Genomic DNA, 230,686 nt, shown 5'->3' with positions numbered 1-230,686 from the left:
GTCTTTCGTGACTCCTCCAATGTTTGGATACTGTACGTGAATTCAGCAGCCCCTTGGACGTTATGGTACTTGTCCTCACAGCCTAAGCCGATGACGAGGTCGTCATACGGAACTTTTTCTCCGCTCGCGAGGCCGACCATTTTAGTATCCGTGTCAATCGACTCGACTTGTCCGTATATGTACTCGATCCCTTCCGGAAAATCGATACGAATGTCGCGGTCTGAGACCGTGCCTGCAGCGAGCGCATAATACTCTGTTTTTAATCCATGATAAGGTAAGCGGTCGACGAGTGTGATCGAGACGTCCTTCAATTGATGCCCAAGGACACGTTCAATGACACGCATTCCCCCGTAACCGCCACCCAAGACGACTAATTTGCGCATAAGAATCCCCCTTTGTTACTCTTCAACTTTATCATGTTATAATCTGCCGTAGAAGAACCATTTTCCGATAATTCACGTAAAGAAAGATGGTGAAAGAAATGATCAATCCAATTATCGAGTTTTGCGCCTCCAATCTGGCGATGGGTTCACAAATTGCACGGGCGAAATTAGAGTCCGACCCGGATCTCGATGTTGTCGAATACGGGTGTACCGGCTATTGTGGCGTCTGTTCACTCGACCTGTTTTGTCTGGTCGACGGAGAGGTCGTGACTGGGGAGACACCGGAAGAACTGGTCACCAAGGTGTATGAAAAAATAGAAGAGATGGCCTGGTAAAAAGTTTGGGGGGAACCTCGAACTTTTTTGTTTTGACCCGTTGCATTTTAAAAAAAGGGATGTTATATTCTAAGAGGTTCGAATGTAGGTTGTCTGACGTTTAACAACGACAAAAAGAAAGCGTTTCAAACGGTAGGACATATCTTTTTTCGGGTATGACACATATATAATCGTTCTTTTATCGAAAGGAGTACATGATCAATGACTATCATGAGTTTGGTTGGTATCGTAGCACTAATTGCAATCGCTTTCATCTTCTCTACCAACCGTAAAGCCATCAAATGGCGTACAGTTCTTGCTGCATTCGCGATTCAGTTCGCGTTCGCATTCCTCGTCCTTTATTCAGACTGGGGTCGTGCAGCACTAAAATGGATTTCTGAAGGGGTACAGGCAGTATTGAACACGGCAAATGCCGGGATCAGCTTCCTCTTCGGGACAGCAGTTGGAGAAGGTAACTTCGTCTTCGCTTTCCAAGTATTGACAATCATCATCTTCATGTCATCGTTAATCGCATTCCTTTACTACATCGGTGTGATGCAGTGGGTTATCCGTATTCTCGGTACAGCCCTTTCGAAAGCACTCGGTACATCACGTAAAGAATCACTTTCTGCAACAGCGAACATCTTCGTTGGTCAAACGGAAGCACCGCTTGTCATCAAGCCTTACCTTCCAACAATGACACAGTCTGAGCTCTTCGCCGTAATGGTTGGGGGACTCGCTTCAGTAGCCGGTTCAGTACTTGCTGGATATGCGGCACTCGGTGTGCCGCTCGAGTACTTGCTCGCAGCGAGCTTCATGGCAGCACCTGCTGGTCTTATGTTTGCGAAAATCGTCGTCCCTGAAACAGAAGAAGTGGATGATGACATCGAAATCGCAGAAGATGAAGAGAACAAGCCTGCAAACTTCGTTGATGCAGCGGCACGTGGTGCTTCTGACGGTCTCTTCCTCGCGTTAAACGTTGGTGCGATGCTTCTCGCGTTCATCTCGTTGATCGCGCTCTTGAACTTGATTCTTGGTGGAATCGGTGGATTGTTCGGATATGATGCACTTTCACTTCAAGTAATCCTTGGTTATGTCTTTGCACCACTTGCGTTCATCATCGGTGTACCGTGGGCAGACGCTGTTCAGTTCGGTAGCTTCCTCGGTCAAAAACTTGTCTTGAACGAGTTCGTCGCGTTCTCTGAGTTCGCTCCAATCATCGGTACAGGTGAATTGTCAGCTCGTACAGAAGCGATGACTGCATTCGCACTCTGTGGATTCGCGAACATCTCGTCACTTGCAATCCTCCTCGGTGGTCTTGGTGGTATGGCGCCAAACCGTCGTGGTGACATCGCACGTATGGGTGCACTTGCGATTCTCGCGGGTACACTTGCAAACTTGATGTCAGCAACACTTGCTGGACTTCTTATCGGACTTCTCTAATAGAAGACGTAAAAAGCGACCACTTCGGTGGTCGCTTTTTTTGTGTTCAATGATCAGCAACGAAGGAATGAGTAGGGGATGTTTAATGCATAACCAATTTGCTTAGAAAAATTTACAAAATAAATCCTGGAGTGCGCTATTATGAAAGGTGAGGAGGGGTTGTAATGTATGCTCTAGTAGCCTATTTTGACGAGAGGACGGATGCGGAAGTGGAGAAACTTTGGCGTGCGTTAAAAGAAGAAGGGATCTCCAGCTACGCGTTTGAATTGAAAAATCTACGTCCGCATATCACGTTGGCGAGCTATAAAACGTTAGCCGTAGATGCGTATATCGAGTGGTTGTCGCGGCATTATTCCAAAACGCAAGTGGTTCCAATCAATTTTGAATCGCTAGGGACTTTCATTGACTCGAAAGCAATATATTTAGCTCCGACGCTGAATGATGGACTATCCAGGCTTCATCAAAGTCACCATGCGCAACACGGAAATTTTGACGATTATTCGGATGCATTATACATACCGAACAAATGGATCCCCCACTGTACGTTGGCCAATCATTTATCCGACACGCAGATAGTAGCTGCATTTCAGTATTTGACAAAGCGTATTCAAAAAATCGAAGGGAAGATTGAGTCCTTAGCATTGATTCAAGTCCCTGAGCCTAATCATGTGGAGACCCTCTATACAATAAAACTTCGTCATTGAAGGATGGAAATATACATAGAAAAAGCACCTAGAATTCAATCTAGGTGCTTACTTATCGTTTACGCTTGAAGTTGCATGCGCTGACGTTCAATCCACGGCTTCAATTTGATGAAGAGTGGGACGAAGAGTGCGCTAATCAAAAGTGCTTTAATCAAGTTGAACGGAAGGATTCCGTATAGGACAAGGTCAGTCTTCACAGCAGGCTCTGCCATATCTGCCATTCCGAAGAAGTAGGCGTAGGCTGGAAGGATGATCAAGTAGTTCAAAATAGCCAGGCTGAGTGCCATCGTAATCGTTCCGGCGAGTAAGCCAGAAGCGAGTGCTTTATTTGTCTTCCGTTTATGGTAGAACCAAGCGACCGGATACATGAATGCGACACCGGCTAAAAAGTTCGCGACTTCTCCGACAGGGACGCCGCCACCATTGAAGATGTAATAGAGTACGTTTTTTAATGCGACGACCGCGACGCCTGCAAGTGGTGAGAACACAATCCCGGCAATCAAAGCAGGAATGTCACTAAAGTCGACTTTCAAAAATGGTGGTAAGAACGGCAACGGGAAGTTAAACAGCATGAGTACGAATGAAATCGTCCCGAGCATCGCCAGTGTCACCAAAGTCGTCAATCGTTTGTTACGCGTGGTTTTCATCAGAATCTCTCCTTTTGGTCGCTCCTCGATGAATGGCACCCGTCGCATATAAAAACCCGATTGCAATGAAGACAATCGGGAGAGTTTACGCGCATACGAAATAGATGTTTTCCGATGTGGAAGAGTCCACGTCAAAGAAAACATCCGGATATCGGTCGGATGCCGCCATCTTCTCCCATCCAGACTATACTGTCGGCTTTCGAATCTCACGAAATCAGCAAGCAACGCCTTGCTCGCTCACGGGCTGAGAAGAACTTGTCTTCAATACCGCCGGTCGGGAATTTCACCCTGCCCCGAAGATGGAACGATTTAATTTTTTTTGTTACAGTTTAGTTATACAAGATAATTCACGAAATCACAAGTCAATTGACTTGAAATGAAGATAAATCGAGGAGGAGTTCACATGATTCATTTGACAGAGTCAGCGGCACTTCAAGTGCAGGAGATGATGAAACAGACCGAACGCCCCGAGGCGCAATATTTGCGGATCAAAGTGCAAGGTGGCGGATGCACCGGACTTTCCTACGGAATGGGGTTTGATGAAGAGAAAACGGACAAAGACGTCCAATTCGACCATCATGGCGTCCGCGTCATTGTAGCAGAAGCCGATCACCCTGTTGTCGACGGATTAGAAATCGACTATAAACAATCGATGCTCGGGGGCGGTTTTACGATCAAAAACCCGAATGCCATCGCAACGTGTGGCTGCGGGTCGAGTTTCCGGACTGCCACAAACGCTGGAACCCCGGGAGACTGCTAAGACGTTTGACTATGGATTCTCGTCCATAGTCTTTTTTTGTGCCATTGAATCCGTTATGGAAGATGGGGGAAAGGGAATATGGTGAGGAGTACAGTAACGAAGGGGGCAATGTTGATGAGAAAAGTGTTGATCTTTGGTGGGTCCCGATATTTCGGAAAACGATTAGCCTTACGTTTGGCAGAAGCGGGAGATGACGTGACGATTGTGACCCGCGGGCAGTTGCAAGTCCCGGAAGCTGAAGGAATCCGTTCGGTCAAAGGGGACCGTCAATCGGTCGCGACGATGAAGGATTTGGCGCGCGAACGGTATGACCTCGTCTACGACAACATCTGTTTCACACCCTATCAGGCGAAAATTGCCTCGGATGCGTTCATGGACAAGGTCGGAAAATATGTACTCACTTCCACGATGTCGGTCTATGCACCAGGTCCAGACTTAAAAGAAAGTGATTTCAATCCGTTACATTACGAATATCATTTAGAAGCCGAGCACGATTACGGGCAAGGGAAGCGGGAAGCGGAATCCTTCTTATTCCATCGCGCGTCGTTTCCGGTGGCGACCGTTCGACTCCCAATCGTGTTGGGTCCGGACGATTACACCGATCGCCTCAAGTTTTATGTGGATGCGATCCGAAACGAGGAACCGATTGTTTTACACCATCCGGAAGCGAAGATGGGCTTCATTTCGAGTGCGGAAGCGGCAGCCTTCTTGGAATGGGTCGGCCGGGCGAATGTTACAGGTCCGTTCAATGCGGCGAGTGACGGCGTGATTTCCATGGGAGCGCTCATGGAACGAATCGGTCAACATCTCGGAAAACCTGTTCAAATCATCAAAGATGGTGAATCGACGCCATACGATACCGATGTCGATTACTATATGTCGATTGCCGAAGCGAAGAAGGCGGGCTATGTCTTCACACAACTTGATGATTGGATTGATCGGGTCATCATTCAAACGATTCGGAAGTGAACTTCATTTGTATTCAATGAAAGGGCGCCCTGTCAAAAGCAGATAGGACGCCCTTTTTATTGCTTCGATCAGTCCAATCGTTTTTCTAAAATAATCTTTTCGACACCGTCTCGTTCGACCTCGACCGCCTTCACGTCAAAACCATGTTTGATGTTCAACAATAACATTTGACGCCAGCGATTCATCGTCTTCGTTTCAATCACTCGATAATCCTGCGTTTTTGCCCAATTATGCTGTGCGATCATAAGGCTCGTCGCAACCCCCTTGTTACGAGCAACGGGAGAAACAGCGCCCATCCAACTGTAAAATCGGTCTTCGCTGAGAGGATAGCCGATTTTATAGCCAATGACTTGTTCGTTTGAAATGGAGAGGGTGAAGACGAGACCACGCTTGCCTGCTAATTTTTTCTTGAAGTGTTCGATGTCACCAAAAACCGTTTGATGAATCGAAAAAATGTCATTTAAATCATGTTCATCGAGTTGAGAAGTCGTTTTGATTTGCATCGTAGCCTCCTTAATCATGAAAGTTACGTAAAAAACCTCTGCAAACACGTTGTCTGCAGAGGATGAAAATTTATTTCCCGGCAAATACCGAGGTAGAGTGTTGTGGGTGACGGGCAGTCGGGTCGACCAATTGCTTCACCTGGTTGACGGCAATCGGTGCCTCACCGAATCCTGTTGCGATCAACTTCACTTTTCCTTCGTATGTCGCGATATCGCCACAAGCGAAGATGCCAGCGACCGTCGTTTCCATACGTGAGTCGACGCGAATCGTGTTTTTCTCGAACTCCATGCCCCAGTTCTTGATTGGACCGAGAGACGAGACGAAACCGTAGTTACAAATCAAGTCGTCCACTTCGACAATTTTTGATTCGCCGTCTTTATCCGTCAATTCGACCGATTCGATGTGTGTCTCGCCGGAGAGCGATTCGATGTTATAAGGCGTCCAGACGTTGATCGTCGAAGCCTTCATTTGTTCGACCGTATGTTCGTGAGCGCGGAAGCGGTCACGGCGGTGAACGATGTGGACTTCTTTTGCGATTCCTTCTAACATGAGTGCCCAGTCAACAGCAGAATCGCCACCACCGGCGATCATGACGCGACGGTCACGGAATTTTTCCATGTTGTCGACGAAATAATGGAGGTTTGCAAACTCCTCACATCCGTCGATGCCGAGCGGACGAGCGGCGAAGGCACCATTACCAGCCGTGATGATGATGGCTTTTGTATGGTATTCCTCTTTGTTCGTTGTAATGTGGAACGTTCCGTCTTCCAAGCGTTCCACAGTTTCAACTGTCTCACCGAGGCGGTAGTCTTGTTCGAATTGATCGGCTTGCGCCTTCAATTGATCGATCAAGTCCTGTGCCTTCACTTTCGGGAAACCAGCGATGTCGTAAATATATTTTTCAGGATAGAGCGTCGAGAGCTGTCCACCGAGTTGCGGTAAACTTTCAATCAACGTCGTATCGAGTTGGCGCATGCCTGCGTAAAATGCGGTGAACAGTCCGACCGGGCCGCCACCGATGATGATTACATCTTTCGTCGTCTTCATCGAATTCCTCCTCAAAACGTATACATCTATTATAGTGAGTTTTATGAATTAAATCCAATCTGTACAAACATGCAATACTTTCAAAAAAAATTCAAGAAGATAAGCTTTTCCATTGAGAAATGAAAACAAAGAGCGTACAATGAAACAGAAGCAATTGTGAACAGCCGTTGAACAAGAAGTGGCTTTATTGTGAACGTCTATGTGAAAAAACACACAACATAGTTGTTCAAGAAAACAAAAATATTCAAGACAAGGTGGAAATGAACATGAAACGACCTAACATTGTGATTCTTGGCGCAGGATTCGGAGGACTCATCACAGCAGTCAACCTCCAGAAGACACTTGCTGCTGGAGATGCGAATATTACACTCATTAACAAACACGACTATCACTACCAAACAACTTGGCTCCACGAACCGGCAGCTGGAACAATGAACCCAGACCAGGCGCGTGTCTATATCAATGACATTGTGAACCCGTCACGTGTGAAATTTGTCAAAGGGATCGTCGATCGCGTCGATACTGCTGCAAAACAAGTTTTACTTGAAGATGGTTCAGTCGTTGAATACGACTATGTCGTCATCGGTCTTGGTGGCGTACCTGAAACATTCGGTATCCCAGGTCTTAAAGAGCATGCGATGACAATCAGCTCATTGAACAGCGTTCGTAAGATCAAAGAACATATCGAATATTCATTCGCTCAATACAAAACAAACGGTTCAACTGACAGCTCGTACGTCACGATCGTCGTCGGTGGAGCAGGATTCACAGGAATCGAATTCCTCGGTGAACTCGTGAACCGTATTCCTGAGCTTTGCAAACAGTATGATGTACCACGCGAAGCAGTACGTATCGTGAACATCGAAGCGGCTCCGACTGTTCTTCCAGGTTTCGACCCAGAGCTTACAACATATGCTCAAAAATGGCTTGAGCGTAACGGCGTGGAAATGAAACTCGGAAACGGAATCAAATCTGTTGAAGAAGGTGCCGTCACGTTCGGTCCTCTCAAAGGCGAAGAAACAGAAACGATTCATGCCAACACAATCATCTGGACAGGTGGCGTAAGTGGAAGCCCGATCGTTGAAAAATCAGGATTTGAAGCCGTTCGTAACCGTGTCGTGGTTGAAGCGGATAACCGAGCTCCAGGTCACGATAACGTCTTCATCATCGGTGACTGTTCAGCGGTCATGGATCCGGAATCAAACCGTCCATACCCACCGACAGCTCAAATCGCAACACAACAAGCGCATAACGTTGCGAAAAACATTGCTGCCCTCATCAACGGGAAGTCGACATCGAAGTTCTCTTACGAAAGTAAAGGTACGGTCGCTTCACTCGGACACAACGATGGAATCGGGATTGTCATGGGCAAAAAGATTTTCGGTCGCAATGCTTCATTCATGAAGAAAGTCATCGACAACAAACACTTTATCGAATTGAAAAAATACGGACTTGTCCTCAAAAAAGGGAAGTTCTAATCGATATTTTTCTAACAGCTCGTTCGATCGTGAACGAGCTGTTTTTTCTGGGTTTTGAACGGAAGTTCTTTGACCAGGGCGGTATTTCTTTTGTATAATGGAGAACGGACAAGGGGGATAACACATGCACATCATTCAAGCAATTATTGGTGCGATTTTATATATGACCATCTTTTTCAGTATCGGCTTTATTTTGAATATGCTACTTAAAAAAACGTGGACACTCGTGTTCATTTATCCGATTTTTGTCATCATGATGATTGATAACGTGAAATTTACAAGTTATGTGACCGAAACGTCTACAGCGCTCTCGAACGTATATGAAGGAATCATCGGACTCCAGTTCCTTGATTTGTTCATGCTCGGGTTTGGGCTTCTCGGTGCCATCTTGGCAGGTGTCACGATTCGCTTCTTGCGTAAGAGCGGTTATTCAATGTTTTAATGGCGACAAGTGCTCGCCTTTTTTTGTTTTGTGCCTACTTTTTTAGGGCATGAACCGATATACTAGATAACGAAACGATTTTTAGTAAGGGATGCGATGCGAATGACATTACCGATGTATACGATCAAAAAAGTGTTGAATAATAGCGTTGTCATTTGTCAACATGATACGGATCCGGAAGTCATTCTACTCGGGAAGGGGATTGGCTTTGGGAAAAAACCTGGCGATGTCGTCGGCCCGTCCAACGTCCCGGAAAAAGTGTATCAATTGACGGATAAAGAAGAACAATCACAATACAAAGAACTCGTCAAACATGTGGACGAGGACTTCATTGCCTTTATGCAGGAGATTGTCGGGTTCATCGAGTCGAGTACTGGAAAGAAAGTGGACGAGCATATTCACATCGGCTTGACCGACCACTTGTATTTCACGATGAAGCGGATCGAGCAAGGGATGGAAGTGACGAACCCGTTTCTTTTGGAGACAGAATCGCTTTATCCGAATGAGTATGCGCTCGCAGAACGGATTGTCGACATGTTCCACGAACGGTTGCATGTATTGTTGCCTGATGCCGAAACAGGATTTATCGCACTCCATATTCATTCTGCGACCACGTTTAAAAACGTCCTCGAAGTCAATCGGCACAATCAGATCATTGGACAAATCGTGAAGACGATTGAAAGTCGCTTGAACGTAAAAATGGACCGTTCGTCACTTGATTACAAACGCTTACTTCGGCACTTACGGTACGCGGTTGAGCGGGTTGCGACCGGTGAGATGGTCGAGGCTCCACAAAAAATTGAAAAGGTATTGCGCGACGAATATCCGCTATGCTATAGTACTGCTTGGGAGCTGATGGGTATCATGGAACGCGAATTGAAGCGTCCTGTCCCACGAGGTGAAGCGACATATTTGACGATGCACCTCCAGCGACTGACAAGTAGATAACTGATACCACGTGTCTTACGTGTTACTGATTCGATCAGGCATGAGTAAGGAGTGGAACGATGATGATGTCTCCCTTGGGAGAGGTCTACGTTCTGTCCCTTATTCATGCCTGTTCTGTTTTTATAAACGTTATTTATGAAAACGTTTAGATGCGTCGGTTGTCTGACATCTACAGCCATTATTTTGGATCATTCATCTTGTGAAAGGGAGGAAATTTTCATGTTTAAACAGGTTTTTGGTGTTCTTCAAAAAGTCGGTAAAGCGCTTATGCTTCCTGTAGCGATCTTGCCGGCAGCCGGTCTCCTTCTTGCGTTCGGTAACGCAATGCAAAACCCGGCTCTTACAACACGCGCTGGTTGGTTGACTAACGAAGGCGTCGTGAAATTCGCACAGTTGATGGAGCAAGCAGGTGGCATTATCTTTGCTAACTTGGCGCTCTTGTTCGCGGTCGGTGTCGCGATTGGTCTTGCAGGTGACGGGGTTGCCGGACTTGCAGCAATCGTCGGATTCTTGATCATGAACAAAGTTATGGGTGTATGGCTCGAACTTACACCTGAGGTTTTAGCGCAAGGTGACCCATCTTACGCTTCAGTTCTTGGTATCCCAACACTCCAAACAGGGGTATTCGGAGGGATCATCATGGGTCTCATCGCAGCATGGGCCTACAACAAGTACTTCAACATTGAATTGCCACAATTCCTTGGATTCTTTGCTGGTAAACGTTTCGTTCCAATCGTAACTGCACTCGCAGCAGTTGTTGCTGGTTTCGTGATGCTTCTCATCTGGCCACCAGTACAACACGGTTTGAACTCATTCTCTAACTTCATGTTAGAAGAAAACCGTACATTCGCAGCATTCGTATTCGGTCTCATCGAACGTTCGTTGATTCCATTCGGTCTTCACCACATCTTCTACTCACCATTCTGGTTCGAGTTCGGCTCGTACACAGACGCAGCAGGTACTGTTGTTCGTGGTGACCAAGCAATCTTCTTCGCACAAATCCGTGACGGCGCAGAGCTTACAGCTGGTACATTCATGACTGGTAAATTCCCGTTCATGATGTTCGGTCTTCCTGCAGCTGCACTTGCTATGTATCATGAAGCACGTCCAGAACGTAAAGCGGTTGTTGGTGGTCTCTTGGCTTCTGCTGCCCTTACATCGTTCTTGACTGGTATCACAGAACCAATCGAATTCACATTCTTGTTCGTTGCACCGTTGCTCTTCGCAATCCACGCTGTATTCGCTGGATTCTCGTTCATGATCATGCACCTCTTGAACGTTAAGATCGGTATGACATTCTCTGGTGGATTGATCGACTACCTTCTCTTCGGTGTTCTTCCTAACCGTACTGCTTGGTGGCTCGTCATCCCAGTTGGTCTCGTGTTCGCAGTTGTTTACTACTTCGGATTCCGCTTCGTCATCCGTAAGTTCAACTTGAAAACACCAGGTCGTGAAGATGAAGTGGTTGAGCAATCAACAGCTACTGGTTCAGAACTTGCACAAGATATTCTCGTCGGTCTCGGTGGTTCAGCGAACATCAAACACCTTGACGCTTGTATCACACGCCTTCGTGTCGAAGTAAAAGACAAAAACCAAGTTAACAAAGAAGAGTTGAAACGCCTTGGCGCTTCTGGTGTCCTTGAAGTTGGTAACAACATTCAAGCAATCTTCGGACCACGTTCGGATGCATTGAAATCAGAAATTCAAGCGGTCATCGCTTCAGGTAACGAAAAGAAAGCCAACTAATGGCTTGAGCCAATCCTTCGGGGTTGGCTTTTTTTATTGGAGTGAAACGGTTTCACTTGGTGGGCAAAGGGAAAAAGTAAGTATTCTGACAAAGGAGGGAACCATGATGTGGAAGAAAGTGTTTGGTGTCTTACAACGGGTCGGGAAAGCACTCATGCTTCCGGTTGCGATCTTGCCGGCAGCCGGTCTTCTTTTGGCGTTTGGTACCGCATTCCAAAATCCAGACCTCGTTGACTTGCTCCCATTCTTGGCAAATGACGGACTTGTCCTGATTTGGCAGGTCATGACTGATGCCGGGGATATTGTCTTTGCGAACTTAGGGTTACTGTTTGCCGTCGGGGTCGCGATCGGGCTCGCGAACGGGGACGGGGTTGCCGGTCTGGCAGCGATTGTCGGGTATTTGATTATGAACAAAGTAATTAGTACGTGGAACGGTATTTCCGCGGAAATCGTGCAAGGTGATCCGCAGTATGCGACAGTGCTCGGGATCCCGACGCTCCAAATGGGGGTATTCGGGGGGATTATCGCCGGTCTGGTCGCTGCCTTCGCGTACAACCGGTATTTCAACATCAAACTGCCGGAGTTTTTAGGGTTCTTTGCCGGAAAACGGTTTGTACCGATTGCGACCGCGGCATTCAGCTTACTCATCGGGATCGCGCTCGCTTACATTTGGCCACCGATCGGGAATGGAATCAACAACTTCTCAAGCACGGTCATTGAAGCGAACGTGGCGCTGTCGGCATTCATTTTCGGTCTGGTCGAACGTTCACTCATTCCATTCGGTCTTCACCACATTTGGTATTCTCCGTTTTGGTTCCAATTCGGTGAATATACGAACAAAGCAGGGGAGCTCGTCCAAGGGGACCAGCGGATCTTCTTCGCTCAGCTTCGTGATGGTGTCGAATTTACAGCCGGGACGTATATGACCGGGAAATTCCCGTTCATGATGTTTGGTCTACCGGCTGCCTGTCTAGCCATGTTCCACACCGTACCAAAAGAACGTCGGAAAGACGTCGAGGGTCTTTACTTCTCAGCAGCCCTCACTTCCTTCTTGACAGGGATTACAGAACCAGTTGAATTCTCGTTTGTCTTCGTTGCACCACTACTCTTTGGTATTCATGCTGTCTTTGCAGGTCTCTCATTCATGACGATGCATTTATTAGATGTAAAAATTGGACAAACATTCTCAGGCGGACTGATTGACTACTTGCTCTTTGGTGTCCTTCCGAACCGAACCGCCTGGTGGCTCGTCATTCCGGTCGGTCTCGTCTTCGCGGTCATTTACTACTTCGGATTCCGTTTCGCCATCACGAAGTTTGACCTGAAAATTCCGGGACGCGAAGATCAATCCGCTTCAAAAGTGGACAGAGCCGGAATCGGTGACGATTTGCCGTATGAAGTTCTGGTCGGTCTTGGTGGACCGGAAAACATCAAGCACTTGGATGCGTGTATCACACGACTCCGTGTAACCGTGAACGATGTGAAACAAGTCGATAAAGACCTGTTGAAAGATCTCGGTGCGGCTGGGGTGTTAGAGGTGGGTGACAACATCCAGGCCATCTTCGGACCGAAGTCAGATACGTTGAAATCGCAAATCGCGACCATTATCGAAGGTGGTCAATATAAACCGAAGGAAAAAGCAGTCATTACGCCAGAGGCGGCGGAACATGCCGATCATCGCTTCCTGGCTCCGATGTCCGGTGTCCTCTTGTCACTCGATGACGTGCCGGACCAGGTGTTCTCAGGTCGTATGATGGGCGAAGGGTTCGCGATCGAACCGAGCTCGGGACAAGTCGTTTCACCGGTCACCGGTCAAATTACGACATTCTTCCCAACGAAACACGCGATTGGCTTACTTGCAGATGATGGTCGTGAAATCCTCATTCACGTGGGGCTCGATACCGTGAACCTGAAAGGGGAAGGATTCGAGTCGAAAGTGAAAGAAGGCGATCGTGTCGAAGCCGGCGACATCTTGCTTGAAGTCGATCTGAATGCGATCCGTGATAAAGTACCTTCACTTATCACGCCAATTATTTGGACGAACGGTGAGAACAAGGTTGTCGTTGTTCCATTCGGGGAAGCCGTTGTCGCAGGAGAAGCGCTTGACTTCAGAACAGATGACAAAGGACCAGAATAAAAAAGGCAATAGGAAACGCCCCAACTCATCTAATGAGTTGGGGCGTTCTTCGTGACTTATTTTTTAATATCGAATTTTTCGCTAAGGAAGTTGACGACTTCTTCAGCTGTATCCATGTTGAGGACTTCGTTTACGATCGCTTCCGTTTCTGATTTCGTCAAACGTTTGACGAGCTTACGTGCACGGAGGACGCTTGAAGCCGACATCGAGAATTCGTCAAGACCGAGTCCGAGAAGGATTGGAATGGCGAGTTCTTCACCAGCCATCTCACCACACATACCAACCCACTTGCCGGCTTTGTGTGCTTCTGTGATGACGTTGTGGAGAAGGTTCAAGATTGCTGGGTTGAACGGTTGGTACAAGTAAGATACTTTTTCGTTCATCCGGTCTGCTGCCATCGTGTATTGAATCAAGTCGTTCGTTCCGACTGAGAAGAAGTCGACTTCTTTTGCGAATTGTTTCGCCATGACAGCCGTTGATGGGATCTCAACCATCATTCCTGTTTCGTAGTTACCAACTTCGATTCCTTCTTCTTTCAACTTCGCTTCTTCTTCGAGGAGAAGGGCTTTCGCTGCACGGAACTCTTCGAGTGTCGCGATCATTGGGAACATGATGGCGAGGTTACCGTGCGCTGATGCACGGAGAAGGGCACGAAGTTGTGTGCGGAACAAATCTGTTTCCTCGAGGCAAAGACGGATTGCACGGTAGCCGAGGAACGGGTTCATTTCTTTTGGTAAGTCGAGGTAAGACAACTCTTTATCGCCACCGATATCGAGTGTACGGATGACAACCTGTTTGCCTTCCATGCCTTCAATTACCGTTTTATATGCTGCGTATTGTTCTTCTTCTGTCGGGAACGTTTCAGAATCCATGTAGAGGAATTCTGTACGGTACAAGCCGATTGCATCAGAACCGTTTCTCAATACGCCTTCGAGGTCGTTTGGTGTACCGATGTTTGCCGCGAGCTTCACTTTGTGGCCATCAGCAGTAACAGACTCTTCGTTGACGAGTTGCTTCAATTCTTCTTTGTAAGCGGCGAATTCGGCACGCTTCGCTTCGTATTCATTTACGAGATCTTCTGAAGGGTTGACGTATACATCTCCTTCAGTACCGTCGATGATGACGAGGTCGCCGTTTTTGATTTCTTCTAAGGCAACTTTTGTACCGACGACAGCCGGGATTTCGAGTGAACGTGACATAATCGCAGAGTGAGATGTACGTCCGCCGATGTTCGTCGCGAACCCTTTGACATATTTACGGTTCAATTGCGCCGTATCGGATGGCGTCAAGTCTTCAGCGATGATGATCACTTCTTCTGAAATAGAAGCAGGTGTCACGAACGTCACGCCGAGAATGTGTGCCATGACACGTTTTGTGACATCACGTACGTCTGCTGCGCGCTCACGCATGTACTCGTTGTCCATTGATTCGAAAATCATGACCATCATTTGGGCAACTTCGTCAAGTGCCTTCGCAGCGTTCATGTGTTCGCTTTCAATTTTCTCGTTCACTTGTGAGACGATCTCAGGATCTTCGACGATGAGTAGGTGAGCAGAGAAAATCTCAGCTTTGTCTGGACCTAGTTCACGAAGTGTGATTTCACGGATCTCTTCAAGTTCAGTTTTTGACTGAGCAATGGCATCCTGGAAACGTGCTTTCTCAGCTGCGACATCATCGATCTTATTCGTTGGGATGTCGAATGAAGGAGTCTCCATGACGAATGCTTTCGCAACCGCGATTCCTGCAGATGCGCCAATACCTTTAATGTGTGACATAAGCGTAGTCCCTCTTTTCAAAGAAATAGTGTACTTTCTAGTCTCGTTACTTCATACCCGAAATGAAAAAGGAATTAACGAGAAACCCGAAAGTTAAAAGTAGCAACGGTCTACGACTAGGGGAAGCCTCGACCATTCCAAATGGCCCCACTTCTACGAGAAGCGAAGCCGGATTGCGTACTTTCTTATCCTATCATAAAATAAAACGACGTCACAACGAGGAGTTAGCCCATGAATTCGAAGATTTCTTGACTCTTACGCATAGTATTTCATTATTTTGGAGAAGTTCGCTATGCTTACCATATAAATAGAAAGGAAGTGGCAACATGTATCAAATTGAACAGTTAGATTGGACAGGTTCATACGACACGCTTGTCGTCGGGATCGGAGCAGCGGACTCGATTGATTCAGGCTTCGATGCGTTATATGGAGGTCGTGTCAAATCACTTATTCAGTCAGGGGATGTCTCAACTAAAACAGGCGAGGTCACGGTATTGCCGACTTTCGAAGGAGAAACGAAGCGTGTTTGTTTCGTAGGTCTCGGACAACGGAATGACTTGACGACAGAAAACATGCGGAATTGGTTTGGGAAAGTTGCGAAACAAATTAAACAACGTGGCTGGAAAGACGTCGCCATCGCACTCGATACATTTACAGAAGGTGCGGCACGCGTCTTTACGGAAGCTTACGAAATGGCGACGTATGAACACCCTACATACAAGTCTACGCCGAAAGAGACAACTGAGGCACCGAGCATCCGATTACTTGGTGAGGTGACCGAAGCCGATCTGACAGCGGGGATGGCATACGGTAAAGGGGTGAACGTGGCACGTACGTTGACGATGATGCCTGCGAACATCCTGACGGCGGAAACGTTGGCAGACTACGCGGTAGAACTCGCGGAACGTCATGGTTTCGAATATCGTATTTTAGAGAAAGAGGAAATGGAAGGGCTCGGGATGGGCGCATTGCTTGCGGTGAACCAAGGGTCGACCATTCCTCCAAAATTGATTGTCCTTGAATACCATGGAGCGGGCGATGAGGCACCAGTCGCTGTCGTCGGAAAAGGCGTCACGTTTGATACAGGCGGCTATTCGATCAAACCGAAAGATGGCATTGTCGGGATGAAAGGGGACATGGGCGGCGCGGCCACCGTGCTTGGTTTGTTTGAAACACTCGGCGCGACAAAACCAGCACAAAACGTCATCGGTGTCATCGGGGCGACGGACAACATGATTTCTGGCGACGCGTTCAAGCCGGATGATGTGATCACGGCCATGAACGGGAAAACGATTGAAGTGTTGAACACAGACGCGGAAGGTCGACTCGTACTCGCCGACGCGGTCACATTTGCCAAAACGTACGAGCCGAAAGCCATCATCGATGTGGCGACATTGACAGGCGGTGTCCTCGTGGCACTTGGAACGGATGTGACAGGCTGCTTGACGAACGACGAAACGCTATATCATGCATTGGAATCAGCGAGCCGTGAGACAAACGAGCTTGTCTGGCAAATGCCTTACTTCGATGTCTTCATCAACAAAGTAAGAAAATCAGAAGTGGCAGATTTGAACAACTCACCAGGTCGTTTTGGCCATATGATTTTTGGCGGAGCGTTCGTCGGGGAGTTTGTCGGAGATACGCCATGGCTTCATCTTGATATTGCCGGGACGAGTGAACGTGCCGCAGCGAGTGATTTAGGTCCAAAAGGTCCGACAGGGGTCATGGTCCGTACACTTGCTCGAATGATTGAAACGTGGGAACGTTAAAAGGAAGTCTGATCATCATCGGTTTGGCCATAGGAAGCGGGTTATGCTACACGATTTGGCCGAACCGACTCTGGTTGGGCAGTACAGTGTTTTTCGCCGTCTTTGGCGTGTTGATGATTTTACAGGAGGTACACCGTGGTAGGAGTAGGAATTGATGGCGCAGGTGGGGGCTGGGTACGAATCACGTACGATAGCATCTCGCTCTGTTTAACCATCTCAGAGACATTGGAAGACTTATTGATTGATGGCGCGATGCATTTCGTCGACATGCCAAAAGATTTAGGAACGGTGAATCAACCGAACCGGGAGTGCGACGCGTGGATGCGTGCGCAACTTTCAGGACGGAAAGCGTCCGTTTTTACCCCTCCGATTCAAGAGGTGTTAGCTGAATCGACATATGAGGCTGCAAATGAAAAAAGCAGAGAGTTGACCGGGAAAGGAATTAGTAAGCAGGCATGGAATTTGACGCCGCGCATTCGCGAATTTCAACGAATCACGGCAGAGGACGTCTACGAGTCACATCCTGAAGTGTGCTTCGCGGTCATGACAGGCCAGGAAGCGCAAAATAGTAAAAAGACGAAGGAGGGGCAGGATGAGCGAATCGCATTGCTTCGCCGCTATTCGAACAGTTCCCCGTGGAAGTGGAAGATGTCGAACGTTCAAGTGGACGATATAATCGATGCGTGCATTTTGGCTGTCGCTGCCTATGAGGCAGGAACGTCAGGGCTCGCGTTGCACCCTGAACCGTCAACAGATACACCTGTCGTGGCCATGCCTGACGTAAAAGAGCGATGAATCATTCATCGCTCTTTTACTGTCGTATGAGGGTTGCCGACGATGAATCGCCACATGTAATGAAAGACCTTGGCATTGTATAATGCTTTAATGAGGACGGCTAAAACCGGGCCGACGATGAAGCCGAGGACCCCGAAAAGTTTGAGTCCGACGAAGATGGCAATCAAGGCGGCGAGCGGGTTCAAACCGATATGGGATCCGACGATTTTAGGTTCAGCGAAGTTTCGCTGCACGATTACGATGATATACAGGATAATCAATCCGATAGTGACGTACCAATCTCCGGAAACGGCAGCAAAGGCGGCCCAAGGGATGAGCAGTGTTCCGACGCCGAGATACGGTAATAGATCAAAGAAAGCAGCCAACAAGGCGACAGAGAGCGGGTTGTCGATCCGTAGGATGAGCAAGCCGATTAAGACAATTCCGAACGTCATGGAAATTAAAATGACCTGTGCCCGTACATATCCGAATAATGCTGAACGGAGGTTGATCATGACTTCCTCAAATTCCTTGTAGCCGGTCCGTTTATTCATACGATTGAGTGATTCGATATAGCTCGGCCAATCTTTCGTGATGAAAAACCAGGCGAGGACGATGACGATGACGAGCAAGAGCACGAGCGGCAAGGCGGCGAGCATGCTCTGCAGCGTACTGGCAACACCTCGAGATAAGACACCAATCGCAGCAGCGAGTTGGACGCCGAGCTCTGTGATCCCGCCTTCTAATGAAGTCGTCTGACCGGGATTCAGTTGCTGGTAGCTTTCATAGGCGTCGTTGAGGAGCGGGGCAATCTTATCATTGAACAAGCGTTGGATGTATTCGGTAAACGTCTTGATTTGTTCGGGCAGTCGCTCTGCCGCAATCGTAGCATAATGAATGAGCTGGATGATGACAAGAACGATGACACCGACGACGGCGCTTAAGACAATCAGCAGGGAAACGATGGTCCCGAGTGCGCGCGGCATGTTCAATTTACGTTCAAAGAGGTTGACGAGTGGAACGGTCACCAAGGATAACAGTAGGGCGAGGACGAAAGGATACGTATATTGGAAGAGTACATTGAGTAGCCATGTGATCAAGATCAAACCGGTTACGACGAGGACGAATCGTAACAATTGCCATAACTTTGTAGAAGACATGAGGGACCAACCCTTTCCGGACAACTTGATTGAGCATAGTATACCATGCGGTTGGTAAATAAGGCAGAAAGATAGGTGGGAGAAAATGAAAGAGATTCAACAGCGTATTGATCGAATGATTCTTCATTTGGGGGGATATTGGCGTCCGCTATCAGGATTAGCGCGTCTATTAGAAGAAGTCGGGGAAGTCGGGGCTGCCCTCAGACGTGGTCAAGAGGAACAATTGAAAGAAGAACTGCTGGATGTCATCGTGATTTCCACATGTCTGGCCAATCAATATGCCATCCCGTTACAGCATCCCAATCAACTTAATGGAACCGACTCAGTCCCACTCCTTTATTTCCGCCTTGTCGAGGAGGCAGGGGAAGTGGGGAGAATTTTGAACGCCTATGAAGGCGACAAGGCGTTAAAACCAAACAAGATTAATAATTCACTTCAATCGCATCTTGAAGGTGTACAGTCTGCCGTGATGGCGATTGGGGACAGGTTTGGCTTTGATTTGTTCGCGGCACTCTACCCGTTGATCGAAGAAAAATCATCGCGGGACTTCGGACGATTCGACCAGACTCCAGATCCAATCACCGAGCCTTCGGTTCGCAACTATTTACACTACAAAACGGGTCGTTATTGGGGCGGTGTGGAAGTTAAACCTTTTGAGAAAATCGACCGATATATAAAGCGAGAACGTCACTTCGAACGTTTCTTAAAATTGGCGCCGATTGAGCGGCTTGACGGTTTTGTCATTCAACAACCGAAGGATGGACTCCTCTTTGACGGTGATTTAAACGAAGCGTTTCCAGTCCCGGATTCGTTCATTGTGGAGAGGGAGACATACGACAATCAAGTGTTTTTCGTGATTCGTCTTCGCCCTTGAACGGTATTTACCTTTTTTATGAAAATCGTTCGTCTGATTTTCAAATATTTACTTTTTTTAAAAAAGCAATATGCTACGATTAAGTTGTTGTTATGTAGGGAATGCCGCCAGAAGAAAGGAATATTTTAGATGAATATGAAGTTATTAAAGGTTGCCCTCATCTTATCGGTTCTCCTTTTTGGGATGCAACTCCCTCAAGTTGAAGCGGCTACGTATGATGGAGAGACGACTGTCAATTTGAACATCCGTTCTCTGCCAAGTACGAAAGGAACTGTGATCACCACGTTGCCAAGAGGAACAAAAGTGAAATACGGTACGTTCAGTAAATCGTGGCACAAGGTGTATTGGAACAATCGTACATATTATGCGTCCGCTCAGTATATCCGTAAACGTTCAACCGCTTCGAGCGCGATGACGAAGCAGTCGACACTGGCGACAGGGGTCACGACCGTGAACCTTAATATCCGGGTGTCTGCGCATCGGAATGCGACAATCGTGACGACTTTGAAAAAAGGTACTGAAGTCAGCTATGCGGAGTATAACTCTTCATGGGCAACTGTTGTATTAGACGGGAAGACGTACTATGCAGCAAAGGCGTATATTACGCCAAAACGTACCGAATCGACTGTCGAGAAGCAAAACGGCTATGCTAACCGTGAATTAAAACTGTTCTCGCAGCGAAGCCAACGTTCAGCGGTGCAAAAAGTACTGCCGCGCAACACGGCGGTCGTCTCGAGTGTATACAATACGAGTTGGTCGGTCGTGTATATTGGAAGTGAAACATACTACGCACCCACACGTGGCATCACCGAAGGGACGCCGAAGTCGGAAGTCATCAAACAAGACGGGTATGCCAACCGTGATCTAAAACTGTTCTCGCAGCGAAGCCAACGTTCAGCAGTGCAAAAAGTACTGCCGCGCAACACGGCGGTCGTTTCGAGTATATATAACACGAGCTGGTCGGTCGTGTATCTTGGAAATGAAACATATTTCACACCGACATGGGGCATTACACCGGGGAAACCTGAACCGACTGTCGAAAAACAGTCTGGTTATGCTAATCGTGATCTAAAACTGTTCTCAGAGCGAAGCCAGCGTTCGCCGGTACAAAAAGTGTTACCGATGAACACGGCAATCGAATCAAGCAAATTTAACACGAGCTGGTCAGTCGTCTATATCGGGGACCAGACGTACTTCACCCCGACAGCTTGGATTTCATCAGAGAAAACACCGGTTGAACCACCGACGTCTTCTCAGCCGGAAGTGGTGAAGGTTGAAGGATACGCGAACCGGACGGTCAACTTGTTCGGTAAGACGCACCAACGATCACCTGTGTTACGTGTCCTTCCGAAATATACGAAAGTCACGTACAGTAACTACAATTCAAGCTGGTCGAAAGTATATATTGGTACGGAGACGTATTACACTGCAACATCCTGGTTAACGGAAGGGGCAGCCCCGGCGTTGTCGAAAGGGAAAGTGTATACGAATACCCCGGGAGATGTGTTGAACGTCCGTTCGAGTGCAAGCTTGAATTCAAATGTGTTAGGTCGCCTGGACCATGGGACGGAAGTCGAACATTATGGAACGGTCAACGGCTTTTATAAATTCAAATATAATGGTCGAGATGCCTATATCTCTGCAGATTACGTGACGACATCGAAACCTAGTCCGTCAGCGGACACGGTCATCGTCCTTGATGCGGGACATGGTGGAAAAGATCCCGGAGCTGTAAACGGTTCGCTGTATGAGAAGACGATCGCCTTCGATGTAACGAGACGTGCAGAGGCGTATCTCCGGTCGAAGTATAACTATGAAGTCAGATTAACACGTTCGACAGATATCTATTTGACCCTCAATGAGCGTGTTCAGGCGGCGAAGACGTTGCGTGGTGACTTGTTTGTCAGTATCCATGTCAATGCTGCCGGAACGTCTGCCGCAAAAGGGCTCGAAACGTACTATTCATCCTATTCGGCACATAGCGCAAGAAGTCGCGTCCTTGCTTCAAACATTCAGAGCAATTTGTCCGGCAAGATGTCTGCGATGTCAAACCGTGGTGTGAAGACGGCGAACTATTACGTGATTCGCTACAATACGATGCCGTCAGCGCTGGTCGAACTCGGTTTTATCTCCTCACCGACCGACTTGACGTATCTACAGAGTGCCGCTTCACGACAAAGAATGGCAGAAGGAGTAGCAGAAGGGATCGCGCAATACGTGAGAACCTATTATTAACACAAAAAGTCTTAGATGGCCGAATGGTCCGTCTAAGACTTTTTTTCGTGAAGAAAAAGACGAACCGGTTCATCGGTTCGTCCTGGGTATTACAAATCATCAAACCCGTTCGCATCGGTTACTTTTGCGTAGGAACGTGATTTTTGTTCGAAGAAATCTGATTTCGTCGCGTTGAGAGAATCATCGGAATAGGCGCGGATCCAAGGCATGACGTCTTCGTCAAATCCTTCATACAAATCATTAAGACCGATTACGCGTAACCGTTTGTTCGCCAAGTATTTGACGTAGTCACGCATCTCGCTCACATCGAGTCCATCGAGGTCGCGGAGAACATATTCACACCATTCAATCTCAAGGTCGACCGCTTGTGCCATCGTGTCGTAGACGAATTGGCTGAATTGACCGTCCGCATCGATTTTCGGATTCTCTGTCAGGACAGCCCGGAGCAATTGACTGATGAAGTACGAGTGTTGCATCTCATCCCGTTGAATGTAACTGATCATCGTCGACGTTCCGACCATTTTCTGATGACGGGCGAGATTGTAGAAGTAGGCGAATCCTGAGTAGAAGTTGATTCCTTCCAGAATGACCGACGCGACGAGCGACTTCGCGAAGTTCTCGGCATTTGGCTCGGCGCGGAAAGCCTCGTATAGGTCCAAAATGAACTGGTTACGTTTCATGACCATGTCATCGTCTTTTGCGATATCGAAGATACGGTTTTGTTCAGAAAGCGGGACAAGGCTCGATAATACATAGCTGTATGATTGATTATGCACGACCTCTTGCTGGGCGATGACAGCGAGGACGGCATGGACCGATGCGTCGGATGAAAACATCGAAGACTCCAAAATGTAGCGGGTTTGTACCGAATCGAGAATCGATAACAGACCGATGATGCGTTTGAATGCATCCTGCTCCCGTTCTGTCAGTTGCGGCCATTGTTGCATGTCTTTCGACATCGAGATCTCATCCGGAATCCAAAAGTTCGAAAGCAATTGCTTGTAGATCGTATAAAACTGAGGGTAGGCGATGTCATTCCAATTGACGATGGAACTCGTTTCGCCACCGATGATGGCAGTCGCCCGGTTAGGATGTTTGGGCGACAATAGTTTGATTTTTTGAATCGACATAGTGATGAACTCCTTCTTCTACATGATGAGCCATCCGTTCTGCCCAATGACGGACATTGAACGGTTGGTTACGCGGTGACTGTTCGATTTTGAGCAGCTCCCCCGCAAGTGGAACCCCGTACCTTGAAAGGTGGTAGGCCATCTCGTCGACGGCACGGCAGAAGTGGACGAACATTTTGTCGCCTGTTCCGAAGACGGCCGCCTGACGAATCGGCACGTTCAGCTCTTTTAATATGAGACGGAACGTATCCTTCATCTCGTCAGGCAATACGCCGTCCGCCCAAGTATAAGAACCGAAGTAAACGAGGTCGAATGACGCAAGCGCAGAAGCTTCACGCGGTCCGATCCGGTCTGCTTCGAAACGACTGACCTGATCTCCTCGATGCCGGTGTGTGGTCTCGACGAGCGAGGCGACCTCTTCGGTATTTCCGCTCATCGAACTGTACACAATCGCAATGTTCATCGGTCTAACCACCTTTCTTCATTTCAAATCGTTATGAGGCACAAGACTCACATTCATCGACTTCGACTGTTGTCGAACGGGTGTAATAGATTGACTTCATCCCGAGCGACCATGCTTCTAAGTGCATCGAGAGCAATTCGGTCGCTTTCACATCGTTTTTCACGTAAAGGTTGAAGCTGATTGCCTGGTCGATGTGACGTTGGCGGGCGGCATTTTGACGGATGCTCCAAAGTTGATCGACTTCAAAGGCGGATTTATAGAACCAGTTCGTTTCCGGTGTGAGGTCAGGTACAGTGACCGGAATCTTATAGTTTTTCTTCTCTTCCGAGTAAACTTTTTTATAAACCGGATCGATGGAAGCGGTACTGCCGGCGATGATCGCCGTGGAAGAGTTCGGGGCGACAGCCATCATATAGGCGTTGCGAACACCATGGCGATGAACTTCAGCCGCGAGGCCATCCCAGTCCAATTCGTCGTGCGAGCGGTAGTTACGGCGCGTGAAGTATTCACCTGTATGCCACTCCGATCCTTCGAATACGCCGAAGGCCCCTTTTTCTTTCGCCAGTTCCATCGAGGCTTGAATCGTCAAGTAGGCGATTTTTTCATACAATTTCTCAGCGTATTGAACTGCGTCCACGGACTCCCAACGGATGCCTTCGAGGGCGAGGAGGTGGTGCCAGCCAAATGTTCCAAGTCCGACAGCGCGATACTTTTGATTGGTGATCATCGCTTGCGGGACTTCAATCGTGTTTAAGTCGATGACATTATCAAGCATCCGCATTTGGATTGGGATGAGTCGTTCGAGCACGTCTGACTTCACCGCCCGGGCGAGTGCGATCGAACTCAAGTTACAGACGACGAAATCGCCAGGTGTTTTCGTGATGACGATTTTCCCGTCCTGTGTATATTCTTCTTCAATCGTCGTAGCGGACATGTTTTGAGCAATCTCCGAACAGAGATTTGAACTATAAATCATGCCGGCATGTTTATTCGGGTTGGCACGGTTCACGGCGTCGCGGAAGAACATGTAAGGTGTCCCGGTCTCGAGTTGTGAACGCATGTAGCGTTTGACAAGATCGATGGCTGGAACCGTCACACGAGACAGCTCCGGTGTATTGACACATTGCATGTATTTTTCTGTGAACGATCCGCCATTCTCTGTCTCGTCATAGAAATCTTCCAGGCTGAAGCCCATTACCGTCCGGATTTCGTGTGGATCGAACAAGTGCCATTCCCCGCGTTCTTCGACCGTGCGCATGAATAAATCCGGAAGACAAACGCCTGTGAACAAGTCATGGGTACGGAGTCGTTCGTCCCCGTTGTTCAATTTCGCATCGAGGAATTCGAAGATATCTTTGTGCCAAATGTCTAGATAGACGGCAATCGATCCTTGACGCATACCGAGCTGGTCAACCGAGACGGCCGTGTTGTTCAGCTGCTTCATCCATGGAAGCGCTCCGCTGGAGACTCCTTTGAATCCTTTGATGTCGCTGCCGCGAGAGCGAATTTTGCCAAGGTAGACGCCAATTCCGCCGCCACCTTTTGATAAGGTCGCCACATCTGTATTCGAGTCGTAAATTCCCCGGAGCGAATCGTCTACCGTGTCGATGAAACATGAGCTGAGCTGGCCGTAAGACTTACCTGCGTTCGATAGAGTCGGAGTCGCGACCGTCATATATAAGTTCGAGAGCGCCCAATACGCTTCTTCAACCAGTTTGACACGTGTTTTAGCATTTTCTTTTTGCATGAGCGTCATGGCGATGACCATGAAGCGTTCTTGAGGGAGCTCGTACAAGTTCTTCACGTGGTCACGCCCGAGATAACGGTCAGACAAAGTACGGAGACCGATATACGTGAACAGGCGGTCTCTTGAAGGGTCGATTAACGTTTCAAGATGGTCGATTTCCTCTTTCGAATAAGTTTCGAGCAGGGCCGGTGTGAAGATTCGTTTTTCCGTCAACGTATTGATCAGTGAATAAAGGTTGCCGTATCGCATTGAAGCCTCGTAGCCTCGGTTACGTGCAGCCTCCAAGTAGAGTCGATTTAAATACATCTCCGTTGCGACGAACGTCCAGTCCGGTTCTTCCGCCTTCAGCATATCGAGGGCGTGCATCGTCAAAAGGTCATATACTACATCTTGTGTCAGTGTTTTTGACTCAAGCGCACGGATTGCCCGCTCTTCGTAGCGTTTGACACTTAAATGAGGATATCTCGTCTGGATGGATTGAATAAGAGACGTGACGTCAGCTAGCGTTGGTGACGCAGGTAACATCGTCTCGTGTTGGATAGGGGATGTCAAAATCGATCACTCCTTTTGTAGATGTGGACATTATCAAAATATAATGTAGATTCTCAATATAGACGAAATATACAGTTTGAAAAGTATTTTCCCTTTAACTATATATTGACGTTTTTATCTCTTTTTAATCATAAATCACCCATATTTAGTTTTTCAATGCTTGACTTTCGCGAAACGATGACGTGAGATTTTTCTTTTGCTCTAAAAGGGCTTCGTGAGCCGATTTGAGACAAAATTTGAGATGAAAAAAAACAATTACGCAAACGGAATATCCTTTTTTCTTAAAAAGATTTTGAGTGGTGGTTCGATCGGAGAGTAGGTGGGACGTAAAATTTTCATTTTGATTCCCCTATTATTTGTCCTTCAGCCCAAAAATTCCTGCATCGGCTGAAATACTATATATAGTGCTTCATGAAGAAAGAAAGCGATGGACAGATTGTCAAGTCTGGTATCTCTGGTAAAAGTGAGGTAGATTGGGGTGTAAGGACGAAAATCTATTGAAAAAAGAAGGGTTTTAAAAGTGCGTACAGAAGATTTATTATTAGCATGGGACCCACTCGGATACGGGTGCGGTTCATATGGACCAGAGTTCGACGACATCCTGCTCGCGCTTACCTATACGGACTCTGTGGACCAGCTTCATCATTTGATTCGACAGACGCTTCTCGATTCGTTCGGCGATTGTCCAAATGAACAAGAAACACACAAGATGGCGGTTGCCTTACTGAAGTCATCGTCGTCTTGCCAACTATAAAGGAGGAACTATCCTATGTTACGAATTGATCCGACACCAAACCCAAATGCCATGAAGATCACATTACCTGAAAATGTGTTCGGCGATAAAAGTCAAAGTGTGAAAGCGGGCGAATCGACAGACCAGCCGCTCCTCGCAAAACTCGTTGAGATCGAAGGCGTCGAGAGCGTCTTCGCCTACGGTGATTTCGTTACCGTCTCGAAAGAAGGAGACGTGAGCTGGGAAGCGATTCTCCCACACGTCGAGACAGCGTATCGCGCATGACACCCATGGTCACCATCGTGATTCCCGCCCATTCACGTGAGGCAGAATTAACGGAACTGCTTGAAAGTTTGACGGTCCAGACGTTCAAACAGTTTGAGGTTTTGATCATCAATAATGAAGGGCCGCCAAAACAACATCTTTTGGCGCCTTTTTTGAATCAATTGAACGTCCGATTGATTGAATTGAAAGAAAATCATCACGTGCGGGCAAGAAACCTGGGAGTCGCTGAGGCAAAAGGGGACATCATTTTATTGTTAGATGACGATGACCTGTTGATGCCGGGTCACATCGAAGAAGGACTACGCGACCTCGAAACGGCAGATCTCGTCTATACCGATGCGGAATTGTTTCGGTTCAACTGGCAAGATGGCCGTCGTGTCGTCACAGACTGGGAGCCGTTCGCCTATGCATTCGATGTCGAACGATTCAGGCAAGACTCGACCTTCATCCCTTCCGGCACGATGTATCGGAAGTCGATCCACGATGCAATCGGACCGTTTGATGAAGACGTATATAACTACTGGGACTGGGATTTCTTTCTCAGAGTCATGAAGCAGTTTGAAATCGCCCATCCTGCACGGGCCACTGTGCTCTATGCTTTCAATGGACACGATAACTTATCGGCAAAACAGGATGATACGAGACGCCGTTACTTTGAACGATTTTGTTTGAAGCATGGACTGGAGAATATGGAAATGAAGAACTTTCATATCGTCCAGGCTGAACGGCGAGGCTATAGAAGAGAGACAGAGAGAACGTTCACGGGAGACTTTCCCGGAAGAACGGAAGGAGATGGATCATGTACTCATCACAAGAACTAGAACTATTGGAGATTTTGGAGGAGAAAGGGTATTTGGAGACCAGATTGTTGGCTAACATGTTGGGAGTCGACGAAAAGACGGTCGAAGGAATGCTCGAAAAGTTCAAGGCAGACGGCATTTTGCTCGGTTTCCGGGCGATGGTCAACTGGCAAAAAATCAATCGCCATGACGTGACCGCGTTTATCGATGTCAAAGTCACGCCGAAGCGTGGACGTGGATTTGATGATGTGGCGGAGCGGATTTACCGGTTCCCTGAAGTGACGGCGCTTTATCTCATGTCCGGCGCATACGATTTGCAGGTGGTCATTCGGGCAAATTCACTTCAAGATGTCGCATCGTTCGTCTCGGACAAGTTGTCGCCGCTTGATTCGGTCCTGTCGACGACGACGCACTTCAAATTGAAGACGTATAAGCATGATGGCATCCTGTTCACCCCGCAAACCGAAGATAAACGATTGAATATCACGCCATGAAATCATTATCCAATCAAGTCGTTTCAATGAAGCCTTCGGGTATTCGCCGCTTCTTTGATTTGGCGCAAACGATGGAAAACGTCGTCTCTCTCGGGGTGGGAGAACCGGATTTCATCACGCCATGGAATGTTCGGGAAGCCAGCTATGCTGCTCTTGAGGAAGGATACACCGCCTATAGCGCGAATGCCGGGCTCATCGAACTTCGTCATGAAATTTCTAATTATATGAAGGAACAGTTCCAAGTTTCGTATGATCCGACGACCGAGGTGATTGTGACGACAGGCGCCTCACAAGCACTGGACATTGCCTTTCGTTCCTTGTTGAACCCTGGGGACGAGGTCGTTGTCGTGGAGCCGGCCTTTGTCTCGTACGGTCCTTTAATCGAAATGGCAGGAGGGAAAGTGGTGCCGGTCGCCTGCCGCGCCGAGTCGGGATTCCGCTTGAAACGTGAGGACGTAGAGGCGGCCATCACGGAACGGACAAAAGCCATCCTGCTCTGCTTCCCTTCCAACCCGACGGGAGCCACGATGACAGGAGAAGAGCTATCAGAAATCGCAGAACTCGCCACAAAGCATGATTTATGGGTCGTCAGTGATGAGATCTACGCGGAGCTCTGTTATGACGAACCGTTCGTCAGTTTTGCGACGTTACATGATATGCGAGACCGGACGATTGTCATTAACGGTTTCTCTAAAGCGTTCGCGATGACAGGGTGGCGTCTCGGATTCACGTGTGCTCCGGAAGTCGTGACGCGGGAAATGCTGAAGGTCCATCAATATGGCATGATGTGTGCACCGACACTCGTGCAGTTTGGCGGGCTCGAGGCGTTGAAGACGCGTCAGCAACACGTTCCGAAAATGGTGAAGAGTTACCGGCAACGTCGGAACTACTTCATCCAAGCGCTGAACGATGCAGGACTACCGACGCACGTTCCGGGTGGAGCGTTTTATGCATTCCCGTCGATCCGGCATACCGGACTGACGAGTGAGGAGTTTGCGGAACGCCTGTTGCTTGAAGAACGGGTGGCCGTCGTCCCGGGAAATGCGTTCGGTGAGAGTGGGGAAGGCTTCGTTCGGGCCAGCTATGCGACCTCCATCGAACAGTTACAAGAAGCGATTCGCCGAATCGATCGCTTCATGAAACAATTTGAAGTGACGACAGTAAAAGACTCTCAGCAATGAGAGTCTTTTGGCGTTTTATTGGAATAGTAAAGGGGAAAAGGAGGGCGAGGTGAATAGGATGGAACAATATGATTTCGTAGCAGTCGGCTGTGGCCCGTATAACTTAGGATTGATGGCGCTCCATGAATCGACTCCGTTGAAGGGGATTTGCTTTGAACAACGGGACCAACTGATTTGGCATGAAGGGATGCTCATCGAAGGGATGACGATGCAGACACACTACCTGTTTGATCTGGTCACACCTGCTGACCCGACAAGCCCTTATAGTTATTTACATTATTTAAAACAGGCAGGAAGACTGCAGACGTTCATTATTCAAGAAAGCATGGTCATTCCGAGACAGGAATACAATCGCTATTTGAAGTGGGTGGCGCATCAACTCGAGTCGATTCATTTTTCGAGCCGTGTCACGGACGTGCGCGAGGACGGGGACGGGTTTGTCGTCACGGTCCGGACCGGCAAAGGGGAAGAGAAGGTTCATGCCAAACACGTGGTCATCGGAACAGGCTCTGCCCCCCTCGTCCCCGATTCGTTTGAAAAGGTCGTGCATACGAGTGAATATCTGATGAACCGTGACCGGTTAAGAACAGCTGAACGGGTCGTGGTGATCGGGAGCGGTCAAAGTGCTGCGGAAGTCTATTTGGATTTGCTTCGTTCCTCGGATTCGAGCCAGACCGTTGATTGGGTAACGCGGTCGGACGTCTACGAATCACTTGAAGCGGGGAAACTCGGCGAAGAAATCTTTAGTTTGGACTATGTCGAGTATTTTCACGCGCTGTCTTATGAGGCAAGACAACAATTGAGCGCCTCGTTCGAACGCTTTCGTAACGGGGTCAATCCGGATACGTTGACGGCAGTGTATGAGACGTTGTATCAACGGACGGCAGACGGGGACGATCAAAAAACGAAGCTTTTGACGCAGATCGAAGTGGACCAGGTCCGACATGTGGATGGGGCGTATGTAGTAAAGGGGACACACCAGTACACGAATCAAGACTTTGAAGGGAAATACGATGCCGTCGTTGCCGCGACGGGCTATCGACCGGTAATTCCGGATTGGGTTTCGCATCTCCCAATCCAGTGGGAAACCAAAACAGAATGGAAAGTTCAGGCGCGATATGACCTCGCTACGAGCGAACCACTGCGCGGGAAGCTGTTCACCCACACGAATCTCGAACATTCGCACGGTCCGGCGGCGACGAATTTGGGGATGGCTGTGTATCGGAATGCGATCATTCTTAATGAAATCGCCGGGAAAACTGTGTACGAAATCCGTCATCAGCGACCCTTCACGACATTTTGAACAAAAAAAGTGCTAGGCGAGTCGCCTAGCGGAATCAGGGGGGAATACTTGAAGTCTTGCTTGATTTGTATTTACCCCGAGGTTCGACTTTCAAACATTCCGACACGTCAGAATAATCTTTTTTGCTAAATTCTACACTTTATCGAAAAAAGTATGTTATAGTAAGTTGATGAATTTAGCATAGGAGTGTTTGTAATGGCAAAATACGAAAAAGATCAAGTATTAACAGGTAAAGTTACAGGAATTCAACCTTTCGGTGCTTTCGTAGCACTTGACGACGAGACACAAGGTCTTGTTCACATCTCTGAAATCTCACATGACTACGTAAAAGACGTAAACGATTACGTTCAAGTTGGTCAAGAAGTTGAAGTGAAAATCCTTGAAGTGGATGAAGCTTCTAAAAAAATCAAGCTTTCAATGAAAGCGACTCAAGAAGCTCCAAAACGCGAGAAGTCTGCTAAGCCAGCTCGCCGTGCGCCACGCCGCAACGAAGCTTCTAACTTCAAGCAAGAAGAAGCTCCAGGATTCACAGTCCTCAAGGACAAACTCGAAGACTGGATCAAAAACACAAACTTCAAAAAGTAAGTGTTAAAAAGGCGACCCGCTTATGACGGGTCGCCTTTTGTTTTACAGGAATCTTAGGAAGATGTCACGAACTAAAGGGGTGGAAAGGAGTGCGAAACATGAAAATTGGAATCATCGGGACAGGCGGGATTGCGACGAGCGCACATATCCCGAATTATCAGTCCGCAGGAGCGGAAGTCGTAGCGGTCATGAACCGAACGAAAGAAAAAGGGGAGACGGTCGCCAAGCAGTTTGGTATCCCGAACGTGTATGAGACGGTTGAGGAGATGCTTCGACACGAAACATTGGACGCGGTCAGTATTTGTACGCCGAACGCATTCCATAAGACGCAAGTCTTGCAGGCGCTTGATGCGGGGTGTCACGTGTTGTGTGAAAAACCACCTGGCATTTCTGAGAATGAAGCGAAGGAGATGCTGCAGGCGGCAAAACGGGCCAAACGGACGCTCCATTTTGGTTTTCACTACCGGCACCGCGCTGATACCGAGCTTTTGAAACGAATGATTGATGCTGGAGAATTCGGTGACATGTATGCGACGACTGCCTTGGCACTGAGAAGAAGAGGGATCCCGGGATGGGGGGTCTTCACCGACAAAGAATTGCATGGAGGCGGGGCGCTCCTGGACATCGGGGTACATATGCTCGACCTCGCTTTGTATATCATGGGGTATCCGAAACCGACGGAAGTGCTCGGTCATGTCGGACAATATTTAGGAACGCGCCCGGGAGTGGGGCTCCTAGGGGAATGGGACGCTACGTCGTTCTCTGTTGATGATACGGCACGGGCGATGGTCAAGTTTGAGAACGGGGCATCGTTGTTACTCGACGTGAGCTATATGGCCAACCTCGAACAAAAAGACGTGATGCGTGTCGAGTGCCGGGGAACACGGGCCGGGGCGACACTTTTCCCGCTCACCGTGCACACGGAGAAACATGGGGCCTTGTTCGATGAAACGCCTGCTTATTTGGAACAACACGACCCGTATGCGCGTCAAATCGAACACTTTCTAAAAGCCTGTCAAACCATACCGGATTATCGTCAGGCAGAGGAGGCGGTCATCCTCCACCACATCATCGATCGCATCTACGCGTAAGCGAGTTACTTTTCATTCTTTTAAAACAGGGTATATAGTGTAGGTGTTACATATTTCTATGAGGAGGATGAAACATGCACAACTTTGAATACAAAAACCCGACAAAACTGATTTTCGGGACCCATCAAGTCGAAAAACTCGCGGGAGAGCTTGAAACGCTCGGCGCGAAGAAAGTGATGCTCGTCTATGGTGGCGGAAGTATCAAAAAGAACGGGACGTATGATGAAGTCGTGGCTGAGCTTGAAAAGGCAGGCATTTCATACGTAGACTTCTCAGGAGTTGAACCGAACCCGCGGATCGAGACAGTTCGTCGTGCCGTCAAACAAGCGCGCGAAGAAGAAATCGATGCTTTGCTCGCGGTCGGCGGAGGTTCCGTCATCGACTGTACGAAATTGATCTCGGCGGCAATTCCTTATGAGGGCGACGCCTGGGACATCGTACTCCGTGAACATATCCCGACAGAAGCGGTGCCGTTTGGAACGGTGCTTACACTTGCCGCGACAGGCTCAGAAATGAACTCGGGCTCTGTCATCACGAACTGGGAGACACAAGAGAAGTTTGGATGGGGCCACCCGCTCGTTTATCCAACTTTCTCGATTCTTGACCCGCGTTACACGGTCTCGGTTCCAAAAGATCAAACGATCTACGGAATTGTGGATATGATGAGTCACTGTTTCGAACAATATTTCCACCCGAACCATGCGCCGGTACAGGAACATATGACCGAAGGCGTCTTGAAAGCAGTCGTTGAATCGGCACCGAAACTTGTAAACGATTTGGAGAATGTTGATTTGCGCGCCATCATCTTGTTCGCAGGAACGATGGCATTGAACGGCGTGCTTCAGATGGGAGCTGCCGGGGACTGGGCGTCTCATAACATTGAACATGCGGTCTCAGCCGTACACGACATCCCGCATGCCGGTGGCCTCGCCATCCTCTTCCCGCGTTGGATGGAGCACGTATTGGATGAAGACAACGCAGCCCGCTTCGCGCGACTCGGTACGGAAGTATTTGATGTGGAACCGGGTGAAAACGACTTGGAGACAGGGAAGCGTACAATTGAAGCGATTCGTTCGTTCTTCGACCAACTCGGTGCACCGAACTCGCTCCGTGACTACGAGATTGATGAGTCGTCATTCGATGCCATCCTCGATTCTGCGATGAAACGAGGGGCATTCGGCCGTTTCCGTACGTTGGAACGCGAAGATGTCGCCAACATCTTAGAACTCAGCAAATAAGGCGAATTATTGCCTATTTTGCAATAATGATTGAATGAATCCGATGTTTCCGTATATGATGGGTCATGTATGGCTCTTTTAGGAGCGATTTAAAGGAGGAAATGACATGTCAACTGTACGTTTCGATTATTCAAACGCTCTCTCGTTCGTTGGGAAGCATGAAATTGACCAAATGCAAGAAACGGTCAAAACACTCCACTCGGTAATTCACGAGCGCAGTGGAGCGGGTAGCGATTTTCTTGGGTGGGTCGATCTACCGACCGAATACGACCAAGATGAATTCGCTCGAATCAAAGCTGCTGCGGAACGCATCCGTGAAAACTCAGATGTTCTCGTCGTCGTCGGGATCGGGGGGTCTTACCTCGGTGCACGTGCAGCAATCGAAATGCTTCAACATTCATTCTTTAACGTATTGTCAAAAGAAGAGCGCAAAGCGCCACAAATCTTCTATGCCGGTCATAACATCTCTTCTACGTACATGAGAGAGTTGCTTCAAGTACTTGAAGGGAAAGAAGTTTCGGTCAACGTGATCTCGAAATCAGGAACAACGACAGAACCGGCTATCGCATTCCGTGTCCTCAAACAGTTCATGGAAGACAAGTATGGTCAAGACGGTGCGCGTGAGCGAATCTATGCGACGACGGACCGTGCCCGTGGTGCACTCAAAACGCTTGCTGACGCAGAAGGATACGAAACGTTCGTCATTCCAGACGATGTCGGTGGACGCTTCTCTGTTCTTACACCAGTCGGTCTTCTGCCGATTGCTGCTGCCGGAATCGATATCGATGCCTTGATGGAAGGTGCTCGCGACGCGCAAAACGCATACAGCTCACCAGAGTTGGATGAGAACGAAGCGTATCAGTACGCGGTCGTCCGCAACGCGCTCTATGCAAAAGGCAAATCAATCGAGATGCTCGTCAACTATGAACCTGCGCTTCACTACGTATCGGAATGGTGGAAGCAGCTTTATGGGGAATCAGAAGGAAAAGACAACAAAGGGATCTTCCCGGCATCCGTCGACTTCTCGACAGACTTGCACTCAATGGGACAATACATTCAAGAAGGACGCCGTGACTTGTTTGAAACGGTCATCCGTGTGAACGAAGTCCGTCATTCGATGAATGTACCGGAAGACGCACAAGACTTGGATGGTTTGAACTTCCTCTCAGGTGAGACGATCCAGTTCGTTAACGACAAAGCGGCAGAAGGAACACTTCTTGCACATACGGACGGAAACGTACCGAACCTGATTGTAGAATTGCCGGAGATGACACCATATCACCTCGGATACTTGTTCTACTTCTTCGAGAAGGCATGCGCGATGAGCGGATACATCCTCGGAGTGAACCCATTCAACCAACCGGGCGTCGAAGCTTACAAAGCAAACATGTTTGCGTTACTTGGAAAACCAGGTTACGAAGAACAAAAAGCAGAGCTCGAAAAACGCTTGAACCAATAAGTTTTACAATCGGTCCGCGACGCGGACCGATTTTTTTGTTTGAAACTGGGTGAAGACAAGGTAAAGTGAGAGTAGACAGGGAAAGAAAGGGATGGACTATGAAGACATTCAAAGATTTCTATCATAATCAAGTCGAACTAAGCTTCACCCACTACCCATTCTCGGACACACCGCTTCACGTCTGGGTCGTCGCTCGTTATGAAGACAAATGGGTGCTGACAAAACATAAACAGCGCGGACTCGAATTTCCTGGAGGGAAAGTGGAGCCAGGGGAACATGAGGACGATGCGGCCATTCGTGAGGTGTACGAAGAGACGGGCGGGGTCGTCAAAACACTTCGGTATCTTGGTCAGTATCGTGTCCTCGGGCGAGGGGACACGGTCATCAAAAATATCTATTTTGCTGAAATTGAGCGATTCGATGACCATCCGGCCGTCGACGAGACAGATGGGGCTGTCTTGATTGATGAGCTTCCGGAGAACTTACTACGAAACCCTCGATATAGTTTCATGATGAAAGATCGGGTGTTGCCGGAAACGATGAGGTTGCTCCATGAACAAAAAATGGTTTGATCGCATTGATGTGCTACCGCCCTATGCGGGGTATCATGTGGCACGCGGATGGTATGAGACGAAGGACGGAGAAGAGGTCGTCGCCTACGAAATTGTGCCGAAACGGCCGAATGGGCACGTGTTGATGTACTTACGGGGAGGCACATCCCGAATTGGAGATGTCCGTTTGCCGAGGCTTATGCAGTTCGCTGCAAGGGGCTTTCACGTCGTCGCGCCTGTATACCGGGGGAATCACGGCGGAACCGGGAAAGAAGACTTTGGAGGAGACGATTTAGAGGATGTCCTTTCCTTGTATGACCGGATTTGCGAGACGAATACTGACATTCATGCGCTCGGGTTCTCGAGAGGCGGGATGATGGCGTTGTCGCTCGCAGCAGAACGACCGCTAAAGAGTGTCGTCTCTTGGGCGGGCGTGACAAACTTGGAATGGACGTATGAAGAGCAGAAATCGATGCGGAAGATGCTTCGGCGGATGACCGGGGGAGATCCGGAGACGGCAGCAGATGCCTATAAAGACCGTTCGCCTTTGTTCAAAGAGTGGGAGGCGCCGACGTTATTGATTCACGGCACGGACGATGAACAAGTACGTCTGCGTCATGCGACCGCCGTCGCTGAGAAATTAGGCGATCAGGCAAAAATCTGGGTCGTCCCGTTTGGCCATCAACTTCCGTTTTGGGATAAGTGGGAGACGACGGAACAGGCGATGAACTGGATGTTGCGCCAAACAAACGAAAGCACCGACTAGTTCTCTAGTCGGTGCTTTTTGTCAAATGACGAGGGGACCGGCCGCAACGACCGCTTCGCTCGCTTTTGTGAAACGTTTGAAGTTTTCTTTGAATTTTAGTGCCAATGCCTTGGCCTCGACGTCATATCGTGCCGGGTCCTTCCACGTATCGCGTGGATTGAGGACGTCATCCGGTACCCCTTTGATCGAGACGGGAATATCCACGTTGAAAATTTCATGCTTCGTCGTTTCAACGTCACGAAGTTCCCCGTTTACGGCAGCGTTTACCATGGCGCGCGTATAAGCGAGCTTCATACGTGAACCTTCACCATAAGCACCGCCTGTCCAACCGGTATTCACCAGATAGACGTCGACGTCATGCTGTTCAATGAGTTGACCGAGCATGTCGGCGTAACGTTCCGGTGCGAGTGGCAAGAACGGAGAGCCGAAGCAAGTTGAAAACGTCGCTTGCGGTTCTGTGACGCCGCGCTCGGTTCCGGCAAGTTTAGACGTATAACCGGACAAGAAGTGGTACATCGCTTGTTCCTTCGTCAACTTGCTGATTGGAGGCAAGACACCGTACGCGTCAGCCGTTAAGAAGACGATTGTGTTCGGATGACCGGCACGGGACGGGAGCATCGCGTTGTCGATGAATTCAATCGGATAAGCGGCCCGTGTGTTCTCCGTTAAGGAAATATCTTTATAGTTTGGTGTGCGGTCCTCGTTCAAGACGACGTTCTCAATCAGTGAACCGAAGCGGATCGCGTCATAAATCTGTGGCTCATTTTCGCGGGATAGATTGATGGTTTTCGCATAGCAACCACCCTCGATATTAAAGATCCCATCTGGTGACCAGCCGTGCTCATCATCACCGATCAAGTGACGTTCCGGGTCGGCTGAAAGCGTTGTTTTCCCTGTTCCGGAGAGGCCGAAGAAAAGAGCCGTCTCGTTCGCATCGTTCACGTTCGCCGAACAATGCATCGACAGGACCTGTTGTTCCGGTAACAGGAAGTTCATGACAGAGAAAATCGATTTTTTGATTTCGCCGCCGTATTCTGTTCCCCCGATCAGAATCGTACGTTTTGCGAATGAGACGAGAATAAACGTCTCAGAGTTTGTGCCGTCCACGACTGGATCGGCTTTGTAACTCGGTGCATAAATGACCGTGAACGGATCGAAAGCACCTTTCGTTGGCCACTCCCGCAAAAAGAGTTGTTTTGCGAACAAGCTGTGCCACGCGTATTCGGTGATCGCGCGCACTGGCAACGTGTAATGCTCATCCGCCCCTGCTGAGGCTTCTAGATAATACAACTTTTCTTTCTCTTCTAAATGCGTGAGCACTTTGTCTAAAAGTGCCGTGAATTTGTCCTCGCTAATCGGCTGGTTCACTTTCCCCCAGTCGACGAGGTCATTGCTGACTTCATCTTGCACGACGAATTTGTCTTTCGGTGACCGTCCGGTAAATGCACCGGTGCTGACAGATAAAGCCCCGTCTTTCGTCAACACGCCTTCCCCGTTCCGGATGGATTCCTCCACGAGCTCCGGAACAGTCAAGTTCCGTAACATGCCGGCACCATTAATTAATTCTTCGATTTTCAGGAGCGTTGTCGCCATCCTGAATCCCACCTTTCCCCTAAATAGATGTGGATGAAATCCGCATACTTTCGCGTTTAATCAGTATGACATTTTTAATTATATGTGACACACTAATCAAAAACAAGCGTTTCTTTCTCTATTAAAGTAAGCGCTTTCTTACATCGTCATTTTAACATATTCTCCTATCACAAGGTGTTAAAAAACAGAAACGAACTATAAAAAAAGTTTAATAGTTCACAAATAAAATATTTTTGTGAATTTGTGAATTTTTTTACGAAATCGAACGATTCCCTTGACAGAACGTTTCGTCATTTATATGATGGTCTTCGTAACGGATACTCTTATTCTGAGCGGTGGAGGGAACAAGGCCCTACGAAGCCCAGCAACCGTCCGACATGAACGTCTTGTGCGGAAAAGGTGCTATCCTGAAGCGAAGCGACTGCTTCGAACGATAAGAGGGTAAGGAAGAACGATTCAACCTTTCCCAATGTATGTCATCGGGGGAGGTTTTTTTCATTACCGTCCCAAAGCAACGCGTAAGGGGAACGAGTACCGTCCACATATTACCCTTATTCCTTAGGAGGTTTTTTGAAATGTCAAACTTGAACCGTCGACTTTTCACTTCGGAGTCGGTTACTGAAGGACATCCAGATAAGATTTGTGACCAAATCTCAGACTCGATCTTGGATGCCATTTTAGCGGAAGACCCGAATGCCCGTGTTGCGGCAGAAACATCTGTCACAACAGGTCTTGTACTCGTGGCTGGAGAAATCACAACATCGACTTACGTGGATATCCCGAAAGTTGTTCGTGAAACAGTCCGTGAAATCGGCTACACTCGCGCGAAATATGGTTTCGATGCGGAAACATGTGCCGTGCTCACATCAATCGATGAGCAGTCAGTCGATATCGCACAAGGTGTCGATCAGGCGCTTGAAGCACGTGAAGGTCAGATGACTGAAGAGGAACTCGATGCCATCGGTGCGGGTGACCAAGGTCTTATGTTCGGATATGCGACAAAAGAGACACCAGAACTCATGCCGCTTCCAATCTCACTTGCTCACAAATTGTCACGTCGTCTTGCAGAAGTTCGTAAGAACGGTACGCTTGCTTACCTTCGTCCGGATGGTAAAACACAAGTAACGGTTGAGTACGATGAGAACAACAACCCGGTTCGTATCGATACGATTGTCATTTCGACACAACACGCAGAAGACATCACACTTGAGCAAATCCAAGAGGATCTCAAGAAATATGTCATCGATGCAGTCATTCCGGCTGAACTCATCGACGCGGAGACAAAATACTTCATCAACCCGACTGGCCGCTTCGTAATCGGCGGACCGCAAGGAGATGCAGGTCTTACTGGACGTAAGATCATCGTCGATACGTACGGTGGTTATGCACGTCACGGTGGTGGAGCATTCTCAGGTAAAGATCCTACAAAAGTCGACCGTTCAGCGGCATACGCAGCTCGTTACGTAGCGAAAAACATCGTTGCGGCAGGTCTTGCGGACAAAGCGGAAGTTCAACTTGCATACGCGATCGGTGTTGCACACCCTGTATCAATCGCGGTTGATACGTTCGGTACTGGTAAATTGAGCGAAACAGAACTCGTCGAACTCGTTCGTGAGAACTTCGAACTTCGCCCGGCCGGCATCATCAAGATGCTTGACCTTCGTCGCCCAATCTACAAGCAAACAGCAGCTTACGGCCACTTCGGTCGTACAGACGTTGAACTCCCATGGGAGCAAACGGATAAGGCAGCGTTGCTTGAAGAAGGCGCGAAACGTTTCGCATAATACGAAAACGACCTTTTCTCCGAAAAGGTCGTTTTTTTATTGATAAAGTTCTCTATTTAGGTATTTGTAGACTCATCGTTCGAAGACGACTGGTGATCGGTCGTCTCTTGACCGAGGGCGACGTCTTTCGCTTCTACGACTTTTTCTCCGATATCCTGAATATCAGACTTGGCTTCTTGAGCCGTTTCAACAATTTTATTGACGTCGTCTTTTACGGTGTCCACTTCTCCAACGACTTTTTCATAGACGTTCTGGACGTCGCTCGATACTTCTTGAATCTTGCCGGATGCCGTTTTCACTTGTTCAATCACTTGAGACGCTTTACCGGAAGGATCCTGCTTCACTTCCTGAACGAGGTCCCCGACGGTTGATTTGGCATTCGTGAGTGATTGTTTCGTCCGTTCCCGATTCGAAGAACTGAGTAGGGCGAGTAACCCGCCGACAAGGGCGCCGATTAACATACCGGCTGCGACATTGATTTTTGGTCCGCCTGAATCCATTTGATCGAATTGACGGTTCGGATTGTTCATTTGATCTTTCTGAGGATCATGCTGCAGAGTTGGTTCCATTCTCGTACACTCCTTCATTAGTTGGCATTGCTACCTTTATACCCCAGTCAAATGCTGACATAACATCATTAAAGGAAACGTCACGAAAAAGAAAAAGATTCAGCAGGATATTTCCAGGCAGATAGGGAATGATAGAAATAGACTGGCCTAAAGGGGGAAGCTGACATGAAGATGAGGGAAGCGGTACCGGAAGATGCTGCCACGATTCGAAAGATTGCGCTATCGACCGTCACACAAGATGACACGGTTCGAACGAAAGTGATGGAACGGGCTTATCAGCAAGAAGAAATTGTCCGTGCAATCAGTTCGAGCGAAGAGGCGAGAGAGCAGCTTTTTATCGTTGGTGAGACAGACGACGATGTAATTGGCTTTTGTCATGCAATCGACCGAGGAGATATGTGGGAAATGCTTCGTCTCTATCTTCATCCAGACTATCACCGCAGAGGGCATGGCGCCGAATTTTTAATGTACCTGGAGAAACAAAAGAGGCAACCGATTGATGTATACGTGGAAAGTTCGAATGACCAGGCGATCACCTTTTTAATGCATCAGTCATTTAAAGAACTGAACCGCATCCAAGAGGAAGTGTACGACCAGCCGATGGAACTCATTCATTTACGATATGATCCGAGCTAAGCCTTGGGACGGATTTCACCTAAACATCAGTTGCGGCTGATGTTTTTTTGATACAATATATATAGTCTAATAATGAGGTGACGACAACATGACACATGAAGAACATGCACGAAAAGGAGTCATCGTCATCGTTTATCCGTTGCAGTTCACATCGCGGATCAGCGAGACGTTCATTCGTCGGCTCCAGGACGATTACGAAGTGCTCGTCGTCAGTGATGAGTCCGTCGGCCTGACAGCGGAAGAACATAAACAACTGATCAAAAAAGCGTTACGGGAGGCAGGACAATATAAGCTGCCAATACATGTCGTGGCATTCAGTCTGGGTGCCCTGTTCACGAACCGGCTCTTACAGGAGTATGATGTCCCCTTAGGAAGCTTGACGTATATCTCGCCGTTATTTGATTGGCATGCAACGCGTCAAATCGGGGGACTCAAGCAAGTCGTCGCCAGCGCGGTCGACCGTTTCCGTCCGGATTTGCCGCTCGGGATGATGACGTTCACGGGAGCAGGGGAAGAATCGTCACGGTTCGGTGAAATCACTTATGCGCAATATCGGGAGATCGAGGAAGAAATCGTCGAACATCAGGAAGAGAAAAAGCATTTGCCGCGTTTACCGCTCGCATGCTTCTATGCACCGGATGATCGGTTTGCCGATGTGAAATTGACACTGAATGTCTGTCGGAAAATCGGGGGAGACCAGGTGTATATCCGACGATTGGAAGGGTTCCCTCACTTTGGGTACGAACGGTTGAATATGAAATTCGCGGAAACACTGATGACGTTTTATGAATTGATTCAAGAATAACAAGGCGACTCGTAATCGAGTCGCCTTGTTTTATGCACGTTTTTCGATTGCCACAATGAAAGGTGGGTGGTTGATTTGGTTGATGAAACCGTATCGAAGCACGCCGGCTTTCTTTTGATCGAGTGACTCGACATAAGCGAGCACCTCATCTCGTTCGACTTTCCCGCTCTCATGGCCGTGATAGATGACGACGACAATAACGCCGCCGGTTGCCATCACGTCGAGCAATTGCTCGAGGGCTGCAATCGTCGTATTCCCATTCGTAGTGACCGATTTATCACTTCCGGGTAAGTAACCGAGATTAAACACAGCAGCGGTAATCGGACGTGCGTCGGGATCCACCACCGCCTTCACTGTATCATGACTGTCGTGAATGACGGTGACGCGGTCACTGAAAGATGCTTCTTCAATGCGGGTGCGCGTCGCTTCTACCGCTTCTTTTTGAATATCGAACGCATAGACGTGTCCGCTTTCTCCGACCTGTTCTGCTAAAAATAATGTGTCGTGTCCGTTTCCGGCTGTCATATCGACGGCGACAGATCCGGGTTGCACATGGTCACTCAGCAGTTGTTTCGCAAAAGGTAATACTCTCATTAATCCCATACATCTCATCCTTCTTCTTTCCTTGGAAGGAATCACGTCGTTCCAATTCCGCACGAATCTTATTTAACACCGCCATTTTATGGCGGCTCCACATCGGTCCAATCAATAGATCAGGTGGCCCGTCTCCCGTCAGACGATGGACGATGACTTCTGGCGGCATCAACTCCAACTGGTCACAAACGAGCGAGATGTAAGTGTCTTCATCCATCAGCTCGAGTAATCCCTTTTCGTATTGACGGGCAAGTGGTGTGTTTTTCAAGACGTGAAGCAAGTGGATTTTGATTCCCTGTATGTCCATTTTAGCAACTTCTCGCGCCGTGTCGAGCATCATCGCAGGTGTCTCACCCGGTAATCCGTTGATGATGTGTACGCAGACACGGATGTTTCGGCGACGGAGTTTCTCCACGCCCTCTAAAAATGATTTGTAGTCATGCCCTCGGTTGATCTTTTTTGCGGTCGAGTCGTGTACGGTCTGAAGGCCGAGTTCGACCCATAGTGACGTCCGCTCGTTCAACTCTGCCAAATAGTCTACCACGTCGTCAGGCAGACAGTCCGGTCTTGTTGCAATCGACAGTCCGACGACGCCTTCTTCAAGCAACGCCGGTTCAAAAAGTTCCCGTAGTCTTGTAACGGGGGCATATGTGTTACTGAAGGCTTGAAAATAGGCGATGTAGTTGGCGTGTTTCCATTTCCGGTGCAGCCGTGCCTTCACTTCTGCAAATTGAACGGGAATCGGATCACAGGCATTTCCTGCAAAATCCCCGCTTCCATCATCGGAGCAGAACGTGCATCCTCCTTTTGACACACGCCCATCCCGATTCGGGCAGGTGAATCCGCCGTCGAGCGGCACTTTAAATACTTTCCCCCCATATTCTTTTCGATAGGCTTCATTCAATGTATGGTAGCGATTTTGACCAAATGGATTCATGTTCATCTCTCCTTCTTTGCTCATGCTATCACAAGATGAAATCTTCAAAACTTCATAATAAGTAATTTTTCTTGACAGTTGTGTAGCGTTCGTTTAGGTTTGATAAGGACTTATTGTTGATTCGGCCCTCGTGCCGATTTTTTTGATGTTTAGGATTGAAGAAAGGAGGACTTGGTGTGAACAACAAAATGCCGTTCTCGGTATGGATTCTGGTCATTGCGATGGCGCTCAATACAACGGCGGCGTCTTTTTTATGGCCGTTCAATACACTCTATATTCATGATTTTTTAGGTGAGTCAATGACACTTGCAGGCGTGGCGCTTCTCGTGAACTCTGCGCTCGCCATCATGGGGAATTACATCGGAGGAACCTTGTTTGATCGGGTCGGAGGAAAAGTGACGCTGGTGATTTCAGTCGGTTTGCTTTTGTTGAGCTCGCTCGGCTTCTTGTTGTTCCACGCCACGTTCCTCGGTTATTTAGGTTGGCTCGGGATGATCGGTTTTTCAGGTGGTCTCGTCTTTCCGACCGTCTATGCATTCGCCGGTCTCATTTGGCCGGAAGGGGGACGTCGTTCGTTTAACGCGATTTATGTCGCCCAAAACGTGGGGGTCGCCCTCGGGACAGCGATGAGCGGGCAAATCGCCCGATTGAATATCGAATGGATTTTCTATGCGAACTTCTTCTTGTCTATTTTGTTCGTCGTCGTCCTTCTCTTCGGATTGCGCTATCTTAAAAATCCGGCTCGACCGGTTGTTCAGTCGCAACTTGAAGCAGCGGCAACTACTTTGTCGAGTGCGACAATGAAATCGATGTGGTTCGTCGCTCTCGGTTATGCCGTTCTTTGGTTTGTCTACGTACAGTGGCAAGGAACGATTGCCGTACACTCAAAAGATCTTGGTGTTACCATCAGCCAATATTCACTTCTTTGGACCGTGAATGGTGCCATGATTGTGTTTGCACAACCGTTGTTGAATCGGGTGTTGCGTCAATTTGAGGATGATTTGAAACGTCAGTTGATCATCGGGGCATCGATTTTCCTCGGTGCGTTCCTCATCGTTCCGTTCGCGGGCGGATTCGGCATGTTCATGGTTGGGATGGTCGTCATGACGATCGGAGAGATGTTCGTTTGGCCGGCAGTCCCGACGATTGCGGCGAAACTTGCCCCTCCTGGTAAGGCAGGGCAATATCAAGGACTCGTCAATATTGCGGCATCCGTCGGGCGGATGATTGGACCAACACTCTCGGGATTTGTGTACGACATCTTCGGAATCACAGCTGTTTTTGGGATGCTTCTCTTGCTCGTCACGCTCGCCTTGTCATTGTTCGTGTTCATGAAAGACATTCGCGTCACGGAAAAATGAAGTTGACGCTGAATTTCAGATTGAGCTAAAATAGATTACGATGAATAGCAAGCGTTGAAGAGGAGTAGTAGCGCACAATCCGTTTTTGAGAGAGTCGATGGCCGGTGTGAATCGATAGACGGATGACGTGAACTCGCCTTGGAGCTGTTTACCTGAACGACTAGTAGGGTGAACCGACGTTACGCCTCGTTACCGGCGTCTCAAGTGGCAGCAATGCAACATGGGTGGTACCGCGGAAAGCTTTCAAGCCTTTCGTCCCATTTTCGGGACGAAGGGCTTTTTATTATGTAGAGGAGGAAGAATTTTGAGCTATTTTAAACATCAAGAAATCGAAAAAAAGTGGCAAAAGCGCTGGGAAGAAAAAGATGCGTTCAAAACGACTGAAGACCCGGAGAAGGACTGTTTTTACGTCCTTGATATGTTCCCGTACCCGTCAGGAGCCGGACTCCACGTCGGACACCCGGAAGGTTATACGGCGACAGATATCATCGCCCGCATGAAACGGATGCAAGGCTTCAACGTGCTCCATCCAATCGGTTGGGACGCGTTCGGTCTCCCGGCTGAACAATATGCACTCGACACAGGGAACGACCCGCGTGAGTTCACAGCGCGCAACATCGAGACGTTCCGCCGTCAGTTGAAAGATCTCGGATTCTCATATGATTGGGATCGCGAAATCAGCACGACGGATCCGAAATACTATAAATGGACGCAGTGGATCTTCACGCAACTTTTTGAGCGTGGACTCGCGTATGTCGACGAAGTCGCGGTCAACTGGTGCCCGGCGCTCGGTACGGTCCTTGCGAACGAAGAAGTCATCGACGGTTTGTCAGAACGTGGGAACCACCCGGTATACCGCGTCCCGATGAAGCAATGGGTGCTTCGCATCACGGAATATGCAGAGCGCTTGCTTGAAGACTTGGAAGGTCTCGACTGGCCGGAAAGCGTCAAAGAGATGCAACGCAACTGGATTGGGAAATCAGTCGGTGCCGAGGTCGATTTTAAAGTAGATGGTCACGACAAAGTCGTTACGGTCTTCACGACACGTCCGGACACGCTTCATGGCGCGACGTACGTGACGCTCGCACCGGAACATCCATTCACGAAAGTGATCACGACGCCTGAACAATTGACGGCAGTCGAATCATATATTGAAGAAGTTTCGAAGAAAACAGACCTCGAGCGGACAGACCTCGCTAAAGAGAAAACAGGTGTCTTCACAGGCGCTTATGCCATCAACCCGGTGAACGGCGAGAAGCTTCCAATCTGGACAGCGGATTATGTTCTTTCGACATACGGTACGGGTGCGGTCATGGCCGTTCCTGGACATGATGAGCGGGATTATGAGTTCGCGAAAACGTTTGACCTTCCGATTCGTGAAGTCGTCAAAGGTGGAAACTTGGAAGAGGCGGCTTATATCGAAGACGGGGAACACGTCAATTCGGGTAGCTTGAACGGACTCAATAAAGCGGATGCAATCAAGACGATCATTGAAGAGCTTGAAGCTGCTGGCACAGGTCGTGCGAAGACGACATACCGTCTCCGTGACTGGTTGTTCAGCCGTCAGCGTTATTGGGGTGAGCCGATTCCGGTCGTTCACATGGAAGACGGAACGATGAAGACAGTACCGGTCGAGGAACTTCCACTCGAACTTCCGATCATCGATGAAATTAAACCGTCGGGTACTGGCGAGTCACCGCTTGCGAACGCAGAAGAATGGTTGACGTACACAGACCCTGTCACTGGCGAAAAAGGTCGTCGTGAGACGAACACGATGCCACAATGGGCAGGTAGCTGCTGGTACTACATCCGTTATATCGATCCACATAACGAGGACATGATCGCGGACCCTGAAAAACTCAAACGTTGGCTTCCGGTCGACTTGTATATCGGAGGTACGGAGCATGCCGTGCTTCACTTGCTCTACGCACGTTTCTGGCACAAAGTCCTTTACGATATCGGTGTCGTCCCGACGAACGAACCGTTCCAAAAACTCTACAACCAAGGAATGATCCTCGGAGAGAACAACGAGAAGATGTCGAAATCTCGTGGGAACGTCGTCAACCCGGATGACATCGTGAAGTCACACGGAGCGGATACACTCCGTCTTTATGAAATGTTCATGGGACCACTTGATGCAGCAATCGCTTGGTCGACGAATGGTCTTGACGGAGCACGACGCTTCCTTGACCGCGTATGGCGTCTCTTTGAGCAGACGAACTTTGAAGATACCGCTCCGACAGCGGACTTTGAACGGACATATCATCAGACCGTGAAGAAAGTGACGGAAGACTATGAGGCACTTCGTTTCAACACGGCGATCTCGCAATTGATGGTCTTCGTCAACGAAGCAAACAAGCAAGAGACATTGCCGAAAGCGCAGATGGTCGATTTCATCAAAATGCTTTCACCGGTCGCTCCACACTTGTCTGAAGAGTTGTGGGAGAAGATGGGGATGACAGAAGAGTTGACGTATGCGGCTTGGCCGACTTACGATGAGTCGAAGCTTGTGAGTGACACGATTGAAGTCGTCATCCAGGTGAACGGGAAACTTCGTGCGAAAATGCATGTCGCGCGTGATGCTTCAAAAGAAACACTTGAGGCAGAAGCACTCGGAAACGAACGGGTTCAAGAATTCACAGCGGGGAAAACGGTACGTAAAGTGATCGTTGTTCCAGGCAAACTCGTCAATATTGTTGTTGGATAAAAGAAAGGAACGTGTGACATTGTCACACGTTCCTTTCTTTTTGATGAGGTCGTTTTCTTTTCATGTTTGTTTTGTTACACTAAAGGGCGATACTGATGTAAAGGGGACGACACGTCCATGAAACGTTCATACGTACTATATACGACACTGTGCGCGGTCGTAGTCGGGCTTTTGCTCTGTTACGTCTTCGTCTTTTCAGACGAGGAGATCCAGCAGCAAATCGCTTCGACGTTTGAGAAAATCGATATCCAGACGAGCCATCAGGTGACAGCAATCCCGCCTGTCGAGGCGGCGCAGGACGAGGATGATCCCGACACGACAGATGCGCTCGAACAAATCGAAAACATTGATGAGGTGTATTACAGTGATACGATCGGTGCGTACCTTGTCTTGACCGATCAACAAGAGTTCTTTGAAGTCAGCGGAGCAGGGAGTCGTGTCAACGCGATGCTTCAGCTCGACGACAAGGATAAAAAACTCGTGCTCGATGAGTTCATCGGCATGCGTATGGTATCGGAAGACCGTGTGTACGCCGTCACGACGACCGGGATTTTGGTGACGATTGAACGGGAAGACGGGCTTTGGGTAGAGCGACCACGTAAACAGATTGCGGGTCTTGTGTCAGACGACCAAATTTTTGGACTCGGTTACGATGCGGAAACGAACCGCCTCCTGTTGATGAATCGATTGGCAGATACGCCGGATTTGGAATTGCTGTATATCGAGGAACGGGTCGTGGAGACGGAAGAAGCGGATGATCCGAAAAAAGAAAAAGAAGAAACGGCAAAACCTGATACGAATTCTGAAAATCCGGACTCAGCCCCGGCTTCGGATGCCGTTACGGAACCGCCTAAAACAGAAACGGCTGAATCAGAGGAAACCGTCAGTGAACCGACTGAGGTTGTCGCGAAGGAAGAAGGCGAAGCGGGAGATCAATCGCCTGAAGCCGACGAAGAAGAGAAGGAACCGGAAACCGAATGGGCACTCGCTTCCAGAAAAGCATTATCTGCTGACGGGATGAGCGCATCGATTCAACAGAAGTTCGAACGATTTGCCGGAGTCGGGCTTGTGGAGCGCCAAGGACGGATCTACGTCCTCGACTCAGAAGAGCTAGTCTTATATACAATCAATCCAGAAGAAGCCACAATCAATGGACAGATGGTGACGCCTCGCGTCTATGCATCGACGGGAATGTTTTTACAGGACAATGAGATCTTTGCGATTGTCCACCCGGAAGTCTTTGATTTAGATGCTTTTGTTTCGGTTGACTAAAAGGGGAAGATAAGATGAGTAAACGTTATTTTTATGAAGAAGTTCAACAATTCCATGAAACGTTCGGTCACCCGAAAGCGAAAACACCACAACCGTTATCGCTCGATCGTGCGTTGAAGCGATCGGTTTGGACGGCCGAAGAGGCGGTCGTCGAATTTCTACATCAATCTTCTCAAACGGAAGAGGAGTTTTTACAGGCAGTCGAGCACTTCCAGGACGGATTTGCGAAAGCGGTCCAAAAGTCATTGCAGGACGCACCACCCACTGATGATGTGGAACGGTTAGTCGGGCAAGGGGATGCCTTGACCGATGCGTTATATTTCGTGATGGGGAGTTTCGTCGAGCTCGGATTAGATCCGGTGCCGTTGTTTGAAATCGTGCAACGTGCCAATATGGCCAAACTCGGACCTGACGGAAAACCGATTTTACGGGAGTCGGACAATAAAGTGATGAAACCTGAAGGATGGATGCCTCCGGAGCCGGAACTGGAAGCAGAAGTTCGTCGTCAAATCGAAGGAAAGTAAAGAAGCGTGGTCAACTTGACCACGCTTCTTTATTATAGCTGACTTGCCCGTTCTGCCGCATGGGAGCCGGCGCAATGACCCGTTGTGAAGGCCGCCGTGATGTTATAGCCACCCGTATACCCATGGATATCAAGCACTTCTCCGGCAAAAAAGAGACCGGGTGCTTTTTTCGACATCATCGTTTGTGGGGCCACTTCTTTTACCGAGACACCACCGCCTGTCACGAAGGCTTTATCGAAATCGAGTGTACCGACCGCATGTAAGTCAAAAGACTTCAGTCGTGTCGCAAAGTCGATAACCAACTGTTTTTTCAGCTGGCTTGCGTCTTCTTCTCCGAACGCGAGTTCTTCGAGTAACAGGTCGAGCATGCGTTCTGGGATAAAGCCTTTCCATACGTTTTTGACAGCACGTTTCGGTTGCTCTTGCACTTTTGTCCATAATTCTTGATACAGTTCATCGCGTGAACGGTCAGGAAACAGGTCAAGGGATAAACGGACGACCTGTTCTTTACTGCGTTTTCGTTCTTTGATGGTGTACTGACTACAGCGCAAAGCAATCGGGCCTGAAATGCCGAAGTGCGTGAAAATCATATCTCCCTGGTGTGTCTTGATCGGCTTCCCTTTTTTACCGTGAACGGTAAGGGCGACATCCCGAAGTGACAATCCTTGAAGCTGTTTCGTTCCGATAAAACGGTCATTCAATTTGATCGGGACTTCAGTAGGGAACAGCTCCGTGATCGTATGTCCCGCTTTTTCTGCCCAGGGATATCCGTCACCCGTCGAACCGGTGTGCGGGACAGATTGCCCCCCGACCGCAACGACGCATGCTTTCGCTTCAATCGTTTCTCCATCGGCCAACTCGACGGATTGGAATTCATTTTCTTCATTAAAATGGAGTGTTTTGACTTCTGCATTCTTTCGAATCTCGACACCGAGGTCTTCGATGGCGCGAAGCAACGTATTGACCACATCCTGTGCCTTATCGGTTACCGGGAACATCCGTCCGTTGTCTTCCTCTTTTAATGGAATGCCGAATCCGGTGAACAAGTCGATGATGGACTGATTATCGAACTGGGCGAGAGCACTGTATAAAAAGCGACCGTTTCCGGGAATGAACTGGATGAGCTCGTCAATAGGTTTCCGGTTGGTGACGTTACAACGTCCGCCACCTGAGATGGCGAGTTTTCGACCGAGCTTCGAGCCTTTATCAATCAAGAGAGTGGAAGCGCCAGACTTTGCGGCCGCATAGGTCGCCATAAGTCCACTTGGACCGCCACCGATGATGATGACATCTTTCATAGGTAATCTCCTCATTTCTTCATATATAAGATTAGTAAAATTATCGTAACTTTATTATCCGTAACAGTAAGAGTATAATGAGAAGCGGTTGTTTTGTAAAATCGAATTAATTTTCATTGTGGTTACTTATAGATGGAGGGATTTCATGTCTTCAAGCGCCAAACAAGATTCAGGGAGCGCATCCTTCGTTAAAGGGACGATTCTCTTATCTGCCGGGAATTTAATTTCCCGCGCCTTAGGATTACTGTATACGTTCCCGTTCCAAGCAATGGTCGGGATTGCCGGTGTGACGTTATATCAAGCAGCGTACACGTATTACGCGATTATGATTTCCATTTCGACGGCAGGGATCCCGGTTGCGGTATCCAAGTTTATTGCGAAATACAACGCGCTCGGTGAATATGGAACGAGTCAACGATTGTTCCGCCAAGGGATGAAGTTGATGCTTGCGACCGGCGTCGTCGCTTTTTTATTACTGTTTTTTTCGGCCCCATGGCTCTCGGAGCTCATGGTTCGAAACTCAGAAAACAATCAGCAGTACATTGACTCACTTACTCTCGTTACGAGAAGTGTGAGCTTCGCCCTCTTGCTCATCCCGGCGATGAGCATGGTCCGTGGTTACTTCCAAGGACATCAAGACATGGCACCGACAGCGATTTCTCAAGTCGTTGAACAAATTGTCCGCATCCTCTTCTTGCTTAGCGGGACGATGCTCGTCTTGTTCGTTTTCGCTGATTCAGCCTTCTTGCAACCGATCGCGGACGCATTAGGTGGGACACAGTCGGTCGAGACGACAGAGTTGAACGGTTTGAAAGTCATTGCCGTTACGATTGCAACGTTTAGTGCGTTCATCGGGGCGATTGGGAGTCTCGTCGTCCTCATGATGTATTGGAAGCGGCGGAAAGACATTCATCGCCAAACCGAGAATCCGGCAGGAACTCCGGTCCGCTCGATGAAATCGTTGCTCCTTGAGTTACTCAGCTACTCGATTCCGATCGTCATGGTCGGATTATCGACGCCACTTTATCAAGTCATCGACCAATTGACGATGGTCAATACATTGCTCAATGCCGGCGAATCGGTTTCAGATGCCACATCGGCGTTTGGATTTTTGACAGGGAACGCCCATAAAATCGTACTCATCCCCGTTTCCGTGGCGGCAAGTGTCTCGATGGCGACGATTCCACTTGTTACCCGTTCGTTCACGACAGGGGATCTGCAAAAAGTACGCAATCAGGTGAACCACATTTTCCAAGTTTCGTTCTTTGTGACGATTCCGGCTGTCATCGGTCTTGTCGCACTCGCAGAACCGTTGTTCGGAACACTTTTCCCGGGAGATCGGGAAGGTTGGGTTTACTTGTTGAACTATGCGCCAAGTGCATTCTTCCTGGCTTATTATTCCGTCGCGGCAGCGATTTTGCAGGGAATCAATCGTCAGTATTTCACGATTTTTGCCACGACGATGGGTCTCTTGACGAAGTTGGCGCTTAACGTTCCGCTTGTCTATGCGCTTGGAGGGATTGGAGCGGGATATGCGACCATCCTTGGCTATATCGTCGCCATTATTCTAATGGTTTGGAAAATCCAAAAGACGCTTCACTTCCCGTATCAACAACTGCTTCGTCGGACGATGCTCATGTTCTTCATGGGCGCAGCGATGTTCATCTCGGTATACGGGTCGCTCTTCTTCACCCTTCAGGATGAACCGAGCTGGGCGAATGATATTTTCGCTACACTTGTCGGCGTGGGAATCGGAGTCCTCGTCTATGGGTATTTAGGCTGGCGGAGTCACTTAGCCGGTAAACTGTTAGGAAAACGATTCGAATATCGGAGGAAAGCGTAATGCGGATTGATAAATTGCTGTCGAACATGGGATACGGTTCGCGCAAAGATGTGAAAATATTACTGAAACAAGGGGCAGTTCGTGTTGATGACCAGCCTGTCAAAGACGCAAAACGTCACGTCGACCCGAACACGGAACAGGTGACCGTTTTTGGCGAAACGGTTGATTATCGGCCCTTTGTATATTTGATGTTGAACAAACCGGAAGGTGTGATCAGCGCGACAGAGGACAATGTGGAGTCAACGGTCATCGACTTGATTGACCCGTCCTATGCACATTATGAGTTGTTCCCGGTCGGACGACTCGATAAAGATACGACCGGCTTATTATTGATCACGAATGACGGCGCGTTCAATCATGCCCTCATGTCTCCCCGTAAGCACGTTGACAAAGTGTATATTGCGGAAGTGGATGGGGAGATGACGGTCGAGGATGTCCGTCAATTCGCTGAAGGGGTCGAGCTCGAAGACGGGTATACGACCAAGCCGGCTCGACTTGAAATTTTGAGTCGAAACGGCAGACGGACCACGATTCGTCTAACCCTTTCAGAAGGTAAGTACCATCAAGTGAAACGAATGGTCGCTGCGGTAGGCAAGCATGTTGAGCGCCTGGAACGAGTTCAAATCGGACCACTTGAGCTCGATGCGAACCTGGAGCGTGGGGACTATCGTGAGCTGACTGAAGAGGAAGTCCGCCTGTTGATGCCTTAAACAGTTCAGAAAAAACAAGCATACCTGTCTCAGGTATGCTTGTTTTTTTATATAGAAGGGTCAAAGGAATTCACTTTATAATGAAGGAAAGTAATCCATGCTACTTTATGAGAACGGGGGAAACGTATGACGAACGGATGGAATCACTTCATTTATAAATTGTGGTCGCCGATTTATGATCGTCTTTTCAATCGGGGTCGATTTCTTGAGGCGAGACGACAAGTGTTCCGTAATTTGAATTGGAAGAATGAAGATCACATTCTTTTCGTCGGAGTCGGAACCGGATCCGACCTCGAACAAGTAGACGTGAATCGCTTTGACATCACTGCCATAGATTTATCCGGAGCCATGTTAGATCAGGCAAAAGAAAAATTCGCCGATCGTCCGGTCCGGTTTCAAGTGATGGATGCGCAACAATTGGCGTATGCAGACGATCAATTTGATGTCGTGGTAGGCAGTCTAATTCTCTCCGTCGTTCCGAATCCGGTACAATGCTTGGATGAAATGTTACGGGTCGTACGACCAGGAGGACAACTGATCATTTTTGATAAATTTTCTCCGAAAGACGGGCAACGTCCCTCAATCGTCCAACGACTATCCCGTCCCATAATAAAATGGTTCGGGACGGACATCGGACTCAGTTTTGAAGCATTATGGGAAACTCGTCAGATTGACGGGACCCTCATTGAGGATGTACCGGTCATGATGAACGGGATGTACCGTAAAATGGTCATCATGAAAGCGATACCTGAACATACATAAAAAAGCCCAGGGCGAATAAACGCACTGAGCTTCATAACGTAATCTATTCAAATGTAGGACATGATGAAATCTTTCAATTTGCCGTTTTGAGTGAACGTTTTGATGCAGTCCACGTACCACGGCTAGGGCTCTCCACAAGGTTATTGTACTCAAGTACGTTCAAATCACGTTGCACCGTACGGGACGTGATGCCGAACTCTTCTACTAGTTCTGAAGTGGTAACGGATTCCCTTTCATTGATGAACAAATAAATGGACTTGATGCGCGTTAACATCCGATCTGTTGAGCCTTTCATTGGATGACCTCCCAATGTGTAGAATAATGACTGACAAAACCTACAAACGACAAAATGAAATATAAAATTGTTATTTTCTAAAATTACACCTTTAGTATACCGCTCTTTCTGAAAAATGCAAGTGGAAAGAACGAACGATTCAATTGTAAATAAAACATTTAGAAGGTAAATTGCGAATGAAGGTTCGAATAAGAATGTAAAAAACAGGACTAAATACGAACGAAAAAAACTTTCGTAAATGAATGTTCGTCTTTCTTACATTTGGATATACTAATAAGGGAGAGATTATTCGCAAAAGGGGAGATTGCCATGAATTGGAGACAGGAAGTCGACAATCGAAAAGAAGCACTATTGGAAGATTTGAAAGGTTTGTTACAAATCCCTAGTATATTGGATGAATCTAAAGCTGCACCAAATATGCCGTTTGGACCTGAAGTCAGACAAGCGTTGGATTACATGTTTGACCTCGGAGAACGGGACGGCTTTAAAACGAAAGACGTTTCAGGCTATGCAGGGCATCTGGAGTATGGCGATGGTGAGGAAATCGTCGGGATCCTATGTCATTTGGACGTAGTTCCTGCAGGTGACGGTTGGACATACGGTGCATTCAATCCGACGGTGACGAACGGTAAAATCGTCGCAAGAGGAAGTAATGATGATAAAGGCCCGACGATGGCTGCCTACTACGGCCTTAAAATTGTAAAAGAGCTGGGCCTTCCGCTCTCGAAACGAGTCCGTTTGATTGCGGGATGCGATGAGGAAAGTGAATGGCGTTGTGTACGTGAATACTTTAAACAAGAACAGATGCCAACGTACGGGTTCGCTCCAGATGCGGACTTCCCAATCATTAACGCCGAGAAAGGGTTATATGATGGTGTCTTGACACAACTGCCAATCCAGCATGCTCAATTGACAAAGTATCACCTGATTTCGTTCACGAGTGGTGAACGGCCGAATATGGTACCGGATGTGGCAACGGCGGTCCTTCAGACCGATGAAGTACTTGAAGAACAGTTTGAAGCGTATTTGGAGAAGTATGAGGCGGAAGGAACGTGTGAATGGGATAAAGGAACGTACACGTTCACGATGAAAGGGAAAGCGGCACACGCCATGGAGCCGGATAACGGGATCAACGCTGCGTATATGCTCGCCGGATTCTTGCTCCCGCTCCCGCTTGATATTCAAGGTGAGCGTTATATTGAATTTGTCCGTCACGTGTTTGCTGATTCACGCGGGATTTCGCTAGGAATCGAAGCAACTGATGAGACAGGTGATTTAACAATCAATGGCGGCGTCTTCCGCTATCATGATGAAGAACGGACGGCGACGGTTAATATCCGCTATCCGTATACGGCGAAATTTGAAGAACGTCTTCAAAACCTAAGAGAAATCGCCTTGTCGTTCGGGTTTGAACTGAAGACCCGTCATCACATGCCGCCCCACCATGTGGCAGAAGACCATCCGCTCGTCAAAACGTTGGCCGAGGTGTATGAACGTCAAACGGGTGAGACGGCAAATCTCATGGCAATTGGCGGAGGGACATATGCCCGTTCTCTCGAGGCGGGTGTAGCGTTCGGTGCCTTGTTCCCGGGTGCAGAAGATGTCGCCCACCAAGTGGATGAGTATATGGAAATCGAAGATTTGTTACGCGCTGCGGCGATTTATGCTGAAGCGATTTACGAGCTCGCTAAATAAGAAATTGAGAGAGCTGACTGGTTTGGTCGGCTCTCTGTCCGTTAGGAAGGAAGTTACCATTGAATTCGGAAAAACGAATGTTTCAATCTGTGTATATTGCGATTTTCTTTGCGCAAGGTGCGCTAATTCCTTATATGACCCTCTTTTTTTCACAAGAAAGGTTTGCCTTGTCGCCAAGTCAGGTCGGCACGATCGTTGCAATCTTACCGATCCTGTCAATCGGGATTCAGCCGTTATGGGGGGTGGTAGCTGATCGAACCGGACGTGTCCGCACTTGGCTCATTCTCTCAATGATTAGTGCGGCAGCAATCTCGTTCACATTTTTGATGGCGACTGAATATGTATGGATTGTCTTACTTATGCTCGCTTGGTCGGTCTTTCAATGTGCACACATTCCGCTCGTTGATATGATGACGTTAGAGTATACGGCTCGTTCGAAAGTGGACTATGGAACGATCCGCCTGTTCGGGTCTGCCGGATTTGCCATCGCGGTATTCGTGATGGGCCGGATTTCAGACACGACATGGGGATTGTCCAGCACGTTCGTATTGAGTGCAATTTTCCTGATGATTGGCGGCTTCATCGTCAGCCGGATTTCTGAACAGAAAGCGACACAAGAAGTCAAAATGGCTCCGATGCACTGGTCGTCGGTATTAACCCCGCGGTTTCTTTGGTTTTTGGTCGGAGGCATGCTCGTGTTCGGTCCGATTTACGCCAATAATTATTACTTCGGCATTTATGTTACAGAGAGAGGCGGCTCGACGACTTTAGTCGGAACACTTTTTTTGGTCGCCGTTCTCTTCGAGATCCCGTTTATGAAAGTTGCCTATCAAGTGGTGTCCCGCTTCGGGAGTCGAAACGTCCTGGCGACCGCGGCGTTGATTTCAGCTATCCGGAATGGGTGGCTCGCATTGGAACCACCGTTTTGGGTGATCTGGATGTTGGCAATCGTACAAGGTCTAGTCGTCGGACTCCTGATTCCGGTCGCCTTACAGTTCGTCCGCCAGCTAGTGACCCGCCAAGTGTCATCGACTGCCATCGGACTATATATGGCATTGACATCGGGCTTAGCCACAGCGGGATTTAATCAGTTAAGTGGTTGGATGATTGAGTTTAACAGTGTGATTGGCGTGTTTTGGGTGTATATGTTGATGTCAGGCGTGGGAGCGGTGCTTTGGATGATGTTGATGCGTCATGAGGTGAAAGGATGATGGAAATGACGTCCCATTATTTTATTGCGATTCCCGTCGAGTCAGCTCAATTTGAAACGGTTCAACAAAGCATTCTTCCGTACTATTCGTATCGTCGTGTATATCGACGGGACGAATTTCATGTCACGATTCAATTTCTGGGAGGACTGGACCAGGATTCACTAGAAGCGGTCAAAGAGATTACACGTCGCGTGGCCAACGAGACGAAATCGTTCCTGTTACATTTTCAAACAATCGATCACTTTGGCCGTCCGGACCAACCTCGTGTTTTGACCATCACACCCGACCCGTCTGAGCCACTTCGGCAATTTGCCGAGAACTTGCGTCGTGAATTACATGCGGAAATCCCGCAACTGGATCGAAAAGCGTTCGTCCCTCATGTCACACTTGCGAAGAAGTGGGGGAAAGGGGAACGTACCCTGTATGTAGCACCAACATTTGATATCGTTGAAACCGTGAATGAAGTGATTTTATATGAAGTTCATCCTAACCGGACCCCTTCATATGAAGCAATTGAAGTATTTCCGTTCAAACGGTCAGAGGAGGACTTATGGCAATCCCGGTTAAAGTTTTTGACGTAACTTCTAAATATGAACGTAATGTGTTGGATCAATATAATCGCTACTTGGAATACGTAGAGTCAGATGCAGCAAGAATTCTCCGACTTCATGAGAACAATCAATTGACGCCGCCTGAAATCATTGATGTGAAGCGGCCGTGGTGGAAATTTTGGGCACGAAAAGAATGGATTGAACTCGAACCGCAGCCGTTGTCCGAAACGCAACTTCAGAAGATGTTGACCGAGCGCCGGCATATACAAAAATTGCAGTTTGCTTGTGATGGCTTGATGGAGAGAGACCTCCCTCATTTAGCTTTTTTGAGGGACAGCGCTTATCAAAAAATGCGAAAAGAGTGGAACGAGCGACACTTCTTTCTATTCCGTCCCGTCATCGAGTGGAACGGGGCGACCGTCGAGTTGTCACATCTCATCATCGGACCCTCCCATCTGTACCTATTGGAGTGGCTCGAGGGAGATCGGAGCATCTATCACGTATCGAAGGAGAAGACGTGGGTTCATCAACCGTTTAAAGGGGAAAATACCCGTGTAATCAATCCGTTGATTTCGTTATCACGTACTGAAGAACTCGTTAGACAAATTCTTCCGTCATACGCTGGAGTGATTCAAAAAGTAGTATTGGCACCAGACGGCTACTTTGATCAAATCCCAGACATACGCTCGACACAGTTCGTTGGGAGAAGTGAGTATGCGCAATGGATCAAGCAAGTAAATGGACGTGCGCCAATTGTGAAAGCCCAACAGATTCGAGATGTGGCGACCCTACTAGAACAGACAGCTAAGATGCCGTTTCGACAATTTTTAGAACAGTGATGAAAGTGAGCGAGAGGAAGGGACGCATATGTATCATCCACCAGAACAGAAGACAGCCTCCCATGTAACGATTGAGCGGGCATCTTTCGTATCGTTTGAGAAAATTCAACTAGAGATCGTACGTGAGTATGAATCCGTTCCCGTCCAGATTGAGAAAAACGGCCGACCAATCGAGTATGTCATCGATTATGAACAGACAACAGAGACGGGTACCATTGAACGAAATTTACGTCTGAAAAGACCGATTTCATTAGAAGCGGTCTATACCGTCTTTCATCCGGGACAAAAGACGATGGTCATCGTCCCGAGAGAAATCGTGCAAACCGAAGAGTTTGAGCGCCGGTATGCGTATGATGGTCCGTTAGGACTCCAATTTACCCAACACGGGATTGAGGCATATGTGTGGTCTCCTGTCGCATTTTCGATTTGGATCACCGTTCATGATGAAAGGACGCATCGGGAAATCGAACGGTTCAAGATGAACCGGGGAGCGAGAGGGGTATGGCATGGTGATATCCCCCGGCATTTGGAAGGCGCTTTTTATCGGTTAGAGGTGAAGACACCGGTCGACACGAAGCAAGTCGTTGATCCGTATGCCAAATGTGTCAGCATCAATGGAGAGTTTGGCGTACTCTCGGACGTAGAGTCGTTCATCGAAGAGCAAGTCGAGCGGGTAGAACGACCTCCTTTATGGAAGTCGACCGATGCCGTCATCTATGAACTGCACATTCGGGATTTTACGAGCCATCCGTCGTCGACGAGTCAGCTAAAGGGATTGTATGGGGGCGTATCGGAAAAAGGATTGCGGACGTTAGGGGGACATACCGCGGGCCTCGACTATATGAAAGAGCTTGGTGTCACCCATATTCAATTGCTCCCTGTGCACGATTTCGGCAGTGTCGATGAAGCGACGCGGTTGCCCTACAATTGGGGGTACGACCCGATTCATTGGTTCAGTTTAGAAGGCAGTTATGCGTCACGGCCTGATGTACCGATGAGCCGAATTTATGAATATGCATCACTCGTCGCGGACTTGCACCGTGCAGGTCTTCGCATCGTCACAGATGTCGTGATGAACCACGTATACATTCGAGAACAGTCTTCTTTAGAAGCATTGGTTCCCTATTATTATTTCCGGTATGAACCGGACGGAACGATTGCAAATGGGACGGGCGTGGGGAATGATACGGCTTCTGAACGCTATATGATGCGGCGGATGATTGTGGATTTTGTCAGCTTTTTTGCGACAACCTATCAGGTCGATGGATTCCGTTTTGACTTAATGGGAATTCATGATGTCGAGACGATGAACCAGGTTCGGGCCGCGCTCGATAAAATCGATCCGTCGATCCTCGTCTACGGGGAAGGCTGGGACTTGGCGACCCCGCTCGGGCAATCGCAAAAAGCAACGTCTCAAAATGCCGCATTCATGCCCCGTATTGGTCATTTCAACGACATGATCCGAGATGCACTGAAAGGGTCGACCTTTAACGACCAGGAGAGAGGATTTATTTCGGGAAATGACTGGCGGGAGTGGGAACTCCGCGAGTGCCTGACCGGAGCGATTCACATCCCAAATGTGACAGTCGGTCGTTTTCCAAGCCCCGAGTATTCCATCAACTATGCGGAAGCGCATGATAACTATACAATCTATGACAAACTACGCCTCTCGTGTGACGGCGTGGATGAGCCAACCCGGTTACGGATGCAGCGGTTAGCAAATGCCGTCGTCATCACGTCGCAGGGTATTCCATTCTTACATGCAGGCCAAGAATTCGGACGAACGAAGCACGGGGTGGAGAATAGTTATAATTCTCCTGATCATATCAATCATTTTGATTGGGATTTACGTGATCTTCGAAAAGACGATATCGAGTATGTCAAAACCCTGTTAAAATTAAGAAGACTTCATACGTGTTTCCGTTATGATTCGCGTCAGAAAGTCATCGACCACTTCACATTTTTACCTTCACCACCAGGTGTCATCATTTATGAGCTCACCGCAAGTCATTCGTATGATGCATGGCAACGTGTGCGTGTCTATTTGAATGGAACGTTTGAGGAAGTCGCCTTCCCAAGTGATGCGGATTGGAATGTCTATGTACAAGGCGAGCAGGCAAGTGTGGCACCGATTTTGAGAAACCCGGACGAGATTCAGGTCGAGTCGTTGTCAATGACGATTATTGCGTGTTAAGATGTTGATTGTATCTCTATAATTTTACGTAAGATTTGAGCGTGATGAATATGTATTCAGATATTATCGGTGCGCTCGGCAAGGAGTGGACTGTCGCTTCCGCTGGCGGAATTACAGGTGAAGCGTATGTTGCGACGACGCGCCAACAAAAGATTTTTGTTAAACGAAACTCCTCTCCGTTCCTGGCAATTCTTTCGGCAGAAGGAATCGTGCCGAAGTTGCTCTGGACAAAGCGGATGTTTAACGGTGACGTGCTAAGTGCGCAACAATTTATAGAAGGCCGTGAGCTTTCGCCTGAGGATATGAAGCGACCAGATGTTGCGGCGCAGCTAGGGAAGATTCATGATTCGAAAGAGCTATTATTCATGCTACAACAATTGAATCACACCCCGGTCACGTCAAAACTGTTGCTCCAACAATGTGAAGCCTACGAACAGGATGAAGCAGATGAAACCATTGTCGAAGCCATCACTTGGTTACAGGATCATTTACCGAATGATGATGAGCGTGAGTTTGTCGTTTGTCATTCTGATTTAAATCATAACAACTGGATCGAAGATGAATCGGGTCTCCTTTATTTAACGGACTGGGATGATGCCATTATTGCCGATCGGGCCTTCGATTTAGCGATGGTCGTCTACAGTTATGTGGATGACGTGGAGTGGGAAGCGTGGTTTGAACACTACGGCGTCGAGTACTCGAGCGAGCTGCACTATCGCATGCATTGGTACGCGATTGCGCAAACGATTCTCACGATTTACGGAGAAGTTAGCGCCCCGGCTAAAACGGAAGGGTTAAACGTACTCCGTGAGTTGATTGATGAAGCATATGAACGAATCAATTAAAAAAGGGATGGCTCCTTAACAAGAAGCCATCCCTTTCGGTATGCATCAAACATCATCAGGGTTCATAAAGTAGGCCCAAACAAACGTGGCGATGACGCCAGCAAAAAATGTGAGGGGACCTGCATAGAAGATGAGAAATTGATCTAACGTGCTCATGATTTTAACCTCCTTGTGAAGGATGATTCACGTCCATTAAACTATGTTTTCGTGTATAATCGCAAGAGGAGTGCACGCTTAGAAACTGCGCTGTCACAAAAACTTTGAACATTTGTTGAACGAAAGGTAGGATTTTCATGCGTTTACGTCATAAACCTTGGGCTAAAGAATATATGGAGGCTCAAGAGCATATTTTTATCCCCAATCCTGATCAGTTGAAAGGGAAATGGGCAGAAGAGTTTGGTAATGACCATCCTCTTTTCATTGAAGTCGGTTCTGGAAAAGGACAATTTATTTTAGGGATGGCCAAGCAGTACCCGGATGTCAACTTTATCGCGATCGAACTTTTTGAAAGCGTCGCGGTCTCCATCGTGCAAAAACTGGTCGATACACCGATGCCGAACGTGAGAGTATTGACAGTCGATGCGAAGCAACTCGTTGAATACTTCGAGGCAGGAGAAGTTGATCGGGTGTATTTGAACTTCTCTGACCCATGGCCGAAAACACGTCACGCGAAACGCCGTTTGACTTACAAAACATTCCTTGCGACATATGAGGCGGTCTTGCCAAAAGGTGGGGAAATTCACTTTAAGACGGATAACCGGGGATTATTTGAATATTCCTTGCAAAGTATGAGCCAATATGGCATGTTTTTCACAGAGATTTCACTTGATTTACATGCCGATGAACCAGAAGATAATGTTCGAACTGAGTATGAAGAACGCTTTAGCGCGCTTGGTCAGCCGATTTATCGCATGGAAGCTGTCTTCCGTCCGAAAAATTGACACGCTTTTTTCTTATTTTAGTAGTATTTTCTTCACACTTTTTTCTTTCTTCTTGGTACAATAGGAATGACGCTAAACTGGAATAAGAGAAGGGGGAACATGGGGATGTTGAAAAAAGCATGGGCAAGCCTGCTTGCAGTAATCTTCATTCTAACAATCGCACCAATGAATACCTCAGCGAACGAAGCGTTCTTAGACGCACTCGAAGAGGATTTGAAAGCTACGCATTATGATTACAAAGAAGGAACGGCGAAAATCATCAAAGAAGAGACGCTTCGCCATTCTAACGGGAACGAAGTAGTCGCGGCCGTTGTTGAACTCGATACAATCCGTGACGGACTATTCATCACGCGTAAAACGGAGTTCCATTATTTCGATGCGACTGAAGGTAAAATCTTAACAACTGCTGAACTTGCAGAAGTTGAAGGAGCGGGCGATTTCGCAGATGCGAATATCGACATGCTCGGTCAAAAAGTCATCTACTGGTTACCAGTGTTGATTTTACTCTTGTTGATTGCGATTCCGGCACTCATTTTGTTTGTTGTCGTACCACGTTTCTATTCAACAAGTTCGTATATGAACCCTGTTTACGAGAAGAACGACAACCCGCGTTAATCATCATGTGAACAAACGAACCCCCGTAACAACCTGCAATGTCGGTTGCTACGGGGGTTTTTAGTTATTTTGAAGTTGTTCCACGATTTGTTCTGCAGTCATGCCGTTGCCGGACGAGACCGAAGCGACGAATGCGCTCTCGACAATCGGTCCATCAAAGAAGACAATTTTTTGGTCGCCTTCATGCATCTCGATGGCAAGTTCGGCATTCATGGTGGCCGATCCGATATCACTGAGCAAAATGGCTTCTTCGTTCACCTGTTCAATCGCTGCCATGATGCGATTGACATCGGTACCGATTGAACCGTCTTCAAGTCCGCCTGCCAAATGAATGGGGACAGATGGAGCCATTTCTTTCATCAAATCTTGAATTCCCTCGGCGATTTTGGCGCTATGGGAGACGATAATAAGCTCAACGATGTTATCCGACCTCCTTCATCAAGGCGCTGAGTAAAATAGAGCTCGAGAGTGCACCCGGATCAATCGTACCGCGCGAGTTTTCTCCAAAGTATGAGGCACGTCCTTTCGTGGCAATCATATCTTCGGTTTTCTGGACTAATTCGTTTAACTGAGAATCGTAGTTGTCGCCCTCATCGACGTTCAAGGCGAAAGGTTCCCAGACGTCCACCATCGTTTTTTGACCCGCTTCCGACTTGCCACGCGCCTTGATGGAGTTCGTTCCTTCCAATAACGCCTCTTTGACGAGAGCGAAATCCGCTTCCTTGGCATCACCGAATGCGGCTGCTATTTTTACGAAAGCCGATCCGTAAAGAGGTCCCGCAGCACCACCGACTTTAGACATGAGCGTCATTCCTACTTTTTTGCTCAGTGCGCCTAGAGAGTCGTAATCTTCGTCAAGAATCGAGAGAACGGCTTCAAATCCGCGTGACATGTTGATTCCATGGTCACCGTCCCCGATCGCACGGTCTAAATCGGTTAACGTGTCTTTTTGCGACTCGATTTCAGTTTGGGTATGGCGTAACGCTTGCTTAAATCCATCAATCGTCAACATGTAACGAACACCTCATTTATTATAGTTTGAACCCAAGTGCAGACGATGGGGCATCGAGATATGCTGTCATTTCGTCATCAAGCGGGAGTAACGTGATCGAGAATCCGTGCATTTCGAGTGAAGTCATGTAATTGCCAACGTATTTACGTTTTAGTTTGTACCCTGCCGCTTCTAATTTTTGAGCGACAAAATGGTACGTGACATATAGCTCTGAGAGTGGTGTGCCACCCATTCCGTTTACCATGACGGCCACTTCACCTGGCTCCACCTCTTTTTGCAAATGTCCGAGTAGGTCATCGACAATGGCATCGACATCACTGACCGGTTTCCGTTCGACCCCTCGCTCACCATGGATCCCAATCCCAATCTCCATCTCATCTTCATTTAAATCAAACCCCGGTTTTCCGCTCACAGGCATATAACAAGGTTCGACTGCCATCCCCATCGAACGGACGTGCGAAGCAACCTTTTCTGCAATCGCTTTCACTTCTTCGAGTGATTTTCCGCTTGCGGCGGCAGCGCCTGCAATCTTATGCACAAAAACGGTACCTGCCACACCACGGCGGTCCTCTTTGTTAGAAATCGCGACGTCATCCGCTACCACGACATGGTCCACTTTGATGCCGTCACCTTCAGCAAGCTCTGCAGCCAGTTCGAAGTTCATGACGTCACCAGAATAGTTTTTGACGACGAGCAATACACCGTTGCCGCCATCGGCAGCTTTAATCCCTTCGAGTACCATATCTGGAGTAGGTGAGGTAAAGACTTCCCCACAAACCGCCGCATCAAGCATGCCATCTCCGACGTAGCCGGCGTGTGCAGGTTCGTGACCACTTCCGCCACCTGAAACAAGACCGACTTTTCCTGATTTGGCCCCATCGGCACGGCAGATGACGTTTACCCCGTCAACCCGACCATACAGTTCTGGATGGGCGTGCACCATTCCCTCGACCATTTGCGACACGAGTTCGCTTGCTTCACCGATTAGTTTTTTCACACGGGATCACTCCTTTTCAATTTGGAAAACTACCAATTTCAATTTTCCACTCTTTTGCTAAGACTAAACAAAAAAACCGACGAATGATTCGTCGGTTTTACGTCATGCATATTCAAGTAAAGCGCCAGTCTCAGAGTCGACTGTGAACTCATATGTCTTCTCTTCCTCATTCTCAAGAACGGAGATGCCACCTTTGTAGACGTCGTATTCACGACCGTCATACGTATGAATCTCAGGTGAAGCTGAAATCCATGCCCCCTGGACATGTCCTTTCGCTGAGAAAGCACGCTTCGTATACTCTAAAGCGTCTTCTGCAGATAAGCTGCGTTCATCCAAAGCCTTTTTCGTCATAAGTGCGGCAATGACGGCGACCCCGATTCCAATTAACCAATACCTTTTTTTCATATGACTACCTCCCCTTGAACTATGGCTATCAAATACATCGTACCAAAACCTGTACCCTATTGAAATGAAAAGCATTCGCTTCTCGGCAAAACTTTTGTATATAATGAGACCAGGATGCATGGAAAGGATGAGGGAAATGGAACAAAAGACAAGAGATTTATTTAAGACACTGACAGAACTACCGGGAGCCCCTGGATTTGAATCCGAGGTCCGCCAGTTTGTTCGCGAACGAATCACACCTCACGTAGACGAAGTGATGACGGATGGGATCGGTTCAATCTTTGGAAAACGTGTCGGGGACGAATCAGGTCCACGCGTGATGGTGGCGGGTCACATGGACGAAGTGGCGTTTATGGTGACGCGAATCACTGACAACGGAATGTTGTACATACAGCCACTCGGTGGATGGTGGAGTCAAGTGTTGATGGCTCAACGCTTTGATATCGTGACGGCTGATGCGAAAATTCCGGGGGTCGTGGCCTCTACACCGCCACACTTGTTAGGACCGGACGCAATGAGCAAACCGATGGAAATCAAACAAATGTTTATCGATATCGGAGCAGATTCCAAAGAAGAAGCGGAATCATGGGGTGTTCGTCCGGGGCTTCCGGCAATCCCGTCAAGTGCGTTCACACCACTTCATCACCCGAAAAAAATTATGGCCAAGGCATGGGATAACCGTTACGGAGTCGGTCTTGCTGTCGAATTATTAGAAGAGACGACAAAAGCCGATCACCCGAACATTTTATTCTCGGGTGCTACCGTACAAGAAGAGGTTGGATTGCGCGGTGCACAGACGGCTTCGGAGTTGATTCAACCGGATATCGCGTTCGTCCTGGATGCCTCGCCTGCAAACGACGCTTCTGGAAGTAAAACGGAATTCGGACAGCTCGGAGAAGGCGCGCTGATTCGGATTTTGGACCGCGTCATGGTCATGTCACCGGAAATGCGTGATTTCTTGCTCGATACGGCATCCGATGAAAATATTAAGACACAATACTTTGTCTCGCCAGGCGGCACAGACGCAGGACGCGTTCACATGAGTGGGGAAGGGGTCCCGACTGCGGTAATCGGAGTTGCATCCCGATACATCCATACACATGCTTCGATTTTGCACACAGACGATTACGATGCGGCGAAAGCGTTACTGAAAGCTGTTGTCAAACGACTCGATCGTTCAACTCTCGAGACGTTGCGTCCATCCCATTGATTTTTAAGCCACAATCAAATTGTGGCTTTTTTATATTGCTATTTGTCAAAAAAACCTTATACTGATAAAAGTGTATAGACAGATTACATACTAGTGACAAGACAGTTTGTTAGGAGGATTTATGTGTTAAAGAATAAAGGAATCACACTCAGTCCGTCTCTCTATTTCGTGACGGCACTGAGCTATATGGCCCTAGGGTTATTCAGTACATTAATTATTGGTCTGATCATCAAAACGGTCGGCGGACAGATCGGGACTACCTCTTTTTCAAATCTCGGAGAGGTGCTCATTCAAATTGGAGATATCGCCATCAGTTTGACGGGGCCGGCGATTGGGATTGCAATCGCTTACGCTCTTGAGGCCCCGCCGCTTATTTTATTTTCAGCGCTCGTTGTGGGCGCGTTCGGTTATGAATTTGGTCCTGCCGGTAGTTATGTGGCGACGATTCTTGCTGTGGAAACGTCTAAACTCGTTTCGAAATCAACAAAGCTCGATATTCTTGTCACGCCGTTTACAACCATCGCCATAGGATATTTAAGTGCTACGTATATTGGAAAGTATGTTGGGTTGTTCATGACGCAGCTCGGTACGTGGATTGAATGGGGCACAGAGCAACAACCCCTCTTTATGGGTGTGGTTGTCGCAACATTAATGGGGCTCGCATTGACCGCTCCGATTTCAAGTGCTGCCATATCACTCATGTTAGGATTGAGCGGAATCGCTGCGGGTGCCGCAACAGTCGGATGTGCCGCGCAGATGGTTGGATTTGCGGTGACGAGTTATAAGGATAACGGTGTGGGAGGAGCGATTGCTCAAGGAATCGGAACATCGATGCTTCAAGTCGGCAATATCGTCAAAAATCCGTGGATTATCTTACCGCCAACTTTAGCAGGGGCTGTACTGGCCCCGATCGCCATATTATTATTTGAGTTGGAAAGTATTGCAGCGGGCGCCGGAATGGGGACAAGCGGATTTGTAGGACCAATCGTCATGCTAGAGACGATGGGATTTAGTTGGTATACGTTCATTATTGTTATCGGATTCCTGTTCATTGGACCCGCATTATTGAGTTACGCGGTTTATGCAGTGTTGAAGCGGACAGGGCGCATTCGTCCAAACGATATGAAAATCGAATATTGAGAAATAGAAAAGACAAAGGCGACCGATTCGGTCAACTTTGTCTTTTTACATGCCGAAGAAATGTCGGACGGCATCTACTGTTTCACGTGGGACACGGAAACTTCCTAAGAATAAAGCGAAGAGAATCACGTAAACGGGGATCAAAAACCGTTTACGGACGATGGGGAGATGGCGGGCAGTTCGTTTCAGGAGTTGCTCCACGACGTAAATGACAGCGAATCCGACGACGAGCCAAATCAAGATTTGAACCCTTGTTTTTTCTGTATCGATAAACAAATAGCCATAGCGCAAAATTGCAAGCATACCGACGACACTGACAAGCTGTTCGAGCGGATGTTTCATTTCGGGATTTAATTTTTCTCGCGTTACTTTCATGAAGAGGTCACCTATTTCCATTAGTCTCGGTTTTGATTATAACAAACAGGAGAGCGGAATGTCTGATACGACTTATGCTATTATTAGTGAGGAAAAAATGAACAGGAGTGGTGAAAAATGAAACAATTATCAACGATGACTCAATATAATGAAGCGAAACAAGAGAAAAGTGTATTCATGTTCTCGGCAACATGGTGTGGAGATTGCCGTTTCCTCGACCCGTTCATGCCTGAAATCGAACAAAAATTCCCGGACTGGACGTTTTATTACGTCGATCGAGATGACTTCATGGAATTAGCTCAAGAACTCGATATCTTTGGGATTCCAAGCTTTGTCGCCTTCCTCGAAGGGATGGAAGTAGACCGTTATGTCGGTCGAGAACGAAAAACACCTGAGCAGGTGGAAGCATTCTTGAACGGGTTAGGGTGACGTTTTATGGAACGCAATGAATTGAGACGTTACCTGGAATCGAAATTTCAAGAAGGGTACCGAACATCGTATGATCGTGAGAACGAAGTGCTGCGGGTCGAGCGGGCAACCGATCGCTTCGGTGTCAATATTCGTCTAGCACCGATTGTTGCGAAAGCGAAAGTACGTGGACAAGTCGCCGTGGATGAAGTGGTAAACTATATTCAATCTGCATTGACAGCTGACGAGACGATTTCACTCATTGGGCATGAGTCAGAGATTTTCCCGGTCATCCGTTCCAACTCCTTCTCGAAGATGACAAAGGCGGGGGAAGCGCTCGTCACGATGCCGCATACGGCCGAGACAGCTGTTTTTTATGCGCTGGATCGTGGTGACGGTTATCGATTGATTGAAGAACGCCACTTGGGTGACGGGATGACACTGAAACAGTTGGATGAAATCGCGCGCAATAACGTGAAAAAACTCCCGACCGAGATGAAACAGGATCAAGTCGCAGGAAATCCATTTTATTTCCTGTCCACCCGGGATGGGTATGAGGCATCACGTGTATTAAACGAAGATTTTTTACGGATGATGGCGCGACGCGTGGAAGGTGAGATGTTGGTCGGGGTGCCCCATCAAGACGTGATGATTGTGGCAGACATTCGGAACGATCAAGGATATGATGCGATGCAACAACTCATGTTCGACTTTTTCACAAACGGTAGAATTCCAATTACAGCACTTGCCTTCCACTACGAGGCGGGCCAGTTTGAGCCAATTTTTATTGTTGGAAAAAAGAACCCGCCAACGGACACATAATCTGATAAACTAATTGTGTCGAGTTTGAAAGAAGGGACGTATGGAAGTATGCAAATGAACGTATTTTATAATCGCGAAGGAATCGGCGATGTACTCATGATTTTGTTGAAAGAAGGAGAACGCCATCATCAAACCGTTGAACGGATTGGAGATGTCGCGGTCGTCAAATCAGCAGATGGTGAAGTGAATGGCTACAACCTGTTTCAGGCAAGTGAATATTTTGATGTGACGACCTGGCACGGTCCGGTCGATTTAACTGAGGAATTGGTTGAAACGATTCAGTCGGTGTTGAAGAAGCATCAAATTGATGAAGACTTTTCGTCAGCTGACTTGTCACCGAAGTTTGTGGTAGGTTATGTCGAGCAGGCTGAAAAGCATCCGGACGCTGATAAACTCTCGATTTGCCAAGTTCAAATCGATGGATCGACGGTTCAAATCGTATGTGGTGCCCCGAACGTAGCGGCTGGCCAAAAAGTGGTTGTCGCAAAACCGGGTGCCGTCATGCCGTCAGGTCTCATTATCCGTCCATCTGCATTACGTGGAGAAAGCTCACACGGCATGATTTGTTCTGCACGTGAATTGAATCTCCCTGATGCACCGCAGGAAAAAGGAATTCTAGTATTGGATGACGAATATGAAGTAGGTACAGCATTTAAAATCGGTCGCTAAATTCGACCGATTTTTTGTTAAATACGGATTGAGTAAAAAGCGAGGAATCAAGTATGGATGCATATGAACGTTCATTGAAACAGCAAGCGGAGCGAATCAAACGCGAACTTTCGAAAGAAGGAAAGACTGCTCCGGTCGCACCGAAGCAAGAACCTCCTGAAGAATTTATCCCGTCGGATGTGCCGTCACCAATCTATGGCTATGCGCGTCCGAAGCCTAAGATCGTATTGCCAGATGCTCACTCTCCTGAAACACGAGGAGAATTTGAGAAAGACGAAACATCAGTTGAATCGCTTGACACATCGCTTGCGACAGAAGTGCCTTTTGTAATGAATGAGGAAGCGATCGAAGAAACGGATCGGGAAATGAATCCGGATACGAGTGAAGATATGGAAGAGGAAGTGACACATGCCTCTATAGAATCACAACCCGTACTGGGTGATGTTTCAATCACGGATGATGGGTTTTCTTCTGTATTCATGAGCTCGACAAACTTGAATGCTAAAAAAGTGACTTTCGTAGAGGAACAACCCGAAGTCAAAGAGCAAGAGGATGTTGAGTTAGAAGTGATGACTGAAACAATCGGTCCGGCCGTTGAACATGTTGCAGAAAGATTACAAACGGAGTCGGAGCAGACCGAATTACCGGATGACACGGAATTGACACCGGCTGTCCAAGTATCTTTTAAAGCGGATACACCCCCGCTAAACGTGATGATGACGCCAAAAGACCGGATGGCCATGTATCGTAGCCGACGGCTCGCGCAAAAAAACAACAATCTGTAATAGCACGACTCTATGAGTTTTGCTATAATGACAAAGGTTTGTCGCATTTTGGCGAACCGCAATGAATTAGGGGGGCTATTTACAGATGAACCGTTATCACTTCGTCGGAATTAAAGGAACGGGCATGAGTCCTTTAGCTCAAATTTTAAATGATATGAATAATGAAGTCCGTGGATCGGACGTTGAAAAAGCATTTTTTACAGAAGAAGCACTGAAACGCAAAGGGATCGAAATTTTACCGTTTGACCCTGACAATATTTCAGAAGATCAAATCATCGTTCAAGGGAACGCGTTTTCGGATGATCATCCGGAAGTCGTCCGTGCCCGTGAACTCGGTTTGACGATTTATAAATATTATGAGTTTCTTGGTGAGCTTGCTGACCACTATACAAGTGTGGCCATCACAGGATCACATGGCAAAACATCTACGACTGGCCTGCTCGCTCATGTGATGCAGGGCATCGAGCCAACCTCGTTCCTAATCGGGGACGGGACAGGCGAGGGTGTTGCTGATTCTAAAAACTTTGTATTCGAGGCCTGCGAGTACAAGCGTCATTTCTTATACTATCGTCCTGATTATGCCATTATGACGAATATTGATTTTGACCACTCTGATTATTTCTCTGGCCTTGATGATGTCATCGATGCATTCCAAGAAATGGCCAAGCAAGTGAAAAAGGGCATCATTGCGTGTGGAGATGATGAGAACCTTCAACACATCCAGGCGAATGTCCCGATTGTGTACTACGGCTTTGGCACGCACAATGATTTTCGTGCTGAAAACGTTACGTCAACAGAGAACGGAACGACATTCGATGTGTTCTTACGTGACGATTTCTACGGAACGTTCCGCATCCCGGGATACGGAGATCATAGTGTATTGAATGCACTGGCCGTCATTGCGACGTGTGACTATGAGAACTTACCAAAAGACTTGGTGAAAGAGCGGCTTGAAACATTTAATGGAGTCAAACGTCGCTTTAGTGAATCTACACTGAACAATCAGGTGTTAGTTGATGATTACGCTCACCATCCACGTGAAATCCGTGCCACGGTCGAATCGGCACGTAAAAAGTATGCGGATCGTGAAGTCGTAGCGATTTTCCAACCGCATACGTACACTCGTCTGAAATCATTTATGGATGACTTTGCCGAGGCGTTGTCTGAGGCGGATGCTGTTTATTTATGTGACATCTTCGGTTCTGCACGTGAACAGGAAGGTACGGTCACGATTGAAGATTTACAATCTCGAATCGATGGGGCCAATATCCTGAAACGCGGCGGTACAGCGGTACTTCGTGAACATGAAGAAGCGGTGCTCCTTTTCATGGGGGCAGGAGATATTCAGACGTATCAACGTGAATATGAAGAAATCGTCAAACTAGAAGCTTAAACACCAAAGGAGAGGCCGCGCCTCTCCTTTTTCATGTTTAACGAAAGCGCATCTCGGTAATAGTAGTAGCGATTGAATATTACAAAGGAGATGTTCGAAATGGCTAGTCAAGGTGCACTGAATACGTTGAACAAAGAAGTCGCTAATTATGGACTACTGTTTGTAAAACTCCATAACTATCATTGGTACATCAGTGGTCCACACTTCTTCACGTATCATGAGAAACTCGAGGAACTCTACAATCTCGTGGCAGAATTATATGATGACGTGGCGGAGCGTCTTTTGATGAATGACGGGGAACCATATGCCACGATGAAAGAGTATTTGGAGCACTCAACCCTCCAAGAAGGTGACCGCAACGCAGAGACAGAACAAATGATCAAAGATGTGATCACGGACTTCAAGCAAATTCGTCAAGAAATGCAGGATGCGATGGAGCATTTCGAAGACGGTGATGAAGCAATCGAGGATACATTTATTTCTCACATCGAACGACTCGAAAAAGAGATTTGGATGATGTCTGCAGCGCTTGGTAAAAAAACAAGCTTGTAACACGCAATGAAGGGCGCCCGTTGGGACGCCCTTCATTTTTTAATTATTTAAGGTTTTCAGGGTTGAGTGGAAGAAGGGCGTCAACGACAAATCGACCGTCTTTACGGATGAGTACATCGTCAAACCAGATTTCTCCGCCACCATAGTCTGGGCGCTGGATATTCACGAGGTCCCAGTGTACAGACGAGTTGTTTCCGTTATAGGCATCGTCATACGCTTGTCCCGGTGTGAAGTGGAAACTGCCATCAATTTTTTCATCGAAGAGAATATCTTTCATCGGATGTTGGATGTATGGGTTCACACCGATTGCAAATTCACCGACATAACGTGCGCCTTCATCTGTGTTAAACACTTCGTTGATCCGGTCCGTGTCGTTTGCGGTCGCATCTACGATTTTCCCGTCTTTAAACGTCAACTTCACATTCTCGAACGTGAATCCTTGGTACGGGGAAGGCGTGTTGTAGGTGATGACACCATTCACAGAATCTTTGACCGGTGCAGTGAAGACTTCTCCGTCAGGAATATTCATTTGACCTGAACATTTGATTGCCGGAATGTCTTTGATTGAGAAGGAAAGGTCGGTACCTGGTCCTTTCAATTGGACACGGTCGGTCTGGTTCATCAATTCAACGAGCGCGTCCATCGCGCGGTCCATTTTTTCGTAGTCTAAAGTACAAACGTTGAAATAAAAGTCTTCAAATGCCTCAGTTGATTTTCCAGCAAGCTGTGCCATTGATGGAGAAGGGTAACGTAACACGACCCATTTCGTCCCTTTGACGCGGTCTTCGGTATGCATTTTGCCGATTGTCGCGCCGACCAATTTCTGTTGTTCTGCTGGTACGTCAGACAATTCGTTAATATTGTCACCGGCACGAAGTCCGATGTATGCATCCATCGCTTGCATCTGTTTACGCTCGATATCTGCCATCAGCTCGAGCTGGTCTTTACTTGCCCCTGTGTAAAGTTTGCGTAAGATGCGGCTTTCTTTCAATAAGACGAAAGGATGCCCTCCTGCCTCGTACGCTTTTTCGACGAGCGCTTCAACGAGCGATTCTTCTACACCGAAATTTTCAATCAGAACGTTTTCTCCTGGTTGAAGTTTGACGGAATAATTGATCAAACCGTCTGCTAATTGCGTTATTCTTGGATCTCTCACACGACCACCCCTAATTTTTTTAGTTTATTTCTATTTTAGTGTAATCGAAAACATAAAAACGGGTAAAGGAATAATCAGACCGAATGGCGAAAACGGTAGTAGCAAATCTTTTCAGTCATAATGGTGCTATAATGAAACAAGAATTGATTGAATAGGAGGAATGGATTGAATGGAGATCACATTAGGAGGCATCGCGGGTCTGGTTGCGGCACTCGCTTTCGTCGTGCTCGTCATTTTCTTGGCGCGTGTCTTATCGAACGTCAATCGCACGCTCGGAAGTGTCGCAAACACGACTGAGAACTTAGAACGACAGCTAGATGGCATCACGATGGAAGTGACGGCGCTCTTACATAAGACGAACCGTCTCGTGGATAACGTAGAGGAGAAAACAGAATTGCTTGCTCCTGTAGCCCATGCACTGGATGAGCTGGGCACCTCGTTGAACGAAGTGACGGAATCGGTTCGTACCGTTTCTTCTTCGGTTCATTCAGCAGCCGATGAGAATAAAGAGCAGATCGCTCAAGCGGTTCGCTGGGGCTCCGTGGCTGTGGAGCTGTTCAAAAAGAACAAACCGGAGTCGTCTTCTTCTACAAAAGAACGACCGCGCAGAAGAGGTCGTCGGGAGAAGAAAGAAGAAACACCCGTATCACCGGACATGATTGTGACCGACGATACCATCAAATAAAACAATTGGGAGGAACACGCATATGACAGTGAACAAACAACCAACTGAACCAACTCAATCCGGTAGCGGATTCTTAACAGGTGTGATCCTTGGAGGAATCATCGGAGCGGCTGTGGCCGTGTTGACATCGCCGAAGAGCGGTCGCGAAGTCCGGACGTATATCGATGAAAAGACGTCTCCTTCACGTGAACGTCTGACAGTCAAATCGAAAGAAATGCGTGAAAAGGCTGAACCGGTTGTCGGAGAATGGATCAAGGTTGCTAGCGATAAAGCAGCTCCCGTCTTGAGCATCGTGAAAGAGAAGGCGCGTAACGCCGCTGAACTCAAACAACAGATGGATGAAGACGACCTTTCAATCGAAGAAGCGATGGAAAAAGCCGATCAACTTGTTGCTGAAGCGGAATCAGAAGTAAAAGAACAGATGGACCGAGCAGCTGAAGAAGACGAATCAGGTCAATCTGTCGATTCTTTTGAAGGCGAGGCGGAGTCGGATGATACACTTGAAGCACCTGTCAATGAATTGATTGATGAGGATGCGAAAGAAGATCTCAACCATCTGAAAGATGATTTGAAAAAAGATGAGTGACTGAAGCGAGGGACCGTTCCGAAACGGTCTCTTTTTTGGTGAATTTGTGACGTGGGCTTTTTCCTTATGACAAAGCATAAAAAATTCGATATAATTAGGTTTCTGGAAAGAACGGCTTAGAAATGAGAGGGAAATTATGAGTCCACAAGATCAATTGAATCGATTACGTCGAGAAATGGATGAAATCAATCGTGAGATGCTCGACCTGCTTAGTCGTCGTGGGGCACTCGCAGTTGAAATCGGGAAAGTAAAACGACTTCAAGGTGTGGAACGGTATGATCCGGTACGTGAACGTGAAATGCTTGATTTTATCGCTGCGTCGAACCCAGGACCGTTCGAAACGTCACGCCTTCAACATATTTTCAAAGAGATGTTTAAAGCTTCGGCTGAACTGCAAGGTGAGGACCGTGACAAAACGTTACTCGTCTCGCGGAAGCGTCAAGCAGAGGATACGGTGCTGCAGTTGAAAGATGTGACGATTGGAAACGGGGTTCCTCAACTGATTGCGGGACCCTGCGCGGTCGAATCGTTTGAACAAGTGAATGCCGTCGCTGAAAAGTTAGCGCAATCCGGTGTGAAAATCATGCGAGGCGGGGCGTATAAACCACGGACATCGCCATATGATTTTCAAGGATTAGGGTTGGAAGGACTGAAACTGTTAAAAGCGGCTGCTGACCGACACGACTTACGCGTCATCACGGAAATCATGACACCAGGTGCCGTGGAGTCTGCGCTTCCATACGTGGACATCATTCAAGTAGGCGCTCGTAATATGCAAAACTTCGACTTGTTAAAAGAAGTCGGTAAAACAGACAAACCGGTTTTATTGAAACGAGGTCTCTCGGCAACAATCGAAGAATTCATTTATGCGGCAGAATACATCATGTCGAGCGGAAACAGCCAAGTCATTTTATGTGAACGTGGAATTCGTACTTACGAACGTGCGACAAGAAACACGTTAGACATCACAGCTGTACCGATTTTAAAGCAGGAAACGCATTTGCCGGTCATGGTAGACGTCACGCACTCTACAGGACGTCGTGACTTGTTGTTACCGGCGGCGAAGGCAGCTCTCGCAATCGGAGCGGATGGCATTATGGTTGAAGTACATCCGAATCCTGCCATCGCGCTTTCAGATGCACAGCAGCAACTCGATTTTGATCAATTTGATCAATTTGTGGAAGGGCTCACGACCCAATTTCCTAAACTTGATTTGGTGAAAAAGTAAGCTTTCCATTTGGAAACGTTTTATATCGCATGGAGACAGGGTAAAATGATGACAGATACCTGTCTTCCTTTTTTAACACGTTTTATGAAAATTTTTTGAAAATCACTGCTTGTAGGAGGAGTATTCATGAATAGTAACAATGTAACCATCTATGACGTCGCACGAGAGGCAAGCGTATCGATGGCGACTGTCTCGCGAGTCGTCAACGGTAACCCGAATGTAAAGCCGACGACACGTAAAAAAGTACAGGATGCCATTGATCGCCTAGGCTATCGTCCAAACGCCGTGGCACGCGGTCTAGCCAGTAAGAAGACGACAACGGTCGGCGTAATCGTCCCGGATATTTCGAACATTTTCTTCGCGGATTTAGCACGCGGAATCGAAGACGTCGCAACCATGTATAAGTACAACATCATCCTTGGAAACTCGGACTCGAGTCGTGACAAAGAAGTCCATCTGCTCAACACCCTTTTGGGAAAACAAGTGGACGGCATTATTTTCATGGGTGGTCGATTGCACGAAGACCTCGTGGAAGAATTTAAAAAGTCGCCAGTCCCAATCGTACTTGCGGCGACGTTGAACCAAGGCTATGATTTGCCGGCGGTTAACATCGACTATGAGCAAGCGGCATATGACGCGACGAAGATGCTCATCGACCATGGACATGACCGGATTGGTTTTATTACAGGTCCGCTCGAACAGCAAATTAATGGTGAGAAGAAATTTGCCGGTTACCGTCGTGCTCTCGAGGATTCGGGTCTCCCGTTCCATGAGCAGGATATGATTCTTGGGAACTACACATATGCTTCAGGTCTTGAAGCGATGCAGAAAATGTTGGAGCGTGACGATTGTCCGAAGGCTATTTTCGCCGGAACGGATGAAATGGCCCTTGGTGTCATCCACGCCATCCAGGATGCGGGGTATTCAGTGCCGGATGATTTTGAGGTCGTCGGACACGATAACACCCGCCTCGCGACGATGATTCGTCCAAAATTGACGACGGTCGTTCAACCGATGTATGACATTGGTGCCGTCGCGATGCGCCTATTAACGAAAATTTTGAATTCTGAAGAGATCGAAGAGAAAAACGTCGTACTTCCTCACCGGATTGAACGTCGTGACTCACTTCGTCAAGACTAACGCAAAAATCCTGGTCCACTGAGAGATAGTGGACCAGGATTTTTTTAGAGATAAAGTGACTTTCGTTCATTTGAGATAAAGGGCCAAAATGCGCGTTTCGTAACTTCCCAATTTTTTTCCTCAATCTGTTGTCGACGCGGAATATGATCGAATGAGTAAAGGGAATCGTCCCATCGAGTAGGCAACGGCTGGTCGGTGACGTTCGACCACCGTTCGATCCATTCTTTAGGGATATCCCCTGCATATGGTGCTTCGCGCGTCAATCCTGCCCAAACTTGTGCCCAGGCGCGGGGAACGGCACGATACCAGTCATAGCCTCCACCTCCGAGTGCGACGAGACGTCCCTCCGTATATTCATCCGCGAGACGTGAGGCAATTTGCGGGATTTGCTCGAACGTATGGATTGTTGAGGCGAGGTGCGTCAACGGGTCGAACGCATGGGCATCTGCCCCGTTCTGGGTCAAAATAATATCCGGTTTGAACCATTCGCATGCTTCCCGTAAGACGGTCTCATAACATTTGAGAAAAGAGTCGTCCTGGGTAAAAGCATCGATTGGAACATTCCAGCTATACCCGTATCCTTTCCCGTTGCCACGCTCTGTGACGGCACCTGTTCCAGGGAATAGATATCGTCCCGTTTCATGTATGGAGAGCGTCATCACGTCCTCATCATCGTAAAATAGCCACTGGACACCGTCACCGTGATGCGCATCTGTATCCACATACAATACGCGTGAGCCATACTGTTTTCTCACATGGGCGATGGCGACCGCGGCATCATTATAGACACAAAAACCGGACGCTTTCCGTCGCATCCCGTGATGCAGACCGCCGCCGACATGAAATGCCCGTTCCCGTTTTCCGCTCGCGACGAGGTCGAGCGCATGAATCGTTCCGCCGACGAGTCGGGCGGCGCCTTCATGGATGGACGGGAAGATGGGGGTATCTTCCGTCCCAAGTCCGAATTTATTCGCCTTGAGAGTAGCCAATTCACCTGCCGCTGCGGCTTGGACCGCATCAATGTAATCGACGTCGTGGACCAGTGCCAGCTCTTCCGGAGTGGCAAGAGGAGGGGCGATACACTCGTCCTCAGTGAGTTTCCCGGCAGCGAGAAGAAGAGAAGTCGTAAGTTCAAGTCGGATCGGATTGAACGGGTGGTCTTCGTGAAACCGGTAAGACGTCTCATCCTCTCCAAATATGTAGGCGGGTCTCATCGTGACATCTCCGGTCCTAATACTTCGTAGCCTTCGCGCTTCAACCGTTCGATGATCCGGAGCGGATTCATCGTTTGAACACGGAACGAGATGATTCGTTTATACGGGTCAGGGGTCGGGTGAACGAAGACATTTATAATATTCACGTTTGTTTTCGCTAAGAGTCGTGTCACTTTTTCGAGCGTGCCGGTCGTGTTTTCAACCAGGATCTCGATTTGAGAGCTCGGTTCGAGTGCCCCGGTCAATTGTACGAAGTAGCGTAACAAGTCGGTCTCAGTCAACACACCGACCAGTTTTCCTTGCTCGACAATCGGCAGACAGGTCAAGCGATATTCATAAAATAGGGCAGCCGCATCTTCGAAAAAGTCATAAGGGTTTGCTGTGGTCACATCTGAAATCATGATGCTCGAGACGGGATTTTGAAAATCGGCGCTTGCGCTTTCTGGATGAAAGATACTCGAGGCGCCGCTCATTTCAAACTGACCGACGATTCCGACGACTTGTCGTGCCGGATTTGTCACGATCAAGTGGCGAACCTTATGCTCCCGCATCAACTTTGCCGCATGGGCGATCGTATTTGTCGGTTGTATGGTCACGACATGCCGGTTCATCATCTGTTCGATTAACATAAGTTCCCTCCTTAATCATACATAAACCGGCGTCGTAGCCGGAGTGAGTCGAAATGATCAATCGTTTCTTGCCGGACATTCTTGCCAATTCTGGCCATCAAACAGTTCGCAGGGTGTGAAGCGATTTCGGGATCGTCCGTCGGGTAAAAGACGAGACCGCCATGGTTCATCATCTTTTCCATGACGTTTCGATAGTCCCAAATCGAGAGACCGCTGCCTTTTAAGTCCCAATGCCAATAGTACTCTGTCGTCAAAATTAAAAAGTCATCCATGTGCGGGTCCATCATCGACACTTCGAGCAGTTGTTTTCCGATACGCTGTCCACGGAAGCGGGGGCTGACTTCAATCGCACCCAGCTCGAGGATGTAGGGATCATTCCCTTCACTCCATCGTTCATATGGATCCGGATATAAAAATGTGACATAACCGATGACGAGATCGTCTTGCCTCGCGACGATAATCCGTCCCTCTTTCAAACCGGCAATATCGACGAGTGCTTCATGCTGGTCCTCTGGTTCCCGAAAGGCCGTCAGTCCATCATCGAGGCGATAAGTTTTCAACACCTGGGGCTCAACGGGCCCGTCGATGAATACCTCTCCTTGTGAGGTATTCCACACTTTTGAATGATATTGTTTTTCCATAAGGTCACCACCTTTTCCACCTCTATTATAGCGCTTTCATGACGGATGATTCATCACGTTTTGATGAAATTGGAAATTCATTGATTTGTCATAATTTTAACACTATACTGAAAGTGGTTATACCAATCTTTACAGGGGAGGCGAATCTTTAGCGATGGAAAAATTGAAAGCGTTATCAGGGGAACATCAATTATCGTCGTATGAAGAGGCTTGTCAGTCGTTCGAATGGACACAAGCAGAAGCACTATTTTCTTGGAATTTGACGGGGAAAGTCAATATGGCATATGAAGCCATCGATCGTCATGCCGAAAGTGAATTGGCGACGAAAGTGGCATTGCTTTATTTCGACGGGGAGCGGGAAGAGCGGTTCACGTATGCAGACATGAAACAAGAAAGTAATCGATCGGGTAATGTTCTGAAGTCGATCGGCGTAGAAAAAGGCGACCGTGTCTTTATCTTCATGCCGCGCCAACCAGAACTTTATTTTATTTTGTTAGGTGCATTGAAACTTGGGGCAATCGTCGGTCCGTTATTCGAAGCCTTCATGGAACAGGCGGTACATGATCGACTTCTTGATTCCGAGGCGAAAGTCATCGTCACGACGAAAGATTTGTTGCCACGCGTCCCGGTTGATCAATTGCCACACTTGGAGACGATTTTACTCGTGGATGATGGAGTCGAAGAGTCTGGGAAAGTGATCGACTATCGGAAGTTGGCAAATAATGCGTCGACAGATCTAGAATTGACTTGGGTCGATCGTGAAGACGGTTTGATTTTACATTATACATCCGGTTCGACAGGGAAACCGAAAGGTGTTTTACACGTCCATAATGCGATGATCCAACACATGATGACCGGGAAGTGGGTACTCGACCTACAACCGGACGACATTTACTGGTGTACGGCTGACCCGGGATGGGTGACAGGCACGAGCTATGGTATTTTTGCCCCATTCTTAAATGGTGCGACAAATGTCATTGTCGGAGGTCGATTCAATCCGGAGTTCTGGTATTCCGTGATTGAACGTTTCGGTGTGACCGTGTGGTATAGTGCGCCGACGGCATTCCGGATGCTGATGGGTGCTGGAGACGAGGCATTTGAAAAATATGATTTGTCTTCATTGCGTCACATTTTGTCTGTCGGTGAACCGTTAAATCCGGAAGTCATCCGGTGGGGGCATGATTCGTTCGATTTGCGCATCCACGACACATGGTGGATGACCGAGACGGGCGCGATGATGATTTGTAACTATCCGACGATGGATATTAAGCCTGGATCGATGGGGAAACCGATTCCTGGATGCGAGGCGGCGATTCTCGATGATCGCGGGCAACCTCTTCCTCCTCATCGGATGGGGAACTTGGCACTTAAGACCCCTTGGCCATCGATGATGCGTCAAATTTGGAAAAACGAAGCGAAATACGAGAGCTACTTCTGGGGCGATTGGTATGTGTCAGGAGATTCGGCGTATATGGACGAAGACGGTTATTTCTGGTTCCAAGGACGGGTGGATGATGTGATCATGACCGCTGGGGAGCGCGTCGGACCATTTGAAGTCGAGAGCCGTCTTGTGGAACACCCGGCGGTTGCCGAAGCAGGCGTCATCGGGAAACCGGATCCGGTACGTGGTGAAATCATCAAAGCGTTCATCGCTCTTCGAAAAGGGTATGAACCATCAGATGAGCTGAAACAAGAGATTCAGCAGTTCGTGAAAGAAGGGTTGGCTGCCCATGCGGCACCTCGTGAAATTGAATTCAAAGATAAGCTTCCGAAGACGCGAAGCGGGAAAATCATGCGTCGTGTCTTGAAAGCTTGGGAATTGAATTTGGAGACAGGCGATTTATCGACAATGGAAGATTGAGTAATAAAAAAGGTCGACACCGCGGTGTCGACCTTTTTTATTAAGCTCCTTCAGTATCAGAAGTTGTTTCTTCTTCTGTTTGCTGAGCGGCTTCTTCTTCAGCTTGTTGCTCAGCTTCCGCTTCTGCTTGAGCTGCTGCCTCCGCTTCTGCTTTGGCTTTTGCCTCCGCCTCTGCTTTGGCTTTTGCCTCAGCTTCGGCTTTTTTCTTAGCTTCCGCTTCGGCTTTTTTCTCTGCCTCAGCTTCTTGCTTTTTCTTCTCTTCGGCTTCTTTTTCTTTTTGTGCCTCTTCTTTTTCCTTATCTTCTTTTGCTTTCTCTTCTTCTTCCTTCTTCTTCTCTTCCTCTTCTTTCTCCTCTGCTTTTTTCTTCTCAGAGAATGTACCTGAGTCTTTGAAATCTTTTGCTCTGACGCTAGAAGGTTGTTTGAAGCGAGTGTTGGATTCGAAGATGTCAGGGTTCACAGCATATACTTTATTTGCAACCTGTGACCACATGCCTTGCGTCCGTTGATAATAACTATCGTATTTCAATTTATTCTCTACGTCATATCCAGTCCAGACGGCGAGGGTGATTCCAGGAGTCGACCCGACCAAATAAGAGTCTCGAATATCCTGTGTCGTACCGGTTTTCCCCATCCAGTCGCCAGGTACTTTAAGGAGTGCGTTTGCATACGTCGCTGTTCCAGACTTGTAGACATCTCGCAACATGTCAATCATGAGATAGGCTGTACGCTCTTGATAGATGCGCGTCTTTTTCGATTCGTGTTGATAAATCGTCTCACCTTGGAACTCGATGCTCTCGATGATATACGGTTCGACATGTTCGCCCATGTTGGCGAGCATCGCATAGCCTGAAGCGAGGTCGGCAAGTTTGACCGAACTGACCCCGAGCGCCATCGAAGGGGCCATGCGTGTCTCATCTGGTACATCAATCCCCATTTGGATGAGTTTTTCCGTGTCCTGCATGAAGGCAGCCCGTTCTTCGTAGATTTTCACAGCAGGGATGTTACTTGAAATCTTCAACGCTTCACGAACTGTCATCACACCACGAAAGTCAGGGTTTCTGTAGTAGTTTTGAATAGGGATCGTGTTCGGATTGGTTCCGTGCTGATATTTATACTCTTCATCAATCACGACAGTGGCTGGTGTGACGAGTCCACTTTCAATCGCGTTCGGGTAGACGAGGATTGCTTTCGCTGTCGACCCGATTTGCCGTTCCATTTGGCGTGCGCGGTTGAAGTCGTCTGTTTTGCCATTTACATAGCGACCACCGATAAATCCAAGAATTTTTCCGGTCTTGTTCTCTAACATGACGGAAGCCGTTTGTTCCGGACCTTGCTTCGGATCGACGTCGGCATCGTTGTTCGGTCCGAAATTGCCGCTGTCTTTGGCCGGTTGTTGCATCGCTTCGTGAATTTTTTTGTCGAGTGTCAAATTGATTTTATAGCCGCCTTGACGTAATGCGTTATGCGCACGACGTCCGTACGTGGCGAGGACTTCTTTTCGGTCCTCCGAACTGAGCTCGTTCACATCGACGCCATCCTCTTTTAATAGGTGATCTCGAACGATGATTAACGCTTCCTCTTCTGCCCACTGGACGACATACGGATATTTGTCCCGTGGCTTCGACTGCGTTTTCATGAAGTCTTGCGTGATGTCATAATTGTAGGCTGCTTCATAATCTTCTTTTGAAATTTTACCAGCGACATACATCCGGTTGAGAACGGTCTTCATCCGGTTGATTGCGCCCGATACGTCTTCTTTGATAACGCCACCTTTATAATAAGGTGTGTAGTAGAACGGGTTTTTCGGGATACCGGCTAAAAATGCCGCCTGAGGAAGCGTCAACTTCTCTGCTGATGTGTTGAAGACACCGCGGGATGCCGCTTCGATCCCTGAAATATTACGCCCCATTGAGTTTCGACCAAATGAAACAACATTCAAATAAGCGTTTAAAATTTCATCTTTATCCATTGCTTTTTCAAGACGGAGCGCGAGCAAAATCTCTTTCGCTTTCCGTTCGAACGACACTTCATTCGTCAACATTTGGTTTTTGATCAACTGCTGAGTAAGGGTTGAACCACCAGTCCGATCTTCAGAGCCTGTTGCTTCCTGAATGATCGCACGAAGCGTCGCTTTTGGCACGACACCGTCATGCTCATAAAATTCAACGTCTTCTGTCGCCAACAAGGCGTCGATGACGTATGGAGATACTTTTTCCACTGGAATTGGAATTCGTACTTCATCCGTCGTATAGTTTCCAATCCGCTCACCACTTCCAAAATAGATATCGGAAGTAGATGAATACGTATTAATCTGTGAGGTCATTGTTTTATATGTTGGGGTTGGCATATCTTTTACGAGGGATGCGAAATACCCGACTCCAATCCCCGCTCCTAAAAACCCGATCAATACAACGGAAACGATGGTGAGGAGCAGCACGTTCCACGACACATCATAAATCACATTGGCATAACGACGGGCCTTTAAAGACGTCGGTTTATTCCATAAATCTCGAATCTTCTGCAGCATGACAGCCTCCTTAATATGGTGTAAAACTATTTTAGACAGTAATATATTCGATTATAGCACAAGTCTTTCCCCACCTTATCGTGAATCCGTTGGAATGTGCAACTTTCATCTAGATAGTTGACAACGTCGAATGGAACCTTATAATATGGTATGCATAGTTACGATTTTATAAAGATACAACGCGATGAAAAAAGCGAAGTAGTGGATTGGCCTCTTGCCCAGAAAGCTAGTGGATGCTGTGAACTAGCCAACGCCAGTCGATGAATTACACTTTTGGAGCGTGCCGAATGGCCGGGTCGAGACCGATATCTCTCGCTAAAGTGGTCACGTCATGTGACAATTAGGGTGGTACCGCGGAATCTCCGTCCCTTCTCGTATGAGAAGGGACGTTTTTTTATGCCAATTGAAGGAGTGGGAAACATGGAATTATTGAAGGATTTAGAATTTCGAGGGCTCGTCAACCAAATGACGGACGAAGAAGGATTGAAAGAACAACTGAAACAACCGACAACGCTCTACACCGGATTCGACCCGACGGCGGATTCGCTTCATATCGGGCATTTGTTACCGATTTTGACGCTTAAACGCTTCCAGGAAGCAGGACACCGTGTCGTTGCGCTCGTCGGTGGAGCAACCGGTATGATTGGAGATCCGTCTGGCCGTTCGGATGAACGTTCGCTCAACACGCTCGATACGGTCAAGTTGTTCTCTGACCGCATCAAAGATCAATTGAGCCGCTTCCTTCCTTTAGAAGGAGAAAACCCAGTCATGATTCGGAACAACTATGAATGGACAGAAGAGATGTCTGTCATTGACTTTCTTCGTGATATCGGGAAGCATTTCCCAATCAGCTACATGCTGGCGAAAGATTCAGTCGACTCGCGCATGGAAAACGGGATCTCGTACACTGAGTTCTCGTACATGTTGCTTCAGTCATACGATTTCTTGAAACTATACGAAACAGAGAACTGCCGTCTTCAAGTCGGTGGAAGCGACCAGTGGGGGAACATCACAGCAGGTCTTGAACTCATTCGCCGTTTCGGGCATGCAGAGAAAGCGTTCGGGCTTACCGTACCGCTCGTGACGAAGTCGGATGGACAGAAGTTTGGGAAGACGGCCGGCGGAGCGGTCTGGCTTGATGCAGATAAGACGTCGCCATACGAGTTCTTCCAATTTTGGATTAACGTCGATGATGCGGATGTCATCAAATTCATCAAATACTTCACGTTCATGACGCATGAAGAGATTGAAGCACTTGCAGCTGAAGTGACAGAAGCTCCTGAGAAGCGTGTGGCGCAGCGTCGTCTCGCAGAAGAAATGACGAAACTCGTCCACGGCGAAGCGGGTCTTGAACAAGCGGAACGCATCACGAAAGCGTTCTTCAGCGGTGATTTGACTTCACTTCAACCGGAAGACATGGCGGATGCTTTCAAAGGGATGCCACAATTCGAGTTGGATGGTGAACGAAATATCGTCGACCTCCTCGTCGAAGCAAAAATCTCGCCGTCGAAACGTCAAGCACGTGAAGACGTGACAAACGGTGCGATTTACTTGAACGGAGAGCGTGAACAGGCGCTCGATAAAGTCATCACGCGTGAGGATACGCTCGGTGAATTCACAATCATCCGTCGTGGTAAGAAAAAATACTTCGTGATTCGTCACGTTTAACTGGCGCGTCCATCTCCGGAATTGTTTCGGAGATGGACGTTTTTTTAAACCATATTCAACTGCAGGATTTGCTACACTAACTGAAGAGGAGGGATGTTATGGAGATTGAAGAGTTTTTCGGAGACCAGTTCCATCAATGGCGAGAGTGCTTCCGATATTATGAGATGGCCATCACGGAGTTGGAGAGCGATTTGGGGATCATCGACCTGGATTGGCAGACGCGACTCGGGTATTCTCCGATTGAACACGTGAAAACACGCATGAAGACGCTACCCTCGATTGTTCGTAAAATGAAGCGGAAAGAGCTTCCGTTAGACGTCGAATCATTATGGGAGAACGTCCATGATGTGGCAGGAATCCGTATTGTCACAAGTTTCCGTGATGATATTTACGCGATCTTGCGACATTTAGAGACACGGGATGATTTGAAAATCGAAGTCGTTAAAGATTATATCGAACATCCGAAGCCGAGCGGTTACCGGAGCCTTCATTTGATTGTAAAAACAAAAGTCTATCTGGCCGAACGAATTATTTGGGTGCCGGCAGAAATTCAAATTCGGACATTGGCGATGGACTTTTGGGCAGCGACCGAGCACAAGCTGCAATATAAGTATCAACATGACGTACCGTCAGAATCGCGGGAAGAATTGATTGAGGCGGCCCGGATGGCTGACGCGCTCGATACCCAGATGGGACGGATTCGCCATGAAATTTTGAAGACATAAAAAAATCCCCTTCGCGAGAAGGGGATAAAAAGCATTAACGTGAGTAGTACTCGACGATGAGTTGCTCTTTGATTTGGTCGTTCAATTCAGCGCGTTCTGGGAGACGTACGAATGTACCTTCGAGTTTCTCAGCGTCGAATGTAACGAACTCTTTTGTAGCTGGTGCTACTTCAAGTGCTTCAGCGATTGCTTTAACGTTCTTCGATTTCTCGCGAACAGAAATCACTTGACCTGGTTTTACACGGTAAGACGGGATGTCTACGCGTGATCCGTCAACGAGGATGTGACCGTGGTTGACGAGTTGGCGTGCTCCACGACGTGTGCGAGCAAGACCCATACGGTAAACGAGGTTGTCAAGGCGTGATTCGAGCAAGAACATGAAGTTCTCACCGTGGATGCCTGGCAATTTACCAGCATCGTTGAAGATGCGGCGGAATTGCTTCTCGTTCACTCCGTACATGTGACGAAGTGCTTGCTTCGCTTGAAGCTGAAGACCGTATTCAGAGATTTTACGACGACCATTTCCGTGTTGACCTGGTGCGTAAGGACGTTTTGCTAATTCTTTACCCGTTTCGCTAAGCGAGATGCCTAAGCGACGCGAGAGTTTCCAAGCTGGACCTGTGTAACGAGCCATGATTGGACTCCTCCTTGTTGTTCATGTATTTTGCACAAAAGAACAACGATGTCAAAGACGAGTAACGCCCCTTTCTAGGTTCAAGCACCTTCACTTGATAGCGAAGCTACGAGATGCTCCTCCGACGTAGTCGAGGCCCGAAAGGTGGATACGTTTGTCTAAGACTGCTATCGTCATTTCATGCACGAATTTCAGTATACGATGAATGAGTTCGCTTGTCAATCAAATGAAGCGAAGTAATGTTTGGCAGAATTGCTCCAGCCCTTGACGGTCCACCTCTGAAAAACGATCGAATTCCGGGCTGTCGATATCAAGCACGCCAATCGTCTTCCCTTCACGGACCAACGGGACCACAATCTCAGAGTTTGATGCCGCATCACACGCAATGTGACCAGGGAATTGATGCACGTCTGCGACGAGTTGTGTTTCTTGTGTCGAAGCGGCGGTCCCGCAAACACCTTTCCCGAACGCAATATGCACACAGGCCGGAAGACCTTGGAACGGTCCTAAAATCAGGCTGTCTTCTGTGTCCGTCAAATAAAACCCAACCCAGTTGATGCGGTCGAGGAATTGATTAAGGAGTGCACTCGCGTTGGCGAGGTTGGCCACTTGGTTCGTTTCCCCTTCAAGTAACGCTGCTAATTGTTTATTCAGTAACTCATAGCCGGCGGCCAAATCGCCGGAATACGATGTCGTTTGGAACATCTAAAATCCCTCCATATCGGTATTTATTCAGAATTTAGCATAATGGTACACGCAATTTCTTCATTTGTCTTGCGAAAGAATCGTGAGAAAAATAACATTCTGTCTCGAAACCGTTGGAAAACCTATGCAAATCGCTGGTTCTATAATATGATTAAGTATATCTATTCTTATAAAATACTTCTTTTTTTAATATAAGGTACATAAGTCCATGAAAGCGGCTTGGAGGTTGTGATAGAGATGGATTACGGAATATACGGACTAATTATTGGAATCATCATTGTCGCCTTAGGCGTCATGCTAGGGAGTATGCTCATTCGAAGAAACTATTACCAAAAAATCGACGACTTGGACATGCGAAAGCAAAGTATCCTCAGTGCAAGTGTGCCAGTTGAACTTCAAAAGTTTAAACAATGGCCAATGGAAGGGGAAACGAAAGAAAAGTTTGATCGCTGGCATCAATCTTGGGATGAATTGGTCAGTGTGCATGCGGGTCAGATTGATGAAGCGTTATACGGGTCAGAAGAAGATCTGGATAAGTATCGCTTCATGAAAGTGAAGGCCGACCTAAATGCGACTGAACAGCTCATCGAAGAACTCGAGGCGATGGTACACGCCATGCTCGATGAAATGGCCGAGTTTAACGCTCACCATTCTTCCCTTTTGGATATTGTCAAGAAAGACGAAAAAGAATTATACCAGTTCCGTAAAACGCTCAACTCACAAAATAGCGCATTCGGACCGACGTATACCTTAGTCGAACAAGAAATTGCGGCTGCTGAAGCAAAACGGACCGAAATGATTACGTTAAAACAGGAAGGTCAAGTCTCCGAAGCATTTGAAACAGGACAATCTCTATCAGACCAGGTCAATCACATTCGCGAGCTTGTCCGGGTCATCCCGCAGTTCGTTCGAACTGTCCAGGTCGAATTGAAACAACAGCTTCAACAACTCCGTGCCGGGCATAAGGAAATGCAAATGGACGGTTATGCTCTCGAACCGCTCGGCTTGTTAGAAGAAATCGAGCAGGCAGAAGAGCGCCGTGCAGAATTGATGAATCGGATCGAACGGTTGGAATTTGATCATTTTGAAGAAGACATGCAACAGCTCAGTTCGGACATCGATCAACTATTCGAGGCATTCCGTACTGAAGTAGATGCACGCCAATATGTGAAAAAAGAGTTTTCGACGATCAAGGAGCGCGATCAGAAAACGACGGAGCTCATGGGGCAGTTGCAACAAGACATGTCCCGCTTGGTCAGTAACTATGAAATCAATGCCCGTGTCGGTGAAGAGTTCGAACAACTTGAACGAGAACGTTCCGCATTATCCGCCAATGTATTAGACATCGAACAGGCGCTGATTGCTCAAATGTTGCCGTTCAGTATGATCAAGTCCAAGGTACAGGAAGCGAAACGTTCGCTCGAACAGTTCACTGCCATGCATGATCGTTTCGTGGAGAATACGAACTCGTTACGTAAAGAAGAGCTGGAGGTTCGTCACAAGCTGGAGACGTGGAAAAAAGAACTCTCTACGCATCGCCGCCTGCTGGCGAAGAGCGCGATGCCGGTCGTTCCGAATGATTTGACGAACGACATGCGCCAGCTGCAAAAAGGCGTCCAGTCACTCGATGAACAGTTTGAGAAGGCGCCGTTCAATATGACATATATCGTCGGTCTGAGTCACGATGTGGAAGAGACGATGGACCACTTCCGCGACCGTGTACATGCGTTGATCCGTCAAGTGACATACGCCGAACAACTCTTGCAATATGCGAACCGTTTCCGTAGACGTGACAATGAGATACATATCGCTTTGACGTTAGCGGAAAACAAATTTTTACATGGAGAGTATGGAACGGCTGTCGAGATTGGTGAGCGTGTGCTCGGACGTTTTGAAGAAAATGGAGCCCACGAAATCCGGGTTCGAGTCGATAAAGGGCTTGAACAACAAGAACTACTAAGAAAATAAACCATGCATGAAGATTGACGTAAACGGGAAAAACGTAGACGTCAATCTTTTTTCAATCGAGGAGGAGTCCTGAATGGGTACACTATGGGTAAACGGTAAAATTTATACATTAAATAAAGAACATGAAATGACACGGGCAATGTATGTGGAACATGGTCGTATTTTAAAAATGGGAGAAGAGGGTCATCTTCGCCGTACATATGCGGGGCGGATTGAAAACATTGTGAATCTGGAAGGGAAGAGCGTCTATCCAGCGTTCACCGACTCACACATCCATTTAATCGGGTACGGCGAGGCGTTAGACCGCGTCGATGCGAGTGAGTCGACAAATTTACGTACATTACTTGAGTCCATGAAAGAGAAAGACAGTGGGGACGATTGGCTCGTTGCGGAAGGGTTCGATGATCGAATGCTCGGTGAGATGCCGACCCGTGAAATGATTGACGAAGTCATCGCGGATCGACCGGTCGTGTTAAAACGCGTGTGCCGGCACGTCGCGGTGGTCAATTCAAAAGGGTTGGAACGGCTTGGTTTGATCCACCATACCGTCATCGAGGGTGGAAAGCTCGGTCGCGACGCGGAAGGGAAATTGAACGGTGTTTTGTACGATGCGGCGTTAGACTTGTTATATAAAGAAATGAGTGGAAATCGCCAAAAGAATGCCGCTTCATTAAGACGAGCCATTGACTCCTTGTTTGCGCATGGCATCGTTGGGGCGCATACGGAAGATTTGTTCTACCACGGCGACCCGATCGAGACGATTCAAGCCTACGAAGATGTGCTTGATGAGCTCCCGTTCCACGCGCATCTACTCGTGCATGAACAAGTCGTCGATCGGGTCATCCAGCATGATGCCATGACGAAGCACCGTCGATTTGATTTTGGAGCGATGAAGTTGTTCGTTGATGGGTCGTTCGGTGGACGGACAGCACTTTTGTCTGCGCCATATGCGGATGACCGTGGTCAGCGGGGAATCGAGGTCCATCGCCCGGACCATCTTGAAGCGCTTGTAAAAAAAGCGCGGTCCTACGGAATGAATGTCGCGGCCCACGTGATTGGGGATGCGGCCGTTGAGCAGTTTGTATCGCTCCTTGAGAAATATCCTGCGAAGAAAGGGACGCGCGACCGGATCATTCACGCCTCTTTACTGAATGACTCACTACTGAAGCGGATTCGTGCCTTACCGGTCCTCATCGATGCGCAACCCGTATTTTTGGCGGACGACATGGATATGCTGTTCGAGCGCTTAGGGAACGAACGAATCGACCAGGTGTATCGATTCAAATCATTGATGGAGACCGGTGCGCTCTTCTTAGGAGGCAGCGATGCGCCGATTTCATCCGTAGATGTCAGAAAAGGGCTGTTCGGGGCAGTGACACGTCAATCGTTTAAAGGTTCGAGCACACTCAACCCGAGCGAGCGTCTGTCGATGTACGAAGCACTCCGAAGCTTTACGTATGCACCGCATGTGGCGACAGGAACGCACGGTCGAAACGGGTTGTTGATCCAGAGTTATAACGCATCCTTTACGGTATGGGAAGAAGATTTCTTCGACTTGAAAGGGGAAGAAATTTTACAAAACCGCCTCGTGATGACCGTTGTCGACGGGAATCCGGTATATGAGGCGGAAGTGATCACCTCTTAAAGGAATGCGGGACTTTGTCTGAGAATCCGAGTCCGAGGAACCACCGATAGGCGAGGTCCCTCTCGGTCTCATGGATGTTCTGACGCATCGACCGGGGCAACACTCGGATGTCACCTATCATCGGAATATAGTCCCTAAACCATCAGATTGTGTCGATTTGTAAATCATCGGATGCGCCCCGTGTGTCTTTTTCTCTTTATATATATGGGAAGAGGGACAGCGTGATGGGTGACCCAGTAGCGACGAAGTTGCGATGCGGCTCCCTGCTAGCCCCTAGGAAAGCGAGCCGTGCTCGGTTGGAGTACAAAAAAAGACCGTAGACCCATACTTTGTCTACGGCCTGAAGCAATGGCAGAAGCCATTGCTTTTTTATAATCAGAAGAACGAGCGTTGTACTTTATGCCAGAACGAGTTGTTCCGAAGTTTGACGGTCTTGATTACTTTATCAGAGAGTTCGATGTCGATCCGGTCTGTGTATTTCAAACTGAGCGCCTCGTTGTCCATGCCGATGATTGGATAGTCGTTTCCATCCTCGACGATGCGAAGCGAGAGTTTGCGTGATTCATGGACGATGAATGACGAACCGAGTGTACGATAACGGTTGTTGTTCACAGACGCGATTTCACTTACCTGCATGCAGCGGATGAGCGGGTCGACAACTGCGCCACTGAGCGACTTGTTGTATGCAGTTGATCCGGTTGGTGTCGATACGACCATTCCGTCCCCACGGAATGTCTCAAAATGAAGATCATCGATGTAGACTTCAATCGCAAGTGACTTGATGATACTCGATTTGATCGATGCCTCGTTCAAACAAAGAAGCGGTGTTGATTCATTGATTGATGCGGACAAGAGCGGATATTTCCGCACTTCCAAACCGGCTTCAATCTGAGCTGAGTTATCCGAGAACAGGCGATCGACTTCATCGAGTTTATGTATATCAAAATCACAATAAAACTCGTTTAAGCCGCGGCCGAATCCGACGTAAATCGCATCTTGGCGGAATCCAGTGAAACGAACGGCCTGTAAAAATGCGCCATCGCCCCCGATGGCTACGATGACGTTTGCATCTTCAGGACGTGCCACGATGTTGAATCCGTATTTTTCCCCGATCTCTTTTAATTTTTTTACTTCTTTCGCGAAGTCGTTGACGTTCCGATGGTACAAGTAGACATTGTTTCTCATCTGAGTCATCCCCTTTGTCAATGATGTCCCTTTCATTATACCGTCTTTCCCGAATGCAACATAGGGGAAACTGAAACCGGGATAAAAGCAGGAAGTTTGTCAGCGAGGGGGTCTCATCGCTATGATAAGGACGTAACTACAATAAAGGGGATGATCAAATGCCAACATTTAAAGGGAATGCGGTCACGTTACAAGGGAATCCGGTGAAAGTAGGCGATCAGGCGCCAGACTTCACAGCATTGACGACTTCACTAGATGAAGTGACGATGGACACTTATCCTGGGAAAAAATTGATTAGTGTCGTCCCATCGATTGACACGGGTGTATGTGATGCACAGACACGCGCCTTCAATCAAAAAGCGACTGACATGGGAGGTACGGTGTTGACGGTTTCGAACGACTTGCCGTTTGCACAACGTCGTTGGTGTGGAGCCGCGGGTCTTGATGATGTCGTCATGCTCTCCGACCATCGTTACCATTCATTTGCTCAATCATATGGTGTTCTAATTGAAGAACTTCGATTACTCGCCCGTTCTGTCTTCGTTGTTGACTCCAATGGAATCATCCAATACGTACAATACATGGATGAGATGACGGATGAAGTGGACTTCGATGCAGCGCTTGAGGCGTTCAAAGAAGCCAATTGATTCGCTTGGCGTAATCGATTAAAATAGCTTACACTAGAACGTGAATCGACCGGCTCTCTATTGGGGAGCCGGTTTTGTATGGAAAGGATGAACGAATATGGATCGTTTTGAACAACTTTATCGAGATTGGAAAAAAGAAGCGAAAAAACTCGTGGACGACTTAGATGTTTTGCCGATTGAGGCGCTCGTCCAAGTGTTTGAGCACGTCGATACGGAAAATGAAAAGATGGATGATGTTCGAAAAGCAGTGAGCCTGCTCGTCCTTGAAGAGACGACGCAACTCCCGCCGAACAACCAACCGACACCAGATGCGGTGAGTTTATTCATGGGATATTTGGCTTCAAAGTTACTTGACGACAATGCGAAGGTCCTGGAATTAGGCAGCGGTACGGGCACATTGATTCACGCGGTGCTCTCGCAAGTGAAAGGTGCTACGGCACAGGCGGTTGAAGTCGATGAACTGCTGTTACGTCTTTCGTATGCCGTGAGCAACTTGCTGGGTCAACCGGTATCATATTTCCACCAAGACGCTTTAGCACCGTTATTTGTTGAACCGAGTGATTTGACGTTAGTGGATCTGCCAATCGGTTACTATCCGGATGATGAAACAGCAAGTACGTACACGATGAAGCGGGATAGTGGACATTCTTATTCGCACTTCCTCTTGATGGAACAGGCGATGCGTCATACAAAACCAGGCGGTCACGGGTTATTCGTGATCCCGAACAATTTGTTTGAACAAGATGACGAAGGGAAATTAAAACAGTGGATGGACCGTGAGGCGGTCGTAAAAGGCGTACTCCAGCTTCCGACTACCATGTTTAAAGATGAACGCTATGCCAAAAGTCTGCTTCTCCTGCAAAAACTCGGGGAAGGCGTGACGCGTCCGAAACAAGCGCTTCTCGTAGAGCTTCCTTCGTTCACGGACTTGAGAGCTGTTGACAATATTGTGAAACAGATTGATGAATGGTTCAAAACAACACAAAAATAATGGGTAAAATACTTGAAAAATGTATGCAAAATCAAGTATCTTCATTATGATACAGTTATCAGTTTTAAATTGAACAGATAAAGAGATGTGTTTAAAAACGAAAGGTAAGAGGTGTATGACATGACGAAAATTATGGCAGTCAATGCAGGTAGTTCATCGCTCAAGTTCCAATTACTCGAAATGCCGAAAGAGGAAATGCTCGCGGTTGGTCTTGTCGAGCGTGTTGGAAAAGACGATGCAATCTTTACAATCAAGTATGGCGAAGGACAAAAATTTAACGTGGTCACACCGCTTCACACGCACAAAGAAGCGGTTGAATTGGCACTCGAAAAATTGATTGACCTCGGCATCATCGGATCGTTTGATGAGATTTCAGGAGTCGGACACCGAGTCCTCCACGGAAAAGAGTTGTACGCGGACTCTGTTGTCATCGATGAAGAAGTTATGAAGAACATCGAGTCGTTCACAGAGCTCGGACCTCTTCATATCCCACCGAACTTGACTGGGATTCGCGCTTTCCAAGCTATCTTGCCGAATGTCCCGCAAGTCGCTGTCTTCGACACGGCCTTCCACCAGACGATGCCGGAGGAGAACTTCTTATACAGTCTTCCATACGAATACTACACAGAACACGGTGTTCGTAAGTACGGCTTCCATGGTACGAGTCATAAGTATGTCACACAACGTGCGGCCGAACTTCTCGGACGTCCGCTTGAAGACTTGCGCTTGATTTCTTGCCACCTCGGTAGCGGAGCATCGATCGCAGCGGTTGCCGGTGGTCGTTCAATCGATACGACGATGGGCTTCACTCCACTCGAAGGGATTACAATGGGAACGCGTTCTGGTTCACTAGACCCGGCCTTGATTCCGTTCTTGATGCAAAAAACAGGAAAGTCTGCTGAAGATGTATTGAACGTCATGAACAAGGAGTCAGGCGTTTACGGTCTCTCAGGAATTTCAAGTGACTTGCGCGACATCGAGCAAGCAGCGGCAGAAGGAAACCATCGTGCCGAAGTTTCATTGAAAATCTTCTCGAACCGTATTCACGGTTACATCGGACAATACGCTGCAGAAATGAACGGCGTCGATGCGATCATCTTCACAGCTGGTGTCGGGGAAAACTCTGATGTCATTCGTGAGCGGATCCTTCGTGGTCTTGAATTCATGGGCGTTTACTGGGATCCTTCGCTCAATAACGGGGCACGTGGTAAAGAGTTGTTCATCAACTACCCGCATTCACCTGTCAAAGTGATCATTATCCCGACGAACGAAGAATTGGTCATTGCGCGTGATACGGTCCGTATCGCGAACCTCGTCGAAGAACACGTCTAATCTTAATCGAAAACCATTTTTACCACGCGACTGAACGGGTCGCGTGGTTTTTTTAGTTCTTTTCACCTAATTGAAACGTAGGAAAAAGGGAGGGGGATAGGAAGTCCCTTTGTAACAATCGGAGGATAAAATCATGCTTTTTGTAACACTCCAGTCATGAAAAATCCTTTATTTGGATGTTAAAAAATATTTAACTGTCGTTTTGTTTACGAAAAAGACGGAATTTATACAAAAAGGTTGTTTTGTCACCTTTCTGTAATCAAAGAGACATGTAAATGAAGAACAAGTGTAAAGGCATGGGGTTTCATTTCATCATATAGTTATCTGGACGAAATGTTCGTGACAAATTCATTCGTTCATTCGTGATCTGAACCATCAAGCAGGCATCTATGATTTGACAACAAATTGACTGGGAGAGGACAAAACGTATGTTTAAAAAAATGGCTACGCTCTTACTTCTCGCAATAATGGTAGGGACTTTCGCCTTACCGTCAACACAGGTTGAAGCTGCATCGAAAAAAATCTACGTGGCAAGTAAATCAGGTGATTTGAAAGTCTATGCGCAAGGACGGTCAAGTTCACGCGTGATCGGTAAAGTGAAAGCGACGGAACGGTTGCAACGCACAGGTTCTCGAGGTGCTTGGATTCGTGTCAACTACAAAGGGAAAGCTGGCTGGATTCCGACGAGATCTCTTCGTACGGTAAAGGCTCCGACCCCTGTCAAAGCGAACGTGAAAACATATACGATGAAGGCGTCAGCTTATACACCATACTGTAGAGGGTGTTCGGGTATGACGGCGCTCGGTTGGAATGTACGTACACAGAAAAGAAACGTCATCGCGGTTGATCCTCGTGTCATTCCGCTCGGATCGAAAGTTCAAGTCTATGTCGGCGGCAAATTGTTAGGCACGTATACGGCGGCTGATACAGGCGGAGCGATCAAAGGAAATAAAATTGACATCTTGATGTATTCATATAAAGAAGCGATTCGATTTGGTCGGCAAACGGTCACGGTCAAAGTCATCTGATCGCACAATCAAAAGAAGAGGTCTTGCAATCGCGCAAGACCTCTTTTCTGTATAAATGATTTCTTATTGACGAACGATGAGTACATCACATTTTGCGTAACGTACAATACTTTCTGAGACACTACCGATGAAGAAGCGTTCGACAGCGTTCAAACCGGTCGCTCCACAGATGATCAAGTCGATATTGTGGTTAGGTGCGATTTTTTTCGCGATGGTCACTTTCGGTGATCCATATTCGATCACTGTCTCGACTTCTTTCACACCGCGTTCTTTTGCACGGTTCACATAGTCTTCAAGCAATTCTTTCGCATAAGTCTCGGCCCGTTCGGTGATTGTCCGGTCATATGCCTCGACTGTGGCGAACGTGCGGGTGTCGATGACGTGACCGACGTAAAGTTTCCCTTCGTTTCGAATCGCGACGTCGATTGCTGTTTCGAATGCCCGTTCGGCCTCTTTTGAGCCGTCAACGGCGGATAAGATATGTTTGTAGACAATTGCCATGTAAATCCCAACCTTTCGCTCGAAATATACGTTCGACTTACATATATAGTATACCACTTCTACCATATTTCACGCTTCGAACTGATGAAAATGCATGATTTTTTTCATACCAATGAATAGAACACGTTGAAGCTTGGAGATTGATGCGGCGAACAGGTAGAATAGGGCAGAGGAGGTAGTGCGATGAAACACGTCATGATCACGTCAGGTGCGAAAGGTATCGGTCGCGCCGTTACAGAACGACTTCTGAAAGAGGGTTGGTTCGTCAGTGTATTACAGCGCAATCCGATTGATTGGACACACGAACGGCTACATATGGTGGAAGCCGAATTAACAGACCGCCAGACATTGCTGCAAGGATACGAGTTGGCCGTGGAAAGATTTGGAGAACCGGATGCCCTCATCTTGAATGCAGGACCTTATATATTTGAACGGAAATCCATGGTGGAATTGAGTGACGAAGAGTGGGATGAAGTGATGACGGGGAATTTGTCTGCGTCTTTCTGGCTGATGAGGCGCGCCATCCCGGCCATGCGTTCGAAACAATTTGGCCGAATTATCACGTATGGCTTCCCGGAAAGTGCGAATGCTCCGGGGTGGTTGCATCGTTCGGTGTTTGCGGCCGCCAAGTCCGGTCTCGTCAGTCTGACGAAATCTGTGGCTTTAGAAGAGGCGCCGTACGGGATTACCGTAAACATGGTCAATCCAGGGAATATTGTCGGGTCGCAAAAAGAGATGCGAATCGAAGACGCGGAGTCGGATGACCAGACACCGGTCGGTCGTCATGGGACCGGGGAGGATATCGCCAGGATGATTACGTTCTTACTGTCGGAAGACTCGGATATGATTACAGGTGCTGTCATTGATGTGACAGGCGGCGTGAATGTCGTGCATCAATATCGGAAATAAGGAGGATTTTGATGAAGCTTGGCATTGTAACGGATATTCATGGAAACGTCGAAGCGCTTGACGTTGCGTTACGCGCATTTGATAAGGAAGGGATAGATGAAATTTGGTCTCTCGGGGACATGATTGCGATGGGGCCGGATTCAAATGAGGTCATGGCCCGACTGATTGATCGCGGAGTGAAGATGATTTCGGGAAATCATGATGAAGCGGTGTTGTCCTTGTTGTTTGGTCACGGTCATCCGGAGAGTTACGCACATACGCGTCCTCATCATGAGTGGGTGGCGAATCAATTGAAGCCTGAATACGTCGATCGATTGGCCGCGCTGCCCCGTACGATTGTGGGCGATCGGTTCGGTCGGCGCCTGTTCGGGATTCATTATCATATTCCGGATGAAAAACGTAACGCAACCATCCTTGAGGAACCGTTTCATGAGATTTTGGAAGCGAATCTTGTGAACATGCAACAGCTATATGCGGATTATGAGGCGGATCTCATTTTGTTCGGTCATCATCATCCGGTTCATCGGTTCGAAGATGAGCGGAAACAGTACGTGAATCCGGGAGCGCTCGGCGTCGCAAAAGACAGCTTGTCAAGGTTTGCCATCATTTCAGAAGGTGAACAAGGACCACGCTTGGCACTGAATGCTTTACCGTACGATAAGCGAACTTTTTTAGAAAAGATGGAACGGCTTGAAGTTCCTCAACGCGAAGTGATGCTACGACTATTCTATTGAAGAAATAAAAGGTGAGAATCCCCGTCGGAACGAGGGTTCTCACCTTTTTGTCTTAAATCTCTTGCAGTGACTTAGGATAGCTCGTCAACAAAATCGGACCGCTCTCGGTCATGACGATGTCGTCCTCGATTCGAACTCCGCCAACACCCGGGAGGTAAATCCCTGGTTCGACCGTGAAGGTCATGCCGACTTGAGCAGTCGAGTCGTTGTTCGCTGCCATCGAAGGATATTCGTGCACTTCGATTCCGATGCCGTGACCGATTCGGTGCGTGAAGTATTCACCGTAGCCTGCTGTTGTGATGACCTGGCGGGCCGCCACATCGATTGAGCCGAGCGTGGCACCGACTTTCGCCATGGCGATGGCAGCTTCTTCCGCTTGTAAGACGGTATCGTAAATTTCACGTTGTTTACTGCTCGCTTCGCCGAAAACGACAGTACGCGTAATGTCAGAGCAATATCCTTCCCAGACGACCCCGAGGTCGAACAAGGCGAAATCACCGCGTTTCAAACGGTTATTTCCTGGTACACCGTGTGGGTCGGCGCTGTTTTCGCCGAAGAGGACGAGTGTATCAAACGACATTTCACGAACGCCTTGTTTTTTCATGGCATATTCAATCTCTGCGATGACCTCTAATTCGGTCACGCCTTCTCGAAGAGCCTTGATACCCGCTTCAATCGCCATATCGGCTAATTCGGCAGCACGTTTCATAGTCCGGACCTCATCTTGTGATTTGATCATACGTAGTGCCTGAAGGTCTTCGGTTAAATCGATGATCGATAGACCGGCGAATCCGGCTCCGAGCTTCTCGGCGCGATTATAGGTCAAATGCTCTCCTTCGACCCCGATGCGCTCCGGTACGATTTGTTGGTCGAGGAACAGTTTGACGACTTTATCCCACGGGTTTTCGTGGTCCATGTACGTGACAATTTCACCTGTCCATTCACTTGCCTCGACGATTCCTTTTTCAAGTGCAGGGCAGACGATTGCCGTCGTTCCGTTCTTTAACACCAAAATGGCAATCAATCGCTCATGCGCCTCTGCATATACACCAGAAAAATAGAAGACTGAAGCTTTCGATGTGATGAAAGCAGCGTCTAACCCTTTTGTGGCTAATGATTGGGCGATTTGGTTGGTTCGTTGATTCAAATTGAATCCCTTCCCTTCTCTCTCGTTCGATGACTTTCGTTCTCATTATAGCGGTTTCTAAATCAGAAAGGAAATGTTCCAATATGATTAGTACAGTTTGAACAAGTTTCACTGATACAGTATACTTGGAATAACAGAAAATGTAATGAGGAAAGGGACTCAGCGTATGACCACTAAACATGAACAGATCATTTCACATATCGAGTCACTCGATGTCGGGGCGAAAATCTCGGTCCGTCAAATCGCGAAAGAGTTAACTGTATCAGAAGGGACCGCATACCGAGCAATCAAAGAGGCTGAAAACTTAGGGTTCGTATCCACGATTGAACGTGTCGGCACAATCCGGATTAAGCGGAAACATAAAGAAAACATCGAAAAACTGACATTTGCCGAAGTCGTCAACATTGTTGACGGACAAGTGTTAGGTGGACGGAACGGACTGCATAAGACGTTGTCCAAATTTGTAATCGGTGCCATGAAGTTAGAGGCGATGATGCGTTATATCGATGTCGATTCGCTCGTCATCATCGGGAACCGTGAGAAAGCGCATGAGCTCGTCTTGCAATCCGGGGGAGCGGTGTTGATCACGGGTGGATTCGATACGACGGATGAAGTAAAACGAATGGCCGATAAATATGATATGCCGGTCATTTCGACATCGTATGACAGTTTCACGGTCGCTACGATGATCAACCGCGCCATCTATGACCGCTTGATTAAAAAGGAGATCTTACTCGTCTCCGATATCGTCATTCCGCTCCATGATACGTTTTATTTGAAGGCGGACGATACGGTCAAACGCTGGCATGAATTGAACGAACGGACGAAACACAACCGGTATCCGGTCATCGATGACCAGATGAAAGTGGTCGGGGTCATCACGGCGAAGGATGTGATCGACAAATCGCATGATTCGGATATCGAGAAAGTGATGACGAAAAGTCCAATCACGGTCGGCGTACAGACGAGCGTGACGAATGCGGCCCACCAGATGGTATGGGAAGGCATCGAAATGCTTCCGGTCGTGGATAATTATGGACGCCTGCTCGGGATCATCAGCCGACAGGATGTGTTGAAAGCACTTCAGCTTGCAAACCGTCAACCTCAGGTCGGGGAGACGTTTGATAATATGATCACGAACCAATTGAAGGAAGACCCGGCATCGAACGGTACGGCCTTCACCGTAGAAGTAGCCCCACAGATGACAAGCCATATGGGGACGGCCTCATCCGGTGTCTTGACGACGCTTCTTGTAGAAGGGGCGACGCGTAGCCTTCGTCATATGAAAAAAGGCGATCTCGTCGTGGAGAACATCACCGTCTACTTCATGAAACCGATTCAAATTGAAAGTCAAATCCGCGTATCGGCAAACGTGTTCGATCTCGGAAGGAAATTCGGGAAAGTGGATGTTGAGATGACACAAGGGACACAACTCGTCGCGAAAGCACTCGTGACGGCACAGTTGATTGACCGGTAAAGATAGAGAAAACACGGGCTATTCAATTAGCCCGTGTTTTTGTATACGTTGAAGTTCGACTCAACTGTCTAGTGCTTATTCATACACATCGCTCTCGTGTACCCGAAGCATTCACGGAACAACTTTCAACAGCGGAGATACAACTCCAATTTGATTGCCTCATGCTTCCATTTTGACAAAAAAAGCGACCCAGTCGATAAGGACAAGATCGCTTCAAAAGATTATCTTACATGTGTGTTCGATATACGAATCGCAAATGAACGCAATTCAGTATCGGGATCAAGAAGATTGGTTAATCGGTTCTTCGGCGGCTTTTGGATAGATTTTACGGTAGCGGATGACACCGACTACGGCATTTCCGATCCCGACGACCAACATGACGATGCTGACGATCCAACCGATCGTTGAGCCGAGCCCGAGCCCGCCAACCATCTGGTTCACGGCGAAGAGCGCGAGAAACAGACTTAACCAAATCAACGCCTGTGTATTGAATAAAGCCTTGCGATATGGTGTCTTCGTCAAAAAGGCGCGGCGCTTGAACACGAAATAAGCACCGAGTGCGAACAAAATGAGTCCGATCATGACAAGTTGCAAGTGAAGGAACCCCTTTCCATCTAATAATCTGTTATCATCATACCATAGAATAGTGAAGAGGAAAGTGAGGAATCGTTATGGCGCAATGGCAGGAAGCTGCAGCAATCAAGTCTGATATCGAAGTAGCGGATACGATTTTGATTCATCGTCATGTCCGTCCGGACCCTGACGCACTCGGGAGTCAGTTAGGATTGCAGCGGATTTTACGAAACGTTTATCCGGAAAAAAACATATATGTCGTCGGGGGGATTGTTCGGGACTTAGAGTTTTTAGGCAAAATGGAGCATGTGGAAGAAGACATGTATCAAGACGCCTTGGTGATGATTTTAGATACTGCCAATCAGGCTCGAATCGATGGACAGTTCGCGTTAAAAGGGAAGACGATCGTGAAGATTGACCATCATCCGGATGAGGACGCCTATGCGTCACGACAAATCGTAGATACTACCGTCAGCTCGACTTCTGAAATGATTGTCGAATTGGCAGAGCAGTGGAACTATCCGATTGACAAAGAAGCGGCATTTTTACTCTATGCAGGGATTGTCGGGGATACAGGGCGTTTCCAATTCCGGAATGCGACAGCCCGTACGTTTGAGATTGCGTCCAAACTGATTGCCAAGGACATCGATACGAACTACTTATACCGTCAAATGTATAAAACCGACTTGGCGACGTTGCAACTGCAAGGGTATGTGCTACAAAATGTCGTGGTGACAGAGGAAGGTGTAGGGTATGTCAAAATTGATGTCGATGTACTCCGGCAATTCCATGCGTCACCGGAAACCGCCTCTCAGCTCGTGAACAGCTTCTCGGGGCTGGAGGGATTGAAGTGTTGGGTCATGTTCGTGGAGAACAAAGAAGAGATTCGTGTCCGTATCCGTTCGAAAGGACCGGTCATCAATGAGGTGGCGAAGCGATATCGTGGAGGCGGACATCCGATGGCTGCCGGTGCGACGATTGATTCGTGGGATGAGATGGATGATGTGATTCATGCATTGAAAGAAGTGGCAAAACCGTTCACGTTTGAAAATGAAGAGAGCTGACCAACGTCAGCTCTCTTCATTTCGTATCTTCTTCTTTTGGAATGAACCATGTCCCGCGATCGGTCACGTCCTCAACGACGTCAAGTTGGTACTCCGTAATGTACTTACGAAGTCGTTCGATAATCTCAGGACTATCCGCGAATACCGTTTGACCGTTCTGTAAATTTTCCAATTTGTCGCGTGCAATTTGTCCCCGGTTGATAATCATACGCTTTTACCCCCTTTTAGCATAAGTTTTGTCTATAATTATTGTATCAGAGAAGTGTCGGATTGAGTTTGACAATTCGATTAAATGGAGAGGAGGATGTTGATGATCCACTTAAATGTCCGTTCGGCGTACAGTTTGATGCAGAGTACGATCCGGTTAGAGCAGTATGTCACCGAGATGGTCGAACGCGGAAGTAAAGCCGTCGCCATAGCAGACCAGGCGTTTTATGGCGTCCCTGCTTTTGTGAAGCTTTGTCAACGCTATCAAGTCAAGCCTTTGATTGGGCTTCGTACCGTCCTTCATATGGATGGAATAGACGTATCCGTTTTAGCCTATGCCTTTTCAAAGGAGGATATAAAAGAACAATATCGTCTCGTCCGAGAAGGGGGAATCACGGGCAAGACGTCACTTCCATTGATCATCCTCCCGGAGACCTGGAAAGCGAACGATCCGGTTCACCGTCGCCGGATGTATCATCAATTACTAAATCACGTGGATGAACAAAAATTGTGGCTCGGCCTGCCAGCGCCGCAGACGACGGAGCAATCCCAATTATTGAATCAATTGAGAATGATGCGAGATGAATTGGGAGTGAACCTCATCCCTACTCCGGAAACACGGTATATGAAACCCGAAGACCTTGAAGGATTTCGGGCGATTGCGGCCATCGGGGAAGGTGAATTATTGTCTGAAGAGGACGTCAGGCAAAAAGGACTTCACGTACGACTGCCGAGTGAGATGAACGACTGGTTCAGTGCTGAGGAGATGGCGGAACTCGACCGCTTCGAATCCTACTTTCAACTGAAAGAGTTGCCGAAAGCGCATGCCGCCATCCCGGAATTAGAGGACGCAGACGCCCGATTGAAACGGCTCGTCGCAGAGCGGCTGAAAGCGGCGGATTTGTTGAAAGAACCGTATATTGAACGAGCGAAGTATGAATTGGATGTCATCGCGAAGACCGGATTTGCCTCGTACTTTTTGATTGTAGAGGACATTGTCCGGTTTGCCCGGGAGCAAGGGATTGAGGTAGGACCGGGGCGTGGTTCGGCAGCTGGGGCGTTGGTCAGTTTCGCCTTACACATCACGGAGGTCGATCCGGTCAAATTCGGTCTCCTATTCGAACGCTTCCTCAATCCTGAACGTGTCAGTATGCCGGATATCGATTTAGACTTCGAAGATGAACGCCGTGAAGAAGTGGTGTCTTATGTCCTGACGAAGTATGGAGAAAATCACGCTGCGCAAATCGGGACGCTCGCCACATTCGGCGCCAAGGCGGCGATTCGGGACGTGGCAAGGTCGCTTGGTATGACACTTGAGGAAGGGATGGCTGCGAGTAAACAAGTGAAGTCCGGCAGTTTGGATGATTTACTCGCCAATCCAAAACAGATGAAATGGTTCTCGGGGAGTCAAAAACGCCATCAGTTATTGACCATCGCCAGGCAGTTAGAAGGGCTCCCTCGTCAGTCTTCGGTTCATGCCGCCGGAATCGTGTTGAGTCGGGATGCCTTGGATGAGGTCACGCCTCTGCAACCTGGAATCGAAGAGCAAGTGACCCAATATAATATGAAGGATTTGGAAGAACTCGGTCTGTTAAAGATTGATTTATTGGGACTTCGAAATTTGACACGTCTGAGGGAAATGGAAGAACTGATTCGGGAAAGCGAATCGATGTTCTCTTTGAAAACCATACCGCTGCATGACGCCCGAACGTTACGACTGCTCGCGCGGGGAGACACCGACGGGATTTTCCAATTTGAGTCTGAAGGGATGAAACAGGCACTGCGGCAAGTAAAACCGACAGAGTTTGAGGATATCGTCGTGACAATGTCCCTGTATCGCCCGGGACCGATGCAGTTTATCGAAACCTACGCCAAGCGCAAGCATGGCATGCCTTACCAATCGATTCATCCTGCGGTGGAAGACATCATGAAGCCGACATACGGAGTGCTCGTCTACCAAGAACAGGTGATGCAACTGCTCCGAGAACTTGCGGGGTACTCTTACGCGGAAGCCGATCTCGTCAGAAGGGCCATCGCCAAGAAAGATGTCGTGGCCATCGAAAAAGAACAAGTACGCTTCTTAAATCAAACGAGTCGACTTGACCAGGATACGATGTTGCAGATCTTCTCGTGGATTGAAAAATTTGCCGGCTACGGATTTAACCGGTCACATGCGGTCGCCTACAGTTTAATCAGCTACCGCTTGGCATATGTGAAGGCTCACTACGGTCGGATCTTCCATATGGTGACGAGTGAGAAGACGAGCCAACTGGTCCGTTTACTCCGAAAGTCGAAAGTACCGGTCTATCCGCCGGACGTGATGAATGGGAAGGCGGAAGCGGTATTAGAAGGTCCGGGTGTCCGGCTCGGTCTGAAAGCCATTCACGGTTTGACGAAACGGGATGTTGAACAGTTGATCGAACACCATGAGCAAATGAAAGACGTACGGTCGTTAAAAGCAGTGATGGGCTGGACAGACAAGGATTTACCGAAACTTCGGAAGCTGCTCGGTGCCGGTGCGCTCGACCGCATGTATCATGGCAATCGAGTCCGTGCGTTTGAAGAAGTGGAGCGGTTACGTGATGAAGCAGAGACGCATTTCCTTCCGGATGAGCTCTCCACGCTCGGGTTAAAGAAAAAGCAGACGATTGAGCCGAATTGGTCGGAAGAAGAGCGGGAAGCGCTCGGCACGTGGGTCGTGCATTCCCCGTTGTCAGAAATCCCTTCGCTCGGTGTCGACACGGTTTCAATCGATGAAATCATCCACGGAGACAAAGGGTTCATCATCGTGTACGTCGATGAGATTCGGACTTTCATGACGAAAAAGCAGGAAAAGATGGGCGTCATGATGGTCGATGATGGTATGACCCAGGAAGAAGTGGTCGTATTCCCTCGCACGTTTGCCGCGCACGAACGTTCCCTCTACGCGGGAAACATTTTGTTGTTGGAAGTACACCCGAACGAGCGGGATGGCAGAAAACAGCTGATTGTGGAACGGGTGCGCCCGATGCATGGTCAGGCGTTGTTCGTCCGCCTCACATTAGAGTCGTTCCCGGACCTTGAAGAAGTCATTCGAACCACACCGGGTGACGTTCCTGTGATTTGTCGTTTCACGGATACGAAAGAAGTAAAACAGTTGGCATCGACATTCTCCGTGAATCCAAACGATCGCTTGATCCAAGCGATTGCCAAGCGGTTTGGGGAAGGAAATGTCATCTTGAAACGAATTGAACAAAAATTGGGTGGTCCAGAAACTAGTACCAAGTCCTAAAAAGTGATATAATTTCACTAATTGGTCTGACCACTTAATGATTAGGTGATCCAAAAAAGGGAGTTGAACGGTCAGATGCATGAAAAACACGCATCCTCATTTCACGAAAACATTGCAAAAATTAGAAGATTGATTGTCCACTCCTCGCTAGTGCCTGGGGACCGCCTGCCCTCCGAACGGGAACTCGCTGAAACGTTATCCATCAGCCGTGCTTCTGTTCGCGAGGCGCTGCGTGCCCTCAGTTTCTTAGGGATTGTGGAGACACGACACGGTGGCGGCACATTTTTATGCGAGCAAGACCGTCACCGCTATATCGAGATTTTGTCAGAGTTTATCGTGACGAAACAGACAAAAGCGTCAGATATTACCGACATGTTGCGTTTGCTTGAGCGGATGGCTTTTTCGGAAGTCGAACCAACGCTCCAGCGCGTTATGGAACTCGAAGCAGTCGTGGAGGACGATCGCCAGTTTCGTCAACGATTGATCTTCGGCTTGAAGAACGAACTGTTCGTTCGCATTTGGAGCGAAGTGAATCGATTTTTCGACGGACTTGAGTCAGACGATTTATATACACTCGAAGAACGAAAACGGTTAATCGAGGCGTGGCGTGGAATGGGGATGCCGGAATGAACGAGGGGGAAGCGATGACTGCTTTTTTCAAGAAACCGAAACGATATATGCCATTGCGGCAACGTGAACCAAAAATTGATGCACCGCAAGGCTTGATGACGAAGTGTCCATCCTGTAAATACATGCATTACACGAAACAATTGAACGAAAATCATAAAGTATGCGATTGCGGGTACCATTTCCCGCTCAGCGCGAATGAACGGATCGAGATGCTCGTTGACGAGGGTTCGTTTGAAGCGTTTCCCGGGCCGACCGTGAAGAAGAATCCGCTTGATTTTCCGGACTACGAAGAAAAGCTGGCGAAAGATCAAGAACGGACCGGGATTGAAGAAGCGGTCGTCTGCGGGAAAGGGAAAATCGATGGCAAACCGCTCGTCGTCTGCGTCATGGATGCACGATTCCGTATGGGGTCGATGGGGGCGTATGTCGGAGAAGCAATCGCTTCGGCAGTGAGACGGGCCACAGCGGAGCGTCTGCCGGTCGTCTTGTTCACTGCTTCAGGCGGAGCCCGGATGCAAGAAGGTATGGTAAGTCTCATGCAAATGGCGAATACGTCGATTGCGTTGAAAGAGCACGACGAGGCAGGGTTACTCTATATCGCATACTTGACGCACCCGACAACGGGTGGGGTGTCGGCAAGTTTCGCGATGCTCGGTGATTTGAATGTCGCTGAACCGGGTGCACTCATTGGATTTGCCGGGCGCCGCATTATCGAACAGACGATTCGAGAGAAGCTACCGGAAAACTTCCAAACTGCTGAGTTTTTACTCGAGGCCGGGCAATTGGATGCGGTCGTGCATCGTGAAGAGATGCGCTCATTCTTGAACAAAATGATTGAAATGCACGGCGGGGGTGTACGGCATGTTTGATCCGATCAAAGAAGTGAATGAACAACTGCGTAAATTACGGGAAACAGCTGAAACGAAAGGGATCAATCTATCAAGAGAGATCCGGCATCTGGAGTTAAAGCTCGACCGATTAGAAAGAGATATTTATGGGAATATGAAACCGTGGGATCGCGTGCAGCTGGCGCGCAATCCGAAGCGTCCAACGACGCTTGATTACATTCATCACCTGTTCCCTGACTTTATGGAGTTACACGGTGACCGACACGGATATGATGATGCAGCCATCGTGTCTGGTCTCGCGACACTTGACGGTGTGCCGGTCACGATTATCGGACATCAACGGGGACGAAACACGAAGGAAAACATGAAACGAAACTTTGGCATGCCACATCCGGAAGGGTATCGGAAGGCATTACGCTTTATGAAACAGGCTGAGAAGTTCAAACGTCCGATTATTACGTTTATCGATACGAAAGGAGCTTATCCTGGTAAAGCTGCAGAAGAACGCGGGCAAAGTGAAGCGATTGCGCGAAACTTGTTCGAAATGGCCACTTTAAAAGTACCGATCATCTCGATTGTGATCGGGGAAGGTGGTTCTGGCGGCGCGCTCGGGATTGGTGTATGTGACCGCTTGTTGATGCTGGAGAACAGCACGTATTCGGTCATTTCGCCTGAAGGGGCCGCGGCATTGCTATGGAAAGATGCGAAGCAAGCCGAACGCGCAGCAGAAACGATGAAAATTACAGCGCAAGATTTATACCATCTTGGCATCGTGGATGAAGTGGTGACAGAGGTGTATGGAGGCGCGCATGTCGATGTGTCATTACAGTCATCTCTCTTAAAGCCTGTATTAACACAGCATATGGGTGAATTGATGGGACAAACTGTCCCGGAGATGATTCAAGGGCGTGCGGTCAAATATCATCAAATTGGCACAATTGACTCGTGAAAACGTTAACAATGGCTTAGAACGAGCATTTAAACGTTCATCAATTGACTGCTTTTCCGGATACCCCATACATTTTTTTCACATACTTGTGTTGTAAAACAAAGGTCAGACATGGTATTTTATTTTCAGATTTCGTTAAAACACATAAGAGGTGAGTGACGTGAATTTAAAACGTATTGCGGTATTAACAAGTGGAGGGGACGCTCCTGGAATGAACGCTGCAGTCCGTGCCGTGACGCGAAAAGCAATTTTCGAAGGTCTAGAAGTGTACGGTGTGTATAACGGCTATCAAGGATTGATTGAAGGCGACTTAGTCGAATTAAACCTTGGTTCAGTCGGCGACATCATTCAACGTGGAGGAACTTTCCTACGTTCTGCTCGCTGTCCTGAATTCAGAACAGAAGAAGGTCGTGCAAAAGCAGTCGAACAATTGAAGAAGTTTAACATCGATGCGCTCGTCGTCGTCGGTGGAGATGGCTCTTACCGTGGGGCTCAAAAATTGACAGATCTCGGATTCCCGACAATCGGTCTTCCTGGAACAATCGATAACGATATCCCGGGAACAGATGCGACAATCGGGTTCGATACAGCGCTCAACACGGCGCTTGACGCAATCGACAAAATCCGTGACACGGCTTCATCACACGAACGGACATATGTCATTGAGGTAATGGGTCGTGACGCCGGTGACATCGCCTTGTATTCAGGTCTCGCTGGAGGAGCAGAATCGATTCTCGTTCCTGAGCGTCCGGAAGATTTAAGTGCGATTGTTGAGCGAATCAACAGTGGGATTGCCCGTGGTAAAAAACACTCGATCGTCATCGTTGCCGAAGGTGCTGGTAGTGCAGAAGAAATCGGTAAGTTGATTGCTGAGAAGACGAACTCGGAAACGCGTGTGACGATTCTCGGTCACATTCAACGCGGTGGTTCACCAACGGCTGCTGACCGGGTGCTCGCAAGCCGTATGGGTGCATACGCGGTCGAGATTCTGCTTCAAGGCAAGGCAGGTCGCGTTGTCGGTATTCGTAACAACAAAATGATCGACCTTGATATCGACGAGGCACTTGATCACAACAAGCATACGATCGACATGCAGTTGATCGATCTTGTAAATCAGCTTTCGATTTAAGTTTTGACAGGTCACAGTAACGGGACTTGGTCATAGACCGCCCGTTTTCTGTGTGTAGGTTGCACTATATCCCCTAGGAGGTTTTTATATTATGCGTAGAACGAAAATTGTATGTACGATTGGACCCGCTTCAGAGAAGCGTCTTCCAGAATTGATTGAAGCAGGTATGAACGTTGCCCGTCTCAACTTCTCACACGGTGACTACGAAGAGCATGGCGCACGTATCCGTGACATCCGTGAAGCAGCGAAAGCAGCTGGAAAAGTGGTTACGGTACTTCTTGACACGAAAGGTCCTGAAATCCGTACACATACGTTCGAAGATGGAAAAGCATTACTTGAAAAAGGAAAAGAAGTCACAATCGTTTCAAGTGAAGAAATCGTCGGAACGAAAGATCGTTTCTCTGTGACGTATGAAGGCCTTTACGATGATGTAGAAGTCGGTTCACACATCATGCTTGACGACGGTCTCATCGGACTCCGTGTCGTTGAAAAACTTCCGAACCGCGACCTCCGTTGCGTGATTGAAAACGAAGGAGTCATCAAGACGAAGAAAGGTGTTAACTTGCCAAACGTCAAGGTAAACCTTCCTGCCCTCACAGACAAAGATATCTCGGACATCGAGTTCGGAATCTCACAAGACATCGACGTCATCGCAGCATCGTTCGTACGTCGTGCGTCTGACGTGGTAGAAATTCGTCAACTTCTTGAAAAACACAACGCGTCACACATTAAGATCTACCCGAAAATCGAGAACCAAGAAGGTGTGGATAACATCGAAGAAATCTTGGCAATCTCTGACGGCTTGATGGTTGCCCGTGGTGACCTCGGTATCGAGATCCCGACGGAAGAAGTAACACCTGTTCAAAAAGAACTCATCAAGAAGTGTAACGACCTTGGTAAGCCGGTCATCACGGCAACGCAAATGCTCGACTCGATGCAACGTAACCCACGTCCAACACGTGCGGAAGCATCTGACGTAGCGAACGCCATCTTGGATGGAACAGATGCAGTCATGCTTTCTGGTGAGACAGCGGCTGGGGACTACCCAATCGAGTCAGTTCAAATGCAAGCTGCAATCGCAGAACGTACTGAGCGCATGCTCGACTACAAAAACTTGTTGAAAGACCGTCAAAAGCGCAGTGAGCATACGGTAACGGATGCCATCTCACAAGCGGTTGCTCACACAGCAATCAACTTGAACGCGAAGGCGATCTTGACACCAACTCAATCTGGTTACACGGCTGCTCGTACGGCGAAATACCGTCCGGAAGCGAACATTATCGCAGTCACTGAATCAGAGCGCGTTGCTCGTCAATTGAACCTCGTTTGGGGCGTATACCCGATCGTTGCAGAGACGATGCCGAACAACACGGATGAAATGTTGGTTCAAGCATCAGAAGCAGCACGTCACGCTGGATTCGTCACTGACGGCGACCTCGTTGTCATCTCTGCTGGTATTCCTGCAGCGACAGCTGGTACGACGAACATGATGAAAGTCCACATCGTCGGTCACGCTCTCGCAGACGGACGTGGAATCGGTGAGCGCGGCGTTGTCGGAGAAGTCGTTGTCGCAAAAAATGCGGAAGAAGCAAACGCAAAAGCGAAAGACGGCATGATTCTCGTCGCACCATTCACAGATAAAGAAATGATGCCTGCCATCGAAAAAGCGGCTGGAATCATCACGGAAGACGGCGGATTGACGAGCCACGCTGGTATCGTTGGACCATCACTCCGTAAACCAGTCATCGTAGGTGTCGATACAGCTACAACTTCACTTCGTGACGGTCAGATGATTTCAATCGACCCACTCACAGGTAAAATTTACAACGCATAATTGAATGACAATCGAACCGGCCTTCTATTAAGGCCGGTTCTTTTTCCATTCGGAGAAAGGAACGGAACGGGTATGGGAGCTTATTTATTTTTAATTTTGCTAGTCTTGATCGGTGTCATCGCACAAAACCAATCGATTATCATTGCGAGCAGTGTCCTCCTCATCATTAAGGCGCTCGGTTTCGGCGATCAGTTGTTTCCGACGCTTGCCTCAAAAGGAATCAATTGGGGCGTGACGATTATTACGATTGCGGTATTAGTCCCGATTGCGACAGGAGATATTGGATTTAAAGAATTGTGGAATAGTATTAAAGGGCCTGTCGGGATCGTGGCATTCGGTTCGGGTATTTTTGTGGCACTTGCTGCCGCGCAGGGCGTTCAGCTCATGCGAGTCGACCCGGTCGTCACGACGGCGCTCCTTGCAGGGACGATATTAGCGGTCGGATTCATGAAAGGTGTACCAGTCGGACCACTCATCGGAGCGGGGATTGCAGCGCTTATTTTGAGCGGTTACCACCTCATTGAAAAATGGATTTGATATTTTCTGACAACTGAAGCCGCTTACATTTCTTTTTTGCAGTAAATTGTTTATACTATATAAAGGACGGGATTGTTGGAACTCGGGCAAGGGAAGGGGAAATGCCCGGCTCCGATCCTTATTCCCTATAAAAAGACTGTATTCAAGGTTGAAAAACTATCGTTACGGTCGACCACTTTTAAACAAGACTGAGGGGGAGTTACGAATGTCAACGACAAAAGGGTTAGAAGGAATTGTGGCAGCAGCCTCAAAAGTCAGCTCGATTATTGACGGCCAATTGACTTACGGAGGATATACAATCGACGACTTAGCGGACCATGCTACGTTTGAGGAAGTCGTTTTCCTCTTATGGAATGATCGTTTGCCGAATGCACAAGAACTATCTGCATTATCGGAAGCGCTCGTCAAAGAAGCAAAATTACCGGAAGATGTACTGGATACATTGGCACGGGCACCGAAAACGGCCAATGCGATGGCGACGATTCGTACGGCACTCTCGCAACTCGCTTTATATGATGAGGAATCTGAAGATATGAGTGATGAGGCAAACATGCGTAAAGCGATTCGTCTCCAAGCACAAGTTGCTACAATCGTGACGGCGTTCGCACGTCTGCGTAAAGGCGAGCAGCCTGTCGCTCCGAAACAAGGTCTTTCATACGCGGCGAACTTCTTGTACATGTTGAACGGTGAAGAGCCAAGCGACGTGGCAGAAAAGACAATCGATAAGGCGTTGATCCTGCATGCCGACCATGAGTTGAACGCTTCGACGTTCACGGCACGCGTCTGTGTGGCGACGCTTTCTGATATGTATTCTGGTGTCACGGCGGCAATGGGTGCGCTCAAAGGCCCACTTCACGGCGGAGCGAATGAAGCCGTAATGAAGATGCTCCATGAAATCGATACAGTGGACCGCGTCGAAGAATACGTACGTGGTAAATTTGAACGCAAAGAGAAAATCATGGGCTTCGGTCACCGTGTCTACAAGGACGGCGACCCACGTGCGAAACATTTGAAAGAAATGAGCCGCCAGTTGACTGCCCAAATCGGTGAACCGAAATGGTATGAGATGTCAGAAAAAATCGACGCCATCGTGGAATCTGAAAAAGGCTTAAAACCAAACGTCGACTTCTACTCGGCCTCAACGTATTATGCGCTTGGTCTTGAAGAAGATTTATTCACACCAATCTTCGCTGTGTCGCGGATGTCAGGTTGGATTGCCCATATTCTTGAGCAATATGCGGATAACCGCTTGATTCGTCCACGTGCAGAATACGTCGGTGAGACGAGCCGTACTTACGTTCCGGTAAACGAACGTTAATTCGAGACACATTTTAGACAAAAGTTTGGTAAACTAACAAGTGACGTAGGTCGGCGCGCGCGTCGACCTACAGTAATGTACTTAGGGGGATTCATTATGTTGACACAAGGACAAAAGATTACAGTTGAAAACGGTGTATTGAACGTACCAAACGTACCGACCGTACCATTTATTATCGGTGACGGAACAGGCCCGGATATTTGGAACGCGGCTGTTCGTGTATTTGACGCTGCAGTTGAAAAAGCATACGGCGGCGACAAGAAAATCGAATGGATGGAAGTGTACGCTGGGGAAAAAGCATTTAATGAAAAAGGTGAATGGCTTCCGACAGAGACACTCGATCAAATTCGCGAGTACTTGATTGCAATCAAAGGACCGCTTACGACACCAGTCGGTGGTGGAATCCGTTCGTTGAACGTTGCGCTTCGCCAAGAACTTGACTTGTACACATGTCTTCGTCCGGTTCGTTACTTCACAGGTGTACCGTCACCTGTTAAACGTCCTGAGGACACGGACATGGTCATCTTCCGTGAGAACACAGAAGACATCTACGCAGGGATCGAGTACGCTTCAGGAAGCGACGAAGTGAAGAAACTCATCAAATTCTTGCAAGACGAAATGAACGTCAACAAAATCCGCTTCCCTGAAACATCAGGAATCGGAATCAAACCAGTATCTTCTGAAGGAACGAAACGTCTCGTCCGTGCGGCAATCGAGTATGCAATTGCAAACAATCGTAAGTCGTTGACACTCGTTCATAAAGGGAACATCATGAAGTTCACAGAAGGTGCCTTCAAAAACTGGGGTTATGAATTAGTAGAAGAGGAGTACGGCGATCAAGTCTTCACTTGGGCACAATACGACCGCATCAAAGAAGAGTCTGGTGAAGCCGCTGCGAACGACGCGCAAGCGAAAGCGGAAGCAGAAGGCAAAATCATCGTCAAAGATTCGATCGCGGATATCTTCCTTCAGCAAATCTTGACTCGTCCACGTGAGTTCGATGTTGTGGCAACGATGAACTTGAACGGGGACTACATCTCAGATGCACTCGCGGCACAAGTCGGCGGAATCGGGATCGCACCGGGTGCGAACATCAACTATGTCACAGGACACGCAATTTTCGAAGCAACACACGGTACTGCACCGAAATACGCTGGCCTTGATAAAGTGAACCCGTCGTCGGTCATCTTGTCAGGTGAAATGATGCTTCGCCACATGAACTGGAACGAGGCGGCAGACCTCATCATCAACTCAATGGAGAAAACGATTGCTTCGAAAGTCGTCACATATGACTTCGCCCGTCTCATGGATGGCGCGACAGAAGTGAAATGTTCTGAGTTCGCGGATGAATTGATCAAAAACATGTAACTGTTCGGAACAAACGTCAACCAAGGGGGAGAGCACATGATTCGTCGTAACAAAATCTCTGTCATTGGAAGTGGATTCACCGGCGCCACAACAGCGCTCTATCTGGCTCAACAAGAGCTAGGGGATGTCGTCCTTCTCGATATGGAAGAAAAAGTCGGACCGACGAAAGGGAAAGCGCTCGACTTACAAGAGACTGCCCCAATCCAAGGATTCGACTCCTGGATCACGGGAACATCGGACTACGCCGAAACGGCAAATTCCGATATCGTCGTCATCACAGCCGGGATTGCCCGTAAACCAGGAATGGGTCGTGATGATCTCGTAGCAACAAACGCAAAAGTCATGCGGTCTGTTGTGAAAGAAATCGCACGATACTCGCCTGAGGCGATTCTCATCTTATTGACGAACCCTGTCGATGCGATGACATACGCCGCGTTCAAAGAATCGGGATTCCCGAAAGAGCGTGTCATCGGTCAATCGGGCGTTCTCGATACGGCCCGGTTCCGTACGTTCGTCGCCCAGGAACTAAACATTTCGGTGAAGGATGTTTCCGGCTTTGTACTCGGTGGGCACGGAGATGACATGGTACCGCTCATTCGTTACTCTTACGCAGGTGGCATCCCGCTTGAAAAACTGATTCCGGATGACCGGATCGAGGCGATTGTCGAACGGACGCGTAAAGGCGGCGGTGAGATTGTCCAATTGTTAGGAAACGGTTCTGCCTACTATGCCCCTGCAGCGGCGATCGTTGAGATGGTCGAGGCAATCCTGAAGGATCAGCGTCGTATTTTACCGGCGATTGCTTACTTAGAAGGCGAATATGGATTTAACGATCTGTATCTCGGTGTCCCGACGATTCTTGGGGCAAACGGAATCGAACGTGTGCTTGAGTTGGATTTGACGGATGAAGAAAAATCGGCACTTGAACGTTCCGCTGATTCGGTTCGTTCCGTGCTAAACGTGTTATAACGCAATAGTTCCTTCTGTCATGCGGCAGAAGGGACTTTTTATTTTTCAGAAGCACGCCTGCACATGCTACACTGAAGGTGGATTTGTTTTGTTTTTGTAAAGATTTGTTTTGAGGTTGGTCGTTTGTGGCATTGGTTTGTACAATGAAAGGTGAATGAGAAAGACCAGAGGAGGAACAAGTGTGGCCGATAAAGTAATTGTTGTCGATGATGAGGTATCGATTGCGACGTTATTGAAATTTAATTTAGAGCAAGCAGGATTCGAGGTGGAGACGGCACACGACGGGAAAACCGGTCTGGAGTTGGCTGAGAAACGTGATGCGGTCCTAATCGTTCTGGATTTGATGTTACCGGAGATGGACGGATTAGAAGTGTGTAAACGTCTCCGTCAACAAAAAGTGAATACGCCAATATTAATGTTAACGGCTAAAGATGATGAGTTCGATAAAGTGTTGGGTCTTGAACTGGGAGCGGATGACTATTTGACGAAGCCGTTTAGTCCGCGCGAGGTCGTGGCTCGGGTAAAAGCGATTTTGAGACGATCTGCTCCGCAGGAACAACCGGAAGTCGAGGAAGATGTCATTCAAATCGGGGATGTCAAGATCGTCACTTCCAACTATGAGGTGTTCAAACAAGGCGAACGCTTGGAATTGACCCCGAAAGAATTTGAGCTGTTGGCGTACCTGGCTAAAAACAAAGGCCGGGTCTTGACCCGAGACCAACTGTTGTCTGCCATCTGGAACTACGATTTTGTGGGAGATACGCGAATCGTTGACGTCCACATCAGTCATTTGCGCGAAAAAATTGAGCCGTCGACAAAGAAACCTTCTTATATAAAAACGATTCGGGGTCTAGGCTATAAGATGGAGGAGCCGACTTCAGAATGAAGACGTATCGCTCTCGCTTTTTATCAACGCTCATCCTGCTCGTCACCGGTGTATTATTGACGCTTGGTCTTGTTCTCGGGCAGTTATTCAAAGATTTTTATTTGGACTCGGAGCGTGACCGGTTAAAAGAAGACGCTCAACTCGCTGCTTTATACTTAGAAGGCGGCGAGTTGGACGAGATTCGGGATTATGTCAGTGAGATTGACGACGGCAGCAGTTTTGATATCTTACTACTGAACAATCGGATGGAAATCATTGCGGGCACGCCATTTCGAGTCGGGGCAATCGACTATAAGATTGAACCGGAGCTGATTCCGGAAGAAGGAACGTTCGGTGATGGTGAACGGGACGATTTGATTCAATTCACCCAACCGGTGGATATCGCGAACGGAGAAACGGTGTACCTCACGTTCGTCCGATACGTATCCGATTTAGAAGGCGTATATGACCGGATCTGGCTGACAATCGCATTGGCGTTGTTTTTCTCGTTCTTCATTATTTTGTTTGTCCTGCATAACTTAACCAATCAGTTCATTCGTCCAATCGACGAGGCGACGATCGTCCTTCGGGAGCTGGCGGATGGAAATTATCGAGCGCGCGTCTATGAGTTACGGAATGATGAAGAGACGGGAAGTCTCGCCGGTTCCATCAACGTGCTTGCTCGAAACTTAGAATCCATTTCGCTTGGGGAATCAGTCCAACGGGCACGGCTCGAGTCTTTGATCGAATATATGGGAGCCGGACTCCTGTTGGTGGATGAACGTGGCATTGTGACACTCGTCAATCGCTCGTACCGGGAGATGTTCCAATACGATGATTTATCAAACGGACAATTTTATCATGGCATCTTACCGAGTCCGGAAGTGGAAACACTCATTGAAGATGTGTACCTGACAGAAGAGGTCCACCGCCGTCAGTTGTCGATTCGTACCGGGTTCAATCAAAAAACGTATATGGTATCTGCTGCGCCGATTTTCAGCGACACCGGTATGTTGCGAGGGACCACATTACTATTCAACGATATTACAGAGCTGAAACGTTTGGAGAAGATGCGAAAAGATTTCGTTGCCAATGTGAGTCACGAACTGAAGACGCCGTTGACTTCGATTCGGGGGTTCAGCGAGACGTTGCTGGATGGGGCGAAGGAAGTGCCGGAGCTGCGCGATCAATTCTTAGATATCATCCAAAAAGAAGCGACGCGGATGCAAATGCTTGTTGAAGATTTACTCGAGCTCTCACGTCTCGAACGGGATGATTTCAAGTTAGAGTTTGAAGCGGTGAATGTAAACCAACTCGTTGATGATGTTTGCCTCGTCCTGAGTCAGAAGGCAGAGAAGAAGTCGATCCGGTTGGAGCGGCATCATGACGGGGATGTCACTTTACAGGCGGACCTGAACCGAATGAAGCAGGTCATCATGAACCTGGTCGCCAACGCCATCAACTATTCACCGGAAGGAAGTCAAGTTGATGTCACGGTCGATGTACGTGAAGAGTCCTATGTCTTGATCGTAAAAGACAACGGGATTGGGATTGCGCCTAAAGAGGTGAGCAGGATTTTTGAACGGTTCTATCGAGTGGATAAAGCCCGAAGCCGTAATTCCGGGGGAACGGGGCTCGGTCTCGCCATCGTGAAACACATCATCGACTTGCATCATGCGACGATCGATGTGGAGAGTGTCGAAGGTGAAGGGACGACATTTACCATCCGCTTCCCCCGAGATTAACAATCCCTTTATCGTTCGTTCATATTCACTTTACAAACAGTTGATATTCTATTGATGAGACCTCTTCATCATCTCGTGACTCGACTAGTGTTCATCTCCACACGGTCGAGAAATTTGGCCCTTTTCTACTTGTAGAAAAGGGTCTTTTTTTTCGAACGCATGTACCCGTATGGTATGATGGATGCAGAAGAGAATGGAGGTCGAATGATGAACAAATTACTACTCCTGGACGGGAACTCGTTGACGTACCGCGCTTTTTTTGCGCTGCCTCCGATGTCGGATGCATCAGGTCGAAACACGAATGCGGTCTATGGATTTACGATGATGTTATTGAAGTTAATGGAAGATGAACAACCGACGCATTTTGCGGTGGCGTTCGATGCCTCGAAAAAAACGTTTCGTCATGATACGTACGCTGAGTACAAGGGTGGTCGGGAAAAAACACCAGGGGAACTGCGTGAACAGTTCCCACTCGTGCGCGATGTGTGTAAAGCGTTCGGGATTTCAGTTCTCGAATTGAATCAATATGAGGCGGATGACATTATCGGCACCCTCTCTAAAAACAAGTCATTCGATCAAGTCACTGTCGTAACGGGGGATAAAGATTTACTTCAGTTGATTGACGATCGCGTGACGGTTTACTTAACAAAACGAGGAATCACCGACGTCGAGACGATGAACGAAGCTGCGTTTAAAGAACGCTATGAAGGCTTGGCTCCGATTCAAATGATTGATTTGAAAGGGCTGATGGGCGATAAGTCGGATAACATCCCTGGAATCCCGGGGGTCGGGGAGAAGACGGCGTTGAAACTGATTACAAAATACGGATCGGTGGAAGCGTTATACGAACATACGGATGAACTGAAAGGGAAACAAAAAGAAAAAGTCGAGGCGAACGAGCGGGAAGCGAAAATGTCGAAGCAGTTGGCGACGATCCACACGAGCGTCCCGATTGATTTGAGTCCTGACGAGTTGGTGTTCCACCCTTATGACGTCTCGAAAGTGAAACCACTGTTCGTCGACCTTCAGTTCAAGTCCCTTCTCGGGAAACTTTCAGGAACGACGGAAGAAGAAAGCGCTCCAAAACAAGAGCTTCAACAAATTGATATCGGGCAACATGACTTATCCAAAGCCGTTCTTTTACTCGAACAGCTTCAGGACGATTATTTTGAAGAAGACGTGATTGGAGTCGCGATTGCGTCCGATGCTGGTGTCACCGTCGGACAGCTTGACCTGCTCCAGGATGAACGGGTCCGCGCCTGGGTTGAAGAGGAGACGCAACCCACGATTTGTCTGGACGCAAAGCAAACCATTATCCAATTGAAACGACAAGGGTTGACGTTACGTGGATATGAAGATTTACTCGTCGCAGGTTATTTACTTAACCTGTCTGGAGGCACGACGTTGAGCTCGATTGCCGCTCATTTCTCGTATTCCTTGACGGAAGATGAAGCCGTATACGGAAAAGGGGCCAAAATCCATATCCCTGAACAAGTGATTCTTCACCGCCATATCGGTGAAAAAGCGTTCGCAGTGTTGACACTTTTCCAACGAGTGACCGATGAATTGAATCAAAATGAACAAACGGCCCTGTATGAAGAATTGGAGCGTCCGCTCGTGTCGGTCCTCGCAGAGATGGAATGGGCAGGGATTCATGTCGATGTCTCCACGCTTCAAGAGATGGAAGTGGACTTAAGAGAGCGACTCAATCAGTTAGAGAAGTCAATCCACGAATTGGCTGGCGAACCGTTCAATATCAACTCGCCTAAACAACTCGGGGTCATCCTGTTTGAAAAACTAGGCCTGCCGCCTGTTAAGAAGACGAAGACAGGCTATTCGACCGCCGCCGACGTTCTGGAAAAGTTAGCCCCGATGCATCCGGTGATCGAGAAGATCATGCATTATCGTGAACTTGGAAAACTGCAATCGACGTATGTGGAAGGGTTGCAAAAAGTGATCAAAGAGGATGGGAAGATTCATACCCGTTATACACAGACGCTAACGCAGACAGGGCGCCTGTCTTCTGTCAATCCGAACCTGCAGAACATTCCGATTCGTCTGGAGGAAGGACGACGGATCCGTAAAGCGTTCACGGCGAGTGAACCGGATTGGTTGTTATATGCGGTCGATTACTCTCAAATCGAACTGCGCATCATGGCACACATGTCACAAGACGAGAAGATGCTCGCCGCATTCTTACATGACGAGGACATCCATACGTCGACTGCGGCGAACGTATTTAAAGTCTCACCAGAAGAAGTGACCTCGCTCATGCGTCGCCAGGCAAAGGCGGTCAACTTTGGAATCATCTACGGAATCAGTGACTACGGGCTATCTCAGAACCTGGGCATCACCCGTAAAGAAGCCCAAACGTTTATCGACACGTATTTTGAACAGTTCCCTGGCGTGAAAACCTTTATGGATGCCGCCATCGAGCGGGCTCGTGAACACGGCTATGTCGAAACGATGTTGAAGCGCCGTAGAAACATTCCCGACATTCATTCCCGCAACTTTAACTTGCGAGGTTTTGCGGAGAGAACGGCAATCAATACACCGATTCAAGGGACGGCGGCAGATATCATTAAAAAGGCGATGATCGATGTCGATCGGACCCTGCAGGCGTCTGATCTCAAATCACGTCTCTTGCTCCAAGTTCATGATGAACTAATTTTTGAGGGGCCAAAAGACGAAATGGATGCTCTCGAGTCACTCGTGAAGCAAGCCATGGAACACACGGTCACGCTCGATGTGCCGCTCCGGGCAGACGGCTCGGTCGGAGAGACGTGGTTCGACACGAAATAAACGGAAAGAAAGGAAATTTGTATGCCAGAGTTACCGGAAGTTGAAACCGTCTGTCGCCGGCTGCGACCGTTTGTGTCAGGAAAAACGATTCAGTCGGTCGATGTGTATGACGATAAAGTGATACGGGGCCAGGAGGCAGACGTATGGAAACAACAATTGATTGGAGAACGCATCCTTGACGTGGAGCGCCGTGGGAAGTTTATTTTGTTCAAGTTAGAACACGGCTATCTTGTCTCGCATTTGCGAATGGAAGGGAAATTCTTCCCACATGAGCGTCAGGTCGAACCTGTCAAACACACGCACGTTGTGTTTACGTTCACTGACCAGTCCACCCTTCATTACAATGACGTTCGAAAATTCGGGACGATGGAGCTACGGACCAATGAAGCGGTTCATTCGACGCCACCGTTGTCACTTCTCGCATATGAGCCATTTGATGAGCGAGTGACTAGCGACTCGCTCCATCAACGCTTACGAAAGTTGAAGTCCCGGGCGATCAAAACAGCGCTCCTTGACCAATCGATTTTTGTCGGCCTTGGAAACATTTATGTCGATGAGACGCTGTTCCGAGCTGGGATTCATCCGACACGGACTGCCGCAAGTTTGTCGCTTGCAGAAGTGGAACGTGTCCGCACGGAAGCGGTCGCCGTATTATCGGAAGCGATTGAGCGCGGAGGGAGCACGATTCGAAGTTACACGAACCCTGACGGTGCGACGGGAACATTCCAAGACCGTCTCTACGTTTACGGACAGACTGGAGAACCGTGTCAGCGCTGTGGGCATCCGATTGAAAAAATGAAGTTAGGCGGACGGGGTACGCATTATTGTCCGCACTGTCAACAATAAGGGGTGGGCATCATGTTGAAAATTGGATTAACCGGTGGCATCGCGACAGGAAAGTCGACGGTTTCGAAGTTGCTTCGGGAGAAGCAAATCCCGATCATCGATGCGGATCAAATCGCTCGGACGGTTGTGGAACCGGGGGGGAAAGCCTTTTCGGGGGTGCAATCCGCTTTTCCGCAATGCTTTGACGGAGATCAATTGAACCGTCCGGCGCTCGGTCGCGAAATTTTTCATGATGATGCGAAGCGGGAGCGGCTGAATCAATTGATGCATCCGGCGATTCGGGAAGAAATGCAGGAACAGATGCACGCTTATGAGGCAGCAGGTGAGAAAGTCGTCATTTTTGACATCCCGCTTCTGTTTGAAGGAACGATGCTGGATTTGGTCGATTACTCGGTTGTCGTCTATTGCCGAGAAGAAATCCAGTTGATGCGGCTCATGGAGCGGAACGGACTGACGAAAGAAGAAGCGCTCGCGCGCATCCATTCACAAATCCCGATCGAAGAGAAAAAACATCGGGCTGACTTTTTGATCAATAACAACGGCTCCCTGCAAGACTTACCAAAGCAAATCGACTGGCTGTTGACACAATTTGAGACCATACAAAAAGAAGGCGAATAATAAATGAACTGCCCCATAAAAGTTGGACTTTCATGTCCAACTTTTTTGGTTCAGTTCAAAACGCCTTCTTTTTTTAATTGAGCGGATCATTTTCGGGAGATCCTTTTTTCCACGTGTCATATATTGCTCGTCCGTCGCTCGGGTGTCCGTTTGAATAGTAAATCGGATAAAGTGAAAAGAACACATAATAGAAAGAAAAGTAGGCAAATTGATATGTGTAAATCGTCGGCTCAATTTCTCGATTCAGAATGAACCAATTCAAAATCAAAATGCTCGCCAAGTTGAAAAACGCTCCTCCACCATATACGAGGGATCGTTTAAGGCGGTTACTGTTCTTCAAATCGGAAAATTGACACCAGGCGTCATAGAAGTAGACGCGATTGACTTGCAAACGTCCGATTTTAAAGAGTTTTTTTCCAGTTCCAATCTGCATATCCAATGAGCCGCCAAATAATTTGGCGAAGAAAAAGTGTCCGAGTTCATGAATCAACGTCACAATCGGCAAGATGACGAAAAACGAAATGACAAATTTGTCGAGATCGCCCCAATCAAACATATGGGTGTGCTCCTTTCCGTGCCCTTCAAGACAAATGATTTCCCTCATTTACAAAAGCTAAACGACAGAAAATGAAAAAAATGTGACGATTCATAGTGAAAACGCTTACAATTATCCGTTATAATAATGTCGTAATGTAGAAAAAGGGGGATTCAACATGGGGACAAAGGTTGCGATTAACGGATTTGGTCGAATCGGTAGAATGGTCTTTCGAAAGTTGATGCTTGAAGGAAGACATGAGGTAGTGGTCATCAATGCGAGTTACCCAGCGGAAACGCTGGCGCATCTGATTAAACATGACACGGTTCATGGACCGTTCCCACTTACCGTTCGGGCACATGGGGATGCGCTCGAAGTGGACGGGAAATGGGTCAAACTCGTATCTGAACGAAATCCGTCTCGCTTGCCATGGTCAGAACTCGGGGTCGAGATCGTGGTCGAGGCGACCGGGAAGTTTAACTCGGATGAAGGTGCGAAACAGCATTTGGAGGCAGGGGCAAAGAAAGTCATTTTAACAGCACCGGGGAAAGGTGATGTACGTACGATCGTGATGGGGGTTAACGATCGCGATTATCTTCCGGATGACGATCACATCATCTCGAACGCCTCTTGTACGACGAACTGTCTCGGACCGATTGTCAAAGTTCTTCATTCTCAATTCGGGATCGAGACGGGACTGGTGACGACGGTACATGCTTATACGAATGATCAAAACAACATCGATAATCCACACAAAGACTTGCGACGTGCACGGGCGTGCGGAAGCTCGATCATCCCGACGTCAACGGGGGCGGCAAAGGCCATCGGTCTGGTCATGCCGGAACTCCAAGGAAAGTTGAACGGGATGGCGCTACGGGTGCCGACGCCAAACGTATCACTCGTCGATCTCGTGGTCGAACTTCACCGTGAGGTCACGGTCGAGGAAGTGAATGAAGCGTTCGAACGGGCAGCCTACGGAGAAATGACCGGAATTCTTGGTGTCTCGAATGAACCGCTCGTCTCAATCGATTTTAACGGCGACGACCGTTCGTCGATTGTGGATGCAGAGTCGACGATGGTGCTCGGAGGCAATCACGTCAAAGTGCTCGCCTGGTATGATAACGAGTGGGGTTATTCGTGCCGTGTCGTTGACTTACTGGATATGGTAGCGAGCTATCTACAAATCGGCCGTCAAGAAACACACGCCTAAAAAATATTACTGTCTAAAAAATATTTTTATTAATTTTTAAACAAATGACTTGTAACGACGTCCCAAACACGTTACACTCAATTTCGTGAACTTCAATTGGTCTGACAAACGCAGCTCAAAGGGTTAGGACCTCTTAGGACTAACTTGCCCCCGTGGTTGTGGGCGATTCAGGCACAAAGTGAGTGAACATTAACTACTTTGAGACCATTGATGTAAAGGGGGATCCACTATTATGGATACTATGGGACGTCACATTATTACTGAACTTTGGGAATGTAACCCTGAAAAATTAAACGATATCGACTACATCGAGCGTTTGTTCGTTGACGCGGCACTCCGTTCAGGAGCAGAAGTTCGCGAAGTCGCTTTCCACAAATTTGCGCCGCACGGTGTAAGTGGAGTGGTGATCATTTCAGAATCACACTTAACAATTCACAGCTTCCCTGAGCACGGCTACGCATCAGTTGATGTGTTCACGTGTGGAGATCGAATCGATCCAGCGACAGCTTCTGAGTACATTGCAGAAGGTTTGGATGCAAAAGTACGCGAAGATGTGAAACTTGAACGCGGTATGGGACCAATTCGTGTTCCAGAAGCACAAGTGGCACTCACAAAATAATTTTGTAAGACCTTTTAAGGCTGGCCGTTTAACGGTCAGCCCTTTTAATTGTTTTGTTCATGCGCTAATTTTGATATGCTTAACGTATATATAATGAGTCGTTGAGGTGGACTATGGGATTCCTTGATAAGTTACAAACACACATTGAAACAAAAGACACACATAAAAATGAATCGTTACGAACGCGTTATTATGCAGCTTCACCGAACGCAATCCTAAAATGGTTGGAAGGAACGATCCAGTCTGAAGGACAGGCTGTCCGCCGAATCGACACCAATCGAGGCGAGCTTTCTTTCTATGGCGAAGGCTGGGACGGGCTTGTGACCGTCATCCAAGTCGATGGCGGCCGAACTGCGGTCGACTTCACGCTGAACCGTGAACAACGTCTTGGTGTCGACCTGGCACGCATCGTCCAACGTTATTATGATGCGTTGCAGCAACAGTTCCCGCTCCGAGCGATTGGGAATCAATCTGTCGAAGGATAAGGAGGGCTGGGCATGCGTTGTCCAAAATGTGATCATAATGGAACGAGAGTGCTCGATTCCCGACCTGTACAAGACCATTATTCGATTCGACGCCGGCGTGAATGTGAAAAGTGCGGCTACCGGTTCACGACGTTTGAAACGGTTGAACAAACCCCGCTCATCATCGTCAAGAAAGATGGGAATCGGGAAGAGTTTAGCCGGGAAAAAGTGTTGCGTGGAATTATTCGGGCATGTGAAAAACGCCCGGTCACACTCGAACAACTTGAAGGCGTCGTGACGAAAGTGGAACAACAGCTTCGCGCGCTCGGACAATCTGAGATCCCGAGCGAACAAGTTGGAGAACTTGTGATGAATGAATTGGCACGCGTCGACGAGGTGGCATACGTTCGCTTCGCTTCCGTGTATCGTCAGTTTAAAGACATCTCAGTCTTTTTTAAAGAACTGGAAGATTTAATGAAGCAAGAAAATTCGACCAACTAAAGGGCGGCCTGCTGGTCGCCCTTTTTCAGGGGAGAGAACTATGGAGAAAGAACGAACAATTTTTGGGACGGATGAGCTGTTGATCATGAGCACAGGGCTCGTTGACCGTGAATCCTATCAGTCCCTATACCATTTGTATCAGCCTGTGATCGGGGTAAAAGCACTCGCCTTATATCAAACGCTTTGGAGTGAATTGAAACCCGGGAAAATGAAATCGAATTATATGTCACATAGTGCACTTTGTGAGCTATTGGAGTTCTCGGTCGCCGAATTGACGGACAGTCTGTTTCGACTTGAAGCGATTGGACTGGTCCGGACGTATAAGACGAAAGATGCGCGACACACTCAATACGTGTATCAGTTGCGCGTACCGCTTGCGCCGCATACGTTCTTAAACGATGGATTGTTATCGAGCTTCCTCTTTTATAAGGTAGGGGAAGTCCGGTTCAAGCAACTGCAAGGACGCTTCACCATCGACCCGCTCCCGGCTGGTATTGTCGAGGTAACGAAGGACTTCAACGAAGTGTTCGATGTTAAAGGGGTGAACCACCGCGCGTTCACGCAAAAGAACTACGAAAAACCGGACCGGGCAAAAATTGAGATCAACTATTCCTTCGATATGGAAATCGTGAAAAAGTTGACGAATTTCCCGGTCGGGTTCTTCACGAAGAAACTCGATGAGACGATCACGAAGCTGGCCTACGTGTCACAGCTGGACGAAGAGACGATGGCCGAGATGCTGAAAGAGTATTTCGTTCACGAGGCGTACTTACCGCTCAGTGAGCAGGAAAAGCGAGACGGTTGCCGTCAGATGGTCCTTCAATTGAAAAAGAAACAATCCCGGCACCGGAAAGAAAAATCGGTGGAACTCGCCAAAACCGATTTGGGAGACCTGCATGACACGGATGTCATGGAGTCTGCCCATCCGCATCAGTACGTATCGACGCTTCGAAAAACACCTCAACTATCCAAGAGTGATGAACAACTCATCATCGAACTCGTTGATACGCTAGGTCTCCCTCCCGGGGTAATCAATGCACTCTTCTATTACTGTATTGAAGTGAAGAAGCAGACACGACTTAGCGAGAACTATGTGCTACGGATTGCGACAAGCTGGAAGACGGCCGGCTATACGAATGCAAAAGAGGCGCTCGAACGGGAAGAGTCGCAAGATGCGTTGATTGAAAAGAAACAACAAAAACGTGAGAACGTTCAACGATCGACAGTCGGTTCGCGTCGGAAAAATCAACAGGGCGATTTACCGAAGTGGCTTGAAGAAGAAGCGAAACAACAACGTTCGTATGATCAGGCACGTAAGAAAGAACTTGAGTCTTCTGTGCCTGACGATGCAGAACTCGTCAAGTTATTGAATGAACTGAAGGAGAAAGGATGAGGCAGATGGAACGAATCAATCAGTCGCTTTCCCAACTGATGAACCGAAAAGAGGTCCGTGAGGCATACGAGTCGATTCGAAAACGAACACTTGACCACCCGGGCGTCAACTCTTTTTTACATGCTCATCCTGAGCTCGATGAAAAAGCAATCGAGGTTGGCTTCACGAAACTGAGTGAATATGCTGAGCAGATGGACGGGAAGACGTTCTTGGAAGAGCAAGCCGTCATCCCGGGGCATCAACCGGTCTTATACGTCGATATGGGACAAATCGCGATTCGGTATGAAGAAACGGTCGCACATCGTCAGGCTCGTCGGCAAAAAGAGATGGACCGGAAATTCAAGAGTCTCTTCTTACCGGAAGAAGTGCGCGAGGCGAGCTTCAGTTCGTTCGATTGGACGGACGATGCCCGCAAAATTGCGCTTCGTGAAGCGATGCGTTTTGTGACGGGGATGAAATCAGGGCAAAAAGTGAATGGGCTGTATTTGCACGGAAGTTTTGGGGTTGGTAAAACCTATCTCCTCGCGGCCATTGCGAACGAGCTGAAAGTGGCAGACATTGAAACAATCCTTGTCCACGCCCCGGGCTTTGTTTCTGAGGCGAAACGCAAAATCCGCAGTGAGTCGTTCGATTCCTTTTTGACATCGTTCCAGCATGTCCCGGTCCTTTTGATCGATGACATTGGAGCTGAGGCAATCAGTCCATGGGTACGGGATGAACTGTTTGGCATCATCCTTCAATACCGGATGATGCACCGATTGCCGACGCTTTATAGCTCGAACTTCAGCGGAGAAGAGCTCGAAACGCATTTCTCCATCGACGGATCGCCGCAAAACAAAATGAAGGCACAGCGCCTCATGCAACGGATTTCGACAACGACGACACAGATTGAGCTGAAAGGTGAAAATCGCCGTCGGTAAATGAAGGCACAGCGCCTCATGCAACGGATTTCGACAACGACGACACAGATTGAGCTGAAAGGTGAAAATCGCCGTCGGTAAAGGATTGTTTTTCTCGTTTGAGTTGACTATACTAGTAACCATATAAGGGATGCCTAGATGAGGATATGAAACATCGAGACGCGTGTTTAGCGAGGGAAGGGTGGTGCGAGCTTCCTGACGACGACGATGATTTTACTCCCTCGGAGCACCGCACGGGCCAATCGTGCGGCGAGTCACACTCGTTATCGTGTGTTCGAGCCAAGCAAATCGCTTGGGAACGAGGGTGGTACCACGAGAATCAAAGCTCGTCCCTTTTTAGGGATGGGCTTTTTTTATTTTCTATATTGAGAGGGGACAGATGTACATGATTCAATTAACATTTCCAGATGGCGCAGTAAAAGAGTTTGAGGCTGGCGTCACAGCAGAAGATGTCGCCGGTTCGATTAGTCCCGGTCTTCGTAAAAAAGCAATCGCAGCGAAAATCGATGGCGAAATGATCGATTACCGCCGTCCAATCGAGCATGACGGGAAAATCGAGCTTGTGATGCCGGATTCAGAGGATGGACTCGATTTGATGCGTCACTCGACAGCCCACTTGATGGCGCAAGCAATCAAACGTCTATACGGAGAAGAAAACGAGATTTATCTCGGGATCGGACCGACAATCGAAAACGGATTCTACTATGACATCGAGATGGACCGCCGCATCAATGAAGAAGACCTTCCGGAAATCGAGAAGATGATGAAGCGTATCGTCGATGAGAACTTGGAAATCACTCGCGAAGTCGTCACACGTGACGAGGCGCTCGCGCGCTATAAAGAGCTGGGCGATCCGCTCAAAGTGGAGTTGATTGAAGACATTCCTGCAGAGGAAACACTCACAATCTATCACCAGGGCGAGTTCTTCGACCTTTGCCGCGGACCACACGTCCCATCGACTTCTAAATTGAAAGTGTTTAAATTGATGAGCGTGGCCGGAGCCTACTGGCGTGGTGACTCGGACAACAAGATGTTGCAACGGATTTATGGAACGGCTTGGGCGACAAAAGAACAGCTCAAAGAACATTTACGTCTCTTGGAAGAAGCGAAAGAGCGGGATCACCGTAAACTCGGTAAAGAGCTCGACCTCTTCTTCGTCTCACAAGAAGTCGGTCAAGGTCTCCCGATGTGGTTGCCTAAAGGTGCATCGATCCGCCGGACTGTAGAACGCTATATCGTGGATAAAGAGCTTGAACTGGGCTATCAACACGTATACACACCGGTCCTTGGCTCGGTCGACCTTTACAAAACATCAGGACACTGGGATCACTATCAAGACGATATGTTCCCGAAAATGGAGATGGACAACGAGGAACTCGTTCTCCGTCCGATGAACTGTCCGCACCACATGACAATCTACAAACATGAGCCGCGTTCATACCGTGAGCTTCCGCTTCGGATCGCTGAGCTTGGCGGCATGCACCGTTACGAGATGTCAGGCGCGCTCACAGGTCTTCAACGTGTTCGTTACATGGTCTTGAATGATGGCCACACATTCGTTACTCCTGAGCAGATGAAGCAGGAATTCAAGGACATCGTCCACTTGATTCAGGAAGTGTATGCTGACTTCGGTATCAAAGATTACCGTTTCCGTCTGTCGTACCGTGACCCTGCCGACAAAGAGAAGTACTTCGATAACGATGCGATTTGGGAAATGGCTCAAAGCCAGTTGAAAGAAACGATGGATGAGCTCGAGCTCCCATACTTCGAAGCAGAAGGCGAAGCGGCATTCTACGGACCGAAGCTTGATGTTCAAGTTCGTACAGCCCTCGGAAAAGAAGAGACACTCTCAACAGTCCAGTTGGACTTCCTTCTCCCTGAACGTTTCGATTTGACATACACAGGTCCGGACGGAAAAGACCATCGTCCGATCGTGCTTCACCGTGGTGTCGTCTCGACGATGGAACGTTTCGTGGCGTACTTGATTGAAGAATATAAAGGCGCGTTCCCAACATGGCTCGCTCCGGTTCAAGTCAAATTGATTCCGGTCTCGCACGTCCACGATGAGTATGTCGCTGAAGTGAAAGCAGAACTCGTCAAACGTGGCGTCCGCGTCGAAACGGACCTTCGTGACGAGAAGCTCGGTTATAAGATTCGCGAAGCGCAAATGAAGAAAATTCCGATGACACTCGTACTTGGGGACAAAGAACGTGATGAGCGGGCGGTCAACATTCGCCGTTACGGTCAACAAGAACAAGTCTCGGCATCACTTGATGAATTCATCGCATCGCTCACAGAAGAGATTGCGAACCGTTCACGTTAAGACCAAAAGCCACCTTGAAAAAGGTGGCTTTTTCAGTCTGTAGACGGATGCGTCGGATCGCTTCTGACGTGTATCGTATGCTCAAGGAGTGATTCATATATGAATAGGTTGAAGCCGATCATGGCTCTTACAATTGGAACTGTCGCGTTTACAGGAATGCTTCCGAAAGTCGGGGCGGAGGCGATTGTCAACGATACAATCGTGACGCTTGGAGAATCGTTATCGTCAGAACAAAAGAATTGGGTGCTCGACCGTGTCGACGCGCCAGAAGGCATTGAGCCGATTATTGCCACTTCAGCAGACGAAGATCGTTATTTAGGTGATTCGGTCCCTGAAGCCAAGCGAGGGGGCGGCATGTATTCCTCTGCCCGCATCAAATTGACCGAAGGCACAGGACTGGATATCAAGACAGAAAACGTTACCTGGGTGACGAAAGATATGTATGCCAATGCGTTGGTGACGGCAGGTGTGACGGATGCGGATATTTATATCACGTCCCCGATTCAAGTGACGGGCACGTCCGCACTGACGGGGATCATGAAAGCCTACGATCAGACCGCGGATGAGACAGGCATTCAGTTGTCGGAAGAACGAAAAGAGTTGGCACAAGAAGAACTCGCCGTGACGTCGGAGATTGGAAAGACGGTCGGACAAGAAGATGTCGCTGCACTGATGAATGACATTAAGGCAGAGGTCGCAAAACAGATGCCACAGACAAACATTGAAATTCGGGATATCGTCATTCAAGTGCTCAATCAAAACAATGTGCAACTATCCGAAGGGCAGCTTGACCAGTTGACGACTTTGTTTGAGAACATGCAGCAGGCGGACCTGGATTGGGCGTCCATCAGTGACGGTCTTAAAAATGCGGGACAAGATGTCCAGGACTTTTTAGAGAAGGAAGAAGTGCAAGGTTTCTTTGCCCGACTCTTCGCTGCCATCAGTAACTTCTTTCAATCTTTGACAACCTGATATGTAAAATTGTGTGAAAAGTTATGAGTGGATAAATAACTACGGGAAGCGGGTATAGTCTATTCAAGATGCATCTGATGTTGAGGAGGAAAAGACATGATTGCTGGCGTTCCGTTACACCCTTTGCTCGTGCATGCCCCGATTGGTTTGTTATTGTTTGGCACGCTACTGATTTTACTCAGTTTGAAATGGACGAACTTTCGTTTGTTCGCGCTCGTTACTTTGATCACGGGATTACTGTCCGGTGTCCTCGCTTATATCTCTGGGGATAGTGCGGAAGAGTATGCAGAAGCAAATTTGCCGGCCGTCACAGACGCGATGATTGAGAATCACGAGCACTTTGCGTTGTACAGTTTGATTGCATTTGGCGTGACGATCGTGCTTCTTGGGCTTGGCTACCGCAGTAAAGGGAAGTTATGGATCACATTGAGTTTGATTGTGGCTATTATTGGTGCAGGTTTACTCGCCTATGCGGGTCACTTAGGTGGACAAATGGTCTATACGCAATAAAAAAGGGCGAGAGCCCTTTTTTAGTACCAGCGTTTATGGATATAATTTTGAGCGGACTCGTGATCATCGACAATTTTTAATGTGACGCGGTTCATCTCTTCTAACAAGTCGGTTAGAACAGCCTGCAATTTTTCATCTTCGAGTCCATGTTGCCGCATCGTCTCACTGACGATTCGCTTTACTTGTTCATGGTAATCGTATTCCCGTGTCACATCTTTTCGCCAATTCATCTCCATCCCTCCTTTGTTAATTATTTATTCCCATTGAAAAGGTATTGCGAAACGAGAGAATGACTGGTATCATCATAAAAGTGTGAGCTACCAATTATTCATGCGCGATATCTTGACATCTTTTCCTGCTAGTGCTAAGATGACATAGTGATTAAAAACAACAAAGCAGAAGCACCCGCTTTTCACCTCGTCTGAGAGCAATCAGGCAGGTCCATCAAGTTCTTGGTTCAATCGGCATCGTCTGCCGTTTTATGACCTCAACTGATGTGTGGGTGGGAAACTGCCGACGCTTTTTTTATTGCCATGTTGTCTTGTCAATCTAAATCTCGTGCATTTGCACGATGGAGGTGCTAACCATTAGCAAAGAGCTCTTTATCAACGAAAACATTCGTGCCCGTGAAGTACGTCTCATTGGCGCAGACGGTGCACAACTCGGTGTGAAATCACGTAACGATGCGTTGCGTTTAGCTGAAGAAGCGGAATTAGACCTCGTCTTAGTCGCAGATAAAGCAAATCCACCGGTCGCTAAAATTATGGACTATGGGAAGTACCGTTTCGAACTCCAGAAGAAGGAGAAAGAAGCGCGTAAAAACCAAAAAGTCATCCAAATGAAAGAAGTACGTCTCAGTCCAACAATCGAGGACAACGATTTCCAAACAAAATTGCGTAACGCACGCAAGTTCCTTGAAAAAGGAAACAAAGTGAAGGCTTCGATTCGTTTCCGCGGACGTGCCATCACACACTCGGAAATCGGGAAACGTGTTTTGGACAAAATGGCAGCGGAATGTGCCGATTTGGCAACAGTTGAACAAAAGCCGAAGATGGAAGGACGCAGCATGTTCTTAGTGCTGGCTCCGAACAAAGAAGATTAATCATCGATTCTCAGTGGGGAGGAAATACTCATGCCGAAAATGAAATCGCACCGCGGTGCTTCAAAACGTTTCAAACGTACAGCATCAGGTAAACTCAAGCGTTCACACGCTTACACAAGTCACTTGTTCGCAAACAAATCGACTAAAGCGAAACGTAAGCTCCGTAAAGGCGCTATCGTATCAGCTGGAGACTTCAAACGCATTCGCAACATGATCGCGAAGTAATACAGAAACAATTTAGGAGGGAATCCATATGCCACGCGTAAAAGGCGGTTATACGACTCGTCAACGTCGTAAAAAGCAAATTAAACTTGCCAAAGGATACTTTGGTTCGAAACACATTCTATTTAAAGTAGCAAAACAACAGGTCATGAAGTCACTCATGTACGCTTACCGTGACCGTCGTCAGAAGAAACGTGATTTCCGTCGTCTTTGGATCACACGTATCAATGCGGCAGCACGTACAAACGGTCTCTCATACAGCCGTATGATGCACGGCCTCAAGCTTGCAGGAATCGACATCAACCGTAAGATGCTTGCTGAGCTTGCTGTGACAGATGCACAAGCATTCGCGTCACTCGCTGAAACAGCTAAATCAAAATTGAACGCGTAATCGTTCAATCGACAGCGCCGAGACACTCTCTCGGCGCTTTCTTTTTTCGGGGAAATTTCTTAAAATTAAAAGAAGGAGGGACACGCATGAATCAGTCCGTTTTAGCAATCGTCGCATTGGCGTTGATTGTCCTCAATTTTTATACGTATATTCAAGCGAAGCGCTACACGCATGGACAAGGTGATTTTAATATATGGTATGCCTATGCCGGTGGTGCCATCGGCGCGTTATTCGGTCTTCATTTAACGCGTCATAAAGCCGTACATGCCCCAAAATCTGTGCAATTACAAGTATTGATTTTAGCAGTAGGCTGGTCTTTAATGATTTTAGTACTGTTATAAGTGTTGATAGGGGAGGAACATCCGGTGAACTGGACAACATTGTTTGATCGGCAACGTGAATTGGATACGCGGATCAAAGAAGAACATCAACTATCTGGAAACCAATTCGATGAACGATTGCTTGCGTTGCTTGTCGAGCTCGGTGAACTGGCGAACGAAACGCGCAGCTTTAAATTTTGGTCGAAAAAAGGACCGTCGCCTCAAGACGTGATCTTGGAGGAATACGTGGATGGTATTCATTTTCTGCTTTCTCTCGGACTTGCTCTCGGGTATGAGAGAGAGGCATTCCCGGCAGGTAGTTCATATCTTGATGCGACTGACGCTTTTTTAGACATATATCGTAAAGTGACAAACTTCGGTTTGTCGAAAACCGAAGCGATGTATGAAACGTTAATGGCGGCCTACCTTGAACTCGGATATACACTCGGGTTTAATGAGCAACTCATCTTGATGGCCTACATGGAGAAAAATAAAGTGAACCATGAACGACAAAACCAAGGATATTAAATTGAAGATTGGAGCGGATGATCATGAATGAATCATTACATATGTTGAAACGATTGACAGATGCAACAGGGGTCCCAGGAAACGAGGGAGAAGTCCGCTCATTGATGCGCGAATACCTCGAACCGCACGTCGAATCATTCGAACAGGATGGATTAGGCAGCTTGTTTGGTCGCGTGACAGGGGACGAGAACGGCCCGCGTGTCATGATTGCCGGACACATGGATGAAGTAGGGTTCATGGTCACACGAATCGAGGAAGGCGGATTCCTCCGTTTCCAGGCGCTCGGTGGTTGGTGGAACCAAGTTTTACTCGCACAACGGATGGATGTCGTGACACGGTCAGGTGAAAAGATTCCTGGTGTCATCGGAGCGAAACCACCGCACGTTTTACCTTTAGAAGCACGGAAAAAACCTGTCGAAATCAAGGATATGTTCCTTGATATCGGAGCCACGTCAAAAGATGAGGTGGCGGAATGGGGAATTCGTCCAGGCGATACGGTCGTCCCCCATTGTGAATTCACCGTCATGAAAAATGAAAACTTCCTCATGGCAAAAGCATGGGACAACCGAATTGGTTGTGCGATTGCGATTGAAGCCGCGAAACGATTAAAAGAAGACGCGCTTCCGGGTGTTCTTTATACAGGAGCGACGGTACAGGAAGAAGTCGGTTTGCGTGGCGCGGTCACAGCAGCAAACTTGATCAAACCGGACGTCGCGATTGCCGTCGATACAGGGATTCCGAGTGATACGCCAGGAATGACACCTGCAGAAGGGTTGTCTAAACTCGGCGAAGGAGTCCAGGTGATTTTCTTTGATGCGACGACCGTGACGAATCCACGACTCGTTGACCTGATCGTCGACGTGGCAAAAGAGAACGACATTAACTATCAACTCGATTTGACGCCGGGTGGCGGAACGGACGCTGGACGTTTCCACTTGTCAGGGATCGGAATGCCGGCGATTGCATTGACTGTACCGGTTCGTTACTTGCATACAAACGTCTCGATTATCCATAAAGCGGATTACGAGGCGGCGGTCGACTTAGTCGTGGCGCTTACAAAACGCTTGGACCACGAGACGGTTCAATGGTTGAAAGAGGGATAATATGACGAAAATCACGTCAACGAAAAGTGAGACGATCAAGCGCCTGAAGCGATTGATGACGAAAAAAGGAAGACAAGAGACGGGTCAATTTTTAGTCGAGGGTGAGCATCTGGTGGACGAAGCGATTCGTGCCGGTCGCCTCGTCCAATTGATCATGGGAGAATCGTACACGCCGAAAGAAACGTGGCGCGTGAACGACATGCCTGTACTTGAATTGTCTGATCACGTCGCTGACCTGTTGAGCGAGACAGAAAAAACACAAGGTGTGTTTGCTGTCGTGAAAATGGCGCCGGTCGAACGGACGATGGAAAAAGTACTCGTTCTTGACCGGATTCAGGACCCGGGTAATCTCGGGACGATGATTCGAACGGCAGACGCAGCAGGATTTGACACGGTCCTTCTTGGAAAAGGGACGGTCGACCCGTACAACGCGAAAGTGGTGCGGGCGACACAAGGTTCACTCTTCCACGTGAACGTGAAATCGGTCGACCTTCATGAATTTTTGCCAGAGTTAAAAGAAGAGGGCTTTCACGTATATGGTACGGCCTTGTCGAAAGCGACTTCATACGAGAAAGTCGATTTTGCGAAGCGCATGGCACTCGTGATCGGAAACGAGGCACAAGGTGTGCATCCTGAAGTACTCGCATTATGTGACACACGTGTCCATATCCCGGTCCTCGGTGAGGCGGAATCGCTCAATGCGGCGGTTGCGGCGGGTATTTTAATGTACCGGATTGCGTTGCAATAATCTTGTCAGTTTGACAAAAACGTGATAGGTTAAACACATCGACTATATGTAAAGACGTTGAAAGAGCATAGTACGCGAACGACCGAACACGTTCAGGGAGCATGGCCGTGACTGAAAGCCTAGCCTTGTTCGGCGCCGAATTCACTCTGGAGTCGTGTTGGAAACAGCACCGGGTTGGCATCACGATATCGATGCTCTCAAGTGGGCCGATTTCGGCCAAGTAGGGTGGTACCGCGATCATTCGTCCCTTCAGTCATTGACTGAGGGACTTTTTTTGTAGAGGAGGAAGAGTACAAATGAAAGAGCAATTAGAACAATTACAGGTTGAAGCGTTAGAAGAAATCAAAGTGGCATCGACGCAAAAAGCATTGAATGATGTACGAATCAAATACTTAGGAAAAAAAGGTCCGATGACGGAAGTTCTCCGCGGGATGGGCAAACTGTCAGCGGAAGAGCGCCCGGTCGTCGGGGAGCTTGCGAACAAGGTGCGTGCGTCGATTCAAGAAACGCTTGAAGCACGGATTGAAGAAGTCAAAGCCATCGAGCTTGAAGCAAAACTCGCGGCTGAAACAATTGATGTGACGCTCCCGGGGCGGACGACATTCCCTGGAAATAGTCATCTGCTACAACAAATCATTGATGAGATGGAAGACTTGTTCGTCGGTCTCGGCTACACAATCGCCGAGGGGCCGGAAGTTGAGACGGACTTGTATAACTTTGAAATGTTGAACTTGCCAAAAGATCACCCGGCACGTGACATGCAAGACTCGTTCTATATTACAGACGAGACGCTACTTCGTACCCATACGTCGCCAGTTCAGGCGCGTACGATGCTCGAGGCGAACGGACAACCGATTCGGATCATTTGCCCGGGGAAGGTATATCGACGTGACGAAGATGATGCGACGCATTCGCATCAATTCATGCAAATTGAAGGACTAGTCGTCGATGAATCCATTTCGATGGCCGATTTGAAAGGGACGCTCGAGGTGTTCGTCAAGCAATTATTCGGTGAGTCACGTGAGATTCGTCTCCGTCCAAGTTTCTTCCCGTTCACAGAACCATCAGTCGAAGTGGACATCTCATGCTTCAAATGTGGCGGAAAAGGTTGTAACGTCTGCAAAGGTACAGGTTGGATCGAGATTCTCGGAGGTGGAATGGTTCACCCTCACGTCCTCGAGATGGCAGGCTATGATTCGACGAAAATGTCAGGATTCGCATTCGGGATCGGTGTTGAACGAATGGCGATGCTTAAACACGGCGTGGATGACATCCGACACTTCTATACAAACGACTTACGTTTCATCGAGCAATTCTAAGGAGGAAGACATATGTTACTTTCAAAAAAATGGTTGAACCAATATATCGACGTCTCAGATTTGAGTGGGGAAGCCCTTGGTGATTTGATCACGAAAAACGGGATTGAAGTCGAGAGCGTCACAAGTCGTGCGGAAGGTTTGTCAGGCATTGTCGTCGGTCACGTCCTTTCATGCGAAAAACACCCCGAAGCAGACAAGCTGAATGTGACGAAAGTTGACATTGGCGAATGCGAACCTGTCCAAATCGTCTGTGGAGCGCCAAACGTTGCAGCGGGACAACACGTCATCGTTGCCAAAGTAGGCGCCAGACTGCCTGGATTGAAAATTAAAAAAGCGAAACTCCGTGGCGTCGAGTCACAAGGGATGATCTGTTCACTCGAAGAACTTGGGTTTGAGAAAAAACAAATTCGTGAAGATGAGCAAGACGGGATCCATACGTTCCGCGAAGATGTTCAAGTCGGGGCGGACGTCCTTGACTTGCTCGATTTGAATGATGAGATCATCGAGCTCGGCTTAACGCCAAACCGTTCGGATTGCTTGAGCCTTTACGGAATTATTCATGAAGTGGCGGCCATTTTAGAGCGTCCGTACACACTCCCGACAGCGAATGTGACGTCAGATGTGAAGACGGATGTTACCGTGCAACTCGATACAGCGAACTGTCCTTACTATGCGGCGCGTCAAATCGATGGCGTCACAATCGAGGAGTCGCCACAATGGTTGAAAAACATTTTGATTGCTGAAGGCGTTCGACCAATCAATAACATCGTCGACGTAACGAACTATGTGATGCTCGAGCTCGGTCAGCCGTTGCATGCCTTTGATGCGAAGAAACTCGGGTCGTCCATCGTTGTCCGTCAAGCGGAGAACGGGGAAGAAATGATCACGCTTGATGACATGACCCGTACTCTTGATTCAACAATGATGGTCATCACGAATGGAACGTCACCAGTCGCCATTGCAGGGGTGATGGGTGGTGCGAATACAGAAGTAGACGATACGACAACAAGCATCGTTTTGGAGTCGGCCTACTTTGATCCGGCGTCCGTCCGTAAAACAAGCCGTACACTCGGACTTCGTTCGGACTCGAGTGCACGCTTTGAAAAAGGGGTTGACCCGGAACGCGTGTTAACGGCACTGGACCGTGCTGCCGCTATGATTGTCGAACTGAGTGGCGGAACGATTTCACAGGAAGTCATCGCCGGTGGAAAAGATTCGAATTCTCGCACAATCGAAGTGTCGATCGATTACATCAACGGTCGTCTTGGAATGGAACTTGATCGCCAGACGATCGTTCAGATTCTCGAACGTCTCGGTTTGAAGGTGGAAGGGGACACGACGTTAACGGTTCACATTCCGTCACGTCGCCCGGACTTGGAGCTTCCTGCCGATATTACGGAAGAAGTGGCGCGTTTGTATGGATACAACAGCTTGCCTTCTAGCCTTCCTGCCTCACAGGCAAAAGGTTACTTACCGGCAATCAACGTGTTACGCCGAAACGTTCGTCGCATTTTACAGGGCGCAGGCCTATCACAAGCCATCACGTATTCGCTGACTAGCGAAGCGAATGCATCACGATTTGATGAGCATGGAAGTGAAAAAGTACGGCTTGCGATGCCGATGAGTGAGGAGCGCTCGGTTCTTCGCACATCCCTCGTCCCGGGGTTACTGGAGACGGCACGTTATAACACGGCACGTCAACAAGCCAACGTCGCGCTTTATGAAACAGGTCGTGTCTATTTCGAAAAAGGTGACACCCTCCCACGTGAGACAGAACGGGTTGCAGGTGTGTTCACGGGACTATGGATGGACCATCGTACACAGGGTACGCGCATTCCGGTTGATTATTTCGTCGCGAAGGGTGTCGTGGACACGCTTGTTCATACGCTTCGACTTGACGTGACATATGAAGCGGCAGTCCTTCCAGACATGCACCCTGGGCGTACAGCAAGAATCTTGAAGGATGGAGAAGTAATCGGATATGTAGGGCAAGTTCATCCGGCCGTCTCAAAAGACGTCTATGGGTTGAAAGAAGTTTACGTATTTGAACTCGATTTGTTGGCGCTTCAAACGTCGTCGACGCTTCTTTATCAAGATGTTCCGCGCTATCCGTCCGTGTCGCGTGACCTCGCACTCGTGTTGAACCGTGATATCCCGGCTGGTCAAGTCGAGGCAACGATCAAACAAGCTGCTGGACCGCTTTTGATCGACCTTTCCGTATTTGACGTGTATACAGGGGAAAATGTTGGAGAACATGAGAAGTCAATCGCCTTCTCGCTCAAGTATCAAGACCCGACACGTACGTTGCAGGACGAAGAAGTCAATGCATCGTATGAAAAGATTGTAGAAGCAGTCAAAGTCGAGCATGGGGCAGAAGTACGCGCATAATAAGCAAAGAGACCTTCCGGAGTCGATTCACTCCGGAAGGTCTCTTTTTTTAACCTAAGTGTAAGGCTGGTTTCTCGACTTGTTCATCGATAAAGGTCATGGATAAGGCGTTGAATTCATCGGGTTGGTCGACATTGACGACATGACCGGAATCCTGGACGATCTGGACCGTCGCCGTCGGTTGATGCTTGGCAGTCCGTTCGACAGCTTCAAGGAACATGTAGTCCTCGTCCCCCATAATATACAAAATCGGGACTTCTGTTTGAATGGATGTGAATTGATTCAGGAGCGGGTTAATATTTTCCGTCATTTTAAACCAACGGATGAACTCGCGTTGACAGAGGTTTGCCGCATCTCGGACAAACATCATCCGTGATTTCTTATGTCGCTTCTTCGGCAATAAAATCCAGGCAAACAATTTATAGAGCCACATATACGGCACGAAATTTTGTACGAGGCTACCGAGACGGATCAGCAAGGTCGAACGCACATTGAATTTGACGATGGCGCCGCCGAGGACGACCGAGGCGATTCGATCCGGATAATGTTCAAACATCGCCTGGATGACAATCGTTCCAAGCGATAAACCGACCATGTGCCCTTTTTCAATGTCTAAATGGTCCATTACTTCGATGACGTCTTTTGCGACCAAATCGAACGTATATGCGTTTAACGGTTGTTTGAGTGATTGTTCCGGGTCATAAGAGCCACCGTGCCCTCTTAAATCGACTAGAAGTACGTTGTATTTTTTACGAAACGGTCGGATTTGTCGATACCAGTGCGACAAGCTTCCACCAGCACCATGTATGAAGATGACCCATGGATGGTCATCACTGATTTTATACGTTTTATAATGCAGCATGAATGCTATCCTCCAAAAATTTTAAGTTCATTTAACCATAAAAGCAGTATATCATATTCGCTTAATCAGCTCTATCCTCGACGTTCATTCAATTTAATCGCTTTTTTCGTATTCGCGAAGTGGACTTTGGCGATGTTGTTCAAATAGTGCTCACCATGCTGTTGAATAAGCGTTGCAGCCACCTGGTCTACTTTCGCACCGGCACCTTTAGGGAGTGTCACACCCGCTTTTTGACTCAATTTGTCCATCTCCTTCAAGAAGAAGGCGCGTGCCAAAATCGAAGCGGCCGCGACGGCGACATGTAGTCCCTCGGCCTTTGTCGAGAAGTACACGTTTTCGCGCACAATCGTGGATTCGTTTCGTAAGTGGTTGTAGTATACGGCTTTTTCAGCGAACTGATCGATGAGAATCGCATCAGGGGGCGACTCCAATTTTTCGAGCAGGGCGGATAGTGCGGCGTTATGGGCGATCGCGGTCATCTTTCCTTGTGTCATCGTTCGTTGCATTTTGTTATAGGTCGGATTGTGCAAGGTGGCCTTTTGATACGGGATCGTCACATGTAAATCTTTTGCGATCCGAACGATTTCAGGGTCTGACAGCTGTTTGGAGTCCTTGACACCGAGTTCTTTGACGAGGTCGATCAAATCATGCGGGACATAAGCGGACACGATGACGAGTGGTCCGAAGTAATCCCCTTTCCCGACTTCATCACTTCCGATGACAGACCAGTTGGCAAAACCATCCGGTAATACCGTACTGGGAGCAGATTGTTTTTTCTCAATCGGTTTGCCCCATTTTGCGGCTTCTTTTTCAGCGTCACGGCCTTGAAACATGACTTTGCCGGAATTATATACAGTCACCACGACATGCGGTGTCTTTGCACTAAACTTTGCATGTGGGGGCGGGTTGATCGAATACGTTTGGTACGCGTTCATCAGTTCTTCCTGGGAAGAAGGAGACAGCTTGATGACTTGGTTGCCCAATCTGAGCACTTCCTTTCTTTATAGCAAATTAATCTTACATTTTTTTTAGGGTTTTTGAAACCGATGTCGTAAAAAGTTCGTATAGAAAAGGTGAATCGGGAAGAATCGAGGTGAAACAACGGTGTGGTGGCACGATGACACGGATCAAGATGAGATGGACATTCGTTATCAACATATTCTTGAACTCGAAGCCAGGATTGCCAGGCTGGTCGCTCATCAAGTGAGAGTGCGTCGGCTACTGATGCAAGAGTGTTCGATGGATGTGGAAGAGCGCGTCATTCAAGTCCAGAAAGAAGTCGATTATTATTTACGGCTCATGCGACAAGAGCGTCAGGAAGAAGTCGATCAGTACGAAAGATTGCGTATCGAGCGCTCGCTCGGTCAAACCCGTCATGTGACGGGGTACCCTGTGCAGGCCCGTACCGAGTGGGGCGGCATCGAAGAAAAATTGGCACTTGAAGTCGAACAACTACGACGTGTTCTGGAAATAGAACAAAAACGTCGAAATGAGGAGGGGTGGTAATGGAGGCAATCGATCAATTATATTGGTGGGTACTTATTATCGCCGGGTTTGGAACGTTTATCTATATGTTGTTCTCAGATGTGTTTGACATGTTTGACGGTTGGTTCAATCCAGCGGTCATCCTATCGTTTTTGGCGCTCGGAGCAGGAATTGGACTTATCCTTAATGCACTGGCTCATGTCTCACCGATGATTGGTTTGGCTGTAGCACTGGTCGGTTCATTCGCACTCACCACACTGTTGTATTTATTCGTCTTAGTACCATTATCGAATGCAGAAGAATCGATTGGATTGACGGATGAGTCACTCGTCGGGCTCGTCGGTCGATTGACCGTTCCGATTCCGGAAGGCGGATTCGGAGAAGTCCTCATCGAGACCGTGACAGGATCGGTATTAAAAACGGCGCAGAGCTTGGACGGGACGGCGCTCTCGACAGAACGTCGGGTCGTGGTCATTGAAGTAAAACGAAATATTGCCATCGTCATGGCATATGACGAACCTACTATTCGAGAGGAGCAATAAAAGATGAACACAGCGATTTTAGTAAGTATCATCGTCGGGGTAATCGTACTGGCCCTTGTATTTGTATTCGTACTGAAGTACCGAACGGTCGGACCGGATGAGGCCCTCATTGTGACAGGGAGCTATCTTGGAAAGAAAAATGTACATAGTGACGCAGCAGGTAACCGGGTCAAAATCATTCGGGGTGGCGGGACATTCGTTCTTCCGGTGTTCCAACAAGCCGAACCGTTAAGTCTTCTATCGAGTAAATTAGAAGTGACGACACCGGAAGTATACACAGAGCAAGGAGTTCCGGTTATGGCAGACGGAACAGCAATCATCAAAATCGGCGGCTCAATCAGCGAAATTGCGACAGCAGCCGAACAGTTTCTTGGAAAACCGAAAATTGAACGAGAGAATGAAGCGAGAGAAGTGTTGGAAGGACACCTTCGTTCGATTCTGGGTTCCATGACGGTCGAAGAGATTTACAAAAACCGTGATAAGTTCTCGCAAGAAGTGCAACGGGTGGCGTCTCAGGATTTAGCGAAAATGGGACTGATCATCGTTTCCTTCACCATCAAAGACGTGCGGGATAAGAATGGTTACTTGGAGTCACTCGGGAAACCACGGATCGCACAAGTGAAACGGGATGCAGATATCGCGACAGCCGAAGCGGATAAAGAGACGCGCATTAAGCAGGCGGAAGCGATGAAAGATGCGAAAAAAGCGGAGCTTGAACGGGCTTCAGAAATCGCGGAAGCGGAAAAAGAGAACCAGCTTCGCATCGCGGCATATCGCCGTGAGCAAGACGTGGCAAAAGCCCGTGCCGACCAGGCGTATGAGCTTGAGGAAGCGCGTGCGAAACAGGAAGTCACGGAGCAACAAATGCAAGTTCAAATCATTGAGCGTCAGAAACAAATTGAGCTGGAAGAGAAAGAGATTATGCGCCGTGAGAAGCAGTATGACTCAGAAGTGAAGAAAAAGGCAGATGCTGACCGTTATGCCATCGAACAATCTGCAGCCGCAGACAAGGCGCGTCAAATCGCCGTGGCGGATGCAGAGAAGTATCGAATCGAGGCGCAAGCGAAAGCTGATGCCGAACGCGTACGACTTGCCGGTCTCGCCGAAGCCGATTCTGAGCGGGCGAAAGGGGAAGCTGAGGCAGAGATTATTCGATTGACGGGTCTTGCAGAAGCCGAGGCGAAAGAAAAAATCGCCGAAGCGTTCGCGCAGTACGGTCAGGCGGCGATTCTCGATATGGTCGTCAAGATGCTTCCGGATTATGCAAAACAAATTGCCTCACCGCTTGGAAATATCGATCAAATCACCGTAGTCGATACAGGAAGCGGGAAAGATGGCGGTGCCGGAAAAGTGACAGGATATGCGACAGATTTGATGGCTTCTCTTCAGCAGACGTTGAAAGCCTCTTCTGGAATTGATATGAAAGACTTACTTGAAAATTTCGCAGGGAAAGGTAACGTTGCGCGCGTGACGGCCCCAGAGCGTGAATTAACTGATTCGACGGTCGCTGCTACAGAAGAATAAAGCGTAAAAGCTACGAACATGCGTGTTCGTAGCTTTTTTTATTATTCCCATAAGTTTTAAAAATATATCTTTAGAAATAAAGGGGAACGGACGATAAAGGAGATGTCAGACCATTTAAGAGAGGGAGTTATGCATGAAGAAATCCATGATGTTTACAATGATGACAGCATGTGCGATATGGTTGTCGGGTTGCCAATCCGTGATCGATGATCCGGTGGCGACGGTAGAATCCCGTCAAACGATGGGAGTTGTGTTATCGGACGTTGGTCTCGGGGACCAGTCGTTCAGTGATGCCGCGATGCGGGGGATGGGACAGTTGCGTGAAACAGGTGACTGGTTCGTCGATTATCGTGAGCTTTCTGAAAGTGAAACGTATAAAGCTGGATTTGAACAGCTTGTAGAAGAGAAATACGACGTCATCGTCGGTCTCGGATTCGCCTGCCAGTCGGATTTAGAGGCAGTGGCGGCGGAGTATCCAAACCAGCAGTTTGCTTTGATTGATGGTATTTCTGAGTTGCCAAACGTTTTATCGATCACGTTTGAAGAAGGGGAGGGCAGTGTTCTAGCGGGAGCAGTGGCCGGTCTCGAAACAGAAACGAAGAAAATTGGTTTTATCGGCGGAATGGACATCGAATTGATTCAAAAGTTTGAAGCAGGATTTGAAAAAGGGTTGAAAAGCATCGACGAAGAGAATGAGATGATGGTCGACTTCTCAAATGATTTTGCCTCGCCGGAAATCGGACGCGAACTGGCTGAGAAGCAAATCGAAGCAGGAGCGGATGTCTTATATGCGGCTGCCGGATTGACAGGGGTCGGCGTACTCGAAACGGCTCAAAAATACGGTGTGAAAGCCATTGGGGTCGATAGTGACCAAATGATGATTGCACCGGAAGCTGTAGTCACTTCGATGTTGAAACAAGTGGATTTAGCGATTGTCGAAATCGCGGAGCGTGTTGCCGATCAGCCGTTTAACGACCATGTCGTCCTTGGCATTGAAGAAGGTGGCGTGGGTCTCGCACCACTTCGCAATATTCAGTGGACGGATGAGGAAATGGCTCAATTCGAAGCGATTCAACAGCAGCTTGAGGAGGGGACGTTACAATGAGTTTACGGAAGCGTTTTATTTTCTCCACCGTCTTTACGGTACTCTTGATCGTGTTGATGATGAGCTATGTGTTAAGCACGTTGAACCGTCTGCAAACCTATAACGAACAATACGGAAGTCAAATGATTGAGTTGTCTCAACTCGAGACGTCCCTTTTGCAGGAACAGTCACTTTGGACATCCCTCGGTGAACAGCAGAACCAATCGACATTGACACAACTCGAGCGCGTTCGTGCTCTTAACGCAGCTACGTTCGAGGATTTAGAACAGTCTTATTTGATCCCATCCTTCTCGTATCATTTGGACCGGGCAAATATGAAGTACGAACAATTGAATCAAAGCAGTGAAACCTCTCTAGAAGGGGGAGTCGCCGCCCGTATTCAATCGGCGAAGCTAGAAGGGATTTTGAACGATGTCAATACGTTGATCTCGAAAAATGGGGACTTCTATGAAGCATTACAGGCAGAGGCGGCGGATGAGACGGGACGTCTGTTCCTCGTGTCCGGTCTGTTGACGATTTTCGTCGTCATTGCATTAAGCGTCTATAACTTCCTCTTTGCCCGGGCAATCATTCGTCCGCTCAACCGTAGCGTAGAAGCGGCTGAAGCGATTGCGTCTGGTCGTCTGGTGACATTGCCGGATTCGACACGTCGTGATGAAATCGGACGCCTGGAGCGGGCGATGCGTGAAATGTCCGTTTCACTCCAGACGGTCATCGGTTCGATTCGAGTCACATCGATGAAAGTGAACGGTATGACGGAAACGGCAGCAGCTGAGAACGAGGCCGTTGTCAGTACGACATCAAACATCACGAACGCAGTGGATGAGATGGCACATGGCGCCCAATCGATTGCGAATGAACTGCAAGAGACGCTCAGTTCCGTCAATGCGATGGCAACATCGTTTGAAACGAGCTTGAATCAAACGAAACAGACGACTGAACAAACGACGGAAATGACACGTGAAGTAGCCGCAGGGATTGATACGTTGACAGACCAAGAGCAAATCTTGGACCGTTCAAGTGAACGGAACGACGTGCTCGTTTCTCGAATGGATCAGTTCGCGAAACAGACGGCAGAAATTGAAACGATGGCCAAATTGGTCGAAGATGTTGCCGCACAAACCAATTTGTTGGCTCTTAACGCTGCGATTGAGGCGGCGCGTGCAGGCGAGGCAGGCCGTGGATTTGCTGTCGTCGCAAGTGAAGTGAAGAAATTGGCTGAAGAGAGTAACAAAGCGACACGCTCGATCTTTAGCGTCGTTGAAACGATTCAGCAAGAAGTCATTCGTTTGACCGAGACGGTGAGCGAGTCGAAGCGGGAGCAGGAAGCGCAGCTTGAGGCGTTTGGTCTAACGAAACAAGCGTTCAACCGGATCCATGAACGTACGGATCATGTCGCTTCGTTCGTCCGGACAATCGAGCAGGAAATGTTGACTTCAAGTAATGAAGTGAACCACGTTCTTCGTCGTGTCGAAGAAGTCTCAGGCGTAACGGAAGAGCTCGCTGCAGGAAATGAAGAAGTAGCGGCTTCGATGAAAGAACAGCAGGCAAGCTTTGACCAAATCTTTGCATTGATGCAAGAGTTGGAAGGACAGGCAGCCGAATTAGCGGGGCAAGTCCAACATTTTGAAGAAGAATAATTCGTTTAGAGACCGGAGGCGTACGGAACGCTTCCGGTCTTTTATGATGGCGAAAGATGATTGTTCTCTTTTTCGGAGCGGATAGCAGCTTATTACCGTCACGATAAATGGAGAAAGCCGATGAACCTGCTGACGAGAAGAAGAGTAGAGGAGGCATGCGATTTGACCACATACTGTAAGAAAACAGCGGATGGTGAACGGGCATGGAAAAGTGGAAACAGCTTGTGATTGGACTGGTTGTCGTGCTCTTTTTTGGCGTCGGCTATCTGTTTTATTCAAAAGAACCGGAAGAGTCCGTCGTCGAAGAGTTTGTCATGGAAGTGGACGAAGTGGAAGAGGAAGTCGTCGAAGTATTGAATGTCGTCGTATACGTGACGGGGGCGGTCGAGTCACCTGATGTGTATTCGATGCCTCAGGGGGCACGAATTGGGGATGTTTTGTCGCGTGCGCGGTTAACAGAGGAGGCGGACCCGGAACAATTGAATCTTGCGCAACTGCTCGTAGACGGGGCGAAGGTGGTCGTCCCGAAAAAAGGAGAATCGCTCGAACAACCTGCACAACCCGTCGGAGGAAGCGACACCGGTAGCGGGGTACATGTGAATATCGCGACGAAAGAAGAGTTGATGACAGTCCCTGGAATCGGACCGGCGAAGGCGGATGCCATCCTGAATCATTTAAAACAGAACGGACCATTTAAGACGTATGAAGACCTTGGAGAGGTTAAAGGGTTTGGTGAAAAGACGCTCGAGAGCATGAAGCCGTATTTACTGGTGCCATGAGATGCCTCTTTTCCCGCTCGTCGGAGTCGTCATCGTGGCGTCGGCAATCCGTCAATCCTGGTTCCTCTGTCTAACCTCCCTCGCCTTGTACGGCCTGGTTCGTAACGGACAATCCATCTATTCGAAAATCGGGGTCGGTTGCTTGATTGGGCTTGTCCTCATTCAGTCAGGAGAACATCCCGTTCCGACTGATCCGACGCTCATCTTCGAGGTCGACAGTCGGCGGGAAAACGGTTCGAGCGTCCGTCTTTATGGAGAAGCGGATGGTGTAAAGGGCGTATTGAGAGGGAACGAACTGCAAAAGGGGTCACCCAGGCGAAACGTGTCAGGTAATCGTGCAATACGAATTTTTTCAAGTACGTCGTAATCTTGGTGGTTTCGATGAGAAAGCGTGGGCAGAAAGCTCGAATCTTTCTTTTAAAGGAGAGGTACAAGATGTTGTATCCTGTAGACCGACGCCGGGAATCAATGGGAGGATGTTACGTTGGAAAGAACGGCAGTTTGAGCGAATTGAACAAACCTACCGGGAAGATGTCACACTGTATATCGAAGCGCTGCTGTTTGGTGAGGGACGTTCGTTGGACGAGGAGACCTCTTTCTCATATCGCGTGATGGGACTGCTGCATTTACTCGTCATCTCAGGGTCGCACATCGCCGTTCTTGTCGTTGGCATGCGATGGGGGATGCGATTTTTCCCGATCCGACGGGAAACGAAGACACTCTTCATCATTGTCCTGTTGACCGCTTTCGGATGGATGACCGGTATGTCGCCACCGGTCGCACGTGCGGTTCTCGTGGCGGACATATTGCTCATTTATTCGTTATTCGGTCGGGATATTCGTGACCCGATTCGCCTGCTCGGGTGGTGTGCTGCGTTGATGTTGGCGGCAGAACCTCATCTACTCGAAAATCTCGGATTTCATTTGACCGTCGGTATGACGGTTTTCATATTGGTCACGAGACGACTCTGGCGCGGCTTGATTGAGCTTTCCATCTACGCGCAGTTGATTGGTCTCCTTTTTCTATGGCCGGTTCAGCCGGTCCTGTCCTTTGCTGCGCCGTTCATGAACATTGTGATGGCGGTGGCGATTTCCTGGTTGATCATGCCGCTCGCCTTTTTGACTTATGTCGTACCGACTGCTCAAAATCTATTCGTACCGGTGCTGGATGGGTTAGAGGGGATGTTTCGTCTACATGACACGTTCCGACCGTGGTTCGCACTCCATGAGCTTTCACCTATCCAACATGCTTTGTTGACGATCGGACTTCTGCTTGGGTTGATTCTTACGGAGAAGAATCGGTGGCTGGGGTTGTTTTGCGCGCTGTTCACGCTCATTACGGTCGTCGTCCTTTCCGAAGGGCTTGAGAAGCCGCGTGTCACGTTTTTGGATGTCGGTCAAGGTGATGCCATCGTTGTCGAGCAAGGGGATGTGACGGGTGTCATCGATGTTGGCGGGGTCTATCAAAATCCAGAAGAAAAGAAGCGCTCCGTCTTTGATCCCGGGAGCGACATTGTCGCGCCATACGTCTGGAAGCGTGGGGAGAAAACGTTAGACTTTGTATTGCTGACGCATGCGGATCATGACCATATCGGTGGGCTGGCCGGTCTACTTGATCACGTGCAGGTGCGTGAGCTCTGGTTGTCGAAACTAGTCGCAGACCCGTTAAAGCGGGAAGAATTGCTTCAATTGGCAAAACGGCACGGACTTCGGATTCGATTACTGGAAGAAGGAGACACACCTTATCCATGGATGCGCATCGTGGCACCGACGAAGCATCACGAAGACGAAAATGAAAACTCGGTCAGTCTGTACATGAAAGTCGGCGAAATGACGTACTTATTAACGGGTGACTTACCAATCGAGCAGGAAGAAGACCTTCCGAGTCTCAATGTAGATGTGTTTAAACTGGGTCACCATGGTTCGAACACGTCGTCTGGGGAGGCGTTGATTGAACGGATTGAACCGGAATGGGTCATTGCGAGCGTGGGCGCGAACAATCGATACGGTCATCCGCATTCGGAGACGCTGATGCGCATTACGGGGCGCCGGTTGCTTCGAACCGACAAAGACGGGATGATTATATGTGAAGAAAGAGGATGTCATGGCATCGTCGAAAGAGAGGTCAGTCGTGACGAACTGTGATAAACTAAAAAACGATTGCTCCCCCGGGGCAATCGTTTAACGACTTATAAGCTTAAGAATTTAATGACGACACCGATGAAGAAAATCGTGAAGAAAAATCCAAATGGGACGATGAAGCCGATTGCTGAATCGATCGCATCATTTCGTTTGCATTGAACGTCATTTTCAAACGGATTTTCACTCGGCGGACGTACAGAGTTAATTTGCATATTAGGTCCCTCCTTATCATACTTCCTTTATAAGTATAGCGAATCATGCGAAGATAATCTATGTTTAGATGAGAATAAATTGTGAAAGTGGTGTGTGTTTTGAATGAACCCTGGTTACATAATGGGAAATTAGCGAGCGTCTATGTCTTATACGGAACGGAGAAATACTTACTTGAGACGTGGGAGCGCGAAATCATCAAAGCGGCCAATCCTTCCGGTGACCAGTTTGATGTGATGCAGCTCGACTTGCAGGAGACATCGCTCGATACAGCCTTGGACGAAGCGGAGACGGTGCCGTTCTTTAGTGAATTTCGTACCGTCATCGTGAAAAATGCGCAATTTTTGACCGGCGCCAAAGAAAAGCAAAAGCACAATGTCGATCGACTGGCCGGGTATATGGCACAACCTGCCTCGTATTCTGTGCTCGTATTCGTCGTGGAGACGGAAAAACTCGATGAAAGAAAGAAGATTGTAAAGCGCTTGAAGGAACAAGCTATCGTCTTAGAGGCGAAAAAACCGACGCAATCCGAGATGATCCGATACGTGAACGATGAATTGAACCGCCAGCAACAACAAATGGACCGCACGACCGTAGAACGGTTGTTGTTCCTTTGTCAGGATGATTGGGGCAAGCTCGTTCGGGAGTTGGACAAGTTGCAGCTGTACGCAGGAGTTGGCAAGTCAATCCCGATTGAGGTCGTCAATGATTTAGTGCCGCGCACGTTAGAAGATAATGTGTTTCAGTTATCGGAGCTGCTCGTCAAACGGCGTGCGGACGCGGCGTTACGACTTGTCAGGGATTTAGAGAAGCAAGGACAAGAACTCCTTGGACTCCTAGGACTGTTGGCCAGACAATACCGCAACATGTATTTGTCAAAACAGTTGTCCGAACGGGGCTATGGTGAGAAACAGATTGCCTCAAAAATCGGGGCGCACCCTTATACGGTGAAGTTGGCGACACAAGCGAGTCGGGGGTTTTCAGAAGCGCAATTGGCAAAAGCGATGACGCTGATTGCCGATGCGGATGAGGCGATGAAGACTGGTCGTGGAGACAAGCAGATTATTTTTGATACGCTCGTCTGTCAACTGACGTTATTGTGAGGTGAGAGAATGGGATTTATTCAAGTGAGTCTGGAAGATGTCATCCCGCTCCGTCACGACGTGTTGCGACCGGGTAAACCCCGTTCCACATGTTACTTTGAAGGAGATGAGGCGCCGACGACACGTCACTTCGCCTGGGAAGAGGACGGGCAAATCGTCTCGGTCGCCACGGTCATGCGTTCGGAAAATGTAATGGACGGGGAAGTCATTCCGTATCAGCTACGTGGGATGGCAACGAGTCCGCGACTAGCTGGAAAAGGGATCGGTTCTTTATTCTTACAACAACTTCATCGTGAAGTAGATGCGTCGTGGTGGTGCAATGCACGGGCGGTCGCCATCCGCTTTTATGAACGGAACGGGCTCGTCCGTGTCGGGGACCCGTTCGAGATTTCCGACATCGGAATCCATTATGTCATGGTCTACAAAAAAACAGCCGGCTCCGAGTAGGAGGCGGCTGTTTCGTTTGATCTCTAATTAGAGAGCAGCGATACGAGCTGCGAGGCGTGATTTATCACGACCTGCTTTGTTTTTGTGGATGAGGCCTTTTGATGCAGCCTTGTCGAGTTTCTTCGTAGCGAGGACGAAAGCTTCTTGAGCAGCTTCTTTGTTCCCTTCAAGTACGAGAGCGTCAACGCGTTTTACTGCTGTACGCATTGCTGCTTTCTCTTGTGAGTTCGCAACACGACGTTTTTCAGAAGTCTTTGCACGTTTGATTGCTGATTTGATGTTTGCCATTGTTTGTCACCTCCTGAAACAAGAAAGTGTATGTTCTTATTACTTCAAGTAATCATTCAACAGAACAAGCACAATTGTAGCAAACGGTTATATGAAAAGCAACCACTTGATGATTATTCTGAAAACTATCTGTGGTATTGTTGTAGTAGGTCGTACACATACTCTTAGGATTTTGATATAATGACACGGTATGTATGAGAAGGATAGGTGAACCGATATATGAACAAACAAGAATTAGAGAATCGTCAGAAGAAGATTCGTAACTTTTCCATCATCGCGCACATCGATCATGGGAAGTCGACGCTCGCTGACCGGATTCTTGAAAAAACAGGTGCACTCACGGCTCGTGAGATGAAAGAGCAGACACTTGACGCCATGGACCTTGAGCGTGAACGCGGAATCACGATCAAACTGAATGCGGTCAAGTTGAACTATACGGCAAAAGACGGGGAAGAGTACATTCTACATTTGATTGATACCCCTGGACACGTCGACTTTACGTATGAAGTGTCGCGTTCACTCGCGGCGTGTGAAGGGGCGATTCTCGTTGTCGATGCGGCACAAGGGATTGAAGCCCAAACGCTTGCGAACGTTTATTTAGCACTCGATAACGACCTCGAAATCATTCCGGTCATCAATAAAATCGATTTACCGTCAGCGGACGTCGATCGTGTCCGTCAAGAGATCGAAGATGTGATCGGACTTGATGCGAGTGACGCGGTTCCGGCATCTGCAAAAGCCGGAATCGGGATTGAAGAAATTCTCGAGCAGATCGTTGAACTCGTACCACCGCCGACTGGTAGCCCGACTGAACCGCTTCAAGCCTTGATCTTCGACTCGTACTATGATGCGTATCGCGGCGTCGTCGCGTCGATTCGAATCGTCAACGGTTCGGTCAAAGTAGGCGATAAAGTTCAAATGATGGCAACCGGGAAGACGTTCGAAGTAACGGACCTCGGTGTATCGACGCCGAAGCCGGTCTCGGTAAAAGAGCTGAACGTCGGGGATGTCGGTACGTTGTCTGCATCCATCAAGACGGTCGGGGATGTTCGTGTCGGGGATACGATCACCCTTGCGAAAAACCCGGCTACGGAACAGCTTCCGGGTTACCGGAAAATGAACCCGATGGTGTACTGTGGCTTGTATCCGATCGATGCGGCGAAGTACAACGACCTTCGTGAGGCGCTTGAAAAGCTTCAGCTCTCAGACGCTGCCCTCGAGTTCGAACCGGAGACGTCTCAGGCGCTCGGTTTCGGATTCCGTTGCGGATTCCTCGGGATGCTTCATATGGAGATTATTCAAGAGCGGATCGAGCGTGAATTTGGGATTGACTTGATCACGACGGCACCATCGGTTATCTATCACGTGACGACGACTTCAGGAGAAGTCATCCATGTCGATAACCCGTCGAAGATGCCGGAACAACAAAAAGTCGAATCAATCGAAGAACCGTATGTGAAGGCGGCCGTCATGACACCGAACGATTATGTCGGGGCCATCATGGAGCTCTGTCAGAAGAAACGCGGGACGTTCATCGATATGCAGTACATCGATACGACACGTGTCAAAATCACGTATGAAATCCCGCTCAGTGAAATTGTCTATGACTTCTTCGACCAATTGAAGTCGAGCACGAAAGGTTATGCATCACTCGATTACGAATTGATCGGCTACCGCCAGTCACGTCTCGTGAAGATGGATATTCTCTTGAACAACGAAGTCGTCGATGCGCTCAGCTTCATCGTTCACCGTGACTTTGCGTACGAGCGCGGAAAAGTCATCGTTGAAAAATTGAAGGCGCTCATCCCACGGATGCAGTTCGAGGTACCGGTACAAGCTGCTGTCGGTACGAAGATTGTCGCCCGGTCGACGATTAAAGCCCTCCGTAAAAACGTCTTGGCGAAATGTTACGGTGGAGATATTTCTCGTAAACGTAAACTTCTTGAGAAACAAAAAGAAGGGAAAAAGCGCATGAAGATGGTTGGATCTGTTGAAGTGCCGCAAGAAGCGTTTATGTCCGTCTTGTCGATGGACGAAGAATAATCAATCCACACCCTGGTCCGTTGATCAGGGTGTTTTTGTGTTTTGGGGCAGGAAACGGACGCGCAGGTAAGGAAGAATACATACTTAGACGGATTATGTGAGGAGGAGCCTCTGTGCCCATCTTTAATTATTCAGCCGGACCGAGTATGTTGCCGCATGAAGTCATGCAAAATGTCCAGAAAGAGTTACTGTCCTACGAAGGGAGTGGCGTTTCGATCGTTGAAATGAGTCACCGGTCGACTGCGTTTCAATCCATCGTCGACTCCCTCGAAGCGCGCCTGCGTCGTCTCATGGACATCCCGGAAACGTATGCAGTGTTATTTCTTCAAGGAGGAGCGACCCTTCAATTTTCGATGGTACCCATGAATTTACGTGAGACGTCGCGATTCGCCTATGTGGATACCGGGATTTGGTCTAAAAAAGCGATGACGGATGCCCGCTGCTTCGGGGAGGTCGCTATCATCCAACCGACCGACGATTTGGATGGGATGAGTTTTTCAACGGATGGGCTTCATGACGTCGACTATGTGCACCTCACGTTGAACAATACGATAGAAGGAACCCGCTTCACAGCAATCCCTGAAACAGAGGTCCCGATTGTGGCGGATGCGTCCTCGAATATATTGGCAGAACCCATCGACGTTTCCCGTTTTGGATTGATTTATGCGGGCGCCCAAAAGAATATCGGACCGTCCGGATTGACGGTCGTCATCGTGAGGCGAGACCTCGTTCAATCACTTCACCTACCGAGCTATTTAAGCTATCACAACCAGATGGACACCTTGTTGAACACACCATCGACGTTCAGTATGTACGTGGCGGAGCGGGTGTTGAAATGGGTGGAGGAGGCGGGCGGCGTCGAAGCGATGGAACGGATGAATGTCCAAAAACGTGATCTGATTTACGGTTATTTTGAGACGTCTGCCTTGTTCAAACCGCTCGTGACAGGAGAAAAACGTTCACTTACGAACATCCCTTTCACGACCGGAAGTGAGGAAACCGACCAGCGCTTTCTGGAATTTGCCCGTGAACAGGGGCTGATTGAACTCGGGGGGCACCGTTCGGTCGGAGGGCTTCGGGCGAGTCTTTACAATGCGATGCCGCTAGAAGGGGCGACCCGATTGATTGAGGTCATGAGACAGTTTGAGGAGGGACATGATGTATCACATTAAAACGTATAACCGCATCGCCTCAGCCGGGTTGAAACGCTTTGAACCGTCCGAGTATGTGGTGAATGCTTCAGAGCAAGCGGACGCTTGGGTCATCCGTAGTCACAATGTCCATGACGTCGAAATTCCTCCATATCTGTTAGCGGTGGCAAGAGCAGGTGCGGGAGTGAACAACATTCCGCTGGACGCGCTCGCTCAAAAAGGGGTCGTCGTATTTCATACCCCGGGAGCGAACGCGAATGCGGTGAAAGAGCTTGTGCTCGCGAGCATGATCCTCTCCGTTCGCCCGATTGCGAGAGGCCTGAACTGGGTGAACGACCAGACGTTTGAGACGCAAGAACAATTGGAGAGCGCGATGGAGCAGGAAAAACGTCAATTTGTGGGGGCCGAGCTGAGAGGGAAACGGGTCGGAATCATCGGACTCGGGGCAATCGGAGCAGCGCTCGCGAACGACTTGCTCCAGTTGGGAGTCGACGTGATCGGATATGATCCTCATCTATCCGTAGATGCGGCGTGGAATATTTCCAAACATGTCACGCGTGCCAAGCATTTGAGCGAGGTGCTCGGGGCGGTTGACTTGTTGTCGATTCATATGCCGCTCACACCTGACACGAAAGGCAGCATCGATCAGAGTTGGTTTGATCGGATGAAGCCGGGTATGACGGTCTTGAATTTCGCACGCGGGGAGCTCGTGAACGACGGAGATCTCTTACAGGCGCTCCACCACCATGTTGGCCTTTATGTGACGGACTTCCCGAGACAGTCACTCATCGGTCACCCGCAGGTGATGGCGTTCCCTCATCTTGGTGCTTCGACTCGTGAATCCGAAGTGAATTGTGCGATTCAAGCGGTCGATACGTTAAAACTGTATTTGGAGACAGGGAACATTCGGAACTCGGCCAACTTCCCGAACACCGAGTTGCCGTATATCGGAAAGCGCCGTTTGGCGATTTTACATCACAACGTCCCGAACATGGTCGGACAAATCACGGGAGAACTGGCTTCCCACGGTATAAATATTGACAACATGGTCAATCGAAGTCGTGGAAAAATCGCCTATACATTGATTGATCTCGATAACCATCAACATGAACCGTTATCCATTCATGCGCTATACGAAATCGAGGGCGTCATCCGCGTCCGAGAATTTTAAGGAGGACTTATGGTCGTATTAAAACCGTTTATCCCTTTTATGCCGGAACACCCTGAGGAAGTGGCAGCACCCCCATATGACGTGGTGAGTGTGGAAGAAGCCAGACAGGACATTGAAAGACGGCCGAACTCATTTTTAACCGTAGACAAACCGGAGGCGCTTGAGGAGACTCTTTCTCTGAAGGATTGGGGACGTCGCGCCAGGAAAGAGTTGGAACGGCTGTACGAGTCTGAATTGACCGCACGGCCTTCGGGGTTTTATGTGTACCGTTTGACGAGCGGGAACAATCGTCAGACCGGGCTTGTCTCGACGTTCGCTGTCGCCGACTATGAGGCCGGGCGAATCAAGATTCATGAACATACGAGAGAAGTGAAGGAACGGGAACGTGTCGAGCATGTCAGTGCGACAAAAGCCCACACGGGACCCATTTTATTGAGCCACCCCGCGAACCCTGTCTTGAAACAGATTTTGCATAGTGCGACCGAAACTTCACCATTCTTTTCATTCACCGACGACCAGGGAGTTCTTCATGAAGGGTTCAAGGTCCCGGACCGCGAGCTGGCCCGTGTCGTGATGGCTGGTGCGTCCATTCCTGCGGTGTATATCGCAGACGGACATCACCGGGCCAAGGCGGCTGCTGTCGTAGCGAGCGCGGAGACGAATGAAGGGATCAATCCGGTGGAACGGTCACATTTTTTAGGTGTCTTGTTCCCGAGTGACGAGTTGACCATTTTGCCGTATCATCGAGTGTTGTCAAACATCGCACCGGAAGAAGTGGAAAATATGTTAGAAGGCCTCTCCTTCTCGTACGACATCTCTGAACGGGACACGATTGTTCTGCCCGAACGCCACGGTGTTTTTGGCGTCGCTTACCGGGGAATGTTTTATCGGATTCAAAAACATCAGGAAAGTGAAGAACTGGATGTGGCCCTTCTCCAGCGAGATGTACTCGAGCCTTACTTCCGGGTAACTGATATCCGATCAGACGAACGGGTTGATTTTGTCGGGGGGAATGTTTCGGCTGAAACATTGCAGGAGATGACAGCTGAACGTGACGTCCTTGTCTTGACCTGTCATGCGACGACGATGGAACAGTTGATTCGTGTCTCGGATGAAGGGGGGCAGATGCCGCCGAAATCCACGTGGTTCGAGCCGAAACTGATGAGCGGTCTGTTCGTTCATCGGTTCGATTGAATGCGCAGGCTGGCATGAACGTCAAAAAAGCGTTATAAATGGAAAGAGAAGAAAGGGGTGGCCGCATTGGCTAAAGCCGTATATCTTCACATTCCATTTTGTGAACATATTTGTTATTACTGTGATTTCAACAAGGTGTTCTTAAAGAACCAGCCTGTTGATGAATATTTAGATGCACTTGAGCGGGAAATCGAACTGACGCTGAAGCAGTTTCCGACCGACCGGATTGAGACGATCTTCATTGGGGGCGGGACACCGACCGCACTCAACGAAGCTCAAATGGCTCGGTTGATGGATATGGTTCGTCGTCATCTGTTACCTCTCGCATCCGATGACCTAGAATACTCCGTCGAGGCGAATCCGAATTTCGTCAGCGCTGAAAAACTCGATACGATGAAACGTGGTGGGGTCAACCGGGTCAGCTTCGGCGTCCAAACGTTCGATGATGGGGGACTGGAACGAATCGGTCGCACCCATCGGGCGGATGATGTGTTTCAGACCGTGCAGGAAGCGTCCAAACGATTCGACAACATCTCGATCGATCTCATGTTCGGTTTGCCGGAACAAACGCTCGAGCAAATCGACCGTGACTTGGAACTTGCACTCCAACTTCCGATCCAACACGTTTCCTCCTATTCCTTGATCCTTGAACCGCATACCGTGTTTGCGATTCAGGAGCGGAAAGGAAAGCTGCGGCTCCCCGGAGAGGACACCGAGGTCGCGATGTACTTGAAGGTGATGGAAACGCTCGAACGCCATGGTCTTTCGCAGTACGAGATTTCGAATTATAGTGTGGAAGGCAGAGAGAGTCGTCATAACCAGGTGTATTGGCGAAACGAGGAATATTACGGGTTTGGTGCCGGAGCTCATAGCTACTTGAACGGTGAACGCCGGGCGAATATTGCCCCAATCCCGCACTACATCAAGGCGGAAGGGCTACCGGTCAAAAATGTGACAAAGCTGGAGACAGTCGAGCAGATGGAAGAAGAACTGTTCCTTGGTCTGCGTATGCGTTGCGGGGTCTCTGTTGAGACGTTTTTAGACAAATACGGATTATCTCTTGAATCGGTGTTTGGTCACGTGATTGATGACCTTGTTAAAAAAGAACTGGTGGAGCGGACCGGGACACACGTCCGCTTGACCGAATCCGGACTTCCGCTTGCCAATGAGGCGTTCGCAGCCTTTATCGGTGAGGCGAAAGTGGACACGATGCATTCCTAAAGAAAAGGCAATCTTCCTGAAGCGTCAGGAGGATTGCCTTTTTTGATCGTACTGCTTATAGGATCAGGTCGCGATAGAGCGGGGTTAAGCGGCCGAACGTGTCCTCCACGAGAGCGAGGAACGCCGACTCGTTTTGTAGAATCGAGGCATCGGCCTGTAATTGCCGCCCGATCAAGAAATCTGCCTTTTTAACGTTTCCAAACCGCTCCAACAACGTCGTGATCGATGCCTCAGATGTTTCTTCAATAAGGAAGGCATCTTTTTTCATATGGTCGCCGGCGACATGGAAATCCGCGAACTCGGATTTGAAATCGAGCGTTTCGAGCCGTTTCGCAATCGCTTGTTTATTTGGCATCTCATAGATGAAGGCGAGCCAGACAAAGACGCGGTCGTCGAACAGACCGACTTGCAGATGCGGGTGTTTTTTATAGCCGCGCTTGTCATGACAGATGGCCATCCACGTATCCTTCGGGGGATTGACCGTTCGTCTGGCATGCTTCGCCACATGCAAATAAAGAGGGACGCCGACATCGGCTTCGAGCTGAGGACCGACTTCATCGTAAATTCGATGGAATAAAGGTTGGATGTGGGACCGAATTCCGGTCATGCGAGATTCGAGTCCGTCTTGCTTGAATACGTCAAATTGTTTTGTTGTAAACATATGATCACCTCTTTTTCCATGATAGCGGACTCGGGATGAAAATTCAGGTTTGAGGGCTTTACAAAAGGTGAAAAAATTGAGGTGTATCAATTGACAAATAGTGAGAACGTGATAATATTTGAAGTGTGATTAGCACTCGTTAATTATGAGTGCTAGTAAAAGCGAGGCGAATCTTTCAGAGAGGGGTGATGTTGTGCTGACAGAGAGACAATTGCTCATTCTTCGGGCGATCATTGATGATTATATCCAAACCGCCCAGCCGGTCGGATCACGCACGCTCTCAAAGCGGGACGATCTGTCGTTCAGCTCGGCGACAATCCGAAACGATATGGCGGACCTAGAAGACATGGGATTGATTGAAAAGCCGCATACCTCTGCCGGACGGATCCCGTCGGAAGTCGGCTATCGCTACTATGTCGATCATCTCGTAGAAAAACGGATCATCGACGAGCGGGAAACGTTCCGATTGGAGGAGCGTCTCAAAGAATCGGCAAAAGAGTCGGAATTACTCATCCGGCAAGCCGCAGATCTCCTTTCTGATTTGACCAACTACACGACGGTCGCCCTCGGTCCGAACAGTCAGATGGAAAAGCTGGCGCGTGTGGATTTCATGCCGATCGATGAACGACGTGGAGTCGTGTTGATCGTGACCGACCAAGGTCATGTCGAACATCGTACGGTCGTCTTTGAATCCCGGGTTGCGCCAGACATCATCGAAGAGACAATTCGTTTGTTGAATGATCGCTTGGTCGGTACCCCGCTCGGACAGCTTAAAATTCGAATCGGGGAAGAAGTTGCCAAACTTCAACTTGCCCAGCGTCAACAGTACGACAACATGATGCAGCTGATCCAATCGACGGTCGGAATTCAGACACCGTCCTCGCTCTATCTAGGGGGCAAAAAAAACATATTCAATCAACCTGAATTCCAAACGATTGATACGTTACGGCCGTTCCTTGAATGGATTGATGAGCAGGAACGGTTGACCCATTGGCTCGAATCGTTGCCAAATCGCGAAATCTATGTGAGCATTGGGAGCGAGAATGGAATCGTCGCACTTCAAAATTGTAGTGTCATCACTTCGGATTACACGTTGGATGGAAAAACATTCGGTACGATCGCCATGATTGGTCCGACTCGAATGAATTACCGTCACGGCGTACAGATGATGGGACAAATCATTGAAGCGTTGCGACGTACGAAACTAGAAGAGTGACGGAAAGGAGCCTCAACATGACAGCAGAGAATCAAAAAGGGCCAGAACACGAAGACGTGCTCGAAGAAAAAGATGTGGACACGTCGCAGTCAGAAGACACAAAAGAGACAGAAACAAGCGGTGAAGACGAGGTTTTAAATGCTGAGATTGTGGAAGAAAGTTCTGAGGGGACGGACTTACAAAAAGAAATCGAAGCATTGAAAGCGAGCGAACTCCGCATTCGCGCCGACTTCGACAACTTCCGTCGTCGGACGAATGAAGAGAACGCGAAGCGGGTCAAATTCGCATCGCAGTCTGTCATCGAAAAATTGATTCCGCTCATCGATAACTTTGAGCGGGCACTCCAGGTGGAAGCATCTTCAGACGATGCGAAACAGATTCAAGCAGGTGTCGATATGATCCACCGCCAGTTGCTCGACATTCTAAATGCAGAGCAGGTCGAAGCAATCGACGCGGTCGGTCAACCGTTCGACCCGAACTATCATCAGGCGGTCATGCAGGAACCGAGCGATGAATTCGAATCTGGAATCGTCACAATGGAGCTCCAAAAAGGCTATACGATGCACGGTCGAGTCATTCGCCCAAGCATGGTAAAAGTTGCGGAATAACTACTTAAACGAGATGGAGGAATGAACAATGGGTAAAATTATCGGTATTGACTTAGGAACTACAAACTCATGTGTAGCAGTAATGGAAGGTGGCGAAGCGGTCGTCATCTCAAACGCGGAAGGAAACCGTACGACGCCTTCTGTCGTCGCATTCAAAGGGGAAGAACGCCAAGTCGGTGAAGTTGCGAAACGTCAGGCAATCACGAACCCGAACACAATCCAATCAATCAAACGCCACATGGGTACTTCACACACAGTTGAAGTAGACGGTAAGAAATTCACGCCACAAGAAATCTCGGCAATCATTTTGCAAAAGTTGAAAAAAGATGCGGAAGACTACCTCGGTGAAACGGTCACGGAAGCAGTCATCACAGTTCCTGCATACTTCAACGATGCTGAGCGTCAAGCAACTAAAGATGCTGGTAAAATCGCTGGTCTTGATGTCAAACGAATCATCAACGAGCCAACAGCGGCAGCACTCGCATACGGTCTCGATAAAGGTGAAGACCACACGATTTTGATCTATGACCTTGGTGGTGGTACGTTCGACGTTTCAATCCTTGAGCTTGGCGACGGTGTATTTGAAGTAGTCGCGACAGCTGGTGACAACCGTCTCGGTGGAGATGACTTCGACCAAAAAGTCATCGACTATCTCGTTGCGGAATTCAAAAAAGAAAACGGCATCGACCTTTCGAAGGACAAGATGGCTCTTCAGCGCTTGAAAGATGCAGCTGAAAAAGCGAAGAAAGACCTTTCAGGCGTCACAAGCGCACACATCAGCCTTCCGTTCATCACAGCAGGTGAAGCAGGTCCACTCCACTTGGAGATGACACTCACGCGTGCGAAGTTTGAAGAATTGACGGCTGACCTTGTCGAACGCACAATGGAACCGACTCGTCGTGCATTGAAAGATGCAGGGCTTACACCATCTGACCTCGATAAGATCATTCTCGTCGGTGGTTCGACACGTATCCCTGCCGTTCAAAAAGCAATCCACGACTTCACGAAGAAAGAGCCATTCAAAGGGGTAAACCCGGATGAAGTGGTTGCACTCGGTGCGGCAATCCAAGGTGGAGTTCTTGCTGGAGACGTAAAAGACGTCGTCCTTCTCGACGTTACTCCACTCTCGCTCGGTATCGAGACAATGGGTGGCGTGATGACGAAATTGATCGATCGCAACACGACAATCCCGACATCGAAATCACAAGTGTTCTCGACTGCTGCAGATAACCAGCCTGCTGTTGACATCCACGTCCTTCAAGGGGAACGTCCGATGGCACCAGACAACAAGACGCTTGGTCGCTTCCAATTGACTGACATTCCACCAGCACCACGTGGAGTGCCACAAATCGAAGTTAAATTCGATATCGATGCAAACGGAATTGTTCACGTATCAGCGAAAGATCTTGGTACGAACAAAGAACAATCCATCACAATCCAATCTTCTTCAGGTATCGATGAGGCAGAAATCGAGCGTATGGTGAAAGAAGCTGAAGCGAACGCAGACGCAGATAACAAACGTAAAGAAGAAGCGGAACTTCGCAACGAAACAGACCAACTCGTCTTCGCGACAGACAAGGCAATCAAAGACCTTGGTGAGCAAGTGGAAGAGGCGGACAAAGAAAAAGCAGAAGCTGCGAAAGAAAAAGCGAAGACGGCTCTCGAAGGAACTGACCTTGAGGCAATCCGTACGGCAAAAGACGAATTGTCGACTGTCGTTCAAGAGTTGTCGCAAAAAGTATACGCAAAAATGGCTGAACAGCAAGGTGCTGAAGGCGCAGAACCACAAGCAGAAGCAAAACAGGACGATGATGTCGTGGACGCAGAGTTTGAGGATCTTGACGATAAAAAATAAGCAGCCGTTGAAAAGGAGAGCGCCAAAGCAGGTTTCTGCTTTGGCTCTTTCCATGTTAAGGTAGAATCGGTAAAATCGATAGGTAGTCAGAGACTGGATAGGAGCGAGGAAAGTGTCTAAACGAGATTATTATGAAGTGCTCGGTGTCGAAAAGTCGGCCTCGGCACAAGAAATCAAACGTGCATACCGTAAATTGGCCCGTCAATATCATCCGGATATCAACCAAGAAGCGGATGCGGCAGAGAAGTTCAAAGAGATCGGGGAAGCATATGAAGTGCTCTCAGATGAGCAAAGACGTGCGCAATATGACCGTTTCGGATTCGAAGGAGCGAACCAGTTCGGCGGAGGAGGCGACTTCCAAGGCGGATTCGGTGACATCTTCGATATGTTCTTCGGCGGAGGCGGACGTCGTCAAGACCCGAACGCCCCGCGCCGTGGTGAAGACTATCAATACGTCGTTGATTTGGACTTCATGGAAAGTGTCACAGGTAAAACAGAGACGATCGAACTTGAAATCGAAGTCGAATGTGACACATGCATGGGCAGTGGCGCAAAACCAGGCACGAAACCTGAAACGTGTAGCCGTTGCGGCGGAAGCGGGATCGAGACAGTCGAACAAAACACGATTCTCGGACGCATGGTCAATCAACGTCCGTGTAGCCAATGTCATGGTACAGGGAAAACAATCAAAGAGAAATGTCCGACATGTCATGGATCGGGCCATGTGAAGAAGAAACAAAAAGTAGAAGTGAAAATACCAGCGGGAATTGACAACGGTCAACAAATCCGACTATCTGGTAAAGGCGGTCCCGGGGTGAACGGTGGACCGGCCGGTGACTTATATGTCGTCGTACGTGTCCGTGCCCATGAGATTTTCGAACGGATCGATCAGCACATTTCGATGGAGATGCCTGTCACTTTCACTCAAGCTGCACTCGGCGCGGAAATCGAAGTGCCGACCGTTCACGGGAAAGTGAGCTTAAAAGTGCCAGCCGGTACGCAGACCGGGTCGAAATTCCGTCTTCGCGGAAAAGGGATGCCGAGCGTCCGTGGCGGTGGTCACGGAGACCAGTATGTCAACATCGTTGTGATGACACCGACAAATATGACGGACCGTCAAAAAGAACTGCTCAAAGAGTTTGAGGAGATCAGCGGTGAGTCAGGTGTTGAAGAAGAGCACAGCATGTTTCAAAAAATGAAAAAGTTTTTCAGTCACTAAAAGGAGCGTGTACAAACGATGAAATGGTCTGAAATCTGTGTCCACACGACACAGCTGGCTGTAGAAGCCGTATCGAATTTATTACACGAAGTGGGGGCACAAGGTGTCGTCATCGAGGATGTCGAGGATTTCGACCGGATGATGGCAGAGGACCATTTCGGAGAAGTGTGGGACGTTTCGGACAGAGAGACGTATCCGACTTCTGGCGTACATGTCAAAGCCTATGTCCCGGCATCGAGTGACTTTCAGGATTTGCTCGCAAACCTGAAGAAGGAAATTGAATCACTTCGTCACCTGTTGGATATCGGGACAGGTGAGGTGACGGTCGCGGAAATTGACGAAGAGGACTGGGCCCATTCCTGGAAACAGTATTATAAGCCCGTCAAAATCTCACAACAGCTCACCATCGTCCCTTTGTGGGAAGAATATACACCGCAACCGGAAGAAAACGTCATCTTGCTCGACCCGGGTATGGCGTTTGGGACGGGGACGCACCCAACGACGATGCTCTGTATTCAAGCGATTGAAAACTACATTCAGGCAGGAGACCGCGTCATCGATGTCGGAACGGGCTCTGGCGTCCTGTCGATTGCAGCGGCGAAACTGGGAGCGGATCGCGTCAAGGCGCTCGACCTCGATTCAGTTGCCGTCGAAGCGGCGCGCCAGAACGTCGAGACGAACGGCGTGGAGTCGCTCGTTGAGGTGGGCACGGGTGATTTGTTGAAAGGTGTCGACGGAGAGTATGATTTGGTCGTCGCGAACATTCTCGCGGACGTCATTCTTCTCTTCATCGATGATGCCTATGCCCGCACGAAATCAGGTGGACATTTCATCACCTCTGGTATCATCGGAGAGAAACGTGCTGAAGTGACCGAGGCGCTTGTCAAAGCCGGTTTCGAGATCGAAGAGACGCGCGTGATGGAAGACTGGGTCGCCATCATCGCGAAGAAGGGGTAAGCGATGCAGCGATATTTCTTATCACAAGGTGCTTTTGCCTCTGACAAGGTCATCTTGCCTGAGGATGTCGTCCATCATATCGGTACCGTTCTCCGTCAAGGACCAGGATACGAGATGGTCTTACTCGATGGAACGGGGATGGAATATGCCTGTGTCGTCGAGTCGCTCGAGAAAAAGAGCGGTGTCGCGACCATTCAATCGAAACGGCGTGCGACGACCGAATTGCCGGTTGAAGTGACGCTCGCCTATGCCTTGCCAAAAGGGGATAAAATCGAGCTCGTGGCACAAAAAGCGACAGAGCTTGGTGTCCATCACTTGCTCGTGTTCGAGTCGAATCGCTCGGTCGCGAAATGGGACGGGAAGAAAGCGTCCAAAAAAGTGGAACGTCTTCAGAAAATCATGCAGGAAGCGGCAGAGCAATCGTATCGCGCGGTTGTGCCTTCCTGTGAGTATGTCACAGCGAAACAGGTGAAAGCGCAGTTTCCGCAATACGATGCGGTCATCTTAGCGTATGAAGAAACGGCGAAAGAAGGGGAACGCTCTTCCTTCGCGAACACATTGAAAGAACTCCGGTCTGGAGCACGTCTATTGGTCATGGTTGGACCTGAGGGGGGCTTCGACGAAAGTGAAGTGTCGGAATGGATCGGCTCGGGAGCGGTCCCGTGTGCTTTTGGTCCGCGTATTTTACGGTCGGAGACGGCACCCCTCTATGCCCTGGCTGCCATTTCATACGCATTCGAATTAGCCTGAATGAAGACTTGCTTGTCAATTTGACGAGCGGGTCTTTTTTTGTGTTCAAAAACTTCAGACAAAAGGGTTGAGCTTTTCGGTAAAAGCTGATATCCTCTGAACTACAGATAATTCATATAAAACATATCAACATTGTCGGAATTAAAACGAGGTGAATCGATGGGACTTCAATTTTTAGACGTCTTTAAAGAATGGGCGAAAGAGTATGACGCGGCCGTTTACGGAAAAGACCCGCAGTATGAAGAGGTGTTCAAAGGGTATGACGAGATGCTGGATGAGGTCGTATCGAAGTTGACGGGTGTCGTCATGGAATTTGGTGTCGGAACAGGAAACTTGAGTTCGAGAATCCAAGCGAGTCATCCGTTGATTGCCATCGAACCGTCGCCTGAAATGCGTGAGGTCGCTGAGCGGAAGCTCGGCCTGCAGGTGCAACATGGAGATTTTTTAAATTTTCCAACCGATCAGTCAGTCGACACCATTGTGTCCAGTTACGCATTCCATCACTTGACGGATGAAGAGAAACGAGAGGCGATTGAACGCTACGCAACCGCGTTCGATACACCACGCTTTGTGTTGCTCGACACGATGTTCGAATCAAGTGAGGCGCGTCAGCAAATCATCGACTGGGCATCCGCTCGAGGTTATGGTGATTTAGTTGAAGATTTGAACCGTGAGTTTTATCCATGGACACAAACAATCCGTTCTATGCTGGAAGCGAACGGATACCGGGTAGACATGACGCAAAAAAATAAATTCGTATGGCTCGTCGTCGCGACGAAACAATAGGAGGAATTGATCATGAAAACATATAACGTAGAAAGCTTTAACTTGGATCACACAAAAGTACAGGCACCGTTTGTCCGTTTGGCTGGTGTGAAAGAAGGAACGGCAGATACGATCTATAAATATGACATCCGCTTCATTCAACCGAATGAAGGACTCATGCCGATGCGTGCGGTTCACTCGCTCGAACATTTGATTGCCGAGAACAGCCGCAACCATTCAGATGACATCGTCGACATTTCACCGATGGGATGCCAGACCGGATTTTACTGGACGATGTTGAACGATGGGGACTATGAACGGATGCTCGATATCGTCGAGGCGACGTTACGTGACGCGATGAACGCAGAAGAACTCCCGGCACAAAATCCGGTCCAATGCGGAAATGCGAATCATCATGATTTCGAAGGGGCAAAAAAATTGGCGGCGGACATGCTCGCAAAACGTGACGAGTGGCACATCGTATTCAAGGACGAAGCGTGACATGATCGTCCGTGACGTCTATGCGCTAATTGGAGATACACCGCTCATCGAATTACGGACACTTCCCGTTCCAAACGGCGTGAAAGTGTACGGCAAGATGGAGATGATGAATCCCGGAGGCAGCGTCAAGGACCGCCTTGGTCTAAAGTTGATCGAACAGGCCATCGAGCGGGGGCAACTCGAACGTGGCGGGACAGTCATCGAACCGACAGCCGGGAATACGGGAATTGGACTCGCTCTCGCGTGTCAGCGCTACGGTGTGAGGCTGATCACCGTGACACCGGAAAAATTCAGTCAAGAGAAGCAGGCACTCATGTCCTTGCTCGGCGCGACGGTCGTGAACACGCCGACCGAGCTCGGGATGAAAGGGGCCATCGCCCACGCCAAAGAACTGGCGAAGCATGAAGGGGCATATGTGCCGGAACAGTTCTCCAATCCGGATAACCCAGCAACTTATGTCGATACATTGGCGCAAGAACTGCTGGATGACCTGTCGCAAATCGATTTATTTGTCGCTGGGGCAGGATCGGGCGGGACGTTCGCAGGTGTTGCGCAAACCTTGAAACCGCTCGGAACGAAGACGGTCATCGTCGAACCGGTTGGATCGATTTTAAATGGTGGTGAGCCGGGACCACATAAGACAGAAGGAATCGGTGTTGAAAAATGGCCGCCGTTTCTTGAAAGGTCCTATGTGGATGCGATTCACACGATTACAGACGATGAGGCGTTTTATTACGTGGCACATCTGGCGAAACAGGAAGGGCTGCTCATTGGCAGTTCTTCCGGGGCGGCGATTGCGGCTTGTGTGAAAGAAGCAAATCAAATGACGGAAGGCACGATTGTGACCATCTTACCGGATAGCGCGGAAAGATATTTAAGTCAAGGAATTGTCAAGGAGGCAGAACATGCGTACAAAGACAGCACTCATTCACGGTGGTAAAACGACGGACCCGTTGACAGGAGCCGTCACACCACCGATTTATCAAACGAGTACTTATAAACAGGACGGGATCGGGAAGTTACGGGAAGGGTATGAATATTCCCGCTCGGCAAACCCGACCCGCACAGCACTCGAGACGCTCATTGCGGACATCGAGGGCGGAGCACGAGGATTTGCGTTCGGCTCCGGGATGGCGGCCGTTTCTACCGTACTCATGCTATTGAAATCTGGAGACCACGTCATTGTCGGGTCTGATGTATATGGAGGAACGTACCGTGTATTCAATCGAGTATTTCAATCACGAGGCCTGGAGGCGACTTTTGTCGATACGTCGGACGAGCAGGCTGTTCGAGACGCCATTCAAGCGAACACGAAAATGATTTATGTGGAAACGCCGACGAATCCGCTTTTAAACGTCACGGACTTACGTGCCATGCGTGCGGTGGCCGATGAGGCAAATGTACTTCTCGTCGTCGATAATACGTTCATGACGCCTTACTTCCAAAATCCGATCGAGCTCGGCGCAGACTACGTGCTCCATAGTGCGACGAAATATCTTGGGGGTCACAGTGATGTCGTGGCGGGTCTCGTCGTCGCACGGACGGAAGAGTTAGGCGAGGACCTGGCTTTCCTACAAAACTCGGTAGGAGCGGTGCTTGGACCTCAGGACAGTTTCTTAGTCGTGCGTGGCATCAAAACACTTGCTGTACGAATGGAAGCGATTGAAGCGAACGCCTTGGCGATCGTAAAAACGCTTCAGTCGAACCCGGCAGTTTCACGGATCCTCCACCCGAGTGTCGCAGCTGAATCCGCGAAACAGGTCCATCTGTCGCAAGCACGCGGCTTTGGCGGAATGATTGCCTTTGACGTCGGTTCTGCCGAGGCGGCAGAGCAGGTCGTGGCAAGCACGAAATACTTTACACTGGCAGAAAGTTTAGGTGCGGTCGAAAGCTTGATCAGCGTACCGGCACGCATGACGCATGCGTCGATTCCGGCTGAACGACGTCAGGAGCTCGGGATTACGGATGGACTCGTACGAATCTCTGTCGGTCTGGAAGATGTCGAGGACTTGATTGAGGATTTGGAGAGTGCGCTCGCGGTAGTCGATTCGATTAAACTGTAAGAAACAAAAAGGCGCTACGGCGTCTTTTTTTCATGTAGGAACAAAAGTCTTGTATGGGTGTGCTTCATCGACTAAACTATTTCTATCTTGAAAGAGAGCGGGTGAACAGTTGAATAAAGGGGTTTGGACAACGGTCGGGGCGTATGTGATGTGGGGAGTCCTCCCGATCTATTGGAAGTTTCTACAAGAGGTCCCGAGCGGACAAATTTTAGCACATCGAATTATCTGGTCGTTTTTATTCATTCTGCTCGTATTGAAATGGACGAATCAGTGGGTCGAATTCAAATATGCGATGCGACATCGTGCGACACGCAACGCGTTCATGTTGAACGGGTTCATCGTCAGTTCGAACTGGTTCGTCTACATTTGGGCGGTCAATCACGGATATATCATCGAGGCATCACTCGGTTACTACATCAACCCCCTCATGAGTATGGTGTTAGGGGTTGTCGTATTTCGGGAATCATTAAACCGAGTCCAATGGACGGCTGTCGGGATCGCCACGCTCGGTGTGCTTGTCCTGACGTTTGGTTACGGGGCATTCCCATGGATTTCATTCGTATTGGCAGGTACGTTCGGGTTTTATAGTCTGGTGAAGAAGCGACGCCCCCTTGCCTCAACGGTCAGTCTTGGCATCGAGACGTTGGCTGTCGTTCCGCTTGCCCTTGTGTTTCTTGGGGTCGAGGCGTCGAGCGGCGAGATGGTCCTGACCACGTCGCCGATCATGTGGCTTGCACTCTTTGGTACGGGTGTGATCACGGCGCTTCCGCTACTATTGTTCGGTTACGGGGCGCAGCATATCCCGTTCACGCTCGTTGGTTTTTTACAGTTCATCGCACCGAGTCTTAGTCTTGCAATCGGAGTCCTGTTGTACGCTGAACCGTTCACATCGTATCACGTCTTCGCGTTTACGTGTATTTGGCTCGCGATTCTCTTCTTTAGCTGGAATAGTTGGGTCATTGCACGAAAACGTCGTCAATTTGTCTAATCTGAAAGCTGTTACAATTCGAAAAAACATGATAATATGTTAGATGTCAGACTTATATGTCAGAGGAGGAAATAGATTATGGAATTAGCACGTTACATTGATCACACAGCATTAAAGGCTGAAACAACGAAAGACCAAATCACAAAACTTTGTGAAGAAGCACTTGAGTACAAATTCGCGAGCGTATGTGTCAACCCGACATGGGTGAAGTATGCAGCTGAACAACTCAAATCAGATGACGACGTCAAGGTATGTACGGTCATCGGCTTCCCGCTTGGAGCGAACACACCTGAAGTGAAAGCGTTCGAAACAAAAGACGCGATTGCAAACGGTGCAGACGAAGTCGACATGGTCATCAACATCGCAGCACTTAAAGACGGCGACTACGACCTCGTAGAGCGTGACATCCGTGCGGTTGTCGAAGCGGCAAACGGTACACTCGTCAAAGTGATCTTCGAGACATGCATGCTCACGAAAGAAGAAATTAAAAAAGCAGCTGAGCTTTCAGTGAAAGCAGGAGCAGACTTCGTCAAAACATCGACTGGCTTCTCAACTGGCGGCGCAACAGTCGAAGACATTCGCCTCATGCGCGAAACAGTCGGACCTGACCTCGGCGTAAAAGCTTCAGGTGGCGTTCGTGACTTCGAAGGTGCGAAAGCGATGATCGACGCTGGTGCGACACGCATCGGTGCTTCAGCTGGTATCGCCATCGTCACTGGCGGCCGTTCAGACAGCGACTATTAATAAGTGGTTGACCACACGACTTAATTTCACTATAATATGATATGACGTGTGAAACACGTTTCCTTAGTCGTGTAATTCGGAGGGAGGGAAAACTAGTGGAAACTCGTGTCCGTAAAAACGAATCGCTTGAAGACGCTCTTCGTCGTTTCAAACGCGGTGTTTCGAAAGATGGCACACTTGCCGAAGTTCGTAAACGTCGTCACTACGAAAAGCCAAGCGTAAAACGTAAATTGAAATCAGAAGCTGCGCGTAAGCGTAAGAAATTCTGATTCCAGTTTCATTTGTAGAGAGGGTGTTGGCTCATGAGTCTTCAAGAACGCTTGACGGACGACATGAAGCAAGCCATGCGCGCTAAACAGAAAGATCGTCTCACGACGATCCGGATGGTGAAAGCGTCGCTCCAAAATGAGGCTATCAAACTAGGTCGGCAAGATCTTACTGAGGAAGAGGAACTCACGGTGCTCAACCGAGAGATGAAACAGCGCAGAGACTCCCTCCGAGAATTCGAAAGCGCTGGTCGTGAAGACCTTGCTTCCAAAGTAGCAGAAGAGATTGTCGTACTAGAGGCCTATATGCCTGAACAACTTTCAGAAGATGAAGTGACTGCAATCGTCCAAGCGGCAATCGCTCAAACGAATGCGTCCGCTCCATCTGATATGGGTAAGGTGATGGGCGTCGTCATGCCACAAGTCAAAGGCAAGGCAGACGGTGGTCTTGTGAACCGAATTGTCAAACAACAATTGACGAATTAATGAAGAAGCAGGAACTTTTGGGAAACCGAAAGTTTCTGCTTTTTTTGCGTATTGTGAAACCACATTCCAGCTTGTTTCGTATACACTAGAGATAAGAGATCACGTTGAACTCGAAAGGGGGTAACAGAACGATGACATTTAGTCTCGGAGTGATTCTGACGGTATTTATCGTCGGAGCCGTTTTATTAGGGATTGAAGTTTTCGTCGCAGGTTTTGGGATATTTGGAGTGCTTGGAATCGGAGCGGTCGTCGCGAGCTTGATCATGGCAGGGGCGACACTCGGTCACATTTGGTTGTCGGTCGGATTAGCGACAGCAATCATCGGTGGGTTAGGATTTTGGGCCTATCGTCGTCTAAGCACGAACCGTCCGCTTCTTTACAAAGGATTGATTTTGACCGATGCGACCTCCACGGAAAAAGGTTATTTGTCACATGAAGACCGGAAACAGTTGCTAGGTAAAGTAGGTGTCACTTTGACTCCACTACGCCCGGCCGGGACGGTTGAAATCGACGGCGAACGACTCGACGTCGTGACAGAAGGCGGTTATCTCGATCAAAACACAAAAGTTCAGGTATATAAAGTCGATTCAGGACGTATCGTCGTGCGTAGCTTTATAGAGCCGAAGGAGGATGTAACAGAATGACACCAGAGATTTTGACCACTTTACTCATCGCGGGTGGGAGTTTAATCGTACTCGCTGTATTTTTCACATTTGTACCTGTCGGATTATGGATCAGTTCGTTTGCAGCGGGCGTACACGTCTCGATTTTCACATTGATCGGAATGCGTCTGCGTCGCGTTGTGCCTTCAAAAATTGTCAACCCGCTCATCAAGGCGGTAAAGGCTGGCCTTGGATTGAACACAAACCAGCTCGAAAGTCACTTCTTAGCAGGTGGGAATGTCGACCGGGTCGTCAACGCGTTGATTGCGGCTCACCGTGCGAACATCGAATTGACATTTGAACGAGCAGCGGCCATCGATTTAGCAGGACGTAACGTATTGGAAGCAGTGCAAATGTCGGTTAACCCGAAAGTCATTGAAACGCCGTTTATCGCAGGTGTGGCGATGGACGGGATTGAAGTGAAGGCGAAAGCACGAATTACCGTGCGTGCCAACATCGACCGCCTCGTCGGGGGTGCCGGAGAAGAAACGATTATCGCCCGTGTCGGCGAAGGTGTCGTCTCGACGATCGGTTCTCAAAACAACCATAAACATGTCCTTGAAAATCCTGATTTGATTTCACGTACCGTACTCACAAAAGGATTGGATTCAGGTACGGCATTTGAGATTCTGTCGATTGATATTGCCGACATCGATATCGGTAAAAACATCGGGGCCGTTCTTCAAACCGACCAGGCGGAAGCAGACAAGAAGATTGCCCAGGCGAAGGCGGAAGAACGCCGTGCGATGGCGATCGCCCGCGAGCAAGAGATGAAGTCTTCTGTCGAAGAGATGCGTGCCAAAGTCGTCAGTGCCGAGGCGGAAGTACCGCTCGCAATGGCGGAAGCGCTCCGTCAAGGAAAACTCGGCGTCATGGATTACGTGAATTACTTGAACGTCCAAGCGGACACGCAAATGCGTAAAGCAATCGGACAGCCAGTCGAACCAGATAGCGAGTGATGGATATGGATGGATTATGGGTACTACTCCTTGCCGCCTTCGGGATTGCTTCTGCGGTCATGAAGCGGCTTGAAAAATCCTCCTCTTCAAAAGACCGCCCCCAAAGTAGTGAATTGAAACGCTACCTGGACTCGGTCGGTGATGTGATGAAGGAGATTGAGCATGCATTTGATGAGGATACCGGTTCAGAAAAACCGGCACCTCCTCAAAAGGTGAGACGACGCGTCGCCAGGTCGGAAGACCGGGGAACAGAATCGCCCCGGCCTCGGGCAGTGGAGACGCCGAAGGTCAGTGCTCATTTCGAACAAACCGTCAAAATCCCTCCGATGCGTGAGGAGACGGTTACGAAAACTCCAAAATTGTCGAAGAAGCAAATGCGCGAAGCGGTCATTTGGAGTGAAATCCTGCAACCGCCGATCTCAAAGCGTAAACGATAGACAGCAGGCAGTGACGTCAAGTCACTGCCTTTTTGAATGGGAAATTGGTCACTCATTCTTTCACGAATGGGATGATAGTGCTAAAGTAAAAGAGGAACATCCTAATTTCAGGAGGGGGCAAAACATCCATTGATTATGACTGATAAAATTCCATTTGTGATGGAACATGCGAATGAAGCGCAAGCGCTATTGGGACCGAAAGACGAAGTGTTCCAAGCGATTGAAACGGAGTTGAAAGTGGCACTCATCCCACGCGGGGAAGAGTTGATTATTCAGGCGGATTCGACTGAGACGCTAGAATTGGCGAAACAAGTCGTCACCACGTTACAAAAACTCGTCAAAAAGGGCGCACGGCTAAACGAAAGTGATGCCATCAGCGTCATTCAACATATTCAAGTCGGAAAAGGCGATGAATTGCTGGAACACTACGAGCGAGTCGTCTTTACGACAAATAAAGGAAAACCGATTCGTGCGAAGACGGTCGGGCAAAGTCGTTACGTCCGTGCGATCGAACGGCGTGACCTCGTCTTTGGCATCGGACCGGCTGGGACCGGTAAAACATACTTAGCCGTCGTATTAGCAGCGCGTGCGTTAAAAGAGGGACAAGTGAAGCGGATCATCCTGACCCGACCGGCTGTCGAGGCCGGTGAAAATCTCGGTTTCTTACCGGGGGACTTGAAGGAAAAAGTCGACCCGTACTTACGACCGCTATATGACGCCTTGTTTGATGTCTATGGAGTCGAACAGACAAACCGCTTGTTAGAGCGTGGCACAATCGAGGTCGCACCGCTCGCTTACATGCGGGGGCGGACATTGGAAGATGCGTTCGTTATTTTAGATGAAGCGCAAAATACGACAAAAGAACAAATGAAGATGTTTTTGACACGCCTCGGATTTGGTTCGAAGATGGTCGTCACAGGGGATTTGACACAAGTCGATTTACCGAAAGGGAAGGCGTCAGGATTGCAGGAAGCGCTCCGTCTGCTTGAAGGGGTCGACGGCATTCACTTCGAACATTTCAGTGCATCCGACGTCGTCCGTCATCCGCTCGTCAAAAAAATCATCAATGCATATAGCACAGATATCACTTGATTTAGGGGATGGACGTTTGCATATGGGGCAACGTTCAACAAATCAACTCAAAAAGGGGGGGCACTGATGCAGCAAGCCAAAAATTGGACAGTAGCAACGATATCGCTCATATTCTTCCTCATCCTTGGGGCAATTCTATATTTCACGGTGCGCCCGTCGATCATTAGTGTGGAGCCGTTGGGGATCGCGGAACAGGATATCCGCTCTCCGATCACCGTCGAAGATCGTGTCGCGACCGAACGTTTGAAGCAGGACGTCGCGAACAGTGTCGGGAGTCAGTTTTCATTACGGCGTGAATTTGCAGACCAGCAGATCGCGAAAGTCGAGCAGCTCTTCGCCGCCTTTGAAAATACGGACGAAGAGACCGAACTTGCCGATATCAAGAGCAGGCTCAATTCGACTGAAGCCAGCGGTATGATCGCGGACGAGGAATTGAATTCACTGCTCGAGGCAAATTCGAATTCCCGGCAAACGGTAGAAGATGTGACCGTGACTGCCTTGCAAAAAGTGATGAACGCCCGGATTGAAACGAGTTCGGAATCGATCGCCGATGCACGAGATCGTGCAGCAACCATCATCGATCAATCACCGCTCTCTTTTGAATATCGTGCCATCGCGAAGACGTTGACCGATGAACTGATCGTTCCGAACTATGTGTTCGACTCGGAGGCGACGCGCCAAAAAGAACAGGAGGCCGTCGATGCGGTCGACCCGGTCATCATCCAAGAAGGGCAGTTGCTCGTCAGTCAAGGTGAGGTCGTGACGCGTGAGATTTACCGTAAATTAGAACTGTCGGGTGCGATTGACCCGAACCGTTCTTTGGCCCCGATGTTCGGGTCGTTCTTACTGAGCGGGTTGTTGACGGGCGGTTTTTTGTTCATGCTCATCCGTTCTAAAATCAAGGAACTGTTGCTCCGCCCTAAAATTTTACTGATCGTATATGGACTTTTATTATTACAAATGGGCATGTTTTTTGGGGTCGGGTATATCGGGATCGAGTACACGACTTACGCCTACATTTTGGCGCCGACCGCATTCGTCGTTTTACTGCTCCGTATATTGGTAGATGAGCGGGTCGCCCTCGCTTCTGCCTTGATTACGATGATTGCCGGCAGCATCGTGGTGACGTACGGTCAAAGTACGAGTTTCATGACGATTGTTTATGTCGCGACCGGCAGCTTCTTGGCCGTCTTTCTCGTAGAACCGAAGATTCAGCGGAAACGCCTTTTCGGCTCAGGGATCTTACTTGGAATCATCAACATCATCATGGTGCTCGCGTTATTGTTTTTACGAAACATACAAATTTCCTGGGAAATGGTCATGTATCTTTCAGGATTCGCCGTATTGAGCGCCTTGCTTTCCATCGTGCTCACATTTGGCTTCCTGCCATTCCTGGAACCTTGGTTCGGGGTCTTGTCCTCGAATCGACTCATTGAATTGATGAGTCCGACGCACCCGCTTTTGCGAAAACTCCTCATGGAGGCACCGGGTACATACCATCATAGTATGATGGTTGCCAATCTTGCGGAGTCCGCATGTGAGGCGATCGGTGCAGACGGTCTGCTTGCCCGTGTTGCCAGTTATTATCATGACCTTGGAAAGACGGAGCGGCCGTTGCATTTTATTGAGAATCAGCAAGGCGGAGGGAATCCGCACGATCGCTTGACGCCGGAAGAATCAGCCGATATCATCATGGCCCATCCGTACGATGGAGCCGATTTGCTTCGCCGTTACAAACTGCCGAAAGAAATCGTGGATATCGCGGAGCAGCATCACGGCACGTCTCTATTGAAATATTTTTATGTGAAGGCAAAAGAAGAAACCGAAAAAGAAGTACCCGAGTCCCGATTCCGTTATCCGGGACCGACACCTCAGACGCGGGAGGCTGCCGTGGTCATGATTGTCGACTCGATCGAAGCAGCTGTCCGCTCACAAAAGCAACCGACACCGGAGAAAATCCGTCAGCTCGTCAGCTCCATCATCCGTGACAAACTCGCAGACGGTCAATTCAAGGATTGTGACTTGACGACGAAAGAGATTTGGCAGGTCGGCGATAGTGCTTGTGAGACATTGACTGGGTTGTTCCATGAACGAATCGAATATCCAGAAATGAAGAAAGAAGGGGAATTACATGCAAATCATCTCGAACGATGAGCATGGGTTGTTGACTCAGGACCAGGTTGAGCTGGTCGAAGCGGTGCTGGCCCATGCGGCACAATTAGAAGACGTGGAGGAACCGAGTGAATTATCGGTGACGTTTTTAACGAATGAAGAAATCCACGACATTAACCGGGAATGGAGAGGCAAGGATGCGCCGACCGATGTGATTAGTTTCGCCTTCGACGAGATGGGTGAAGAGGAGATGGACTTCATGCTAGATGAAGACGAACCCCACCTCCTCGGTGACCTCGTCATCTCGGTAGAGCGTTGCCGGGAACAGGCGGCCGACTATGGTCACTCATTTGAACGTGAACTCGGCTTCTTGGCCATCCACGGATTCCTTCATTTATTAGGGTATGACCATATGACGCCTGAGGAAGAGGCGGTCATGACGGCACGGCAAGAGGAAGTGCTGGCTCACTTCGAGCTGAAACGAGGCGAAGTGTGAAACCGTTTTGGTGGGCGATGGAAGGTGTGATTCACGCGATTCGCACAGAACGCAATATGCGTGTCCATGTCATCGCGGCGTGTTTGGTGACGGTGTTCGCCTTCTGGCTCGAAACGTCGACGATGGAAAACTTGATCTTATTCGGGTGGGTCGTTGCCGTCTTCACGCTTGAACTGGTCAATACGGCGATTGAACGTACCGTCGATTTGGTGACGACTGAGATCAAACCGTTAGCGAAGCGAGCGAAGGATGTCGCGGCAGGTGCCGTGTTGGTGGCATCGATTGGAGCGGCAGTCACGGCAAGCGTGATCTTCGTCCCTCATCTCATCGCGGTATGGAACATGCTATAATAGGGGTTCTGAAATTTAGAAAGCAGGTGCATTATGTATCAGGAAGATTTTAAATCAGGTTTTGTATCGATTATCGGGCGTCCGAACGTCGGGAAATCAACATTTTTAAACCGGGTCATCGGGCAGAAAATTGCCATCATGTCAGACAAACCGCAAACGACTCGAAATAAAGTACAAGGTGTCTACACGGCAGATGATTCCCAAATCATCTTCATTGATACACCAGGGATTCATAAACCGAAGCATCGTCTTGGTGACTTCATGATGAAAGTGGCGACGAACGCGCTTCGTGAAGTCGACGCCATTCTGTTCATGGTCAACGTGACAGAGCCGCGTGGTGCGGGAGATGACTTCATTATCGAGAAACTCAAAGGACTGGATACACCCATCATCCTCGTCATGAACAAAATTGACTTGATTCATCCGGACGAGCTACCGAAAGTCATCGAGCAGTATACGAACGAGCTCGACTTTGCGGCGTATGTCCCAATCTCGGCTTTACAAGGAAACAACGTCGAGCCACTCCTTGGCGAAATTAAAAAGCTGTTGCCGGAAGGTCCGATGTACTATCCGGCAGACCAGGTGACCGACCACCCGGAACGGTTCATCATCTCGGAATTGATTCGCGAGAAAGTACTCCACAAAACACGTGATGAAGTCCCACACTCGATCGCCGTCGCCATCGAGTCAATCAAGAAACGTGAAAACTCGGAAATGATTGACGTCGAGGCCGTCATCATGGTCGAGCGTGACTCGCAAAAAGGAATCGTCATCGGTAAGAAAGGCGCAATGCTCCGTGAAATCGGAACGGAGGCCCGTCAAGACATCGAAGCGCTTCTCGGTACGAAAGTGTACTTGAATTTATGGGTGAAAGTTCAGAAAGACTGGCGAAACAAGATGGGCCAACTTCGCGATCTTGGCTTCCGTGACGACGAGTACTAAGCCATGCTTCAAAAAGTCACGGGAATCGTCATTCGTACTGTCAATTACGGGGAATCGAATAAGGTCGTGACGTTGTTTACAGAAGAGCTTGGGAAAGTAGCCGTCATGGCACGGGGTGCGAAGAAACCCGGCAGTCGCTTCCATGCCTCGAGCCAACCGTTCGTCGACGGGGTCTATATATTCCCCTCGAGCCGAGGACTCGCGCAATTGAAGTCATCCGACGTCATTACGTCTTATCCGGAAATCCGCAAAGATGTGGAACGGATGGCTTATGCGATGTATTGGCTCGAACTCGTCGACCGCGCTGTCGAGGATCGTGTCCCGAATCGTCCATTGTTCCGGATTTTAAGTGACGCGCTGCAAGCGCTGAATGCCGGGATGGACGCGGACATCATCACACATCACTTCGAGTTACGGATTTTACATCTCCTTGGGGTAGCGCCGGTATTGACCGGATGTGTTCGGTGCAATGATGTGAGTGACCCGATGTATTTCTCTGTCTCTTCAGGCGGGTTCCTTTGTGCACGTCACCAGGAAGAAGGGTCGCTCCGCCTCAGTGAACGGTTGGCAAAATTGCTCTACCTCATGAGCCGGCATGAACTTGCTGAATTCCGCACCGTGCCGCTCACGAAAGAATCCCGTCTCCTGCTTCGTCAGTTGTTCGATGCCTATATGGAATCGTATAGCGGGCTCCGGTTGAAAACGAAACGTGTACTCGATCAAATGATTCGTCTTGATTTGAACGAGGATTGACTTTTCCCGCCGGATTCGATACCATAATTTACGATTAGACAAATGATATAGCGTGCGCAATGAAGGAAATGAGTAACTTTCCAAAACATGAAAGTAGCGAGTTCGGGGTGGTGAGAGCCGGACGTCATGTGGAAAGTGAATGGCGATTCCAGAGCGCCCACAACTCAAAGAGTGGCCTCGTATTGAGGCAAGTAGGGTGGAACCGCGGGTAAATCCCGTCCCTATGTGCATGGCACATAGGGGCGTTTTTTGTCGTTTCAATACTATTGGAGGTGTCATATATGAAGCACATGACTGTGCAAGAAATCATTCTCACGTTACAAAACTTCTGGGCGTCGAAAGGCTGCTTGACGATGCAAGCGTACGACGTAGAAAAAGGGGCCGGGACGATGAACCCGATGACGTTTTTACGCAGCCTCGGACCGGAACCGTGGAACGTCTGTTACACAGAGCCGTCACGTCGTCCGGCTGACGGTCGTTACGGGGAAAACCCGAACCGTTTGTATCAACACCACCAGTTCCAAGTCATCATGAAACCTTCTCCGAACAACATTCAAGAGTTGTATTTGGAGAGCTTGGAGCTCATCGGGATCAATCCGCTCGAGCATGACATCCGTTTCGTCGAAGACAACTGGGAGAACCCGACGTTCGGGGCAGCTGGCCTCGGTTGGGAAGTTTGGTTGAACGGGATGGAAATTACCCAGTTCACATACTTCCAGCAAGTCGGCGGGATTGAGTGTGACCCGATCGCCGTTGAAATCACGTACGGTTTGGAACGTCTCGCTTCATACATTCAGGAAGTGGAGAGTGTGTTCGACCTCGTTTGGACGGACGGCTTCAAATACGGTGACATCTTCTATCAGCCTGAATTCGAGCATTCAAAATACACGTTTGAGTTATCAGACGTCGACATGTTGTTCACGCTGTTTGACACGTATGAAAAAGAAGCGAAACGTGCGCTTGAGGAAAACCTCGTCTTCCCGGCATATGATTATATTTTGAAATGCTCACACACATTCAACTTGCTTGATGCGAAAGGTGCCATTTCGGTAACGGAACGTACAGGATTCATTCAACGTGTCCGCAACATGTCCCGTGCGTGTGCAGCGAAATTTATTGAAGAACGGGAACGTCTCGGCTTCCCACTTTTGAAACAAGAGAAAGCAGGTGACTTGGATGCGTGATCTTCTTTTAGAAATCGGATTGGAAGAGCTTCCGGCTCAATACGTGCTCCGCTCAGAAAAACAACTGGCTGAACGTGTCAGCACATTCTTAACAGACGCTCGTATCGAATTCGGTGCGATCGACGTCTATTCGACACCACGGCGTCTCGCGGTCATCGTGCGCGACGTGGAAGAGAAGCAACAGGATTTGACAGAGACACTTCGTGGACCAGCGAAAAAGATTGCCCAGGATGCTGAGGGCAACTGGTCGAAAGCGGCTCAAGGATTTGCACGTGGTCGTGGTCTGACGGTCGATGACCTCTATTTCGCAGAAGAAAAAGGAGTCGAGTATGTCTTTGCAGAGCGTCACGAAGCAGGACAAGCGACGGTCTCTCTTCTTGCAGGGCTTGAAGAAGTCGTCCGTGGATTAACCTTCCCGAAAAACATGAAGTGGGGCACGAGCAGTCTCCGCTACATGCGTCCGATTCGCTGGCTCATCGCGTTGTTCGGCGAGGAGATCATCGACTTTTCGATTGAGGGCGTTCAGACGGGCAATGTGACACGTGGTCACCGTTTCCTTAGTAAAGGAGACGTGCGCGTCTCGACACCTGCTGATTATGAGCAAGCGCTTGAATCGGCGTTTGTCATTGCGTCTTACGAAAAACGAAAAGCTGAGATTGAGCGTCAAATCGGTGAATTGGCAAATGAGCAAGGCTGGACTGTCCCGCTTGATGACGCGTTACTCGAAGAAGTCACGAACCTCGTCGAGTGGCCGACCGCCCTATTCGGTGAATTCGAAGAGACGTATCTCGATTTGCCGGAAGAAGTACTCATCACGACGATGAAAGAACATCAACGTTACTTCCCGGTATACGTCGGTGACACGCTGAAGCATTACTTCGTGACGGTCCGTAACGGAAATGCCGATCACCTCGCGAACGTCGCGAAAGGGAACGAGAAAGTCATTCGCGCCCGCCTTGCGGATGCGGTCTTCTTCTATGAAGAAGATAAGAAGACGAAAATCGACGATCAGCTCGCCCGTCTCGACCGGATCGTCTTCCATGAAAAATTGGGTACGACCGGAGCGAAAGCCCGTCGTGTCACGGATATCGCGCGTGCACTTGCGCCGCTCTTCAACGCTGAGTTGGAAAAAGTGGAACGGGCCGGGGCGATTCATAAGTTCGACCTTGTCAGTCAGATGGTCTATGAGTTCACAGAGCTCCAAGGGATCATGGGAGAAAAATATGCCCTGCAGCAAGGGGAAGACAAAGAAGTGGCGGCTGCCATCCGTGAGCATTACATGCCACGTTTCGCGGGGGATGCGTCTCCTGCGACACCAACGGGCGCTGTACTCGCGTTGGCGGATAAGCTCGATTCAATCGCTGCTTTCTTCGGAATCGGGTTGATTCCAAGCGGTTCTCAAGATCCGTTCGCTCTCCGTCGCCAAGCGCAAGGTGTCGTGCAAATTCTCGGAGATTGGAAAGTAGACCTCACAATCGACAAATTACTTTCACAAATTGTCGAATTACAACTTCAGGCAGGACTTTATGAAGCCGATAAAGAACAAGTCAAGGCGCAGTTAGTCGATTTCTTCAAGCTTCGTCTCAAATATCGACTCCAGGAACAAGGCATTCGTTACGATGTGATCGATGCTGTCATGACGACAGCGTTGACGGTCGACCGTTTAGATGCACGTGCTCAGGCGGTTCAACAGTTTGTGTCGACTGATGCGAAACCGTTGATCGAACAATTGTCCCGTGTCGTGAACATCTCGAAAAAAGGCGAAGCCGGAGAAGTAGATCCGACGTTGTTTGAGAACGATGAAGAAGCTGCATTGCATGAGGCGATTGAACGCATTGTCCCTGAGACGACACAAGCCGTTGAATCAGGAAACTATGAGCGGGCAATTGAGTCACTTCGTGCACTTGAAGCACCAATCGTGGCCTATTTTGATCACACGATGGTCATGAGTGATGACGAAGCGGTCCGCCGTAACCGTCTGCACGAAATGAGCCGATTGGCTACGACGATTGAGAGCGTCGCGAACTTCAACGCGCTCGTGCTCTGAACAAACTAGAGGGGGTTGGCTATGCAACTGAATGAACGCCAACAAAAAATCGTTGAGATTGTAAAGGACAACGGACCGATCACGGGTGAACAAATCGCACAAGAGTTGTCGCTCACCCGTGCCACGCTCCGTCCGGACCTTGCGATCTTGACGATGACGGGAATACTCGAAGCCCGGCCACGCGTCGGCTACACGTACGTCGGGAAACGAAACTCCACGCTGTTACGTGAAAAATTAGATTCATTGACGGTCGGCGACTTCATGTCTTCTGCAAAAGTCGTACGGGATGAGATGACGGTCTATGATGCGGTCGTCACCTTGTTTTTAGAGGATGTGGGCTCGTTGTTTGTCGTCGGGAAAGACGGTGAACTGGTCGGCGTGCTATCTCGAAAAGACTTGCTCCGTGCCGCGATCGGGAATCAGGACTTAGATCAGTTGCCGGTAAATGTCATCATGACGCGCATGCCGAACATTACTGTCGTTGAGAAAGACGAGACGTTGATTCGTGCCGGCATGAAACTCATCGAGAAGCAAATCGATGCGATGCCGGTCGTCGAAGAGAAGGACGGAAAGCTGATTGTACTCGGTCGGATGACAAAGACCAATATGACGAAAGTGCTCATCGCACTAGCGAACGATGAATCACTCTGAGGAGGAAATCGCTTTGACAACAAAACAACTCGTGTTTGTCGTGAGTGACTCAGTCGGTGAGACGTGTGAGCTCGTCGTACGAGCGGCAAGTATCCAGTTTCATGAAAATGCGATCGAAACACTCCGTATTCCCTTCGTGGAAGATGAGCACACGATTGTCGATATCGTGACACAGGCGAAAGCACAACAGGCAATCATCGCGTTCACACTCGTCAACGAACATCATCGCGACTTATTGATTCGCCTCGGTCAAGAACATGAGGTGAAAACGGTCGATTTGCTAGGAGATTTACTCGATGCCTTATCCGGGCATTTGAAAGAACCGCCTCGTGAGAAACCGGGACTCATCTATCGATTAGATGATGATTATTTCCGGAAAATCGAAGCGATGGAGTTCGCGGTGAAATATGATGATGGACGAGACCCACGCGGTTTGAAAAAAGCGGATATCGTGTTGGTCGGCGTGTCTCGAACGTCGAAGACGCCACTTTCACAGTATTTGGCATTGAAACGATTCAAAGTGGCAAACGTCCCGCTCGTCCCGGAGTCACGTCCACCTGAAGAATTGTTCGACCTGCCTGCCGAACGTTGCGTCGGTCTGATCATCTCACCTGAAAAGTTGATTTCGATTCGGATGGAACGGTTAAAATCGCTCGGGTTAAAACCCGAAGCCGATTACGCTCAACTCGAACGAATCAATCGGGAGTTGGAGTATGCCCGGGGTATATACGAGCGCATCGGCTGTGAAGTCATCGATGTGACGAACAAGGCAGTCGAGGAGACGGCGGGTATTATTTTACGTCGTCTTGAGCAGTCACGTGACGATTGACTGAACGGAAGTGTTTGATTAGTAATCGACTCTGTCAAAAGGTATAATAGAGTATTGACAGTACAGTGAAACGGAACGTGTTGAGCGTTCCGTTTCGTTGCGAGATTGGAAACAGGGAGCGGTGAAGATGCCACGAATACCGGATGAGGTCATCGCAGAAGTGAAGCAAGCGACTGATATCGTAGAATTGATTAGCGAACGTGTCGAATTGAAGAAGCAAGGTCATCGTCTCGTCGGCTTATGTCCTTTCCACTCAGAAAGTACGCCATCTTTTTCCGTGTCACCTGAAAAAGGAATGTATCACTGTTTCGGTTGTGGGGCAGGAGGGAATGTGTTTACTTTCGTGATGGAAACGGAAGGCCTGTCGTTCCCCGAAACAGTTGAACGTCTTGCGACGCGGGCGAATATCTCGGTAGATGGTATTCAAGGTGAGGAAGAACTGACGAGGGAGCAAGTGTTTCGCAAACAAATGCGGGATGCGCATCGGCTTGTCGCGGACTTATATCACGAAGTCTTGATGAAGACGGAGACAGGTGAGGTCGGTCTTTCGTATTTACGTGACCGAGATCTTGATGATGCGACAATCGAGCAGTTCAAAATCGGATATGCCCCGGACCAGCGTCGGTTTACTGTCGAATTGCTGGAACGAAGAGGATTTGACCTGGAAATCATGGTCGAGGCTGGACTTATTTCTAAATCGAAAGCCGGTGAATATTTTGATCGGTTCGAAGGCCGTGTCGTCTTTCCGATTGCGGATCGAGACGGCACCATCGTAGGATTTAGTGGCCGCGCCATCGATGGAAGGCAGCCAAAGTACGTCAATACGGCCGAGACCCCACTTTTCAACAAGAGTGAGCTGTTATTCGGATTCTCTCAGGCTCGTGCGACGATGCGGAAGAAAAAACGGGTCCTTCTTGTAGAAGGGAACGTCGATGTGCTTCAAGTCGCGCAAGCCGGAACGAGAGAGGTCGTCGCCTCGCTCGGAACCGCTTTCTCTCCGCAACATGCCCGGGCGCTCTCCCGGATCGTGGATGAAGTGATTGTCTGTTATGATGGCGACCACGCGGGACAAGAAGCCACGTTGAAAGTCGTACGTATGCTCGAGTCATATCCGCTTGAAGTTCAAGTACTTCCGTTACCGGAAAAAACGGACCCGGACGATTATATTCGATCACATGGAGCAGAGCATTGGCAACAGTTTGTCGATTCAGAACAACTGTCGGTGCTTGATTTCATGAACCGGACACTTCGCCGCGGAAAAAACTTGAACCGAGAAGGAGAACGGATTCGATTTATTGAATCTATGCTTGAGGAGATTGGCAAAACGAATCACACGATTCGTCGAGACTTATATTTGAAAAAACTTTCGGATGAGTTTGAGATCCCGCTTGAGACCCTCAAGACGCGTCTACCTCGTCCGACGTCAAGCGAATCAATCCCTTCTCCAGTCGAGCCGACTGAACCTGTGCGGAAACGCGCCAGTAAATCAGGAGAGCCGCGATGGATGAAGGCTGAAAAATTATTGCTTCGGGCCATGTTGAGTGGACCGGATCAAGTTCGATTTGTCCGGGACCGTCTTGGATTACGCTATCAAGACGAGGTACATCGGATGTTGGCCTCAGCCCTGTATGAAATTGTCTCCGAAACAATGAATCTCGAAGAATTTGAGCAGGTCGTGCCCCCATTCATGGAGCGGTATTGTGACCAGCAGCCAAATTATGCGAACCGCTATGCGGAGATTCGCCTCATGTCCGGACCGGAGGAATGGTCTGAAGAGGTTTTAGATGAATACATTCGGGTCATAAACAGTTATGAGGAGAAACGTCAAATCGAGCGTGCAAAGAGGGAAATCGCTCAAGACGCCGAAAGTATTGTTGACCAGGCGTCCAAGCTACAGGAATTGATTGCCCGTAGTCGTCGTCTTCGCGAACGATGATCGTGGATGAAGTTTGGAAGGAGTTGAACTGCTAGATGGCAGAGAAGAAGAAAGAGGATTTATTTAACGCCATAGAAGAGCTCGAAAAATTAGGGAAGAAAAAAGGCGTTGTCTCGATGCAAGCGATTCAAGACCGCCTCAGTCACTTTGAGGTGGATTCTGACTTTATCGATAACTTCATTGAAGACCTAGAAGCGAAAGATATTCGCGTCACAGAAGATGCGGCGGATGCCGAAGAGACACCGACTAAAAAAGAGGACGAAGAAGTCGACTTGAACGACTTGTCTGTCCCACCGGGTATTAAAATTAACGACCCGGTCCGGATGTATTTGAAAGAAATCGGTCGTGTTGACCTTCTAAGTGCAAAAGACGAGACAGAGCTTGCCAAACGGATTGAACAAGGGGACGAGGAAGCGAAGAAACGTCTTGCGGAAGCGAACCTTCGTCTCGTCGTTTCGATTGCGAAACGCTACGTCGGTCGTGGCATGCTTTTCCTTGATTTGATTCAAGAAGGGAACATGGGACTTATTAAAGCAGTCGAGAAATTCGACTACATGAAAGGGTTCAAGTTCTCGACGTACGCGACATGGTGGATTCGCCAAGCCATCACACGTGCGATTGCCGACCAAGCCCGGACGATTCGGATTCCGGTACACATGGTCGAGACGATTAACAAGCTCATTCGTGTGCAGCGCCAATTGCTTCAAGATCTCGGTCGCGAACCTTCTCCAGAAGAGATTGCAAAAGAGATGGAATTGACTCCGGAGAAAGTACGCGAGATCTTGAAGATCGCGCAAGAACCGGTATCACTTGAAACACCGATTGGTGAAGAAGATGATTCACATCTCGGCGACTTCATCGAAGACCAGGATGCGATGGCACCTCAGGACGCGGCAGCGTATGAGTTGTTGAAAGAACAGCTTGAAGATGTGCTCGACACGTTGACGGACCGCGAAGAAAATGTCCTTCGCCTTCGTTTCGGATTGGATGATGGACGTACACGGACACTTGAAGAAGTAGGGAAAGTCTTCGGTGTCACACGTGAACGGATTCGTCAAATCGAAGCGAAAGCGCTTCGTAAATTGCGCCACCCGAGCCGTTCAAAACGCTTGAAAGACTTCCTCGACTAATTTCATATTTGTATAAAGTGTGAAGTTTTAGAAGAAAGGGAGGAAAATGAGTGATTTTCCTTCCTTCTTTTTTATTTTTTGAGTAAAATAGTGTTGGATAGAAATTTGGAATGAACATGAGGGGGAACTACAATGCGTAATCCATTGTTACCGTTTGCGGCTATCGCAATCGTCGCAATTATTGCCATGGTATCATTATCGTACTACGGGGTGAATCAAGCGCAGCAAGCGGCTGCCGGTCCGGATGTTACTGAAATGAACCCAGAAGAATTGTACGCGGCGAAAGGCTGCACAGGCTGTCACGGCGGAAACCTTGAAGGAGGCGTCGGTCCAGCACTTACGGGTGTAGGCGAGCGTCTTTCTGCTGAGGAAATCCAAAACATTATCGTTAACGGACGTGGACAAATGCCAGCAGGTCTCGCATCGGCTGAAGAAGCAGAAGTACTTGCAAACTGGTTGATTGAACAATGATTGACAACGCGCTCCTCGACGGGGTGCGTTTTTTGTTGTCGAAAAATCGATATTTCGATACGCTTAGAAAGAAGTAGATTAAAGGAGTTGTCTTGAATGCAAGAACGGATCATGTTAGACAAACGATTGAAACAAGTCGTTGACTATATCCCGAAAGGAAGCATCCTCGCAGATATTGGATCGGATCATGCCTATGTCCCTTGCTACGCGGTTCAACAGGGACTGATTGCCCGTGGGATTGCGGGCGAAGTGAACGTCGGGCCGATGGAAGCAGCTCAGGCACAAGTTGATTTGATTGGAGCACGCGACGTCATTGATGTACGGCTCGGGGACGGATTGGCTGTATTGAAAAAGGATGAAGCGACGTGCATCTCGATTTGTGGAATGGGCGGGAGTCTCATTCGCTCGATTTTAGAGAGCGGGAAAGACAAGCTCGGTGCGGTCGAGCGCCTTGTGCTCCAACCGAATGTAGACGGTCAGTATGTGCGGGAATGGTTGCTCGAAAACGGGTATCGGCTTGTCGAGGAGTCGATTGTCAAAGAGAACGATAAGGTATACGAGATTCTAGTCGGAGAGAAAGGAGAGGAAGACGTCTATAGCGCGGATGAAAATGAACGGAATTGGCAACTATTATTCGGTCCGTTTCTTCTTCAATCGCGACCGGAGCCATTCAAATTAAAATGGTCACGTGAAGCGGCGAAGCTAGATTACGTTTTAGGACAGATGGCAGAAGGTGTTCAATCCGAGGCACTCGTTCGTAAACAAACGGAATTCAAACGATACCGCGACAAAATGAGAGAGGTGAGCCAATAATGGCGAACGGAAATCAAATTATCCAGTTGTTTGAGGAGTTTGCGCCGAAACATCTAGCCGTAGAAGGCGATAAAATCGGCTTACAGATCGGGACGTTGAATAAAGAGGTCCGTCGGGTCATGGTCACACTCGATGTGTTAGAGTCAGTCGTCGATGAAGCGATTGCGCGTGAAGTCGATTTGATCATCGCCCATCATCCACCCATTTTTAGTCCGCTCGGGCAAGTGAACGACCGGTCGGCTGCAGGGAGAATCACAATGAAGTGCATTCGTCACGATATCTCGGTATATGTGGCCCATACGAACCTCGACGTCTGTAAAGGTGGCGTTAATGATTGGATGAGTGAAGCGCTCGGTCTCGAGGGAACGGAAGTGCTTGTTCCGACCTATGAAGAACCGGTCTATAAACTATCTGTTTTTGTTCCGACCACGCATCAGGAAGTTGTTTCTGAAGCACTCGGCAAAGCGGGCGCAGGACATCTTGGTGATTATGCGGATTGTCAGTTCAGTGTCACCGGGACGGGTCAATTCACCCCGCTCGATGGAACGAGCCCGTTTATCGGTCGACCGCATGAAACCGAGCGGGTAGAGGAAGTGAAGATCGAGACGATCGTTCGGGAAAGCCAGAAAAAACGGGTGTTACGAGCCATGCATGAGGCGCACCCCTATGAAGAAGTCGCATATGACCTCATCCGTGATGAAATCGAAGGACAGGTACTCGGACTTGGCCGGATTGGTCGTCTCTCGTCTCCGATGTCACTTGAAGCGTTTGCCCTCCATGTGAAAAAGAGCTTCGGTGTGGAAGGTGTTCGCGTCGTCGGGGAGCTGGACCGTCGAATCGAAAAAGTCGCCGTCCTCGGTGGGGACGGAAACAAATATGTATCAAAGGCTGCCTTCAAAGGAGCCGACGCCTATGTGACCGGCGACCTATATTTCCATGTGGCACACGATGCGATGGCTCTCGGAATGGCCGTCGTCGACCCGGGACATCACGTCGAAAGTGTGATGAAGCAAGGCGTTGTAGATGTACTGGCAGAGAAATTCGAGAAAGCGAAGATTGATGTAGACTTGATTGTCTCTGAAGCCAATACCAACCCATTCCAATTTCGTTGAAAAATCCCCCGTCCTTACAAAGGGCGGGGGATCACTTTATTTACGAAGAGCTTTCACTTTTGGCAAGATACTCCGCAATTCAAGGAATGGTGTTTTATCATGTGTGCTCAAGTCGTCCGGATCATATTGAGACAAGAAGTCGATGACTTTTTTGGTGATCGGAGTCGGTGTTGACGCACCGGACGTGACGGCGACGGTTTCAACCCCTTCGAGCCAACTAAGGTCGAGTTCACTCAAATCCCCGATTCGATACGCGTTCGTACCGGCGATCTCTTTTGAGACTTGGGCGAGACGGTTTGAGTTATTGGATTTCGGGTCACCGACGACGATGAGCAAGTCACAATCGCCTGCCTGTTCAGCGACAGCTTCTTGACGAACCTGCGTCGCGTTGCAGATTTCATTATGGACCTCGACATGCGGATAACGGGCTTGGATCTGTTCGATTAAAGCCGAGACGTCCCATTGACTCATAGTCGTCTGGTTCGTCACCAAGATGTTCGTGTCGATAAGGTGCGCCGGAAGTTGTTCGATCTCATGCTCATATTGGATGAGGTGTACTTTTCCAGGAGCGACGCCTATGGCACCTTCCGGTTCAGGGTGTCCATGTTTTCCGATATAGATGACCTCGTAACCGTTTGAAGTTTTTTCACGAATCAAGTCATGCGTGACGAGAACGTCAGGACACGAAGCATCGACAATCGTTAATCCTTTTTCGATGGCACGTTTACGTACGAGAGGGGAGATACCGTGTGCAGTGAAGACGACGGTCCCTTCGTTGATTGTTTCGAGGGCCTGCATCCGGTCCTCTCCGTCGACGGTTTTGACGCCGAGGTCTTCGAACGCCTGAGTGACATGACGGTTATGGACAATCATTCCGAGTATATGAATTGGTCGTGGCAAATCCGGGTTGGCCACAGCCTCATTTGCGAGTTTCATGGCATCGACGACACCATAGCAATATCCGCGTGGACTAATTTTTTTAACTTTCATAAGAGGGCGAGAGCTCCTTTCGCAGTGCTTTCATAGATAATAGTTTAACATTGTTTCGAAATTACGAAAAGAATAGCGTGTATTCATGCTATAATTTTTAAGTTAGAGAGGAGGGGCGCCGTGAATCGCTATAAAAAGTTTTTAGAATTGAAAAAATCATACTTTTTCCAAATCACCTTTATTATCATTATTATCTTGGCGCTTGTCATTTCTTCTCTCGCTTTCTCTGCCGACCGTGTCACGGTGTCTCGAGCAGAGGAGCTGGCAAAAGAACAGTTTGATTACGCAATCGATGACAGTATCGAAAACCTTGAATCGCGTCTCGGGAAACTATACGAAGATTTAGTTTACCTTGGGGCATACGTTGGGAACGAGCCATGGATTGAAGAACGAATCCGTACCGGTTATTTGAATCAACGGACGAGCTTCACATCTATTTTCTATTACGATGTCAAAGGCGACACCTTTAAATGGTATTCAGAACGTCAAGTCTCACCTTCAACGATCAAGCGGGACCCTAAATTTACAGACGTCCTGACAGCGAGCGGGAAAGAATTGTTTATGAGTGACCCGATCATGATTTCTGGTGATGTCGGGACATTTTTATACGTCCCGGTCATGGAAGAAAATCGCCCGGTCGGAATTTTCGGCGGCAGCATCAGTGTACTCAACTCCGATTTGTACCGTCGCTCTCTTGAGTCGGCAAATGATGACATGATTTTGTATTTGCTCGATGAACGGGGTGAGGTATTGGCCACGTCGTTCAACCTCGTCACGGATGCGGAACGCCGTGTCTCACGTCAAATGATTGACGAGGTGCTCCGATTGAACAACCGGACCATTTTGAGTACGGAAGAAGACGCCATCATGTATGAGCCGGATGCCCGGGTCAACGGGTGGAGTATGCTGGCTAAACATAATAATGAGTCGGTATATGAGACCGTCTATGACACGCGATGGCAATATTTGATGATTGCGCTCGTGACGTTTTTCCTGAGCATCCTTGTCGGACTTTTATTGTCCCGCACCTTGACGAGTCCACTCGTCGAACTGGTCAATCATATTAAACGCCAGCAGTCTCTCGGTACGATTTCGTTAGAACGGACCGGTTCAAAGGAAGTAGAGACACTGCTCGATACGTATAACGATTATGCCCAACGGATGGAGACGTCGAGACGGGAACAGCTCAGTCAACAACAATTGTTGTTGCAACAAGAAAAGTTGGCATCACTCGGACAATTGGCTGCCGGCATCGCCCATGAGATCCGAAATCCGCTCACGCCTGTACAAATTACATTGCAAATGGTGAAGGAAGGGCATAGTAGCAAAGAAATGCTCGATGTGGCGTTGAAGGAACTGGATCGTGCCAACCACTTGATTTCGACGATGCTAACACTCGCCAAGCCGGACCATACGGGACGAGACGAAGAATGGATCGATATGAAAGAATTTTCGAAACGTCTTGAGTTTTTATTGGATGCAGAATGTTATAAGCGATTGACGAAATGGGAACTGCTCGTGCCGAACGAAATGCCGGCATTCTATTGTTCACATGACATGTTGGTACAGATCATCTATAACTTGTTTAAAAATGCCGTCGAAGCGGTAGAAGCTAAAGGGGCAGACGGCGTTGTGTCCGTCACGGTCCTCTTCACAGAGCAGGAATACCGTTTCTTGATCGAGGATAATGGAATCGGGATGACAGAAGCACAAGTGAATGCTGTCGGATCGGCCTTCTACACGACAAAAGAAAATGGAAACGGGTTAGGTCTGTATATGATTCGTGAATATTTGAAAGGTGTACAAGGCTCCATGGAGATCGAGAGTGTCGAAGGCGAAGGAACGGTCATGATGATTAAGATTCCAAGGAGACACCCATCATGAAACGATTACGCCATTACTGGCTCTGGCTCCCCATCGTCTGGGCGATGATCATTTTGCTGATCACATCGATCCAATTGCCGGAGCAAAAAACGACAGAAAAAGAAGTCGCATTCGTATTTGTCAGCGATAAACACGAGCACGCCAATAAACTGCTCGAAGCGTTCGTCAGGACAGCCAATCAAAAAGGATTTACCCCGATCCCGACGACAAGTGAAGATTCACGTGTTCTTGAGAAAGAGAAGCTGGACTCGCTGATTGACCGCGGGGTCGAGGCCATCTTTTTGACGACGTTAGACGACACATTTATTCAACCTTCGCTTGAACGCGCGGAACGGGAGGGCATTCCCGTCATCGCAATCGACCGGATGATTGACCATTCGGGCGTCCTCACATCGGTCGTCTCAGACAACATCGACATCGGTCGGATGGCCGCTGAACAGATTGCGGCGAAATATAGTAATCTCAATCGTCCGATTCGTGTCGTCGAAGTGAGAGGGACGGCCAAGGTGAGGTCGACCATCGACCGGGGCCTTGGGATTCGGGAGTATGAAAAGCAACACCCTTCAGAATTTAAAATTATTGCTTCGTTGACCGGAAACTATGATACGTTCCAGGCTGAAATTGAAATGTCGCGCTGGTTAGAGGAGGACATTCCGTTTGATGCCGTGTTCTCTCATAATGATGACAACACATTCGGTGTCGTCCGGGCGCTCGACACGTATGGTTATACAGATAAAACCATCGTTTCGGTCGATGGGGTATCGGATATTTATCCGCTCATCCATAACGGCAAGGTCAATGCGACCGTCGTCCAGTCACCGAACGAGATGATGGAAGTCGGTTTTCAGGCACTCGAACAGTATTTGAACGGGAAAAAAATCGCCAAACACTACTATTCATCGAGCTATTTATATGAAGGCGTTGCAAAAGATTAATTGACAAATGATTTGATTCCGCTATGCTAGGAAAAGTGGAAAGAAACAGGAGGTGTATCGATTGAACAGCTTCCAACAGTTCAAATTGCTACCGTTTATCGTCGATGCGTTGACAGAAAAACGCATCACCAAACCGACTGACATTCAAGCGCGGATTATTCCAGCTGCTTTGAACGGTCGTGATATTATTGGAAAATCACAAACAGGGACAGGGAAAACGCTCGCGTTCTTGTTGCCTATTTTAGAAGCCATCAATCCAGAAGAACAGTCTGTCCAAGCGATCGTTGTCGCACCGACACGAGAATTGGCTTGGCAAATTCACGAGGAGTTAAAATCCCTTCTCGTCAAAAATCCAGACTACATCAAATCCAGCCTCATCGTAGGTGGGACCGACCGTGAACGTCAAATCGACAAGATGAAAAACCCACCACAACTCATCATCGGGACACCAGGTCGTATCTTGGATTTGATGAAAGCACAGGCACTCTTCCCGCACAAAGTGACTCATTTTGTTGTGGATGAGGCCGATCAAATGCTCGACATGGGATTCTTACCAGAAGTCGACCGTATCGCACAGGCGTTACCGGAAAAACTTCAGACGATGGTTTACTCTGCGACCATTCCAGAGAAATTAGAGCCGTTCTTGAAGAAATACTTGCATGACCCACGTTTCGCGGAAGCAAGTCCGGAACACCGTGTTGCACCGAAAATTGAACATCATGTCATTCCGGTACGACACCGCGACCGCAATGCCTTGACCGTCGAACTCGCGAAAGCCATCAATCCGTTCGTCTGTCTCGTCTTCACCAACACGAAACAAGAAGCGGATGAATTAGAGACATCGTTCCGTGAAGCGGGCTTGAACGTCGGTACCCTTCATGGAGATATGCAGGCACGTCGCCGCAAACAAGCAATCAAAGATATTAATGACGCGAAGTACCAATACGTCATCGCAACGGATTTGGCCGCACGTGGAATCGATATCTCAGGAGTATCTCACGTCATCAACCATGGCATCCCGAAAGACCTCGATTTCTATACGCACCGTGTCGGTCGTACTGGACGTGCAGGGGCTTCAGGTGAGGCGTACACATTGTATGAGGACCATGAGAATGGACCGATCAACCGTCTCGAAGAGCGTGGATTCGAATTCAAACATGTTGACTTGCGCAACGGTTCAATCCAACCGATCAAAACGCGTCGCCGCCGTCAGACGGACCGGAAAATGAAAGTCTCGCATACGGCTCACAGCCGGATGGCCGGTGAGATCAAGAAGGCGAAGAAAAAAGTGAAGCCTGGTTATAAGAAGAAGTTCAAGTATAAATTGAAAGAAACGGCTTCGCGTGAGCATATGCAACAGCAACGCTCGGATCGTCGCGCGGCACGTAAGAAAAACAAGCGGTAATCAGTTGAAGAATCGACTTCTTGGAGTCGGTTCTTCTTTTTGTGTACACTAAGAATAGAAGAGAAGGAAGGGAAGATGAAGATGTTGAAAATTGGTTCACACGTTTCTGTATCTGGGAAGAAAATGTTACTCGCCGGGAGTGAAGAGGCCGTTTCATATGGCGCAAACACGATGATGGTCTATACGGGGGCGCCTCAAAACACGCGTCGCAAACCAATCGAAGAGTTGAACATTGAAGCGGCGCTTGCCCACATGTCGGCGCACGATATTGATGAAATCGTTGTCCATGCCCCATACATTATCAACCTCGGAAACACGACTAAACCCGAGACGTTTGAATTGGCCGTTTCCTTTTTGGCTGCGGAATTAAAACGGGCGGAAGCATTGCAGGTTGCACGTCACGTCGTCTTGCATCCAGGTGCCCATGTCGGTGCAGGGGAAGAAATCGGTCTCGCCCGGATCATCGAAGGATTGAATGAAGTGTTGACGGGCCAGGAAAATGTGAAAATCGCACTTGAGACGATGGCTGGAAAAGGCAGTGAGCTCGGAAAAACGTTTGAGGAACTGGCGACGATTATTGAAGGTGTCACGCATAACGATCGTCTCTCGGTTTGTTTTGATACATGTCACGTCCATGATGCAGGGTATGACCTTGTCGGCGACCTTGATGGGGTCATCGAACAGTTCGACCGCATCGTCGGATTGGATCGTCTCGGCGTGATTCACGTAAACGATTCAAAAAACGTGAGAGGTGCGAAGAAAGACCGTCATGAAAACATCGGCTACGGAGAAATCGGTTTTGAGACGCTGAATCGAGTGATCCATCACGAGGCGTTCAGCCACTTGCCGAAGATTTTGGAGACACCGTATATCCCGATCAACGAGAAAACGAAAGTCGCACCGTACAAGCAGGAAATCGAGATGTTCCGGGCTGGAACGTTCGATGCCGAGTGGCGTGAACGTTTTACCTTGGCACACCAATAACCGATCATGCTGTTAACCATCGATCCATTAGAATATGATGTCTGGACGGCGCTTCCGGCCTATTTCCTTGAACAGAGTCCGTTCTATGTGAAGGGAGTTGTGACGACCCCTACCGCTTTTATCGAAGTGAAAGGGAGGGGAATCGTCGCAGAGGCTGAGGTGTTGCTGGTTGAAACGGTGACACGTCCAGAGGATCCATACTGGCTTATCCCGGCGGATGATTCGGTCTCAACATACAGTCTGGTTGATTTGCTTCAGCTCGATTTTCATCATCCGTTGTTACGAAATAACCTGTTTGATTCGAACGACACCTATGAAGTGGTCCGTCAAAAGTGGAGTGAAGGATACCGTGTCCCTTCCACGAAATGGACGAGAGAGACGTATGAAGCCCATTTGTTTTTAGAAAGTCAAATGGCGGCCGCTCCGTCCACGACGACTTGTACACTTTGCCACACGGACCTTCAGAGTCAGTACGGGCCGCTCGCTCATCAGTTGCTCGAATATCATGTGACGGGTAGCGGAAGAGACGGGATTTGGGTTTGTCCAACATGTCATAAAGCGCAACACTATAAAGAATAACAAAAATAACGATGCCACGAGGCATCGTTATTTTTGTTAAAATGGCCAGTTCGCGATAACGAACTGATACACTTTCATACCGAGGAAGACCCCGAAGATCCCAACGACCCCTGGTAATACAGGTGGTGCTGGTAGTGGAAGTTTGAGTGCCGTAAAGATGGCTCCACAAATTAAACCGGCGAGTAATGATAATAAGACTTCTTGCATGTATAATTCCTCCGTCTCTATGAATGAAAACGCTTCAATATATTTAGGACCGAGTTCATTATACAATGTTCTTTACCATTTGAGAAGTCTAACATCAGTCATCTGTCATTTTCTCGTTCTCAGCTCTCAATCTGAGTACTTCACGCTCCGCCCAATTAGAGGGCTCACGCTCAAACACGCTCGGGATATTGTTCCATCGTCCACCCGTATATTGATGGATGACGATTTGAGAGTGGATTTCCTCTTGGTTACTGTCCCGTTTGACGTATACATATCGTCCGTCGGAGCGTTGTCTCCTTGCTTTCACATTATCGACAAGTTGAAGGGCGAGCATATCCTTAATGTACGTTTTATGACCGGTGTCGAGGATCGGGAACAAAATCTCGATCCGTTTTTTCATATTTCGAGTCATCCAGTCGGCAGACGAGCAGTAGAGGTCTTCTTTCCCGTTTTGATAAAAGTAAAAGATACGGGAATGTTCAAGATAGCGGTCGACAATCGAGATGACGCGGATGTTTTCGGACACGCCTTTGATTCCCGGTCGTAGACAACAAATCCCGCGAACAATCAAATCGATTTTGACGCCTGCCTGCGAGGCATCGTACAGTTTCGTAATAATATCCCGGTCGGTGACCGAATTCATTTTGGCGACGATCCGTCCGTTCCCGTATTTCTCATGCAGTTTGATCTCATCTGCGATTTTATCCAGGAAGAAGTCTTTCATATCGTCAGGCGAAGTCTCGAACTGGTGCCAGGATGGCCGCTCTCCGTAACCGGATAACCAGTTGAAGAAGTTCGTCGCATCCTCTGCCAGCTCTTCGTTTGTCGTCAATAATCCGATATCAGTGTAAAGCTTGGCGGTGGAATCGTTATAGTTGCCGGTTCCGAGATGTACGAAACGTTGAAGTACGCCGCCTTCAAGCACCCGGACGACGAGTGTGATTTTGGAGTGGGTTTTCAAATCTTTGTAGCCATAGATGACGTGGGCGCCTGCTTTTTCAAGTTGTTTCGCCCACTGGATATTTTTCTCCTCGTCAAACCGTGCCTTTAATTCAACGAGGACGGTCACTTGTTTTCCGCTTTCTGCCGCATCGGTGAGTGCTTTGATGATCGGTGAATCACCGGAAACACGATAAAGCGTCTGTTTGATCGCCAATACTTTCGGGTCTTTTGCCGCTTGGGCGATGAAGCGGACGATTGGATCAAACGAGTGGTATGGATGATGCAATAAGTAATCTTGTTTGAGGACACTCTCGAACAAGTCTTTTCCGGACTCGAGTCCTTCCGGAATGAACGGAATGAGCGTCTCATTAATCATGTCGTCGTATTCCATTCCGATTTGGCTGTAAATCCCGAACAGGAACGTCAAATCGATCGGGCCATCGACGATAAAGATATCACGGTCATGCAGGTCGAGGACGTCCTGTAGCATGAACAACAGTTCTTTTCTGAGCGAACGCTGCTGAACTTCGAGACGGATTGCGACGCCGTACCGGCGTTTTTTCAATTCTTTCTCGATTTGTTTCAAAACGTCACGGCTGCCTTCCTCGTGGAACGGCATATCTGCGTTCCTGGTGATACGAAACGGCATGGTCGACTCTACGACAAAACCTTTGAAGAGCGACTCGATAAATTGAATGATCAAGTCTTCGAGCAGAATCAAGTCGGTATGTTCTTCCTCGTCCGTCGGTAATTCCAAGTAACGGGGCAGGACAGACGGCACTTGAACGAGCGCCAGTCGTTTCTTGCCCTCATCTTTAGAGGCGATCTCGACGGCGATGTTCAAGGACTTGGACAGGAGCATCGGGAACGGTCGGTAGGCGTCGACTGCAATCGGCGTCAGGACCGGGAAGACGTGCGTGCGGAAATACTCTTTCACGAAATCGAGTTGTACTTTATTCAAGTGCTTTGGTCGTAGGAAACGGACATGTTCCGCCGCCAACTGCTTCGTGATTTTTTTGTAGGTTGTGTACTGCAAGTCGACGAGTTCTTGTGAGCGTGTCGAGATGGCTTTGATTTGTTGTTTCGGCGTCAGACCGGTCTTATCCTCCGGTCGGTTGAATCCGGCCAATACCTCATCTTTCAAGCCGCCGACTCGGACCATATAAAACTCATCCAAATTCGAACTGAAGATGGCGAGAAATTTTAACCGCTCCATTAACGGATTCCGGTCATCGATCGCCTCTTCTAAGACACGTGCATTAAAATCTAACCAGCTGAGCTCCCGGTTATTAAAATGGTCGGTCGTATAGTTCGTCATTCGTCCTCCTCCTCATCCACTTGAATGTCGATGGATTGGTCGATGGCTCGCTCTAAATGTTTTTTGTGACGAGTACTTCGTTGCAGTTCGAACCGTGCCGAGCCGTTAGTCTGAAGGGTGAACGTCAGTCCGTCTTTTGAGGACGTGATGTCGATGTCGGTGACGACCTGGCGTTCGGTCAGGTCGAGCGCATCAACGAGTTTCACGATGGCCCCTAACAGCTCCAGACTCTTGAGTAACTTTGAATCGAACCATTTCGGGAATGCTTCGATGTGTTGTTCGAGCAGGCGACGAGATTTAAACGAAGTGACGAGGGCAAGGGCGAGCCGGTCCTCGTTGTTCATTCCTTTGAAATCATTCGTCGTGATCAAATGGAAGGTATGGTCACTCTTGTTATTATGATCGATATATTCTCCGACATAAGCGAGCCGGCAGGCCCCTTCCAATAAACCAGGCTCGAACGGTTTTGGTTTAATGGCTTTTATTTCGATGAGTCCGGTATAAATCTCTCGGGCGAGATGGATCAGATGCTGGTGTCGTTCCTGGTCCACATCATATTGTTTCTCGAAATGACGAAAGCTCTCTTCTTTCACATCGGCGAAACGGACTTCATCGTGTGCGTGCAGATAATTCTCGTAAAACAGTCCTTCCCGGAGACCGTTGTTGCTCATCGTGAATTCGGGAACTTTTAAATACCGGGCAAGTTCGCCGATCGCGGTCACGGCAGGGGCGATGATGTCGACACGATCTTTTGAAAGTCCATCGAGTCGGCCGAGCTGTTTACTCGACATCCCGACGAGCTCATCGACCACTTCCTCGAGTTGATCGGCAGAAATCGTATATTGATGGATCCCCTCTAGCGGGAAGTTCGACATCGTCTGTTCAACCCGGACCAGGTTTCGGGCGGTTCCTCCGACACCGACGAGCGGGACGCCGTGTGGTTCGAGCCAATCAATCTCTTTAAAGGATTTCTTTAAGAAGGAAACTAAGTCTTTTCGTTCATCTTTCGACATCGTGTCGTCCTTCATGAAATCTTTCGTCAACGTGACGGCGCCGAACGGGAAACTATGATAAAAGACGAGTTCGCGGTTTTGGAAATAGGTGACTTCCATCGAGCCACCCCCGATGTCAACGGAATAACCGTCTTCGATATAGGTCGAATTGATGATGGCGGAATACCCGTAGTAGGCTTCTTCGTAGTCACTCAATAAACGAATGGAGATTCCTGTCTCCTGCTCGACTTTTTCTAGAATGGTGTCTGAGTTATTCGCATTCCGAATCGCGGCGGTCGCAACAGGGATTGTTTCGGTGACACCATGATAGTCGTTCAATTCTGAGAAATGTTGAAGCGTTTCGATTAAAGTGGAGATTCCTTGCTCGGTCAGTTCATTCGCATCGTCAATATGGCTCGAAAGACGAGCGACTTCCTTGACGTTCAGACGTTCAAAATATTGTCCGTCTTCATTTATTTCAAAAATTACGTTTCGAATCGAGTTGGACCCGATATCGATGACTGCTAGTTTCTTATCCACAGAACCATCTCCTCCTTATTAGTAGTGTATCCAACAATGGGTAGTCCGAAAACGATGAATCGTGGAATATTTATATTTTTAGTATGAACGAAAGAAGACCGACTTGATGCAAATCCTGATCTTCTGTATAATACAATCGCTAAGCAAGTAGAAATGATTACGATTTAGAAGATGAGAGAAGGGATGAGATGACAACTTCAGTCGTCAAGCTGGACCACGTGTCCTATTATTACGATGGCACGCCTGCATTAAAAGACGTGTCGATTGATATCCGCCAAGGCGATTTTGTAGCAATCGTCGGAGAAAATGGATCGGGGAAATCGACATTGATTCGTACCATTCTCGGATTATTGACGCCTCAGTCGGGGACCGTTGAATTGTTCGGTCGTCCGATTGCCCAATTTAAAGACAAGTCTCGTATCAGTTACGTTTCCCAAAAAGCGGCTTCTTTTAACTCGGGATTCCCGGTTACGGTGGAAGAGGTAGTAGCGATGGGACGATACGGTCGCCTCGGACTATTTAAACGATTAAAGATGGAAGATAAGGCTGCGATTCAAAATGCGCTTGAAACGGTCAATATGTGGCAATTCAGGCATCGGAAAATCGGGGACTTGTCAGGTGGGCAGCAACAACGGGTCTTCATCGCCCGCGCGATGGTCAACCAACCGGACTTATTGATTTTGGATGAGCCGACGGTCGGGGTAGACCAAAAGCACTTACGCGATTTTTATGAGGTTCTTCATATGCTTCGTGAGCATACGACGTGCACGTTTGTGCTCGTGACCCATGACTTGAACGTCGTGACCGATCTCGTGACCAAAGTCGTTCATTTAGACCGGGGACAGATGGCGTGTAACTGTGGCTTGAAGGAATACAGTGAGTTGGGACAGCTCGCCTCGATCAAGCCGTACCCGGTAAAAGTACTGGTGCATGAGGGCACGACATGATCGCAGAACTATGGACCTACAGTTTTTTGCGTTATGCGTTCATCGCGGCGGTCGTGATCGGATTCACGGCTCCCTTGATCGGTTCGTTCGTCGTCGTCCGGCGAATGAGCCTGATCGCGGATGCGTTGTCGCACGTGACGCTTGCCGGTATATCGTTTAGTTTATTTCTGGGACAATACCTTGCCTTCTTCATGGATTTAAATCCACTCTATATGGGAACGCTTATTTCTGTCCTGGCGGCTCTCGGGTTGAATTGGTTAAGAGGCAAATATGTCCACTTTCAAGAACTCTCGATTCCAATCATGATGTCTGCAGGAATGGGATTCAGTGCCATCTTTATTTCGTTGTCTCGTGGGTTCTCAGTTGATTTGTCGACCTTGTTATTTGGTTCCATCTCGGCAGTGAGTCAGTCGGACATCGTGCTAATCGTCAGTGTGGCTATCATTACGTTAACCGTCATCCTCACGTTCTACAAACAGCTGCTCTTTTTGTCGTTCGATGAGGAACAGGCCAAAGTATCAGGTCTTCCAAGCCGATGGCTACACGCGCTCTTCATGTTTGTCGTGGCGCTCGTCATCGCGGTCAGCATGCGGATCGTCGGGACGTTGCTCGTGTCGAGCCTGATCACGCTTCCGGTCGCGGCCGCGCTCCGTTTCACGTCGAGCTTTAAACAGACGATCCTTTGGGCAATCGTATTTGGAGAGCTGGCGACGATTGGCGGGCTCGTCTTGGCGTACGACCTCGATGTCGCGCCGGGCGGGGTGATTGTGCTCATTGCGGTCGCTATTTTAGCGACTGTCATGTTGCTTGAAAAAGTGATGTCTGTTCGGAAAAAGGAGGTACGTCATGAATGAAACGGAGCAATTGAATCGTCTGCGCTCCTCGTCCTTGAAAGTGACCCCGAAACGAATCGAAATGTATGCGTATCTAGCAGGGGAAGAACGCTATATTAGTGCCAAAGAAGTGCTCGACTATATGCGGGCGAAACATCCGACGATGAGTTTTGACACGGTATACCGCAACCTGAAATCTTTCGCTGAAGAAGGGTTGATTGAAGCGACGGAATTAAACGGTGAGAAATCATTTCGGGTGACGTGTAGTGCCACGCATCATCACCATCACTTGATTTGCCGCGGCTGTGGCAAGACGAAACTGCTCGATTTATGCCCGATGCGCTATGTTGAGACGGTCGACCCGGAATTTGAAGTGGTGGACCATAAATTTGAGATATACGGGTATTGTAAAGAATGTAAGCTTGAGGGATTGAATTGATTCAATCCCTTTTTTGTACATATAGAGAGGAGATGAGTCGATGATCTATACAGCGGAAGAAATCAAAACAATCGATCAAAATGCGATTCGTAACGGACTACCCGAGAATGTGTTGATGGAACGGGCTGCCTCAGCACTTGCCGGAAAACTCGACATCGAGGCGGATGCCACGATTCTCGTGGTTTGCGGACGGGGGAACAACGGGGGCGATGGTTGGGTCATCGCCCGGGAATTAACCCATCGCGGACATCGCGTTTACGTATGGGCACCTCTAGGAGAAGGGAAGTCGGAAGCGGCACAGACACACGCGGCGTATGCCCGGAAGTTTGTACAAGTGATCGATGAACCGTTCCGCTGTGATTATATCGTCGACGCTCTATTCGGAATCGGACTATCCGGTGCAGTGACCGGAAAAGGACGAGACATCATTTCGTGGATTCGTGACCAGGACGCAACGGTCATTTCGGTTGATGTGCCTTCCGGCATCCCGAGTGACGATGCGACACAATTTGACGGATTCGCTGTCCGGGCATCGCAAACATACTCGCTACACGGATATAAGCGGAGTGCATTTCTCAATAAAACGGCCCCTTACTTTGGAGAGCTTGAGCTGGTGGACATCGGATTAACGAATACGTCCTCGTGGAAAGTGTTGGAGGAACGGGACTTTGACCGCACTCTATTAACACGGGAGCGGTTCAGTCATAAGACGGACTATGGGCACGGTCAGTTGATCGGAGGGAGTCGGCATCTTCTCGGCGCACCGTTTTTAGCAGGGAAGGCAGCATTGAGAGCGGGGGGCGGTCTCCTTGATCTCATGATTCCTAGAGAAGCATACAGGCTAGCTTCAAGTTTGCCTGAGGCGATGTACTACGAACAGGGGGACTTTAGCACTCGAACATATGATGCCGTGGCCATCGGGCCGGGGATGGTGGAAGGCGATGTACTCGAGCAGCTTTGGAAAACAGTACGACAACAGAACATCCCTTTGATTGCGGATGCAGGCGCGTTGTCCTCGAAGCGTCTTGAAGCCTATGGTCCGCTCACGTTGACACCCCATCCGGGCGAGTTTTCCCGTCTCACCGGAAAATCGGTTGAAGAAATCGAAGCAGACCGGTTCGGGGTAGCGATTGACTTTGCGAGGTCCCATCACATTCATCTCGTGCTGAAAGGGACCTATACGCTCATCGTCTCCCCGGATGGCTCTGGGGCCGTAAACACGGTAGAAGCCTCCGCACTTGCGAAAGGAGGCAGTGGGGATGTGTTGACGGGCATTCTCCTGGCACTATGGTCACGAAGAGACCGTGAAACTGCAACTTGGAATCCGAATGAACAAGCGGTCCTTTGGCATGCGCTGGCTGCACAAGAAGCGAGCCGGTCCATTCATCCGGCGAGCATACTCGCCAGTGATGTGATTGACGCGCTTGGACGTATATAAAAACTGCACCCTGCCTCTACTGTATGAAGTGGCGGTGGTGCAGTTTTTGATTATCGTCTATTGAAAAATAAAGATTGCTCAAGTTGATTGACGTGGTGATGGGCTTCTTTCCAGGAAGAAATTCGTCTCACTCCTTCAGGAAGCGGCTTTCGATTGTACGGGGCGTCAAATAACAGGACGGGGATTGACGTTTCTTCGTGAATGGATACGGCGTTCTCGTAGCGGTCTTCCATAAATAAATCGAGTGACAGGTCCTTCACGACGCCAACTTTATCGTGACTTCCCGTCATTACGAGAGAATCGAGTGGGAGAGCGTGTCGCTGAATCCATTCTTCCGTGACGGACCGGACAGCCTCGCTCCGTGCTGTCACGTAATGGAGGTGGTGATGCTGGCGCATATTCCATAGTACGTCGTTGACTTCGGTGTGTGGGAGAGAACTGCGGTAGATCGCTTCTTCATGACCATGCTCCACCATGAACTTCCAAAAATCATGTTGAGACATGTTCGTATACGTATGAAGTTCGTACTCCGTCGCCTGCTGATAATCGATTGCGTATCCGAGCGAATCATTCATATATAGAAAACAACTTTTAGGATCGGTAACCGTACCGTCCAAATCAATGCCGATTTGCATCAAATCTCCTCCTCACATGACCTCTATTCTATCAAAAACCCGCACGGTTGCAACCGTGCGGGAAAAAGGTTCATTATTTGGATTGATTCGCGAGTTCTTGTTCTTCTCGCTCACGTTCTGCCAACTTTTCAGCAGCGATCGCATCAATCTCTTTTTTCAACTCTTCGACCATCGTCGCCTCAGGTACTTTGCGGATAATCTTACCGTGGCGGAAGAGGAGTCCTTCATTACGGGCACCAGCGATTCCGATGTCAGCTTCACGTGCTTCCCCCGGACCGTTGACGGCACAGCCGAGCACTGCGACTTTGATGTTCACGTTAATGTTTTGGATATATTCCTCGACCTCTTTGGCGATTGAAATCAAATCGATTTCAATGCGACCGCATGTCGGACACGAAATGAGGGTCGCGGCGTTTGCGGCCAAGCCGAATGATTTGAGTACTTCTTTTGCGACTTTGACTTCTTCGACCGGGTCATCCGAAAGCGAGACGCGGACTGTCGACCCGATTCCGAGTGACAGGATGGCACCGAGTCCTGCTGCTGACTTCAACGAACCCGAGAACAATGGACCAGACTCTGTGATTCCGACGTGAAGCGGATAATCGAACGTCTTCGCTGCGAGGGTGTACGCCTCGAGCGCAAGGTTTACATCCGATGCCTTCAACGAGATGATCGTGTTATAGAAGCCCAAGTCTTCAAGGATTTTGACGTGGTGCATCGCACTTTCAACCATTCCTTGAGCCGTCGGATAGCCGTACTTCTCAAGGAATTGCTTCTCGAGGGATCCGGCGTTGACACCGATTCGGATTGGGATGCCTTTTGCTTTCGCGGCATTCACGACAGCCTCAACTTTCTCGCGACGTCCGATGTTACCCGGGTTGATTCGAATTTTATCGACGCCGCTCTCGATTGCTTTTAAAGCAAGTTTATAGTCGAAATGAATGTCGACGACGAGCGGGATATTGATCCGGCTTTTAATTTCGGCGAGTGCATCTGCCGCGCGTTCGTCAGGACAAGCGACACGAACGACTTGGCAACCGGCCTCTTCTAAACGTTTGATTTCTGCGACAGTCGCTTCGACGTCGTGAGTTTTTGTCGTCGTCATTGATTGAATGATGACTTCATTCGATCCCCCGATGATCAAGTTACCGACTCGAATCGGGCGTGTTAATGAACGATGCAAAATTTCTGACATATACGTAATCTCCTTCTTTTGGAAAGGTTCCAATCGATTTAAGATGATGGGTTTCTACATTATCATATCGAAAAGCATGTGAAAAAGCATCTAGGATGCGCCATCAATGTGTGCTCTTAACAAACTCTAACGCTATCTTAACATCTACTTCATAATTTTCCACCGTCTTTAGACCGATATATACACGAAACTAGATAAAGAGGTGACCCAGTTTGGAGTGGAAACGAAAACCATCACTTAGTATACCCGTTCAGGAGAAGAATAGGCAGAGAAGGTATTTAAAAATGGCCCATCGTCTGCAATGGACGTTAATGCCATTCGTGTTGTTCATCTTTACCCTCACATTTGGCTGGTTCGCCATGAAGTCTGAGCAACTGCTGTCAGATGAGATTGAGAATCGGTTAGTACGAGAAGTGACGGTCATGCGTGAATCGGTAAAGACATCATACAGTGCCCATGTAGCCAACGAAAAAATGTTAAATCGATCACTGAAATCTAATTATATGCAACAGGCTTCAATTTTATCGGGGGACGGGATGGAGGCTAGCCAATACTGGATTCGAGATGAAGCGACTGAACAGTTGACCGGCAAGCAAGGTCTCGTGGAGGACCCACAAAAATTGATGGAATATGCTTCAACTCGTCCAATAGTGAACGAAAGTGAAAAATTGTTCATTGCAACTGTTCGAATTCCGGAATTGAATGCGACGTACGCGCTTGTCGTCACAAAGCAGTCTGTCCTTGGACCGATGAATGAATTGAGACAGACGATGCTACTAGGATTTTCTGCAGGGATGTTTTTGATTATGTTGTTATTTTCTCGATTGATTCAGAGGGAAGTAAAACCGTTGGCTCAATTAGCCGACACGTTGCGGAGTGCGGTCGAGACGCGGAAATTCTCTGTCGTTCCATTGGCCGGTAAATCAAAGGAGATTCACACGTTGGAATCTGAGTTTAATACATTCATTTCATTATGGAATAAATCACTCTTGACGATGGGAGAAACTTCACGGGCGTTTAAGAAAAGTTTACCGATGTTTCAGCGTCAACTCTTGAGTACAGAAGAACAGGTGAACCACTTTAAAGAAGTCGCAAGCACGGTTGAACATACGAGTGCATCTTACCAGCATTTTTCAATCAGTTCTTCAGAAAATATGAATCAAGTCGCAAAGCAAATTGATCAGTTACGTCAGCAAATAATTGAGGTGAATCGGCGCGGAGAACAACTGAGAATGAACCTGCATCGGGAAATGGATTCATTCTATTCTGTAAAAACGGTAAGTGAAAACGTAGAACAAAAAATTGAGGCGATTCAACAGCAATTGGTCGAAAGCGAATCAAATTCAAATCGGGCCGATGAGGCTTTGAAAAATATTTTAGCAGTTTCCGCTTCAACAAAAATGTTAGCTCTCAATGCCTCAATCGAAGCAGCACGAGCTGGGGAACAAGGGAAGGGGTTTGCTGTCGTTGCAAATGAAGTCGGAAGTTTAGCGAAGATGACGAACGAATCCACTTTACTTGCGGTTACTGCAATTGAAGCATTGCGAAAAGAACGTGATGATCTACTAGCGGAAGTAACTGATTTCATTCACGACATTCACCAGTTAAAAATGGCGATTCGTCAGGTTGAAGCTGGAATTAACACCATTGATCAAAACTTAAAAGAGCAATTAGTTGAATTTCACACGATTACAACCCACACAGCACAGACAGGGGAAAATTTGAATCAGGTTACAAATTCGACTGAGGAGTTGAAAGAAATCAGTACCAGTCTCGAGCATAAATTGGTTGCCTTGAACGAAGGAATTCATCACTGGACAGAAGTTCAAGAGTCATTGCATCTTACAGGAACGACATTAAGTGCTCAAAGTGATCAATTAAATGAGATTTTATCTGAATTGTCTCCCGTATGAATTACAAAAAAAGCCGAGATTCCCGTTATGTCCGGGAGCCTCGGTTTTTCTTTATTGGGATTTGAGTAAGTGGATATCCGACATAATAAAGCAGGATGGGAGCAGGTACCCAACTATATATAGGTAACCATTGAAAAAGGAGAACCATTAAAAAGGTCGGGACGAGAGTCATCGCTACAGCATATGGCCATGCTTGACGATATGGCCAGGCGCGTTTCATTCTGATCCGGGTGAGCAGTTGAACGAGCAGCGCAATACAGGCGACCCAAATCAAATAGAAGAAAAAGACCGCGAATCCATGTAAGAACAGCCACATCGGTATGAAGAAGTCAGGTCGTAGAAATAAAAAGTCCATCAACGTGACAATGACAGTAAAGACAAAAGTCGCTCCCATATAGGCATGAAGCGGCGCGAGACGAAGGCGCAATACCTGCTTAGCCGGATAAAGGCTCAGGCGTAAAAACGTTAAAATGCTAGAAAACATATAAAAGCTCCTATCTGTATTATTACAGTTGTGTAAAAGTGTGCGGGATTAGTACAGTATTTTAATAAAACCTTTACATAAAACGTATTTACATCGAGTGGAGGATGAAGGCATAATGAGTAGGGCAATAAAAACCAAGCAAATCCAACCAATTCTTAATAAAAAGGAGTACAAACATCGTGGAATTACAAGAAATGTTATTCATGTTTTTTGGAGGTTTAGGGATCTTCCTCTTCGGTATCAAATCGATGGGAGACGGACTCCAAAAGTCTGCAGGTAACCGCCTGCGCGATATCCTTGATAAGTATACAACGAATCCGTTCCTCGGGGTACTAGCCGGGATTATCGTAACGGTATTAATTCAGTCTTCTTCAGGTACAACGGTTATTACAGTCGGACTTGTTAGCGCCGGCTTCATGACATTACGTCAAGCGATCGGTGTCATCATGGGGGCGAACATCGGTACAACGGTAACGGCCTTCATCATCGGTTTCGATGTTGGTGAGTATTCACTTCCAATGATCGCGGTCGGTGCCGTACTTCTTTTCTTCTTTAAGAAAGAACGCTATCAGCACCTCGGACAAGTTATCTTCGGTCTTGGTGCGTTGTTCTACGGATTAGAATTGATGGGTGACGGAATGCGTCCGCTTCGCTCAAGTGAATATTTCATCGACTTAACACAATCGATGAGTGACAACCCGTTCCTCGGTGTCATCGTCGGTACAGTTTTCACAGTCATCGTTCAATCATCTTCAGCGACAATCGGGATTTTGCAAGAGTTGTACTCAGGCGGTTCAATCGACCTTGGGGCTGCACTCCCAGTATTGTTCGGTGATAACATCGGGACAACGATTACAGCCATCTTGGCTTCAATCGGTGCATCGGTTGCGGCTCGTCGTGCAGCTGCGGCACACGTCATTTTCAACTTGATCGGGACGACAATTTTCTTAATCTTGCTCATTCCGTTCACGAACTATATTTACTGGATCACAGACGTGTTAGCGCTAGAAGACAAAATGCAAATCGCATTTGCACACGGTACGTTCAACGTTGCCAACACATTGATTCAATTCTGGTTTATCGGTTCGATTGCTTGGCTCGTTACGAAACTCGTTCCTGGTGAAGATTCAATCGTGGATACGAAAGCACAACATTTGGATCCGATTTTCATCCAACAATCACCTTCGATTGCTGTCGAGCAAGCTAAATATGAAGTCATCCGCATGGGAGATTTCGCGAAACTCGGACTTGATGAGGCACGTAACTACTTGATGACAGGCGATAAGAAGCATTCTGAGAAATCAGCGCACATCGAAGAGGCATTGAACTCATTGAATGCGAAGATTACAGATTACCTTGTTAAATTGGCTGCTGTTGATTTGACGGAGAAGGAATCACAAGAGCATAAGACACTCATGCATGCAATCAACGACATCGAGCGAATCGGTGACCACGTTGAAAACATCATCGAGTTGATCGATTATAAGACGGCTACGAAAGTGACACTTTCAGCAGATGCTCAAAAAGAATTGACTGAAATGTATGACCTTACACGCGAAACGCTTGAGAAGTCACTTCAAACGTTGGCGAGCGGAGATATGGTCGAAGCACGTAAAGTCATTGAGATGGAAGCGAAACTCGACATGCTTGAGCGACAATTCCGTAAAAATCACGTTGTCCGCTTGAACACAGGGGCTTGTGATGGACAAGCAGGTATGTTCTTCGTCGATATGCTCTCGAACCTTGAGCGAATCGGTGACCATGCGATGAACATCACTGAAATCACATTAGAAGATTCTAACGAAGCAACGGTTTAAGCATTCTTAACATTCCGGCGCCACCGCGCACCGGAATGTTTTTTTGTTTGGTTGGTAAGGAATTTCACTTGACACTATACAGGCGATTCAGTATATTATTACTGTATAACAACATGGCGGTGTAGCTCAGCTGGCTAGAGCGTACGGTTCATACCCGTGAGGTCGTGGGTTCGACTCCCTCCGCCGCTATTTATAAGGACCCTTAGCTCAGCTGGTTAGAGCAGACGGCTCATAACCGTCCGGTCGTAGGTTCAAGTCCTACAGGGTCCATTTGTAACGGCTTTCATGATATGAAAGTCGTTTTTTTGTTTTCAAAAACGGTCGGGTGGGTAAATACTCGTTAGCATTTTGTTTTTTGAAAAATACGAAATGAGGCGAACATAATGGATCGAAATTACACCATGATGCAGTTTTTTGAGTGGCACGTCGAAGCGGACCAAAAACATTGGAAGCGGTTAAAAGACCGCGCGAAAGAACTGAGCGATGTGGGCATTACCGCGTTATGGCTCCCGCCGGTCACGAAAGGACAAAGTTCTGAAGATACCGGTTACGGAATATATGATTTATATGATTTAGGCGAATTTGACCAAAAGGGATCAATTGCGACGAAATATGGAACAAAAGAAGAGTTGTTAGAAGCCACGAAGTACTGTCAGCAGGAGCTCGGGATGCAAATTTATATGGATGTCGTGATGAACCATAAAGCTGGCGCCGATGCGACTGAAAAATTCCTCGTACAAGAAGTGGACCCGAATGACCGGACGAGAGTGTTATCTGAAGAGCCATTCGAAATCGAGGGTTGGACAAAATTTGATTACGCGGTTCGGGATGGAAAATATTCTTCGTTCAAATGGAATTTTCATCACTTCAACGGAACGGATTATGATGCCGCAAATGACCGGACAGGCATTTTTTTCATTCTAGGCGAGAATAAAAAATGGAATGACAATGTGGACAATGAGTTCGGGGTTTATGATTATCTCATGTTTGCGAATATTGATTACCATCATCCTGAAGTGAGAGAGGAAGTGCTCAATTGGGGGAAATGGCTCATCGAGGAGACAAAATGTGACGGATTTCGTCTCGATGCGATCAAGCATATCAACTATGACTTTGTGAAAGAGTTCAGTCAGACGATGCGTGGAGAAAAGGACTATGAGTTTTACATGGTCGGGGAGTTTTGGAAGTCAGAGCTCGATGCCTGTCGTGAGTTTTTAGATAACATCGATTATCACGTGGATCTATTTGATGTGCCGCTTCATTACAATTTACATCAAGCCTCCGTGGAAGGGGCGTCATATGACATGCGGACCATTTTTGACGATACGCTCGTTCAATCCCACCCGCTTCATTCGGTCACATTTGTCGATAATCATGATTCGCAACCCGAGGAGGCGCTCGAGTCATGGGTGCAGGATTGGTTCAAACAAATCGCCTACGGTCTGATCCTTTTACGAAAAGATGGCTATCCATGTGTCTTTTACGGGGACTATTACGGAATTAACGGACCTCATCCGACTGATGGGATGAAGCTGGCGATCGATTCACTGCTTTATGCACGATGTGAGAAAGCTTATGGGCAACAAGATGATTACTTCGACGACCCACACGTCATCGGGTGGGTGCGTCGTGGCGTAGAAGAAATCGACCGTTCAGGGTGTGCCGTTCTCATTTCAAACGAAGAAGAAGCTGAAAAAACGATGTTTGTGGGGGAAGAACGTGCCGGGGAGGTATGGGTCGACCTGACAAATACACTTGAAGACACGATTGAGATTGACGAAGAGGGAAATGGGGTATTTAAAGTGGCGGCGGGGTCTATTTCGGTTTGGGCCTTACCGGAAGTAGACGTTGTAGAATAGAGCATTACAATTGAGTCAGGTGTCACAAATCTGTTACATTTAAAACGAACGATGTTCAAAACAATTTTAAGGGGGATTTTAGTTATGGCTAAATTTGAATTACCACAACTTGATTACGCATATGATGCACTCGAACCACACATTGACGCACGCACGATGGAAATCCACCACACAAAACACCACAACACTTACGTGACGAACGTGAACAACGCGCTCGAAGGAAAAGATGTGGAGTACACTTCACTTGAAGACCTACTTCAAAAAATCGATTCGCTTCCTGCTGACATTCAAACAGCGGTCCGTAACAACGGTGGCGGTCACTGGAACCACTCTTTCTTCTGGAAGTTGTTGAAGAAGAATGAGAACGGACAGCCAACAGGTGAACTCGCAGCAGCAATCGATGAAGCATTCGGAAGCTTCGATGCATTCAAAGAAGAGTTCACGAAAGCAGCGACAACTCGCTTCGGTTCAGGCTGGGCATGGCTTGTCGTGAAAAACGGCAAACTCGAAGTGACGTCAACACCAAACCAGGACTCACCGATCATGGAAGGTGTTCAACCGATCCTCGGACTTGATGTTTGGGAGCACGCTTACTACTTGAACTATCAAAACCGTCGTCCTGACTACATCAATGCGTTCTTCCACGTCATCGATTGGGATTATGTTGGAACACTTTACGCTGACGCAAAATAACGGCGACGCACCCGGGATTCTTCAGGAATCTCGGGTTTTTTCTTGCTTTTAATTATTTTGTAAACAAATTATGATATAGTGAAAAACGGACAAAAAAGAAGCTTACACTTTCCATATATATTAATAGAAGGAACTGCATGGGGAAGGAGTTAACGGAATTGGCTAAAAATCGTGTGAAAGTGCCGAAGAAACGGCGCAACCACTTGCCATTACGGTTGAATTTGTTATTTTTCATCGTCTTTATCTTGTTTGCGACCTTGATCTTTCGATTAGGGGTCGTACAAATCGTGAATGGTGAACTGATTGCTCGTGAGGTCCAAAAGACCGAGTCGAGCAAAATTAAATATGAAGTGCCACGCGGGAAGATTTATGACCGGAACGGTCGTGTACTCGCGGACACGATTTCAAACTACTCCATCATGTATCGTCGCTCCCAAGTGACGAAAACCGATGAGCGGTTAGATGTCGCCAAAAAATTGGCGGAAATCGTCGAGATTCCTGAAAAAGACCGAAAAATGACGGAACGAGACCGGAAGGATTATTGGATCGCCACCAATCCGGAACTCGCACAAGAACGGTTGAAGTCTTTGTTGGCGGATTTACCGGAAGAGGAACGGGCCGCTTTGTCAAACCAGGAAGTGGACCGTCTCCTGTTAGATTCCATCACGGAAGCAGAGATTACGTTTGATGATGCGACAGAAGAAATCATCGCCATCAAACATAATATGGAGAGCGGTTATGCGCTTGACCCGCAAGTCATTAAAATCGGCGCCTCTCCTAAAGAAATCGCAGTCATCGAGGAGAACCTCGAAATGCTTCCAGGTGTCAGTGTCGAGCCTTATTATCAACGTGCCTATCCGTTCGGGGATACGTTCAAAAGTTTCTTAGGGAGCTATCGCCAAATTCCTGCGGAACAACGTGCCTCTTACCAGGCGAAAGGCTATGGATTGAACGATCGCGTCGGAACGTCATATTTAGAGCAACAATATGAAGAAGTGCTTCGCGGTACACCAGCCTACGACGTCTTCACGACTTATAAAGGGGAACCGGTCGGGGAACCGACGCGCGTCAGCGGGAATCCAGGAAAAGATATCGTCTTATCAACGGATATCGAATTCCAAAAACAAGTCGACGAGATTTTGAAAAAAGCAATCCGGGCAGGCCGGGCAACCAGCCCGCATTTCGAGCGTGCCTTCGCGGTCGTGATGAATCCGAAGACAGGCGAATTGCTCGCTTTGTCCGGACAAGAACTGGATTTAGAAACGAATGAATTTAGAGACGTGTCGACAGGAACCGTACTTCGCGCGAGCCAAATCGGGTCGACCATTAAGGGTGCGACCGTTGCATACGGATTCGAGGAAGGTGTCGTCAAACCGGGAGAATATATTTATGATGCACCGATTCGAATCGGGTCTTCGTTAAAATCTTCTTACCGGAACATGGGAAACATTAATGATTTAGACGCGCTCGCGATGTCTTCAAACATTTATATGTTCCAAATCGCACTTCGCCTTGCCGACTACTATTCGACCGGGCAAATTGTCGGTGAGAATGTTACGCAAGCCTTCAATACGATGGAGCATTACTATAAACAATTTGGTTTAGGGATTGAAACGGGAATCGATCTTCCGTACGAGTCCATCGGGTTCCGCAGTGTGCCGGACCGTGTCACGCTCCTTATGGACATGGCAATCGGTCAGTTCATTTCTTATACACCGATCCAACTCGCTCAGTATACGTCTGCTTTAGCAAATGGGGGGTATCGTGTACAACCTCATCTATTAAAAGAAATTATTGAGCCGGGATCGCTTGATGAAAAAAACAAACAAGTCGTGAACACGTTCCAACCAAACGCACTGAACAAGGTCAACATTCAAGATGAGTATATCGAGCGTGTCCGGGAAGGGTACCGTCAAGGCGTCGAATCATCATCAGGTTCTTCCCGCATTCTCCAACTGACCGGTATGACGGCGGCTGGGAAAACGGGGACGGCGCAAGCCATCGCCGAAGGGTCAGACGGACAGGCAAAACGAGACAGCAGTGGGGCACCTATTAAGACGCTCAACTCGAACCATGTCGGGTGGGCACCGTTCGAAGATCCTGAAATTGCTTGGGCAATCATCATGCCGGGCATGGAAGGGGAAGGCATCAATACACGTGTCGCCCACGATATCATGAAAGCATACTTCAATTTAGAAGATGTGAATGCGATGTTGCAATAAGAGAAGTCACTTCGGTGGCTTCTTTTTTCGTCTTTACAATTCTTTAACGTTCCGTTTATTTCTCGTTAATAGTAGTTTATTAGGATGTTAATTGTAGGACAGAACAACGGATCTACAACACAAATCAAAGCAAACTCAAGGAGGACGTCACAAATGTCTTGGATGAAAAAATCAGCTGTACTCGCATCAATCACTTCAGTCGCACTCGTAGGTGCTGCTTGTGGAAACGATGAAGGAAATGGTGCTACCGACGGTGACGCACTTTCAGGTAAAGTCGTCATGGACGGATCATCAACTGTATTCCCAATCATGGAAGCAGTCGCTGAAGAATATTCAATGGAACAACCGGATGTAGAAGTGACAGTAGGTGTCTCTGGTACAGGTGGTGGCTTCAAACGTTTCGTAACGGGTGAAACGGACTTCTCAAACGCTTCGCGTGAAATCAAAGAAGAAGAAGCTGCTCAAGCTGAAGAAAACGGTGTAGAATACACACAACTCGCAGTCGCGCTTGACGGACTTTCACTCGTCGTGAACCCGGAAAACGATTGGGCAAAAGATATTACAATGGAAGAATTGAATAAAATGTGGACTGACACAAGCGTGAAAACGTGGAAAGATGTTCGCTCTGACTGGCCAGCCGAAGAAATTTCATTCTTCGCACCAGGTAAAGATTCAGGTACGTACGACTTCTTCGATGAAAAAGTACTCGACGGAGCAGATATCCGCCAAGACTCACAATTGTCTGAGGATGACAACGTACTTGTAACAGGTGTCGCTGGTACGAAAGGTGCAATCGGATTCTTCGGTTTCGCATACTACGTTGAGAACCAAGACACGCTTCGCGCATTGAACGTAGAAGGCATTGAGCCAACTCACGAAACAATCAACGACTTGTCTTACCCACTCTCACGTGAAATCTTCACGTATGTTAACAACGCTTCATTGAAAGATAAAGAACAAGTTGCAGATTTCGCACGCTTCATGAACGAAAACGCAGCTGACCTTTCTGAAGAAGTTGGATACGTCAAGATGGAACAAGCACGCTATGATGAGAACGCTAAAGTGATCGATGAGATCGCAGGCGAGTAAAGATGACAGATGGCTGAAGGTGAGGGATTCTCTCACCTTCTCGCCATGCTTTCTAGTATGAAGAGGTAGGGAGCGATACACGAGATGAATGAACAAAAAAGAGAGCTCTCGATTCGAGAGATGATTCAACAAAACAAACAAAAAAAATATAGTCAAACCAATGTGTTTGATAAAGTTATGCCGTTCTTATTATTCTTGAGCGCACTCGTTTCCGTGATCACGACAATCGGAATCGCGTTTACGCTCGGGTTTGAACTGTTCAAGTTCTTTGAACGGGTACCTGTGTCTGAGTTTCTTGGAAAAACAGAATGGTATCCAATGAGTGCCGACCCGCGTTTCGGGGTGTGGGCGCTTGTGATGGGAACACTCCAGATTACTCTGATCGCAATGGCTGTTGCGATACCGTTCGGCTTAGCTTCGGCAATTTATTTGAGTGAGTACGCCACTGAACGGGCGCGTCGTATTCTTAAACCAATCTTAGAGGTGTTGGCAGGAGTTCCGACGATCGTATTCGGATTTTTTGCGTTGTCTTTCGTCACGCCAATCCTTAAATCGTTGATTCCAGGATTGCAGATTTATAACGCCTTGAGTCCAGGGATTGTCGTCGGAATCATGATCATCCCTATGATTGCCTCGATCTCTGAAGATGCGATGAGCGCTGTCCCAAGAAAAATTCGTGAAGGTGCCCTCGGATTGGGTGCGACACGTTTAGAAGTTGCTGTTAAAGTGGTCATGCCTGCCGCATTGTCGGGAATCATCGCTTCGATCGTGCTCGGAATGAGCCGTGCAATCGGAGAAACGATGATCGTGACAATTGCCGGTGGTTCACAACCGAACTTCGAATTCAATCCACTGAATGCGATTCAGACGATGACTGCGTATATCGTTCAAATCGCCAAAGGGGATGCAGGATACGGGACAATCGAATACTACAGTATCTATGCGGTCGGTGCATTGCTCTTCGTGTTCACGCTCTTGATGAACGTGTTTGCGAACTGGGTGACGCGTCGCTTCAGAGAGGAGTACTAATATGGCATTACCGAACAGTGAGTTCAAGAATGACAAGAACCTGATTGATCGGGAGACGGTATCCAAACGAATTAAAATGCGTCTCCAGATGAATGAAGTGTTTAAATATGTATTTATGGCAGGATTGGTGTTTGCGCTCGTCGTCCTGTCGACGTTGATTTATGACATCGTCACGAAAGGGGCGGGATGGGTCGACCTCGACTTCTTGCGTAACTTCCCGTCACGTCGCGCTGAACGTGCAGGACTTTATCCGGCATTGATTGGAACACTCTGGTTGATGGGTCTCATCATTCCAATCGTCTTCGTGTTAGGTGTCGGAGCCGCGATTTATTTGGAAGAATATGCCCCAAAGAATCGCCTGACGTCTTTCATTGAAGTGAATATTTCGAACTTGGCCGGTGTACCGTCAATCGTGTTCGGTTTACTCGGATTGACGCTCTTTGTTCGAGCGATGGCACTTGGAAACTCGGTCATTGCGGGGGCACTCACGCTGGCGCTCATGAGTTTACCAATCGTCATCGTCGCTGCACAAGAGTCACTGCGCTCGGTCAAACAAGAGTTGCGTCACGCTTCCCTTGGTCTTGGTGCATCAAAATGGCAAACGACATTCAATGTCGTCTTACCTTCAGCGCTACCGGGAATCATCACAGGGATCATTTTATCGGTGTCCCGTGCAATCGGTGAAACAGCACCTTTGATCATGGTAGGGGCAGCTACGTTTATTTCGACAACACCTAGCGGAATCTTTTCAGATTTCACCGCATTACCGATTCAAATTTACAACTGGACAGGTCGTCCACAGGCAGAATTCCAAAACTTGGCAGCTGCCGGCATTATCGTCCTAATGACAGTCTTGATCGCTATGAACTCGGTCGCGATCTATATTCGGAACAAATACTCAAACCGAAACTGACTTGATGAGTAGTTGAATGAGGAGGACGCTCGAGATGATGAAACAAGAAGAGCTCAAAAAAGGAGATCATAACGTGAATACAACAACGACAGAACCGATGACAACAGAGATGAAAAAAGATAGCGCCTATGTCGTAAATAACTTGAACTTATGGTATGGCGAAGATCAGGCATTGATCGATGTCAACCTGGATATTAAAAAGAACGAAGTCACAGCAATCATCGGTCCATCTGGATGCGGGAAATCGACGTTCATCAAAACGTTGAACCGAATGGTAGAACTTGTCCCGACGGTCCGTACGAACGGGGAGATTCTTTATCATGGACGCAACATCTTCGACCGTGGATATAAGGTAGAAGATTTGCGCACATCGGTTGGGATGGTATTCCAGCAACCGAACCCGTTCCCGAAATCAGTCTACGACAATGTCGCGTACGGTCCCCGTACACACGGCATTAAAAATAAAAAAGTGTTGGACGAGATTGTCGAACGTTCGTTACGTGGTGCGGCAATTTGGGATGAAGTAAAAGATCGCTTGCACGAGAATGCTTATGGCTTATCGGGTGGTCAACAGCAACGTCTTTGTATCGCACGTACACTCGCAATCGAACCGGACGTCATCTTGATGGACGAACCGACTTCGGCACTTGACCCAATCTCTACATTAAAAGTAGAAGAACTCGTTCAAGAGTTGAAAGAGAAATACTCAATCATCATCGTAACGCACAACATGCAACAGGCTGCCCGTGTTTCAGATAAGACGGCATTCTTCTTGAACGGAGAAGTCGTTGAGTTCGACGTAACGGATAAGATTTTCTCAAATCCATCTGATAAACGGACTGAAGACTATATTTCTGGCCGTTTCGGTTAAGGAGGAGAATAGATTTATGGCACAAAACCGTACTTTCTTTGATGCAAAATTAGTGGAATTAGAAGATAAAGTCGTTCGTCTAGCCAACTTGACAATGCGTCAGACGGCAACTGCGATCGAAGTACTCGAGAAACATGATCTTGAACTGGCGAAGACGGTCATCGACAATGACAACGAACTCGACGACTTGGAGTTGACGATTAACGATGAAGCCATCCTGCTCATCGCGAAACAGCAACCGGTCGCGACGGACTTGCGCCGTTTGATCGTTACGATGAAATCGGCGACGGATTTGGAACGGATCGCAGACTATGCGACGAACATCGCCAAGGCTGTTTCACGAATTGAACACGTCCCTTATTTACATGACATTCAACCGCTCAAACAGATGGCGGAGCAATTGATCGACATGCTGGAATTGGCGACACGTGCTTACCGTAAAGGGGAAGTGAGCCGCGTCCGTGAGTTGAATGAGATGGACCGTGTCATCGATGAAATCAACTTAAGAGTCATTCAGCAATACATCGGAAGCCTGCCGGGAATGACCGAAGGCACGAACGATGTATACGAATTCTCTAACATCGCACGCTACTTGGAGCGCATGGGCGACCATGTAACGAACTTCGGAGAGCACTTGATTTTCCTTGAAAAAGGGAAGCATTATGATTTAAATCAATAAGATTAGTGGTAAAGAACAACAGAGATGTTGTTCTTTATTTTTTTGTGCAGGATTTTATATGTGATGAGCGAATAGTAGTCTACATGGATTTTTTCATGAAGGGAGCCCAAAAAAGATGGAAGAGAAGATTGTTTCCTTGAAACAACAAGGATTAACGTTAAAACAGATTGCGGCAGAGCTTGACGTCCCGATTGGTAAAGTCCAATATGCGTGGCGGAAATGGAGGTCGCAGCAAGCAGCCTCTGATCCGAAAGAGGAATCGACCACATCGAAACAGGCGAATCAGAAACGATCGGTGCCAAAGTCACCGAAAAAGAAAGCGGCTCAACCGCTCGCACCGTCGAGTCAACAAATCGCCTCGACCCGTGAGGAAGTGAGTGAGGTACGTTCTCCTTTACTGGAGAAAGGTCCGGAAGGGTATTGGAAACTGCCTGACCGGTATAACCGTGACTTCATGCATGCGGTCGTCCAGTCCCCGAATGCGGTATATGTCTGTTGGGAAGTATCCGACCTGGTCAAGGAGACACTGGAACTGCAATTCATGCGTCCGTGGGAAGAATTACCGAAAGCTTTTCGGATTCTTGACGTGACGTTGCTCGATTATATGAGCGGTCACTCGAATCGTTCCTATACGTTCGATTTACCGGAGATGACAAACAGCTGGTTTGTCCGTCCACTCGATCCGAATACGACGTATGTATTTGAATTCGGGATTCGGACGATGGAAGGTGAATTTTTACCGATTGTCGCTTCGAGTCCACTCGATACACCACGCGATGAACCGGCAGGAGTCGGTCGATTTGCCGAGCCGGTCCGCCGTTGGCAATTCGGGGAAGTGGATGCACCGGAGTTACTCGATACGTTACCTAAATATTCTGCATACCGATTCGTACGTTAAGGAGGACCAATCATGAAACCTGGTTATTTTTCACTCGTCCTTCATGCCCATCTACCGTACGTAAGGCATGAAGAGAAACATCGATTAGAAGAGCGGTGGGTATACGAGGCCATCTCAGAAACATATATTCCGATTCTATGGCAAGTGGATCGTCTCAAACGACCGCTCCATTGGACAGTCAGTATTTCACCACCTGTCGTGGAAATGTTGGCCGACCCGCTCATACAGGATCGTTATGTCGAACACCTCGATGAGATGCTTGAGCTGATCACGCTGGAGTTGTCAGAGGGGCGGAGTCAGGAAGAAGTCTCGACCCTCCATTTTTACCAGCAACGCTATCAAGACTTAAAAAATACATTCCTGCACTGGAATAAAAACTTGAATGAGGCGTTCCGTACATATCGGGAACAGGGTTATATCGATATGGTCACCTGTACGGCTACGCACGGTTTTAACCCGCACCTCTTTACCGAACAGGCAGCACGAGCGGAAATCCGTCTCGGTCTGAATTGTTTCGAACGCCACTACGGATTCCGCCCAACCGGGATTTGGTTACCGGAGTGCGCGTATACACCGGGTGTGGACCGCATTTTGTACGAAGAAGGCGTTCGCTACACGTTTGTGGATGAACATGCGCTTTTAGAGGCGGACCCGACACCTGAGAAAGGAATCGGGGCACCCGTCTATTCACCACACGGCGTGGCCTTGTTCCCGCGTGACCAAATCATCTCCGGAAAGATTTGGAGTTCTATGATCGGGTATCCGGGCCACCCGGACTATCGAGAGTTTTATCGGGATTTGGCGTATGATCGGGATTGGGATTATATTCAACCGTTCATGCACCCGGAAGGAATCCGCTTTGACACGGGATTGAAGATGCACCGCATCACTGGCGATACCGACCAGAAAGATTTCTATGTACGGGAATGGGCAGAACATCAGATTGACAATCACGCTACAGACTTTGCCAAGACACTCGAAGCGCACCTTGAGGCCCATGGTGGACAGACGTTCCCGCCGTTTCTTGTGACAGCGCCGTTCGATGCCGAGCTGTTCGGTCATTGGTGGTTCGAAGGTCCAGAGTTTCTAGGGAAAGTCGCGGAGCGTCTTGAAGAGTTCGGGATTGAGACGATCACGCCGGCTATCTTCCTCGAGCGTCATTTCCAAGACCTGCAGACGGTCCATGTGTCGATGAACACGTGGGGTAGAAAAGGATACGGCGAGGTATGGATCAACGAGCGCAATGAATGGATGCTCCGTCATCTCCACGTCATGGAGATGCAGCTCGTCAAAGATGTCGCGGATTACCGCGATTCATCTGAACTTGCGACAAGGGCGTTGAAACAACTGATACGTCATTACGTGCTCGCGGTGTCGAGTGACTGGGCATTTATCCTGGACGGTCAGACCACGGCGCAGTATGCCGCTGAACGCTTCCGGGAGCATACCCGTCTATTTGCCGAGCTCGAGACGGCACTGTATCGAGACGAAGTGTCGGAACGTTTGCTGGAGGAGCATTACAACGTCTACCCGTTCTTACAGGATGAAGATATCGAAATTGATTCATTCCTATCACCACACGATTATTATGTGACGGTCGAACGGGGGAGAGAAGACGATGCGATTCTCCTGCTGACGCCGGAATATACAGGCAACCTCGTCGGAGACCTCGGACATCGGGTAGTCGCCGAAGTGGAAGCCCGCGCGAAAGAGGGAGAGACAATCTACGTCCTCACTCCGTTCAAAGAAGGCTTGCCTGAATACGAACGACACAACCATGTGCATGTGTATCGGGTGAGACCGACGAGTCCGTTTTTAGAGCATGTGATGAATCAAATCGCCACGCAAAACCTGGCTTATGTGAAACTGGTTCATGAACTTTCATCCCGGGTCAACTTTAAAGCGGTCCATCACTTTGACTGGATGACGATTCCGGCTGCCCGGGAACTTGCGAAATCACTGTCAATTCCGTTATACTCAACTATGTTGTCCTTTGAAGCGACCCGTAACCCACATGGGCACGGTGGACTCTATGATGCGATACACCGGATTGAAAACAGTATCTTCCATGCCGCTGAAACGGTATATATCGATGAACAGCTGTCGATGGAAGACTTGAAAGAACGGTACGCAATCCAGGATAATACAGAAGTATGCCTGCCACTTGACCAGTCTCCCTATAAGGAGAAAGCTTTGAAAAAGAACGTGAAATAACCTTGCTTTTTCAAAGGAAACTTGGTAGGATAATTGAGTATGCTTAGACTGTAAAGCAAAAGCACTTGATACAACATCAGTAAGATGGGAGTGAAAGAAATGCGCGTTAAAATCACATTAGCTTGCACAGAAACAGGCGATCGCACTTACATCACGAAGAAAAACAAACGTAACAACCCAGAGCGCCTCGAGTTGCGCAAATACAACCCACGTCTCCGTCGTCACACGCTTTACCGCGAAGTGAAGTAATCGAGACCGGCCGTCACATATGTGACGGCCTTTTTTGTAAACAGGGGGAATGAAGATGCATGAAAAACGTGAGCTGAGACGTTTTGTCCATCAACAAATCAAAGAGATGATTAATCGTGAAGAAGCGGACCGGATGATTTATGAAAACTTGTTACAGATGACATGCTGGGAAGAAAGTCATCGCATCGCGATCACATTGCCGCTCCCGCTTGAAATCGATACCCGACCGATTATCCATGCAGCATGGGAGGCAGGAAAAGAGGTATGCGTGCCGAAAGTAACTGATAACGGACTTACGTTTCATATCATCCGGTCCATCGATGAGCTCGAAGAGGGCGTGATGAACATTTTAGAACCGACATCACCGCCTACAAACGAACCGATTGATTTATGTATTGTGCCCGGACGTGTGTTTGACCGGTCGGGATACCGGATCGGTTGGGGAGGCGGGTACTATGACCGTTTTTTACATACATACGAAGGAGTGACGGTCGCATTGGCTTATACCGCACAAATCATCGATCGGGTACCGACAGAACCTCATGATCTGGCAGTCGAATGGATCGTGTCAGAAAGGGAAGTTATTCAATGTTTGCCATTTTTATCGTAACGTGTTTTGTCGCTTTTACCGGCTATCGATTACATTCGCTCACATGGTCCGGTGCCCTGCTCACCGTGGTCACGGGTACGATGATCGGATGGGCCTTCGGGTGGTTTGGATTATACTTACTCGGAGTGTTTTTCTCGACGTCTTCTCTCGCCTCGAAGTATCGTTCGCGAGATAAAAAAGAAGTCGATGAGATCGTCGAGAAGACTGGGGCGCGCGATTATGTCCAAGTTCTCGCAAATGGCGGAGTCGGGATCATGTGCGCCATCGGTTATCTCGTGTTTGAAGAGACCGTATGGATCATGATGTATATCGCTTCGATTGCGGCGGCAACGAGTGATACGTGGGGGTCGGAGTTCGGTGTTCTCTCGAAAAGAAAGCCGCGATTCATGTTCACGTTTAAAACAGTCGAACCGGGGACGAGTGGGGCGGTGTCCACGTTTGGGACGGTCATGTCCATTGCAGGGGGCGGGCTGATTATCCTTGCTTCTGTGCCGTTTATGTCGTTCGGTTGGTCAACTTTTCTCCTCCTGTGGGTCGTTGGATTGAGCGGCAGTGTGATTGATACGTTACTTGGTGCGACCGTCCAGCGAAAGTATCGGTGTGTCGTCTGCGATAAATTGACGGAGAAACGAATGCATCATGATACGCCTACTGCCTATGTCTCCGGCTGGCGCTTTCTTGGAAATGACGCGGTCAATTTCCTTTCTATCTTTTCAGTCGCTTGGATTTGTTTCTCGCTGTTCAGTTGAGGGTAGTACAGAAACTGAGGATGTTTCGAACGAATGTGAATATTGTCACAATATTGCCAAAGTGAAAACGGTTTCGAATGTAGTTGGTGTTTGTGAATGATGTTACAATCTTTTTGTAACAGAGATAAGAAAAACATGAAACAGATTGTTCGAAGGGTGGAAATCATAATGGAAACATTAAATCATGCAAAAGTAACACGTGTCGCGCTTGTGGGTGCAGGAGCTGTCGGTGCGAGTTTTGCTTACCAATTAACAACGGCAAGTCTTTGCGAAGAACTTGTAATCATTGATATTAATAAAGCAAAAGCTGAAGGGGAAGCGATGGACTTGAACCACGGGGTGTCTTTCGCTGCTTCACCGATGCGTGTTTGGGCTGGGGACTATGCAGACTGCGGCGTGGCGGATATCGTCGTCATTACAGCGGGTGCTCCGCAACGTCCGGGTGAGACACGTCTTGACCTCGTCGAAAAAAATGCGAAGATCATGAAATCAATGATTTCAGACATCATGGCATCTGGTTTTGACGGAATCATCATCATCGCATCAAACCCAGTCGATATCATGACTCATTTAGCTTGGAAATACTCAGGACTTCCGAAACACCGTGTCTTCGGTTCAGGTACAGTGCTTGATACATCACGTCTTCGCTATATGCTCGGAGATTACTTCAATGTCGACCCGCGTAACTGCCACGCCTACATCATGGGCGAGCACGGAGATACGGAATTTGCCGCTTGGAGCAACGCCCGGATTTACGGTAAATCAGTGGAACAATTGCTTGAAGAGCACGATGAGTATTCATGGGAAGATCTCGAAGAAATTTACGTCAACGTCCGTGATGCGGCTTATCACATCATCGAACGTAAAGGCGCAACGTACTATGCAATCGGTCTCGGACTTCTCCGTTTGGTCAAAGCGGTCCTACGGAACGAGAACACGTTGCTTACGGTCGGTGCACATCTCGATGGTGAATACGGCTTAAACGATATTCATATCGGTGTTCCGGCAATCATCAACCGTCAAGGTGTCCGTGAGGTCGTAGAGATTGAATTGTCTGAAGAAGAACATCAAAAGATGCAACATTCTGCCGATGTATTGATGAAGACGATGCAACCGGTCCTTTAATCGGTCACTTGTCTGTCCGCAGTCCTTTAGGGGCTGCGGTTTTTGTGTTGAGAAAAACGCCTCTTACTTTGTAGCGTGCGTGCACATGCATTACAATGATAGAGAAGGAGGGGATTCGCTTGACGACAGCTTGTTTTTGGGAAGATATTTATCACAAAGTGGAGAAAGGCGGTCGAATCGAAGGAATCCTCGAACCGTCTCGGGCTGTCATTGTATTTGATACGTCCGCCGGAGACCGGTATGATCTGTACGTTCGAACTGAAAAAGCATGGGCGAACCATGTCGGTGCCGACATTGTTGCTGCCTTGAATGGATTTCGCCTCTCCCGCATCGGAAGGAAGCACTTGACGATTCATGTCTATGGGGACGAGCTCATTGATGAGGAACGCTTGCGTGACATGACTTTTCCGATTGCTGCAAAAGTCCGATTGGAGCGAAGTGTATGTGTGTCTTCAATGGAAGAAGACCGTTTTCGGATGCTGGCGGTCGGTCTCGATCGTCAGAAAAAATCGGAATTGAAAAAACGATTTTCTTTTGGGAAGCCGCAAGTCGTTTATGGAATCATGTTTTTGACGTTACTGGTCATGTGGCTCGCCGAATCGGTCGGCTCGACATTTGATCCGAACACGTTGATCACATTCGGGGCGAAAGTGAATCCGCTGATTGACGACGGACAATGGTGGCGACTGATCACACCGATGTTTCTCCACATCGGCTGGTTTCATTTCGCAATCAATATGTTTGCCCTCTGGTCCCTTGGTCCACTCGTAGAACGAATGTATGGCTCTTTCCGTTTTCTTATCATTTATCTCGTTGGAGGAATCATTGCATCCACCGCGTCTTACGCATTTAGTGATTCGATTTCGGCAGGTGCCTCTGGGGCTCTGTTCGGATTGGTCGGGGCACTCCTGTATTTTGGATTACGCGACAGGTCGTTATTTATGAAGACACTCGGCCCTCCGCTCTTTATTATGTTAGGATTAAATGTAGGGTTAGCATTCGTCTTAGGAGCGAGTTTGGACCATTTTGCGCACGCAGGTGGCTTGATTGGGGGATTCTTCGTTTCCGGTGTGGTGGGTCTGCCGGATGAAACGAATCGAACGCAAAGAGTACTGTTTACCGTATTCACAGTTTGCCTGTTTGGCATATTGTATGGATACGGATATGGATATAGTTAAGGAGAGATCATGATGATTGAAACGTTAAAACGATTAGTCGAAATTCCGAGTCCTTCTGGAATGACAGATGAAGCCATCCGGTTTGCTGAAAAAGAATTGAACACACTCGGTGTTTCAACTGAACGTCTACATAAAGGGGCCTTGCTTGCGACGTTCCCTGGGAAATCAGATAAGGCGCGCCTGTTGACGGCCCATGTCGACACGTTGGGTGCGATGGTGAAAGAAATTTTGCCGAGCGGTCGACTCCGGCTGACGCAGGTCGGTGGATACGCATGGACGGCAATCGAAGGAGAGAACTGTCTCGTTCACCGGGAAGACGGGGAAGCGGTTGAAGGAACGATTCTCGTTCATCAGTCGAGTGTTCATGTATATAAGGACACCAATTCTGCTGAGCGGACCGCAGCCAATATCGAAGTACGACTCGATATGAACGTCCATTCGGTAGAAGAAGTGCGAGAACTCGGGATCGAGGTCGGAGATTTCGTGTCGTTCGATCCGCGTTTCAACGTGACGCAATCAGGTTACATCAAATCTCGTCATTTGGATGATAAAGCGTCGGTTGCGATTTTATTGGATTTGGCTAAAGACCTTGTGAAACTTGAATTGCCTCATACAATCCATTATTTGATTTCAAACTATGAAGAGGTCGGGTTCGGAGGCAATGCCGGGATTCCGTCACAAGTTGTCGAGTATATCGCGGTTGACATGGGCGCTCTCGGAGACGGGCAACATTCGGATGAATATACGGTTTCCATTTGTGCGAAAGATTCTTCGGGTCCGTATGATTTAACGTTACGCCGCCAATTCACTTCTTTATGTAAAGAACATGACATCGCATATAAGGTAGATATCTATCCGTTCTATGGTTCTGACGCTTCCGCTGCCATTCGTGCGGGATACGACGTCAAGCATGCATTGATTGGACCGGGGATCGAGTCGAGCCACAGTTACGAACGGACACATCAGACTTCATTGGATGCGACGCGCGAACTGCTCCGCCGATACGCGATGACGACGATGGGGGAATAAGCATGAAAAACTTTTATGATGTCCAACAATTTTTGAAAACGTTCGGGACGATCATTTACATCGGAGAACGGGACGCAGAAATTGGACTCATGATGATGGAGCTCGATGAACTGTATGAAGGCGGGATCATCGAACAACGCGAGTACGACACGGCGAAGATCATTTTGACGCATGAACTGAAAAATTCAACAGATTGACAGAAATGCCCTTAGTGCAATGGGTTGCACTAAGGGCATAATAGTGTACACTATTCAATGAAAGCGATTTATTCATGACGAGGAGTGGAATTGGATGAAATGGTTATTAGGAATTGACATAGGTGGTACAACGGTGAAAATGGCCGTTTTAGACATGAATGGCATCATTTCTGACAAGTGGGAAGTGAAGACAGACATTCGTGAGAATGGGGTACATATTCCAAAAGACATCGCAGCATCTTTTGAAACATATTTAGAGACGTCCGGGAAGAAGAAAGAAGAGTTCGCAGGCGCAGGAATCGGCGCACCGGGCTTTATCAATTTCACTGAAGGTGTCGTTGAGTATTCTCCGAACATCGGTTGGAAAGATTTCGAACTCGTCAGTGAGTTTGAAAAAGCAGTCGGTCTCCCTGCGGTCCTGGAAAATGACGCAAACGCAGCTGCGCTTGGCGAGATGTGGAAAGGTGCCGGTGAGGGCGCTTCTGAGCTTTTGGCGATTACGCTCGGAACTGGAGTAGGAGGCGGTGTCATCACGAACGGAAACATCGTTCACGGTGCTGCCGGTATGGCCGGTGAGATTGGTCACATCACGGTAGAGCGCGACCCGGATAAAGCGGTCAAGTGCGGATGTGGTCGTACGGGATGTATCGAAACGATTGCCTCGGCAACCGGGATTTCTCGACTCGCCCTTCAAAAGCGGAAGAATCGTGAAACCTCATTGAATGGGTTGGATGGCGTCACAGCACGGGACGTGTTCGAGGCTTACAAAGCGGGGGATGCGGTAGCCAAGGAAGTCGTGGAGGAAATGACAGAATATCTTGGACTAACGATTTCGAATATCGCCAACACGTTGAACCCTAAAATGATTGTCATCGGGGGCGGCGTATCAAAAGCACGCGAAGCGTTGCTTGAACCGCTCGATGCACAATTCAAACGATTTGCGCTTGAACGGGTGTATCATTCAACAACTTTCAAAATTGCGGAGTTGGAGAATGATGCAGGCGTGATCGGCTGCGCTTGGCTCGCACGAAAACATTTCTTACCGACACGTGTCTAAACCCACACGCCTGCTCTTAGCAGGCGTGTTTTTTTGCGTGAACGGGTATTGAATATTGTAAAATTTGTAACGTCACAGTTGATTTTTCGTTAAAAAAGGAGTAAGATTTGGACTTGATACTGAACATGTACTATTTATTTTGAATTGTACAATCTATTAACGAATGGCCTATAAAAAAAGAAGCCGAAAAACTGAAAAGAGGAGGAGACCGTCAGATGAAGTCATCTCAACGCTTCTCAAACATGTCGACGAGACTGAATGATACGGTCCGTGCTTCGTTTCAAGAATATCGCTTATTCTGGATTTTCACGTTATTACTTTGGACGAAGACGTATATTGTTTATCAATTTTTCTTTGACATCCCAATCGAAAACACTGCGCAAGCCTTCATTCTATTAATCAGCCCGATCAGCTCCACGCTGTTCTTGTTCGCATTCCATTTCTTCTTTAAAGGAAACAAACAAAAATGGGTACTGTACATTCTTTACACGATTGCGTCCTTCACGTTGTTCGCGGATGCTGTCTATTACCGTGAATTCACGGATTATTTGACCGTGCCGGTCATCTTGCAACCATCGAATATGGAAACTCTTTCTTCATCCTTCAGTTCGTTGTTGGAATGGAAAGACCTCATCATTCTCGGT

The 230,686-nt window shown here is 48.4% G+C and carries 225 protein-coding genes, 2 tRNA genes, 2 pseudogenes, 2 riboswitches and 2 other annotated features (2 of these 233 cut by a window edge); of the genes and pseudogenes, 181 read left to right on the top strand and 48 right to left on the bottom strand.

The features are described from left to right. Window positions 1-383 carry the 5' portion of an NAD(P)/FAD-dependent oxidoreductase gene (locus tag KNP03_RS02920; protein ID WP_214825049.1) on the bottom strand. It extends 673 nt beyond the left edge of the window, so 383 of the gene's 1,056 nt are visible here — the first part of the coding sequence; its start codon is at window positions 381-383; the stop codon falls past the left edge of the window. 98 nt (window positions 384-481) lie between these two features. On the opposite strand from KNP03_RS02920, the gene KNP03_RS02915 reads away from it, so the two are divergent. From KNP03_RS02915 to KNP03_RS02905, 3 genes are all read left to right on the top strand, one after another. Next, complete coding sequence (locus KNP03_RS02915; RefSeq protein ID WP_214825046.1) at window positions 482-718, top strand: YuzB family protein; 237 nt, start codon at window positions 482-484, stop codon at window positions 716-718. 201 nt (window positions 719-919) lie between these two features. Further along, window positions 920-2,140: a NupC/NupG family nucleoside CNT transporter gene (locus KNP03_RS02910; RefSeq protein WP_214825043.1), complete on the top strand. Its 1,221-nt coding sequence runs from the start codon at window positions 920-922 to the stop codon at window positions 2,138-2,140. A gap of 164 nt (window positions 2,141-2,304) precedes the next feature. Further along, window positions 2,305-2,844 carry a 2'-5' RNA ligase family protein gene (locus tag KNP03_RS02905; protein WP_214825040.1) on the top strand — a complete coding sequence of 180 codons (540 nt, stop codon included), beginning with the start codon at window positions 2,305-2,307 and terminating at the stop codon, window positions 2,842-2,844. Between the two features lie 59 nt (window positions 2,845-2,903). On the opposite strand, the gene KNP03_RS02900 is transcribed toward KNP03_RS02905, so the two are convergent. Beyond that, entirely contained in the window at window positions 2,904-3,491 is a 588-nt protein-coding gene (locus tag KNP03_RS02900; RefSeq protein ID WP_214825037.1) for an ECF transporter S component, read from the bottom strand. A 163-nt stretch (window positions 3,492-3,654) separates the two neighbouring features. Next, a riboswitch (FMN riboswitch) is annotated at window positions 3,655-3,796 on the bottom strand. A 98-nt stretch (window positions 3,797-3,894) separates the two neighbouring features. Between KNP03_RS02900 and KNP03_RS02895 the strand changes: the two genes are divergently transcribed. Together KNP03_RS02895 and KNP03_RS02890 are read left to right on the top strand one after the other, a co-directional pair. Beyond that, window positions 3,895-4,251 (top strand): HesB/IscA family protein, encoded by a 357-nt coding sequence (locus tag KNP03_RS02895; RefSeq protein ID WP_214825027.1) that lies wholly within the window; start codon window positions 3,895-3,897, stop codon window positions 4,249-4,251. A 114-nt stretch (window positions 4,252-4,365) separates the two neighbouring features. After that, window positions 4,366-5,220: a Rossmann-fold NAD(P)-binding domain-containing protein gene (locus KNP03_RS02890; protein ID WP_214825023.1), complete on the top strand. Its 855-nt coding sequence runs from the start codon at window positions 4,366-4,368 to the stop codon at window positions 5,218-5,220. Window positions 5,221-5,288: 68 nt separating this feature from the next. Here KNP03_RS02890 and KNP03_RS02885 read toward each other — a convergent pair whose 3' ends face one another. Both KNP03_RS02885 and KNP03_RS02880 read right to left on the bottom strand, forming a co-directional pair. Next, window positions 5,289-5,723: a GNAT family N-acetyltransferase gene (locus tag KNP03_RS02885; protein WP_214825020.1), complete on the bottom strand. Its 435-nt coding sequence runs from the start codon at window positions 5,721-5,723 to the stop codon at window positions 5,289-5,291. Between the two features lie 70 nt (window positions 5,724-5,793). Beyond that, complete coding sequence (locus tag KNP03_RS02880) at window positions 5,794-6,771, bottom strand: NAD(P)/FAD-dependent oxidoreductase (RefSeq protein ID WP_214825017.1); 978 nt, start codon at window positions 6,769-6,771, stop codon at window positions 5,794-5,796. A 266-nt stretch (window positions 6,772-7,037) separates the two neighbouring features. Here KNP03_RS02880 and KNP03_RS02875 point away from each other — a divergent pair, with 266 nt between their 5' ends. The 5 genes and pseudogenes from KNP03_RS02875 (at window position 7,038) to ptsG (KNP03_RS02855) (ending at window position 13,522) form a co-directional block, all read left to right on the top strand. After that, entirely contained in the window at window positions 7,038-8,249 is a 1,212-nt protein-coding gene (locus tag KNP03_RS02875) for an NAD(P)/FAD-dependent oxidoreductase (protein WP_214825014.1), read from the top strand. A 124-nt stretch (window positions 8,250-8,373) separates the two neighbouring features. After that, on the top strand, window positions 8,374-8,691 hold the full coding sequence (locus KNP03_RS02870; RefSeq protein WP_214825011.1) for a YuiB family protein: 318 nt from the start codon (window positions 8,374-8,376) through the stop codon (window positions 8,689-8,691). A 102-nt stretch (window positions 8,692-8,793) separates the two neighbouring features. After that, window positions 8,794-9,639 carry a glucose PTS transporter transcription antiterminator GlcT gene (gene glcT, locus KNP03_RS02865; protein WP_214825008.1) on the top strand — a complete coding sequence of 282 codons (846 nt, stop codon included), beginning with the start codon at window positions 8,794-8,796 and terminating at the stop codon, window positions 9,637-9,639. 219 nt (window positions 9,640-9,858) lie between these two features. Next, a pseudogene (gene ptsG / locus KNP03_RS02860) lies at window positions 9,859-11,358 on the top strand (glucose-specific PTS transporter subunit IIBC); the annotation flags it as partial. 133 nt (window positions 11,359-11,491) lie between these two features. Beyond that, window positions 11,492-13,522, top strand: a complete 2,031-nt coding sequence (ptsG, locus tag KNP03_RS02855) for a glucose-specific PTS transporter subunit IIBC (protein ID WP_240544417.1) — start codon at window positions 11,492-11,494, stop codon at window positions 13,520-13,522. A 56-nt stretch (window positions 13,523-13,578) separates the two neighbouring features. Here ptsG (KNP03_RS02855) and ptsP read toward each other — a convergent pair whose 3' ends face one another. Continuing rightward, entirely contained in the window at window positions 13,579-15,297 is a 1,719-nt protein-coding gene (ptsP, locus tag KNP03_RS02850; protein WP_214825001.1) for a phosphoenolpyruvate--protein phosphotransferase, read from the bottom strand. 326 nt (window positions 15,298-15,623) lie between these two features. On the opposite strand from ptsP, the gene KNP03_RS02845 reads away from it, so the two are divergent. Together KNP03_RS02845 and KNP03_RS02840 are read left to right on the top strand one after the other, a co-directional pair. Then, the gene (locus KNP03_RS02845) at window positions 15,624-17,066 is read left to right on the top strand and encodes a leucyl aminopeptidase (protein WP_214824999.1); all 1,443 of its coding nucleotides are present in this window, start codon (window positions 15,624-15,626) and stop codon (window positions 17,064-17,066) included. Between the two features lie 135 nt (window positions 17,067-17,201). Beyond that, window positions 17,202-17,861 (top strand): DUF429 domain-containing protein, encoded by a 660-nt coding sequence (locus KNP03_RS02840; RefSeq protein WP_214824997.1) that lies wholly within the window; start codon window positions 17,202-17,204, stop codon window positions 17,859-17,861. 5 nt (window positions 17,862-17,866) lie between these two features. On the opposite strand, the gene ytvI is transcribed toward KNP03_RS02840, so the two are convergent. Further along, the gene (gene ytvI / locus KNP03_RS02835) at window positions 17,867-19,000 is read right to left on the bottom strand and encodes a sporulation integral membrane protein YtvI (RefSeq protein ID WP_214824994.1); all 1,134 of its coding nucleotides are present in this window, start codon (window positions 18,998-19,000) and stop codon (window positions 17,867-17,869) included. An 85-nt stretch (window positions 19,001-19,085) separates the two neighbouring features. Between ytvI and KNP03_RS02830 the strand changes: the two genes are divergently transcribed. Next, window positions 19,086-19,874, top strand: coding sequence for a MazG nucleotide pyrophosphohydrolase domain-containing protein (locus tag KNP03_RS02830; protein WP_214824992.1), 789 nt, complete (start codon window positions 19,086-19,088; stop codon window positions 19,872-19,874). 129 nt (window positions 19,875-20,003) lie between these two features. After that, window positions 20,004-22,109, top strand: coding sequence for an N-acetylmuramoyl-L-alanine amidase (locus KNP03_RS02825; protein ID WP_214824989.1), 2,106 nt, complete (start codon window positions 20,004-20,006; stop codon window positions 22,107-22,109). Between the two features lie 89 nt (window positions 22,110-22,198). Here KNP03_RS02825 and KNP03_RS02820 read toward each other — a convergent pair whose 3' ends face one another. From KNP03_RS02820 to KNP03_RS02810, 3 genes are read right to left on the bottom strand one after another with little or no spacing between them, the layout of a single operon-like run. After that, entirely contained in the window at window positions 22,199-23,239 is a 1,041-nt protein-coding gene (locus KNP03_RS02820) for a ribonucleotide-diphosphate reductase subunit beta (protein ID WP_214824986.1), read from the bottom strand. Further along, on the bottom strand, window positions 23,196-23,702 hold the full coding sequence (locus KNP03_RS02815; RefSeq protein ID WP_214824983.1) for a flavodoxin domain-containing protein: 507 nt from the start codon (window positions 23,700-23,702) through the stop codon (window positions 23,196-23,198). The genes KNP03_RS02820 and KNP03_RS02815 overlap by 44 nt, the downstream gene beginning before the upstream one ends. 31 nt (window positions 23,703-23,733) lie before the next feature. Further along, window positions 23,734-26,001, bottom strand: coding sequence for a ribonucleoside-diphosphate reductase subunit alpha (locus KNP03_RS02810; protein WP_276313789.1), 2,268 nt, complete (start codon window positions 25,999-26,001; stop codon window positions 23,734-23,736). Window positions 26,002-26,521: 520 nt separating this feature from the next. On the opposite strand from KNP03_RS02810, the gene KNP03_RS02805 reads away from it, so the two are divergent. The 12 genes from KNP03_RS02805 (at window position 26,522) to KNP03_RS02750 (ending at window position 36,487) form a co-directional block, all read left to right on the top strand. Further along, entirely contained in the window at window positions 26,522-26,755 is a 234-nt protein-coding gene (locus KNP03_RS02805) for a DUF1871 family protein (RefSeq protein WP_214824980.1), read from the top strand. A gap of 15 nt (window positions 26,756-26,770) precedes the next feature. Then, the gene (locus tag KNP03_RS02800; RefSeq protein ID WP_214824978.1) at window positions 26,771-27,019 is read left to right on the top strand and encodes a NifU N-terminal domain-containing protein; all 249 of its coding nucleotides are present in this window, start codon (window positions 26,771-26,773) and stop codon (window positions 27,017-27,019) included. Next, window positions 27,016-27,840 carry a glycosyltransferase family 2 protein gene (locus KNP03_RS02795; protein ID WP_214824976.1) on the top strand — a complete coding sequence of 275 codons (825 nt, stop codon included), beginning with the start codon at window positions 27,016-27,018 and terminating at the stop codon, window positions 27,838-27,840. The genes KNP03_RS02800 and KNP03_RS02795 overlap by 4 nt, the downstream gene beginning before the upstream one ends. Continuing rightward, window positions 27,819-28,313 carry an Lrp/AsnC family transcriptional regulator gene (locus KNP03_RS02790; protein WP_214824974.1) on the top strand — a complete coding sequence of 165 codons (495 nt, stop codon included), beginning with the start codon at window positions 27,819-27,821 and terminating at the stop codon, window positions 28,311-28,313. Before KNP03_RS02795 ends, KNP03_RS02790 begins: the two co-directional genes overlap by 22 nt. Continuing rightward, window positions 28,310-29,494: an aminotransferase gene (locus KNP03_RS02785; protein ID WP_214824972.1), complete on the top strand. Its 1,185-nt coding sequence runs from the start codon at window positions 28,310-28,312 to the stop codon at window positions 29,492-29,494. Before KNP03_RS02790 ends, KNP03_RS02785 begins: the two co-directional genes overlap by 4 nt. 58 nt (window positions 29,495-29,552) lie before the next feature. Next, window positions 29,553-30,797: a lysine N(6)-hydroxylase/L-ornithine N(5)-oxygenase family protein gene (locus KNP03_RS02780; RefSeq protein ID WP_214824970.1), complete on the top strand. Its 1,245-nt coding sequence runs from the start codon at window positions 29,553-29,555 to the stop codon at window positions 30,795-30,797. Window positions 30,798-30,992: 195 nt separating this feature from the next. Further along, window positions 30,993-31,382, top strand: a complete 390-nt coding sequence (gene yugI / locus KNP03_RS02775; RefSeq protein ID WP_214824967.1) for a S1 domain-containing post-transcriptional regulator GSP13 — start codon at window positions 30,993-30,995, stop codon at window positions 31,380-31,382. Window positions 31,383-31,480: 98 nt separating this feature from the next. Next, on the top strand, window positions 31,481-32,473 hold the full coding sequence (locus tag KNP03_RS02770) for a Gfo/Idh/MocA family protein (protein ID WP_214824964.1): 993 nt from the start codon (window positions 31,481-31,483) through the stop codon (window positions 32,471-32,473). 74 nt (window positions 32,474-32,547) lie between these two features. Next, window positions 32,548-33,711: an iron-containing alcohol dehydrogenase gene (locus KNP03_RS02765; RefSeq protein ID WP_214824961.1), complete on the top strand. Its 1,164-nt coding sequence runs from the start codon at window positions 32,548-32,550 to the stop codon at window positions 33,709-33,711. A gap of 106 nt (window positions 33,712-33,817) precedes the next feature. After that, on the top strand, window positions 33,818-35,170 hold the full coding sequence (locus tag KNP03_RS02760; RefSeq protein ID WP_214824958.1) for a glucose-6-phosphate isomerase: 1,353 nt from the start codon (window positions 33,818-33,820) through the stop codon (window positions 35,168-35,170). A 98-nt stretch (window positions 35,171-35,268) separates the two neighbouring features. Further along, complete coding sequence (ytkD, locus tag KNP03_RS02755) at window positions 35,269-35,742, top strand: RNA deprotection pyrophosphohydrolase (protein ID WP_214824955.1); 474 nt, start codon at window positions 35,269-35,271, stop codon at window positions 35,740-35,742. After that, on the top strand, window positions 35,723-36,487 hold the full coding sequence (locus tag KNP03_RS02750; protein ID WP_214824952.1) for an alpha/beta hydrolase family protein: 765 nt from the start codon (window positions 35,723-35,725) through the stop codon (window positions 36,485-36,487). The genes ytkD and KNP03_RS02750 overlap by 20 nt, the downstream gene beginning before the upstream one ends. A gap of 21 nt (window positions 36,488-36,508) precedes the next feature. Here KNP03_RS02750 and pckA read toward each other — a convergent pair whose 3' ends face one another. Next, window positions 36,509-38,080: a phosphoenolpyruvate carboxykinase (ATP) gene (gene pckA, locus KNP03_RS02745; protein ID WP_214824950.1), complete on the bottom strand. Its 1,572-nt coding sequence runs from the start codon at window positions 38,078-38,080 to the stop codon at window positions 36,509-36,511. A 320-nt stretch (window positions 38,081-38,400) separates the two neighbouring features. Continuing rightward, window positions 38,401-38,520, top strand: a riboswitch (SAM riboswitch). A gap of 135 nt (window positions 38,521-38,655) precedes the next feature. Between pckA and metK the strand changes: the two genes are divergently transcribed. Further along, the gene (gene metK, locus KNP03_RS02740; protein WP_214824948.1) at window positions 38,656-39,864 is read left to right on the top strand and encodes a methionine adenosyltransferase; all 1,209 of its coding nucleotides are present in this window, start codon (window positions 38,656-38,658) and stop codon (window positions 39,862-39,864) included. 56 nt (window positions 39,865-39,920) lie between these two features. Here metK and KNP03_RS02735 read toward each other — a convergent pair whose 3' ends face one another. After that, window positions 39,921-40,433 (bottom strand): hypothetical protein, encoded by a 513-nt coding sequence (locus KNP03_RS02735; protein ID WP_214824946.1) that lies wholly within the window; start codon window positions 40,431-40,433, stop codon window positions 39,921-39,923. A 165-nt stretch (window positions 40,434-40,598) separates the two neighbouring features. Between KNP03_RS02735 and KNP03_RS02730 the strand changes: the two genes are divergently transcribed. Next, window positions 40,599-41,069, top strand: coding sequence for a GNAT family N-acetyltransferase (locus KNP03_RS02730; protein WP_214824936.1), 471 nt, complete (start codon window positions 40,599-40,601; stop codon window positions 41,067-41,069). A gap of 88 nt (window positions 41,070-41,157) precedes the next feature. Then, window positions 41,158-41,874: an alpha/beta hydrolase gene (locus KNP03_RS02725; protein WP_214824934.1), complete on the top strand. Its 717-nt coding sequence runs from the start codon at window positions 41,158-41,160 to the stop codon at window positions 41,872-41,874. A gap of 30 nt (window positions 41,875-41,904) precedes the next feature. Here KNP03_RS02725 and mnmM read toward each other — a convergent pair whose 3' ends face one another. Both mnmM and mnmL read right to left on the bottom strand, forming a co-directional pair. After that, window positions 41,905-42,477, bottom strand: coding sequence for a tRNA 5-(aminomethyl)-2-thiouridylate-methyltransferase MnmM (gene mnmM / locus KNP03_RS02720; RefSeq protein WP_214824932.1), 573 nt, complete (start codon window positions 42,475-42,477; stop codon window positions 41,905-41,907). Continuing rightward, a complete protein-coding gene (gene mnmL / locus KNP03_RS02715) occupies window positions 42,431-43,405 on the bottom strand; it encodes a tRNA modification radical SAM protein MnmL/YtqA (RefSeq protein ID WP_214824930.1) in 975 nt (324 codons plus the stop codon). Before mnmL ends, mnmM begins: the two co-directional genes overlap by 47 nt. Window positions 43,406-43,581: 176 nt before the next feature. On the opposite strand from mnmL, the gene KNP03_RS02710 reads away from it, so the two are divergent. From KNP03_RS02710 to KNP03_RS02695, 4 genes are all read left to right on the top strand, one after another. After that, window positions 43,582-44,766, top strand: a complete 1,185-nt coding sequence (locus KNP03_RS02710; RefSeq protein WP_338082700.1) for an MDR family MFS transporter — start codon at window positions 43,582-43,584, stop codon at window positions 44,764-44,766. Window positions 44,767-44,811: 45 nt separating this feature from the next. Next, window positions 44,812-45,029: a binding site (T-box leader), on the top strand. Between the two features lie 41 nt (window positions 45,030-45,070). After that, on the top strand, window positions 45,071-47,473 hold the full coding sequence (gene leuS, locus KNP03_RS02705) for a leucine--tRNA ligase (RefSeq protein WP_214824928.1): 2,403 nt from the start codon (window positions 45,071-45,073) through the stop codon (window positions 47,471-47,473). A gap of 117 nt (window positions 47,474-47,590) precedes the next feature. After that, the gene (locus KNP03_RS02700; protein ID WP_214824926.1) at window positions 47,591-48,745 is read left to right on the top strand and encodes a hypothetical protein; all 1,155 of its coding nucleotides are present in this window, start codon (window positions 47,591-47,593) and stop codon (window positions 48,743-48,745) included. A 14-nt stretch (window positions 48,746-48,759) separates the two neighbouring features. Next, complete coding sequence (locus KNP03_RS02695) at window positions 48,760-49,269, top strand: pyrophosphohydrolase domain-containing protein (RefSeq protein WP_214824924.1); 510 nt, start codon at window positions 48,760-48,762, stop codon at window positions 49,267-49,269. Between the two features lie 32 nt (window positions 49,270-49,301). Here KNP03_RS02695 and KNP03_RS02690 read toward each other — a convergent pair whose 3' ends face one another. Then, window positions 49,302-50,567 (bottom strand): BaiN/RdsA family NAD(P)/FAD-dependent oxidoreductase, encoded by a 1,266-nt coding sequence (locus tag KNP03_RS02690; RefSeq protein WP_214824922.1) that lies wholly within the window; start codon window positions 50,565-50,567, stop codon window positions 49,302-49,304. Between the two features lie 145 nt (window positions 50,568-50,712). On the opposite strand from KNP03_RS02690, the gene KNP03_RS02685 reads away from it, so the two are divergent. The 3 genes from KNP03_RS02685 (at window position 50,713) to KNP03_RS02675 (ending at window position 53,882) form a co-directional block, all read left to right on the top strand. Then, entirely contained in the window at window positions 50,713-52,410 is a 1,698-nt protein-coding gene (locus tag KNP03_RS02685; RefSeq protein WP_214824919.1) for a putative polysaccharide biosynthesis protein, read from the top strand. After that, the gene (locus KNP03_RS02680; RefSeq protein ID WP_214824916.1) at window positions 52,410-53,120 is read left to right on the top strand and encodes a pseudouridine synthase; all 711 of its coding nucleotides are present in this window, start codon (window positions 52,410-52,412) and stop codon (window positions 53,118-53,120) included. The genes KNP03_RS02685 and KNP03_RS02680 overlap by 1 nt, the downstream gene beginning before the upstream one ends. 126 nt (window positions 53,121-53,246) lie before the next feature. Then, window positions 53,247-53,882 (top strand): class I SAM-dependent methyltransferase, encoded by a 636-nt coding sequence (locus KNP03_RS02675; protein ID WP_214824913.1) that lies wholly within the window; start codon window positions 53,247-53,249, stop codon window positions 53,880-53,882. A gap of 73 nt (window positions 53,883-53,955) precedes the next feature. On the opposite strand, the gene KNP03_RS02670 is transcribed toward KNP03_RS02675, so the two are convergent. Next, window positions 53,956-54,177 carry a DeoR family transcriptional regulator gene (locus tag KNP03_RS02670; protein ID WP_214824912.1) on the bottom strand — a complete coding sequence of 74 codons (222 nt, stop codon included), beginning with the start codon at window positions 54,175-54,177 and terminating at the stop codon, window positions 53,956-53,958. A 309-nt stretch (window positions 54,178-54,486) separates the two neighbouring features. On the opposite strand from KNP03_RS02670, the gene pepV reads away from it, so the two are divergent. The 6 genes from pepV to KNP03_RS02640 all read left to right on the top strand — a co-directional run bounded on the left by pepV (window position 54,487) and on the right by KNP03_RS02640 (window position 61,512). Continuing rightward, window positions 54,487-55,872 (top strand): dipeptidase PepV, encoded by a 1,386-nt coding sequence (gene pepV / locus KNP03_RS02665; protein ID WP_214824909.1) that lies wholly within the window; start codon window positions 54,487-54,489, stop codon window positions 55,870-55,872. A 77-nt stretch (window positions 55,873-55,949) separates the two neighbouring features. Continuing rightward, a complete protein-coding gene (locus tag KNP03_RS02660; protein ID WP_214826202.1) occupies window positions 55,950-57,083 on the top strand; it encodes an MFS transporter in 1,134 nt (377 codons plus the stop codon). Continuing rightward, window positions 57,080-57,664 carry an RNA 2',3'-cyclic phosphodiesterase gene (gene thpR, locus KNP03_RS02655; protein ID WP_240544416.1) on the top strand — a complete coding sequence of 195 codons (585 nt, stop codon included), beginning with the start codon at window positions 57,080-57,082 and terminating at the stop codon, window positions 57,662-57,664. Before KNP03_RS02660 ends, thpR begins: the two co-directional genes overlap by 4 nt. Next, a complete protein-coding gene (locus KNP03_RS02650) occupies window positions 57,634-58,473 on the top strand; it encodes an NERD domain-containing protein (protein ID WP_214824907.1) in 840 nt (279 codons plus the stop codon). The genes thpR and KNP03_RS02650 overlap by 31 nt, the downstream gene beginning before the upstream one ends. Before the next feature lie 28 nt (window positions 58,474-58,501). Continuing rightward, window positions 58,502-60,667 carry a type I pullulanase gene (gene pulA, locus KNP03_RS02645; RefSeq protein WP_214824905.1) on the top strand — a complete coding sequence of 722 codons (2,166 nt, stop codon included), beginning with the start codon at window positions 58,502-58,504 and terminating at the stop codon, window positions 60,665-60,667. A gap of 50 nt (window positions 60,668-60,717) precedes the next feature. Beyond that, a complete protein-coding gene (locus tag KNP03_RS02640; protein WP_214826198.1) occupies window positions 60,718-61,512 on the top strand; it encodes a phosphotransferase in 795 nt (264 codons plus the stop codon). Between the two features lie 45 nt (window positions 61,513-61,557). Here KNP03_RS02640 and cydS read toward each other — a convergent pair whose 3' ends face one another. Next, window positions 61,558-61,668 (bottom strand): cytochrome bd oxidase small subunit CydS family protein, encoded by a 111-nt coding sequence (gene cydS, locus KNP03_RS13645; protein ID WP_420827874.1) that lies wholly within the window; start codon window positions 61,666-61,668, stop codon window positions 61,558-61,560. Between the two features lie 137 nt (window positions 61,669-61,805). Here cydS and trmB point away from each other — a divergent pair, with 137 nt between their 5' ends. Continuing rightward, a complete protein-coding gene (trmB, locus tag KNP03_RS02635; RefSeq protein WP_214824903.1) occupies window positions 61,806-62,453 on the top strand; it encodes a tRNA (guanosine(46)-N7)-methyltransferase TrmB in 648 nt (215 codons plus the stop codon). A 105-nt stretch (window positions 62,454-62,558) separates the two neighbouring features. Beyond that, complete coding sequence (locus KNP03_RS02630; RefSeq protein WP_240544415.1) at window positions 62,559-63,068, top strand: hypothetical protein; 510 nt, start codon at window positions 62,559-62,561, stop codon at window positions 63,066-63,068. Window positions 63,069-63,128: 60 nt separating this feature from the next. Here the strand turns inward: KNP03_RS02630 and dhaM are convergent, their stop codons facing one another. The 4 genes from dhaM to KNP03_RS02610 form a co-directional block, all read right to left on the bottom strand. Next, a complete protein-coding gene (dhaM, locus tag KNP03_RS02625; RefSeq protein WP_338082706.1) occupies window positions 63,129-63,473 on the bottom strand; it encodes a dihydroxyacetone kinase phosphoryl donor subunit DhaM in 345 nt (114 codons plus the stop codon). A gap of 16 nt (window positions 63,474-63,489) precedes the next feature. Next, window positions 63,490-64,080 carry a dihydroxyacetone kinase subunit DhaL gene (gene dhaL, locus KNP03_RS02620; RefSeq protein WP_214824899.1) on the bottom strand — a complete coding sequence of 197 codons (591 nt, stop codon included), beginning with the start codon at window positions 64,078-64,080 and terminating at the stop codon, window positions 63,490-63,492. Between the two features lie 19 nt (window positions 64,081-64,099). Next, on the bottom strand, window positions 64,100-65,077 hold the full coding sequence (gene dhaK / locus KNP03_RS02615) for a dihydroxyacetone kinase subunit DhaK (protein ID WP_214824896.1): 978 nt from the start codon (window positions 65,075-65,077) through the stop codon (window positions 64,100-64,102). Window positions 65,078-65,179: 102 nt separating this feature from the next. After that, window positions 65,180-65,482: a PepSY domain-containing protein gene (locus tag KNP03_RS02610; RefSeq protein WP_214824893.1), complete on the bottom strand. Its 303-nt coding sequence runs from the start codon at window positions 65,480-65,482 to the stop codon at window positions 65,180-65,182. 136 nt (window positions 65,483-65,618) lie between these two features. Between KNP03_RS02610 and KNP03_RS02605 the strand changes: the two genes are divergently transcribed. Together KNP03_RS02605 and KNP03_RS02600 are read left to right on the top strand one after the other, a co-directional pair. Beyond that, entirely contained in the window at window positions 65,619-66,692 is a 1,074-nt protein-coding gene (locus KNP03_RS02605; protein ID WP_214824890.1) for a M42 family metallopeptidase, read from the top strand. Between the two features lie 123 nt (window positions 66,693-66,815). Further along, window positions 66,816-67,832 (top strand): PTS sugar transporter subunit IIC, encoded by a 1,017-nt coding sequence (locus KNP03_RS02600; protein ID WP_214824887.1) that lies wholly within the window; start codon window positions 66,816-66,818, stop codon window positions 67,830-67,832. Window positions 67,833-67,877: 45 nt separating this feature from the next. Here the strand turns inward: KNP03_RS02600 and KNP03_RS02595 are convergent, their stop codons facing one another. Next, window positions 67,878-68,207 (bottom strand): hypothetical protein, encoded by a 330-nt coding sequence (locus KNP03_RS02595; protein ID WP_214824885.1) that lies wholly within the window; start codon window positions 68,205-68,207, stop codon window positions 67,878-67,880. 117 nt (window positions 68,208-68,324) lie between these two features. Here KNP03_RS02595 and KNP03_RS02590 point away from each other — a divergent pair, with 117 nt between their 5' ends. From KNP03_RS02590 to KNP03_RS02565, 6 genes are all read left to right on the top strand, one after another. Then, window positions 68,325-68,636, top strand: a complete 312-nt coding sequence (locus KNP03_RS02590) for a thioredoxin family protein (protein ID WP_214824882.1) — start codon at window positions 68,325-68,327, stop codon at window positions 68,634-68,636. 6 nt (window positions 68,637-68,642) lie between these two features. Then, window positions 68,643-69,437: a DUF1444 family protein gene (locus KNP03_RS02585; protein WP_214824880.1), complete on the top strand. Its 795-nt coding sequence runs from the start codon at window positions 68,643-68,645 to the stop codon at window positions 69,435-69,437. 54 nt (window positions 69,438-69,491) lie between these two features. Beyond that, window positions 69,492-70,106, top strand: a complete 615-nt coding sequence (gene ytpR, locus KNP03_RS02580; protein ID WP_214824877.1) for a YtpR family tRNA-binding protein — start codon at window positions 69,492-69,494, stop codon at window positions 70,104-70,106. 53 nt (window positions 70,107-70,159) lie between these two features. Then, window positions 70,160-70,891: a hypothetical protein gene (locus tag KNP03_RS02575; RefSeq protein WP_214824874.1), complete on the top strand. Its 732-nt coding sequence runs from the start codon at window positions 70,160-70,162 to the stop codon at window positions 70,889-70,891. 85 nt (window positions 70,892-70,976) lie between these two features. Next, the gene (murC, locus tag KNP03_RS02570; protein ID WP_214824871.1) at window positions 70,977-72,284 is read left to right on the top strand and encodes a UDP-N-acetylmuramate--L-alanine ligase; all 1,308 of its coding nucleotides are present in this window, start codon (window positions 70,977-70,979) and stop codon (window positions 72,282-72,284) included. A 99-nt stretch (window positions 72,285-72,383) separates the two neighbouring features. After that, window positions 72,384-72,836: a Dps family protein gene (locus KNP03_RS02565; protein ID WP_214824868.1), complete on the top strand. Its 453-nt coding sequence runs from the start codon at window positions 72,384-72,386 to the stop codon at window positions 72,834-72,836. A gap of 43 nt (window positions 72,837-72,879) precedes the next feature. Here KNP03_RS02565 and KNP03_RS02560 read toward each other — a convergent pair whose 3' ends face one another. Continuing rightward, window positions 72,880-73,992, bottom strand: coding sequence for an aminopeptidase (locus tag KNP03_RS02560; protein ID WP_214824865.1), 1,113 nt, complete (start codon window positions 73,990-73,992; stop codon window positions 72,880-72,882). 169 nt (window positions 73,993-74,161) lie between these two features. Between KNP03_RS02560 and KNP03_RS02555 the strand changes: the two genes are divergently transcribed. From KNP03_RS02555 to ccpA, 4 genes are all read left to right on the top strand, one after another. Then, window positions 74,162-74,677 (top strand): DUF948 domain-containing protein, encoded by a 516-nt coding sequence (locus KNP03_RS02555; protein ID WP_214824862.1) that lies wholly within the window; start codon window positions 74,162-74,164, stop codon window positions 74,675-74,677. A gap of 22 nt (window positions 74,678-74,699) precedes the next feature. Next, window positions 74,700-75,263, top strand: a complete 564-nt coding sequence (locus tag KNP03_RS02550; RefSeq protein WP_214824853.1) for a YtxH domain-containing protein — start codon at window positions 74,700-74,702, stop codon at window positions 75,261-75,263. Between the two features lie 136 nt (window positions 75,264-75,399). Continuing rightward, window positions 75,400-76,491: a bifunctional 3-deoxy-7-phosphoheptulonate synthase/chorismate mutase gene (locus KNP03_RS02545; RefSeq protein ID WP_214824851.1), complete on the top strand. Its 1,092-nt coding sequence runs from the start codon at window positions 75,400-75,402 to the stop codon at window positions 76,489-76,491. Window positions 76,492-76,617: 126 nt separating this feature from the next. After that, window positions 76,618-77,631, top strand: coding sequence for a catabolite control protein A (gene ccpA, locus KNP03_RS02540; protein ID WP_214824844.1), 1,014 nt, complete (start codon window positions 76,618-76,620; stop codon window positions 77,629-77,631). Between the two features lie 44 nt (window positions 77,632-77,675). Here the strand turns inward: ccpA and KNP03_RS02535 are convergent, their stop codons facing one another. The 3 genes from KNP03_RS02535 to KNP03_RS02525 are packed head-to-tail and all read right to left on the bottom strand — an operon-like array spanning window position 77,676 to window position 80,115. After that, a complete protein-coding gene (locus tag KNP03_RS02535; protein ID WP_214824842.1) occupies window positions 77,676-78,845 on the bottom strand; it encodes an acetoin utilization protein AcuC in 1,170 nt (389 codons plus the stop codon). Then, window positions 78,842-79,474 (bottom strand): acetoin utilization AcuB family protein, encoded by a 633-nt coding sequence (locus tag KNP03_RS02530; RefSeq protein WP_214824838.1) that lies wholly within the window; start codon window positions 79,472-79,474, stop codon window positions 78,842-78,844. The genes KNP03_RS02535 and KNP03_RS02530 overlap by 4 nt, the downstream gene beginning before the upstream one ends. Before the next feature lie 11 nt (window positions 79,475-79,485). After that, window positions 79,486-80,115, bottom strand: a complete 630-nt coding sequence (locus KNP03_RS02525) for a GNAT family N-acetyltransferase (protein ID WP_214824835.1) — start codon at window positions 80,113-80,115, stop codon at window positions 79,486-79,488. 154 nt (window positions 80,116-80,269) lie between these two features. Here KNP03_RS02525 and acsA point away from each other — a divergent pair, with 154 nt between their 5' ends. After that, entirely contained in the window at window positions 80,270-81,976 is a 1,707-nt protein-coding gene (gene acsA / locus KNP03_RS02520) for an acetate--CoA ligase (protein WP_214824833.1), read from the top strand. 40 nt (window positions 81,977-82,016) lie between these two features. On the opposite strand, the gene KNP03_RS02515 is transcribed toward acsA, so the two are convergent. Beyond that, window positions 82,017-84,506, bottom strand: a complete 2,490-nt coding sequence (locus KNP03_RS02515; RefSeq protein ID WP_214824824.1) for a transglycosylase domain-containing protein — start codon at window positions 84,504-84,506, stop codon at window positions 82,017-82,019. Between the two features lie 175 nt (window positions 84,507-84,681). Then, window positions 84,682-84,879: a binding site (T-box leader), on the top strand. 47 nt (window positions 84,880-84,926) lie between these two features. Between KNP03_RS02515 and tyrS the strand changes: the two genes are divergently transcribed. Then, window positions 84,927-86,174, top strand: a complete 1,248-nt coding sequence (gene tyrS, locus KNP03_RS02510; protein WP_214824821.1) for a tyrosine--tRNA ligase — start codon at window positions 84,927-84,929, stop codon at window positions 86,172-86,174. 98 nt (window positions 86,175-86,272) lie between these two features. After that, window positions 86,273-86,899, top strand: a complete 627-nt coding sequence (locus KNP03_RS02505; RefSeq protein ID WP_214824819.1) for a GTP pyrophosphokinase — start codon at window positions 86,273-86,275, stop codon at window positions 86,897-86,899. A 34-nt stretch (window positions 86,900-86,933) separates the two neighbouring features. Here the strand turns inward: KNP03_RS02505 and rpsD are convergent, their stop codons facing one another. Further along, window positions 86,934-87,533, bottom strand: a complete 600-nt coding sequence (rpsD, locus tag KNP03_RS02500; protein WP_214824817.1) for a 30S ribosomal protein S4 — start codon at window positions 87,531-87,533, stop codon at window positions 86,934-86,936. Window positions 87,534-87,755: 222 nt separating this feature from the next. Then, entirely contained in the window at window positions 87,756-88,238 is a 483-nt protein-coding gene (locus KNP03_RS02495) for a GAF domain-containing protein (RefSeq protein WP_214824802.1), read from the bottom strand. Between the two features lie 237 nt (window positions 88,239-88,475). Here KNP03_RS02495 and ezrA point away from each other — a divergent pair, with 237 nt between their 5' ends. Continuing rightward, on the top strand, window positions 88,476-90,206 hold the full coding sequence (ezrA, locus tag KNP03_RS02490) for a septation ring formation regulator EzrA (protein WP_214824800.1): 1,731 nt from the start codon (window positions 88,476-88,478) through the stop codon (window positions 90,204-90,206). Between the two features lie 73 nt (window positions 90,207-90,279). Continuing rightward, window positions 90,280-91,851: an amidohydrolase gene (locus KNP03_RS02485; protein WP_214824797.1), complete on the top strand. Its 1,572-nt coding sequence runs from the start codon at window positions 90,280-90,282 to the stop codon at window positions 91,849-91,851. Between the two features lie 4 nt (window positions 91,852-91,855). Here KNP03_RS02485 and KNP03_RS02480 read toward each other — a convergent pair. Continuing rightward, a pseudogene (locus tag KNP03_RS02480) lies at window positions 91,856-91,945 on the bottom strand (transposase); the annotation flags it as partial. A 281-nt stretch (window positions 91,946-92,226) separates the two neighbouring features. Beyond that, window positions 92,227-93,045, bottom strand: a complete 819-nt coding sequence (locus KNP03_RS02475; RefSeq protein WP_214824795.1) for an NAD kinase — start codon at window positions 93,043-93,045, stop codon at window positions 92,227-92,229. Window positions 93,046-93,194: 149 nt separating this feature from the next. Here KNP03_RS02475 and tpx point away from each other — a divergent pair, with 149 nt between their 5' ends. From tpx to KNP03_RS02455, 4 genes are all read left to right on the top strand, one after another. Beyond that, on the top strand, window positions 93,195-93,683 hold the full coding sequence (gene tpx, locus KNP03_RS02470; protein ID WP_214824792.1) for a thiol peroxidase: 489 nt from the start codon (window positions 93,195-93,197) through the stop codon (window positions 93,681-93,683). A gap of 97 nt (window positions 93,684-93,780) precedes the next feature. Next, on the top strand, window positions 93,781-94,674 hold the full coding sequence (locus KNP03_RS02465) for a class I SAM-dependent methyltransferase (RefSeq protein WP_214824788.1): 894 nt from the start codon (window positions 93,781-93,783) through the stop codon (window positions 94,672-94,674). A gap of 120 nt (window positions 94,675-94,794) precedes the next feature. Continuing rightward, window positions 94,795-96,006: an acetate kinase gene (locus tag KNP03_RS02460; protein ID WP_214824785.1), complete on the top strand. Its 1,212-nt coding sequence runs from the start codon at window positions 94,795-94,797 to the stop codon at window positions 96,004-96,006. Window positions 96,007-96,434: 428 nt separating this feature from the next. Beyond that, window positions 96,435-97,034 carry a 3D domain-containing protein gene (locus KNP03_RS02455; RefSeq protein WP_214824782.1) on the top strand — a complete coding sequence of 200 codons (600 nt, stop codon included), beginning with the start codon at window positions 96,435-96,437 and terminating at the stop codon, window positions 97,032-97,034. Between the two features lie 63 nt (window positions 97,035-97,097). On the opposite strand, the gene KNP03_RS02450 is transcribed toward KNP03_RS02455, so the two are convergent. Then, window positions 97,098-97,535 (bottom strand): universal stress protein, encoded by a 438-nt coding sequence (locus tag KNP03_RS02450; RefSeq protein WP_214824779.1) that lies wholly within the window; start codon window positions 97,533-97,535, stop codon window positions 97,098-97,100. A 183-nt stretch (window positions 97,536-97,718) separates the two neighbouring features. Here KNP03_RS02450 and KNP03_RS02445 point away from each other — a divergent pair, with 183 nt between their 5' ends. Both KNP03_RS02445 and KNP03_RS02440 read left to right on the top strand, forming a co-directional pair. Further along, window positions 97,719-98,444 (top strand): SDR family oxidoreductase, encoded by a 726-nt coding sequence (locus KNP03_RS02445; protein WP_214824776.1) that lies wholly within the window; start codon window positions 97,719-97,721, stop codon window positions 98,442-98,444. Window positions 98,445-98,455: 11 nt separating this feature from the next. Further along, window positions 98,456-99,178 (top strand): metallophosphoesterase family protein, encoded by a 723-nt coding sequence (locus tag KNP03_RS02440; protein ID WP_214824773.1) that lies wholly within the window; start codon window positions 98,456-98,458, stop codon window positions 99,176-99,178. A 52-nt stretch (window positions 99,179-99,230) separates the two neighbouring features. Here the strand turns inward: KNP03_RS02440 and KNP03_RS02435 are convergent, their stop codons facing one another. After that, window positions 99,231-100,325, bottom strand: coding sequence for a M24 family metallopeptidase (locus tag KNP03_RS02435; protein ID WP_214824770.1), 1,095 nt, complete (start codon window positions 100,323-100,325; stop codon window positions 99,231-99,233). A 166-nt stretch (window positions 100,326-100,491) separates the two neighbouring features. Here KNP03_RS02435 and KNP03_RS02430 point away from each other — a divergent pair, with 166 nt between their 5' ends. Next, the gene (locus KNP03_RS02430) at window positions 100,492-101,802 is read left to right on the top strand and encodes a DRTGG domain-containing protein (RefSeq protein WP_214824768.1); all 1,311 of its coding nucleotides are present in this window, start codon (window positions 100,492-100,494) and stop codon (window positions 101,800-101,802) included. Window positions 101,803-102,081: 279 nt separating this feature from the next. On the opposite strand, the gene KNP03_RS02425 is transcribed toward KNP03_RS02430, so the two are convergent. Then, the gene (locus KNP03_RS02425) at window positions 102,082-102,396 is read right to left on the bottom strand and encodes a YtpI family protein (RefSeq protein ID WP_240544414.1); all 315 of its coding nucleotides are present in this window, start codon (window positions 102,394-102,396) and stop codon (window positions 102,082-102,084) included. Between the two features lie 77 nt (window positions 102,397-102,473). Here KNP03_RS02425 and KNP03_RS02420 point away from each other — a divergent pair, with 77 nt between their 5' ends. Next, window positions 102,474-103,439, top strand: coding sequence for a DHH family phosphoesterase (locus tag KNP03_RS02420; protein ID WP_214824754.1), 966 nt, complete (start codon window positions 102,474-102,476; stop codon window positions 103,437-103,439). A gap of 16 nt (window positions 103,440-103,455) precedes the next feature. On the opposite strand, the gene KNP03_RS02415 is transcribed toward KNP03_RS02420, so the two are convergent. Continuing rightward, on the bottom strand, window positions 103,456-103,647 hold the full coding sequence (locus KNP03_RS02415) for a YtzJ family protein (protein ID WP_214824751.1): 192 nt from the start codon (window positions 103,645-103,647) through the stop codon (window positions 103,456-103,458). Window positions 103,648-103,749: 102 nt separating this feature from the next. On the opposite strand from KNP03_RS02415, the gene dnaE reads away from it, so the two are divergent. The 15 genes from dnaE to coaE all read left to right on the top strand — a co-directional run bounded on the left by dnaE (window position 103,750) and on the right by coaE (window position 123,375). Beyond that, window positions 103,750-106,917: a DNA polymerase III subunit alpha gene (dnaE, locus tag KNP03_RS02410; protein ID WP_214824748.1), complete on the top strand. Its 3,168-nt coding sequence runs from the start codon at window positions 103,750-103,752 to the stop codon at window positions 106,915-106,917. 75 nt (window positions 106,918-106,992) lie between these two features. Then, window positions 106,993-107,547 carry a FadR/GntR family transcriptional regulator gene (locus KNP03_RS02405; RefSeq protein ID WP_214824745.1) on the top strand — a complete coding sequence of 185 codons (555 nt, stop codon included), beginning with the start codon at window positions 106,993-106,995 and terminating at the stop codon, window positions 107,545-107,547. A gap of 14 nt (window positions 107,548-107,561) precedes the next feature. Beyond that, window positions 107,562-108,416: an acetyl-CoA carboxylase, carboxyltransferase subunit beta gene (gene accD / locus KNP03_RS02400; protein WP_214824742.1), complete on the top strand. Its 855-nt coding sequence runs from the start codon at window positions 107,562-107,564 to the stop codon at window positions 108,414-108,416. Beyond that, entirely contained in the window at window positions 108,409-109,344 is a 936-nt protein-coding gene (locus KNP03_RS02395; RefSeq protein WP_214824739.1) for an acetyl-CoA carboxylase carboxyltransferase subunit alpha, read from the top strand. Before accD ends, KNP03_RS02395 begins: the two co-directional genes overlap by 8 nt. Window positions 109,345-109,504: 160 nt before the next feature. Continuing rightward, window positions 109,505-110,473: a 6-phosphofructokinase gene (gene pfkA, locus KNP03_RS02390; RefSeq protein WP_214824735.1), complete on the top strand. Its 969-nt coding sequence runs from the start codon at window positions 109,505-109,507 to the stop codon at window positions 110,471-110,473. A 91-nt stretch (window positions 110,474-110,564) separates the two neighbouring features. Next, a complete protein-coding gene (gene pyk, locus KNP03_RS02385; RefSeq protein WP_214824726.1) occupies window positions 110,565-112,307 on the top strand; it encodes a pyruvate kinase in 1,743 nt (580 codons plus the stop codon). A 72-nt stretch (window positions 112,308-112,379) separates the two neighbouring features. Further along, a complete protein-coding gene (locus KNP03_RS02380; protein ID WP_214824723.1) occupies window positions 112,380-112,844 on the top strand; it encodes a DUF441 domain-containing protein in 465 nt (154 codons plus the stop codon). A 205-nt stretch (window positions 112,845-113,049) separates the two neighbouring features. Beyond that, window positions 113,050-114,162 (top strand): citrate synthase, encoded by a 1,113-nt coding sequence (citZ, locus tag KNP03_RS02375; protein WP_214824721.1) that lies wholly within the window; start codon window positions 113,050-113,052, stop codon window positions 114,160-114,162. Between the two features lie 99 nt (window positions 114,163-114,261). After that, entirely contained in the window at window positions 114,262-115,530 is a 1,269-nt protein-coding gene (icd, locus tag KNP03_RS02370) for an NADP-dependent isocitrate dehydrogenase (RefSeq protein ID WP_214826187.1), read from the top strand. A gap of 36 nt (window positions 115,531-115,566) precedes the next feature. Beyond that, window positions 115,567-116,499, top strand: coding sequence for a malate dehydrogenase (gene mdh / locus KNP03_RS02365; protein ID WP_214824718.1), 933 nt, complete (start codon window positions 115,567-115,569; stop codon window positions 116,497-116,499). Window positions 116,500-116,680: 181 nt separating this feature from the next. Next, the gene (locus KNP03_RS02360) at window positions 116,681-117,385 is read left to right on the top strand and encodes a response regulator transcription factor (RefSeq protein ID WP_214824715.1); all 705 of its coding nucleotides are present in this window, start codon (window positions 116,681-116,683) and stop codon (window positions 117,383-117,385) included. Continuing rightward, entirely contained in the window at window positions 117,382-119,109 is a 1,728-nt protein-coding gene (gene pnpS / locus KNP03_RS02355) for a two-component system histidine kinase PnpS (RefSeq protein ID WP_214824712.1), read from the top strand. Before KNP03_RS02360 ends, pnpS begins: the two co-directional genes overlap by 4 nt. 207 nt (window positions 119,110-119,316) lie before the next feature. Continuing rightward, window positions 119,317-121,911, top strand: a complete 2,595-nt coding sequence (gene polA, locus KNP03_RS02350) for a DNA polymerase I (RefSeq protein WP_214824709.1) — start codon at window positions 119,317-119,319, stop codon at window positions 121,909-121,911. 21 nt (window positions 121,912-121,932) lie between these two features. Continuing rightward, window positions 121,933-122,757, top strand: coding sequence for a DNA-formamidopyrimidine glycosylase (gene mutM, locus KNP03_RS02345; RefSeq protein WP_214824706.1), 825 nt, complete (start codon window positions 121,933-121,935; stop codon window positions 122,755-122,757). 12 nt (window positions 122,758-122,769) lie between these two features. Further along, entirely contained in the window at window positions 122,770-123,375 is a 606-nt protein-coding gene (gene coaE / locus KNP03_RS02340) for a dephospho-CoA kinase (RefSeq protein ID WP_240544412.1), read from the top strand. A 73-nt stretch (window positions 123,376-123,448) separates the two neighbouring features. On the opposite strand, the gene KNP03_RS02335 is transcribed toward coaE, so the two are convergent. After that, a complete protein-coding gene (locus KNP03_RS02335; RefSeq protein ID WP_214824703.1) occupies window positions 123,449-123,931 on the bottom strand; it encodes a site-2 protease family protein in 483 nt (160 codons plus the stop codon). A 157-nt stretch (window positions 123,932-124,088) separates the two neighbouring features. On the opposite strand from KNP03_RS02335, the gene KNP03_RS02330 reads away from it, so the two are divergent. From KNP03_RS02330 to KNP03_RS02290, 9 genes are all read left to right on the top strand, one after another. Continuing rightward, window positions 124,089-125,120 carry a glyceraldehyde-3-phosphate dehydrogenase gene (locus KNP03_RS02330; RefSeq protein WP_214824700.1) on the top strand — a complete coding sequence of 344 codons (1,032 nt, stop codon included), beginning with the start codon at window positions 124,089-124,091 and terminating at the stop codon, window positions 125,118-125,120. 232 nt (window positions 125,121-125,352) lie between these two features. Beyond that, window positions 125,353-125,739: an adenosylmethionine decarboxylase gene (gene speD, locus KNP03_RS02325; RefSeq protein WP_214824684.1), complete on the top strand. Its 387-nt coding sequence runs from the start codon at window positions 125,353-125,355 to the stop codon at window positions 125,737-125,739. Window positions 125,740-125,852: 113 nt separating this feature from the next. After that, window positions 125,853-126,224: a hypothetical protein gene (locus tag KNP03_RS02320; protein WP_214824681.1), complete on the top strand. Its 372-nt coding sequence runs from the start codon at window positions 125,853-125,855 to the stop codon at window positions 126,222-126,224. 12 nt (window positions 126,225-126,236) lie between these two features. Further along, entirely contained in the window at window positions 126,237-126,704 is a 468-nt protein-coding gene (nrdR, locus tag KNP03_RS02315; protein WP_214824679.1) for a transcriptional regulator NrdR, read from the top strand. Between the two features lie 40 nt (window positions 126,705-126,744). Continuing rightward, window positions 126,745-128,097, top strand: a complete 1,353-nt coding sequence (locus KNP03_RS02310; RefSeq protein WP_214824645.1) for a DnaD domain protein — start codon at window positions 126,745-126,747, stop codon at window positions 128,095-128,097. A gap of 5 nt (window positions 128,098-128,102) precedes the next feature. Continuing rightward, window positions 128,103-129,017 carry a primosomal protein DnaI gene (gene dnaI / locus KNP03_RS02305; RefSeq protein WP_214824635.1) on the top strand — a complete coding sequence of 305 codons (915 nt, stop codon included), beginning with the start codon at window positions 128,103-128,105 and terminating at the stop codon, window positions 129,015-129,017. 379 nt (window positions 129,018-129,396) lie between these two features. Next, entirely contained in the window at window positions 129,397-131,340 is a 1,944-nt protein-coding gene (gene thrS, locus KNP03_RS02300) for a threonine--tRNA ligase (RefSeq protein ID WP_214824631.1), read from the top strand. A 99-nt stretch (window positions 131,341-131,439) separates the two neighbouring features. Then, window positions 131,440-132,312 (top strand): DUF1002 domain-containing protein, encoded by an 873-nt coding sequence (locus KNP03_RS02295; RefSeq protein WP_214824628.1) that lies wholly within the window; start codon window positions 131,440-131,442, stop codon window positions 132,310-132,312. 96 nt (window positions 132,313-132,408) lie between these two features. Further along, a complete protein-coding gene (locus KNP03_RS02290; protein WP_214824625.1) occupies window positions 132,409-132,822 on the top strand; it encodes a DUF2231 domain-containing protein in 414 nt (137 codons plus the stop codon). Between the two features lie 20 nt (window positions 132,823-132,842). Here the strand turns inward: KNP03_RS02290 and KNP03_RS02285 are convergent, their stop codons facing one another. After that, window positions 132,843-133,052 (bottom strand): hypothetical protein, encoded by a 210-nt coding sequence (locus KNP03_RS02285; RefSeq protein ID WP_214824622.1) that lies wholly within the window; start codon window positions 133,050-133,052, stop codon window positions 132,843-132,845. 341 nt (window positions 133,053-133,393) lie between these two features. Here KNP03_RS02285 and infC point away from each other — a divergent pair, with 341 nt between their 5' ends. The 9 genes from infC to pheT all read left to right on the top strand — a co-directional run bounded on the left by infC (window position 133,394) and on the right by pheT (window position 140,943). Continuing rightward, entirely contained in the window at window positions 133,394-133,924 is a 531-nt protein-coding gene (gene infC, locus KNP03_RS02280; RefSeq protein WP_074033409.1) for a translation initiation factor IF-3, read from the top strand. A gap of 30 nt (window positions 133,925-133,954) precedes the next feature. Beyond that, complete coding sequence (rpmI, locus tag KNP03_RS02275) at window positions 133,955-134,149, top strand: 50S ribosomal protein L35 (protein ID WP_012726697.1); 195 nt, start codon at window positions 133,955-133,957, stop codon at window positions 134,147-134,149. A 28-nt stretch (window positions 134,150-134,177) separates the two neighbouring features. After that, window positions 134,178-134,537 (top strand): 50S ribosomal protein L20, encoded by a 360-nt coding sequence (rplT, locus tag KNP03_RS02270; RefSeq protein WP_012726696.1) that lies wholly within the window; start codon window positions 134,178-134,180, stop codon window positions 134,535-134,537. Window positions 134,538-134,623: 86 nt separating this feature from the next. Beyond that, entirely contained in the window at window positions 134,624-134,878 is a 255-nt protein-coding gene (locus KNP03_RS02265) for a hypothetical protein (protein WP_214824620.1), read from the top strand. Window positions 134,879-134,902: 24 nt separating this feature from the next. Next, the gene (locus tag KNP03_RS02260; RefSeq protein ID WP_214824618.1) at window positions 134,903-135,385 is read left to right on the top strand and encodes a dUTP diphosphatase; all 483 of its coding nucleotides are present in this window, start codon (window positions 134,903-134,905) and stop codon (window positions 135,383-135,385) included. Between the two features lie 23 nt (window positions 135,386-135,408). Next, window positions 135,409-136,488, top strand: coding sequence for a M42 family metallopeptidase (locus KNP03_RS02255; protein WP_214824616.1), 1,080 nt, complete (start codon window positions 135,409-135,411; stop codon window positions 136,486-136,488). A gap of 1 nt (window position 136,489) precedes the next feature. Next, the gene (locus tag KNP03_RS02250) at window positions 136,490-137,236 is read left to right on the top strand and encodes a TrmH family RNA methyltransferase (protein WP_214824615.1); all 747 of its coding nucleotides are present in this window, start codon (window positions 136,490-136,492) and stop codon (window positions 137,234-137,236) included. A gap of 296 nt (window positions 137,237-137,532) precedes the next feature. Further along, entirely contained in the window at window positions 137,533-138,555 is a 1,023-nt protein-coding gene (gene pheS, locus KNP03_RS02245; RefSeq protein WP_214824614.1) for a phenylalanine--tRNA ligase subunit alpha, read from the top strand. A 12-nt stretch (window positions 138,556-138,567) separates the two neighbouring features. Beyond that, a complete protein-coding gene (pheT, locus tag KNP03_RS02240) occupies window positions 138,568-140,943 on the top strand; it encodes a phenylalanine--tRNA ligase subunit beta (RefSeq protein ID WP_214824608.1) in 2,376 nt (791 codons plus the stop codon). A 49-nt stretch (window positions 140,944-140,992) separates the two neighbouring features. Here pheT and KNP03_RS02235 read toward each other — a convergent pair whose 3' ends face one another. Together KNP03_RS02235 and rnhC are read right to left on the bottom strand one after the other, a co-directional pair. Next, window positions 140,993-141,805, bottom strand: coding sequence for an alpha/beta fold hydrolase (locus tag KNP03_RS02235; RefSeq protein ID WP_214824606.1), 813 nt, complete (start codon window positions 141,803-141,805; stop codon window positions 140,993-140,995). Window positions 141,806-141,876: 71 nt separating this feature from the next. Further along, a complete protein-coding gene (gene rnhC, locus KNP03_RS02230) occupies window positions 141,877-142,788 on the bottom strand; it encodes a ribonuclease HIII (RefSeq protein WP_214824603.1) in 912 nt (303 codons plus the stop codon). Window positions 142,789-142,909: 121 nt separating this feature from the next. Between rnhC and KNP03_RS02225 the strand changes: the two genes are divergently transcribed. The 8 genes from KNP03_RS02225 (at window position 142,910) to KNP03_RS02190 (ending at window position 151,024) form a co-directional block, all read left to right on the top strand. Beyond that, window positions 142,910-143,311: a hypothetical protein gene (locus tag KNP03_RS02225; protein WP_214824601.1), complete on the top strand. Its 402-nt coding sequence runs from the start codon at window positions 142,910-142,912 to the stop codon at window positions 143,309-143,311. Beyond that, window positions 143,311-143,832 carry an NfeD family protein gene (locus tag KNP03_RS02220; protein ID WP_214824598.1) on the top strand — a complete coding sequence of 174 codons (522 nt, stop codon included), beginning with the start codon at window positions 143,311-143,313 and terminating at the stop codon, window positions 143,830-143,832. The genes KNP03_RS02225 and KNP03_RS02220 overlap by 1 nt, the downstream gene beginning before the upstream one ends. 3 nt (window positions 143,833-143,835) lie before the next feature. Continuing rightward, window positions 143,836-145,356, top strand: coding sequence for a flotillin family protein (locus tag KNP03_RS02215; RefSeq protein WP_214824594.1), 1,521 nt, complete (start codon window positions 143,836-143,838; stop codon window positions 145,354-145,356). Window positions 145,357-145,489: 133 nt separating this feature from the next. Further along, window positions 145,490-146,461 (top strand): BMP family lipoprotein, encoded by a 972-nt coding sequence (locus tag KNP03_RS02210; protein ID WP_214824591.1) that lies wholly within the window; start codon window positions 145,490-145,492, stop codon window positions 146,459-146,461. Beyond that, window positions 146,458-148,101: a methyl-accepting chemotaxis protein gene (locus KNP03_RS02205; RefSeq protein ID WP_214824583.1), complete on the top strand. Its 1,644-nt coding sequence runs from the start codon at window positions 146,458-146,460 to the stop codon at window positions 148,099-148,101. The genes KNP03_RS02210 and KNP03_RS02205 overlap by 4 nt, the downstream gene beginning before the upstream one ends. A 203-nt stretch (window positions 148,102-148,304) precedes the next feature. After that, window positions 148,305-148,880 (top strand): helix-hairpin-helix domain-containing protein, encoded by a 576-nt coding sequence (locus KNP03_RS02200; RefSeq protein WP_214824582.1) that lies wholly within the window; start codon window positions 148,305-148,307, stop codon window positions 148,878-148,880. A gap of 1 nt (window position 148,881) precedes the next feature. After that, window positions 148,882-149,247, top strand: a complete 366-nt coding sequence (locus tag KNP03_RS02195) for a hypothetical protein (protein WP_214824581.1) — start codon at window positions 148,882-148,884, stop codon at window positions 149,245-149,247. Beyond that, window positions 149,216-151,024 (top strand): DNA internalization-related competence protein ComEC/Rec2, encoded by a 1,809-nt coding sequence (locus KNP03_RS02190; RefSeq protein WP_214824580.1) that lies wholly within the window; start codon window positions 149,216-149,218, stop codon window positions 151,022-151,024. Before KNP03_RS02195 ends, KNP03_RS02190 begins: the two co-directional genes overlap by 32 nt. A 44-nt stretch (window positions 151,025-151,068) precedes the next feature. Here KNP03_RS02190 and KNP03_RS02185 read toward each other — a convergent pair whose 3' ends face one another. Continuing rightward, window positions 151,069-151,233 (bottom strand): YqzM family protein, encoded by a 165-nt coding sequence (locus KNP03_RS02185; RefSeq protein ID WP_214787369.1) that lies wholly within the window; start codon window positions 151,231-151,233, stop codon window positions 151,069-151,071. Window positions 151,234-151,323: 90 nt separating this feature from the next. On the opposite strand from KNP03_RS02185, the gene holA reads away from it, so the two are divergent. Both holA and KNP03_RS02175 read left to right on the top strand, forming a co-directional pair. Beyond that, a complete protein-coding gene (holA, locus tag KNP03_RS02180) occupies window positions 151,324-152,334 on the top strand; it encodes a DNA polymerase III subunit delta (protein ID WP_338082705.1) in 1,011 nt (336 codons plus the stop codon). A 9-nt stretch (window positions 152,335-152,343) separates the two neighbouring features. Continuing rightward, the gene (locus KNP03_RS02175) at window positions 152,344-152,781 is read left to right on the top strand and encodes a GNAT family N-acetyltransferase (protein WP_214824577.1); all 438 of its coding nucleotides are present in this window, start codon (window positions 152,344-152,346) and stop codon (window positions 152,779-152,781) included. Window positions 152,782-152,808: 27 nt separating this feature from the next. On the opposite strand, the gene rpsT is transcribed toward KNP03_RS02175, so the two are convergent. Next, a complete protein-coding gene (gene rpsT / locus KNP03_RS02170; RefSeq protein ID WP_012726675.1) occupies window positions 152,809-153,069 on the bottom strand; it encodes a 30S ribosomal protein S20 in 261 nt (86 codons plus the stop codon). Window positions 153,070-153,288: 219 nt separating this feature from the next. Here rpsT and lepA point away from each other — a divergent pair, with 219 nt between their 5' ends. The 5 genes from lepA (at window position 153,289) to hemW (ending at window position 159,849) form a co-directional block, all read left to right on the top strand. Then, window positions 153,289-155,112, top strand: a complete 1,824-nt coding sequence (lepA, locus tag KNP03_RS02165) for a translation elongation factor 4 (protein WP_214824574.1) — start codon at window positions 153,289-153,291, stop codon at window positions 155,110-155,112. Window positions 155,113-155,225: 113 nt separating this feature from the next. Beyond that, window positions 155,226-156,284: a 3-phosphoserine/phosphohydroxythreonine transaminase gene (serC, locus tag KNP03_RS02160; RefSeq protein ID WP_214824552.1), complete on the top strand. Its 1,059-nt coding sequence runs from the start codon at window positions 155,226-155,228 to the stop codon at window positions 156,282-156,284. Beyond that, a complete protein-coding gene (locus KNP03_RS02155; protein ID WP_214824549.1) occupies window positions 156,271-157,434 on the top strand; it encodes a phosphoglycerate dehydrogenase in 1,164 nt (387 codons plus the stop codon). Before serC ends, KNP03_RS02155 begins: the two co-directional genes overlap by 14 nt. 9 nt (window positions 157,435-157,443) lie before the next feature. Then, complete coding sequence (locus tag KNP03_RS02150; RefSeq protein WP_214824546.1) at window positions 157,444-158,628, top strand: DUF1015 domain-containing protein; 1,185 nt, start codon at window positions 157,444-157,446, stop codon at window positions 158,626-158,628. Between the two features lie 66 nt (window positions 158,629-158,694). Beyond that, window positions 158,695-159,849: a radical SAM family heme chaperone HemW gene (hemW, locus tag KNP03_RS02145; protein ID WP_214824543.1), complete on the top strand. Its 1,155-nt coding sequence runs from the start codon at window positions 158,695-158,697 to the stop codon at window positions 159,847-159,849. A 55-nt stretch (window positions 159,850-159,904) separates the two neighbouring features. Here hemW and KNP03_RS02140 read toward each other — a convergent pair whose 3' ends face one another. After that, entirely contained in the window at window positions 159,905-160,510 is a 606-nt protein-coding gene (locus tag KNP03_RS02140; RefSeq protein ID WP_214824538.1) for a DUF1054 domain-containing protein, read from the bottom strand. 193 nt (window positions 160,511-160,703) lie between these two features. Here KNP03_RS02140 and hrcA point away from each other — a divergent pair, with 193 nt between their 5' ends. The 32 genes from hrcA (at window position 160,704) to KNP03_RS01980 (ending at window position 190,904) form a co-directional block, all read left to right on the top strand. Continuing rightward, a complete protein-coding gene (hrcA, locus tag KNP03_RS02135) occupies window positions 160,704-161,726 on the top strand; it encodes a heat-inducible transcriptional repressor HrcA (RefSeq protein WP_214824535.1) in 1,023 nt (340 codons plus the stop codon). A gap of 17 nt (window positions 161,727-161,743) precedes the next feature. Continuing rightward, window positions 161,744-162,334 carry a nucleotide exchange factor GrpE gene (grpE, locus tag KNP03_RS02130; protein WP_214824532.1) on the top strand — a complete coding sequence of 197 codons (591 nt, stop codon included), beginning with the start codon at window positions 161,744-161,746 and terminating at the stop codon, window positions 162,332-162,334. Between the two features lie 28 nt (window positions 162,335-162,362). Continuing rightward, window positions 162,363-164,189 carry a molecular chaperone DnaK gene (gene dnaK / locus KNP03_RS02125; protein ID WP_214824528.1) on the top strand — a complete coding sequence of 609 codons (1,827 nt, stop codon included), beginning with the start codon at window positions 162,363-162,365 and terminating at the stop codon, window positions 164,187-164,189. A gap of 112 nt (window positions 164,190-164,301) precedes the next feature. Further along, entirely contained in the window at window positions 164,302-165,408 is a 1,107-nt protein-coding gene (dnaJ, locus tag KNP03_RS02120; protein WP_214824526.1) for a molecular chaperone DnaJ, read from the top strand. An 18-nt stretch (window positions 165,409-165,426) separates the two neighbouring features. After that, a complete protein-coding gene (gene prmA / locus KNP03_RS02115) occupies window positions 165,427-166,365 on the top strand; it encodes a 50S ribosomal protein L11 methyltransferase (protein ID WP_214824524.1) in 939 nt (312 codons plus the stop codon). A 3-nt stretch (window positions 166,366-166,368) separates the two neighbouring features. Then, window positions 166,369-167,115: a 16S rRNA (uracil(1498)-N(3))-methyltransferase gene (locus KNP03_RS02110; RefSeq protein WP_214824522.1), complete on the top strand. Its 747-nt coding sequence runs from the start codon at window positions 166,369-166,371 to the stop codon at window positions 167,113-167,115. Window positions 167,116-167,274: 159 nt separating this feature from the next. Then, on the top strand, window positions 167,275-167,901 hold the full coding sequence (locus KNP03_RS02105; RefSeq protein WP_214824519.1) for a class I SAM-dependent methyltransferase: 627 nt from the start codon (window positions 167,275-167,277) through the stop codon (window positions 167,899-167,901). Window positions 167,902-167,913: 12 nt separating this feature from the next. Continuing rightward, window positions 167,914-168,381 carry an S-ribosylhomocysteine lyase gene (locus KNP03_RS02100; protein WP_214824515.1) on the top strand — a complete coding sequence of 156 codons (468 nt, stop codon included), beginning with the start codon at window positions 167,914-167,916 and terminating at the stop codon, window positions 168,379-168,381. Window position 168,382: 1 nt separating this feature from the next. Further along, window positions 168,383-169,321, top strand: coding sequence for a PLP-dependent cysteine synthase family protein (locus tag KNP03_RS02095; protein ID WP_214824510.1), 939 nt, complete (start codon window positions 168,383-168,385; stop codon window positions 169,319-169,321). Further along, window positions 169,287-170,444, top strand: a complete 1,158-nt coding sequence (locus KNP03_RS02090) for a bifunctional cystathionine gamma-lyase/homocysteine desulfhydrase (protein WP_214824508.1) — start codon at window positions 169,287-169,289, stop codon at window positions 170,442-170,444. The genes KNP03_RS02095 and KNP03_RS02090 overlap by 35 nt, the downstream gene beginning before the upstream one ends. Before the next feature lie 109 nt (window positions 170,445-170,553). Beyond that, window positions 170,554-171,432: an EamA family transporter RarD gene (gene rarD, locus KNP03_RS02085; RefSeq protein ID WP_214824505.1), complete on the top strand. Its 879-nt coding sequence runs from the start codon at window positions 170,554-170,556 to the stop codon at window positions 171,430-171,432. 78 nt (window positions 171,433-171,510) lie between these two features. Beyond that, the gene (deoC, locus tag KNP03_RS02080; RefSeq protein ID WP_214824491.1) at window positions 171,511-172,176 is read left to right on the top strand and encodes a deoxyribose-phosphate aldolase; all 666 of its coding nucleotides are present in this window, start codon (window positions 171,511-171,513) and stop codon (window positions 172,174-172,176) included. Between the two features lie 74 nt (window positions 172,177-172,250). After that, window positions 172,251-172,445, top strand: a complete 195-nt coding sequence (gene rpsU / locus KNP03_RS02075; RefSeq protein ID WP_029334745.1) for a 30S ribosomal protein S21 — start codon at window positions 172,251-172,253, stop codon at window positions 172,443-172,445. A gap of 33 nt (window positions 172,446-172,478) precedes the next feature. Continuing rightward, window positions 172,479-172,928: a GatB/YqeY domain-containing protein gene (locus tag KNP03_RS02070; protein WP_074033373.1), complete on the top strand. Its 450-nt coding sequence runs from the start codon at window positions 172,479-172,481 to the stop codon at window positions 172,926-172,928. 131 nt (window positions 172,929-173,059) lie between these two features. Next, a complete protein-coding gene (locus KNP03_RS02065) occupies window positions 173,060-173,572 on the top strand; it encodes an NfeD family protein (RefSeq protein WP_214824488.1) in 513 nt (170 codons plus the stop codon). Next, entirely contained in the window at window positions 173,569-174,549 is a 981-nt protein-coding gene (gene floA / locus KNP03_RS02060) for a flotillin-like protein FloA (RefSeq protein ID WP_214824485.1), read from the top strand. The genes KNP03_RS02065 and floA overlap by 4 nt, the downstream gene beginning before the upstream one ends. Before the next feature lie 5 nt (window positions 174,550-174,554). Next, window positions 174,555-174,986, top strand: coding sequence for a hypothetical protein (locus KNP03_RS02055; RefSeq protein WP_214824482.1), 432 nt, complete (start codon window positions 174,555-174,557; stop codon window positions 174,984-174,986). A 135-nt stretch (window positions 174,987-175,121) separates the two neighbouring features. Then, on the top strand, window positions 175,122-176,078 hold the full coding sequence (locus tag KNP03_RS02050; protein ID WP_214826183.1) for a PhoH family protein: 957 nt from the start codon (window positions 175,122-175,124) through the stop codon (window positions 176,076-176,078). 66 nt (window positions 176,079-176,144) lie between these two features. Then, on the top strand, window positions 176,145-178,232 hold the full coding sequence (locus KNP03_RS02045) for an HD family phosphohydrolase (RefSeq protein WP_214824479.1): 2,088 nt from the start codon (window positions 176,145-176,147) through the stop codon (window positions 178,230-178,232). After that, the gene (gene ybeY / locus KNP03_RS02040) at window positions 178,210-178,686 is read left to right on the top strand and encodes an rRNA maturation RNase YbeY (protein WP_214824476.1); all 477 of its coding nucleotides are present in this window, start codon (window positions 178,210-178,212) and stop codon (window positions 178,684-178,686) included. The genes KNP03_RS02045 and ybeY overlap by 23 nt, the downstream gene beginning before the upstream one ends. Then, complete coding sequence (locus tag KNP03_RS02035) at window positions 178,683-179,036, top strand: diacylglycerol kinase family protein (RefSeq protein WP_338082698.1); 354 nt, start codon at window positions 178,683-178,685, stop codon at window positions 179,034-179,036. Before ybeY ends, KNP03_RS02035 begins: the two co-directional genes overlap by 4 nt. Before the next feature lie 33 nt (window positions 179,037-179,069). Then, complete coding sequence (era, locus tag KNP03_RS02030; protein ID WP_214824462.1) at window positions 179,070-179,978, top strand: GTPase Era; 909 nt, start codon at window positions 179,070-179,072, stop codon at window positions 179,976-179,978. Between the two features lie 3 nt (window positions 179,979-179,981). Then, window positions 179,982-180,731, top strand: coding sequence for a DNA repair protein RecO (gene recO / locus KNP03_RS02025; RefSeq protein WP_214824459.1), 750 nt, complete (start codon window positions 179,982-179,984; stop codon window positions 180,729-180,731). 290 nt (window positions 180,732-181,021) lie between these two features. Further along, window positions 181,022-181,915 (top strand): glycine--tRNA ligase subunit alpha, encoded by an 894-nt coding sequence (gene glyQ, locus KNP03_RS02020; RefSeq protein ID WP_214826179.1) that lies wholly within the window; start codon window positions 181,022-181,024, stop codon window positions 181,913-181,915. Further along, window positions 181,908-183,962, top strand: coding sequence for a glycine--tRNA ligase subunit beta (glyS, locus tag KNP03_RS02015; protein ID WP_214824455.1), 2,055 nt, complete (start codon window positions 181,908-181,910; stop codon window positions 183,960-183,962). The genes glyQ and glyS overlap by 8 nt, the downstream gene beginning before the upstream one ends. A 21-nt stretch (window positions 183,963-183,983) precedes the next feature. Then, window positions 183,984-184,613 carry a transcriptional regulator CcpN gene (ccpN, locus tag KNP03_RS02010; RefSeq protein ID WP_214824453.1) on the top strand — a complete coding sequence of 210 codons (630 nt, stop codon included), beginning with the start codon at window positions 183,984-183,986 and terminating at the stop codon, window positions 184,611-184,613. Beyond that, window positions 184,600-185,442 (top strand): pyruvate, water dikinase regulatory protein, encoded by an 843-nt coding sequence (locus KNP03_RS02005; protein WP_214824451.1) that lies wholly within the window; start codon window positions 184,600-184,602, stop codon window positions 185,440-185,442. Before ccpN ends, KNP03_RS02005 begins: the two co-directional genes overlap by 14 nt. A gap of 127 nt (window positions 185,443-185,569) precedes the next feature. Continuing rightward, window positions 185,570-187,378 carry a DNA primase gene (gene dnaG / locus KNP03_RS02000; RefSeq protein WP_214824449.1) on the top strand — a complete coding sequence of 603 codons (1,809 nt, stop codon included), beginning with the start codon at window positions 185,570-185,572 and terminating at the stop codon, window positions 187,376-187,378. 35 nt (window positions 187,379-187,413) lie between these two features. Beyond that, window positions 187,414-188,508: an RNA polymerase sigma factor RpoD gene (gene rpoD / locus KNP03_RS01995; protein ID WP_214824447.1), complete on the top strand. Its 1,095-nt coding sequence runs from the start codon at window positions 187,414-187,416 to the stop codon at window positions 188,506-188,508. A 132-nt stretch (window positions 188,509-188,640) separates the two neighbouring features. Beyond that, window positions 188,641-188,979 carry a cytochrome c550 gene (cccA, locus tag KNP03_RS01990; RefSeq protein ID WP_214824445.1) on the top strand — a complete coding sequence of 113 codons (339 nt, stop codon included), beginning with the start codon at window positions 188,641-188,643 and terminating at the stop codon, window positions 188,977-188,979. Between the two features lie 96 nt (window positions 188,980-189,075). Beyond that, window positions 189,076-189,792 (top strand): tRNA (adenine(22)-N(1))-methyltransferase, encoded by a 717-nt coding sequence (locus KNP03_RS01985; RefSeq protein WP_214824442.1) that lies wholly within the window; start codon window positions 189,076-189,078, stop codon window positions 189,790-189,792. Next, on the top strand, window positions 189,792-190,904 hold the full coding sequence (locus KNP03_RS01980) for a Nif3-like dinuclear metal center hexameric protein (RefSeq protein ID WP_214824440.1): 1,113 nt from the start codon (window positions 189,792-189,794) through the stop codon (window positions 190,902-190,904). The genes KNP03_RS01985 and KNP03_RS01980 overlap by 1 nt, the downstream gene beginning before the upstream one ends. A gap of 36 nt (window positions 190,905-190,940) precedes the next feature. Here KNP03_RS01980 and KNP03_RS01975 read toward each other — a convergent pair whose 3' ends face one another. Next, window positions 190,941-191,894 carry a 4-hydroxy-3-methylbut-2-enyl diphosphate reductase gene (locus KNP03_RS01975; RefSeq protein ID WP_214824424.1) on the bottom strand — a complete coding sequence of 318 codons (954 nt, stop codon included), beginning with the start codon at window positions 191,892-191,894 and terminating at the stop codon, window positions 190,941-190,943. 120 nt (window positions 191,895-192,014) lie between these two features. Between KNP03_RS01975 and KNP03_RS01970 the strand changes: the two genes are divergently transcribed. The 5 genes from KNP03_RS01970 to KNP03_RS01950 all read left to right on the top strand — a co-directional run bounded on the left by KNP03_RS01970 (window position 192,015) and on the right by KNP03_RS01950 (window position 197,681). Continuing rightward, window positions 192,015-193,778 (top strand): ATP-binding protein, encoded by a 1,764-nt coding sequence (locus KNP03_RS01970; RefSeq protein ID WP_214824421.1) that lies wholly within the window; start codon window positions 192,015-192,017, stop codon window positions 193,776-193,778. Next, a complete protein-coding gene (locus KNP03_RS01965; protein WP_214824418.1) occupies window positions 193,775-194,713 on the top strand; it encodes a sugar ABC transporter substrate-binding protein in 939 nt (312 codons plus the stop codon). Before KNP03_RS01970 ends, KNP03_RS01965 begins: the two co-directional genes overlap by 4 nt. Window positions 194,714-194,774: 61 nt before the next feature. Next, the gene (locus KNP03_RS01960; protein ID WP_214824415.1) at window positions 194,775-196,118 is read left to right on the top strand and encodes a DEAD/DEAH box helicase; all 1,344 of its coding nucleotides are present in this window, start codon (window positions 194,775-194,777) and stop codon (window positions 196,116-196,118) included. 81 nt (window positions 196,119-196,199) lie between these two features. Next, window positions 196,200-197,102, top strand: a complete 903-nt coding sequence (locus KNP03_RS01955; protein ID WP_214826171.1) for a deoxyribonuclease IV — start codon at window positions 196,200-196,202, stop codon at window positions 197,100-197,102. 6 nt (window positions 197,103-197,108) lie between these two features. Next, complete coding sequence (locus KNP03_RS01950) at window positions 197,109-197,681, top strand: hypothetical protein (RefSeq protein ID WP_240544410.1); 573 nt, start codon at window positions 197,109-197,111, stop codon at window positions 197,679-197,681. 36 nt (window positions 197,682-197,717) lie between these two features. On the opposite strand, the gene KNP03_RS01945 is transcribed toward KNP03_RS01950, so the two are convergent. From KNP03_RS01945 to KNP03_RS01935, 3 genes are all read right to left on the bottom strand, one after another. Further along, the gene (locus KNP03_RS01945; RefSeq protein ID WP_214824413.1) at window positions 197,718-197,888 is read right to left on the bottom strand and encodes a DUF1427 family protein; all 171 of its coding nucleotides are present in this window, start codon (window positions 197,886-197,888) and stop codon (window positions 197,718-197,720) included. A gap of 94 nt (window positions 197,889-197,982) precedes the next feature. After that, window positions 197,983-200,148, bottom strand: a complete 2,166-nt coding sequence (locus KNP03_RS01940) for an RNA degradosome polyphosphate kinase (RefSeq protein WP_214824412.1) — start codon at window positions 200,146-200,148, stop codon at window positions 197,983-197,985. Next, window positions 200,145-201,680, bottom strand: a complete 1,536-nt coding sequence (locus tag KNP03_RS01935) for a Ppx/GppA phosphatase family protein (RefSeq protein WP_214824411.1) — start codon at window positions 201,678-201,680, stop codon at window positions 200,145-200,147. Before KNP03_RS01935 ends, KNP03_RS01940 begins: the two co-directional genes overlap by 4 nt. A gap of 188 nt (window positions 201,681-201,868) precedes the next feature. Here KNP03_RS01935 and KNP03_RS01930 point away from each other — a divergent pair, with 188 nt between their 5' ends. The 4 genes from KNP03_RS01930 to KNP03_RS01915 are packed head-to-tail and all read left to right on the top strand — an operon-like array spanning window position 201,869 to window position 205,337. Further along, window positions 201,869-202,627, top strand: a complete 759-nt coding sequence (locus KNP03_RS01930; RefSeq protein ID WP_214824410.1) for a metal ABC transporter ATP-binding protein — start codon at window positions 201,869-201,871, stop codon at window positions 202,625-202,627. Beyond that, complete coding sequence (locus tag KNP03_RS01925) at window positions 202,624-203,481, top strand: metal ABC transporter permease (protein WP_214824409.1); 858 nt, start codon at window positions 202,624-202,626, stop codon at window positions 203,479-203,481. The genes KNP03_RS01930 and KNP03_RS01925 overlap by 4 nt, the downstream gene beginning before the upstream one ends. After that, on the top strand, window positions 203,474-203,899 hold the full coding sequence (locus tag KNP03_RS01920) for a Fur family transcriptional regulator (RefSeq protein WP_214824408.1): 426 nt from the start codon (window positions 203,474-203,476) through the stop codon (window positions 203,897-203,899). The genes KNP03_RS01925 and KNP03_RS01920 overlap by 8 nt, the downstream gene beginning before the upstream one ends. A 40-nt stretch (window positions 203,900-203,939) precedes the next feature. Further along, window positions 203,940-205,337, top strand: a complete 1,398-nt coding sequence (locus KNP03_RS01915; RefSeq protein WP_214824406.1) for an NAD(P)H-hydrate dehydratase — start codon at window positions 203,940-203,942, stop codon at window positions 205,335-205,337. 50 nt (window positions 205,338-205,387) lie between these two features. Here the strand turns inward: KNP03_RS01915 and KNP03_RS01910 are convergent, their stop codons facing one another. Continuing rightward, window positions 205,388-205,972, bottom strand: coding sequence for a hypothetical protein (locus KNP03_RS01910; protein WP_214824403.1), 585 nt, complete (start codon window positions 205,970-205,972; stop codon window positions 205,388-205,390). Between the two features lie 73 nt (window positions 205,973-206,045). Beyond that, the gene (ispG, locus tag KNP03_RS01905; protein ID WP_214824400.1) at window positions 206,046-207,167 is read right to left on the bottom strand and encodes a flavodoxin-dependent (E)-4-hydroxy-3-methylbut-2-enyl-diphosphate synthase; all 1,122 of its coding nucleotides are present in this window, start codon (window positions 207,165-207,167) and stop codon (window positions 206,046-206,048) included. A 284-nt stretch (window positions 207,168-207,451) separates the two neighbouring features. On the opposite strand from ispG, the gene KNP03_RS01900 reads away from it, so the two are divergent. Then, the gene (locus KNP03_RS01900; RefSeq protein ID WP_214824397.1) at window positions 207,452-209,080 is read left to right on the top strand and encodes a methyl-accepting chemotaxis protein; all 1,629 of its coding nucleotides are present in this window, start codon (window positions 207,452-207,454) and stop codon (window positions 209,078-209,080) included. A 25-nt stretch (window positions 209,081-209,105) separates the two neighbouring features. Here KNP03_RS01900 and KNP03_RS01895 read toward each other — a convergent pair whose 3' ends face one another. Continuing rightward, entirely contained in the window at window positions 209,106-209,564 is a 459-nt protein-coding gene (locus KNP03_RS01895) for a hypothetical protein (protein ID WP_214824395.1), read from the bottom strand. 194 nt (window positions 209,565-209,758) lie between these two features. On the opposite strand from KNP03_RS01895, the gene KNP03_RS01890 reads away from it, so the two are divergent. From KNP03_RS01890 to KNP03_RS01785, 22 genes are all read left to right on the top strand, one after another. Beyond that, window positions 209,759-211,381: a Na/Pi cotransporter family protein gene (locus tag KNP03_RS01890; protein ID WP_214826167.1), complete on the top strand. Its 1,623-nt coding sequence runs from the start codon at window positions 209,759-209,761 to the stop codon at window positions 211,379-211,381. Window positions 211,382-211,496: 115 nt separating this feature from the next. Then, window positions 211,497-211,570: transfer RNA gene (locus KNP03_RS01885), tRNA-Met, on the top strand. 7 nt (window positions 211,571-211,577) lie between these two features. After that, window positions 211,578-211,651: transfer RNA gene (locus KNP03_RS01880), tRNA-Ile, on the top strand. 113 nt (window positions 211,652-211,764) lie between these two features. After that, window positions 211,765-213,240, top strand: a complete 1,476-nt coding sequence (locus tag KNP03_RS01875; protein ID WP_214824392.1) for an alpha-amylase — start codon at window positions 211,765-211,767, stop codon at window positions 213,238-213,240. An 84-nt stretch (window positions 213,241-213,324) separates the two neighbouring features. Beyond that, entirely contained in the window at window positions 213,325-213,933 is a 609-nt protein-coding gene (locus KNP03_RS01870; RefSeq protein WP_214824388.1) for a superoxide dismutase, read from the top strand. A 137-nt stretch (window positions 213,934-214,070) separates the two neighbouring features. Beyond that, window positions 214,071-216,155, top strand: coding sequence for a peptidoglycan D,D-transpeptidase FtsI family protein (locus KNP03_RS01865; RefSeq protein WP_240544409.1), 2,085 nt, complete (start codon window positions 214,071-214,073; stop codon window positions 216,153-216,155). Window positions 216,156-216,308: 153 nt separating this feature from the next. Further along, complete coding sequence (locus KNP03_RS01860; protein WP_214824385.1) at window positions 216,309-217,244, top strand: PstS family phosphate ABC transporter substrate-binding protein; 936 nt, start codon at window positions 216,309-216,311, stop codon at window positions 217,242-217,244. 84 nt (window positions 217,245-217,328) lie between these two features. Beyond that, the gene (gene pstC / locus KNP03_RS01855; RefSeq protein ID WP_214824383.1) at window positions 217,329-218,273 is read left to right on the top strand and encodes a phosphate ABC transporter permease subunit PstC; all 945 of its coding nucleotides are present in this window, start codon (window positions 217,329-217,331) and stop codon (window positions 218,271-218,273) included. A 1-nt stretch (window position 218,274) separates the two neighbouring features. Next, entirely contained in the window at window positions 218,275-219,186 is a 912-nt protein-coding gene (pstA, locus tag KNP03_RS01850) for a phosphate ABC transporter permease PstA (protein WP_214824380.1), read from the top strand. 97 nt (window positions 219,187-219,283) lie between these two features. Beyond that, on the top strand, window positions 219,284-220,057 hold the full coding sequence (pstB, locus tag KNP03_RS01845; RefSeq protein WP_240544449.1) for a phosphate ABC transporter ATP-binding protein PstB: 774 nt from the start codon (window positions 219,284-219,286) through the stop codon (window positions 220,055-220,057). 16 nt (window positions 220,058-220,073) lie between these two features. Further along, complete coding sequence (gene phoU, locus KNP03_RS01840) at window positions 220,074-220,736, top strand: phosphate signaling complex protein PhoU (RefSeq protein ID WP_214824367.1); 663 nt, start codon at window positions 220,074-220,076, stop codon at window positions 220,734-220,736. Between the two features lie 115 nt (window positions 220,737-220,851). Beyond that, window positions 220,852-221,634 (top strand): DUF4912 domain-containing protein, encoded by a 783-nt coding sequence (locus tag KNP03_RS01835; protein ID WP_214824365.1) that lies wholly within the window; start codon window positions 220,852-220,854, stop codon window positions 221,632-221,634. 12 nt (window positions 221,635-221,646) lie between these two features. Beyond that, entirely contained in the window at window positions 221,647-223,848 is a 2,202-nt protein-coding gene (locus tag KNP03_RS01830) for a glycoside hydrolase family 57 protein (protein WP_214824362.1), read from the top strand. Window positions 223,849-223,932: 84 nt separating this feature from the next. Further along, window positions 223,933-224,097 carry a 50S ribosomal protein L33 gene (rpmG, locus tag KNP03_RS01825; protein WP_255313299.1) on the top strand — a complete coding sequence of 55 codons (165 nt, stop codon included), beginning with the start codon at window positions 223,933-223,935 and terminating at the stop codon, window positions 224,095-224,097. Window positions 224,098-224,152: 55 nt separating this feature from the next. Beyond that, a complete protein-coding gene (locus KNP03_RS01820) occupies window positions 224,153-224,707 on the top strand; it encodes a 5-formyltetrahydrofolate cyclo-ligase (protein WP_214824358.1) in 555 nt (184 codons plus the stop codon). Then, entirely contained in the window at window positions 224,686-225,456 is a 771-nt protein-coding gene (locus KNP03_RS01815) for a DUF92 domain-containing protein (RefSeq protein ID WP_214824355.1), read from the top strand. The genes KNP03_RS01820 and KNP03_RS01815 overlap by 22 nt, the downstream gene beginning before the upstream one ends. A gap of 168 nt (window positions 225,457-225,624) precedes the next feature. Then, entirely contained in the window at window positions 225,625-226,581 is a 957-nt protein-coding gene (locus tag KNP03_RS01810; protein ID WP_214824352.1) for an L-lactate dehydrogenase, read from the top strand. Between the two features lie 119 nt (window positions 226,582-226,700). Further along, window positions 226,701-227,759 (top strand): rhomboid family intramembrane serine protease, encoded by a 1,059-nt coding sequence (locus KNP03_RS01805; RefSeq protein WP_214824349.1) that lies wholly within the window; start codon window positions 226,701-226,703, stop codon window positions 227,757-227,759. A 12-nt stretch (window positions 227,760-227,771) separates the two neighbouring features. Beyond that, the gene (locus tag KNP03_RS01800) at window positions 227,772-228,788 is read left to right on the top strand and encodes a M42 family metallopeptidase (protein WP_214824347.1); all 1,017 of its coding nucleotides are present in this window, start codon (window positions 227,772-227,774) and stop codon (window positions 228,786-228,788) included. A gap of 2 nt (window positions 228,789-228,790) precedes the next feature. After that, window positions 228,791-228,985, top strand: a complete 195-nt coding sequence (locus KNP03_RS01795) for a YqgQ family protein (protein WP_214824345.1) — start codon at window positions 228,791-228,793, stop codon at window positions 228,983-228,985. 94 nt (window positions 228,986-229,079) lie between these two features. Then, window positions 229,080-230,042: an ROK family glucokinase gene (locus KNP03_RS01790; RefSeq protein ID WP_214824343.1), complete on the top strand. Its 963-nt coding sequence runs from the start codon at window positions 229,080-229,082 to the stop codon at window positions 230,040-230,042. A gap of 215 nt (window positions 230,043-230,257) precedes the next feature. Further along, window positions 230,258-230,686 carry the start of an LTA synthase family protein gene (locus KNP03_RS01785; RefSeq protein WP_214824342.1) on the top strand. The gene runs 1,488 nt beyond the window's last position, so the window shows 429 of its 1,917 coding nt (coding positions 1-429); it begins with the start codon at window positions 230,258-230,260; the stop codon falls past the right edge of the window.

Source organism: Exiguobacterium algae, assembly GCF_018617875.1.
Classification (GTDB): Bacteria; Bacillota; Bacilli; order Exiguobacteriales; family Exiguobacteriaceae; genus Exiguobacterium; species Exiguobacterium algae.
This window is presented reverse-complemented; position numbering and strand designations above follow the sequence as displayed.

Excerpts from the sequence above, each read along its gene's own strand:
- KNP03_RS02915 (WP_214825046.1), top strand. The coding sequence starts at position 482 with ATGATCAATCCAATTATCGAGTTTTGCGCCTCCAATCTGGCGATGGGT.
- KNP03_RS02910 (WP_214825043.1), top strand. The coding sequence starts at position 920 with ATGACTATCATGAGTTTGGTTGGTATCGTAGCACTAATTGCAATCGCT.
- KNP03_RS02905 (WP_214825040.1), top strand. The coding sequence starts at position 2,305 with ATGTATGCTCTAGTAGCCTATTTTGACGAGAGGACGGATGCGGAAGTG.
- KNP03_RS02900 (WP_214825037.1), bottom strand. The coding sequence starts at position 3,491 with ATGAAAACCACGCGTAACAAACGATTGACGACTTTGGTGACACTGGCG.
- KNP03_RS02895 (WP_214825027.1), top strand. The coding sequence starts at position 3,895 with ATGATTCATTTGACAGAGTCAGCGGCACTTCAAGTGCAGGAGATGATG.
- KNP03_RS02890 (WP_214825023.1), top strand. The coding sequence starts at position 4,366 with ATGAGAAAAGTGTTGATCTTTGGTGGGTCCCGATATTTCGGAAAACGA.
- KNP03_RS02885 (WP_214825020.1), bottom strand. The coding sequence starts at position 5,723 with ATGCAAATCAAAACGACTTCTCAACTCGATGAACATGATTTAAATGAC.
- KNP03_RS02880 (WP_214825017.1), bottom strand. The coding sequence starts at position 6,771 with ATGAAGACGACGAAAGATGTAATCATCATCGGTGGCGGCCCGGTCGGA.
- KNP03_RS02875 (WP_214825014.1), top strand. The coding sequence starts at position 7,038 with ATGAAACGACCTAACATTGTGATTCTTGGCGCAGGATTCGGAGGACTC.
- KNP03_RS02870 (WP_214825011.1), top strand. The coding sequence starts at position 8,374 with ATGCACATCATTCAAGCAATTATTGGTGCGATTTTATATATGACCATC.
- glcT (WP_214825008.1), top strand. The coding sequence starts at position 8,794 with ATGACATTACCGATGTATACGATCAAAAAAGTGTTGAATAATAGCGTT.
- ptsG (WP_240544417.1), top strand. The coding sequence starts at position 11,492 with ATGTGGAAGAAAGTGTTTGGTGTCTTACAACGGGTCGGGAAAGCACTC.
- ptsP (WP_214825001.1), bottom strand. The coding sequence starts at position 15,297 with ATGTCACACATTAAAGGTATTGGCGCATCTGCAGGAATCGCGGTTGCG.
- KNP03_RS02845 (WP_214824999.1), top strand. The coding sequence starts at position 15,624 with ATGTATCAAATTGAACAGTTAGATTGGACAGGTTCATACGACACGCTT.
- ytvI (WP_214824994.1), bottom strand. The coding sequence starts at position 19,000 with ATGTCTTCTACAAAGTTATGGCAATTGTTACGATTCGTCCTCGTCGTA.
- KNP03_RS02830 (WP_214824992.1), top strand. The coding sequence starts at position 19,086 with ATGAAAGAGATTCAACAGCGTATTGATCGAATGATTCTTCATTTGGGG.
- KNP03_RS02825 (WP_214824989.1), top strand. The coding sequence starts at position 20,004 with ATGAATATGAAGTTATTAAAGGTTGCCCTCATCTTATCGGTTCTCCTT.
- KNP03_RS02820 (WP_214824986.1), bottom strand. The coding sequence starts at position 23,239 with ATGTCGATTCAAAAAATCAAACTATTGTCGCCCAAACATCCTAACCGG.
- KNP03_RS02815 (WP_214824983.1), bottom strand. The coding sequence starts at position 23,702 with ATGAACATTGCGATTGTGTACAGTTCGATGAGCGGAAATACCGAAGAG.
- KNP03_RS02800 (WP_214824978.1), top strand. The coding sequence starts at position 26,771 with ATGTTACGAATTGATCCGACACCAAACCCAAATGCCATGAAGATCACA.
- KNP03_RS02795 (WP_214824976.1), top strand. The coding sequence starts at position 27,016 with ATGACACCCATGGTCACCATCGTGATTCCCGCCCATTCACGTGAGGCA.
- KNP03_RS02790 (WP_214824974.1), top strand. The coding sequence starts at position 27,819 with ATGTACTCATCACAAGAACTAGAACTATTGGAGATTTTGGAGGAGAAA.
- KNP03_RS02785 (WP_214824972.1), top strand. The coding sequence starts at position 28,310 with ATGAAATCATTATCCAATCAAGTCGTTTCAATGAAGCCTTCGGGTATT.
- KNP03_RS02780 (WP_214824970.1), top strand. The coding sequence starts at position 29,553 with ATGGAACAATATGATTTCGTAGCAGTCGGCTGTGGCCCGTATAACTTA.
- yugI (WP_214824967.1), top strand. The coding sequence starts at position 30,993 with ATGGCAAAATACGAAAAAGATCAAGTATTAACAGGTAAAGTTACAGGA.
- KNP03_RS02770 (WP_214824964.1), top strand. The coding sequence starts at position 31,481 with ATGAAAATTGGAATCATCGGGACAGGCGGGATTGCGACGAGCGCACAT.
- KNP03_RS02765 (WP_214824961.1), top strand. The coding sequence starts at position 32,548 with ATGCACAACTTTGAATACAAAAACCCGACAAAACTGATTTTCGGGACC.
- KNP03_RS02760 (WP_214824958.1), top strand. The coding sequence starts at position 33,818 with ATGTCAACTGTACGTTTCGATTATTCAAACGCTCTCTCGTTCGTTGGG.
- ytkD (WP_214824955.1), top strand. The coding sequence starts at position 35,269 with ATGAAGACATTCAAAGATTTCTATCATAATCAAGTCGAACTAAGCTTC.
- KNP03_RS02750 (WP_214824952.1), top strand. The coding sequence starts at position 35,723 with ATGAACAAAAAATGGTTTGATCGCATTGATGTGCTACCGCCCTATGCG.
- pckA (WP_214824950.1), bottom strand. The coding sequence starts at position 38,080 with ATGGCGACAACGCTCCTGAAAATCGAAGAATTAATTAATGGTGCCGGC.
- metK (WP_214824948.1), top strand. The coding sequence starts at position 38,656 with ATGTCAAACTTGAACCGTCGACTTTTCACTTCGGAGTCGGTTACTGAA.
- KNP03_RS02735 (WP_214824946.1), bottom strand. The coding sequence starts at position 40,433 with ATGGAACCAACTCTGCAGCATGATCCTCAGAAAGATCAAATGAACAAT.
- KNP03_RS02730 (WP_214824936.1), top strand. The coding sequence starts at position 40,599 with ATGAAGATGAGGGAAGCGGTACCGGAAGATGCTGCCACGATTCGAAAG.
- KNP03_RS02725 (WP_214824934.1), top strand. The coding sequence starts at position 41,158 with ATGACACATGAAGAACATGCACGAAAAGGAGTCATCGTCATCGTTTAT.
- mnmM (WP_214824932.1), bottom strand. The coding sequence starts at position 42,477 with ATGGGATTAATGAGAGTATTACCTTTTGCGAAACAACTGCTGAGTGAC.
- mnmL (WP_214824930.1), bottom strand. The coding sequence starts at position 43,405 with ATGAATCCATTTGGTCAAAATCGCTACCATACATTGAATGAAGCCTAT.
- KNP03_RS02700 (WP_214824926.1), top strand. The coding sequence starts at position 47,591 with ATGAAACGTTCATACGTACTATATACGACACTGTGCGCGGTCGTAGTC.
- KNP03_RS02695 (WP_214824924.1), top strand. The coding sequence starts at position 48,760 with ATGAGTAAACGTTATTTTTATGAAGAAGTTCAACAATTCCATGAAACG.
- KNP03_RS02690 (WP_214824922.1), bottom strand. The coding sequence starts at position 50,567 with ATGAAAGATGTCATCATCATCGGTGGCGGTCCAAGTGGACTTATGGCG.
- KNP03_RS02685 (WP_214824919.1), top strand. The coding sequence starts at position 50,713 with ATGTCTTCAAGCGCCAAACAAGATTCAGGGAGCGCATCCTTCGTTAAA.
- KNP03_RS02680 (WP_214824916.1), top strand. The coding sequence starts at position 52,410 with ATGCGGATTGATAAATTGCTGTCGAACATGGGATACGGTTCGCGCAAA.
- KNP03_RS02675 (WP_214824913.1), top strand. The coding sequence starts at position 53,247 with ATGACGAACGGATGGAATCACTTCATTTATAAATTGTGGTCGCCGATT.
- KNP03_RS02670 (WP_214824912.1), bottom strand. The coding sequence starts at position 54,177 with ATGAAAGGCTCAACAGATCGGATGTTAACGCGCATCAAGTCCATTTAT.
- pepV (WP_214824909.1), top strand. The coding sequence starts at position 54,487 with ATGAATTGGAGACAGGAAGTCGACAATCGAAAAGAAGCACTATTGGAA.
- KNP03_RS02660 (WP_214826202.1), top strand. The coding sequence starts at position 55,950 with ATGTTTCAATCTGTGTATATTGCGATTTTCTTTGCGCAAGGTGCGCTA.
- thpR (WP_240544416.1), top strand. The coding sequence starts at position 57,080 with ATGATGGAAATGACGTCCCATTATTTTATTGCGATTCCCGTCGAGTCA.
- KNP03_RS02650 (WP_214824907.1), top strand. The coding sequence starts at position 57,634 with ATGGCAATCCCGGTTAAAGTTTTTGACGTAACTTCTAAATATGAACGT.
- pulA (WP_214824905.1), top strand. The coding sequence starts at position 58,502 with ATGTATCATCCACCAGAACAGAAGACAGCCTCCCATGTAACGATTGAG.
- KNP03_RS02640 (WP_214826198.1), top strand. The coding sequence starts at position 60,718 with ATGTATTCAGATATTATCGGTGCGCTCGGCAAGGAGTGGACTGTCGCT.
- cydS (WP_420827874.1), bottom strand. The coding sequence starts at position 61,668 with ATGAGCACGTTAGATCAATTTCTCATCTTCTATGCAGGTCCCCTCACA.
- trmB (WP_214824903.1), top strand. The coding sequence starts at position 61,806 with ATGCGTTTACGTCATAAACCTTGGGCTAAAGAATATATGGAGGCTCAA.
- KNP03_RS02630 (WP_240544415.1), top strand. The coding sequence starts at position 62,559 with ATGTTGAAAAAAGCATGGGCAAGCCTGCTTGCAGTAATCTTCATTCTA.
- dhaL (WP_214824899.1), bottom strand. The coding sequence starts at position 64,080 with ATGTTGACGATTGATGGATTTAAGCAAGCGTTACGCCATACCCAAACT.
- KNP03_RS02610 (WP_214824893.1), bottom strand. The coding sequence starts at position 65,482 with ATGAAAAAAAGGTATTGGTTAATTGGAATCGGGGTCGCCGTCATTGCC.
- KNP03_RS02605 (WP_214824890.1), top strand. The coding sequence starts at position 65,619 with ATGGAACAAAAGACAAGAGATTTATTTAAGACACTGACAGAACTACCG.
- KNP03_RS02595 (WP_214824885.1), bottom strand. The coding sequence starts at position 68,207 with ATGAAAGTAACGCGAGAAAAATTAAATCCCGAAATGAAACATCCGCTC.
- KNP03_RS02590 (WP_214824882.1), top strand. The coding sequence starts at position 68,325 with ATGAAACAATTATCAACGATGACTCAATATAATGAAGCGAAACAAGAG.
- KNP03_RS02585 (WP_214824880.1), top strand. The coding sequence starts at position 68,643 with ATGGAACGCAATGAATTGAGACGTTACCTGGAATCGAAATTTCAAGAA.
- ytpR (WP_214824877.1), top strand. The coding sequence starts at position 69,492 with ATGAACGTATTTTATAATCGCGAAGGAATCGGCGATGTACTCATGATT.
- KNP03_RS02575 (WP_214824874.1), top strand. The coding sequence starts at position 70,160 with ATGGATGCATATGAACGTTCATTGAAACAGCAAGCGGAGCGAATCAAA.
- murC (WP_214824871.1), top strand. The coding sequence starts at position 70,977 with ATGAACCGTTATCACTTCGTCGGAATTAAAGGAACGGGCATGAGTCCT.
- KNP03_RS02565 (WP_214824868.1), top strand. The coding sequence starts at position 72,384 with ATGGCTAGTCAAGGTGCACTGAATACGTTGAACAAAGAAGTCGCTAAT.
- KNP03_RS02555 (WP_214824862.1), top strand. The coding sequence starts at position 74,162 with ATGGAGATCACATTAGGAGGCATCGCGGGTCTGGTTGCGGCACTCGCT.
- KNP03_RS02550 (WP_214824853.1), top strand. The coding sequence starts at position 74,700 with ATGACAGTGAACAAACAACCAACTGAACCAACTCAATCCGGTAGCGGA.
- KNP03_RS02545 (WP_214824851.1), top strand. The coding sequence starts at position 75,400 with ATGAGTCCACAAGATCAATTGAATCGATTACGTCGAGAAATGGATGAA.
- ccpA (WP_214824844.1), top strand. The coding sequence starts at position 76,618 with ATGAATAGTAACAATGTAACCATCTATGACGTCGCACGAGAGGCAAGC.
- KNP03_RS02535 (WP_214824842.1), bottom strand. The coding sequence starts at position 78,845 with ATGAGACCCGCCTACATATTTGGAGAGGATGAGACGTCTTACCGGTTT.
- KNP03_RS02530 (WP_214824838.1), bottom strand. The coding sequence starts at position 79,474 with ATGTTAATCGAACAGATGATGAACCGGCATGTCGTGACCATACAACCG.
- KNP03_RS02525 (WP_214824835.1), bottom strand. The coding sequence starts at position 80,115 with ATGGAAAAACAATATCATTCAAAAGTGTGGAATACCTCACAAGGAGAG.
- acsA (WP_214824833.1), top strand. The coding sequence starts at position 80,270 with ATGGAAAAATTGAAAGCGTTATCAGGGGAACATCAATTATCGTCGTAT.
- KNP03_RS02515 (WP_214824824.1), bottom strand. The coding sequence starts at position 84,506 with ATGCTGCAGAAGATTCGAGATTTATGGAATAAACCGACGTCTTTAAAG.
- tyrS (WP_214824821.1), top strand. The coding sequence starts at position 84,927 with ATGGAATTATTGAAGGATTTAGAATTTCGAGGGCTCGTCAACCAAATG.
- KNP03_RS02505 (WP_214824819.1), top strand. The coding sequence starts at position 86,273 with ATGGAGATTGAAGAGTTTTTCGGAGACCAGTTCCATCAATGGCGAGAG.
- rpsD (WP_214824817.1), bottom strand. The coding sequence starts at position 87,533 with ATGGCTCGTTACACAGGTCCAGCTTGGAAACTCTCGCGTCGCTTAGGC.
- KNP03_RS02495 (WP_214824802.1), bottom strand. The coding sequence starts at position 88,238 with ATGTTCCAAACGACATCGTATTCCGGCGATTTGGCCGCCGGCTATGAG.
- ezrA (WP_214824800.1), top strand. The coding sequence starts at position 88,476 with ATGGATTACGGAATATACGGACTAATTATTGGAATCATCATTGTCGCC.
- KNP03_RS02485 (WP_214824797.1), top strand. The coding sequence starts at position 90,280 with ATGGGTACACTATGGGTAAACGGTAAAATTTATACATTAAATAAAGAA.
- KNP03_RS02475 (WP_214824795.1), bottom strand. The coding sequence starts at position 93,045 with ATGACTCAGATGAGAAACAATGTCTACTTGTACCATCGGAACGTCAAC.
- tpx (WP_214824792.1), top strand. The coding sequence starts at position 93,195 with ATGCCAACATTTAAAGGGAATGCGGTCACGTTACAAGGGAATCCGGTG.
- KNP03_RS02465 (WP_214824788.1), top strand. The coding sequence starts at position 93,781 with ATGGATCGTTTTGAACAACTTTATCGAGATTGGAAAAAAGAAGCGAAA.
- KNP03_RS02460 (WP_214824785.1), top strand. The coding sequence starts at position 94,795 with ATGACGAAAATTATGGCAGTCAATGCAGGTAGTTCATCGCTCAAGTTC.
- KNP03_RS02455 (WP_214824782.1), top strand. The coding sequence starts at position 96,435 with ATGTTTAAAAAAATGGCTACGCTCTTACTTCTCGCAATAATGGTAGGG.
- KNP03_RS02450 (WP_214824779.1), bottom strand. The coding sequence starts at position 97,535 with ATGGCAATTGTCTACAAACATATCTTATCCGCCGTTGACGGCTCAAAA.
- KNP03_RS02445 (WP_214824776.1), top strand. The coding sequence starts at position 97,719 with ATGAAACACGTCATGATCACGTCAGGTGCGAAAGGTATCGGTCGCGCC.
- KNP03_RS02440 (WP_214824773.1), top strand. The coding sequence starts at position 98,456 with ATGAAGCTTGGCATTGTAACGGATATTCATGGAAACGTCGAAGCGCTT.
- KNP03_RS02430 (WP_214824768.1), top strand. The coding sequence starts at position 100,492 with ATGACCACTAAACATGAACAGATCATTTCACATATCGAGTCACTCGAT.
- KNP03_RS02420 (WP_214824754.1), top strand. The coding sequence starts at position 102,474 with ATGGCGCAATGGCAGGAAGCTGCAGCAATCAAGTCTGATATCGAAGTA.
- KNP03_RS02415 (WP_214824751.1), bottom strand. The coding sequence starts at position 103,647 with ATGATTATCAACCGGGGACAAATTGCACGCGACAAATTGGAAAATTTA.
- dnaE (WP_214824748.1), top strand. The coding sequence starts at position 103,750 with ATGATCCACTTAAATGTCCGTTCGGCGTACAGTTTGATGCAGAGTACG.
- KNP03_RS02405 (WP_214824745.1), top strand. The coding sequence starts at position 106,993 with ATGCATGAAAAACACGCATCCTCATTTCACGAAAACATTGCAAAAATT.
- accD (WP_214824742.1), top strand. The coding sequence starts at position 107,562 with ATGACTGCTTTTTTCAAGAAACCGAAACGATATATGCCATTGCGGCAA.
- KNP03_RS02395 (WP_214824739.1), top strand. The coding sequence starts at position 108,409 with ATGTTTGATCCGATCAAAGAAGTGAATGAACAACTGCGTAAATTACGG.
- pyk (WP_214824726.1), top strand. The coding sequence starts at position 110,565 with ATGCGTAGAACGAAAATTGTATGTACGATTGGACCCGCTTCAGAGAAG.
- KNP03_RS02380 (WP_214824723.1), top strand. The coding sequence starts at position 112,380 with ATGGGAGCTTATTTATTTTTAATTTTGCTAGTCTTGATCGGTGTCATC.
- citZ (WP_214824721.1), top strand. The coding sequence starts at position 113,050 with ATGTCAACGACAAAAGGGTTAGAAGGAATTGTGGCAGCAGCCTCAAAA.
- mdh (WP_214824718.1), top strand. The coding sequence starts at position 115,567 with ATGATTCGTCGTAACAAAATCTCTGTCATTGGAAGTGGATTCACCGGC.
- pnpS (WP_214824712.1), top strand. The coding sequence starts at position 117,382 with ATGAAGACGTATCGCTCTCGCTTTTTATCAACGCTCATCCTGCTCGTC.
- polA (WP_214824709.1), top strand. The coding sequence starts at position 119,317 with ATGAACAAATTACTACTCCTGGACGGGAACTCGTTGACGTACCGCGCT.
- mutM (WP_214824706.1), top strand. The coding sequence starts at position 121,933 with ATGCCAGAGTTACCGGAAGTTGAAACCGTCTGTCGCCGGCTGCGACCG.
- coaE (WP_240544412.1), top strand. The coding sequence starts at position 122,770 with ATGTTGAAAATTGGATTAACCGGTGGCATCGCGACAGGAAAGTCGACG.
- KNP03_RS02335 (WP_214824703.1), bottom strand. The coding sequence starts at position 123,931 with ATGTTTGATTGGGGCGATCTCGACAAATTTGTCATTTCGTTTTTCGTC.
- KNP03_RS02330 (WP_214824700.1), top strand. The coding sequence starts at position 124,089 with ATGGGGACAAAGGTTGCGATTAACGGATTTGGTCGAATCGGTAGAATG.
- speD (WP_214824684.1), top strand. The coding sequence starts at position 125,353 with ATGGATACTATGGGACGTCACATTATTACTGAACTTTGGGAATGTAAC.
- KNP03_RS02320 (WP_214824681.1), top strand. The coding sequence starts at position 125,853 with ATGGGATTCCTTGATAAGTTACAAACACACATTGAAACAAAAGACACA.
- nrdR (WP_214824679.1), top strand. The coding sequence starts at position 126,237 with ATGCGTTGTCCAAAATGTGATCATAATGGAACGAGAGTGCTCGATTCC.
- KNP03_RS02310 (WP_214824645.1), top strand. The coding sequence starts at position 126,745 with ATGGAGAAAGAACGAACAATTTTTGGGACGGATGAGCTGTTGATCATG.
- dnaI (WP_214824635.1), top strand. The coding sequence starts at position 128,103 with ATGGAACGAATCAATCAGTCGCTTTCCCAACTGATGAACCGAAAAGAG.
- thrS (WP_214824631.1), top strand. The coding sequence starts at position 129,397 with ATGTACATGATTCAATTAACATTTCCAGATGGCGCAGTAAAAGAGTTT.
- KNP03_RS02295 (WP_214824628.1), top strand. The coding sequence starts at position 131,440 with ATGAATAGGTTGAAGCCGATCATGGCTCTTACAATTGGAACTGTCGCG.
- KNP03_RS02290 (WP_214824625.1), top strand. The coding sequence starts at position 132,409 with ATGATTGCTGGCGTTCCGTTACACCCTTTGCTCGTGCATGCCCCGATT.
- KNP03_RS02285 (WP_214824622.1), bottom strand. The coding sequence starts at position 133,052 with ATGAATTGGCGAAAAGATGTGACACGGGAATACGATTACCATGAACAA.
- infC (WP_074033409.1), top strand. The coding sequence starts at position 133,394 with ATGGAGGTGCTAACCATTAGCAAAGAGCTCTTTATCAACGAAAACATT.
- rpmI (WP_012726697.1), top strand. The coding sequence starts at position 133,955 with ATGCCGAAAATGAAATCGCACCGCGGTGCTTCAAAACGTTTCAAACGT.
- rplT (WP_012726696.1), top strand. The coding sequence starts at position 134,178 with ATGCCACGCGTAAAAGGCGGTTATACGACTCGTCAACGTCGTAAAAAG.
- KNP03_RS02265 (WP_214824620.1), top strand. The coding sequence starts at position 134,624 with ATGAATCAGTCCGTTTTAGCAATCGTCGCATTGGCGTTGATTGTCCTC.
- KNP03_RS02255 (WP_214824616.1), top strand. The coding sequence starts at position 135,409 with ATGAATGAATCATTACATATGTTGAAACGATTGACAGATGCAACAGGG.
- KNP03_RS02250 (WP_214824615.1), top strand. The coding sequence starts at position 136,490 with ATGACGAAAATCACGTCAACGAAAAGTGAGACGATCAAGCGCCTGAAG.
- pheS (WP_214824614.1), top strand. The coding sequence starts at position 137,533 with ATGAAAGAGCAATTAGAACAATTACAGGTTGAAGCGTTAGAAGAAATC.
- pheT (WP_214824608.1), top strand. The coding sequence starts at position 138,568 with ATGTTACTTTCAAAAAAATGGTTGAACCAATATATCGACGTCTCAGAT.
- KNP03_RS02235 (WP_214824606.1), bottom strand. The coding sequence starts at position 141,805 with ATGCTGCATTATAAAACGTATAAAATCAGTGATGACCATCCATGGGTC.
- KNP03_RS02220 (WP_214824598.1), top strand. The coding sequence starts at position 143,311 with ATGGAGGCAATCGATCAATTATATTGGTGGGTACTTATTATCGCCGGG.
- KNP03_RS02215 (WP_214824594.1), top strand. The coding sequence starts at position 143,836 with ATGAACACAGCGATTTTAGTAAGTATCATCGTCGGGGTAATCGTACTG.
- KNP03_RS02210 (WP_214824591.1), top strand. The coding sequence starts at position 145,490 with ATGAAGAAATCCATGATGTTTACAATGATGACAGCATGTGCGATATGG.
- KNP03_RS02205 (WP_214824583.1), top strand. The coding sequence starts at position 146,458 with ATGAGTTTACGGAAGCGTTTTATTTTCTCCACCGTCTTTACGGTACTC.
- KNP03_RS02200 (WP_214824582.1), top strand. The coding sequence starts at position 148,305 with ATGGAAAAGTGGAAACAGCTTGTGATTGGACTGGTTGTCGTGCTCTTT.
- KNP03_RS02195 (WP_214824581.1), top strand. The coding sequence starts at position 148,882 with ATGCCTCTTTTCCCGCTCGTCGGAGTCGTCATCGTGGCGTCGGCAATC.
- KNP03_RS02185 (WP_214787369.1), bottom strand. The coding sequence starts at position 151,233 with ATGCAAATTAACTCTGTACGTCCGCCGAGTGAAAATCCGTTTGAAAAT.
- KNP03_RS02175 (WP_214824577.1), top strand. The coding sequence starts at position 152,344 with ATGGGATTTATTCAAGTGAGTCTGGAAGATGTCATCCCGCTCCGTCAC.
- rpsT (WP_012726675.1), bottom strand. The coding sequence starts at position 153,069 with ATGGCAAACATCAAATCAGCAATCAAACGTGCAAAGACTTCTGAAAAA.
- lepA (WP_214824574.1), top strand. The coding sequence starts at position 153,289 with ATGAACAAACAAGAATTAGAGAATCGTCAGAAGAAGATTCGTAACTTT.
- KNP03_RS02155 (WP_214824549.1), top strand. The coding sequence starts at position 156,271 with ATGTATCACATTAAAACGTATAACCGCATCGCCTCAGCCGGGTTGAAA.
- KNP03_RS02150 (WP_214824546.1), top strand. The coding sequence starts at position 157,444 with ATGGTCGTATTAAAACCGTTTATCCCTTTTATGCCGGAACACCCTGAG.
- KNP03_RS02140 (WP_214824538.1), bottom strand. The coding sequence starts at position 160,510 with ATGTTTACAACAAAACAATTTGACGTATTCAAGCAAGACGGACTCGAA.
- grpE (WP_214824532.1), top strand. The coding sequence starts at position 161,744 with ATGACAGCAGAGAATCAAAAAGGGCCAGAACACGAAGACGTGCTCGAA.
- dnaK (WP_214824528.1), top strand. The coding sequence starts at position 162,363 with ATGGGTAAAATTATCGGTATTGACTTAGGAACTACAAACTCATGTGTA.
- prmA (WP_214824524.1), top strand. The coding sequence starts at position 165,427 with ATGAAATGGTCTGAAATCTGTGTCCACACGACACAGCTGGCTGTAGAA.
- KNP03_RS02110 (WP_214824522.1), top strand. The coding sequence starts at position 166,369 with ATGCAGCGATATTTCTTATCACAAGGTGCTTTTGCCTCTGACAAGGTC.
- KNP03_RS02105 (WP_214824519.1), top strand. The coding sequence starts at position 167,275 with ATGGGACTTCAATTTTTAGACGTCTTTAAAGAATGGGCGAAAGAGTAT.
- KNP03_RS02100 (WP_214824515.1), top strand. The coding sequence starts at position 167,914 with ATGAAAACATATAACGTAGAAAGCTTTAACTTGGATCACACAAAAGTA.
- KNP03_RS02095 (WP_214824510.1), top strand. The coding sequence starts at position 168,383 with ATGATCGTCCGTGACGTCTATGCGCTAATTGGAGATACACCGCTCATC.
- KNP03_RS02090 (WP_214824508.1), top strand. The coding sequence starts at position 169,287 with ATGCGTACAAAGACAGCACTCATTCACGGTGGTAAAACGACGGACCCG.
- deoC (WP_214824491.1), top strand. The coding sequence starts at position 171,511 with ATGGAATTAGCACGTTACATTGATCACACAGCATTAAAGGCTGAAACA.
- KNP03_RS02070 (WP_074033373.1), top strand. The coding sequence starts at position 172,479 with ATGAGTCTTCAAGAACGCTTGACGGACGACATGAAGCAAGCCATGCGC.
- KNP03_RS02065 (WP_214824488.1), top strand. The coding sequence starts at position 173,060 with ATGACATTTAGTCTCGGAGTGATTCTGACGGTATTTATCGTCGGAGCC.
- floA (WP_214824485.1), top strand. The coding sequence starts at position 173,569 with ATGACACCAGAGATTTTGACCACTTTACTCATCGCGGGTGGGAGTTTA.
- KNP03_RS02055 (WP_214824482.1), top strand. The coding sequence starts at position 174,555 with ATGGATGGATTATGGGTACTACTCCTTGCCGCCTTCGGGATTGCTTCT.
- KNP03_RS02050 (WP_214826183.1), top strand. The coding sequence starts at position 175,122 with ATGACTGATAAAATTCCATTTGTGATGGAACATGCGAATGAAGCGCAA.
- KNP03_RS02045 (WP_214824479.1), top strand. The coding sequence starts at position 176,145 with ATGCAGCAAGCCAAAAATTGGACAGTAGCAACGATATCGCTCATATTC.
- ybeY (WP_214824476.1), top strand. The coding sequence starts at position 178,210 with ATGCAAATCATCTCGAACGATGAGCATGGGTTGTTGACTCAGGACCAG.
- era (WP_214824462.1), top strand. The coding sequence starts at position 179,070 with ATGTATCAGGAAGATTTTAAATCAGGTTTTGTATCGATTATCGGGCGT.
- recO (WP_214824459.1), top strand. The coding sequence starts at position 179,982 with ATGCTTCAAAAAGTCACGGGAATCGTCATTCGTACTGTCAATTACGGG.
- glyQ (WP_214826179.1), top strand. The coding sequence starts at position 181,022 with ATGACTGTGCAAGAAATCATTCTCACGTTACAAAACTTCTGGGCGTCG.
- glyS (WP_214824455.1), top strand. The coding sequence starts at position 181,908 with ATGCGTGATCTTCTTTTAGAAATCGGATTGGAAGAGCTTCCGGCTCAA.
- ccpN (WP_214824453.1), top strand. The coding sequence starts at position 183,984 with ATGCAACTGAATGAACGCCAACAAAAAATCGTTGAGATTGTAAAGGAC.
- KNP03_RS02005 (WP_214824451.1), top strand. The coding sequence starts at position 184,600 with ATGAATCACTCTGAGGAGGAAATCGCTTTGACAACAAAACAACTCGTG.
- dnaG (WP_214824449.1), top strand. The coding sequence starts at position 185,570 with ATGCCACGAATACCGGATGAGGTCATCGCAGAAGTGAAGCAAGCGACT.
- rpoD (WP_214824447.1), top strand. The coding sequence starts at position 187,414 with ATGGCAGAGAAGAAGAAAGAGGATTTATTTAACGCCATAGAAGAGCTC.
- cccA (WP_214824445.1), top strand. The coding sequence starts at position 188,641 with ATGCGTAATCCATTGTTACCGTTTGCGGCTATCGCAATCGTCGCAATT.
- KNP03_RS01985 (WP_214824442.1), top strand. The coding sequence starts at position 189,076 with ATGCAAGAACGGATCATGTTAGACAAACGATTGAAACAAGTCGTTGAC.
- KNP03_RS01980 (WP_214824440.1), top strand. The coding sequence starts at position 189,792 with ATGGCGAACGGAAATCAAATTATCCAGTTGTTTGAGGAGTTTGCGCCG.
- KNP03_RS01975 (WP_214824424.1), bottom strand. The coding sequence starts at position 191,894 with ATGAAAGTTAAAAAAATTAGTCCACGCGGATATTGCTATGGTGTCGTC.
- KNP03_RS01965 (WP_214824418.1), top strand. The coding sequence starts at position 193,775 with ATGAAACGATTACGCCATTACTGGCTCTGGCTCCCCATCGTCTGGGCG.
- KNP03_RS01955 (WP_214826171.1), top strand. The coding sequence starts at position 196,200 with ATGTTGAAAATTGGTTCACACGTTTCTGTATCTGGGAAGAAAATGTTA.
- KNP03_RS01950 (WP_240544410.1), top strand. The coding sequence starts at position 197,109 with ATGCTGTTAACCATCGATCCATTAGAATATGATGTCTGGACGGCGCTT.
- KNP03_RS01945 (WP_214824413.1), bottom strand. The coding sequence starts at position 197,888 with ATGCAAGAAGTCTTATTATCATTACTCGCCGGTTTAATTTGTGGAGCC.
- KNP03_RS01940 (WP_214824412.1), bottom strand. The coding sequence starts at position 200,148 with ATGACGAACTATACGACCGACCATTTTAATAACCGGGAGCTCAGCTGG.
- KNP03_RS01930 (WP_214824410.1), top strand. The coding sequence starts at position 201,869 with ATGACAACTTCAGTCGTCAAGCTGGACCACGTGTCCTATTATTACGAT.
- KNP03_RS01925 (WP_214824409.1), top strand. The coding sequence starts at position 202,624 with ATGATCGCAGAACTATGGACCTACAGTTTTTTGCGTTATGCGTTCATC.
- KNP03_RS01920 (WP_214824408.1), top strand. The coding sequence starts at position 203,474 with ATGAATGAAACGGAGCAATTGAATCGTCTGCGCTCCTCGTCCTTGAAA.
- KNP03_RS01915 (WP_214824406.1), top strand. The coding sequence starts at position 203,940 with ATGATCTATACAGCGGAAGAAATCAAAACAATCGATCAAAATGCGATT.
- KNP03_RS01910 (WP_214824403.1), bottom strand. The coding sequence starts at position 205,972 with ATGCAAATCGGCATTGATTTGGACGGTACGGTTACCGATCCTAAAAGT.
- ispG (WP_214824400.1), bottom strand. The coding sequence starts at position 207,167 with ATGTCAGAAATTTTGCATCGTTCATTAACACGCCCGATTCGAGTCGGT.
- KNP03_RS01900 (WP_214824397.1), top strand. The coding sequence starts at position 207,452 with ATGGCCCATCGTCTGCAATGGACGTTAATGCCATTCGTGTTGTTCATC.
- KNP03_RS01895 (WP_214824395.1), bottom strand. The coding sequence starts at position 209,564 with ATGTTTTCTAGCATTTTAACGTTTTTACGCCTGAGCCTTTATCCGGCT.
- KNP03_RS01890 (WP_214826167.1), top strand. The coding sequence starts at position 209,759 with ATGTTATTCATGTTTTTTGGAGGTTTAGGGATCTTCCTCTTCGGTATC.
- KNP03_RS01875 (WP_214824392.1), top strand. The coding sequence starts at position 211,765 with ATGGATCGAAATTACACCATGATGCAGTTTTTTGAGTGGCACGTCGAA.
- KNP03_RS01870 (WP_214824388.1), top strand. The coding sequence starts at position 213,325 with ATGGCTAAATTTGAATTACCACAACTTGATTACGCATATGATGCACTC.
- KNP03_RS01865 (WP_240544409.1), top strand. The coding sequence starts at position 214,071 with ATGGGGAAGGAGTTAACGGAATTGGCTAAAAATCGTGTGAAAGTGCCG.
- KNP03_RS01860 (WP_214824385.1), top strand. The coding sequence starts at position 216,309 with ATGTCTTGGATGAAAAAATCAGCTGTACTCGCATCAATCACTTCAGTC.
- pstC (WP_214824383.1), top strand. The coding sequence starts at position 217,329 with ATGAATGAACAAAAAAGAGAGCTCTCGATTCGAGAGATGATTCAACAA.
- pstA (WP_214824380.1), top strand. The coding sequence starts at position 218,275 with ATGGCATTACCGAACAGTGAGTTCAAGAATGACAAGAACCTGATTGAT.
- pstB (WP_240544449.1), top strand. The coding sequence starts at position 219,284 with ATGACAACAGAGATGAAAAAAGATAGCGCCTATGTCGTAAATAACTTG.
- phoU (WP_214824367.1), top strand. The coding sequence starts at position 220,074 with ATGGCACAAAACCGTACTTTCTTTGATGCAAAATTAGTGGAATTAGAA.
- KNP03_RS01835 (WP_214824365.1), top strand. The coding sequence starts at position 220,852 with ATGGAAGAGAAGATTGTTTCCTTGAAACAACAAGGATTAACGTTAAAA.
- KNP03_RS01830 (WP_214824362.1), top strand. The coding sequence starts at position 221,647 with ATGAAACCTGGTTATTTTTCACTCGTCCTTCATGCCCATCTACCGTAC.
- rpmG (WP_255313299.1), top strand. The coding sequence starts at position 223,933 with ATGGGAGTGAAAGAAATGCGCGTTAAAATCACATTAGCTTGCACAGAA.
- KNP03_RS01820 (WP_214824358.1), top strand. The coding sequence starts at position 224,153 with ATGCATGAAAAACGTGAGCTGAGACGTTTTGTCCATCAACAAATCAAA.
- KNP03_RS01815 (WP_214824355.1), top strand. The coding sequence starts at position 224,686 with ATGTTTGCCATTTTTATCGTAACGTGTTTTGTCGCTTTTACCGGCTAT.
- KNP03_RS01810 (WP_214824352.1), top strand. The coding sequence starts at position 225,625 with ATGGAAACATTAAATCATGCAAAAGTAACACGTGTCGCGCTTGTGGGT.
- KNP03_RS01800 (WP_214824347.1), top strand. The coding sequence starts at position 227,772 with ATGATTGAAACGTTAAAACGATTAGTCGAAATTCCGAGTCCTTCTGGA.
- KNP03_RS01795 (WP_214824345.1), top strand. The coding sequence starts at position 228,791 with ATGAAAAACTTTTATGATGTCCAACAATTTTTGAAAACGTTCGGGACG.
- KNP03_RS01790 (WP_214824343.1), top strand. The coding sequence starts at position 229,080 with ATGAAATGGTTATTAGGAATTGACATAGGTGGTACAACGGTGAAAATG.